The following is a 230,686-nucleotide window of genomic DNA, read 5'->3' on the forward strand; positions in this document are numbered from 1 at the left end:
AATATCGTCAAGGCTAACAACGAAAAGCAGCTCTTCGTTGCAAGCTATATGAGTAACGCTATTTCTATTTTAGATGTAATGGAGGATAAAAAGGTTATTTTTAATAGAGTTATAAAAGACGCTAAGCCACTTAGTAATGATTTAGGGAAACCTATTGCCATAGCTTTATCTCCACTAAATAATGAGTTGTACGTCCTAGGTTTTGATGGTCATCAATTAACCATTTATGATAGAGACCCTAGCGGTGACTTATTAGCAAAACAAGTATTAAAAAATGACATTGCAGGTGTGAAGCAATTTATTAATCCACAAGAAATTGTTGTCTCACCAAATGGAAAATTTTTGTATGTTGCCTGTGCTGGGAGTAATTCTATTGTTGTTTTTCACAAATTGGATACCGGACAATTTACATTTTTACAGGCAATAAATAATTCGGATATTGGCGGTTCTGGCTTAGAGGGAGCAAGTAGCTTAGCGATATCGTCAGATGGCTTAAAAATATATGCAGCTGGGGAGTCGGGTAGCGGTCTATATTTATTTAGTGTGAAAGCTGATGGGCGACTTAGCTATAAGAATAAGCTAGTAAATGTGCATGATGATGAATTAAATGGAATCTCATCTATTACTCTTACCGTTGATAATCGTCACTTATTGGTTGCGACTGGTAAAGGTAATTCGTTATTTGTCTTTAAAATAAAGATACAATAGACGTCTCGAAACATAAATAGTGTTACCCAGTCGGATTCGTATAGTTTGCTAAGCGCCACTTCACTTTGTATTTTAACGAACTACTTCTCGCCGCTTAAAACAACACTCACAATGTCCGCTCGTGGCACTTTATAGTCTATGAAGCACCATTCAAAAAATTTGAGACACTTTTTTGTTGGGTTTCGCTGTACTCAACCCAACCTACGTAATATAACTCAACGCCGAGCAGCTGATCGCTTATAGCTAAGCACTTATAACTGCTCTTTCTGTTTAACTAATTCCCAAAAACTTATGTACTTGAATTGATAAACGCCAGTTTTTGGCGATACAAGTATCAATGGCTAATTTAGTTGCCGACGTTTTTTGGCTGATTGGCTGTAAATATACCAGTTTTGGGTTAACACCCGTGGCGACAAATAACTCTTCCAGTTCTTCTACGTGCTTTTGCATAGCAACCGGATGTTTAATTTCATCGGCGCGTTGCATAGCACTGCTCAATACTTTGTAACCACCACGCATATTAATTTTTGGCGATACCGTAACCCACGTTTGGGCAGGGGCGAGAATTTCGAAGGTGCCACTGGTTTCTATTTGCGTGCTAAAGCCATGATCATGCAATAAATTACATACTGGATTTAAATCGTACATGCAAGGTTCACCACCGGTGATCACAACATGCTTGGCTGTATAGCCACGGGATTTAAATAACTCCAGGACCTGCGCGGCACTGGCCTCAGCCCAATGATCTGAGTCGGCTTTTTTTTCTACCGTGTCATCTAGTGATACTTTATATACATTATCAACATCCCAGGTTTGTTTAGTGTCACACCACGAACATCCCACAGGACAACCTTGCAGGCGTAAAAATATAGACGGCGTACCGGTAAAGCTCGCTTCACCTTGAATGGTTTCAAACACTTCATTAATTTTGTACAAAAGAAATCTCACTTACAACCTGACGGCAAAATTGTTACTATTAAAAATCGCAAAGCACGGTGCAAAAATTGTCATTTATGCCTTGGCCGTGTAGTATATCGCGCCCTGATATAAACCTCTATCAAAACTAAAGAGCAAACCACGTATGACGCAAAAAGTAGTTGTTATTTATTCCGGCGGTATGGACTCATTTACTGTATTAAATAAAGCCTTGCAGCAAGGCCATGATGTTTATGCCCTCTCGTTTGATTATGGTCAGCGTCATGTTAAAGAACTTAAAGTTGCCGCCAACGTATGTGAAAAGCTAAATGTCCCGCACAAAATTGTTGATATATCAGCAATTAATCAGCTTATTGGTGGTTCGTCGTTAACAGACGATATTGATGTGCCAGAAGGCCATTACGAAGAAGAAAGCATGAAAAGCACCATTGTGCCTAACCGCAATATGATTTTACTTTCCTTAGCGGTAGGTTATGCAGTGTCGCTTAAAGCGAGCAAAGTATATTACGGCGCGCATTCAGGCGATCATGCAATTTACCCTGACTGTCGTCCTGAGTTTGTTAAAAAGATGGATGATGTATGTCGTATTGCAAATTACGATGCAGTAGAAATTTTTAGCCCGTATTTAAACAATACTAAAATCGATATTTTAACCGACGGTATTAAAATGGGCTTAGACTACAGCCAAACATGGACCTGTTATAATGGTCGTGACAAAGCGTGTGGTAAATGTGGTGCCTGCCAAGAACGTTTAGAGGCCTTTGAGCTTAACAACGTGACAGACCCGCTTGAATATGAGTAAAGTTCAACGTTAATACACTAAAAGGCTACCAAGGGTAGCCTTTTTTGTTGCGATAAAACGTTAAAGCCAGCGTTTTACTCGTGATTTATAATCGTCAAATTGCTCACCAAATAATTTGTGGAGCGCCCGTTCCTCTGGGATTATTTGAAATAAGGTAATGTAAGCAATAAACCCTGCTACACCTAAAAAAGCCCACATTGAACCCAACCACACGCCCCAGCCTGCTAATATAAACGCAAAACCTAAATACATCGGATTACGAGAGAATTTATAAACACCTGAGGTAACTAAACTAGACGCTTGTTCTGGTTTGTTAGGTAGTACTGTTGTTTTAGCAAACCGGAAACTCACGACCCCAGCAATACAAAATATACACCCAGTAGCGACAAGTGCTAGCGAGAGATAAGTAATAAATGCGCTAAAATCAATCACGCTATAATGTGCAATCAGTGCCATTACAGCAGCAAAAAACACCACAACCACAACCGGTGGAATTTTATTATTTAACATACCTACTCCTTGTATCGATTAAAAAACTTCATAATTACTATATGGTGGCATCACAAATAATAACAATGACTTATCGAATATTTATAAATACAAATAAAGTTACAATTAATTAGCTTTATGAGCGCTTAATTATGGTTATAATTTAAGCTTAAATAAAAGTTAAAGGAAGTAATTATGTCTGGCACAACAATGATAGTTCTCATTGTACTTATTTCTGTAGGTTCGGGAGTTATTTACGATATGTATAAAAAGCACCTTGAATTTAAACATAAAGTACAGGACAACAATCAAGACGAACACAAACAACTAGCTGAGGTAACCGCTCAAGTGAGTGAACTTAAACAACGAGTACAAACACTTGAAGCCATTGTTACCGACTCAAGCTATAACGTAAAACAAGAAATAAACAAACTTTAATGTATACGTTACAAGTAATTTGGGTATAAATGTGCGTTTTCAGGCTGCTCAATGCCATGGGCAGCTAAAAAACCACCAATTGCTTGACCACACCCTTGCGGTGCTCTGCCACTGTCTATTTCAAAATTTAACTGATTCGCCTCTTGTTTACCCATTGAGCACAAACTAACTGAACTTGGCGAACGCATAGAAACACTTAACTCGCCTATTTGCTCCGCCTGTACATGCTTATTAAAACGTGCAAAACCTTGGTATTTAAAATGCTCGCTCACATAATCATTGCTTATAGCAACCAATGCGGCAATAAAACTATGTAAAAAGCTATTTGTTGTTGTATCCGGTGCTAAGAATGACAAAGTTTTGTTATTAAACTCACTCAGCTGGCAACTATCGCAATGAAGTTGAACCGTATACACCTGTTCACCGGTGATTATAGCTTGGCAGTTAATTAGCTCTATTTGGTTATCCGCAAACACAAGGCGCTCTATCAGCTCGTTCAATGAAATATTTTTAAACGATGTACTTTTAACAAGCTCGGGATTTTGTGCCATAACGGGTAAATCATGATGATTATTAAATGGCGTACTAGTTGCGCCTTGGTGTTGCAGCTGAAAAAGCTCTCTAACCTCATGTTCACGCGCCACTTTTAACGCTAAAAATGCAGTTTGAATAAGCTCTGAAGTAGGTAAGTTTTGCTCTACTGGCCAACGGCGACCAAACAATAGTTTTTTTGCTTTATTATCAGCACGGTAATTGTCGGGACTAAGTACTGCTACTTGCAAATAAACATCACTGTTTTTTTCAGCTGCTAACACACTAAAGTGGTTGGAAAAACTAATGTCGTTAAGTACTTCATTAACACTGGCCAGTGTATGCTTGTAACGCAAAAAATGCTGCGGAACAATCCAATTTTTATTAGCCAGTTGCACTAGGGGCGCATACGAAATGGGTTGCTCGTAGCTGTGTTGCCATTTTTGCCCATCACCTAATAATGACTCAATTTTTATATTGTTATCTGACATATATAAACCAAATAAATCTGCCCAGCGGCAAGATATTAACTATGAAGCACTTTACGAAGTTAATCATAAAAAACGATCACACTTTTTGTCAGTATTTAGCGTCCAAATACGTGTTGATACTCTGTTATAACTTTTTGATAGTAAAGTCTATCTTTATTGAGCATTCGGGTATAATGGTCAAGCAATTGTTGCTGATATTGATGATGTTGAGAGTTATGTATATCCCACATGTTAGCCCCCGTTTTAGTGATAGTGCCCGTGGCATTAAAGCTGACTTGTAACACTTCGTAAAAACGCTTATTTTCAACAATAATTTGCTCGCTTTCGAGCTGCAAATTACACGCCTGTAAACCCGCACGTACCTTATAAAGGTGCATAATAGGGCAAATAATAAAACGAAGTTGTTTAAGGCTTTGTGGGTTATTAGCAATAATTTGCTGAATTAGCTTTAAACATAAATCGCCCCCTACTCCAGCAATAACAATTACTTGCTTAGCACCTGTTGGCAGTTTAATTTGAGCAACATCTTCGCAGCGCACTTGCCATGAAGGCAAAGACTTTACTTGCTCAAATTGTTGTAGCGACTGCTCAAGCGCTTCCATTAACTCTGGAATAATATCAACAAAGTTTATTTGTTTGGCTATGCCGCGCTCAAGTAATGCCATACCTAAAAAGCCATGATCGCAACAACAATCCCAAACAATATCGTGCGGCTGTGTAATTAACGAATTGATGGCGTTTAAACGTTTACTCAGTTTCATTTAACTCACTATGTTTTTGTTTTGTACACCAATGCTTTTAAGCTTTTATCGCTATCAATTTCAATAAAGCGATCCGTAGGTTCTAGGCGTTTAACAAACTCAATAGCACCTTGAGTATGCTCTTCAATAAGTGCTCTAAAATCGTTTTCTGTAAGCTCAGGGCTATTAGCGCATAACAATAGCTGTGTAGTATCGTTTAAAAGCTCAGGAAGTCTGCGCAGCACTTTTTGATAGTCTTTAGTTAAAATAAAACTGCCTTTTTGAAAACTGGGCGGATCAACAATAATCAAATCAAACGGTGCTGCTTTTTTTAGCTTACCAAACGACTTTAAAATATCGTGCGGTAAAAAACTGACCCCACGATCGACATTATTGAGTTGGTGGTTTTGCTTACCCACTTTTAACACACCTTTGCTCATATCCATGTTCATCACATGATCTGCACCACCGTGCATAGCCGCAACCGAAAAACCACAGGTATAAGAAAACAAATTTAGTACTTTGGCGTGCTTACTATTTTGCATAACAAACTCACGGCCTTTTCGCATATCAGGAAAAATACCGGTGTTTTGCTTACTCATTAAATCAACCAAAAAACGCACCCCGTTTTCGGCTACGCTATGACGAACTGGCAGTTGACCGTGAACAAGGGTGTTATGGCTTTGTAGCCCAGCTCGCTGTTGATACACCAATGCAGTAATTAACTCTGGATGATGTTGTTGTGCCCATTGCCATAACGTATCGGTGAGTGCAGCGAGTGTTTCCTCGTCAATTTCACTGTATGACACCAAAAACAAACTTGGTGGGTAAAAGTCTAAGTTAATATGACTAAGCGCTTCCACACTGTGGCCACGCCCATGAAATACCCGGCAAAGCTCATTATCGGAAAAAGGCGTGTCTGCCAAAGCATTTATAAGGGGAGTAAAATCGGTTGTCATTTAATTAATCAACTGTTGTTGTAGTTCATGTATTTCGTCGCGCACTGAGGCGGCTTTTTCAAATTCTAAATCACTGGCATACGCATGCATTTTGGTTTCTAACTGCTTAATTTGCGTTGCAATTTCTTTAGCACTGAGGATTTTTTTAGAGTCTTTACGAATAAGCTGTAGATTGTCTTGCGGTGAGGCATCTTGGCCTACATCCATTACATCAAGTATCTTTTTAACCAAGGCACTAGGTTCAATACCGTGCTTAACATTATAAGCATGTTGTATTTCTCGGCGTCGGTCAGTTTCTTCAATGGCTTTGGCCATCGATTTAGTCACTCTGTCACCGTATAAAATAGCGCGGCCATCAAGGTGGCGCGCCGCACGGCCTATTGTTTGAATAAGTGAGCGCGCTGAACGTAAAAAGCCTTCTTTATCAGCATCTAAAATAGCCACTAGTGCAACTTCTGGCATATCTAAGCCTTCACGTAGTAAGTTAATGCCTACTAACACATCAAATACACCGGCACGTAAATCTCGAATAATTTCTACCCGCTCTACGGTATCAATGTCAGAGTGTAAATAACGTACTTTTACATTGTGCTCACTCAGGTAGTCAGTTAAATCTTCAGCCATACGTTTGGTAAGCGTGGTTACCAGCACTCGCTCTTTTGCTTCAACACATTTGTAAATTTCTGAGAGTAAATCATCAACCTGATCGCCTACTGGGCGAACTTCAATAACAGGGTCAAGTAAGCCGGTTGGACGAATAACCTGCTCTGCAACTTCGCCGTTGCTGCGCTCTAATTCAAAGTCGCCTGGGGTGGCCGATACATAAATGGTTTGTGGTGCAATGGCCTCAAACTCTTCAAAACGCAGTGGCCTGTTATCCATAGCTGAGGGCATTCTAAAACCATATTCAACGAGGTTTTCTTTACGGCTTCTATCGCCTTTATACATGGCACCAATTTGCGAGACGGTTACGTGCGATTCATCAATAATCATTAATGCATCGTCGGGTAAATAGTCCAGTAATGTTGGCGGTGGATCGCCAGGTGTACGCCCCGATAAATAACGGCTGTAGTTTTCAATACCAGAGCAATAACCAAGCTCGGTCATCATTTCTATATCGTATTGGGTACGCTGAGCTATGCGCTGCTCTTCTACTAACTTGTTTGCGCTGAGCAATTGTGCTCTGCGCTCTTTGAGTTCGGCTTTAATTTTTTCTATGGCTTCGAGAATTTTTTCTCGTGGCGTTACATAGTGAGTTTTAGGATAAATAGTGGCACGTACTATGTGTTTTTCTACCGCACCGGTTAATGGGTCAAAAATACTTAAGCGTTCAACTTCGTCATCAAACATTTCTACACGCACTGCATAGGTGTCTGATTCAGCTGGAAATATATCAACCACTTCACCACGAACGCGGTATGTACCGCGACTAAAATCAATATCGTTTCGCGTATATTGTAGCTCTGCAAGACGGCGCAGCATGTCACGTTGATCGACCTTTTCACCTACTTTTAAAAGCAGCATCATTTTCATGTATGAGTCAGGATCGCCCAAACCATAAATTGCCGACACAGAGGCAACAATAATGGTATCGCGTCGCTCTAAAAGCGCTTTAGTGGCACTGAGTCGCATTTGCTCTATGTGTTCATTAATAGATGCGTCTTTTTCGATAAAGGTGTCGCTGGCTACCACATAGGCTTCAGGTTGGTAGTAATCGTAGTAAGATACAAAGTATTCAACCGCATTATGTGGAAAAAATTCTTTCATTTCGCCATACAATTGAGCCGCTAAGGTTTTATTATGCGCCATAATAATAGTTGGCCGGTTTAAATCACTAATAATGTTAGCCATAGTGAACGTTTTACCGGTTCCCGTTGCGCCTAATAAGGTTTGCTGGGCCAGTCCGGCCTCTAAGCCTTCACACAACTGAGCAATAGCGGTTGGCTGATCCCCTGCGGGTTTAAATTTTGATACTAGCTGAAAATGATCGCTCAATGACTACACTCCTGTAATGCTTGACTGCTTAACGCTTCAATTTCTTTCATAAACCACTTGTAGGCTACAAGTGCTGTAAATAAATTACCAATGGCCGCGCCAATAAACAAGCCGATTAAGCCTGCAAGTTCGTTTCCGATATACGCAAAGGGAATATAAAAAACAAACAATCGAATAACGCTCAAAACTAAGGCGTTCATGGGTTTGTGTAAAGCGTTAAACGAGGAGTTTGATAAAATGATCACTCCTTGCAAACCATAACTTAAAGGAATGGTATAAATAAACAGCTTGATGACATCAACAACAGCTTGCTCTTTACCAAATATTTCACTAATGACACCTGAAAAAATAATTAATACAATATAAATAACAAACTGCCACAACATTACAAACTTGAGCGTACCTAGGTAGGCATCTTTTACGCGAGAAAAATGACTTGCTCCAAAATTTTGGCTAATAAAAGGTGGTAAGGTCATCGACAAAGCTAATACCACTAAACTCGCTATTGATTCTATTCGACTCCCTACTCCAAAAGCTGCCACAGCTTCGGGGCCATGATGAGCAACCAATGCGGTCATTACCGCCATAGCAACTGGGGTGAGCATGTTAGCACCCGCTGCCGGTAAACCAATTTTTAAAATTTTACGAATTGCACCAACAATGGTTTGTTTGCCCGCTTTTAAACTGAGCAACTGCTTTTTAAAAATTAATATGTATAAAATAATCGCCACTGCAACTGCCCAAGCTATAACACTGGCAATAGCAGCCCCTTTAATACCTAATGCGGGAATAGGACCAAAGCCAAAAATAAGCATCGGATCGAGTACAGCATTAATAAGCCCAGCCCCGCCCATAATAATGCTTGGTGTTTTAGTATCACCACTGGCACGCAGTACTGAATTTCCAATCATGGGGGTAATTAAAAACACACTACCCAAAAACCAAATACTAATATACTGATGAATTAGTGGAAGTACTTGCTCCCCTGCCCCAAGCAAGGTAAATATGGGGTCAATCAATAAATAGCCACTGGCAGATAAAACCAATACTAATATTACCGCTACCAACAACGAAACACTGGCATCAAAACGCGCTTCTTCTATATTGTTACTGCCTAATGCTTTTGCAATAACCGCAGAAGTACCTATACCTAAACCAATTGCTAAACTGATTACAGTAAAAGTAACGGGAAATGTAAAACTCACCGCGGCAAGCGGCTCTGTACCCAATAAGCTAATAAAAAAAGTATCAACTATGTTGAACATCATTAAGGTTATCATCCCAAAAATCATTGGAACGGTCATTTTCTTTAGCGTAGGCAAAATTGGAGCGGTGAGTAAATCAGAGCGAGTATGTGATTGAGAATGTGCGCGCATAAAATAAATAAGCCTCTTTTACTGAACGGCATATTTTAAAGCATCCGAGCTGTTCAAGCCATGCTTTATTAAACCTAAACCATTTAATCCGTTTTTTATCAAAAAACTGTTATTTTTATGCTGTTGTAAATAAATTTCGCACAAACACATTAAAAACCAAATTAAATACATTTATATAACTTTTGCAACATTTAGCTTTTAGGTTTTGCTGATTTATTACACAGTTAGCGATAATGCTTTATCGTCACGAAAAATTTTATTTATCGTTTAGGTGGCTATCTAAGCTGAATCATAAGTCTTTGTTTTTAAGAACATAAAAAAAAAGCTTTTTAATACTTGAAATCGTTGTAGCGCCCTACAACGCTGGGGGTGCTGATGTTCTTAAAGTTTAATAAACAGAGTTATCCACAGAAACCGTGGATAACTCATTCAACCCCACGTTTATAAAGGGCTACAACGAGGTGCAAATTTAAAGGTGCTGTGATTTTTTTACGTTATCAATAAGCAAACAACGTTAAATGGAATTGTAACGCCTTGATATGGGATTATTTGTTTATTTAATGCAAATCCACATTCGTGCTTAATAAATAGCCAAGCCTTTGATTGCTTTATTTTTATACAACTCCATAGCAGTTCTAAAATTATTAGGTTTTTATCAATATTTAAAATAAATATACGTCTTTGATTAAGATTCAGTTCAACAAACTTTAACGATACAAAATAAAAGTGAGGTATTTATTTTAAATACGTTTATTTAGACTTTGTAAAAATATAGGAAATAGAACAGTTTTTTATCACTAAAAGCTACTTTATTTAATTTTACGGCAAGTTTTATTAGCTGAAATTACTCACTTGATTCAAATATTACGCTGTTTTTGTAAAACAATATCACTGCGCTTTACTTAAATAGTGTTATAAAACGCGCAGATTGCACATAAAAACAACGAATAGACCTCTTTTTTGAATTTATGATCTTTTATATGTTGACACTTTGCTATGCGGTCATTAATATTTCGCCCCGTTGAAAGGCAAGACGCTTCCCCCTTAGCTCAGTTGGTTAGAGCGACGGACTGTTAATCCGCAGGTCCCCCGTTCGAGTCGGGGAGGGGGAGCCAAGTTTTTCAGCCATAAACGATTCCCCCTTAGCTCAGTTGGTTAGAGCGACGGACTGTTAATCCGCAGGTCCCCCGTTCGAGTCGGGGAGGGGGAGCCAAGTTTATGTTTATGATGTAGTTCCCCCTTAGCTCAGTTGGTTAGAGCGACGGACTGTTAATCCGCAGGTCCCCCGTTCGAGTCGGGGAGGGGGAGCCAAGTCATAAAAAGTATATTTTAGTTCCCCCTTAGCTCAGTTGGTTAGAGCGACGGACTGTTAATCCGCAGGTCCCCCGTTCGAGTCGGGGAGGGGGAGCCAATTTACTACACTTCCATAGACATCTCCTTAAATTTGCTCTACCATTTCCTATTAAAATAAAAAACTTTTTGATTACAAAAACTAACTATTTGATAACTTTCTTTATCAAGCTATAATTATTTTAATAATCATGAGGTTGTGTCCTCCCCTTTGACATATAAAGATTAAACAATGGCAGCATTTAAAAAACTTATTTTTATACAACTGATGGCTTGGTTGATTCTTGTGACTGCTGGCTGTTATTTTATTAGCCAAAACTTTGATAGTGCCATCGGTAAAGCTCAAAAAAATGCGCAGGCGACCGTCGAGCAATATATTAAAAACCTATCTGCAACTGACCTCTCTGCTGATAACTTAAAAAATACACTTGCAAGCAGTGAAATCTTTTCACATTTTACTTTACGTGATTATCAAGGTGCGGAAGTATTTTCAGTTAACAATTCAGCGCAATTACCTGTTATTGCAGAACTTATTCAGTCAAACAATAACTCAGTACGCCCTCAGTATGCCACTAATGATAACGCCGATATAAAAGTTGAGTTTAAAATCAACATCACTCATTTGAGTGAGCAGTTTCAAACTGCTTTTTTTATAATTTTAATTATTAGCACCCTACTCGCTCTAATACCTATTGCATTAATGAAAACCATTGTTAAGCACATTAATGACAATATATGTACGGACGTTGCTGATGTCATTGATATTTATATAAACCAAAATCAACTAGGCGATGATTTTGCGACTAAAATTGATTCGCCAGAGTTAGCTAAGTTAGGGAAAAGTTTAATTCCTAGCTTTAATCGTTTATCGCACTTTTTAAAAAGTAAGAATGACAATATAAAAAATGCTGCACACACAATAAAACGTGAGGCCTACAAAGACGGTGTGACTGAGTTAGGTAATCGCAATATGTTTGTTGATTACTACGAAAAGAATATTGAAAACACCGAAGTAAGTACATTTGGCTCTTTAGCACTCGTTCGCTGTAGTGAGTTGCAGTCTATAAATCAAAGCCGCGGTTATCAAAAAGGTGATGAATACATTAAAGCCGTTGCAGATATTATTGTCAGCATCAGTGGCACCTATTCCGGCAGCCAAGTTTTTAGAGTAAACAGCTCTGATTTTATAACCATTTTACCAAATACCCCGTTGAAAGAAGCCGAAAAATTTGGTGAGAACTTACAATCTCGCTTTACTCAATATATGCAAAACCAAGAGCTTAGCTCGGTTGCAAACACGGGTATTGTGGGGTACGAAAAATCAAAACCTTTGGGTGAGTTACTCTCTATTGTTGATAATGCAATGAGCATGGCGCAGTCTAAGCAAGCTAATGCGTGGCATGTGCAACGTGATACTGATCTAGTTAATAATGTGAGCGCAGGATTTGGTAACCAAAACTGGCGTAAAGTGATTAACGAAGTAATTGAGTCTAAAAGCGTCCATTTGGTGATCCAAAATATTATGCCTTTAGGCAAAAGCATTAAAGCCTATGCTGAAATTCAAGCCCGCTTCAAAACAGAAGAAAACCAAGCTTTGCCTACCGCTTCATTTTTAGCAATGGCTGAAAAGCTCGATATGGCCATTGAAATTGACAAGTTAATAATAGAATCGTCTTTGGAAAGAATAAAATCGAGTAATTTATCTGAAAAGTATTTTGGCTTAAATATTACCCCATCTAGCGCGCACAGCGACCAATTCATGATTTGGTTAGAGCGCCGCTTACTCAAAGATACCCATATTGCTTCTAAGTTAATTTTTGAAGTGAGTGAATTTGGTCTTCAACAAAACATTAAAGCAAGCAAACGCTTTATTGATATGGTACATCGCGTTGGTGCCAGAATAACGGTAGAACGCTTTGGTGTGGGACTCACCTCATTTAAATTTTTCAGAGATTTAAAACCAGATTTTATTAAAATGGATGCAAGCTATACACGTGGTTTGGAAGACGATAAAAACAATCAGTACTTTATGCGTTTAATGGTCGACCTTGCCCATAGAATTGGCGTCAGTGTTTTTGCAGAGGGCGTTGAAAGCCAAGAAGAAAAACATATTGTAGAAACATTATGCCTTGATGGCGTTCAGGGTTATTACATTGAAAAGCCTAAAGACATCTAACCCATCCTAACTCAAATAAAAAAGAGCATTTATGCTCTTTTTTACGTTTTAAAGTGTGCTTTTGCTATTGTTCAGCCGTTAAAATGCAGACAGCTTTTTAATTGCAAAGCTCTTAGATTTTGGCCCTTTAGAATTAGCCCGTTATTTTACGTTGTTTATTTAACTGATAATCACTCAACGTGTTGTTAATCGCAGTAGAAAAAAGGATAATACACGGGATTTTATTAGCGTGAGGCACACATGACAGAATACGTCTTGTTATTAATTGGAACAGTGTTAGTTAACAACTTTGTATTAGTACAATTTTTAGGCCTTTGCCCGTTTATGGGTGTATCAGGAAAACTTGATACAGCCATAGGTATGTCTTTAGCAACTACCTTTGTGCTAACGCTTGCCTCTGTGACCAGTTATTTAGTAAACGAGTATATTTTATTACCACTAGATATCACCTACCTGAAAACAATGAGCTTTATTTTAGTTATTGCAGTGGTTGTTCAATTTACTGAAATGGTTGTTAGAAAAACCAGTCCAACGTTATACCGTCTACTGGGAATATTTTTACCTTTAATAACGACTAACTGTGCAGTACTCGGTGTTGCTTTATTAAACATCAAAGAAGATCACACCTTTTTACAATCTGCCGTTTATGGCTTTGGTGCCGCTGTAGGTTTTTCATTAGTATTGGTTTTATTTGCGGCATTGCGCGAACGTTTGGCCGCAGCAGATGTGCCCACTCCATTTAAAGGAGCTTCAATCGCAATGATAACGGCAGGTTTAATGTCAATGGCCTTTATGGGTTTTACTGGATTAGTGAAGTTTTAATATGACCTTGTTGTACGCTTTAATAGCGCTGGGTTTGCTGGCGTTAATTTTCGGATTAATTTTAGGATTTGCAGCTGTTCGCTTTCGCGTTGAAGGTAACCCTGTAGTGGAGCAAATCGATACCATTTTGCCACAAACACAGTGTGGTCAATGTGGTTATCCTGGTTGTCGCCCTTATGCAGAAGCCATTGCCAATGGCGATGAAATAAACAAGTGCCCACCCGGTGGTGATGCGACAGTTAAAAAGTTAGCCGATTTGATGGGTGTTGAGGCTAAACCTCTAGCCGGCGGCGAACAAGCAGAGCCAGTTAAAACGGTGGCCTACATTCGCGAAGATGAATGTATTGGTTGTACCAAATGTATTCAAGCCTGCCCTGTTGATGCCATTGTTGGTGCAACCCGTCAAATGCACACCGTTCTAATTGACGAATGTACAGGCTGCGATTTGTGCGTTGAACCTTGTCCGGTCGATTGTATTGACATGCTACCCGTTGCACCAACAAAACAAACTTGGAAATGGCAACTAGACGCTATTCCTGTTACCCAAATAGATTAGAGGTTTGAGTGGAAAAGTTACTTGAACAAATAAAAAAAGGCACCGTTTGGGCATTTCCTGGCGGCGTACATCCTCCGCAGCAAAAGTCATTATCTAATAATACGCCTATTGCGCGCCTTCCTTTGCCTGAAAAACTCGTTCTGCCTTTAAAGCAGCATATAGGCGCTAGCGGCAAGTTAATTGTAGAAAAAAGCCAGCACGTATTAAAAGGTCAACCATTAACTAAGCCTTCTGCTAACTGGTCGGTACCTGTGCATGCACCTACATCAGGCACTATTATTGATATTACGCCTATGCCATCAGCACACCCTTCTGCTTTGCCTGAATTAAGCATTATTATTGAACCCGATGGCAAAGATACCTGGTGTGAATTATCGCCTTTAGCAAACCCAGCCAATGCATCACACGATGAACTCGTTGATGTTATTCATAATGCGGGGATCTCTGGCATGGGCGGCGCAGGCTTCCCAACCTATGTAAAAGCTGATATTAAACAACCTATTGAATTTTTGATTGTTAATGCGGTTGAGTGTGAACCTTATATCACGGCTGACGATACTTTAATGCGCGAGCACGCCGCTGAAATAGTCAAAGGTATTGAGCTAATGCAGCAGCTACTCAATCCGACGCTGTGTATTATTGGTATTGAAGATAATAAGCCTGAGGCTATCACAGCCATGACAGAAGCGGCGAAGCATAACGAGCATATTTTAATACAAACCGTGCCTACTGCTTATCCCTCTGGCGGTGAAAAACAGCTAATAAAGCTACTGACTAATCGTGAAGTTCCTAATGGTGGCATTCCTGCTGATATCGGTATTTTAGTACATAACACAGGTACCTTGTACGCCATTGCGCAAGCCGTATACGAAGGCAAACCATTAATAGAGCGCGTAGTTACAGTAACGGGTAATACTATTCATAAGCCCGGTAATGTATGGGCGCTATTAGGTACTGAGATAAAACACTTACTGGATTGCCAAGGGTTTTCACCCGTACCACAACAGCGCGTCGTTATGGGCGGCCCTATGATGGGCTTTACCTTACCCACGGTTCGTATTGGCGTTGTTAAAACAACAAACTGTATACTTGCTCCAGATCATAAAGAATTAGCAGAGCCAGGCCCAGAAAAAGCCTGTATTCGCTGCAGTGCCTGTGCCGATGCGTGCCCTGCCTCGTTATTGCCACAACAATTACAATGGTTTGCTAAATCAAAAGAATACGACAAACTCCAAGAGCATAACTTATTTGATTGTATTGAATGTGGCGCGTGTGCCTATGTTTGCCCAAGTGAAATACCACTCGTTCAGTACTACCGCGTTGCAAAAGTTGAGATTAAAGAGCAAATTGCCGAGAAGATAAAATCAGATCGCGCTAAAGAACGCTTTGATGCACGTAAAGCGCGTTTAGAGCAAGAACAAGCTGAGCGAAAAAATCGCCACAAACGTAAGCCTGTAGCTAAATCTACCGAAGAACAGCAAAAAGTAGCCGATGCCCTTGCCCGCGTTAAAGATAAAACCAGCGATGGTGACAATAAATCAGCTGTAGCAGCGGCAATTGCGCGTGCTAAAGCTAAAAAGCAAGGTGGCGAACTTGAGCCAGATAACAGTGAAGTTGCAAAAGAACGCGCTGCCCGTAAAGAGCAAGCTCGCCTTTATAAAGAGCAAAAAGCACAAAGTAATGGTGATGACGAAGCTGTAGATGACAAAAAGTCAGCAGTTGCAGCCGCTATTGCCCGCGCTAAAGCCAAAAAGGCAGCACAAGCTAATGAGCAAACAGCAAGCGATGACACTGCAAGTGAATCACCCGTCGCTGCCGATGATAAAAAAGCTGCCGTCGCTGCCGCTATTGCTCGTGCTAAAGCCAAAAAGGCAGCACAAGCTAATGAGCAGGCAGCAAGTGATGACACTGCAAATGAATCACCCGTCGCTGCCGATGATAAAAAAGCCGCCGTCGCTGCCGCTATTGCCCGCGCTAAAGCTAAAAAGGCAGCGCAAGCTGCTGAGCAAACACCAAACGATAGCACAACAAGTGAATCTCCAGTTGCTGCCGATGATAAAAAAGCTGCCGTCGCTGCAGCCATTGCCCGTGCTAAAGCCAAAAAAGCAGCGCAAGCTGCTGAGCAAACACCAAACGATGACATAGCAAGTGAATCACCTGTCGCCGCCGATGATAAAAAAGCTGCCGTCGCTGCAGCCATTGCCCGCGCAAAAGCCAAAAAAGCAGCGCAAGCTGATGAATTAGCAAATCAAAGTGAAAACACTGAGCCACAAAGCAACGATGAACCTTCAGAAGCTTCACAGCAAACAGCTCAAGAAAAAAAGAAAGCCGCCGTAGCCGCCGCGATTGCTCGCGCTAAAGCTAAAAAGCAACAAAAAGAAGGAAATGATCAGTCATGAAACTAACCATGGCCAGTTCACCCCACAATCATAGTCACAAATCTGTGACACGGTTAATGTTAACTGTAATTGCGGCTTGTATTCCTGGTGTTATTGCGCAAGTTGTATTTTTTGGCACCGGTGTCCTTATCCAATTATTATTGGCGTTAGTGTGTGTAAGCGCATTTGAAGCAGCCGTTATGTTAATGCGTAAGCGCCCTATTTGGCCTGCATTAAGTGATGGCAGTGCATGGCTTACCGGTGTGTTATTAGCAATAAGTATTCCGCCCTTAGCGCCTTGGTGGATTATTGTTATAGGGTGTTTGTTTGCCATAGTTATTGTTAAACAACTATATGGTGGTTTAGGTTTTAATTTATTTAACCCTGCAATGGCAGCCTATGTGCTTTTATTAGTGTCGTTCCCTGTGCAAATGACTGCTTGGTTACCCGTTACAGAATTACTTAATACGGGTATTACTTTCAGCCAGCAGTTAAGCTTAATCTTTAGCGACTTTACCACGTTAGGATACAGCTTAGATCAGCTCCGAGTAGGAATAGACGGCAGCACAATGGCTACCCCACTTGATACCTTAAAAACAGATATTGCTCACGGACTAACGGTGACAGAGAGCATGCAAAAGAGCGTATTTAATGAGTGGACTGGCCTAGGTTGGGGATGGGTTAACTTAGCCTTCTTACTCGGCGGCCTTTACCTGTTAAAAACAAAAGTAATTAACTGGCATATACCAGTGAGTTTTATTGCAAGCTTAAGCTTATGCGCAGCAATTGGTTATATTGCCTCGCCAGGTACAGAGCCGGGTGTAGTGTTTCACTTGTTTAGTGGTGCGACTATGCTGGGGGCCTTTTTTATCGCCACCGATCCTGTATCAGCTGCAACCACTAATCGAGGTCGCCTTATTTATGGTGCAGCAATTGGTTTAATTGTGTATTTAATTCGCACCTTTGGTGGTTTTCCTGATGCAGTTGCATTTGGGGTGTTGCTAATAAACATAGCGGTACCGCTAATCGATTACTATACACAACCAAGAACCTATGGCCATGGAGCAGTAAAATGATTATTTCTTCAATGGTAAAAAATGGCGCAATATTGTGTGGGTTTGCGTTACTAACAACGGGACTCGTTGCCACAATTAATACACTTACCGCTGATAAAATTGCAGAGCAAGAGCAGTTGCAGTTAACTAATCAGCTTCAAGAAGTATTGCCGCATTCCAAATACAGCAATGAGCTATCGCAAGATTGTGTAATTATATCTGATCCATTACTAGGGCCATACGATAACCAAGTTATTTATCGTGCCCGAAAAGATAACGAACCTATGGCATTAGTCATTCGTCATGTCACCCCTAGCGGCTACAGTGGTGATATAAACTTACTCAGTGCAGTATATCGCGATGGTACCATTGCGGGTGTAAGGGTAACCAAACATGAAGAAACGCCAGGTTTAGGTGATAAAGTTGAAGTAAAAAAATCAGACTGGATCACCACATTTAATACAAAAACAGTACAAAGCGAAAGCGACGATCGTTGGGCCGTTAAAAAAGACGGCGGCCAGTTTGATCAGTTTACTGGCGCTACAATTACACCTCGTGCCGTTGTAGGCTCAGTCAAAAACGCGGTACTTTATGCACAAGATAACTTTGATGCTCTGTTCACAGCAGCAAACGCATGCCCAGAGGTAACGCCATGAGCGAATTAAAAACCCTTTACAAAGAAGGCTTATGGGGAAATAACCCCGCCTTGGTACAGTTATTAGGTTTATGCCCTTTACTCGCTGTTACCTCTACAATTACTAATGCGCTAGGTTTAGGCTTAGCAACCTTATTGGTATTAGTGGGCTCTAATATTACTGTATCAATAGTGCGTAACTGGGTACCTAAAGATATTAGAATACCTGTGTTTGTGATGATCATTGCCGGTTTTGTAACAATTGTGCAGCTGTTAATGAACGCTTACACTTTTGGCCTTTACCAATCTTTAGGGATTTTCATTCCGTTAATTGTAACCAACTGCGCCATTATTGGCCGTGCAGAAGCGTTTGCCTCAAAAAATCCAGTGCACTTATCCGCCTTTGATGGCTTGATGATGGGCTTAGGCTTTATGTTGGTTCTGGTTGTACTTGGCGCTATGCGAGAGCTGGTTGGACAAGGCACATTATTTGATGGTGCCGATTTATTACTCGGGCCTTGGGCTGCTATATTGCGCATTGAAGTGTTTAGCTTTGATAGCCAGTTTTTACTGGCCATTTTACCACCGGGCGCATTCTTAGGGCTTGGTCTGCTGATTGCCGCTAAAAATGTAATTGATGCACAAATAAAATCAAAACAAGTCGCACCGCCAGAAGCTGAAAAAGGCCCTCGAGCGCGTGTTACTAGCTTAACTTAAGGGGAAAGCGCATTAACTTAATAAAAGCTAATGCGTTTTAAGTTATATGAATAAAGAAAAACGTCACCAAATACTTACTCGCTTACGCGATGACAATCCACATCCTGAAACGGAGCTTGAATATTCAAGCCCATTTGAGTTGTTAGTTGCCGTAACGCTCTCAGCACAAGCCACCGATGTTGGGGTAAATAAAGCCACTCGTAAATTATTTCCGGTTGCTAATACGCCACAAGCCATTTTAGATATTGGCCACGACACACTACGTGATTACATAAAAACCATCGGCTTATTTAATTCAAAAGCAGCCAATGTATATAAAATGTGCCAAATATTGGTAGATCAGCATAACGGTGAAGTGCCAGAGAATCGTGAAGCTCTAGAAGCCCTCCCAGGCGTAGGTCGTAAAACTGCTAACGTAGTATTAAATACAGCCTTCGGCTGGCCGACAATCGCTGTAGATACGCACATATTCCGTGTTTCTAACCGTACTAAACTTGCCATGGGTAAAGACGTGGTTGCGGTTGAACAAAAACTCGAAAAAGTGATCCCCAAAGAATTTAAAGTCGATGTACATCACTGGCTCATTTTGCATGGTCGCTATACCTGTGTTGCCAGAAAACCTAAATGTGGCAGCTGTATTATTGAAGATTTGTGTGAGTTTAAAGAGAAAACAGAGTAATTAAAGCCTGCTTTGTGCCATGAGCAGACAGTGGTAACGCCTCGTTAAGAGGCAATAAAATAGTTGGCTAAAATTAAGCGACGAAGGAGCAAAAGCCAACTGTTTTTTGTCCTTTTAAACGACTTGTTATACGAATTTACCACTCAATTCAATAAGATAATCAGCAAAGCCATCTCTATCTTCTTCAAGACACAAGCCCATCTCATCTAAAAAGGTTACTATTTTTTCTTTGCTGCCTAGTTTTGCAGCTAGGATATGGTAAAGGTAGAAAATAGATATACCTTTACTCGCGGTATCACCCTCTGCATTAATATCATTAGCTCTAAGAAAAATATTTTTTTCATTCTCATTAATAGTTAAAATGAGGTCTGATATTTTTGTAATATTAAAATACTGCAAATATTTGAGGTGTCGGCTAACAAATTCTGAATCTAGCTCTTTCAAATTAAATTTAGCTTGTTCAGCAACTTTTTGATCCAATTTATTTACAACGTCACTCTTATTTAAGAACTCTAAAATTGTGACTAAATCAATTTCCACTTCATCAGGTTTGGAGCTAATATTTTCTTCTACGTCATGTTGGTAGTTGGTTAACTCTTCTTTAATCTTAACAAAGCCTTCATCTGCTAATTCTAAAAGACTTGCTAATCTAGAAAATTGCCTTCTTACATGCTTAGGTACTTCAATTGTTGATTTGTATCCAATGTCATGCTCAATTTCAGCCCACGCGTGTTGCAGCACGGAGCGAATTTGAATTTCAACTTTTCTTCCGTTAAATCTTTGGTACTCTACCAACCGCTCTCTGTCTTGTGAAATTGAAACAACATAGTGCAATGATAAGTAGCCAAATCTATCAGGGTCTAAAGATGCTCTTTTATCGATAGAGTTTTTTGCATCGATAGCAAAATTATCTTCAATAATTTTAGCTATTTTATCCACCTCATCAGAATAATTTGAAATTATCCTGATTCCAACGATATCTGTAATGTCCTGTATAGAAGTATATTTATCTTTATTGGTTACTTTTCGAGAGAGGCTATTCCTGTCTTTAACCCTTGATGATACAGAATGAGGCACAATAGCTTCATTGCTTAATAGAGCCGAGATCAGAGCGACCATTGATTGAGCCATTTCTTCATTTAGAGAAAGTTGCTCATCATACTCATCAATGATTTTAGATAATGACACTGTAGTTCCTTATTCGTATAACAATTTAATAGTGCGCTCATCGCGCATATTTCTGACGACGCTACGCTCATTTTTCTGCATAATATAGTTTTAACAAATAAGCTAAGGTATTACTATCACTAAGTTTTCTAAAACTTTAAAAAAAGTTAAATAGAACAATATGCGCGCGTCGCTCATTTTCGTGAATATATGCGCAAAGCAGAGTTTGATCACCCAATTGACTTTTATATTATTCAATATCAATGACAGGTTTTCGCTCAAAGCAGTCTTGAAAAAGTAAGTATTTTCGTTCTACGTTCATTATATTTTGGCTGGCCGACAATCGCTGTAGATACGCACATATTCCGTGTATCAAACCGTACCAAGCTTGCTATGGGTAAAGATGTGGTTGCGGTTGAGCAAAAACTCGAAAAAGTGATCCCCAAAGAATTCAAAGTCGATGTACATCACTGGCTCATTTTACATGGGCGCTATACCTGCGTTGCCCGTAAACCAAAATGTGGCAGCTGTATTATTGAAGACTTGTGTGAGTTTAAAGATAAGACTGAGTAGATTTGAGTCAAGATCAAAGTTATACATGTTATACATGTTATACTCTGATCTTTTTTAGCATTGAAATATCAGTTTATTGAGCAAATAAATCTTTTAGCCGCAATATTCTAAAGTTAGTTTGAGCTATCCCCTTTTATCATCATATTTAAACGCTTTGTATTCCGATCCGCTCTTTAATCCACAAGAATGATTATGTGTATTCTTAAAAGTAATTGGAATCGTTTGGCCACAAGGAAGAACATTATAATTGGGTGGTAAATTTGGTCCACACTTTTGAACATCAAAGTGCAAGTGAGGGCCCCCACTTTGTCCGGTATTACCACTTAATCCTATAATATCTCCCGCTTTTACTTTATCTCCTTTTGATACAAAAGAACCATTTTCTGTAAGGTGGAAATATCTTGCTACTGAGCCATCATCATGTTGAATAAAAATATAATTTTCTTCCAAATCTTTATTATTTCCATCTTCAAAAACTTCTCGAACACTGACGACCTCCCCCTCTCTAGATGCAACTATCTTAGTACCAATAGGCATTACAAAATCTATTGCAAAAGTACCTACCCCATTATTCGAGGCGCGATAATGCTCTGTAGCAGCATAAACACTTCTTGTGGTGCCCACTTCGTATGGTAACAAATAGACTGAATTTTCTAGATCTGGAAATACAGTGCAATCGACCACCGGCTTAGAGCAAGCAACTAAAGAAATAGGAATTAATAAAGAACTTACAACAAATTTTTTCATCAATACTTTCCTCTATAAAATGTATTAGTCGCTTAAAGTACAACAAAGGTTTAAAGGTGTTAAAAATTAAACTACCAATCTGAGAAAAAGCAGATACCAAACAAAATTAGTTTTCAATCTACTTTAATTACCTTTTGCCTGGCCCACAATCGCCGAAGACACCCATATCTTCCGCGTTTCTAATCGCACCAAGTTTGCCATGGGTAAAGACGTGGTCGCGGTTGAGCAACAACTCGAAAAAGTGATCCCCAAAGAATTTAAAGTCGATGTACTCCACTTGCTCATTATTCAAGGCCGTTACATGAGCACCGCCCGCAAGGTTAAATAGCGAACCACTAAAGTTGGTCAGAATCCCGTTACAGGCTCAAATTGCCTAGATATCTAAGCAAATCCATGCGCCTCACTTCATTTATGAGCACTAACCTCTGTATAAGAAAGGCACTAATTTTTGGCTTCTAACGTCGGCTATACTAAAAGTCGACGTTAGAAATCTGTGCTCTTTTTTAGTAAAAATATCATGCTACGTTTAATCAATAGTAACGGCTAATACCATGTTGATAATTTTGCGAAATAAACTAAATGAAATAAACTAAAATAGAACGACTATCTATCCCTTGTTTTATTCACTCTAAACTTGAACAATTATTTAATCAATTTGTTATTATTTATCAAAAATTGTGTAACTGTATCAGCAAATTCTTCAGGTTGTTCTACCCATGTCCAATGCCCCGTTTGCTCTAAAAATTTAAGTGTTGCTGTTCCTTCTGGTAGCATTTTATAAAATCGATAAGCCATTGCTGGTGTAGTTTTCCAATCTTTACGTCCGTTAATAATTAAGGTTGGAATAGGAAAGTCTTTGAACATTTCTTCTTTAATAATAACGTCTTTTAAAGTGCCAGTAATTTTTACTTCTGGGTCTAAACCAGCCATATCAAAATATACCTTGATATTTGAACCATCTCTTTTATCTCTTGAGCGGTATTTTCTTAATTTTGAGCGTTTTTCTGGGTCGTACCAATCAGACATATTACCGATGGCTCTGTTGTAAAAGGCTTTCATATACTCATGACTGCTTGTTAATGCGCCTTTTGCTCTAATCTCCTCTAGTTTCTCCCACTGTTGTGGAAAAAAAGTTTTTCTTAAGTACTTGGCGGCATCAACATTCATCTGTTGACTTAGTCCGTCAGCAGATGCGCTTAACATGATCAACTTCGCTACTCTGTTCGGGTAAGTTAATGCATATTGCACCGCTGGGATACCACCATATGAATGACCAGCTAGTACGAGTTCCGGTACATTCAAATGTTGGCGTAACGTTTCTATATCTTCAACAGTGATAGATGGTGAGAACTTATCTTGAATCTCTCTTGTCGCTCTGCCTACACCAGTTTCATCAAAATATATAATTTGATACCCGTGTGGTTTTAAAAAGTCTAATGCTCCCCAAAATATGGTGCGAGAAGCACCGGGACCACCATTAATCATAACAATGGGAGTGCCTTCACCGTCTGCTTCATAGTAAATATGACCAAATTTACTTTTAACGAAGTTACCTTGACCGTAAGGTTTAGGTAAAGAGGTGTCGGACGCATTGGCTACCAGAACATTAATATGAAGTAAAAATAACAATGAGACAATAAATGCTTTTAACATAAGTAATTCCTTTGAATAAATAATTTAAACAGTTGAATTGATTAATCTAATTTTTGGTTAATCAATTCAATTGAGTAAGTTTGATCTTTACCCGTATTAACTTCAAAGTGGGTACCCTTATCGTCAAACTCAGTAATACCCACTTTATTTACCATCAATAGTCGCTGACCTTGTTCAGTGCTATAGAAAAAGACGGGCCATTGTTTAATGGCGGCTTTGTTTACGTTAAATGTGTTTAACCAACGCGAGTAATCAGTCATGCTATCCGTTAACAGGCATTTGTTTTCTTGGCAGCTTGCCGTACCTGTTAGGCTCGTACCGTTATTATTAATGTGATATTCAATGCTAGTTAATGTTTTAGGCTTGACGCTATCAATATAAAGGCCTGCTAACGCAAACACTAATTTATCAATTGAGGAAATCCAGCTACTATTGGATAAAAAGGCAATACTTAAATCATGCTCGGGATATATTGCTAGCATTGAGCGAGCTCCTGGTGTAGCTCCAGCATGATGATAAACTTTACGCCCATGTAAATCTTTAGCTATACGCCAACCAAAACCAACGTCAAAGTTTCGACTTGTTACGGGGTTTCCGTCTTGAGTTGTTGTTGGCGTAAACAGTAGTTGCTGGTAAGGTTTTTGAGTCTTTGCTTTTTTTAAGACTTCTCCCCCAAAAAAGGCTAAATCACTTGCCGATGCATAAAGCCCTGCACCAAAAACGCTATACGACTTTTCGCCAAACGCAATTTCACTTCCCCCCATTTTACTTAGTTCATAAAGCCTTGAACTGCGTTCATGAAGGTCGTTGATATTCTCTATCGCTGGTGTTTCGTTGCCTGACCAACGGGTAATAAAATTTTCAACACTCACTGTTAATGGTTGTTTGGTTATTTTCTCGTATAAAGCGCCAGCTAACGTATAGCCATGTGTAGAATAAAGATATTTAGTACCGGGGCGAGATAATAAGTCTCGATCCTTGAGTGTATTAACTGCCTCAACAGCTGTATCGAAATGTGCGTCATAAATATCATAATCTTTTATTTGATAATGTGGCATTCCCGAAGTATGTGATAGTAATTGCCTTACTGTGATGCTGTGATATTTTTTATTGAGTTCAGGATAATACTGTCCAATGCTGACATCAGGGTTTAGCTGATCATTATTGACTAATTCAGCTAACATGGTGGCGCCTATAACTTTTGACACACTGGCTAACCTGAACGTGGTATTAGGCTTGGCGGGTAGTTCATTTTTTATATCAGAAAAACCAGTGGCAACAGACGCAACAAGTTTATCTTTATACACCACAGCCACTGAAAACCCGGGAACTCCAGTAACTTCATTCAAGCTAGTGAGCAGTTTTGTTAACTGCCATTCATAGCTTTGTTTATTATAGTGCTGAACTTCATCGTGATTTTTTGCTGTAGATTTTGGCATATTAATAATACATGCCAGTAAAATAAATAATGGTATTTTCATATCATGCTCCTTTTTTTTCATTGAGCATGAGTTGTTAAAAAAGCGCGAGTTAATAAAGGTTATGAATGGTTATGCTGGGTTAGCAAGCGCCTTTAACACTGACCAGATAGGGTCTTTAGCATATTCACGTTGCTGTTTATTTAAATACAATTTCCCAGATGACATTAACGATTCAATGCCATTCAATTGTGATTGTAATGCTTGAAGTAACGATGACGTTGATGACATAGAAAACGAACTAGTCCGTAATATTGTTGCGGTAGTTGGCTCTACTATGCTTAGCTTTATTGTCGTGTTGTTGTTTACTTCTATCACTTCAAAATAACTAATTAATGCAAGCCGATCTTTTCTTGCTTGTAATGGTAAGACTAACTCTTTTCGTTGCTTTGATAATATGAGTTGAAGACGCTGTTCTTCATTTGCTTGGCTAAGCAAATCATTCCATGTTTGATAAATACTTAACGCATTCTCAGGCATTTCATTAAGGGGGGTATTACTCCATAGCGCAATCCGATTGTTACTTGTCGCTTTGTCATTATTCGTTGATTGAGTCACGTATATTAATATGATTATTGTCATTAACAGCGCCACAAACGTTATACCGAACACTTTTTTGTTTAACCGAGGAATTTTATCTGTGTGTACGTTGGGTGTCGGTTCAGGAACAAACGTTTGATCGATTGGCATGACCTCTCGCTCAATTAGTAATCGGTACCCTTCCCCCCTTACCGTTTGAATTGAAAGGCCTTTTATTGTTGATTGCTCTAGTGACTTTCGTAAAACAAATACTCGCTGTTTTAAAGTGTCAGGACTAATAACAGTGTTAGGCCAAACACTTGTCATGAGCGTTTTATTTGATACAACGAGTTCTGGTGTTTGTGCCAGCGTGAACAGTAATTTAAAACTTAACGGATTTAAAGTCACTGATTGATTATCTTTAGTGACAACATATTTTATTTCGTCAAATTTTATCGTTTTACTCTCTGTCATGAGGGTTAATTCATCCTAAAATAACTCATATTATATGTTTCACTAAAATTGTATCAGCTCATCATCAGTGATGAATACAGTTAGGGTTAGCAATCCTGTTTTTTAGTCGAAACTTTTTTATCTTTAATTCATTAAGGTTTAATATTTCAATTGCTATAAACTTCTTATACCGAATTTGTTATAAATCGGTTAGATTTAAGTACAAGTAAGAATTTCAACCATCTACATAGCCACCTTTTGGCTGGCCTACTATAGCCGTGGATATCCATATATTTAGAATATCGAACCGTTCAAAATTGGCCACTGGTAAAATGTCTATTTTGTGCAAATGCTGTTAAAAATAGTCCCTGCCGAATTAAAAGTGGACGTTCATCATTGGCTTATTCTGCACGGTCGTTATGCTTGTGTAGCCTGTAAACCTATATGTGGTGCGTGCATCATTGAAAACTTGTGTGAGTATAAAGCTGAGACAGAATAATCTTTGTTTTCTACTTTAAACTTTAGATTCATTCACTCTAGACATATTTTGCTTATTTTCACGCTTCAATTTTCGGTACGCAGATGGACTATAACCCACTAATTTTTTAAACGCAGTATTGAATGTCGATTTTGAATTAAATCCGGCATCGAAGGCAATATTCGTAATTAATTTATCACTATTATCTAAAGCCTTTTTGGCTTCTTCGACTCGAAAACCATTAATAAATTGAAAAAATTTGGTGTTTAAAAATTGAGAGAGTGTTTCTGAAATATGGTTTTCAGTTTCAGATATGCATTCAGATAGATTTTTTAGCGATAAGTCATCTTGCAAAAACAGCTTATCTTTTTTCATTGCATGTTCAAGCTTTGACGCTATAAATTGCATTTTTTCAGTACTAAGTAATGCAGCTCTTGTTTGACTTTGAGACGGCTGACTAGTGTGAGGTATCCCTTTTTCAGAGTCAGTAAGAACTTTTTGGCTTAAAGCCTTATGGATAAAAATAGCCAAAGCTATAACCTCCAATATTGGCAGCACAACACCAGAGCCATACCAGTGTATACCCAAGGCACCGAGTGAAAACTCAATGGCATACAATAACCATGTAGCCCCCCATATAAACAATATGGGCCTAAACCACACCAATGAACTATGCTCTATTTCAGAAAAGCGCTCCATCAATTGTCGACGATGAACGTTATGAAGCTTTAAGGCTGCCACTAAATAAAAAAGCGTATAAAAAATAAAAACTGACGTAGTGAATAAACAGGTAAATACTGCAATTTTCCAAAGGTCAGGATCTCTCGTTGAAGGAGTGGCCAGCGCGAGCTTCTCTGCTGGAGTGATCATAAATATAAAAGGGACCATACCTAATAAAACAATAATAGGACCAGAGAGCGCTAATGTTTTAAGGCTTTTATTGGCGACTTTATCAGCTGACATAGAGGCATGTGCATAATAATATAGAGCAGGCCCAAGTAATACACGAAGCGGAAACTGAAGACCTGCTATACCCGGAGCATAAATATATGCGCCAGAATGAATAAATAGCTCCCCCGCTAAATGCACCATTAATAACAACAGTAAACCTTTCAGAAAAACATTTTGCTTTTGCTTTGGCCTTTTAAGAACATCAAGCAAAGCAATAAGTGTCATTCCTATCATGCTAGAATATAATATTGTCGGTAAAAGGTTAACCATCGAACTTACCTAAGATAAAAGATTTATAATTTCTTTTAATTATAAATCTAAACTCTAACTAACACTACCTATTGTCAACTAAGTAGATTTATACTCACTAGCCTCTCCAGTAATTATTTGTGTCATTAGCTAAGCTAATTCGTAATAAATAATAGGTGAAGTTAAGTACTTTTATTTCGATAAATAACTTCTGTGCTCTCCTAATTTCTTTATCTACTAATGTTGGGTCCATAGGAAAAAATAATACCCACCTTAATTAAATTGAAAATATACTATTTTTTCGGACTATTTTCTAAATTAAAGCCTTTAACAAATAACCAAAATGGTAGTAACAACTCAAATAAAGCCCCTGGAAGGTATAACCATTGTCCGCCCAAATTCATCCCAAAAAAACCAAAAAGTATTTTTAGCAATAAAGCAAAATAGCCAATCATTCCTAACACCGAAAATCCACGCGGTACAAGTCGGTATTGATAAAAGTTTGCGCATAGAACAAAGCCACATATTGCCAAAGGGATCATGCCCATTTGAAAGTCATAATAGCGCTCAGCTCTAAGAACAGTCGCCATAGTGTGCAAGTAATCAACATTACTAACGGTCGTTTCAACGAGCTCCTTACTTATCCTCATCATTGACAATAGAGCGACAGCACCTATTAGTAACATAACTGCTTCAACAAGCCTAAATGCTACATAGCAAACTGCAATACGCTCACTATATTGTTTGATAATGGGGTAAATAATTATTGCCATCCCCACAACAGCCGCTGAATTTATGAACTCTAATAGCACTGCCGTGGTTACCGTAAGCTTATTAGCAAAAAGTTGCTCAAGGTAGTCCGGTGAACTAACCAACTCCGCAATGAGTGAACTAGCCGTCATGTATGAGAATGATGAAATTAGCCATAATACGCCCACTAAACGAGCAGCGGTTAAACTAGACATAATGTGTTTCCTTAAAGTTATAAATATTCAAAGTTATTTCTTACCTTTTTTTGGTTTTTAACATTGATTATCGTTTTATAGTTAGGTTGGGCAATTTAGCCATTTAGGCGCGCGTTGACGACCAAATGGGCCTATTCGAACGTATTATTTATTAAAATTGTTTTTTATTACTTCCTGTAGGTCATTATTATTTAGCCTTTTCAATACTCTATATAAACCGCTACACAACTATTGATGATATATATTTCAATATAGTTAATAAGTAATTGTGAGATGACTAGAATGAAGCACTCTTTGATATAAACTTAGGTCTAATCCAACTAACTATATCTCTCATTTATCAGCACTATCTTTTAGTTGTGCCGACAATCAATGTAAAAAAGTGACCCCAAAATAGTTCAAAGTGATTGTACACGACAGGCTCATTTTACATGGCCGCTACGTGTGTACTGCACGAAAGCCCAAATGTGGCAGCTGTATTATTGAAGATTTATGTGAGTTTAAAGATAAGACTGAATAGCTCCCACCTGTTAAGGTACGAAAGCGGACGTTAGCTTTGGCTTACCCAGTGTCAAGTTGCGACATAGCTGGCTTAAGTTGTGTCGATTTCCCCCCAAAAAAAGAACTGATAGGTAGCAAACTGATCTTTTAAATAAATTAACCACAAGATGTGCCTAGTAAACTTATAACGATTCACTCACTTCTTTTAGCAGCTAAGTGTGCTCGTTGAATGGCTCAGGGGTTATGCTGGCGTAGTAACTGTCTTCAGTAAATTAATGTTACATCTATATTCTTGCAGGGGGTTATGAAGCAACCCCACTCTTGAACGATAAAAAAGCTAAATGTGCTGCCTTACCTGAACTGTAATTATCTAGATGACTCATCTTGTAACCTGCGTACAATAAACCTTCAAAAAAATAAAAAACCCAATCAACACAGAAGTGCTTACTTAATAACCCCTCATCTTTCGCAAGTTTTATCAATTCTCGTATCTCGTTATCTTGCTGTTGCATACGAACTTGAAGCTTTTCACTTTTCTGAAACATCTTCTCGAACTTTTGCAAAAAAGCGAATTCCTCGTATAACGGCAAAGTATTTTCGAATACAAGCCTAATAGCATCCAATGAGTCTTTAGCTTTATTTTCAACGGACATATTTACTTCGTCAAAGCGGTCTAAACAATATAACGCAATCTCTTCTTGAAGCGCTTCCTTATGCTTAAATTGGCGGTACACCGTTGCTCTACCAACTTCAGCCCTTTTAGCCACGTCAACTAGCGTTGAATCCTCATTTTGAATAAACAGTTTTAACCCCGATTGAATAATTTTTTTTCTCGAATTATTTGTTCTTGCATCCATTTTATGAGACAGCCTTGTATCATCTATTAAGTTCCATTATGATACAGCAATGTCTCAAAAGTTAAAAATGAATTCTGTGGAGCAAGAGAGTGAATAGACTAATCGGTATTGACTTTGCAAGAGCGTTAGCGCTCTTTGGTATGGTTATTGTCAACTTTAAGTTAGCCATGAACGCCGATAATGGCACACCACAATTAATAGAGTTTGCGGCTCTATTCGAAGGTCGGGCTTCGGCTTTGTTTGTTATATTAGCGGGTATAGGTATTGCGTTTTTAACTAAAAAATGTGTTACCAGTGGATCACTTGAACACATCAAGCAAGTAAGAACCTCTTTGATAAAAAGGTCTGTTTTACTACTTTTGATTGGCTTGGCTTTTACACCTATTTGGGAAGCCGACATCTTGAAATTCTATGCATTCTATTTTTTGATAGCTGCATTATTATTTACTCTTAGCAGCAAGAAACTGCTCAGTGCATCTATCGGTTTTGTTTTTGCATTTCCATTAATGTGGCTATTCTTTGATTACGAAAAAGGATGGGATTGGCTTGAGCTTAGTTATTCTGGTTTTTGGACAACTGAAGGAGTGATTAGACACCTTTTCTTTAATGGTTATCACCCAGTTTTACCATGGTGTGGTTTCTTGCTATTTGGCATATGGTTGGGTAAACAAGATTTATCCAATACTAATGTAAGGAAGTCTTTGTTTACATGGTCTTTAAGTATTTTACTTATTGTAGAAGCAAGCTTCTATATGCTGAGAATGTGGGCAGGAGATGACCCGTCTATTGGCATGTCAAAAGATGAAATTGAGTTTTTGTTAACCACGTCAATAATACCGCCGTTGCCACAATATATGTTTTCAGCTGCAAGCTCTGCCGTTCTTGTTTTGCTGGTTTCTCTAAAACTAGCAAGTGTATTTCCTACCAACCGGTTAATTGAGTGGCTAAGCAAAACTGGGCAGTTAACGTTAACTCTGTATGTAGCACATGTCATTATTGGCATGGGAATTCTTGAGGCAACTGGCTTACTCGTTAATCAAACCATAGACTTGTCAATATTTTCCGCATTGGTTTTTTGCATAATTAGCATAATTTCCAGTGTGTTTTGGCTCAAGTATTTTAAACACGGGCCTTTAGAATGGATTTTTAAAAAATGCACTTAGTAGGCCAAAACATTGTTTTAAAAAACTAAAACTATTGAGGCTGTTAGCTGACTGTTAGCTGTTTAATTAGGGTAAATAATGCTATGTCGATAGTAACAGTCAGGAAGTTAATAAAAGCATCCTATAGGTATTACCTTTTGCATCTACTTTTATTATCTTTCGGCTGGCCGACTCAAACCTTGATAAGTTTGCTATGGGTAAGAACCTTATTGAAGTAGAAAAGAAGCTCGAAAAAGTAGTGCCTAAAGAGTTTAAAGATAAAGTAGAATAGATCCGTAAATAAAAAACGTTCATTTAGCACGATTGTTAATAATAAACCTCAATTATCAGGCTTATAAGAATAAGCTCAATGATTAATTCGTATTCCAGTGTTACTTTTTTGTTTATTCAAAGTAGGTGTCTAACTTTGGCACCTTTCATTTTTCATACCTTGTAAATCAATTCAAATAAAATCTGTTTATTCGTGATTTGCCGTAATTATTGGAACATTTCCAAAGTATTAATTTCACAAGTCTTAATTCATTAGTTATGCTACTGAGCATAATAAAATTATAGTGCGACCCTCTATGTTACCCTTACTTCGTATATTACTGATTGAGCAAGACCCTAGCACCTTAAAAGAACTTTCGACGAATCTGTCAAAAGTTATCCCTAATTTTGAGCGAAACGATATTCATATCGATATTATTGAGTACCTTGAACTTGAACAAGCACTGGAGGGTGTAAAGGAAGATGGTGATATTCAGGCCGTTGTACTTAGTTGGGATGTGCAAAATAAGGTTGGTGAACGCACTTATAGTCGTTTTATAGAGCAGCTAAAGGGGATCCGTCTTGAATTACCTGTGTATGTTATTGGAGACGACACAGAGGGGCTAGAAATTGTTAATGAGTCGGAGGAGATTGAGTCATTCTTCTTTAAAGATGAAGTAATCTCAGACCCTGAAGCAATTTTAGGTTATATGATCAATGACTTTGATGATCGCTCAGAAACGCCTTTTTGGACAGCGTACCGCCGTTATGTTGGCGAGTCGAACGATTCATGGCACACACCTGGGCACAGCGGTGGTTCAAGCTTTAGAAATTCTCCCTATATTAAAGATTTTTATCAGTTTTATGGCCGTAATGTGTTTGTGGGTGACTTGTCGGTGTCAGTCGATTCGTTAGGCTCATTATCAGATAGCACCAATACCATTGGCCGTGCCCAAGAGTCAGCTGCCGCTACGTTTGAGGTGAAGCACACTTACTTCGTCACTAATGGGTCATCCACTTCAAATAAAATCATCTTGCAGACACTGCTTCGCAAAGGCGATAAAGTGATTATTGACCGTAATTGCCATAAATCTGTGCACTATGGCATTTTGCAATCAGCCAGTTTACCCATTTACTTGTCGAGTATTTTAAACCCTAAATATGGGATTTTTGCGCCACCGTCATTGGCTGATATAAAACAAACAATTGAGCAGAACAGCGATGCGAAATTGCTGGTTCTTACCGGTTGTACTTACGATGGCCTACTGAGTGACCTTAAACAGGTAGTCGAGTTTGCTCATCAACATGGTATTAAGGTGTTTATCGACGAAGCGTGGTTTGCTTACTCGCTATTTCATCCAAGTTTACGGTATTATTCTGCGATTCATGCTGGCGCTGATTATGTTACTCATTCAGCGCATAAAGTGGTATCGGCGTTTTCTCAGGCATCGTATATCCATGTAAACGATCCTGATTTTGATGCTGACTTCTTTCGCGAGATTTACAGTATTTATGCCAGTACATCGCCGAAATATCAGCTTATCGCTTCTCTTGATGTGTGCCAAAAACAATTGGAGATGGAAGGCTATAAGTTACTCAATGCCTTGTTAAATCATGTAGACGAATTTAAGCAACAGATGGCATCACTAAAGCAGATTAAAGTGCTTGGTAAACAAGAGTTTACGGAAATATTCCCGCACTTTAGTGATGATAACATGGGCCACGACCCGCTAAAAATTCTTATCGACATTAGCGAATTACCCTATTCATTAAAAGATATTCATAAGTATCTGCTGGATGAAATTGGCTTAGAAATAGAAAAATACACCCACAGTACTATTTTGGTGTTACTGACTCTTGGCGGCACGCGCTCGAAGATCATTCGCTTATACAATGCGTTAAAAAAACTCGATAGTGGCAAGGTAAAACTAGCCACATCGACACGACGTTCTCGCTTACCGGAGAATTTACCAGCTATAGACTTAGCCTGTATTCCAAGCGAAGCTTTTTATGGCGAGCGCGAATCGGTACCTATTAGCAAAAGTAACAACCGCATTTGCGCCGGTTTAGTTACGCCCTACCCGCCAGGAATTCCGCTTTTGGTTCCGGGGCAACATATTACACAAGAGCATATAGACTATCTGAAGGAGCTTGCAGGACAAGGGTTAACGATTCAGGGCAGTTTTGATGGCGAAATATATGTCCTTAAAGGTAAAGTTGAGAAGTAAAAATATCGCGTAATACAGTTTTATGATTAGGAATTGCTTATAATCGTACTTTACAGATTTCAAAGAATAAATTGAGGTAAATTTAAATGCGTTTACTACATACTATGTTACGGGTTGCTGATCTAGATAAATCAATTGCCTTTTACACTAATGTGCTAGGTATGAAAGAGTTACGTCGTGCAGATAATGAAGAGTATCGCTATACCCTTGCCTTCGTCGGCTACGGTGATGAAACTGATACAACAGTACTTGAACTGACCTATAACTGGGATACTGACAGCTACGATTTAGGTAATGCCTATGGCCATATAGCGATTGAATTTGATGATATTTATAAGGCCTGTGAGGATATCAAAGCAGCTGGCGGTAACGTTAGTCGTGAACCAGGTCCAGTAAAAGGTGGCAAAACGGAAATTGCATTTGTTAAAGACCCTGATGGATATGCAATTGAACTTATTCAGAAAAAATCATAAATAATCACGGGTAGTATTTTACCCATAAAAAAAGGTGCCTTGAGCACCTTTATCGTAATTGACTATCTTTACTGCCACGGCGATTAAACGCGTTAGCATTACTTGGTAGCCCTTCTAATTCCGCTTGGCATGAAATACAGTAGCGCACGCCTGGTAATGCTAACCTTCTTGCTTGTGGTATTCTCTCGTCACACTCATCACAAAGCTCAGCGCTCGCTCCTGAAATTAGGTTACTTCTTGCGTATTGCACTGCATCATTAACACTTGCATCTATTTGATCTTGAATTGCGCCATCTCGCGCCCATCCACTTGCCATAAATCCTCCTCATTTTTTGGAAGTTTTATGTAGATTAACAAGTAGAATATTTATAAGCCCTGAATAAAAAACACAGATACTTTTAATTAAGTCTTTTGAGGTTGAACAATACTTGAGTGAATATCGTGACTCTAGGCTTTGATAGACCTAAATATTTAATTTAGAGAGGTATTTTATAGACGAACGTAGGAAGTACTTGAACAGAAAGTTTTTTATCTTAATAACACATACCTACTTTAGAAAAAGTAAGTGGCGTCCCCAAGGGGATTCGAACCCCTGTTACCGCCGTGAAAGGGCGGTGTCCTAGGCCTCTAGACGATGGGGACGCAGAAATTGGTTTGCAAATCACTGATTTGCTATTTCTGCGTAAGATGAGCCGAGCCTGTGAGGCGAATGGCATTATCTTCTCAGAAACATTTTCTGTGTCACTAGGACAACTGAAAGTTTAGACTCGATTCAGACGAGTTACTTAATAACACTGCACTTCACTATTAGAAATAAGTAAGTGGCGTCCCCAAGGGGATTCGAACCCCTGTTACCGCCGTGAAAGGGCGGTGTCCTAGGCCTCTAGACGATGGGGACACTAAAAAGTGTCACTAGGACAACTGAAAGTTTAGACTCGATTCAGACGAGCTTTAATAACACTACCCTACTATATAATAGTAAGTGGCGTCCCCAAGGGGATTCGAACCCCTGTTACCGCCGTGAAAGGGCGGTGTCCTAGGCCTCTAGACGATGGGGACACTAAAAAGTGTCACTAGGACAACTGAAAGTTTAGACTCGATTCAGACGAGCTTTAATAACACTACCCTACTATATAATAGTAAGTGGCGTCCCCAAGGGGATTCGAACCCCTGTTACCGCCGTGAAAGGGCGGTGTCCTAGGCCTCTAGACGATGGGGACACTAAAAAGTGTCACTAGGACAACTGAAAGTTTAGACTCGATTCAGACGAGCTTTAATAACACTACCCTACTATATAATAGTAAGTGGCGTCCCCAAGGGGATTCGAACCCCTGTTACCGCCGTGAAAGGGCGGTGTCCTAGGCCTCTAGACGATGGGGACACTAAAAAGTGTCACTAGGACAACTGAAAGTTTAGACTCGATTCAGACGAGCTTTAATAACACTACCCTACTATATAATAGTAAGTGGCGTCCCCAAGGGGATTCGAACCCCTGTTACCGCCGTGAAAGGGCGGTGTCCTAGGCCTCTAGACGATGGGGACACTAAAAAGTGTCACTAGGACAATTGATTAGTTAAACTCACATCCTGAGCTTTAAGGTAATGGCGTAATAGTACAAATAAAGACTCGAGCTTTATGTGTTACGCTATTTTCTCGGTAAAACCGCCTTTAACTAAAAGTTAAGTGGCGTCCCCAAGGGGATTCGAACCCCTGTTACCGCCGTGAAAGGGCGGTGTCCTAGGCCTCTAGACGATGGGGACACAGAAAACTGCTACCCTAGGACAAACACTAAAAATTGGTGGAGCTATGCGGGATCGAACCGCAGACCTCTTCGCTGCCAGCGAAGCGCTCTCCCAGCTGAGCTATAGCCCCAACTTATTCAATACGCTCGGTGATAACCACGTCGTGTATCGCTTAGTGCGGGGCGCATTCTATGCACCCCCCAAAATAAAGTCAACAGTTTTTTGTGCGACATTATTTAAATGGTTTAATTTTCAACAAACTGGCTATCATACATGCTAAAAAGTAGATTTTCATAGTATTAAGTAACCATGAGTTACGTTAAGTGTGCCACATTTGCGTTTGAGTTGAGAATAACGACTTTATAATACTAAAAGTACCTATTCAGATCGGACTCAAAAGGTATACATTTATATGCAAATTGAGTTACCACCGCTTTTTGCCTAAAACGGGCCTACTTCCATCATAACCTAGCTGGATTTTATTAAATGCTAATTGTAAAGCTTAACTATGCTAAGCGATAAACAACTTGCTAATTTGAGTGGTTTAAACAATTGAATAATATAGGCAGGATGATCTGAACTAGAAAGTTTAACTTTGATTTCTTGGTTGCAACCCTGGCTCGGTAAATCAATTACCACTAAATTGAATTAATTTTCATCCTTAAAAAGCAACAGAGCCCTATCAAGTGAATATGAATGTAGTTACATTAGCGCCCAGCCATGCATGCTTATTGTTCGTTTTATGTTACCTTGTTGATAAAGTGAACACTATTTGCATTGCATTGATTATAAAAGCTTCATTCAGCACATTTTTATCATTCAAGTGTTGACACATTTACAAGTCTATCTATAATAGCGCCCCACAACAACGCAGCAATGTGGTGTTATTTAGATGCGGGTGATTAGCTCAGTTGGGAGAGCATCGCCCTTACAAGGCGAGGGTCACTGGTTCAAGTCCAGTATCACCCACCACATTCTAATGTGTCGTATCTAAGTTCTATATGGGTAATTAGCTCAGTTAGAAATAATAGAGTGTCATCGTTATTTACAAATAACGGCGAGGTTCACTGGTTAAAGTCCAGTACTATTTATTTTAATAGTAGCGTTTTAATTTATATGTGGGTGATTAGCTCAGTTGGGAGAGCATCGCCCTTACAAGGCGAGGGTCACTGGTTCAAGTCCAGTATCACCCACCACATATAAATCTATTGTTATGTTAATAGTCATGTGTAAATTTGTAATATGGGTCGTTAGCTCAGTTACAAAAAATGAGAGCATCACCGCTATTTACAAGTAACGGCGAAGTTCACTGGTTAAAGTCCAGTACTGTTTATTTTAATAGTAGCGTTTTAATTTATATGTGGGTGATTAGCTCAGTTGGGAGAGCATCGCCCTTACAAGGCGAGGGTCACTGGTTCAAGTCCAGTATCACCCACCACATATAAAATCTATTATTATGTTAATAGTCATGTGTAAATTTGTAATATGGGTCGTTAGCTCAGTTGGGAGAGCATCGCCCTTACAAGGCGAGGGTCACTGGTTCAAGTCCAGTACGACCCACCATTCTTTGAATGGTGCATATTACAAGATGTCTAAATGGGTGATTAGCTCAGTTAGAAAAAGAGAGCATCACCGCTATTTACAAGTAACGGCGAAGTTCACTGGTTAAAGTCCAGTACTATTTATTTTAATAGTAGCGTTTTAATTTATATGTGGGTGATTAGCTCAGTTGGGAGAGCATCGCCCTTACAAGGCGAGGGTCACTGGTTCAAGTCCAGTATCACCCACCACATATAAATCTATTGTTATGTTAATAGTCATGTGTAAATTTGTAATATGGGTCGTTAGCTCAGTTACAAAAAATGAGAGCATCACCGCTATTTACAAGTAACGGCGAAGTTCACTGGTTAAAGTCCAGTACTGTTTATTTTAATAGTAGCGTTTTAATTTATATGTGGGTGATTAGCTCAGTTGGGAGAGCATCGCCCTTACAAGGCGAGGGTCACTGGTTCAAGTCCAGTATCACCCACCACATATAAAATCTATTATTATGTTAATAGTCATGTGTAAATTTGTAATATGGGTCGTTAGCTCAGTTGGGAGAGCATCGCCCTTACAAGGCGAGGGTCACTGGTTCAAGTCCAGTACGACCCACCATTCTTTGAATGGTGCATATTACAAAAATCTAAATCCTCCAGTACCACCTTCCATTTTTAGTATTCATTATCCTCAACTCTTTTAGTTCAGGTTCAGTATTAATTACCATTTAGAAATTCGTTACCAAGTAATTCTTCGGTTTCAAAAAATCAGTATTCCAATCACATACCAAAAATCTATCTTCCGAGTTTTATTATCTCCAAAATCATTTTGTTTAAACTTACTTTATTACGCGTGCTATTCATTTACTTTAAATGGGTTTTTAGCTCTTTTAAGATAAAAATATAAACCTTTAGAATTAATTTGCTTAATAAGCTCTCATCTTCGAGGCGAATCTTTAAATTACCTTGTAAGCGTCTAAACTGTTGATTATAGTCTGTGTTAAATTCAATTACGCTTAAGCCAATGTCTAAAAATATTTTCAATGAAGCAAAAATACTGATTGTAGAAGAGCAGCCACTTGCTCAAAGCTACATGAAACAGTCGCTCGAAAAAATTGGCTTTGGACATATGCGTTTTGCAGATCATGCTCTAGCGGCAAAAGAACAATGCTTACATGAAGAATTTGACTTGGTAATTTGCTCTTTTAATCTAAGCAAACGCCAAGATGGCTACCAGCTTTATGAAGAATTACGCGCTAAAGCATTAATAAAACACTCTACTGGGTTTATTTTTACATCTGCGGAAACGAGCGGAGAGTTAGTTCACAGTGTATTAGAACTTCAACCCGATGACTTTTTAGTAAAACCCTTCTCTGTACAAGAGTTAAGAGTGCGCATAGAGCGTATTCTCAAACGTAAAAGCGACTTAAAAGCTATATACACTTTAATTGATGACGATAACCAGTCTAAAGCATTGAAACAAATTAATGCCCAACTCGATAAAAGTAATAAATACAGCCCTATTCTACTTAGATTAAAAGGCAATATTTTACTGGCGCTAAAACAAAACCAAGAAGCGAAAGATTTTTTTAAGTCAGTTTTGAATATGCAAAAGTTTGCATGGGCAAAAGTAGGATTGGTAGAAGCCTTAATTGCTAACAATGAGCATATTTTAGCTCAACGCATGCTTAAAACAATGCTTGAACGAAATGAAACGCGTCTTATAGCCTTAGACTTATTAGGGCGTTTAGAAATAAAACTAAACCAATTTGATTTAGCCCAAGACTTTTTAAGCCAAGCGGCACACATTGCTCCACGTAATATAGACCGTCAAAAATCACTGAACAGCGTATCGCTCATTAATAGAGATTATGAAACCAGCTACTTAACTCAAAAAGATATTGCCACTTATGCTAAGTACTCTATGCATGATAGCCCAGACATTTATTTAAATGCTGCTCGTGCTGGGATTGATTTTGCATTGACCACAGATCAAACCGACCAAATAAACAGGATCTCTCGTCAAACAAATAAATATATTAATGAGTTAAAAACACAATTCCCAACCAGTAATGCGCAAACTCAAATCGATGTGCTCAATGCACGCCTTTATTATTTAAAAGATGAACATAAAAAAGCGAAACAGCTCATTGAGCAACTTGATGACAGCGATACTCAAATACGTTCAGTAGATGGTGCCCTAGACAAAGCAAAAGCACTGCATGAATTAGGTTTTCACCAAAAGGCGCAAGCGCTATTTAGTCAAATAATTGATCATTGCGAACGTCACCCAAGTAGAAGCGATGCTACTTACTTGCGTTATATACAGCAACAGCAAAGTGAAAGACGTGATATTAAAATGGGGCCGAAAGAGCTCAATAATCATGCTGTTAAGCAGTTTGAGCGCGGCCAATTAAATGTTGCCTTAGAGGCATTCAGCCAAGCATTTAGAGTCATGCCACACAATCCAAGTATTGCGCTTAATTTATTGCAATGTTTAGTGGATAAGTCAAAAAAACATGGTGACTCTTTCAATAGTCTGTTGGCCCAAAAGTGCTTTAAACTATTAAAAAAATCCCCCTTAGCAGAAGAGCAATCAGAGCGGTTCGATAAACTACTTCAGATTGCTAAAGAAATGAAACTAGAGATTAGTTAGAGCCTGTTTGGCATTAATGCTACGTTATCGCCTATTTATGGTGAGTAACCACACCACATAGGCGCTGCATTGCCTAAATCCCAAACAGGCCGCTGTAAATTTAATCTTGAAAGGTCAACAGGCCCTAGAGCTTTTTCATTGCCAGTGCGTTTACACAGTAGCGTAAACCAGTAGGAAGTGGCCCATCAGGGAAAATATGCCCTAAATGCGCATCACACACATTACAAACAACTTCAACTCGCTCCATGCCATGACTATTATCCATGACATAACCAATCGCTTCCTCAGTTGCCGGTTGCGTAAATGAAGGCCAGCCGGTGCCACTATCAAACTTTTCATCTGCATCAAATAGTAAATTGTCACAACAAACACACACATACTTACCTGGCTCTAACAAGGTACAACTACTCGAACTATTTGGTCGTTCAGTTCCCTTTTTACGGGTCACATAATATTGCTCTTCGTTTAACAGTTCGCGCCATTGCTGATCTGTTTTAACCACTTTTCGAACCGGTGTTGGATTACCATGGTTGGCAAAATTAACAATATCGTTCCACTTCAACATAACAACCTCATTACGTTATTAATTTAACTAGCAATCATTTACTTGTAGTCTAGTACGCCTGTGGCTAATCCCACGATCAACGCTATCTAAAGACTATAGTGTGCTTTTCTGTTGCTGTAAGTATACGGCTTACATAGGCATGCAATTGGGCTTGACTGCCAGGAATGCTCACGCTTAATTGCCGGTCATTATTACTGTGCACTATTAGTTCATCGTTTCTTATTTCTATCGACTCAATATTACTGATGACTAACCAATGCGGGCCATTTTTTTTATCAAACAGCCCTGTTAAACTAAAAACAAATAAGTGCTGCGCATCGCGTTGAATAAAATTACGCAGCGGATTGCGCATTTTAAACAACGGCGTTAATCGGTAACAACACGAACAAAACACCACAACCCACATTACTAAGGCAGCTTTAAACCAAAGGAATTCGCCTAAAGAAAAAAAATAGCCACTCGCTATAATAATGAGCCCTATTAAAGCAATTACTTGTGCTATTTTTTTATTGATACTGTGCATAAGCCCTCTTACTTTTTATCAGTTGCTTTTTCTGTCGGCTCGGGCCAATCACTAAAGAAAACACTTAAGTAACGACTTTTTGCCAAATACCACAACACCCATAATACAATCACCATTTGCACAGCTAAAAACAATGAGAAGCGATAATGGCTATGGGCTGCCTGAATACTTAACCACGACAAATCAATTAATGCACACGCAATCAGCGGCCAACGCATATACCGCCAAATACGCGCCAAGCGTTGTGTTGCTTGATGCGAGTCTCTTGGTCTGCGTAAACAAAATAAAATAGTGGGTACAATCGCTACAGCACCGATCGCTATAGCAATAAAAAAATCATCTTTTGACTTAAAAAACAATGACATTAAATCAAGCTCAGGTCGACGACTCAACGCGGCAATCACCCAAATAAAATAGGCCCGCAGTAACACTAAAATACTCAAGTGGAATGCGAATGGTGTACGATAGCTTCCATATTTATCCCAGTATTCAGGTCCATATCGACTCACAACTGGTTTTTCCTATCGGCAATAGTGCCCAAAATAAAAAATGCCACTAATAAGGTAAGCGCTAACCACTTAGTGCCAAAAAACAGTAAAGCTTTAGTTAGCAGTGGGCTTAACCACACCACTAACAAGCCAAAGCCAAACGCAGTTATCAACACAAAACACGCCACCCTAATAATAAAGTGGCGCCTAGCTACGACGCCTTTGGTTAACTTTAAAATGTCATCCGCATAAAGCGACACTAAGCACACCATCAAAAGCAATGATAAATGCGGTAAATAGCCTTGTAGCCACTGGCCTAGGTCAATTAACAAGGTATTAAGTATATTTGTAAAACTAGCCATTATGAGTCTCTAACAAAGTAATTAAATCATCCTCTGTCAGTATTTCTATACCGAGTTCTTGCGCTTTAGTTAGTTTAGAGCCGGCTTTTTCGCCCGCCACTAGCGCATCCGTTTTGGCTGAAACACTGCCAGATACCTTGGCACCTAATTGTTGTAGGCGCGCTTTCGCATCATTGCGATTAAGCGTATTAAGCGTCCCAGTTAGCACATAAGTTAAACCCGCTAGCGGTTGTTCTTGCTCTGATGGCGCTGTTAACTGTGGCCAGTTAATGTCTTGGGCTATTAATTCGTTCACCACGGTTAAATTATGCTCTTCAGTAAAAAAGCCACGCACGTGCTTTGCCACTATTTCACCTACATCGCTTACTTCAATCAGCTGTTCAATGCTGGCATCGATTACGTTTTCAAGCGTTAAAAAATGATTAGCTAAGTTTTGCGCGGTTGCCTCACCGACTTCACGGATACCCAGTGAATATAAAAACTTTGCTAAGGTAGTCGTTTTTGCATCATCAAGCGCGGCAACTAAATTTTTAGCTGATTTAGGCCCCATTCGTTCAAGTGATTCAAAATGTCCCTGCTTTAAAATAAATAAATCAGCCGGGGTTTTGATCAGCTCTCGGTCAACTAATTGATCAACAATTTTGTCGCCCAAGCCGTCAATATCTAATGCCTTACGCGATGCAAAATGCTTAATTGCTTGTTTACGCTGTGCTTGGCATACTAAACCACCGGTACAACGTGCAACGGCTTCACCTTCAACCCGTTCAATATGCGAGTCACAAATGGGGCACATAGTTGGAAAGACAATTTCTTTTGCATCGCTTGGGCGTTGCTCAAGTACCACTTGAGTAATTTGCGGGATAACATCCCCTGCGCGGCGAATAATGACAGTATCGCCCACTTTAACGCCTAAACGAGCTATTTCGTCGGCATTATGCAGCGTTGCATTTGATACCGTAACACCCCCAACAAATACCGGCTCTAGTCGTGCTACGGGAGTAATTGCCCCTGTGCGCCCTACTTGAAATTCAACATCTAATAATTGCGTTATTTCTTCTTGCGCCGGAAATTTATAAGCGATTGCCCACCGCGGTGCGCGAGCTACAAAGCCTAAGCGCTCTTGTAAGGCTTTTTTATTTACCTTTATTACCACGCCATCTATTTCGTACTTTAGCTCGCTACGACGCGTTAAAATATCATTGTAATAGGCAAGCGCAGCCTTTGGGCCCTCAACTAATTTGGTTTCTGGACACAGTGGTAATCCCCAATCGGTAAGCTTAGCAAGTTGCTGGTAGTGATCTTCAGGTAAGGTGCCATCGGCAACTAATCCGGTGCTGTAGGCATAAAACATCAATGGCCGTTTTGCGGTAATTTTTGAGTCTAGCTGGCGTAAACTGCCCGCTGCCGCATTACGTGGGTTTACAAAAACTTTGTCACCGCGCTTTTCTGCTTCGGCATTTAATTTTTCAAAGCCCGCGCTATCCATAAACACTTCACCGCGCACTTCAAGCTCACGCGGGTAATCATCACCGCGTAACTTTAATGGCACATTGCGAATTGTTTTTACATTTTGGGTAATATTTTCGCCAGTAAAACCATCGCCACGAGTCGCTGCTTGCACTAATACCCCATCGCGATAAATAATCGATACCGCTAAGCCATCCAGTTTAGGCTCACAGCAAAATGTAAGCTCTTCAGTGCTCATTAAACGCTCTTTAATACGACGATTAAAACCATTGAATTCGTCTTCACCAAAAGCGTTATCAAGCGACAACATAGGCACTTGGTGTGCTACTTGCTCAAACTTGGCAAGCGCCGCCCCACCTACTTTTTGAGTAGGTGAATCGGAGGTTAAAAACTCAGGGTGCTGGGTTTCTAATTCGCTCAAAGTACGTAATAAGCGATCATATTCGGCATCGGGTATGCTGGGTGTATCAAGCACATAATAACTATAATTGTGTTGCTCAAGCGTGGTACGAAGATGATTAATTTGCTCACTAATGCTGCTTGCCATGTAGACCTCAAAAACATAAAAAAAGCCACTTTGACGAGTGAACGCCCAGTGGCTTACAAAATTTAACTTATGCGTATATTACGCAGAAAATGCGCGAACCTGCTCAACATATTGACGAATACGCTCTACCGTCATTTCGTTTCGCTCAGCATCCAAGATTTCAGCTCCAAATTCATCTGCTAGCTTCTTAGCGGCGCTGTGCAGCATATTAAACGCAGCAAGGCCATCGCCATCACATGGTAGAGTCATAAATAAGCTCACGCCTGCGGTACTAAACTGTTCCATATTATCAATATCGAACGTGCCAGGGTTATACATATTTACCAGTCTAAATAACACCGGCCCTTGGCCTGCAGGGTCTAGATGGCGATTAAAAAAGCCTTCTTCTGAATATTTAAAACCTAGCGTGTTAACTGCTGGCAGTAATTTACTGCCTTGCATGGTCAGTCCTTCTGGCATTTGAATATGCACAATCACAAAGTCTGAAACATCTTTAGGGGCGTCTTGTTGTGTATCAACAGCCTCTTCGGTTACCACTTCAAGGTCATCTTCAATAGCTGTATCAGCTGGGCTAACATCTATTTGTGGCTCATCAGCACTGAAGTTTAACTCACTCATTTGTGGCTCTTCTCGTTGCGCTAACGTTGGCTCTTGTGGCTCAGTATGCACAGATGAAGGCTGCTGTTCTTGAACAGGTTCAACTCGCTCGCTTGCAGGGAGTTCAGCATTCTCTTTTTTTCTTACTGACCACAAACCGTGTATTAATAAGCCACCAATGACAAACACACTGATCACAATTAAAACCCATCTTAATTCTTCGGCCATCCCCTCACCTTTTATTATTAATATGCCTAACTGCCATCATTTTACCCAAAACAACTAGCAAATGACTATAAAATTATGCATGTGCAAGTTGCACCGCTTGTTCAATATCTACAGCAACCATGCGCGACACGCCTGGCTCTGCCATGGTTACACCCGTTAATCTACCCGCCATTTCCATTGCAATTTTATTATGGCTTATATAAATAAACTGCACAGATTGTGACATTTCTTCAACCAATCGGCAAAAACGGACCACATTGGCATCATCTAATGGGGCATCTACCTCGTCCAGCATACAGAATGGAGCTGGATTGAGCCTGAATATAGAAAACACCAATGATAATGCGCTCAGCGCTTTTTCTCCACCACTTAACAAATGAATTGTCGAATTTTTTTTACCCGGAGGTCTTGCCATTATACTAACACCACTTTCGAGTAAATCGTCACTGGTTAATTCTAAGTAAGCACTGCCGCCGCCAAATACTTTTGGAAAAAGCTGGCCAAAATCGTGATTCACTTGATCAAAGGTAGACTTAAAGCGCGTTTTAGTTTCACGATCTATTTTATGAATAGCGCCTTCTAAAGCTGTCAATGCCTGGGTTAAATCATCCAGCTGATTATTTAAATAATCACTTCTTTGCTTAGCTTGTTCAAATTCATCAATGGCTGCAAGGTTAACGGCTCCTAATTGCTCTAGCTGATTACTGACTCCAGCAAGTTGATTTTGCGCTGCGTTTAATGACAACTCTGCAGGAAGCTCTGCTAAAACCTGTTTTAAATTTTGATTAAGCTCGCTAAGTGGCTCAAGTACCGCTTGCGCTTTTATTAATAGGCTTTGCTCTTCAATGCTCAGCTTCTGGTGTTGCTCTTGTAATGCCACCAGCTCAGTTTGTGACGTTTTTAAACTCGCTTGTTTGGTTTGTAATTCTTGTTTTGCTTGAGCTAACTGCTGTTGAATATCCACAAGGGTTTGTTCGCCTTGTTGGTGCTGTACTAATAATTGTTCAATAGTTAGTGCAAGCTCTTGCTCAGGAATAAGTAACGCCTCAATTTGCTCTATTAGCTCTTGCGTTCCTTCTACAGCCATTGTTAATGCTTGTTCGGCATGGTTCAACTTGGTTTGACTGAGCTGCCACTCACTACGCACTTTTTGCTCATTAAGGTCTGCCTGATGTGCTTGCGTTCTATATTGTTCAGCATTATTCAAAACTTGTTTGTAACGTTCATCACTATTTATTCGTGTGCTATCGGCTTGGTTAAGCTCTACAGCTAAGGCCTCTAACTGCTCTGCAAGCTGTTCATTTTTATCAAGCTCTTCGCCCAACAATTCGCTTAACTGCTGCTGTTGTTCTAGCAGTGGCTGACGTTGTTGTTGTAATTTCGTCACCTGTTGCTGATGTTGATCAGCTTGCGCTTTGAGCATTTCACCACGCGTTGTTGCTACAGCAAGTTGTTGTGCTAATTGATGAATAGTGTCTTTGCGCTCGTTTTGCTGCTCGGTTATTAATGCAGCCTGCGCTTGATGTTCTTCAAGTGTGGAGTGTGCGTCCGTCAATGCCTGTTGTTGTTGCTCAAGTAAGGTTTCTTGCTGTTTGAGCTTTTTGTGCATTAATAATAAGGAGTTTTCTGCATTTTTTTCGCCACTAAGATGCCAATTTCGACCATGTAACGCTCCTTGCTTGTCCATCACTGCAATATAACTGGCATCGTTAAGATGGTGAGCTTCACCCTCGGCATCATAAGCAATATGGTTTAATAACTCTGGGTAGATACCAGCGCTAATAAAGGCAGCAATACTATTGCTTGCCACAGACTGTGAGGGTATTTGCCACGTGCTATTTTCTGCTTTACCTGGTGAAATATGAATGTGCTCAAGTGATGACAGCGCCTGCTCTACTAAAAACTCATAACCAGGCTGAACAGTTAACTGCTTGAATAAAGTTAAAGTTTTATCGCTGTTTTTTTCAAGTCCAAGGGTAGTTTTTAGCCCTGCTATACCGGCTTTTAGTTCATTAACTTGCTGAGATAAATGCTGCCATTGCTGCTGAGCTTCATCAAGCTGTTGCTGCTGTATTGCCTGAGCACTTTGACCTCTACTATGAGCAGTTTGCGCGTTAGCCAGCTGCTCTGTTAGCGTTTGTCTGTGCTGCTGTTGCTGAATTAATTGCTGCTCTATCTCACTGCGTTTTAACTCATCTATTTGATCATCAAGCTGCGTTAGTTGTTGCTTAACATAACTGATTTTCTGTTCTGTATGTTTTACTGCATTTGCATGCGCTAGCTGCTGATTATTTAATTTTTGATAGTCTTCTGTTAGTGATTGCCACTGTGATGTGTCGGTATTTTTAATCTCCAACAGCCGATTAACCTCATCGGTAAGTTCTATAACCTGCTCGCTACACATTAAGTTATGCTCTACAGCCTGTTGCAAGTTGTCATCTAACTCTTGGCAAAGACTTTGTTGCTGCGTTTTGACTTCTTCACTTTGGTTTTTTTGTTGCTCTAACTTGGCTAAATTTTGTTTCAGTGAAAGCGTTTGTTGCTTAATGCTAATCTGCTGCTGTTCACTGCGAGTCAATTCGGTATGCGTAAGGTGCTGCTGTTGCTGTGCATCATCGAGTTTATCTTGTTGAGCTTGCACTTGAGCATCAAGGCTTGCCAGCACATCATCATGGCCTGAATGCGCCGTTTTAAAGAAGCTGATTTGGTCATCCAGCTTTTTTATTTGCGCACTTTTATCGAGCTGTTGTTGATGCAGTTTTTGCCATTTTAATACCGCTATTTGCCCCTTTAAGGTGCGCTCTTTGGATTTAAGTTCGCGATATTTTTTAGCCTCAACCGATTGTACCGCCAGTTTATCAAGCTGGTTTTGTAACTCTTGACGAACATCAAGCAGTCGCTCTAGGTTTTCTCGGGTGCTTTTTATGCGTGTTTGCGTTTCGCGGCGACGCTCTTTGTATTTAGAGACCCCTGCGGCTTCTTCTAAGAAAACACGTAGCTCTTGCGGTTTGCTCTCTATTAAACGTGAGATCATCCCTTGTTCAATAATAGCGTAGCTTCGCGGCCCAAGGCCCGTGCCTAAAAATATGTCGGTAATATCACGTTTTCGGCATTTACTGCCGTTTAAAAAGTACAATGACTGGCCATCGCGAGTCACCAAACGCTTAATAGCCACTTGGTTACGATCAGCAAAAGTATTGGGTAACTTACCCTGGGTATTATCAAATATTAATTCAACGGAGGCTTGCGAAATGGGCTTGCGGTTAGTAGAGCCATTAAAAATGACATCGGTCATGGCATCGCCACGTAAATTTTTAGCTGAGCTTTCACCAAGCACCCATCGCACCGCATCAATGACGTTTGATTTGCCACAGCCATTAGGGCCGACAACACACGTCATTTGGTCAGGAAATGGAATTTTAGTGGGCTCTACAAACGATTTAAAGCCCGCTAATTTAATAGTGCTTAAGCGCATTTTATTGTTATTACCGATTTATTATTGTTTTTTACTATAAGTAACTTAACGCATAAATAGCTAAAAAGTTAAGCTTGGCGTTTAAAATTATCTAAAATAATACCCGTGGCCATTGCTACATTAAGCGACTCTGCACCGCCAAAAGCCGGTATGGTTATTTTGTTGCTCACTAATTTTGCACACTGCTCGCGTATTCCATGTGATTCACTGCCCATAAGCAATACACCTTGGCCACTAAATTTAGTGCTATGCACACTTTGGCCATCTAAAAATGCACCATAAATAGGCATGTTTAATGTAGATAAGTATTCAGGCAATTCAACTTGGCTTACCGATACGCGAACGAACGACCCCATTGTGGCGCTAATTGTTTTTGGGTTATACGGATCGGCACTGTCAGTGCTAGCAACAATATGTTTTATACCGTACCAATCAGCCACGCGAATGATGGTACCTAAATTCCCAGGATCAGATACGCCATCTAAGGCTAATATTAAACTGTTTTCATCTGGTAATACGGTGCTTGGCATATCAATAATTGCAATAGCCGCATTATTACTTACCAAAGTACTGGCCTTTGTTAGCTGCTCTTCATCTGCTGTAATAAAATGCGTTTGAGGGTATGCGCTTTGGTTATTATCAATAAAGCTTTGCGTTGCAAATACATCGTTTACTTTTAATGGGCTATTTAATAACTCCAGTACGTTTTTTTCGCCTTGTACAAGGTATTGATTAAATTGCTTGCGATACTTTTTTTGGCCAAGCTGGCGAATAAGTTTAAGTTGGTTTTTTGAAATCATGACAGCCCCATTAAATTATCTGCACAGTATACCAGAGGTGACTTAAAGTGCAGCCCCATAAACAGTAAAAGCAATAAAAATAGCCTACTTACAATCAGCTAGCTAATTATAAAGATTGTTTTTTTTATCTAAAAAAGGTAAATTTACAAAAAACTACATGGATATATTTTTAAAATGGAACCAGTACACCCAACTTCATCTGAGTCAAATCAAACACCCCCTGCTATTTTTAGCGGTAAAGTACAATTTAGCGGCAAAGCCGGCGAATTTTTTGGCATATGGAGTGTTAATATACTACTTAGTATTATTACTCTCGGAATTTACTCTGCATGGGCAAAAGTGCGCACCTACCGTTATTTTTACGGTCATACGCGTATCGACGGCCATAGCTTTGACTATCTAGCGACCCCAATACAAATTTTAAAAGGGCGCATTTTAGCGGTCATCGCATTTTTAATTTACACCTTACTTAGCAGCCTCGCACCGGCAATAGGCCTTTTATTTGCTATTGGCTTTTTATTTTTATTGCCGTGGATCATCAACCAAGGTCTGCGTTTTAATATGCGTATGACTCGCCATCGTAATGTACGCTTTGCCTTTTCAGGTAATTACGGCGATGCATTTATTAACTTCGTTTTATTGCCTATTGCAAGTGTATTCACATTACACCTATTACTGCCGTATGTATTAAAGCGAATTGATCAATATATGCATGAAAACATCAGCTATGGAAATAAACCACTTACAGTAAATCTTCAGGGCGAACGCTATTACATCGCAGCACTTATTACCCTAGGAGTTGCAATAGGTGGCTTAGTTATTTTTGGCTTCTTTGCTGGTGCAAGTGCCTTAACTATCGATAACTTAAACACACAAAACTTTAGCCTTTCGACAATTGTAGTGCCGCTATTAATTGCTACGTTGTATGTTGCGTTTTTAACACTGGTAGGCGCTGTTTATCATTCGCTTATTCGAAATCATATTTTTAATAACAGTGAATTTACAGAAGTAGCTACCTTTGATTCGAACTTAAAAGCCATTGACTATGCCATCTTACTATTTACCAATGTATTGGCAATTATATTTACCTTAGGACTGGCCTACCCTTGGGCTAAAGTACGCAGAGCAAAGCTGTTAGCATCGGTTACTGAAGTCACTATTTATAGCGGCGCACTTTCGTTGATTGATGTTGCACAAAATGAGCAGTCATCATTTGCTGAAGAAGCGGCCAATGTGTTTGATATTGATATTTCACTCACCTAATGAGTAATTATCCTATTTTTGGCTGTTATTATTACCCTAATAGCAGCCAACATATTAAAAGCTATGCACACCTTTCCCATGAGCAAATAACACTTGTTGACTCTGAGAATACGACGTTACTTGCATCAAAAATAGACAATTGCCAACTTGATAGCCCGTTACCTGGCATGGCGTCAGAGTTAAATTTTGCTGATGGTGGGCGATTTATTCCTCAAGATTTAGAATTTAGGTGGCCATTCGCGCTTAAAGAGCATGGACTCAGTGAACGCTTAGAAAAAAATAAGATTCTTATTGTTGCATCCGTGCTGCTAATTCCCCTATTACTTTGGTTAATTTTATACCGCTTAATACCATCAGTAGCCGTTTATAGCGTTAACTTAGCACCTGCCTCGACAATTGAAACGATGGGAGAGCAAACGCTCAGTGTAATAGAAAAAGTCGCATTGGAACCTTCTCAACTTTCCACTAATAAGCAATCAGAAATACAGCAACAATGGCGTTTAATGCTTAACTCGCTCAATTTAGACAGTGCAAAGTTTAGGCTATCTTTTTATCAGTCTGATTATTTTTCAGCTAATGCGTTTGCTCTTCCAAATGGTCGGGTTGTAGTAACTGACGAACTTGTTGATCTATTAAAAAATGATCCTGATGCCCTGCGTGCTATTTTACTTCATGAAATTGGTCATGTTCAGCACCATCACAGCATTCGACTTGCGGCACAAGCTGCAGCGAGCACCGTTGTATTTGCAGTTATTTTTGGTGACTTAGAAGGTATATTAGAAGTCGTGCTTGGCTCTGGTTCATCTTTTTTACAACAAGCGTTTTCGCGAGATATGGAACAAGAAGCCGATATATATGCGATTAAAAACCTTTTAAAATTAGGCTATTCTAACCACGACTTTGCTGATGCAATTGAAGCACTGGAAAAGAATTTACAAGCGCAAGAAGGGAGCTATGATGATGCTTGGTTAAAGTATTTATCAACGCACCCAAGTTCCCAAGAGCGAATAGAATATGCGAGGCAATATAAACCACAATGACCCCTGAACTAAATTTATTGTTATTAGTTATCATTATGATAACGCTTGGCTACGGATTTATTTATCCGCGCTTTGCAGGCAGTAGCTTTAAAAAAGTATCGGTGCAAGATTTATTTGCAACGGGCATTACACTATTAATTGCATCTAGCCTTTATTACAACTCGGGCGTGCAATTTAGCTGGTTAGTATTTGAAGTTAATTGGTTTTGGTTTACTTTTTTAACTTACGTCATAATCGAAATTCCGGTGTTTTTTATTTATGCTAAAAAGCACAATATGCAGTTTTAATAGTCTTTTATTTTCATACAAAAAAAGCGCCAAATTGGCGCTTTTTAAACTGCATTAACACATATTAATATTTATGCTTAAATGCCCACAAATGCAGTAATTCACTGGCAATCGTTGCAGCGGCAATGGCGGTAAGCTCACTTTGGTCGTACGACGGGGATACTTCAACCACATCCATTCCCACCATATTAACCCCTTTCAGTGCGCGTAAGATTTTAAGCACTTTATCAGAGGTTAAACCACCACACACGGGTGTGCCCGTACCTGGTGCAAAGGCGGGGTCTAAACAATCTATATCAAAGGTTAAGTAAACCGGTAAATCACCCACTCGCTCAATAATCTGAGCTGCAATATCATTCGCATGCAGATCATTGGCTTGCATGGCATCAATCACTGCAAACTCATGCCTGCTTTGATCAAAGTCAGTACGAATGCCTAGCTGAATACTGTGATTAACATCAATTAACCCTTCCATTGGCGCATGATAAAACATGGTGCCGTGATCAAAACGCGAGCCGTTGCTATAGGTATCGGTATGCGCATCGAAGTGAACTAATGCCATTTTGCCATGAATTTTTGCATGTGCGCGCAATAGTGGTAACGTTACGAAATGATCGCCACCCAAGCCTAATAATGTTTTACCTTGGCGAAGTATTTGCTCTGCCGCCATTTCTAATTGCGCGGTAAAATATTCAGGGTCGCCTACCGGATAAGTAAAGTCGCCAGCATCCGCCACGGTTAAGCGCTCAAACAATGGAAATGTCCATGGGTATTTTGTATCTTCCCATGCTAAATGTACCGATGCTCTGCGAATAGCATCAGGCCCTAAGCGGGCACCAGGGCGCCCTGAAGTGGCCAAATCAAACGGTAAACCCAGTACCACTACATCGGCTTCAATCGCGTTAATGTTTTGTACCATAGGACGACGTAAAAACGTCATCCCATTTGAGTACAGTGAGTGGTCAACACAACCAAACAAGCTAGACATTGCTTATAACTCTTCTAAATAAGTGTAGCCATCAAGGCCGCTTTGCAACTCGTCTAAAACGCTTTGCTGTTCATCTGGTGCAATTTTTGCGCTCACTAACTGCGCATATGACTGCTGAAAACCTTCAACATCTAAATGTACATAACGCATCATATCAGCCACAGTATCACCATGATTAATTTCTGTAATGCTAGCAATACCTTGCTCATCCATATTGACAATAGCACTGTGCGTATCACCAAATAAGTTATGCATATCGCCTAAAATCTCTTGATAGGCACCTACTAAGAAAAAACCCATTAAATAAGGTTTATCTGCTGTGAACTCAGGTACTGGTAACGTACTTTCAATACCTTGACCATCAACATAGTGCTCTAAAGCGCCATCTGAATCACAGGTGATATCTAGTAACACAGCCCGCTTTTGTGGAGCTTGCGTTAAACCACTTAAAGGCAATACCGGAAACACTTGGTCAATACCCCACGCGTCAGGCAATGACTGAAACAATGAGAAATTGACAAAAAACTTGTCCGCTAAACGCGCATTCAGATCATCTATAATCGGTCGATGAAAACGGTTTTTGTTATCCATTAATTTATTAAGTTCATAACACACGCGTAAGTTTATTTGCTCTGCCCATGCACGCTGAGTTAAATCTAATAATCCCATCGCAAACTGGCTATGCGCTTCAGCTAAATCACCTTGGCTGTCGTGAAAAATCTCAATTAATGCACGGTCATCAGTAAGCACATGCAATTGTTGCCATGAAATCCACATATTTTTAAGTAATTGCGGCGCATCATCAGCTGGCGCTTCTATTTCTTCCGGTGTATACGTTTCGGTGCCAATTACATTGGAAATTAGTACCGCGTGATGCGCTGTTAATGCTCTTCCCGACTCTGAAATAATGGTAGGAAAAGGCTGTTCATACTGCTTACAAATATCACCTATGGTGTACACAATATTATTTGCGTATTCAGCTAAACTGTAGTTCATTGAGTTGTGTGATTGACTGCGTGTGCCGTCGTAATCAACCGCTAAACCGCCCCCTACATCAAGGCACTCTACGTGTGCACCCAACTTACGTAATTCACAATAAAAACGAGCAGCTTCACTTACACCTAAGCGTACATCACGAATGTTGGCCATTTGCGACCCTAAGTGAAAATGCACAAGCTGTACTAAATCAAGCTGATCAGTTTCTTTTAAACGGTTTACTACATACAGCACTTGCGAAGCAGACAACCCAAACTTCGATTTTTCACCGCCACTTGCTTGCCATTTTCCTTTGCCCTGCGATGCTAAACGCACACGAATACCAATACGCGGTTTTACATTAAGTTCTTTGGCTTGGCTAAGCACCATGTCCAGCTCAGACAATTTCTCAAGTACGATATACACTTTATGACCCAGCTTTTCGCCAATCAGCGCTAAGCGCACATATTCTTTATCTTTGTAGCCATTACACACAATCACCGCACTGGTTTTTTCAGCCAATGCTAATACGGTTAATAACTCTGGCTTGCTGCCTGCTTCTAAACCTAGCTGTTTTTTTTCTACTTGTGCTTGACTGGCAACAATTTCTTCAACGACTTCGCGCTGTTGATTTACTTTAATCGGATAAACTAATAAATAGTCTTTTGGATACCCATAGCTTTCTATTGCGGTATTAAATGCGCCACATAAGCTATGCACACGATGGTGTAATATTTGTGGAAAACGAACGAGTGCTGGCAAACTTAAGCCTTTTTCTTCAAGCTGCTTAGCAATGTCTGTTAGTGCAATGGTTTGCTGTGGGGCATCAGCCTTTGGCGCAACATACACATCACCTTGATCATTAATACCAAAAAAACCTTGGCTCCAATGACGAACGTTGTAGCTCGTACGAGCTTGTTCTAGTGATGTTGTCTCTTTCATTTATCTTTCTCTTTTATTTATGAATGCCAAACCGGCTAGTTGCCGCGCATTAAAAGAAAAATAGTGATTCATGTCCAACAAGTATTTCTACTCGTAACGAGTTAGGATTGAAATTGATAAATAAAAGCTTCAAACAAAGCAATATTAGCTGAGCGCAAGCTCCATAAATAAGCTATTCGGGTTTTCTGTGTATTCACCAAAAGGGGCACATTGCACAAACCCTAAATTCTCATAAAGATGGATTGATTGTATTTGCTTTGGTCCTGTTTCTAGTTTTATGATTGGGATTTCTTCTTCGCCTGCATAGTGCAATAAAATTTGCATAATACGCCGCGATAAGCCTTTTCCGCGATAGCTAGGTTTTACGTAAAGCCGTCTAATTTCGCCATACCAGCTACCATCAAATTGCTTTACTATCGCGCCACAGGCAACTATTCCGTCTTGATTTTTTAACCCTACAGCGTAAACGCCCGGTAGGCCAAGCTCATTAACTGTAAGCGCTTGTGAAGTTGCTACAGGATATAATGAGCTAATAAGTCGATCTATGTCAGCAAATACGTTGATCACATCCTGATCACAAGGGTCTAAGTCGACTAACTGCATGGTTTATCTCAAGGTTATGCTTAAATATATTTAAACTATACCGTATCGATAGGAATGAACAACCTACTTAGGCTAAGTTATTTTTAGTGGGTTAGTTTATTGCTAGGATAATAAATAGCTCAATAACAAGGTGAGAATATGATGTACCCAGAAAAAGAGCGCTTATTAGCGCTCTTTATCAATTATTAAAGCCCTTGTTCGTCTGCCATTTTCTTAACTATTTGTGGTGCTGTCCACAACGAAGGTAGTAACACAAACGAAACTGGCACCGCAGTGACCACAATAAACGACTGCAAGGCTGAAATTCCGCCCTCGCCTATAGAAATAAGCAACGCCGCCATCACCCCCATCATAATCCCCCAAAACACTCGAATAGACGTTTGTGGGTGATCGGTACCCGTCATTACCATAGATACCGAATACGTCATTGAATCACCTGTTGTTGCCACAAAAATAGTGGTCAGTACTAAAAATAACACCGACACAACAAATCCCATAGGTAACTGCTCAGTGATGGCTAACAATGCCGCTGGCAAATTAAGCCCAGCAAAAGGCTCTGATATAACGCCAGGATTATTTAATTCAAAAAAGATGCCTGAGCCGCCAACAATAGTAAACCAAAAACACGTGATCACAGGGGCAACCACAGAAATAAGTAAAATCATTTCACGAATAGTACGTCCACGGGATATACGTGCAACGAACATAGCCATTAATGGGCCATAACCTAAAAACCAGCCCCAAAAGAATACAGTCCACCAGTCTAGCCACGGTTTATCGGCACGAAATGTAGCCATAGGAATAAAGTTATCTAAATACAAACCAAAGGAATGAATGTAACTGTCGATAATAAACGCAGTTGGCCCCATTAGTAATATAAACAACATCAGCAACACTGCCAGTACAACATTAAAACGGCTTAGTAGCTGAATACCTTTGGTAACCCCACTTACCGCTGAAAGTGTGTAAATTCCAATTAAGCTAAATAAAATAACCACCTGCGTGGTGTAGGTATCAGGAATGGCAAACAATTTTTCTAGACCAAAACTCACTTGTAAACCTAAAAAACCAATAGGACCAACAGTGCCAGCAACCACAGCGAGTACACAACATGCATCAACAATAGTACCAAGCGCACCTTTCATTGCGCGATCGCCAAATACGGGGTAAAGCAAAGTGCGTGGTTTAAGCGGTAAGCCTTTTTCGTAATGGAGATGCATATAAACAATACCGGTCAAACTACCTAAAATAGCCCAGGCTAAAAAGCCCCAGTGCATAAAGCTTTGTGCAAGAGCATTGTAGGCGGCATCCTTTGTGCCGGTTTCACCACCAAATAACGGGGGCGGAGAAATAAAGTGTGCCATTGGCTCTGCTGCGGCCCAAAATACACCGCCACCTGCAAGCAAAGTACACATAATTATACTTATCCATTTGAAGGTAGATATTTCAGGGGTTTTTAAACCGCCGAGCACCACTGAACCGGTGCGGCCTACGGCTAAAAATATGCCAATCACAAAGGTTAATAACAGCAGAACTTGCCAAAAGGCGCCAAATATTTTGGTGGAGAAGGCAAAGGCAGAGTTTATCCAATCCGACATCAGTTTTATGTCGTACAGTGCCAGCGCGGCAAATAAAACTAATATACCGCCACTGATTAAAAAAACGGGTATATCAACCCCTTCCAGAAACTTTACTCGGGGAGAGTGTATTTCACCCGACTTTAAAGCTGCTTTCGTGGTATTCATTTATCGCTCCTAATGGTTTTTTACAGTTACCGACATAGCGACATACCATGACATAACCCTAAACCATAGTTACAACGAACAAAAAAGCAACTCAAAAGCAAGTTTTAAGTACCTGTCGTGTTTACGCTTAGATAATGTCACAACAAGTAGACTTATTGCCAATTAATGGCTAGTTTAACGCGTTAAAAACACTAAACCAATGCCACAGCAATGATTTGTGCAACTGTTACAAAATAGTAAAAAACTCATTACACTTAGCTAGCAAACAAACAAAAAGTATACATTTCTGTCTGAGCTAAAACGCAGTAAGTTAGCAAACGTTACTCCCCAATTAGAGGTTAAACAAAGCGACTTATCGATTGGGGTAACTAAACTTGTCGCCTCAGTTAGTAACAAGCACGATGTTATTGGTGCTCTTTATGCCATTTTAAGTAATTGCTGTGTGTTAATGGTTTTGCAAATAAGAACCCTTGCACTGCGTTTACACCCATAGACTTTAATACATGTAGTTGCTCAGCACTTTCGACCCCTTCGGCTACAATATTAATATCTAAACTATGACCTAAACCAATAATAGACTGAACAATGCTTTGTCCCGATGCGTTATCCAACACTTTATCAATAAAGCTTTTATCTATTTTTAGTTCGTCTATCGGTAAAACACTCAAGTGCTTTAAACACGAGTAGCCAGTACCAAAGTCATCAATTGAAAATACAAATCCCTGCGACTTTAGCTCTTTCATTTGCTTTACCGTACTCATTAAATCACCCGCTAACATGGACTCAGTGATCTCTAATTTAATTTGTGAGGGTAATACATCATACGTCTCAATCGCTTTAAACAATTCTCCTTTTAAAGTAGAAGAATTAAACTGACACTGGCTAATGTTAATAGACACATTAAACTGGGTTTTCAGTATGTTATGAGCTCGAAGTGTTTCCAGTAAAATACAAATATCGCGCAATACAATGTTTTGTAACTTTTGAATTAAGCCAAATTGCTCGGCAATCGGAATAAACGAATTAGGAGAGATTAGTCCTTTGGTTGGGTGATTCCATCGTATGAGTGCTTCTGCACCAATAATACTGCCATCAATTGATAATTGAGGCTGAAAGTAAGCACAAAATTCATCACATGCAATCGCTCTGACTATATCTGTTTCAAGCTCAGTTTGATTTTCCAGTAAGGTTTGCAATGCAGGATCGTAAAAGCTACTGCTATTTCCACCCTTCATTTTAGAGCGGTACATAGCGGTATCTGCAAATTTTAAAATATTTTCGCTAATGGCATTGGCGTTATTAATTAAACATATACCAATACTGCAGCTTACTTGAAACGCCAAATCCCCTATCTCAAACTTGTCATAAAAAACGCTTTGTACCACTTTAGCCATTAATTCTGATTCAAGACTCGCTTGCTTATGGCTATCTCCTACATTCTCAATGAGTATAATAAATTCATCACCGCCAACACGGGCAAGGGTATCTGTTGGGTTTAAAACACGCGTTAGTCGCTGTGATAGCTCAACCAGTATTTCATCACCGGCATTGTGCCCTAATGAGTCGTTTATACGTTTAAAATTATCTAAATCTAAAAATAAGAGTGCGCCCGTGTGATCAGACTGCTTAATTTGTTCAACATACATACTGAGTTTATCATTGAGCATTCTGCGGTTCGGGAGGTTTGTAAGCGGGTCAAAAAATGCTAACCGTTGCACTTCCTCTTCTGCCGCTTTACGAGTAGAGATATCTCTGGCCATCCATACTACATGTCGCTGAGAGGGATTATTAGGTTGGTAACTTTCAAGCGGGGCTGTTCGCCCTTCAAATGTAAGTTGCTTACCTTTTATATTTAGCTGATACTCAAACACTTGAACTTCATTAGTTTGAAGCGTTTTGGCAATTACCTCCATAATAGGATTAGAATCCTCGGGAGGCATAATATCTCTGACATTTCGATTAATCACATGCTCTTTGCTTAAATATAAACTTTCATTAGCAGTGCCGTAAACGTTGGTATACTCCCCTTCTTCACTCAAAATGAGGGTTAGATCGGGAAGTACTTTTGCGAAGGCTTTAAACTTTTCATTACTTTGCTGTAATTCTGCAAGTAACACTTTTGATTTTAGTGACTCTGTGTGCTTTTCTAAAGCAATACTGGTGAAATCAACAAAAAAGTCTATTAACTCTAAATCTTGAGTTGTCGGTGACTTGGCACTGTCATGATAAATTGCAAAAGTGCCTAATATGTCTGATTGTGTTGAAATAATAGGGGTTGACCAGCACGACCTTAAATCAAAACTCAATGCCAACGCTTTATAGTTTTCCCATAAGGGTGATGTTGCAATATCTGAGGCTATTACTCGCTTTTTTTCATACACTGCAGTACCGCATGAGCCAACACTGGGGCCGATATGTACGCCATTAATTGCCTCACAGTAACCCTTTGCAATATTCGGGGCCGCACTATGAAATAGCTGTTCACCTTTGAGTGTTAATATAGAGCACTTTGCAGAGGAGTCTTCAATAAGCTCCTCAATAGATAAACAAATATTTTCAAGTACTTCATCAAGTGGCGCACCCAAGGCTATTTTAGATAATATATTTTGTTGCTGAGAAAGCAGCTTTCTGAGTCTCATTATTTCAATCAAATTATATTCCTCAACAGTCACTTACGCTAAATACGCCGCTATATTCTATATAATAATTTATTATAGTCTTTTGACTATACATAATATTGAAATTAGCATCTATGGTAATTTTGTCTATTGCCGAGCATTTTATTTCATTAAGCACTTTCGAAGAATTCAAAGCAATTGCCCAAGCTAACAATTTATTATCATTCTATTTGAAATTCCATTTATTAAATACTTTGTTACTTAAAAGTACTGTTTAAAATCATCAGGCTATTTATAATAGCTAAAATATAAATAATTGGTGAGGTTAGTGTGCAAATAACACAAGGTATGGAATATTTTTTTTCCGGGTTTAAGTTAATTAGTCAAAAAGGGCTAAAACGCTTTGTGCTTATACCCCTACTTATTAATATTTTATTATTTGGTAGCTCCTTATTCTTTTTATTTGGCTGGCTTAGTGATGGCTTTAACGCTGTAAATTCAATGCTTCCAGAATGGCTTAGTTGGCTCGAATGGTTAATGTGGCCAATTGCTGTACTGGTGGTGCTGTTTAGTTACAGTATGTTATTTACCGTTATTACTAATTTTATAGCCGCCCCTTTCAATGGCTTACTAAGTGAAAAGGTTGAGCTATACTTAACTGGTCAAAAAATTAACGATGACGGATTAGCTGATTTAGTAAAAGATGTGCCGCGAATGCTGGGCCGAGAATGGACTAAGCTTTGCTACTACCTCCCACGCGCAATCGGCTTTTTTATTCTATTGTGGGTGTTACCGGTAATAGGCCAAGTGCTCTGGGTGCTTTTTACCTGCTGGATGTATGCGGTGCAATATAAAGATTATGCTTTTGATAACCACAAAATCAGCTTTACCCAAATGAAAAATGATCTAAAAAGCAAACAAGGCTTATCTTACGGGTTTGGTTTTGCAGTGATGCTGCTAACCGCTATCCCATTTATAAATTTAATTGTGATGCCTGTGGCAGTATGCGGCGCTACGCGGCTATGGGTTGAGCATTACCGTCCACAATATCGTAGTTAAAATAAAATGGGCCAGCCGGCCCATTTTTTTATACTCGCCAATAGATTAACTATATAAGCTTTGTGGTACTTTAATTACGTTTAAGTGCACCGTTATTTCTTCACGATCATGGTACAAATGCTTAGCTTGTAATTCGTAGCTAATACTAAACTTCGCCATTTCTTCTCTAATCATTTTTAGACATTCATACACACTATCAAAGCGTTTTTTCATCGGTAATTTTAGATTGAAAATAAGCTCTTTTGCATAGGCATTTACTGCCCAGTCAATCATCAAGTTAGTTACTTTCGTTGGCTTTTCTACCATATCGCAAACTAACCAAGTTATGTTTCTTTTTTCTGGACGGTATTTAAAACCATCCTCCCTAAAATGTTTTACTTGTCCTGTTTCCATTAAACTTTCATTCATTGGGCCATTATCTATCGCGCTAACAAACATACCACGGCGAACCAACTGATAAGTCCAACCACCTGGGCAAGCACCTAAATCAACGCTGCGCATCCCAGCTTGTACTCTTGACTCACGCTGCTGCTCAGGAATAAATACATTAAATGCTTCATCTAACTTAAGGGTTGAACGGCTTGGGCCATCGTTTGGCATACGTAAACGCAGAATCCCCATAAAGAAAGGTGAGTTGTTATAGCTATAAGAGTGACCCACATACGCAGTATTATTAGCTAAAAACAGCACATGCATTACTGGACGATTGGCTTTTGGTTCACGCAATACGGTGTTTTGTTTCTCGAGCGCTTTTTTAAGCGGAGTTGATATTTTTTTACAAAAAGTCAGTAACTCTTTGCCCTCGTTGGTATCGGGTGTTTCTACTCGTAGTTCAGAGCATAAAGTAAAGTCTTTTGCGGCATCTACAATAGCGCCCACTCTATCCTCTAATGGCATATTTTCTATCAGGTTACCGGCAAACCATTGGCGTGCAAATACCATATTTTTAAAATCAACTTTTTTGATTATTTCGTCGCTGTGCTGCGCTTCAAAACATTCATAAATAACATAACCGGTATTTGGTTTTGCTTTTACATACCCTGCAAACCCTTGCTCGGCGGCGTGAAACGTTATTTCAGCAGCGGCATCGCTTTCAAAACCACTACGACAGTAAATCACAACACTAGACATATTAACCCTTAAACTCTTTAAAACTTAAATCGTGCAACTTGCACTAAAATAACTATCCAACCAATAATAAAACACAGTCCACCTAGAGGTGTAATTGGGCCCAGCCACTTTAAGCCGGTTAAAGCCAGTAAATATAAGCTGCCACTAAATAACAGTGTACCCGCTATAAAAAAACCACCTGCCATGCTTAAGTTAATGCCCCACTTTATTAAGATTGCCACTGCAATCAGTGCCAGCCCATGTACCATTTGATACTCGGCGGCGGTTTTAAAAATACCAATAGCGTAATCTGATAAGCGACTTTTTAAACCATGGGCAGCAAATGCGCCCAGTATCACTGAAAGCATACAAAAAAAGCTGCCTGCGAGTAAAAATAGTTTAATCATGTTTTTCCTCTTTTACATTCTCAATGGTGCTTTTGATAAAGTTAGCCGCCTGCATTGCTGCAACATTAAGGTTTTGTTGCTCGGTTATACCACTTTTTTTACGTGGTTTTAGTGAGTGGTCACCATCAGTTAACCATATATACTGCGGCTGTTTTGGCATTGCCATTGTGGCAAGCTCTTCACGGGTGCCAAAGGTGTCTCGTTCACCTTGTAGTACTAAAAAAGGACATGGTATGTCTGCAAAGTGATCTGTTCGGAGCTTTTCTGGCTTGCCCGGTGGATGAAACGGATAACCAAACGCAAGTACACCTAAAACAGTATGCGAGGCTGAGCAAGCAAGCATAGACGCCATGCGCCCGCCCATTGATTTACCCCCTATAAATAGCGGTAAATTTGCATCAGCTTGAGTAAGTATATGCTCAAAATATGTAAGTAATTTTGGTGCTCGCTCTGGTGGGCGACGTTTATTGGTTTGTTTAGCAATTTGCATGTATTCAAAATCAAACAGCCCAACGTCAATACCATACTCACTGAGCTGTTTGGCCATGGTTTGCATAAACTCAGAATCACTGCCAGCCCCTGCACCATGCGCAAATATAAACTGTGCGATTGCAGGTTGCTGACTGCTTTTAACCCATTCAATGCTCATTAATATTCTTGCTCCTGCTCAACTAGGCTTAACATCCAATCTTTAAATGACACAATTTTACCTAATTCATTTTGCGACTCACGGATCACCAAGTAATAGGCGTTTTTACTTTCTAAACTGTGATTAAACGGGATCACTAATCGACCTGCATCAATATCTGGTTTTGCTAAAACACTATTACCAATTGCAACACCTTGGCCATGTACCGCAGCTTGCAGCACCATAGATGAATGACTAAAAATAGGCCCTTGATTAACTTGTACGTTGCGAACACCCGCGGTTTTCATCCACGTTTTCCAGTTTTTACGAGTGGTGTCATGCAACAAGGTATGGTTTGCTAAATCACTTGGTTGATTAAGCGCTCTAGGGCCACTTAACAATAATGGGCTACACAGTGGCACTAAGTATTCAGTGTGCAATTTATAAGCTTGTACGCCACTCCAATGACCGCGACCATAATAAATTGAAATATCAACATCGTCTGTTAACGAGTTTTCGTCCTGATCTTGGGCTTTAATTCGCACATCAATTTCAGGGTGTAACTCGTTAAATAAGCTCAATCGAGGAATAAGCCATTGAATCGCAAAGCTCGGGGTTAAACTCACTGTTAGCGAGCCTTTTGCACCACGGGCTAGTAGCTTTTCGGTTGCGTCAATTAGCTGAGTAAAAATCTCTTTAATATCTAAAAAGTAGCCTTGACCTTCTTCGGTTAGAAGTAACGAGCGATTTTTACGCAAAAACAACTTTAACCCTAAGTGCTCTTCGAGGGTTTTAATTTGATGACTTACCGCAGCCTGCGTCACATACAACTCTTCTGCGGCTTTAGTAAAGCTTAAATGACGGGCTGCAGCTTCAAAAGCTTTTAGCGCGTTTAATGGAGGAACTCGTCTTGACATGGCAACCAAGCTTAGAATTAGTTTTTCTTATGCGGTGAATTATATACCTATGCTGGGAAAGAGTATATTCAAGCCACAAAAAAAGCGACCTAAGTCGCTTTTTAATGAGTTAATCACTTTTTTATAAATCGCTAGCACTGGTATCAAGCGGAGCAAAGCTTTTGATTAAATCATCAACCGCTTTCATTTGCGATAAGTACCCTTCTAATTTACTCAGTGCTAATGCACAAGGGCCATCACATTTTGCTTCATTTGGATTTGGGTGTGCTTCAATAAATAAGCCTGCAATACCCAGTGCCATGCCACTACGAGCCAGTTCTGCTGCTTGAGCACGACGACCATCGGCTGAATCAGCTCGACCGCCAGGACGTTGTAGCGCATGAGTAGCGTCAAATATAACGGGCGCCATGGTTTTCATGTCATCCATGCCCAGCATATCAACCACTAGGTTGTTATAACCAAAGCTTGAACCACGTTCACACAAGGCCACATTATTATTGCCCGCTTCATTAAATTTAGTAATGATATGACGCATTTCATGTGGGGCTAAAAACTGTGGCTTTTTCACATTAATAATCGCGCCTGTTTTTGCCATTGCAACCACTAAGTCTGTTTGACGAGCCAAAAATGCCGGTAGCTGAATAACATCAACAACCTCAGCAACCGGTGCTGCTTGATGAGGTTCGTGCACATCGGTGATCAGCGGAATATTAAAGGTATTTTTAATCTCTTCAAATATCTTTAAGCCTTCTTCCATGCCTGGACCACGGTAAGAATTGATTGACGAGCGATTGGCTTTATCAAATGACGCCTTAAATACATAAGGAATATTTAATTTAGTGGTCACTTCAACATAATGCTCGGCAATACGCATCGCTAAATCACGTGATTCCAGTACGTTCATGCCACCAAATAAAACGAAAGGTTTATCATTTGCCAGTTCTATTTGATTAATATTTATAACTTGGTTGTTCATTTTAATTCCTTATGGTGCAACTGCTTGCATCATTAATCCACAAATATACGCCATATATGTACCTACACCATAGCCTAGTACCGCTAATAAAACGCCTACCGGTGCCAGTGATGGATGAAACGCAGCGGCGACAACAGGGGCCGAGGCCGCGCCACCAACATTGGCCTGTGAGCCAACAGCCATGTAAAATAATGGCGCTTTAATTAGTTTAGCAACAATCAGCATTAAGCTGGCATGAGTTAGCATCCAAATAGCACCAAGCACAAAATACATCGGTGAATCAAAAATCGCCATCACATTCATATGCAGGCCAATTGATGCTACTAAAATATATAAAAATGCTGATGCCACTTTAGACGAGCCAAAGGCTTCGATATGACGCACTTTAGTGAACGATAAACTAATGCCAATCGTGGTCGATATAACAATAAGCCAAAAGAACTTACTATTTAAGCTGTATTCTTTTGCCCATGCATAGTTATTGGCAAAGAACGGTCCTAAAATATCAGCACAAAAATGTGCTAAACCAGTAATACCAAAGGCAATAGCAATAATCATCATGTAATCATTCAGCGTTGGCATACGGGCATGCTCTGCATGGTATTTTTCAACACGCTGTTTTAAATCTTCAATCGCAGTGGTATCGGCCCCCGCTTTGGCATCAATCGCTTTATGGTTAGCCGCCATTAATAATAATACCGCCATCCATAAATTAGCCACAATTACATCAACAGTGACCATAGCAGAAAAAATATCACCGCCAACTTCAAACATTTCTTTCATAGACGCTTGGTTTGCGCCGCCGCCAATCCAGCTGCCAGCAATAGTTGTCATACCGCGCCAAACCGCATCTGGGCCATGTCCACCCACTGCTTCAGGGTAGACGGCACTCATGATTAAAATAGCTAATGGGCCACCAATCACAATACCAGCGGTTCCTGTTAAGAACATAATTAATGCTTTAGGACCTAGGTTAATAATCGCTCTTAAATCAATGCTAATGGTTAATAAAATTAAACACGCAGGTAATAAATACCGCGAGGCAACGTAATACACACTCGATTGCGAGCCATCAACAATACCAAAGGTATTTAGCAACGATGGTAAAAAATAACACAGCAATAATGCAGGCACATATTTGTAAAATGCGACCAGCCCTGGGCGCTGACTTGACGAGGTTTTAAAAATAAAGCCTAAAATAATCGCTAGTAAGCCAAGTACAACAGCATCATTGGTGATTAAGGCAGTTTGGGGATCAGCCATAACGTTTCCTATTTTTATTTTTAATGGTGGGTCTTATGATTATCTTCAAGTTCTTCGATTTGATGTTGGATGACTTCAATAGCAGGGTCGTCGGGACACTCATCAACAAAAAATTGTAAATCATCTCGTGCCATTTTAGGGCAGCCTAGCTGATTTAGTAAATAGCCTCTGTCGCGTCGCTCATAGGGATCATCCCCTAGCATTTCCATTAACAAATCAACGCAAGTTAACGCATGACCAAATTTGTTCTCACTAATAAAAGACCATTTTTGTTGCGCTAAAAATAATTTATATACTTCGTCTTCAAAAATAAGCTCAAGAGGCTCTTGCTCTTGTGCATTATCTTCGTTGGTATTTTCAGGAATGATATACCAGCTTTGTTGACCACTACTTGGCTCAACAATGTACCCTTCATCATCGCTCATTGCGACGTGAATGCCCACTTCGCCTTGAGTTATGCTTACACTAGCATCAAGTTTTGCATGCTGTAAAAAATGGCATAACAAAATAGCTAAGGTCGTGGGTGTACCACTGCGCATAGATAAGGTGTAGCTAATACTGTTTAGCTTGTACTCAGGTACTTTAAGGCTTGACGCACTAAATAACCACTGACTGTAAAAGCAATCAAGTAGTTGTTCTAAACGATCATGTGCATCGCGTGTTTGCGAACAAATAGTCTCTATTTGTTGCTCAAACTCAGTCAATATTTCAAGACTTGGTGTTAAGTCTATTTGAGGGTCCCATTTAGCTTCTGCTTTAATACAACGATATATTGCCGGTGGCAAAAAATCATCGTAGGCATCTTCTATATAAGATTCATCGTGTTCATCAAACCCGAGGGTGGTCATTCATACTACAACATTCTAGAAAACGAACACGTAGTTTACCTAATTTTAAGGTTAGATACCAATAATCAGAAATGAAATAAAGAGGCAAGCTTTACACCATAGGTGTAAAGCTTAAGCAAATATTGTTAATTACAACAATAGCGGGGCTTTAGCAGTTGCTAAAAAGCCAATAGCTAAGATAACCGCAGTGTTAAACACTAAAAACATAACTTTAGGTAATGTTGTGGTTTGCTTGGCACTAATAATCCCAACGGCGATATAAATAACCACCAGCACAATTTTTTCTAATAGCCAAAGTTGCTCTAGTGGGTTTATTTTAGCCATGGCCATTAAAGTAATAGCCGAAATAATTAGTAAGGTATCTATACTGTGGCTACCAATGAAAACCACTTTATTTTTAGCAAGGCTGCCACTGCCCATGCGAGAAAAAGAACGTACATAAAATAAAATAATACTCACTAGCGCAATCGCCATGTGCGTATGTTTTAATGCTAAATAATCCATGTTTATTTTTACTTCTGTTTAGTTATGTGTTTTATCAGGAAAGCGTAAAATTACCGCTTCAAGTTCTTCAAGTTTATCATTGAATACATCAACAAGTTTAGGATCAAAATGCGTACCTTTGTTTGCATTGATCTCAGCAACGGCTTCTTCAAGTGTCCACGCACCTTTATAACACCGTTTATGACGCAGTGCATCATACACATCGGCCAATGCCACTATGCGAGCAAAAATATCGATACTCTCGCCTTTTAAGCCGCAAGGGTAACCAGACCCATCCCATTTTTCGTGATGTTGCTGTGCAATTAAGGCCCCTGCACTGACTATTTTACGCGGTGAATCTTTTAAAATGGCGTAGCCTTTGCCTGCATGGGTTTTCATAACTTCCCACTCATCACTGTTTAATTTACCGGGTTTATTTAAAATAGCATCCGGAATACCTATTTTACCCACATCATGTAAAGGCGATGCAAAACGAATTAAATTCGCTTGTTCTTCAGATAATCCATATCCTATTGCTAACTCATAACAAATATAAGCAACCCGCTTTACGTGATTACCCGTCTCGCATGAGCGTTGTTCAACCGCTTCACTTAAACGATAAACAAGTTCTTGTTGGGTAGCTTCAACTTCAGTATGTAATTGTACATTTTCAAATGCCAACTGCACATTTTGAGAAAAAATTTCAATTAGATTTCGTTGCGTATCTGTCAGTTTCGATGGCACACCGGATACAAATAACATCGAATTATGATTAAATTTACTACTACAATAAGCAAACAAATAGTCATCTTTATAAACAATTGCTTTGTTGGCTAGGGCTTCTTGGCACGCTAAGAGTTGATCTGCTGCTAATACTGTTTCTAGCTCTTCTCCTTCGCGCTTAGCAAAGTCACCGGTGCCAGAGCAAACAATCAGTTTTTTATTTAATTCCTCTGACGGATTTTGCGCTACTAAGGTAGTGGCATACATAGCTTCGTCGGCCACATTAAGCAAGGAGGTTAGCTGCTGCATCACTCCTTCAATAAAATTATCCATTGAATGAGTTGCAAAAATATTGCGAGAAGCAGTGATTATTTTTTCTAGGCCTTCACGTGACTGCTCAATAGAAATAATATCGCGATACGAACGAAGGCTAGCCATCATAACGGTGAATAGTTTTTGTGCGGTGAGTTCTGTTTTAGATTTGTAGTCATTTATGTCGTAATTGACAATGACTTGACGCTCCGGCGCTTGACCTGGTTGCCCTGTACGTAAAATGATACGAATGTAATTATTTTTAACGGTATCGCGTATGTACTTCGCGACTTGCAAACCAGCGTCGTCTGTTTCCATTACAACATCGAGTAGGATGATGGCTGCATCTGGGTGCTCATCAATTAACTTTTTTGCCTCTGCGCCTGAATATGCGCTTATAAATTCCAACCGTTTATCTTGGAACTTAAAGTCACTTAAAGCTAAACGTGTAACAGCATGAACCTCAGGCTCATCATCAACTATTAAAACTTTCCATGTCCCTTGCTCTTCACATGCTACTTCAGGTGGTTGTTCATTTGAAAATAAAAAATCTTCCATCACATAGAATTCCTTAAACCATATGCAAACAAACAACGGAGCTATTAAAAATAATTTAAGGCCATTGTCCGAACGTTACGCGGTCATTATTACCAAGATCTTTCACTGTGCTTACATTTATAAACGCCATTTGATTGAAAATATGACGTACAGCTGCACTTTGCTCAAATCCGTGTTCAATTAAAAGATAGCCATTAGAATGTAAATAGTCACGTGATTGTGTAATTATTTGTTTAATATCAGCTAATCCTGCATCATCCGCAACTAATGCAGACAAAGGTTCAAAGCGAACATCGCCTTGATGCAAGTGTACATCGTCATGTTCTATATAGGGTGGATTGGTTACAATTAGATCAAATTTCTTGCTTTTTAACGCACTAAACCAGTTACTCTGCTCAACAGTCACATTATTAATAGCTAATCGCTGTTGGTTGCGCTTTGCCAACGCTACCGCATCATCAATACGATCAACAGCAATAATATCCCATGAGGGCATTTCGCTTCCAAGCGCCAATGCTATTGCCCCTGTGCCAGTGCCTAAATCAAGTACTTTCGCGTTTTTAGGCACTTCGCACTCAAGCGCAAGTTCAACTAAGGTTTCTGTATCAGGTCGAGGGATAAGTGTTGTTGGGTTCACTTCAAGCTGCAAACTCCAAAATTCACGACAGCCGGTAATATGCGAAACAGGTTCGCCTTGTAAGCGACGTTCACAGGCACGTTGAAATGCCTGATACTGCTCATCTGTGAGCTGTTTTTCAGGCCAAGTAAATAAATAACTTCGTGGCTTTTGTAAAATATTGAGCAGTAAAACTTGTGCATCTAACTTTGCGCTATCACTACTTGATGCTAATAAATTAGCACCTGTAGCAATAGCGTTTTCAACAGAAGGGGTCACGATTAATCGTCGCCCATTGCAGCAAGTAAATCGGCTTGATGCTCTTGCATTAGTGGCTCAACAACGGCGCCTAAATCACCTGCTACCACTTCATTAAGACGATAAAGCGTTAAGTTAATACGGTGATCGGTAATACGACCTTGTGGATAGTTGTATGTACGAATACGCTCAGAACGATCGCCGCTACCAACTAAGTTACGACGTTCTGATGCTTCAGCAGCATGACGCTTTTCATCTTCAGCTTGCTGAAGGCGCGCAGCCAATACCGACATCGCTTTAGCACGGTTTTTATGCTGAGAGCGCTCATCTTGACACTCAACCACCACACCCGTAGGTAAATGGGTAATACGAATGGCAGAGTCGGTTTTATTTACGTGCTGACCACCCGCTCCCGACGCTCTAAAAGTATCAACTTTAATATCGGCAGTATTGATTTCGATGGCTTCTGCTTCTGGTACTTCAGCCATAACAGCTACAGTACATGCTGAGGTATGTACACGGCCTTGAGACTCAGTTTCAGGGACACGTTGTACACGGTGAACGCCTGATTCAAATTTTAATTGTCCGTAAACACCTTCACCGCTGATGTTAGCAATTACTTCCTTATAACCACCGTGCTCACCTTCGTTGGTGGTAACAACTTCTACTTTCCATTTTTTTGTTTCTGCGTAACGGCTGTACATTCTGAATAAGTCGCCAGCAAAAATAGCCGCTTCATCGCCCCCTGTTCCTGCACGAACCTCTAAAAACACGTTATTATTGTCTTTTGGATCTTTAGGTAACATTAAAACTTGAATGTCGTCTTCTAAAGTCGAAATCTGTGCTTTTGCTTCTTTATATTCTTCTTGTGCCATTTCGCGCATTTCAGGGTCTGAATCTTTAAGCATTTCTTCAGAGCTGCTCAAGTCTTCTTGTGCTTGCTGGTAAGCTAAAAATGTTTTTACCACCTCTTCAAGCTCAGAGTATTCTTTTGAAAGAGCACGAAAGCGGTTTTGATCACTAATGACCGATGGGTCACTTAGTAACGCTTGTACTTCTTCATAGCGCTCAACTAAGGTTTCTAATTTACGATAAACGGACTCTTTCATTTAACTGTTATTCCTGATCTATACCTAACATTTTTTTTAATTGATTTAGCTGAGCCACTTCACCTTTTTTCGCTGCATCTTGGATGGCACGGGTAGGCGCGTGCATTAAGCGATTGGTTAACTTATTGGCTAGCTCTAAAATTACTTTTTCTGCATTTTTACCTGTATTTAGCTGGCTAAGGGCCCTATCTACAAGTTCTGCTTTTGTAGTTTGTACATCATTACGGTAGTGGCGAATTAAATCCACTGAATCAAGTGAACGCAGCCACATAAAAAACTCTTTGGTGCGCTCACTAATAATAATTTGTGCTTGTTCTGCCGCTTGCTCACGTGCAGCCATGTTTTCGCTAACAATGGCTTGTAAGTCATCAACAGAATATAAATAAGCGTCGTCAAGCTCTCCGACTTGGCTTTCAATATCGCGTGGTACAGCAATATCTATAAATAGCATAGGCTTATAACGACGTTGTTTCAGTGCTTGTTCCACCACCCCTTTACCAATAATAGGTAAAGTACTGGCAGTGGAGCTAATAACAATATCGGCTTGGTGTAATCGTTCTGGTAATTGTGCCAAGGCAATAACATCTGCTGACACTTCATCCGCTAAGCCGCGAGCGCGTTCTATTGTTCTATTAGCTACCGTTATTTTTTGTGGCTCATTTTGGTATAAATGTTTTGCTACCAGCTCAATGGTTTCACCAGCACCAATTAATAGCACCTTGGTTTTGTCTAATTTGCCATAAATATGCTTTGCAAGATTAACCGCAGCAAACGCAACCGAGACTGCACTCGCACCAATGTTAGTTTCGGTGCGTACTTCTTTTGCCACTGAAAAGGTTTTTTGAAACAAACGATCAAAAGTTACACCCACCGCATCGTGGGTTTTAGCACTGTTATACGCTTGCTTTATTTGCCCTAAAATCTGTGGTTCACCTAATACCAGCGAATCAAGCCCGCAGGCTACACGCATTAAATGGTTTATTGCTGCGCTGTCTTCATAACAGTAGATGTTTTTACTCAGTTCATGTTCATCTAAACCATGGAAACTGGCTAACCATTGCAACAATGTTTGGGAATTTTGTTGCGCAAGGCTACAATACACTTCAGTGCGATTACAGGTAGATACAATAACCGCTTCATTAAAGTCGGCATGACCACTTAATTGCTGTAGCGCCTCTGAAATTTGCTCAGGCGAAAAGGCCACTTTTTCTCGTAAATCTACGGATGCGGTTTTGTGATTAATACCAAGTGCTATTATGGTCATATCTGCCAAATATTGCTGAGCCCTACTTCATAGGCGGCAATTTTATCAAAAATCTCAGGAATATGGAAAGTAAGGAACAACATTTGACTCGACAATATTTTATTTTAACCCTGTTAATTATTTTTTTAACGGGCTGTGCCAATAAAAACAACTACAATACAAAAACTTACGAAGACTGGAAGTTACGTCTTAGTACACAAAAAACTTGGCAGGTGGAAGGTAAATTAGCGTTTATTAGCCCTGATGAGCGCCAATCTGCTAACTTAAATTGGCAACAAACACAAAATAGTAATCATTTAGTGTTAACCACATTTATTGGCACCCGAATTTTATCGCTCAAACAAACCGCAGTGGGGGCTGAATTAATATTTGATGATCAACAGTTTTTTGATACTAATGCGAGTAAACTTTTACAACGCTTAACGGGGTTTACTTTACCGGTAAATAACGCCGGTCAGTGGTTAAAAGCCACTATTGACGATCAAACCTTAGAAGTCGATCAATTAGGCCGTGCTAAAAGCGTGTTATGGTTTGATGACGCTGGCAAAAAATGGCAAATAAACTACACCAGTTACATACAAAAACACGGTTTTTGGTTACCTAACGCGCTAACCTTAACCCATCAAAAGATTAAAATTAAAATCAAACTCTACGATTGGCAGTTTAACTAATTATGAATACTCCCTTTGAACTTTCGCTGATTGCGCCGGCGAAGCTAAATTTATTTTTACATATTAATGGTCGCCGTGATGATGGCTATCATGAATTAGAAACCCTGTTTACATTTTTAAACTATGGCGACGAGCTCCATTTTACGCTTACTAATGATAAAAATATTAGTATTAGCGGTGACACTCATGGCATTGCACTAACTGACAACTTAATTTATAAAGCAGCTTTATTATTGCAAACTCAGTGTAAAGTGAATTTAGGTGCAAAAATAAATTTAACTAAACGTTTGCCTATGGGCGGAGGTGTTGGTGGTGGTTCATCCGATGCCGCAACAACACTTTTAGCGCTGAATACACTGTGGAATACCGCTCTTACACTAGATGAACTTGCAGATTTAGGCTTGAAGCTCGGTGCAGACGTACCTGTATTCATTAAAGGTAAAAGCGCCATAGCACATGGCATTGGCGAGCAATTAGAGTATGTTAAATTGCCACAAAAATGGTACTGCGTTGTTTTTCCAAACCAGCATGTCAGTACTGCACAAATATTTACTCACCCCGATTTAAAACGTGACACGCCTAAACTTTCAGGTGACTGGCAACAACAGGTTTTAACTAACGATTGTGAGCCTTTAGTGAAAAAGCTGTGTCCCGAGGTTGAAAAAACCCTGCAGTGGTTGCTAAAATACGCCCCATCAAAGATGACCGGAACAGGTTCATGTTGTTTTGTTGAATTTGCTAGTCAAGTTCAAGCACAAGATGTACTTGCTAACCTCCCCCATACTTGGCAGGGGTTTATCGCATCAAGCGTTAATACTTCTCCTGCTCACACGGAGTTAGCCGCCATCATTGATAAATGAAGTAACGTACAAGTAATCATAAGTTAACCTACTTTGTTCATTCAATGTAAGTTAGTCCAAAAATTCAGTGCCTGAGGAACCCTACCGTGCCTGACATGAAGCTCTTCGCTGGTAACGCAACACCTGACCTAGCTCAAAAAGTTGCAAAACGTTTATATATTGAATTAGGCGATGCTGTTGTTGGCCGTTTTAGTGACGGTGAGATCAGTGTTCAAATTAATGAAAATGTTCGTGGCTCGGATGTTTTTATCTTACAATCAACCTGTGCCCCTACTAACGATAACCTAATGGAACTTATCGTTATGGTTGATGCGCTACGCCGTGCATCTGCCGGTCGTATCACTGCTGTTATTCCTTATTTTGGTTATGCTCGTCAAGATCGTCGTGTACGTTCTGCGCGTGTGCCAATTACAGCTAAAGTGGTTGCGGATTTCTTATCAAGTGTAGGTGTTGACCGCGTTCTTACGGTTGATTTACATGCTGAGCAAATCCAAGGCTTCTTCGATGTACCAGTAGATAACGTATTTGGCAGCCCGGTATTATTAGAAGATATGAAAAACCGCGACTTTGATGACGTGGTTGTTGTATCACCTGATATTGGTGGTGTTGTACGTGCCCGTGCAATTGCAAAACTATTAAACGATACTGACCTAGCTATTATTGATAAACGTCGCCCTCAAGCTAACGTTTCTCAAGTAATGCATATTATTGGTGACGTTGAAGGTCGTGATTGTATTATTGTTGATGACATGATTGATACCGGTGGTACATTGTGTAAAGCAGCTGAAGCTCTTAAAGAGCATGGTGCTAAACGCGTATTTGCTTACGCTACTCACCCTATTCTTTCTGGTACAGCTGCAGAAAACTTACGTAACTCTGTGATTGATGAAGTGATTGTAACTGACTCAATTCCACTGTCTGACGAACTAAAAGCGCTTGATATTGTTAAAGTATTAACACTTGCAGATATGTTAGCAGAGACTATTCGTCGCATTAGCAACGAAGAATCTATCTCGGCAATGTTTGAACATTAAAGTTAAACATTAATGAGTATAAAAGCGCCTTTTGGCGCTTTTTTTGTAGGTGATGTTTATTTTATAAACCCGCAGTGGTATGATAGCGCGCCTTTTGGCTAGGGACCTTGGTCGCAAAGGCCCTAACACTTTTAATTATTGGAGACATCATGTCTAACACAACTTATACTTATGACGCTGAACTTCGCGTAGAAACTGGTACTGGTGCGAGCCGCCGCCTACGTCGCGAAGACAAAGTGCCGGCAATCCTTTATGGAGCTGATAAAGAAGCTTTATCGCTTACTTTTGAACATAAAGATATGATCAAAGCACAAGAAGACGAAGGCTTTTACACTCACATCCTTACATTAAATGTAGGTGGCGAGAAAGTTGAAGCTATCTTAAAAGATATCCAACGTCACCCTTTCAAGCCTAAGCTTACTCACCTTGATTTCCAACGTGTAGACGCAACTCACAAACTAGTAACTAAGGTTCCTTTACACTTCATCGGTGAAGATAAAGTAACTAAGTTAGGTGCAACTGTTGTTCACCAGTTAACTGAAGTTGAGATTTCTTGTCTTCCTAAGTCACTTCCAGAATTCATCGAAGTAGACGTATCTGATCTTGTAGCTGGTGATTCAATCCACCTTACAGATCTTGCGTTTCCTAAAGGTGTTCAATCTGTTGAGCTTGGTAAAGGCGAAGGCCACGATCAGTCTATCGTTACTATCAAAGCTAACAAAGCAGCTCCAACTGAAGACGACGCTTCAGACGCTGCAGAATAATATTTAAGGTCTCGCACCTTGAATTCTATTCAAATGCTTGTGGGCCTGGCTAATCCAGGCCCCGAATACGCAAATACACGCCACAACGCAGGTGCTTGGTTCATTCAAGAACTCGCTGCACGCTACAACTGCACGCTAAAACACGACCCTAAATATCACGGCCTTACTGGCAAAGTGATTATTCAAGGCAAAGAATTCAAATTACTGATCCCCACCACTTACATGAACTTAAGTGGCAAAGCGGTGAGTAGTTTAGCCAATTTTTTTAAAATCCCAGTGGAAGACATACTTGTCGCCCATGATGAATTGGATTTAGACCCGGGCGTTGCCAAATTGAAAAAAGGCGGCGGACATGGCGGTCATAATGGCTTAAAAGACATTATTGCAAAAATGGCAAATCAAAAAGACTTTATGCGCTTACGCATAGGTGTTGGTCATCCAGGACATCGTGAAATGGTCACCGGTTGGGTGCTTGGAAAAGCAGCCAAGGAAGATCAGGAAAAAATGGATGCCGCGGTTGATGAAGCAGTTCGTTGTATGGAAATACTTGCTAAAGACGGTGTGTTAAAAGCACAAAACAGACTACATTCGTTTAAACCCTAGTTTTTAAGGGTATACGTACACACGTTTTAAACGAATCTAAACAAGGTATCTTACTATGGGTTTTAAATGTGGCATCGTTGGCTTGCCTAATGTTGGTAAATCAACACTTTTCAATGCATTGACTAAAGCGGGTATTGAAGCCGCTAACTTTCCTTTTTGTACCATTGAACCTAATACAGGTGTGGTACCGGTGCCAGATCCTCGCCTAGACGAACTTGCTAAAATTGTTAACCCACAACGTATTCTTACAACAAGTATGGAATTTGTGGATATTGCAGGTTTAGTTAAAGGTGCATCGAAAGGTGAAGGCCTAGGCAATCAGTTTTTAGCAAATATTCGTGAAACTGATGCGATTGGCCATGTAGTTCGCTGTTTTGAAGATGAAAACGTTATTCACGTAGCGGGGACTATTGACCCTGCGGACGACATTGACGTGATCAACACTGAGCTTGTACTTGCTGATATGGACAGTGCTGATAAAGCAATTTTCCGTAATGCAAAAAAAGCAAAAGGCGGTGATAAAGACGCAAAAGAGCAAAATGCAGTACTTGAAAAAGTAAAAGTGCATCTTGATGAAGGCTTAACTTTACGTTCTTTAGCACTAACAAAAGAAGAAAAAGCAGCAATTGCACCTATTAACTTCTTAACCATCAAGCCAACGATGTATATTGCAAACGTAGCAGAAGATGGATTTGAAAATAACCCACTACTTGATCGTGTGCGTGAAATAGCTGCCGCTGAAGATGCGGTTGTTGTACCAGTGTGTGCTGCCATCGAGTCTGAGCTTTCTGAGCTTGAAGATGAAGACAAGTTAGAGTTTATGGCTGACCTTGGTCTTGAAGAGCCAGGGCTTAACCTTGTTATTCGTGGCGGTTATGAATTATTGCACTTACAAACCTACTTTACTGCGGGTGTAAAAGAAGTGCGCGCATGGACTATCCCTGTGGGTGCAACAGCGCCACAAGCTGCAGGAAAAATCCATACCGACTTTGAACGTGGTTTTATCCGTGCACAAACAATTGCTTTTGATGACTTTATTGCATGTAAAGGCGAAAGCGGTGCAAAAGAAGCAGGTAAAATGCGTCAAGAAGGTAAAGAATACATTGTTAAAGATGGCGATGTAATGAACTTCTTGTTCAACGTATAATTAAACACTGCACCACCTTGAGTGGCTAATTGTTTTGAAAGGCTCGTTTTTACGAGCCTTTTTACTTTTCAGCCGAATAAAAACAATAATTAGCTACTTTTATCATAAGCTCAGAATTGTAAAACAAAGCTATAATTACAATGCCACGCTGATAAAGAGTGTTAAAAAAGCAACGTTTTAATTAAAAAGTAGCCGGTTAGCCTATTTTTCCTGCAAACAAACCAACTTAAGTGTTTTTTTGCAAAAAAGGTGTTGACGAATTTGGGGCATATCAGCATAATACGCCCCGCACTCAGCGATGAAGTGCTAACAAAAAAGATGGCTAAGTAGCTCAGCTGGTTAGAGCACATCACTCATAATGATGGGGTCACAGGTTCAAATCCCGTCTTAGCCACCATTTATTTTTTGTTGCTCAATGAAGAGTTTAAAATAACTACCATTTCTTTGATTAATTCAAAGTAATAATGCGGGAGTGGCGGAATTGGTAGACGCGCTGGATTTAGGTTCCAGTATCTTAGGATGTGAGAGTTCAAGTCTCTCCTTCCGCACCATATTCTTGATATGAATTAAAACTATCAATTGTTTATTGTTGGGATATCGCCAAGCGGTAAGGCACCAGGTTTTGATCCTGGCATTCCCAGGTTCAAATCCTGGTATCCCAGCCAACAATGGCTAAGTAGCTCAGCTGGTTAGAGCACATCACTCATAATGATGGGGTCACAGGTTCAAATCCCGTCTTAGCCACCATTTCTTTTTTAGAAGTGGCTCTGCAAGAGTTAAATTGCAACTCAATGAAGAGTTTAAAATAACTACCATTTCTTTGATTAATTCAAAGTGATAATACAGGAGTTGCGGAATTGGCGGTTGTCTTGAATTAGACGCTGGATTTAGGTTCCAAAACAGTATTACCTGTATACTCGATGCGGGAGTGGCGGAATTGGTAGACGCGCTGGATTTAGGTTCCAGTATCTTAGGATGTGAGAGTTCAAGTCTCTCCTTCCGCACCATATTCTTTGATAAGAATTAAAATTATCAGCAATTTCTTAGTTGGGATATCGCCAAGCGGTAAGGCACCAGGTTTTGATCCTGGCATTCCCAGGTTCAAATCCTGGTATCCCAGCCAACTTCTTCTACCAAAGAACGTTGTATAAGAAAACTCTGTTAAGAGTCTAAATATAAACTTGTATGCGGGAGTGGCGGAATTGGTAGACGCGCTGGATTTAGGTTCCAGTATCTTAGGATGTGAGAGTTCAAGTCTCTCCTTCCGCACCATGTTCTTAACTAGAACTAAAACTTATCCAAATTTAGAGTTGGGATATCGCCAAGCGGTAAGGCACCAGGTTTTGATCCTGGCATTCCCAGGTTCAAATCCTGGTATCCCAGCCAATTTGCACACATCTTTGATTACACCTCCACACTAGATTAAAAATAATTTATCATTACTTCTACTTTTATTATCCAATACAACATTTTTAAGCAAAGAAATTGTCGACAGCAAAGCAAAAATCTCGCTAACTCCAAATAAAAAACTTTTAATGCTTAAAGAGCCTAACTTACCCGCTCAAAATGATTAATTATTATTACGTATTGATATTAGTCACTCAGATAAAAGCAATTAGACCCAATTTAGGTATTTATGTAAAACATGTTAATGAAAGGTTGACAGGTGTACCTTTTATGGTAATGTTTGTTTTGCTCAAATAAAGAGCTATATAAACTTAATAAGGATAGTTATCATGAAAAAAATATATTTAATCATTGCTTTGTTTTCGGGTCTTTTTTCAGCAAATGTACTTGCAAACTCAGTGTCGTGTTATGTAGACACAATGGCTTACGACAATTACTCACAAAACATGTGCTTTGGCGGTGAAAGTAACCCTAATTTTCACCCGAAAATAGCATTTAAGGTTAATACCTCTAAAGCTGTTTCTAATGTTGTTTGGGTTTTTGATGGTACATATGACCGTTCAGCCAGTTGTGATGGAACAACATGTATAGTTGACGTTTATAAAGTCGAAAGTTCAATGACAGCATGTGTTGATAAAATCTACTACACTGACTTTACATGGGAAGATGTTAATTGGTGCGCAAGCGCTGAATATATGTACTCTCGTTCAGGTATGTGGAACTAAATTTATCTCCGTTTACAAGTGCCACATAAGCGGCACTTGTTATTATTATAAGAATCTAGATTTATGTAAGCGAATTTAATCTAACTTGCCACTAATCGCGTATTTCAGCACCCAATTTTTTACCTTCCCTGTATTATTAGCTAACTTTAAAAATGTGCTGCGCGCCCATTTTAATGGGGCTATTTGATTTGAGAAACCAAAGTAGCAAGCATCCATCATACTCATCATTAACAAATTAGCGTTACGACGACTACGCTCGTATTCTTTGAGCATTAGCGGGCACCCTACATCATCAGCTGTACGCAACACTTCAGCTAAAGCAGCTACATCTTGAAAGCCTAAATTAACACCCTGTCCTGCCAGAGGATTAATGGTGTGCGCCGCATCACCCACTAAAACGAGTCTGCCTTGTGAATAATTATTGGCATGCTGCCTTGCCAAAGGAAATATAGCATGGCTTTGTACTTCAAAATCACCTGCAAGCTTTGGAAACTTTTCAATAATATGAGCCTTTAATTCGCTAGGTTGTAGGGCTTTAAATGCTTTGAGGGTTTTTGCATCGTCATACCAAATTAAATTTGCATAAGGTGCTTTCATAGGTAAAAACGCAACAGGCCCTGTAGGTGTAAACTGCTGCCATGTTTTAACTTGTTGCGGAGCATCGAGCTTTATTAGCACGCCCATACAATGCTGCTGATATTGCCAACCAGTTATACCAATATTGGCTTTGCTACGTAATTGTGATTGCCCACCATCCGCTGCAATGACTAAATCAGCAGTATAGCTTTGTTCGTTGTAGTGCAAGCTAATGCTATCAGGGTTTTGCTCTATTGCTGTTAAAGCCGACAAAGGATTAATCATTTCAATATTATGTTGCTCAAATTGCTGCCATAAACTGGCTTGAATTAGCTTATTCTCAATTAAATGACCTAAATGGGTGGTGTTAATAGCATGACAATCAAATAATAAATGATCGTTACCTCGTTCAAAGGTCTCTAATTGTTCATAGGGAGCCAATCTATTTGCTCTCAGTAATGGCATCGCACCGAGCTGATCAAGCAGTTTTTCCGAAAAGCGATTAATAGCCGAAACGCGTATATCAACGTCATCACTGTTAAGTACCTGTGGTGCATCTATTGGATGTTTTTCAATAACACGTACGACTTTGCCTTGTTGCGCTAATTTAATAGCCATAGCGGCACCAACCATGCCGCCCCCTACTACAATTACATTATTTTTAGCCATGTTTTTCATCATTTTAATTCTGACTTAACTCTGCTTAGATTGTATCGTAATTAGTTTGCTCAGTGTGAGCGCTTCGCTTAATTCTATTATTAAACCCATACTATATTGATTTCAGATCACAAACATGAAATCTATACTTGGTTTTGAGCGTGTATCCAGCTAAAATACGCGTCCTTTAAGTCGAGCGAAATTTTAATAATTCCGCCACTTATACCTGTTTCTAGCACATATTTGTGCCACTATCGAATTGAACACGAGGCTATATTTCAATGAGCAAAAAGCTGCATATTAAAACCTGGGGTTGTCAGATGAACGAATACGACTCTCAGAAAATGGCTGATCTTCTAGATGCTACCAACGGCTATCAGCTAACTGAAGAAGCTGCTGATGCTGATGTTATCTTACTTAATACCTGTTCAATTCGTGAAAAAGCGCAAGAAAAAGTATTTCACCAACTAGGTCGTTGGAAGTTATTAAAAGATGACAAACCAGACCTTATTATTGGTGTAGGCGGCTGTGTTGCATCACAAGAAGGTGATTCAATTCGCCAACGTGCTCCGTTTGTAGATGTTATTTTTGGTCCACAAACTTTGCACCGTTTACCTGAGATGATTAAACAAGTACAAGGCGATAAAGGTTCATCTGTAGTTGATATTTCATTCCCTGAGATTGAAAAATTTGACCGCTTACCTGAGCCTAAAGCGGAAGGTCCTTCTGCGTTTGTATCAATTATGGAAGGTTGTTCTAAATACTGTACTTTCTGTGTTGTGCCTTACACCCGTGGTGAAGAAGTAAGCCGCCCTGTTGATGATGTATTATTAGAAGTTGCACAGTTAGCCGAGCAAGGCGTACGTGAAGTTAACCTATTAGGTCAAAACGTAAATGCGTACCGTGGTGATACACACGATGGTGAAATTTGCTATTTCTCAGATCTAATTCGTTTAGTGGCTGCAATTGACGGGATTGACCGTATTCGTTACACCACCTCACACCCTGTAGAGTTTACACCAGACATTATTGATGCGTATGCTGATGTGCCTGAGCTGGTTGATCACTTACACCTTCCAGTACAAAGTGGTTCAGACCGTGTTTTAAATTTAATGAAACGCGGCCATACTGCTCTTGAGTACAAATCAACAATTCGTAAGCTACGTAAAATTCGCCCTAACCTAAGCATGTCGTCAGATTTCATCATAGGTTTCCCAGGTGAAAGCAAGGCCGATTTTGAAGCCACCATGAACCTTATCAACGATATTGGTTTTGATATGAGCTTTAGCTTTATTTACAGCGCACGCCCAGGTACACCAGCAGCCGATTTGCCAGATGACGTAACCGAGCAAGAGAAAAAAGAGCGCCTGTACTTATTGCAAAACCGTATTACGCAAATGGCACAGCAAATTAGCCGCCAAATGTTTGATACTGAGCAACGTATTTTAGTTGAAGGTCCTTCTAAGAAGAACCCGATGGAACTACGTGGCCGAACTGAAAATAACCGTGTAGTTAACTTTGTTGGCCCACACACAGTGATCGGTCAGTTTGTTGATGTACGTATTACCGAGGCGTTACCAAACTCTTTACGTGGCGATTTAATTCGTACAGAATCAGAAATGAACTTACGCCGCGAAATTGCGCCTTCTGCTATTTTAACCAAAGCAGCGAGTGAGCAAAAAACCGAGACAGCTAACGAAATTGGCGTTGCTACTTTCGTACCTTAGTTGCAAAAATTCATTGCGCCAGTTAACTCTGGCGCACTGTAATAGGAAGTAATTTTGAGTAATCAGTTAAAAACATTAGAGATTTATTTAGAACCTGCCGACAACAAACGCCTTTCTTCATTATGTGGCCCGTTTGACGAAAACATCAAACAAATTGAACGCCGTCTGGGTGTTGAAATTATTCATCGTGATAACTTTTTTAAAGTAACCGGTAAACTACACAGTAGCGCCGGCGCGGTAGAGATCTTAAAAAACCTTTATATTGATACTCAACCTGTACGTGGGGAAATTGGCGAAATTGAGCCTGACAACGTACATTTAGCCATCACTGAGTCTAAAGCGCTTGAGCAAGATGTTGCACACAGTGCTTATGGCAAAGAAATGATGATTAAAACCCGTCGTGGCGTTATTAAACCACGAAACGATAACCAAGGCTTGTATGTTGCTAATATTTTGCACCACGACATTACCTTTGGTATTGGCCCTGCAGGTACAGGTAAAACCTATCTTGCAGTTGCAGCGGCAGTTGATGCACTAGAGCGCCAAGAAATACGCCGTATATTGCTCACTCGCCCTGCGGTTGAAGCGGGTGAAAAACTCGGCTTTTTACCGGGTGACTTAAGCCAAAAAATAGACCCTTACTTACGCCCACTTTACGATGCCTTATTTGAAATGCTTGGCTTTGAGCGTGTTGAAAAACTGATTGAAAAAAACATCATTGAAATTGCGCCATTGGCTTACATGCGTGGGCGCACACTTAATGATGCGTTTATTATTTTAGATGAAAGCCAAAATACCACCACAGAGCAAATGAAAATGTTCTTAACCCGTATTGGTTTTAATTCTAAAGCAGTGATCACCGGCGATATAACCCAAGTTGATTTACCTCGGGGTGCGCGCTCTGGTCTTCGCCATGCTATTGAAGTATTGGATGGCGTTGATGAAATTAGCTTTAACTTTTTCAAATCGCACGATGTGGTACGCCACCCTGTAGTAGCCCGCATTGTAGAAGCGTATGAGCGCAACGATGAGCGTGAACGCCTTAAGCGGTTAGAGAAACAACAAGCCAAAGAAGCGCTCGCCGCTCAAGAGCAACCTGCTACCAAAGGGTAATACCGTGAAAACAGAACTTGATTTACAAATAGCGTGTGAGTTTGACAACTTACCCAGCCTTGAGCAGTTTGCCATGTGGGCCGATAAAGTGCTTAGCCAATATCGTGATGAGTCTGAGCTGACCATTGTTATCAGCGATGAGGAACAGTCGCAACAGCTCAATAATGACTACCGTGGTAAAAATAAGCCTACCAACGTATTATCATTTGAATTTGAAGCGCCACCGGGTATTGATATCCCACTTGTGGGCGACTTAATTATTTGTCCTGCCATTGTTTTGGCTGAGGCACAAGAGCAAGAAAAGTCATTTCATGACCACTTTGCTCATATGGTTATTCATGGATGCTTGCATTTACTTGGATTTGACCATATAAAGAGTGAAGACGCGTTAGAGATGGAAAGCATAGAAAAGCAATTACTTGCTGAACTAAACATAGCAGACCCATATCGGGACGATATTTAAATAAACGGAGCAATTAGACGTAATGAGCGACGATAACTCGCAATCTAGCCAGGGTTCTTCTGGCAAAACTTGGCTGGGTCGTATAACCCAGATGTTGCAAGGGGAACCCCAGAATAGAGAAGAGCTGGTTGAGGTAATTGCCGATGCCCAAGAGCGGGATGTAATCGATCCTGAAACCAAAGAAATGATTGAAGGTGTGCTTGGCGTGTCTGAGCTCAAAGTGCGAGATATTATGATCCCGCGCTCACAAATGGTCACTTTGGAAATTGATAGCCCGCTTGAAGAGCACATACCTATGATGGTTGACTCTACCCACTCTCGTTTTCCGGTAGTGTGTGAAGATAAAGACCATGTAGAAGGGATTTTACTCGCAAAAGACTTATTACCTCTCATTTTAAATAAAGATGAGCATTTACCATCGCTACGTGACTATTTGCGCCCTGCCATGGTAGTGCCTGAAAGTAAACGGGTGGATACCCTGCTTAATGAATTTCGTCAGCAACGCTACCATATGGCAATTGTGATAGACGAATACGGCGGTGTATCGGGTTTAGTAACCATTGAAGATATTCTTGAGATCATTGTTGGCGAAATCGAAGATGAGCACGATGAAGAAGAAGAACAACAAGATATTCGACAACTGGCTAAACATGTTTACGTTGTGCAAGCACTGACCCCTGTAGATGACTTTAACGAGCATTTTAAATCAGGCTATAGCTCGCAAGATGCCGACACTATTGGTGGTACCGTGTTACACGCCTTTGGCCATATGCCGAGCCGTGGCGAAACCATCGATATAGAGGGATTTCAGTTTAAAGTAACCAATTCTGATAATCGTCGTATATTGCAACTGCAAGTCACCATTCCTAAGGCTGATGATAACGACAGTGAAGAAACTGCTAACTAGTCTCACCCTACTAGCAAAAGATAAAAAAGCATGGCTCGCACTGGTTGCGGGCCTTGTTTTAACTTTTAGCTACGCGCCTTTTGGTATTTGGCCGATTGTATTTTTTAGCATAGGCTCGCTATTTTTTTGTATTCCTGCAAACCTCAATGGAAAAGTACATGCTAAAACAGCGGCTAAATATGGCTTTATATTTGGCCTAGGCTGGTTTGGTGCAGGTATAAGTTGGGTACATGTTTCTATCGCCACCTTTGGCGGTATGCCACTTATCGCCTCAATTGCATTAATGGCACTGCTTTGTAGCTACCTTGCGTTATTTCCTGCGCTGGCGCTGTGGGCAACCACTCGCTTTTCAAACGGCTCTATAAGTTTTGCAGCGCTATTACTCCCTTGTTTTGCTATTAGTGAATATTTGCGTGCCAACCTGTTAACTGGTTTTCCTTGGTTAAGCTTTGGTTATACACAAACCGATAGCCCTCTGAATGCCCTTGCTCCTTTAATTGGTGAATTTGGGCTCACGCTATTATGTATTGCCATTGGCTTTGCATTGTACAGCTTAGCGCAAAAACAATTTAAAATGCCTGTTGTTACCGCTGCTGTGGTTTTGCTTGCCTTCGCAGGCGCACACTTTACAAAGGTAACCCATTACTCCGATAAAGACCTTTCTGTGCTGCTTGTACAAGGTAATATAAAACAACACTTGCGCTTTGACCCCAGTGAGTTTTGGACCACCATGAGTAAGTATCAGGATATGACGCGCCGTCATTGGGATGCCGATTTAATCGTGTGGCCTGAAGCTGCAGTGCCTGAGATAGAAGCGCTTGCCGATTCGTATTTAGCAGGCTTAGACAGTGCCGCCTCATTCAATAAAACTGCATTAGTGACCGGTATTGTCGATTACCAACGAGACACTAAAACCATTTTCAATACGCTAATTGTGGTCGGTAACAAAGAGCAAAATGATGAACACGGCCACTATCGTTACTTAGACAGTAACCGCTATCAAAAACATCAATTACTGCCGATTGGTGAGTTTGTTCCCTTTGAAGACATACTACGCCCCATAGCTCCGTTATTTGATTTGCCTATGTCATCGTTCTCTCGCGGTGATAAAGTGCAAAATAACTTACGTGCGAATGGCTTTAACCTACTGCCTGCTATTTGCTACGAAATAGTATTTGCCGATCTAGTGCGGGGTAATTATAAAAGCGACTCAGACATATTATTTACGGTGAGTAATGATGCTTGGTTTGGTGACTCAATAGGCCCCCATCAGCATATGCAAATTGCCCGCATGCGCGCCCTTGAACTACAACGTCCACTAGTGCGTGTTACCAATAACGGCATAAGCGGTGTATACGACCCCATAAGCCAAACACGCCAAACTATGCCACAGTTTGAAGCTACCACACTCAAAGCCAATATAAAGCTCATACAAGGGGATAGCGTGTATAGCCAATACGGCAATGGGTTTGTATGGGGAGTTATATTGTTATTGGGTATGATTGGATTTGGGGCTAGGTTTAAGAAGTAAATTAGAGCTTTTAGCTATCAGCAACAGAAGATGATTTTTGTTGGGCTTAGCTTTGCAAAGCCCAACCTAAAAAAATTTAATTTTTAATCCAGCCTATGCTTAAAATATAACGACTGCCCTTTTCTATTTTTGATACTTGGTGCTGTTCTATATCAGGCCTGAACAGCTTAACTCGGTGGTAATTTATAATTGGGTTGTCACAAATAAACTCACCACCCTTGGCGGCATGTTTTAATATAATATTGAGCCTAAAGTGCCGACCAGTTTTAACGTTATCGATATGCGGTTTTATTTCACTCCCTTGTGGAAATTTAATCAAATAAACATCAAACTTAAAAGGAGCAAAAATACGACAGAGCAGCATCTTGTCGTAACCTGATCTTTGTCGCCCACGCTCCCAACTAAATAGCTTATTTAGCATCTACACTTAACTCTAAAAAAATTGAATACATGCCTAAAACCACTTAATTTTAAGCTTTGTCGAGTGAACTTTACTTGCTTGTGATCTAAATAAATTGCACTTAATGTCAACATAGCTAACTTCGCTAGGTTCTAAGAAGCTGTCTGTGCTTTTGCCTACACAATTACCAATAAACTTGCCACTTTCGTCAAATGTAGAAGCAATAACGGTTCCCGTATAAATGCTCTCGTTAGTAATATTTTTTAATTCAGCTGCGATTCTTACTTGACCATTTTCTTTGTATATTTCAGAAAGAGTTAGATTATAGTCATTGTTAAATTCATCACTTGTTTCTAATGCTTTACTAGAAACCATTGTTTTAAATCCACTGTCAACATCAGCGGCAATTGTCAGGGCGAATGCACTAATACCGCCAAGCATTGCTATTACAAACCCAACTCCCCAAAAAAAGCCTTTTATGCTCTCATTAAAATTATTACTTTTCATTTAATTCCCTTTGGTTTTTACCATTGTATTTCGTTAACAAGATAGCCAAAGTAACTTTTTTCACCGGCTAAATTTATTTTTTTGTTTTTAAGTGTTTGTAGCTCGTCCGTATCTAAGTACCATCTAAACGAATGCTCTTCACCAGTGGATAAATCAGCAATGTTTAATGTTATACATTGCTGCTGATCATTTATAATACATGTAGTTACATCAGTTAAAAAATATTCTTCAGACCACAGTTCGCCTAAATTATTTTCAGCATAATACATAATGGGAACTACGCTAAATTTCCACAGCGCCATATAGATCAAACAAGGGTACATTACTATCAAAAATCCTTTTACTAGCCTGCTACCTTTAAAAAAGTGACGAGTTATTAAATAATTAAAGTTGTGATCACACCTATACTTTTTAAATAATGTATATATTACTGCCATGGTTAATATAGGTAGCACTACTAGCTCTATAAAATGTAATCGCTCATTAGCAATAAGAGCAGGATCGTTAAACTCGTACCATCCAATGAGCAATACTAAATAGCTCATTAGTACGAATATAATTAATAGATATAAAAAACTTTTATGAAACTCTTTGTGCTTTATGTTTAGCAATTAAACTCCCATTCAACTTCAATGATAAAATTATCTTTTAAGTATACTTTTTAACCCATAATACCAACTAAGTGCAGCGACTGTGCCATGAGTTTCATCTTCAAAGTAACGTTGATTTATATTTAAATTATCGCTCGAGTGCGCTTTTAGCTTTTCAACAAATGCTAAGCCCCATTGATAATTTGTTTTACCAATCTCACCAAACGCTTCGCCGTTATTTGCAAAGGTAAAATACACATTACCGTTAAGCTGCTTGTTTACAAATTGCTTCTTATCAAAATATCGATTGAGGTAGTTATTATCCCAAAGGTAAGTTGCATCAATTATTAAGTAGTCTGTAAATAGCGCATGATTGGTAAGCAATACATAGTTTGCAAACAAGCCACCAAAAGACTCGCCAATTAATACGCGTTTAGTTGATGTTCGGTAATTTTTATTAATGAGTGGAATAAGTTCTTTTTCGAAAAAGACGCTGTAGTTCGCGGCGTTACCAATATTTTCAAACCTTTCTAGGAGTTTACCGTTAAATGTCCAATCGACATTGGTTGGGGTAAAGTCACGTTCTCTTATCGCATTTTTACTATTTGGAATGGCTACTATAATTGCTTGTTGTATTTGCTGCTCTAGCCGTTCTGTACTAAGTGCCTCTACTAGCCCGGCGACAGCTTTCAGCTGTGTTTGGTCACCATCGAGCAAATAAATAACTGGATATTCTTTATCAGGGTTTTCATTATAGCTTGGCGGTAAATAAACGCTGAAGCTGCGTTGCTCATCTAAAATAACAGACTTAAGCTGATGCGCTTTTGCTAATATAATATCTTCTGACGCATACGAAACCGTAATAAAATACAGATTAACAAATACAATTAATAAAGCTTTCATAACCATCCTTGTAATAAGAGCAAAGTTAACTTTTAACAGTCTCTTCTATAGTTTGCACATTTACAACTTGGTTCACATTCCCTTGAATAACTACCGTGGCTGATATTTTATCTTGAATGGCTTGCCTGTTTGGATCCCAGTAAACTTGTAAAAAACCTAACAAGCCAGTGGCAAAACCTGCACCGTAACCACCGTAGCGGCCAAAACAATCAAGTAAACCCAGCGGTTCACCACTTAATGCAACCACTCTGGTGTTACAGAGCTTTTTACCAGGGGTTTGACCGCGCCATAATAAAGAAAACAGTGTGAAGTACACAGCCGCCCAGCCAAAACCCAAACCTAAATCTTGAATAATACCTTTGCCCCACTGCAAAATACTGTGTGTGGTTGTTTGTGCGGGTTTATCTTCTGTTAACTGCGCAAGCTTTAATCCGTTATTTTCACCAAGCACTAATAATTGTAAAAATGCTTTTGCAAGTTGTGGGTTTTGTAGGTCGTCCATTTCGGCTAATTTGGGTACTTGCCCAATCAAATTATCAAGTGCATTTTGTTGACAAGATTGCTCACAGCTTTCGTCGTCTGTTTGCACTAAGTAGGCATTTACCTGCTTTTTTTCTGTGGAAGTAAGCTGAATGTCATCCTGTATTTTTAAGCCTTGAACAGTTAAGCCTTGAGCAGAGTCATCGCCTTCTAAGTAATCTATGCCAATTGAAAGCACAGCAAGAGCGCTTACAAATAAAATACTTGCTGCTACTATTTTTAATATTCTTCGCCACACACTCGAAATTTTAGGAAGGTATTGCTGCGCCGTTCCTTTGTAAAACGCCATCGCAGCAACGAATGCAATAATAGTTGCACTGAGCTTTGCAGCTAAGAATATTAATGCAACATCTATAATCATAGCTAATACGCGCCGAGTCGGCGAAGCCAAAGGCAAGCCAAGTAAAGCATTATCAACCTTAAAGGCATACGGCGTGATCACTTCTCGAGTTTCGGCTTTAGATAACGCTAATTGTTCTAATTCTTGTGCTTTCATTATTATACTTGTTATTAAAATAGGTAACGCGGTTAAATTACGCGCTTTTTAATTTTTGCTCAAGCGAATAAAATGGATAACGAGAGTTAATATTAAAAATAGCCGCTAGGTGTAGATTAATTCTTAAAAGAGTGAACAATTAATCTACTGTATCGTATTAAATATAAAAGCTACTAGGAAGAGCTCATGACCGCCAAACAACTCTCATCACTTTTTGTTTTTAACTTACTGTTTGCCACCACCGAGGCAAATGCCAATGCTCGCTGGTATGTAGTGAATGATTCGGTGATGGGTGGCATTTCTAATAGTCAGGTTTTGTATGAAAACGACAATTTAGTGTTTACAGGCAACTTATCGCTTGCAAACAATGGCGGGTTTGCTTCTATTCGAACGCTATTGGATGTACAAAGCCAAGACATCACTAAAATTATGCTACGTGTTAAGGGCGATGGTCAAACCTACCAACTACGTTTAAGAACTAATGAGTACATGGATGGGGCGGCTTATACACGTTCGTTCAGTACCACGAAGAGTGAGTGGCTTAATATTGAGTTTTTACCTGAAGATTTTCAGCTTACTTATCGCGGCCGCTTACTTGAACAACAGCCTACAATTAGCTTTAAAGAGATAAAGCAGCTTGGCTTTATGATTGCAGGTAAACAGGCGGGGAAATTTAGGCTTGAAATAGGAAAAATTGAGTTTAAAAACTAACTTCTCTGTGTACATTACAAGGTTAAACAGTGAAGTCGTCGCCTCGCCTTTTCATTTCGTTGATTACTAGCTCAATAATTTGTTGTTTTATTGCTGCCTGCTGAGACTTCACCTCACTAAGTTGCAGCTGCAATCTATTTATCTCTTCTTGTTGTTGCTCGGTTTTATATTTTTTAGCCCCGATATGCTCAGTATCCATAGTTAAGCGACTCTCGCCTTCAGCTGGCCCATATTGGCTATTATCTATGGTTAAACTACGTTGTACCGTGCTCTGCTTAAGCTTATTTACTTGCTCTTGTAATGCAACTACTTGCTGGGTGAAATATTTATATGCCTTTTCTAAATTTTGATATTGCTCAGCAAATGTTGCGTTATCTTCGCTGTATTTTTGAACCTTTGCATCTAAAAACTCTGATAAAACATAGTCAGGTTGTTCTTGTGATTCATCATCTTTAGGTTGCGGCTCTGTTTCTACTAAAGCCTGATTGTTATAATTAGATGCTTGATATTGAATTGAGGCGGTTGAAATCTTCATTATTTTATCCCTAAAATGAATTTGTCACTATTTTAGGTATCGACTGATATTTTAAATTCTTGAGTAGGATTGACTGATAAGAGCAAATAAAAAAGCCCTACTTGATTAAAGCAGGGCTTAAAGTATTTTTTACCTTAAAATTACGACTCTATAGCCAGTAACTCCACCTCAAAAATAAGCAATGATGCAGGAGGAATACTCCCTACTCGCTTTTCACCATAGGCGAGCTGATGCGGTATATAAAACTGAAATTTATCCCCCGGGCTCATCAGTTGTAGGCCTTCTGTCCAACCTTTTATAACTTGGTGCAAACCAAAGCTAATCGGAGTTTTGCGCTCCACTGAGCTGTCAAATACAGTGCCGTCGATTAAAGTGCCATGATAATGCACTTTAACCATACTCGTTGGGCTAGGTGTATTTTCGCTCTGTCCTTTATGGATTATTTTATATTGCAAGCCAGATGCGGTTTCATTTACGCCTTCAGTTTTTGCATTGGCAATTAAATAATCACTTTCAATCTGTGCGTTTGCGATTGCTTGTTGTTTGGCTTTTTTACTGTTTTTAAAAATTAAAACGCAAAAAATAGCGATAACAATCAGTAAAATTATATTGATCATAACTCCCCTTTTTCATCTTCTGAGTCGTGGTCTTTTTCGTCGCTGTTATCGCCATTAACAATATCAGCAATGTCTTTTAATCGCGCTAATGCGATGCCATTAACCGAATCTTCTGGGTAGTGTTCATCAACCATATCACCCGCTTCAATATCCATTAATAAGTTTAATGCTTGGTCAACGGTTTCCACAGCATAAATATTAAACTTACCTAACTCAACGGCATTGAGTATTTCGTCATCAAGCACCAAATTAACTTGGTTCGATTTAGGAATAATAACCCCTTGCTCACCCGTTAAGCCGCGCATTTTACATAGCTTAAAGAAACCTTCTATTTTCTCGTTTACACCACCAATGGCCTGCACATCACCATGCTGGTTAATTGAACCAGTTAGAGCAATAGACTGACTGATAGGTAAGCTCGTAATGGCCGAAATGAGCGCACAAAGTTCAGCAAGAGAGGCGCTATCACCATCTATGTAGCCATAACTTTGTTCAATAGCAATATTCGCACTGAGTGTTAAGCTAAAGTGTTGCGCGTATTTGTTACCTAAATAACCGGTAAGCAGCATTACCCCTTTTGAGTGAATTGCTTTACCCAGCTCAGCTTCGCGTTCCACATCAATTACGCCGTCAGCACCAGCATAAACGGTAGCAGTAATACGTGCAGGTGTGCCAAATGAGGTGTCTCCAATGTGCAGTACAGTCAAACCATTTACCTTACCTACGGCTTGACCTTCAGTGGCTATTAAAGTGTGCCCTTCCTTTATATCGCTGAGCATGTTTTCGCTAATTTGCCCCGTACGGTACTGCTTGCCTTGTATGGCTTCGTCAATATGACGTGCATCAATCACCGTTAGCTTGTCTTGCTTAGCGTAAAAACTGGCCTCAGCCACAAGCTCTAACACATCAGCAAAACGTGCTGATAACTTATTATGGTGCTCTGCTTGGCGATAACTAAATTTAAGTAATCGTACCATTGCGGCTTCGTTTAACGTGCACTTTAATGTTTGCTCGCAGTAATCACTTACTTTAGTAATAAACTGATACTGCAGCTTATCGCTACTTGGTAAGTAATAATCAAAATCGGCAAGTACTCTAAATAACTCAGCAAATTCCTCGTCGTATTCACCGATGGTGTAATAAAGCTCACGTGAGCCAAGTAAAATAATTTTCACATCAAGCGGTATTAACTGCGGTCGAAGTGTAAAGCTACTACCAACGACACTGTCTTGATAAGGTAAGTCATTTTTAATTTGATGGGTTTTTAGCGACAGCTTTAGCCCATCCCACACTTGGGGTTGAGCCATTACTTTTTCAGCATCCATAATTAAATAGCCGCCATTGGCGCGGTGCAATGCACCTGGCTGAATTGAGCGATAGCTGGTAATTAACGACCCTTGCGATGTGGCGTATTCAATTTTGCCAAAAATATTACCAAAAGTTGGGTTTGGCTCGTAAACAACCGGTGCTGCATCGCCCTCTTTATATTCAACTAAAATATTAGGTGCAAAAAAGTCGGTAAGCATGCCTTTACGGTCAAAGTCTTCTTTGTTTTCTTCGCTTTCACCTTCATCATCAAGCCATTCGAGTACGGCATCAATAATTTCTACACGTATATCTTTTAAATAACGCAGTACACCAATATGGCTGGCATATTTATGTTCTAAATCTTTTAATAACGGTTTAGTGGCTTGCTCAGCGGTAGACTTTTTAAGATTGCGGAGCTTTTCTTTAGATTCACGTTTCCAGCGCGGTAACTCAATAAGCGCTTCGATGAGGGCATCTTCTAATTTTTCTATACGCTCAAAAAACATCTCGCGTAAATCATCTTCCAAATCAGAAAATTCATTATCGGTAAGTTGCTTGCCATCAATCAGCGGTGCAAAGCCGACTACGCCTTTTTCTTCAATTAGTGCCACACTTTGCTCAAGCGCGGCTATTTCTACCGCGGTAATTGCACCGTCGTAAGCATCGTTAAACTCGCGGTCTATCGATTTTTTCTTGCGCTGATAAGCTGGGTTATCAAATGCAGCAGGAAAGGTGTCGAGTACTTCATCAATAAATGAGTCAATATCATCGGCTAATTGTTTGCTTTGCCCTGCATGCATAAATAACGCAATAGGCTCACGGTGATCGTCGTAGTTATTAACATACAGCCATTCATGCGGTGTTGTGCGCTCTTTAGCGTGTTGTTTTAATTTGTCTTTTACTAAGGTAAAACGCCCGTGTGCCGCCTCTCCCATTACGTAAACATTATAACCAGGTAGGTCCATTCCTAAAGAGAAGTCCAATGCACTTTGCGCACGTTGTTGGCCTATAAAGGTAAGTTGCTCAGGGTATGGATTGCTCATGCAAGTGTTTACATGGCTCGAAGAAATACTCGGTGCAAGATTTGATACGGATAGTGGCAGCAGTTTTTTCGTCATTCTAACTTCTTTTTTTACCAGCTTAATTGCTAGATTTGGGCATATTGAGTGGCTTACAGCCACTCAATACTTATATTTAGGGTTGTAAAGCCTGGCGGCTAAAATAGATGCCATCACACTGCGTGCAAGGAATAATTTGCGTTGCATGGTAAACATCATAACTATGGTTGCAATTCTTACATACTAATGTGCCCATGGCTATCCATTCACCTGCGTGATAAACACCATTGTGCTTAAAATCTTCACTTAATGACTGCCATTCAAGCTGTGTTTTGTCTTCAATATGAGAAAGCTCAAACCACAATGACTCTTTAAGCTCCTGCCATGCAAGCGAATTATAGTAGCTATTATTTTCTTGTAGGTGAGAAATGTCACGCATTAAGTAATTACGATAAAGCTGGTATTTTTCTTCACCTAAATCTTTAAGTGCCTGCTCAGATTCAATAAATCGCTTTACTGCGGCTTTAACTTCATGCTCTTTCACATCTTTTAACCAATCGGATAAATCACTAAGCCATGTTCTGTAATCTGCCATTTTATACTCCTTCAAAACGTCTACTGATTTACTCTATACCATAGATAAGTATAGGTTAACCTGTACTGAAAACTAATTTACTCGCAATTTTACAAAAAGCGCCGCTTTGACGCTGTGAATAGCGCTTTATTTGGGGTATCCTATCGACAATTTTTTATTAGTATGCAAGAAGTTTGGAAACGTAAATGCAAGAGCAATATAACCCACAAGACATAGAGTCAAAAGTCCAACGCTACTGGGAAGAAAACCAAGTATTTAAAGCCACAGAAGATGAGAGCAAAGAAAAATACTATTGTCTCTCAATGTTTCCCTACCCAAGTGGTCGACTGCATATGGGTCATGTGCGTAACTATACCATTGGTGACGTGGTTTCTCGCTTCCAGCGCTTGCAAGGCAAGAACGTAATGCAACCTATGGGTTGGGATGCGTTTGGTTTACCTGCAGAAAACGCGGCTATTAAAAATAAAACAGCCCCTGCAAAGTGGACTTACGAAAATATTGACTACATGCGTAACCAACTTAAGCAATTAGGTTTTGGCTACGATTGGGATCGCGAAATTGCAACCTGCCACCCAGAATATTACAAATGGGAACAATGGTTTTTCACTAAGCTTTACGAAAAAGGCCTAGTGTACAAAAAAATGTCAACGGTTAACTGGGATCCGGTCGATCAAACTGTACTAGCTAACGAGCAAGTAATTGACGGCCGCGGTTGGCGTTCAGGTGCGGTAGTGGAACAAAAAGAAATTCCACAGTGGTTTATTAAAATTACCGACTACGCACAAGAGCTATTAGACGATTTAGACAAATTAGAAGACTGGCCTGAACAAGTTAAAACCATGCAGCGCAACTGGATTGGTCGTTCTGAAGGCTTAGACATAGAATTTACGCGTACCGATAGCAACGAAAAATTTAGCGTATACACTACACGCCCAGATACATTTATGGGCGTAACATACCTAGCCGTTGCTGGTGGCCACCCTATTGCACAAGAAGCGGCTAAAAATAGCGACGCGATTGCAATGTTTGTTGAAGAATGCAAAAACACCAAAGTTGCTGAAGCAGACATGGCAACCATGGAGAAAAAAGGTATTGCAACAGGCTTTTACGCCACTCACCCATTAACGGGCGAGCAGCTACCAATTTGGGTTGCTAACTTTGTATTAATGCATTACGGCTCAGGTGCGGTAATGGCAGTACCTGCGCACGACCAACGTGACTTTGAATTTGCAACAGCTTACGGCCTAGATATTAAACAAGTTATTGCGCCAGTTGAAGGCTCTGAGCTTGAAGTAAACCTAGCTCAAGAAGCATTCACCGAAAAAGGGGTATTAGTAAACTCAGGTGAATTTGATGGCCTTGATTTTGAAAACGCCTTTAATGCTGTTGCCGACAAGCTAGAAGCATTAGGTGTGGGAGAGCGTAAAGTAAACTTCCGTCTACGCGATTGGGGTGTAAGCCGTCAGCGTTACTGGGGTTCGCCAATTCCAATGCTGAGTGATGAGAATGGTAATGAGCTTGCTGCCACTGAAGATATGCTACCAGTGCGTTTACCAGAAGATGTGGTAATGAATGGCGTTACCTCACCAATTAAAGCGGACCCAGAATGGGCTAAAACAACTGTAAATGGTGTACCAGCCACTCATGAAACTGATACTTTTGACACCTTTATGGAGTCATCATGGTATTACGCTCGCTACTGTAGCCCGCGCCATGACGAGGGTATGTTAGATCCAGCAGCCGCTAACTATTGGTTACCAGTAAACCAATACATTGGTGGTATTGAGCACGCAATTTTACACTTATTGTACTCGCGCTTTTTCCATAAATTACTACGTGACTTTGGTTTAGTAAATTCAGACGAGCCATTCGACCGCTTACTTTGTCAAGGTATGGTACTTGCCGAAACATTTTATCGTAAAGATGAAAAAGGCGGCGATGTATGGATTTCGCCAAGTGATGTAAATACCGAAACCGACGACAAAGGCCGTGTAACCAAGGCATGGCACGTCGATGATGGTGAACCTGTGTTCTCATCTGGCATGAGCAAAATGTCTAAGTCGAAAAATAACGGCATAGACCCACAAGAAGTAATTGCTCAATACGGTGCAGATACCGTGCGTTTATTTATGATGTTTACTGCACCACCGGAGCAAACGCTTGAATGGTCAGATTCAGGGGTTGAAGGCGCACACCGTTTCTTAAAACGTGTATGGAAATACGCGGTAGATGTTAAAACGGTTGGCTTCCAAGCACTTGATAAATCGTCGCTTACTAACCCACAAAAAGTACTTCGCCGTGAGCTACATAAAGCCATTGCAAAAGTGAGCGATGATGTTGAACGTCGTCAAACATTCAACACTGCGATTGCCGCAATCATGGAGCTGTCTAATAAGTTATTAAAAGCGCCATTAAACGACACTCAAGATGTTGCCATTGCTAACGAGGCATTAGAAGCATTACTTATTATGCTAGCACCAATAACACCGCATTTATCGCATCAGTTATGGCAAGAGCTAGGTAAAGAAGGTGATATTTTAGATGCAGCATGGCCAAAAGTTGACGAATCTGCCCTAGTTGAAGATGAAAAATTAATCATCGTACAAGTAAACGGTAAATTACGTGCAAAACTAACGGTTGCAGCTGATGCAACGCAAGAGCAAGTAGAAGCACTCGCGTTTGCAGAATCTAACGTCACTAAATTTACTGATGGTGCAACAATCCGCAAAGTAATTTATGTACCAGGTAAATTGCTTAACGTGGTAGCTAACTAATATGGCTACTTTAAATGCCATTAAAAACGGACTAGCCTTAGCGCTAGTCTGTTTTTTGTTATCGAGCTGTGGCTTTCACCTTAAAAAAGCATCAAGCCTACCCGATGATTTAAAACAGCTAACCTTGGTGGGTGATGATCAAAAATCAGCTTTGTTTAGCTATTTGCAAACAGAACTGACTATGAGCGATGTCACTTTACTCCCTGCTAGTAAACAGTCTGCGCAACTATATTTATTTAAAGAGCAGCTAGAGCGCCAAACCTTGTCGTTGTTTCAAAACGGACAAGTAGCTGAATATGAACTGGCATACAGTGTGAGTTATGTTGTAAAACGCCCAAAACAAGAAGCCATTGAAAAACGTTTTGAGCTTTACCGTAATTACCAAGATGATCCTGACAACGCACTAGCTAAAGCAAAAGAGCTTGAACTACTGATCAGCGAAATTCGCCAGCAAGCGAGTCGTCGAATTGTTAGAGAGTTGTCGCAACTATAATGCGTTGTTATGCAAATCAGCTGCCTAGCGAATTAAAAAAGGGGTTAAAACCTTTTTATTTGGTTTTTGGTGAAGAGCCTTTTCAAGAAGCGCAATGTGTACAGCTCATACGCGACAGCGCAAAAGCGCAAGGCTTTGATGAAGTAATTAAATTCACTTTAGCCCAAGGCTTTGATTGGCAGGAAATCATAGCGCAATACCAAAGTATGTCGTTATTTAGTGCGCGTACAATTATTGAGCTTGACTTAAACCAGCAAAAACCTGGTACACCCGGTGCTAACACCTTTAAAAAGGTTGTTGAACTTGAAAATCCTGACACCATTTTAATTGTTAAAGGCGCCAAAGCAAGCCAAGATGTGCAACGCGGTGCGTGGTTTAAAGCACTCGATAAGCAAGGGTTATTTGTACCCTGCTATCCGCTTAGTGGTAATCACTTAAAACGTTGGCTTGATGAACAATGCCAACGCTTGTCACTTAATTTACAAAACGAGGCTAAGCTCAGTTTAATTAATGCCACTGAAGGCAATTTACTGGCTTGTTTCCAAGAGCTTGAAAAGCTGTCACTAATACATGGTGACGCTCTCATTACCCAACAACTGGTAATGCAAGGGCTACTAAACCAATCTAAATTCGATATTTTTGATTTAAGTGATGCCCTGTTAAACGGCTATACTACACAAGCAATAAAAGTATTAAATAAGCTTGCCAGTGATAACACTGAAGTGGTGAGTATTTTATGGGCCATCAATAAAGATTTAAATACCTTAATCAGTGTACAACAAGGGTTATTGCAAGGTGAGTCATTAGCGACCCTGTTTAAACAAAAAGCGATTTGGAAAAATCAGCAAGTGCCGGTACAAACAGCGATAAACAGACTAAATATTCACACCCTTGAAAGTATTAGCAGTGAACTGGCATTATTTGATGCAAGCTACAAACAAGGTGTATTAATTGCCCCCTATCAAGCATTAGCACATATTTGTATTAAATTTTGCCAACCACTCGATATTCCACTGCCGTGTCATACTAACCGCCAGTAAAGGAAAAATACCATGATTGCAATTTTTGGTGGCACTTTTGACCCTGTTCATTTTGGGCACCTTAATATGGCGCAGCAATGCGTTGCGACCTTTAAATTACACTCACTCTATTTTATGCCCTGTGCAATACCCGCACACAAAGCGGCACCGGGGATCAGCACCGAGCATCGTATTGCAATGCTTAAAACCGCAATTAAACCATATTCGCAGTTTAAGCTTGATTTACGGGAGCTAAAACGTAGCGGCCCGTCGTATTCTTTATTAAGCTTGCAAGAACTAAGAGCAGAAAATCCCGATACCCCGATTCTATTTTTAATTGGTATGGACTCATTCAACAACCTTGATAAATGGTATCAGTGGCAAACAATAACGAGTCTATGCCATATAGTGGTGTATCAACGCCCAGGTCAAAACTGTGATGTACAAGGTGAACTTAAAAACTACAAACAGCAGGCTATGAACAACGATATTTCACTACTGAACGAAAAAAATGGCGGACACCTTTACTTTTTAGAAGGTAAGCAACTGGATGCCGCATCCAGCACTATCCGTCAAGCTCTTAAAAAAAGTATTAAAAAGAGTGAACTATTACCCGACACCGTGAGTCACTATATTGAGCAGCACCAGCTTTATCAAGAGTGATTGGTATAAACCCCTCAGCGTGTTAAAATAACCGCTATTAAATTTTAAATTGAGACAAAACCTTGGATTCGAAACAACTACTCGCTTTTGCACTAGACAAAATTGACGATATGAAAGCACGTGATGTGATTCAACTTGACGTAACTGGCACTTCAGACGTAACCGATTACATGATTGTATGTTCAGGCACATCAAGACGTCATGTATTGTCAATTGCTGATAACTTAGCAAAAGAAGCTCGTCACGCTGGTGAAGAGCCATTAGGCTACGAAGGCCAAAGCGATGGCGAATGGGCATTAGTTGATTTAGGTGATGTGATTGTTCACGTTATGCAAGATCAAGCACGTAGCTATTACGATCTAGAAAAGCTTTGGGGCTAATAGCTCCCTATTTTAGACAACGCTTGGAAGTAACGTCGTGAAAATACAAATGATTGCTGTTGGTACAAAAATGCCAGCATGGGTAGAAACAGGTTTTGCAGAATATCAGCGCCGCTTTCCCAAAGATATGGCACTGGAACTAATCGAAATACCTGCAGGTAAACGTGGCAAAAACGCAGATATAAAGCGTATTTTGCACATTGAAGGTGAAAAAACCTTAGCCGCCATACCTAAAGGCAATCGTATTGTCACACTAGAAGTAACCGGTAAAGCACTGGATACTCACCAGCTAGCGAAAAACATGGAAAAGTGGCAACTTGATGGTCGCGATGTCAGTTTACTGATTGGCGGACCAGAAGGCTTAGCTCCCGAGTGTATTGCGGCCTCTGAGCAAAAATGGTCGTTATCAAATTTAACGCTCCCACACCCTTTAGTACGCATTATTGTTGCTGAAAGCCTTTACAGAGGCTGGAGCTTAAATAACAACCACCCTTATCATCGCGAGTAGTTTCTTGCCATGCTAAAACGAAGACCCACTATTCGCGACCACTCAGCAGAAGCTAATTTATTTGCTCGGCGTGCATTTGTGGGTTTTATTTTTATCTTAGCCTTAGTAGCCATATTATTGTCTAACTTGTACACCATTCAAGTTGACGACCACCAAGATTACCAAACTCGCTCTAATGACAACCGCATAAAAGTAATCCCTATTGCACCTAATCGCGGACTTATTTACGACCGCAACGGTGTTTTACTGGCCGAAAATAAGCCCGTTTATAACCTTGAAGTGATCCCCGAAGAAGTTGATGATTTAACCGCCTCTTTGAAGTCTATCAGCAAAATTATTGAAATAACCGAGCAACAACAAGCTGATTTTCTTGATGATATAAAACATACTCGACGTTTTAAAAGCCAAGTCCTCAAAGCCCGTTTAAATGAAAACGAAGTAGCGATGTTTTCAGTAAACCAGCATAAATTCCCAGGGTTTAGCATTGAAGCGCGCCTAGCGAGATATTATCCCTTTGGCGATACCTTAACCCATGCATTAGGCTACGTTGCTAAGCTCAATAGAAAAGAGCTAAACAAACTTGAGCAACAAGGTGAAGCCACCAACTACAGAGCTACTCATGATATTGGCAAGCTAGGTATCGAAAAATATTACGAGCCGTTACTACATGGTCAGGTCGGCTCACAGCGAGTTGAGGTAAACAACCGTGGCCGTATTATTCGCACCTTAAACATGGAACCACCGCAGCCGGGGGATGATTTAGTACTTACTCTCGACATTGGTTTACAACAAATAGCCCAACATGCACTTAAAGATATGCGCGGCGCTATTGTGGTAATGGATGCAAAAGATGGCGGCGTTCTAGCGCTTTATTCAAACCCAAGTTATGACCCAAATTTATTTGTGCACGGTATTAGCAGCAAAGACTACAAAGCCCTACTTAATCCAGATCTCCCGCTTATAAACCGTACCACTCAAGGACGCTATGCACCAGCATCGACTATTAAGCCGCACATGGCTATTTTGGCATTAGAAGAAAATATAGTGCAAGAAACCACCACCATGTGGGATCCCGGTTTTTTTCAAATACCAAACGTAAAGCATAAATGGCGCGATTGGCGACGTTGGGGCCATGGCCATGTTGATGTTTACAAAGCCATAGAAGAGTCATGCGATACTTATTTTTATGATGCAGCGTACCGTATGGGGATCACTAAAATAAGTAACTTTATGGCCCGTTTTGGCTTTGGTGAACTTTCAGGTATTGATATACATGAAGAAGCAACCGCTATTTTACCCTCAAAAGAGTGGAAAGAAGATCGTTTTAAAGAGTCATGGTGGCGTGGCGATACTATTTCTGTCGGGATTGGCCAAGGTTATTGGACTGCCACCCCGATTCAAATAGCTAATGCGACAAATATTTTAGTTAACAGAGGGATAAATCATCCACCTCATTTAGTGCAAATAGCTAAAAAAGAAGACCAAATTACCCAGCTCAATAATGAAGAAAAGCCACCTGTTGTTCTTGATAACGAGGATCACTGGCGCATTGCTATTGATGCCATGCATAACACGGTTAAAAAGACTACCGGTACAGCACATCGTGCGTTTAAAGGGGCTACATACGACCCAGCAGGTAAAACCGGTACCGCCCAAGTGGTCAGTATTGCTCAAGGCGAGCGCTATGACGCCGATGCACTTAAAGAGCGCCAGCGTGATAACGCCATTTACGTCGGTTTTGCCCCATACGATAACCCTCAAATCGTTGTCTCTATTGTGGTAGAAAATACTGGGGGCGGCAGCTCAGTAGGTGCCCCAATTGCGCGCCAATTAATGGATTACTATTTTGCTGCTAACCCCATTCAATCATCAGGGAGTAAAGTTCCATGACGGCTTTACATGATAAGCGTTCTATTTGGCTGCGCTTGCATATTGATTTGCCGCTTTTTATTGCTTTATTACTAATGATGGCAGGCAGCATCACAATTGTTTACAGTGCCTCTGGCCAAGACTCTGCAATGATGATGCGCCACGGTACCCGTATGGCTGGTGCTATTATTGGTATGTTTGTGTTAGCACAAATCCCTCCAGCAACTTTAAAACGCTTAGTCATCCCTATGTATTGCTTAGGACTACTCATGCTGGTTGGAGTACTCCTATTTGGTGTGAGCTCCAAAGGTGCGCAACGCTGGTTAGATTTAGGCATCACCCGCTTTCAACCCTCAGAGCTGATGAAATTAGCGGTTCCTATGATGGTGGCTTGGTATATTGGCCGTAATCATTTACCCCCTCGAGCGCTGCATTTAGTGATTGGCTTTGCCATTGTTATGCTACCTACCCTACTTATTAAAGAACAGCCTGATTTGGGCACCTCAATTTTGATTGCCAGTTCGGGTGTATTTGTGTTGTTTTTATCTGGCTTGAGTTGGCGTTTAATTGGCTTTTTAAGCTCTGTTGTTGCCTTAGCGGCATGGCCATTTTGGCACTATGGTATGCACGATTATCAAAAACAGAGAGTGCTGACCTTTTTAGATCCAGAGAGCGATCCGCTTGGTTCTGGCTATCATATAATCCAATCAAAAATAGCGATTGGTTCAGGCGGTATAGAAGGCAAAGGCTGGTTGCAAGGCACACAATCACAACTAGAATTTTTACCTGAAAGACATACTGATTTTATTTTTTCAGTACTGAGTGAGGAGTTTGGCCTGTTCGGTGTGTGTGTTTTACTGAGCCTATACCTATTCATTATTGGTCGCGGACTTTATATTGCCGTTAATGCCCAAGATGCCTTTGGCAAGTTACTCGCGGGCTCACTCATTCTGACATTTTTCGTTTATATTTTTGTAAACATTGGTATGGTCTCGGGTTTATTACCTGTTGTAGGTGTTCCCTTACCATTAATTAGTTATGGCGGCACCTCAATGGTGACCTTGATGGCTGCATTTGGCATTATTATGTCGATTGCCACAGATAAAAGGATGCTCTTAAAATAATGCGCCTTTATAAACAACTTATAATTATTACACTCGTTAGCCTCTTTTTAAGTGCATGTAGCAGTTCAAATAGCCGTTACAGCATGCGCCATGATGCAGCGCCTCTTCGAGCACCAACTGAATTAGAAATGCAAGATGCTATTGTCACTAAAGTTATAAAAAGCGCGAGCACCACACGCCCTTACGAAGTGTTGGGCAAACGTTATACCCCTATGCTCGATGAAGCAGGTTATTCAGAAACGGGCATTGCCTCATGGTATGGCCGAAAATTTCATGGTTATCACACCTCTAACGGCGAAATTTACGATATGTTCGCTATGACGGCAGCTCACAAAACCTTGCCCTTACCGAGTTTTGTGCGCGTAACAAATACAGCCAATGGCCAATCTGTTATAGTACGGGTTAACGATCGCGGGCCTTTTCATGACGATAGAATCATTGATCTTTCTTATGCTGCAGCCTATAAACTTGGCTACCATAAATACGGTACAGCAAAGGTTAAGCTTGAAGCGATTACCCTTGCAGATACCCATGCACGAAAAACCTATGTTCAAGTAGCTGCAGGTAGTACGTTAGCCAACATAGAAGCATTGGCACACACACTACGAGAGCAATATAAATTACCAACAAATATCGTCGAAAAAGACGGTATTTATAGATTGCACTTAGGGCCGATAAAAGATGCCCAACACGCGCAACAAGTACTAGAAACATTAAAACAAAATCAATTTCAAAACGCGTTCTTGCTTTACACTCAGTAAGCCCTTTAGAATAGGGAGAATGCATATTTTTAACTTTAACCATTAATGAGTATGATGAAATCTATTAAACATAAAATTCTTACTGGTGTTTGCGGCTTAGTCTGTTCTGCCGCCGTCTTTTCAGCCACCGCACAAATTATTCCAGCCCCTCCTCAAGTTAATGCTAAAGGTTACTTTTTGGTGGACTTCACCACAGGTAAAGTGATTGCAGAAGGTGAAGCTGATACAAAACTTGCTCCTGCTAGCTTAACTAAAATGATGACTAGTTATGTAATTGGTACAGAAATAAATGCGGGTAATATCGCACCCACCGATATGGTAACTATCAGTGAAAAAGCGTGGGCAAAAAACTTTCCTGAATCATCTAAAATGTTCATTGAAGTGGGTAAGCAAGTAAGTGTAGATGAACTTAATCACGGTATTATTGTGCAATCAGGTAATGATGCCTGTGTTGCCATGGCTGAGCATATTGCAGGCAGCGAAAGTGCCTTTGCAGATTTAATGAATGCCCATGCTGAAAAGATAGGCATGACAAATACTCACTTTATTAATAGTCACGGTCTTGATACAGACGAGCACTACACAACGCCACGCGATATGGCCACACTTGGTGCAGCCTTAATCAGAGACGTGCCGGACGAATATGCACTATATAAAGAAAAGTCATTTACATACAATGGTATAAAGCAATATAACCGTAACTCGTTGTTATGGGATGAAAGCTTAGATGTAGATGGTATTAAAACAGGCCATACATCTGATGCGGGTTACAGCTTAGTAACCTCGGCAACGAAAAACGACATGCGTTTAATTGCGGTAGTTATGGGTACTTCAAGTGAGCGTGCGCGTAAAGTTGAAAGTAAAAAACTGCTTAACTACGGTTTCCGCTTTTTTGAAACAATTACGCCTTACAAAGCTGGCGATAGTTTTGCAGAGCAACGCATCTGGATGGGTAACAAAGAGAATGTCTCTTTAGGTATTTTAGAAGACACCCCTATTACAATCCCTCGTGGCCAACATAAAAACCTGAAAGCAAACTTTGAGCTTGACGATACGCTTGAAGCACCTTTAGCTAAAGGCACTAAAGTAGGCACGCTGTTTTTACAACTTGAAGGCGAAGATATTGCACAATATCCGCTAGTTACGCTTGAAGAAATACAAGAAGGTAGCTTCTTCAGCAAAATATATGACTACTTACGCTTACAAATAATGTAAGCACGAGTAAAGTAATATGAACGCCTCTTCTGTGAGGCGTTTTTTTTTGCTTGAAAAGTGCTAGAATGCGCCCCATATATACCAATCGTATTGAATGACTATCGTTGGCTTAGGTCAAAAGTAACATCATTTCAAGATTGTCATTAGCCTGTCAGTTTTAAGCTTAACGTATAAGTTAAGCCAACACTTTTGTTTGAGGAGTTCCCGTCGTGGTTGAACCTGTTAAAAACACTAAATTTGATGAGTACCTAGAGTACCCTTGCCCGTTTACATTTAAAATTATGGGTTTAGCAAACGTAAACTTAACTGATCAAATTTTAGAAAAGTTACAACCTATCGCTCCGGGTGATTATGCGCCAAAAGTAAAACCGAGCAGTAAAGGTAACTATGAGTCAGTCACTTTAGTGGCCACAGTAACAAGCGGCAAACACATTGAAGAAATTTACAACGTGATCAGCAATATCGATGACGTGCGCCATATGCTTTAAGCTATAGTTGAGATTTGTTGTGAGCGAAAACACCCTAATCGTACGCCAACTGGGTCGTCAGCGTTACATGCCGATTTGGCAAAAAATGCAAGACTTTACCGACACCCGTGATGAAAATACGCCAGATGAAATTTGGTTAGTAGAGCATGAAAGTGTATTTACCCAAGGCCAAGCCGGTAAAGATGAGCACTTACTCGCCCCAGGTGACATTGAAGTGATTAAAGTTGACCGCGGTGGACAGGTGACTTACCACGGCCCTGGTCAGCAAATGATGTATGTATTATTTAATTTACGACGTTTAAAAATTGGGGTGCGAGAGCTAGTTACTTGGCTTGAAGAGTGCATCATTGAGTCCCTTTCAGAGTTCGCCATAGATGCATACGCGAAAGCGGATGCCCCTGGTGTTTACGTTAACGACAGTAAAATTGCATCTTTAGGTTTACGAGTTCGTCGTGGCTGCTCATTTCATGGCTTGGCATTAAATGTTAATATGGATCTAAGTCCATTTTTACGCATTAACCCATGTGGTTATGCGGGCATGAATATGGTGCAAACTAAAGAACTAAATGGCCCTCAAAACCTTGAAGCTGCAGGTGAAGGGCTGGTAAAACACATGATCAAGAAGCTTAATGCAACACAGGTTAAGCATACTGAAGGGTTTGAAAACGAATGAATAAACCAGTCAAAATGGAACCAGGTGTAAAACTACGCGACGCAGAAAAAATGGCGTTGATCCCCGTTAAAGTTTTACCAACAGAAAAAACCGAAATGCTCCGTAAGCCAGAGTGGCTTAAAATTCGCTTACCCAAGTCAACCGAGCGAATTGACGGCATAAAACAAGCAATGCGTAAGCATGGCCTTCACTCTGTATGTGAAGAAGCTTCGTGTCCTAACTTATCAGAGTGTTTTAACCACGGTACAGCGACCTTTATGATTTTAGGGGCTATTTGTACACGTCGTTGTCCATTTTGTGACGTTGCACATGGTCGCCCATTAAAACCTGATGCCGCTGAGCCTGAAAAGCTGGCACTGACCATTAAAGACATGAAGTTAAGCTATGTGGTTATTACTTCTGTAGACCGTGATGATTTACGTGACGGTGGTGCTCAGCACTTTGCTGATTGTATCCGCGAAATTCGTAAGCATAATCCAGAAATTACCATTGAGATTTTAGTGCCCGATTTTCGTGGCCGTATGGACAGAGCGTTAGAAATTTTAATTGAAACGCCGCCAGATGTATTTAATCACAACCTAGAAACGGCGCCACGTTTATACAAACTTGCGCGCCCAGGTGCTGACTATAAATGGTCTCTTGAATTATTACGTCGCTTTAAAGAAGCCCATCCTGAGGTTAAAACAAAATCAGGCTTAATGGTTGGCCTTGGTGAAGAAATTAGCGAAATCGAGGAAGTACTTCGCGATTTACGTGCTCATAACGTTGATATGCTTACTGTAGGGCAATACCTACAACCGTCTAAGCATCACTTACCCGTTAAGCGTTACGTGCCACCAGCTGAATTTGACGCATTAAAAGAATATGCTGATGAGATTGGCTTTACACACGCCGCTTCAGGCCCGTTTGTACGTTCAAGCTATCATGCAGATCAACAAGCAGCGGGTAAAGAAGTAAAGTAATCTCTCGCAATGTATAAAAAACCGCCATTAGGCGGTTTTTTGTTTTTTAATAGTTATTTTTACTGTTTATAAAATAACGTTAGGTTAAAGCAAGGTTACTTGAGATAATTATGCTTGAACCCATTATTTAGGTTATATATGAAATTATTAGTTCGTAACTTATCACGTGCCACTACTGAGCATGAACTTCGTACGTTATTTACGGCTCACGGTAAAGTGACCACCTGTAACTTGGTACTCGATAAAGAAACAGGCCAATCTAAAGGCTTTGCCTTTGTAGAAATGCCTAATGACATTGAAGTTAAAGGCGCAATTAAAGCGCTTAATCAAACCACAGTAGACAAAAGCAAAATCCGTGTAAAACTAGCGGATGCTTAATAAGTAAAAAATTGAGATGTTGGAAGTTAACACATACTTTCAATGTTTAACCTCAATTTATATTGCTCAAAGTTTTAGTTATAACGCTTTGAGCAATATAATTAATTGGGTTTATACCTGAGTCAAAATCTCCTTTAAGACCTGCTGCTTACTTACTATATCCTTGTATAAGGCAAATTGGTTTTTTGCGCGATCTAAGTTGTGTCTCTTATGCTTAACGCTAAAGTAATTATCACCATCTATATAATCAGTTAAAAAGCGTAAGCCAATCATAAAGGGCATTACTTTAGCACCTAACCAAAAGCTTTGTTTCTCGGCGGGTGTTAATACCCCCTTTAGTGGCTCAACATAGCCTTTAACAATCGCTGCAAAAATATCTTCACGAACACCTACCTTTTCAAGCGCCGTTGAATCTTCTTGCTCTGCAGAGCAAAATGTTCTGACCATATCACCAAAATCGTTAAGCCAATAACCAGGCATACAGGTATCTAAATCTATCACCGCTTTTGCATTATTAGAGTCTAAGCAAAATAGCATGTTGTTTATTTTAGTATCGTTATGGCACACACGAATAGGCACTTTTCCCTCAAGGGCATTAAGCTCATCGATAAGTGAAAGCTGCGACAGGCAAAAATCAACCTCTTCCTGACAATGAGCCAAACGTTTATGAGGATCGGTGCTAACAACTTGCTTGAATACTTCTGCACGCATGGCCAAGTTATGAAAATTAGGAATAACCGCATGTAAATTGTTCGCGTCAAAGTCTTGTAGCGCTTGCGCAAATTGGCCAAATGCATTGGCCGCTGTTTGTGCCTGGCTAGCAGTATTAACCACATCTTCACTATAACTGCCACCAATAAACTCAAGTGCTCGCCAAGTATCATCATCATTATTAACTAAATAGTCATTCTGAGTCGTCGCTACATGGCGTACTATTGCTAGATTGAATTCACCTGCTTGTTGTTTTTTACTTAAGTGTTGCTCTATTAATCGCGCATTATCAACAAGTAACTGTGGTTTTGGAAACACCACCGTATTGAGCTTTTGTACAACCAGTGACCGCTTCGAAGTACTTAATAACATAGTAGTATTTATATGCCCACTGCCTATGGGTTTTATGCTCGCATGCTTCTCGTCAAGGCCAAAACTCTCAGATAAATAAACTTCTATAGGAACTGTATTCATTTTCTACTTCACTCTTTTCGCCCAAGGCGACAATAATTTAATAGCTACGCTTGACGTAATGCGCACAAAGTAGCCGCAATGGTTGTCAGTTCTGATTTATAGGTAACACCAAACCAAGGCTCTTTTGCAGTGTATACAAATACAGGCTGTGCTTTTACATTAATAGCTTTCTGGATTTGATCAGGTAAGAAGTACTCTTGCTGAGTATTCACGTTATATTGCTGTAAAAACGTTTCAAAGCCTTGTTGCAAATAGTCAAAAAAGCAGGGGGTGATCCCCCAAAAACTCATCGAGCCTAGGGAGTTTGGGCTAATTTTATCACGTAAACCCTGTGGGTTATCGCCAAAAATATGCTCAGACTGTTGTTGAATATTCAAATACTCGGTTACGGCAACAAGCTTTCCATCCGCAATTTTACATACCCCACGATTAACACCACCGTGCTCAGAAAGAGTATCAATAATCGGATACCCTACCATTGCCCATTCAGCGCTTCTTTTAAAGTGCTCACTCAGTAATACAAACGAAGATTTGCCATAATAGTCATCGGCAGTGATCACAATAGCGGGGTTATTAATGTGGGCTTTGGCACACAACAGAGCATGACCTGTGCCCCAAGGCTTTACTCGCTGGCAAAGTGTTGCTTTAAATTGTTCGGGCACCTTTTCAATGTGTTGCTCCACCAGCACCACATCAATATCACTAGGTAATCGGGGCAAAATAGTACGCTCTATTTCACTGCGTACCGCTTGGTTTATGATCAGCACCACCTGCGTCACGCCTGCAGCATGCGCATCAATAATACTCAGCTCCATAATAGTGCAATTTAGCCCTGGAATTTCTGCAATTTGTTTATTGCCACCAAAGCGACTACCTAAGCCACCTGCAAGCACAATTAAACTCAGTTTATATTTTTTCATTTAGAGTCTGCGCATTTAAGAGGGTAATTTATCAAGCCAAGTTTGTAACCACGGCTCGGTGACAGGCCAAGGCTCAAAGTCTTCACAGGCATCAATTTCTAGTCGGTTACCCACAGGTTTAGCTTGTAAGTCACGTAATAGTTCATCAAAGCTACGCCCTGCTGCGCAAAACGTATCACCGTAGCTTCTGTCACCCATGGCTACAATGCCAAATGGTTTATTGGTTAACATTGGAAACGTACTGTTAAGCTGATTATAAAGCTCTGCCAAGTTAGCGGGTATATCGCCTTGTCCTGTTGTTGAAGTAACTATTAAAATATGCGTCGCATTTTTTAGATCTTCTAAACTTGGCTCTGCAAATACGCTTACCTGATGGCCAGTTTGCTCTATAGTATCGCTTATTTGCTCACTTAAACGTTCAGCACCACCATACACGCTGCCTACAAAAATACTAATATGTGCCATTAATAATCCTTTTCTTCACTTGGCCACCCTAACTGTTTGCAAATACTCAACATTGCATCACCTAGTAGCGCTTTAATTATTATCGATTCATTACTGTAAGGATGTACAAAACGCAGTTCTGTAGCAAATAACATTAATCGTCTAAGGGAGAAATGCTCTCTAAAAAACTGATTATGCTGGTTATCACCATGGTTAACGTCGCCAATTATCGGTAACGACAAATGTTTTAAATGGCGACGAATTTGATGTTTACGCCCTGTTTTAGGAAAACACTCTACCAAAGAATACCTAACCGTTGGGTATTTTCCTATGGGAATAGGCAACGCAGCTTGGTGCAAACAGTTAAACTGAGTTTGTGCTTCTTGAGCATCTTTATTCTGATCGGCAAATTTATCAGCGATTTTGTCTAGTTCTTCTTTTAACGGTTTATCTAAAAAAACAGATTCAGGCGCAAATCCGCGTACCAAAGCTAAATAACGCTTTGAGATCGTGCCCTCAATAAACAACTGATTCATATCACGCGCGGCTTCTGAGCTTAGAGCAAACAGCAACACACCCGATGTCGGCCTATCAAGACGGTGCACAGGAAACACATGCTGACCGAGTTGATCGCGTAGCATTTGCATTGCAAATTGAGTTTCATGCTTATCTAAAAAGGAGCGATGAACAAGTAAGCCTGATGGTTTATCAATCGCTACATAGTTCTCATCTTGATAGAGAATGTTCAGTTCGCCGTATTCAACTGGCGCTGGACGTTCAGTCATCTGGCTCTCCAAGCAATGAATCTAATTGCGTCAGCAAAGAAATAATCTCTTCGCTTCCGGACTTATCAATGAGTGTCATTTGCGCCATAGGAGCAATCGCAAAATTACGCGGTAACGGTTGTTTCATTGTAATAATCTGTTGAATTTTTTCTATAAATACAAACTGTAACCACTGTTCAAATGCAAGCGTATCATGGCAAAAAGGGACGCTTGAATGCAACAATGCAGAGTCAATCGGCTCATTCTGCCAAAGCTGATACTTTTTAAGTAGCGCAGTTAATTGTGTTAAATAGAGTTGGGTTTGCTCAGTCATAATCACCCTTTACTTTGTATATTGCACAATTATACCCTGTTCCCTCAACAGTCGCTATGGCGTATAATTAGCGTAATTTTGTAGTAAAAACAGTTGGAAATTCATGAGTGAACATATAGCCACATTAGGCCAGCTTTTAGACGGTGCAGGAACTCAATGGCGTGCTTTTGATATTGGCAGGCATATTACCAAGCTTGATAAACAACAATTTTTAGCTGTTGAACAAGCACAAGTTCCTTACCCTTACCCATTAGCAGGCCATGCATGGCTAGCGATTCAATTTTGGGACAGTAAAGCTAGCAAAGAACCCTATGTGTGGTTTTTAAAATTCCCACTTGATGAACAAAGTAAACTCGTTAGTGCCAGCCGCGACCACTTTGCAGACATGGTAATTCAAGCACTAGGAACAGAAATTACCGGCGAACAAGCCGATGGCAAACTCGATAATAACCCTTACGTATTTACTCCTAATGCTAATAAATTAGCGGCGTTTAATGCACAAGTTAAAGTGTTATTAAAACAACCAGCCTCACAGTATTATGAGCATGCCCAGCTTTATTTTAGTGGCCAGATTGGTTTTGATAATTGGCAAAGTGTGGCGCTACAAGGCATTGCTGATTTTGCTTATCGCCTCAACAGTGCTGATAACTTAAAACACTTACACGCTGCGTGGCCTAATTTACCTGTTGAAGTATTACAACCATTAAGCGCAATGCTTGAACACATCGAAATACCACCCACGTTAAGTGAGTTATTGTTAAGTTATGGACAAACCGCCCTTAAGAATAATGATGTGGTTACGGCTTCTGCCGCGCTTCGCGCCATATCATCAGGGCAAGCAACAGGGCTTAGCGCACAACTGGTTGACTGCGCTTTAGAATCTACGCTTGGGCAAGACTCAGACATTTTATTAACTATTGCAGGTCGCTGCTTTAAACAATTAGAAGAGCCACAGCGTTTGCATGTATTTATGGATAACTGTGCGCACCATGAGAAAATAGCTGAGTTATTTCCCAGCATTTTTGCAGATTTAGTTGCAATTCCAACTATTCGCCCACATTTATTAGCATTACTACGTAAAGAAAACAGAAGCGAGACGTTAGCTCGCGCAATTGGAAGGTTATTCTCTTAAATGGCTAGTTTATGGACGTTCATACTTATTGGGGCTGTAATTTATTTTTTTTGGCTAAATCGTAAAATAGCCGAAGCAGCGAACGTTCATGCCAAACGCCAAAGTGAGCAATTGCAGGTACAACTAATGAGTGTGGCTTGTAGCAAGCGTCGGTTTGGCATTTTAAAAAGTGGTAAACCGGGCATGAAAAGCGAATTTATTTTTGAATTTTCAAGCGATGGTGAAAATGCTTATCAGGGAGTGTTAATCATGGAAGATGAAAAGCTAAAAAGTGTGGTTGTGCCACCACATAAGATATAATTTTTGTAAACAAAAAACCAAGGCGTAACCTCAGTTACGCCCTAATTGCCAACATCCTGTAAGGTATCCTTTACCTGATCCTTGTTTATCATCCACTGAACGAGCAAACTACCGTGTTAGCCCTCCATTGCATCCTGCAATATCCTCTTGCCGCCTTGGCCGTCCTGCGTAAACTAACGCTCCTGCAATATCCTATCGCATCATCCTTGGTATCCTTTAAATAGCTCCTAGCTATTTTAGTACTTCATGTACTTCCTGTTTCATCCTTGCATCCGTGTTAACTTGTCCTTTACGCTTCCTGCTAGTCACTACTATGCTGCCTGATTCCATATCCATGGCATTAGCTCAGTCATTGAGCTATGTCGTCTTGACAAAGTAAAGTTTAAACCAAACGGCTGGGTATAATAGTGAGGAAAACTAAAAAATTTAATGTCACAAAATTGAAAAAACTAAAATAGCTATAAATAACAGAAGCTTGATGCTTATAAACGGATAAATAATGGATTTAAACTGACAAAGAGCACACTAATGTAGGATATATCTCACACTGGTGTGCCCGATTTGGAACATAGGCTTACAGATACGCCATTATGAACAACTACCTTTATTGAGCATTAGCAACTTTAAATAGTAATTCACCCTTAACTTGGTTAAATGAAAGTTGTTTAAAGTGCTCAAAGCCTTGCGATTTAAAAAATTTCGTATGCTCGTCACGAGTCACAAATACCGCTATACCAGAAGACTCAGGATTATCGTGTATTAAGCCATCTAAACCTTTAAGTAAAGTGCGACCAAACCCTTGCCCGTGAAAGTGTGGATCAACCGCAATAAACGCTAAAAAGTAATAATTCCCTTGCGGCTTTAAGGCGTCACGAATGGTTTTTTCTTTTTCAATTAATTGATTCGTTTGTAAATAACCTGCACTTAGCATCAGTTTTAATCGCCAATGCCAATAACGCTCAGCTTGTAATTGGCTATTTGACTCAAACACACAGGCAACCGCTTTTAATTTATCATTGCGGTAAAGGCCGATTAAAGGCTGCTTCTCTTGCCAAAAGCTACTGAGCTCTTCACGGATAAGTGCACGTAATTTTTTTTCATAATCGAGCGGGTTGTCTTCGTTATACCCTAGCAGTGTTTGTAAAATAGGATCGTTTTGATATGCCTGATATATCAGGCTGGCTGCTGTGCTTATATCCTCTGGTGCAATATGCTGAACACTAAAGGCGTCTGTCGATTCTGCTGTGGCTGTCATTTTATTTCCTTTGTTATTTTACACCCCCATCGTTACGCCAAGTAACGCATAAGGGATTAATTTTGAACTACAACGATGACCAAATGCTTATATAACTATATACCTAAGTGAGACAAATAAGCGAATTTACATTTTAGTTAGTACGCTCATCCACTGCATTGAGTCAGATCATGCTTTAGCGACTTACTATTGAGTAAATAAAGCATAGATTCAGTAAGGGTTAAACTGGCTAGATATACCATTCCCCCCTAGAGTTAATACATATTAATTCATTTAGGAGCATTATTATGGATACAACAAAACATACTATTAATACCTTGTTCGCCCAACTAGGACTGCCGGATTCGGATGCGCAAATAGATGCATTTATTGCCTCGCACTCCATTGCCGATACAACCTTGTTGCAAGATGCTCCCTTTTGGGATGAAGCCCAACAACATTTTATTGCCGAATCGCTAGCGGTTGATGGCGATTGGAGTGAAGTAATTGATGAACTAGACGTACGTCTTCGTCAAAAATAATTAATTTTATGGCGCATTTTAATGTGCCTTAGCCACTTTATTGATACCATACCCGCTCGCAGCGTCAATGTTGCGAGCTTACTTTATAAAAGAGTTATAATTGAATGAATGCTGCTGTATTTGAAGCTATTAAAGTCCTTCTTGATGAAGGCAAAGTTCCCACTGTTGCACTAACTAAAAGTCGTTTAACAACACCGACCCCAATGCCGGTTATTATTGCTGCGGTGAGTCAATATAAGAATAATCCTGATTCAATTTATAATTTAATGAAAACCCCAAAGCAAAGTGCCAGTAATGAAGGTCAAAACAGCTCTCAATTAGATAGAATTGAGCAAAAGTTAGATCAATTACTTACACTGCTCGCGCCAAAATAATTTGAGACTATAAATGTTTGTTGTTGATTTAACATTTGATTGCTACCAAGACACCACCTTAGAGCAAGCCGAGCAAGCAATAAACCGCTTGGTAAATGCATTACGTTTTAATGGCCAAATCATTGGAGAAGAATTTCCAACGGTGTTAAAAGATGGCTATTTTATAACACGCGTTATGTGTCCGACCGAAGACGCTATGCATCCACTTAACAACAGTGAATTTGTAAAACACAGTGTTGAAAAGCTTCATGATGCAGGCTTGTTAGCACCTAAAGTGAAAATAATAGGTCAAGACATTCATTCAAACGGCGCCGATGGTTGTAAAGAGCCCTCAAGCTATATTTTATATACTACCTATGTGCACACCTGCAGCCCACTGTATTGTGGCGATGACTTTTTACCCGTTCCGCTATTTAATATTCCGGCAATTGCCAATGGCGATTATAAAACCCTGATTAAATGGCAAGAAGATTGGCAAGCATGCGATCAAATTCAAATTAATGGCGCAACTCGCTGTGAATTTCATGCACTAGAGGAAATAGCCAGCACACAAAGTGATTTGTATCGCCGAGGTAAAGATATTAGCAAACGCATCAGCTTTTTAACTAAAAAGCCAGTTTACTATTACTTATACCGTGTAGGTGGGGTTGATAAAACCTCGGAGCTTAAGCGTAAATGCCCAAGTTGCCAAGGTGAATGGAAATTACCTGAGCCGTGGTTTGGTTTATTTGATTTTAGGTGTGAGCCGTGTGGTTTAGTGTCTAATATTTCATGGGATTTTCAATAAATCCCATGAAAAACGAGCGAAGTGTTGCACTAAATAAGTAGCGCCGAGCCCATTTAAACTGTTAATGTAGCAATAAACTCGCTGAGGTTATTAGCCAGCACATGATGCGGTTTTTTACCTACATATTCTAAGCACACTTCCCCTGTTTCCACTAATACCGTAACAAGTAAATCATCTTGATCAGTTAAACCAATAAAAACACTTGGCGCTTGCTTTAGCTTTCGCTTCATTAAAACATGACCCGTGATATTTTGTTGCAGTAAGTCAAAGTCATCCTCATTCCACGCTTGTAATAATTCTACTTGATGACCATCAACGCTGGCTAAAATACTGCCAGCAAACATATGGCCATAAAACTGGTTAAGTTCATCAGGAAATTCAAGCTCTAATGCGTTAGCGAGATCTGCCAAAGAACCTGCAGGCTCTCTCACTATCGCTTGCCATTGAATCATACCGTGCTCATCGGCTGTGCCTATTTCACAAGAGCTTGGCCATTGCTCATCGTGGGCGATGAGTGGCTGCTTTTGTGTATTTTTGATGGTTTTTTCACTAAAGCGTTGGTGAAGTTGGGCTAATTGCATTGCAACAGACATACTGTGAAACTCATTTAATTTAGATATAATGTCCCTATTGTAACTATTTAAGAGCAAACATGACAGATTACAGCAATTCTCCCGATCTTAAAGGCAGCGTACTTGGTCAATCTACTGAGTATGTAGATCAATACACGCCCAGCTTGCTTTTTCCTATTGCTCGCAAGCTTAATCGCGACGCGTTGAGTATTGATGAAGCCGCATTACCATTCAAAGGCCAAGATATTTGGACCGGTTACGAACTATCTTGGTTAAATACCAAAGGCAAACCACAAGTTGCGGTGGCGATATTTACTTTCGAATGTCAAAGTAGTCACATTATAGAGTCAAAGTCGTTTAAGCTTTATTTAAACAGTTTTAATCAAAGCCGCTTTGGTAGTGTTGAAATTGTTAAGCAACATTTAATTGACGACTTATCAAATGCGGTAAACAGCCCGGTAAAGGTGACCTTATACAGCGCTGATGATTATAATTGTATTCCTTGCACACCGCTTCCAGGTGAGTGTATTGATGAGTTAGATATTGAAATAGATAACTACCATATTGATGCACATTCTCTAAAATCACAAAGCGATAAAGTGGTTAGCGAAACCTTGCATAGTCACCTGCTTAAATCGAACTGTTTAATTACTTCACAGCCGGATTGGGCCAGCATTATTATTCGTTATACTGGTGAGCAAGTGTGTCGTGAGTCATTATTACGCTATTTAATTTCGTTCAGGACCCATAATGAGTTCCATGAGCAATGTGTGGAGCGTATTTATAGCGACTTAACCACTCAATTGAATATTAAAGAGCTTGAAGTGTATGCGCGCTATACGCGTCGTGGCGGCCTTGATATTAATCCATATCGCTCAACTCATCATAACGATACCCCTTTTGCGGTAAAAATAAACCGTCAATAAGCTAAGCAAAAAAGGAGCCCGAGGCTCCTTTTTTTAATCGTTAAGTTGCTTAGTTGGCACTGGCATTCCACACACATCAATGTAATTATGGCTATACGCAAACCATTCCTCGCTACGACTACCTCGTGCTGAGATTAACTGTTTAAATGCATCTGAGTCTGTTTTCATTACTTTAAATCGGCTGCTATCGCTGCTAACGTCGGCTAATACTTGTAAATCTGTAATGGGGTTAAACTCGCTACCACCTTCAGGTGTGCGCGCTAGCTGATGAAAATGTGCCATACCTGTAAGTACTCGCCCAAATACGGTGATATTTTTGTCTAAATAACGTGGACCTTGCCCTATGGTGACGAAAAACTCTGTGCTGGCACTATTAATATCGTTGCCGCGCGCCATTGCAAAGACACCATGGCAATGAATTTGCCATGTTTGATCACGCGTTTCATTTTGAGCTACCGCAAAACCATTTAAAAACCCGGTTATTGGTGCATAACCATCTCCACCCATTTCAGTGATCATAAGCGGCTCGTTGGTGGTTAAATAAAACTCGGCAGGTACTGTGCTATTTTTGGTTTTAGTTAACTTTTTACCCGTGCTATCACCACCTTGAGCAACAAACCCTTCCACAAAACGATAAATATGAGTGCCCTGATAAAAGCCCTGTCGTGCCAATTTTTTAATATTAGCACTGTGTTTTGGCGCAAGCGCTGGATTGAGCTCAATATACGCAGCACCGGTAGGTAGGGTTAGTTTTAAAATATTCTCAGGGTCTACCCATCGCCATTGCTCATCTGTTGTAGATGCAATAATCTCACTACTGGTTAGGCTTTTAACCGGCGTTGCTGGCAAAGTGCTTTGCTGGACACATCCGCCGAGCAAAGCCGACGCTATAATAGTGATTACAAATTTTTTCATACCTTTTCCTTTTTATTATTGGTATTGGTATTGGTAGATAAAGGTTAATCCCAATTGAATTTATACAGTATGTCGACATTTTGATACAGGCCACTGGTTATTTCTATATATAACTTCGACATTAGCTGATAACGCACTGCCACTTCACTGAGCGACTCAAATACCCCCACGCTATATTTAACCTGCAAACTCGGTGCTAAATAACCTGATATTTCTACCTTTGTTTGCTCGCCACTACCTTTAGAGCTTAAACTGACATCTGACAAGCCAAACGATTCACCGACTTTAGACACTAAGCTTTCGCTTCGGCTCACTCCTTGAGAAAGTAGTAATTGAGTTAACATTGCATCCGTTGAACTGTCGCCCTCCCCTAATGGTTGACCATTCAGCAAATACGCTAGGGCTTGTGCTTGGTCCATGCCCGGCTCTGAAAATACTTTTAAATTTGGCTGCTCAACACTGCCAGTTAAAGTAACACCTGCAATAACACCATCGGCGGTATTATTTGGGTTGCGAATAGCTTTAATATTTAAATGAGGCTTATCTATTGCGCCACTGAAACCAATTTGCCCGGTTCTAATTATTAAGTCTTGACCAAATGCCAAGTAAGTTCCTTCAATTAAATTAAGCTCACCAATGGCAATAATGGGTGAGTCTTGGCTCATTTTGATATCCATATCACCCACTACTTTAGACTCAAGTCCAAATGAGGCTACTCTGACATCATTTTTAACCGTTACTTTTAAATCAATATCATAGTTAAATGGGGCTTTTTTAGTATTTTGCGTAGTTTGATCCAAAATTATTTCATCATCACTAACCTGTACAGCCCCCTCTGGCAGCTCTTCAATTTCTATTCGACCATAAGGCACTACAACATCACCTGCCAGCTTAAGTGCATTGTCAGCTAAACTTATTTTTAACTCTGGTGATACTTTAAACACCACGCCTTGTTGCGCTCTTACAAAAAACTCACTGCCGACTACATTCATATTTACAGCTGGTTGTTCACCTTGCCAATCAACATTCCCCGTTAATTTTACCTGTCCGCCTTGAGGGTCATTTAAATCTCCTTCAATGGTGGCGGTAGACTTATTAAACGCCACATTTATATTGGAGTTTTTAAGAGCTACAGGCAGTTGCTCACCTTCTAGGTTGATATTCTCAATATTTAAATTTCCCTCTAACAAGGGATCTTTAAGTGTGCCTGCTAATGCAACTTGCCCACGAATGGCGCCATTAAGCTGCTCGAACGTATTTAAAAATGGCTGTATATCAGACAATAAAATTTTATCAATTTGAATATTACCGTTAAGCGTTTGCTTATTTTGAATATCATCAATATTAACTTTAGTCGTTACTTTACCCAAAACACTCGATTCTATATTAGCTTCTATTTGGCCAACCTTAGCATCAGAAAAAGCGCTTATGTTTAGCGTTTCTATAGGTAGCTTAAATCGATCTTCTTCGTTAATAAGTACCGCGTTAAGCCCTGATGAATTTAAATTAGCGCGTAGAGTTTTAAGTGTGCCTGCTTGCCAATTAGCAGCAAAGTCTCCCGCTATATCACCACGTGTTATTACATTCTCTGGTAACCAATGTTTTAGCTCTCGCAATGCAAGATTGGCCAGTTTTACGTTAAGCTGGCCTAATTCGCGGGTTTGATTCAATCTATCAATACATAACTTACTATTACTCGATTGCCAACAATGCGCACTCACATCAAAGTCGCCCGTTTTCGAATCTATAATTACGGCTATATCTTTAGCATTTTCAAAGCTAAGCGTTTTATCACTTACACTAATATTACTGAGTTCACCTTGCCAAATCGCGTTAGCAAGTTTGCCATTTAGTTCAAACGAGGCAGCCCCAGCATCAGCATCAATAGATGCACTCAATTGATGATCGGTTTTATCACCACTGCCGACTATTTCCACTTTATTAATTTGATGATTCATAACACGCGCTGAATCAAGACTAACGCTGATATCTGTTTGCCAATCGGTAGCGGTGTCTAACTGTGCTTTTAACGCCAACTTATTAATATTAATTTCGTCATAAATAAACTGCTCTAGCTTTAACGCTAAATCAACTGCAGGCGTCAACCGCTCGCCTCTTATACTTAAATCGGCTTTACCGTTAGCAATAAACGGAAGCTTTGCATCATCATTACTTTGCAGCGCAATAGCCCCATTAATCTGCCATTGCTGATCAACTTCGCCGGTTAAGGTTAACCTATTTGTGCCGCTGCTAAGGTTAAATTTATTTACAGTGGCTTTAAGTTCATCATTTAAGTTAAATTGAGCAGCAAAATTAAGTGGTACATCATTTAGTAATCCGCTTAATTGAGTGTCATCCATACTTAATTTCCAGCTATTTGAACTGGAAACAAATGCCCCTTTAAATTGACCTGAAATATCACTGGTAAGTGTGTCAGTGAGGTATTGCGCTTTTAAACTCGATAGCGCGCCGCTAAAGTTAGCACTAAACCCATTTTGCCAATCGATATTCGCTTGGATAGTAGCTTGGCTCTCATTCGCTTTAAGAGCTAAATTTTTTAAGTTTGCATCGCTCAGTGAGCCATTAATTTGACTGTTAAAATTCACAGTTGGATAAGCACCTAACTGACTATTACCAAATAACGATAATTGATAATCGTTAGCATTGCCTTGTGCGATTAATTTTACGTCGGTTATCTTTAACTCTTTACTTGCTGTTTCGATGATCCACTGCTCTAGACCGCCATTAACACTAAATGGATAATTTGGTTGTTTAAGATTAGCCGTAACAGCTAGTTCAAAAGGAAATGATTCACTGCTTTTTATATCTACATTGAGCTTTTCTAAGTCTCCGCCTATTTGCATATTGGCATCATAACCATGCCCTTTTAGACTGATATCACCATTAATTGGTAAGCGGCCTTTGAGCTTTGCGTTAACTGCAGTATTAAGCTGCCACTGCTGATAATTTGCAGACAATGAAGCAACGTTAATCTCAGAACCTATTAGCTTCATTTGTAGCGCAATATTATTTACCACATTTTGCTGTTCGCCCTGCTTTACCGTGAACTGCGCAATATTAAACTGTTCTAGGTAAATATTGAGTGGCGACATAAATGCGATATTAGGTAATGCTGGTAACTCAGTAATTGGGGTAGAACTGGCTGTATTTTCTCCAGGCTGCTCTTTTAACGCGATTAAAACACTCGGAATGTTCACTCTTTTAACTTTAATATCAGCACCTTGTGCCTTTGCAGCAATCTCCACATTATTAACAACTACGTTTGCACTTGTGTGATTTAACACAAACTCAGTGACCGATAAACGCTTAAGTGCAATATTAAATGGCAAACTGATTTGTTCCAGCGGTTCGCTAGATGTATCAGGAGAATTAGATGACGATGCTGGTAAATTTAGTTTTATAGACCGAGCACTTAAGTTATCAATACACATACCATCGCAGTGCCACCAAAATAAATCTAGTTTAAGCTGCTGAGCATCAAGTAATAAACCGTCACGCTCAAAGCGCAAATTAAACGCATCATTATATAAAAAACGCCCGTTTTTTATTTCAATTTTTAAGCCGTCAACTAACTTATTGGCGCTATAAGCAATTAGCTGGTTACCAGGAGCTGTAAAAACAACACAAAACAATGTCACTAATACAGCAACAACTAAGGTGCTAAGTGCTGCAGTGACTTTTTTAAATACAGACATTAAATTTCCGGCCCTATGGTAATACTTAAACGAGTGCTTTTGCTTTCTTTAGTGAGCCCCCACGCATGATCTATTCTTATTGGCCCTATAGGCGTTAAATAACGAAAACCAAAACCTGCACCAACTTCAAATTGCTCAGAAAAATCATTGGTTGCCGTCCCCCCATCAACAAACAAGGCTGCTCGCCAGTTTTTGGCAAATTGATAATTATATTCAGCTGTCGTCGCGATCAAATATTTACCACCGATGCGATCGCCATTATCATTTTCTGGTGAGATTGATTGATAAGCAAAGCCACGCACACTTTGATCGCCACCAGCATAAAATCTTAATGAATATGGAACATTATTAATGTCGTCAACTAACATGGCTCCTACGTTTGCTTTTAAAAACACAAGGTGTTTATTAAGGTAAGTTCGCAGCCATGCATGCTGTAATTGCACCCTAACAATATTGGTACTAGAGAGCACACTATCGAGGCCAAACTCTGCCGAAATAGACCATTGCTCTCCCGAATAAGGGGTGGTGCCCCCTTTCGATTGCTTTCGGGCGTAACTGACACCTGGTAATAACATTTCTGTAGTGCGCTCTACCCCGTCGCCAAACCGATAGGTTTCTTGCTCGCGTCTGATAAATGCAGTTCTAATCCATTTTTGTTCGGTAAGCCATTGCCTTTGTAGTTGTGCGGTTAAAATTTCACTGTAAATATCGTCGGCTAATTCATCCTCAAGTTTATAACCTGCTGATAAACGCCATAAATCATCATTAGGATTATTAACAGGGATAGTATAAGCCATAGAAATATCTTGTTGTTTTTTTGCAATATTTAGATTGCTTTCTAGGTAGTGTCCCTGCTCCGTGATCCACGGTTTACTCCATTTAAACCGTACCTTTGGGCCCAGCTCGGTATTGAACCCGCCTCCAATTTCGTAGCTATTCGCGGGCTTATGTAATACGTCGACTTTTATAGGTACTTGGCTATTTTTTCTAGCTGAAATATCAGCGTAAACACGCACGCTAGTAAAATAAGGAGTACTCGATAAATCTAGGTTATAGTCAGCAATCTTAGATGCTTTATAGTGCTCACTTCTTTTAAACGGGGCTAAAGAGAGAATGTATTTTTCTGCGGGGCTTTGATTGGTAATTAACACATCGCCAAAACGATAACGTATACCACTTTCAATGGTGAAGGTAATAATAGCGCTGTGTTTTTTTAGTGACACTTCAAATTTTCGGGCAGGCCATTTGGCGTCAAAGTAACCATGTTCTAACAAAACGGATTCGATTTTTTTATAGGCTGCGCTATACATTCCATGATTTAAAATGTCGCCTTGCTTTAACTTTAAACTTTCAATAACTTGCTGAATTAATGGGTCATGTTTAGCTTCCCCGTTAACGCTAATATTAAGCGTCTCTATACGGGTTGCAGAGCCGCGCTCAATAGTCGCAACGAGTTCGCGCTCATCTTTATTAAATTCAATAGTCACATTTGGACTGTAATACCCTAATGCCTTTAAGCTATCCTTAACTTGCGTTTTAGCGTATCGACGCAGTGAGCGTGTTGATTTTTCACCCACTAAGGGTTTTAAATAAAGAGCAACGTTGTTTTCTAACTCTCCACTAATTCCTTTTATTTCATAATCTTCAATTGTATTGTCAGCTGCAATAGTGAAAAAGCTCACAAATAAGCAAAAACAAATAACGGATTTTAAAAACTGATTGAACAAGTAATCATCCTTACTATGTACCCATAAAAAACAACAAACTAACGACAGAATAATAGCATAGCGATAATGAGCCTAACATTAACTTAATCATTATCAGTGCCTAAAATATTAACTGGCTCTATACGAACCTTTTAAATCGCTTTGAGGTTAACTAAAAATTCTTGCGCTTTAATGATTTATTTTGGTTACAATAGCGCTAATGAGTAAACACTAATTTTATGAGTTTTAAATGCAATTTCCTGATGATGATAATGGCCAGCTTCTTGCTGAAATTTCCGCCGCCGGTGTAGATTTAAGTAAAATGCAACAAATTGATTTTTACATTTTATTTGAACAACAGGCTGATGCCGAAAAATTTGCAACTGAGATTGTAAACGATGCATTAGTGCAAACTGCTGATGTTGAGAAATGTAAAGATACCGGTGTTTGGGAGGTAATAGCCCATGTACAAATGGTTCCAGAGCATGCACTTTTAGGCCAAGCAGAACAATATATTGAAAGTATCGCTAATAGCTTAAATGGTTATGGCGATGGTTGGGGATTAGACGCAGAAGAAGTATAACCCTAATTTCATGATGAATGAGATATCCAGCTTAGCCTATCGGCTTAGCTGGTTTGCTTTTCTAAAGCTGCCTTTATAATCAAAAAGTTTATCTGCCACTTTCCAGCCATACTTTTTACTTTTTCGAGCAATCACAAAATCCGGTGGTATTAAATCAAACTGGGCTTTTATAACTTGCTCTGCACTGATAAATTCAATTGGTGACTGTCCCTGCCCTACACGCTTACCAAATTGCTTATTAAAGTAATACTGTGATCCTTTGTTTGCTAAATCAAAAACTTCATCACAACTGGCTCCGTCTTCATCAAAATAAGTAACTTTTAACAATTGCTCTTTAAGTTTAGTCACACTCAAGCCACTACAACGAAGGACTAATGCATCTTTAAGATTTAACGCATTACGAAGCTTATCATCAGGATCGGCCATCACAGCACCACAATCATGGCATTTTCGAGCAGCAATATCATTTTGTGCGCCGCACTGCTCACACTCTTTAAAACGAAAACGATAATCGCATTGCTCGCTTACCCCATTATCGTCTTCTAATAAGCCTTGGCAACGCCTACCAAAGTGCTCGATTACTTTGCCATCAGCCTCTGTTTTACCCCAAAATATATTGGCAAAGCCACACCCAGGACACAGCACTTGCACGGGTTCATTATCGCTATCGCCTTTTTTATCACCAACCTCTGGGTAAAATAAATCAAAGCCATTGCCCGCATAGTCAATTACTAAACAATCATCTTTACCCTCAGCCAACCTTAAACCTCTACCGACAATTTGCTGGTATAAACTTACTGACTCTGTGGGCCGTAAAATAGCAATAAAATCTACATGGGGTGCATCAAAGCCGGTAGTAAGAACCGATATATTCACTAAATACTTTACTTTTTTAGCTTTGAATTGTTTAATTATTTTATCGCGTTCGCTATTGGGAGTATCTCCGGTGATCAGCGCACTTTCATCCTCGGGTAAATAAGTCATTATCTCTTGTGCATGCATAACCGTAGCAGCAAATATCATCACGCCATGGCGGTTCTCACTATATTGAATAACCTGCTGCAGAATTGTTTGAGTTGCACGGGTCGATTTTTTTAACAGCGCATTCATATCCTCATTACTATACTGCCCAAATGCATTGCTAGTTAAAGATGAAAAATCATAATGGCTAATTGCAGCATCAACCTCTTTAGGGGGAGTTAAGTAGTTATGCTTGATCATATAACGCAAAGGTAATTCAAAAATACAGCGTTTGAATGGGCTTTCCTTATTACCACGCACAAAGCCATGGTAATGATGCTGATAAATCCAGCCTAGCCCTAGTCGGTAAGGCGTCGCGGTTAAACCTAATACTTTTAATTCAGAGTTGTGAGATTTAAGTGCATTAATAACTTTTCCGTATTGGCTTTTCTTTTCGCCATTTACTCTGTGACACTCATCAATAATAAGTAATGAGTAGTGCTCATTAAGTTTATTTAGATTGCGCGATAACGACTGCACACTGGCAAAGGTAACTTGGTGAGTTAACGACTTCTCTTTGAGTCCTGCGGAAAATATACTCGCTTGCAAGCCAAAGCTTTTATATTTTTGAGCATTTTGCTCCACTAATTCTTTTACGTGCGCCAATACCAATATTTTTTGTTTAGCAATACGCGCAAGCTCAGCTATCACTAAACTTTTACCCGCCCCCGTAGGCAATACAATAACAGCAGGTTCGTTAGTTTTTCTAAAATGTAAAACGGTACGTTCAACCGCTTCGCTCTGGTAGGGTCTGAGGGTGTAGGTCATAAGTCTAGGATGATCAAAAAATGGATATTAGCAAAAAATTTGGGAAAAACTAAAAAAAAAGCCACGGTATACCGTGGCTTTTTAATATGTTGTACTTAAATTAGAACTTAGTAGTAAAGTTCAACTGTAAATAACGACCTGTTACATCATAAGCTTCTGATACTGTATTAATACCAGTGCCGCCATTTGATGAACTTTGGTTCGCAACTGGTGGTTGCTTATCGAATAAGTTACGAACAGTTAATGTAACACTTGTGTTATCAGTAAAGTTATAACCTGCTGATACATCATGATAAACAACAGATGGGAAGTTATTATACTTCTCTAACGGTGTAAAATCAGTGTAGTTAAAGTTAGCACCTTCAACACTATCTACTGAGCGATCCCAGTAGCGCATACGCCAAGAAACATTTAAATCTTCCATGCCATAAGTTAGGTTTAGGTTAGCTCTGTTATCTGGTGTAAGTACCTCACCAGCGTATTCAACTGTTTCGCCACTTTCAATACCTGTAGTATCGTATTTGCTTAAGTGGTTCCAAATTAAGTTAGCTCCAAAAGCACCATACTCTGTATCTAATTTGTATGCTAATTCAATATCTACGCCTGAAGTTTCGATGTTATTTTCGTTACCAGTACCTGAATTAACTTCTACTAATGCACCGTTCGCATCACGTAATGCGTTACCACCACAAGATGGGTCAAAGTTAGCTGAACTAACATCAAAACAACGATTAAGTACAGTAGTACGACTAGTACTTGATATTGCATCTTCTACTGAAATATCATAATAATCAACAGTTAAAGAAAGCTCTTCTGTCATCTGCCAAACAACACCTACACTGTATGTGTCAGCAGTTTCTTCTTTAACATTCTCGTTACCGCCAATAAAACCACCAGCGCTTTGAGCTTCGATCTGTGTAAGCTCAAATTTTCCATCAGCTGCTACACGCGCGGCAACTTCAGGAATTGACAAACAGTTTTGAGCTGCATTACCTGTGTCAGAAGCAGTAACGCCGCTACACGGATCTGTTACACCAGCAAAAGTCTCACTTCGACCACCGAATAAATCTGCAATATTAGGTGTGCGGATTGCTGTTGCAGCAGAAGCACGGAATTTAAGCGTATCTAATGGAGAGTACTGAATACCAGCATTCCATGTTGTCTGACCGCCAACAATTTCATGGTCTGAATAGCGAGCAGCTAAGTCAACTTCAAGGTTGTCAAGTATTGGTAGAATTGTTTCAGCGTAGTAATCATTTGAGTAGTAACTACCATCTGTTGGTAACGACTTATTAGTACTAGAAGCACCCGTTTGAGCTAAATCACCAGGGTTAAAGAAACCACTTTCAAAACGGTGCTCTGCACCAAATGCAACTCCTACAAAACCACCAGGAAGCTCGATTGGTAATTGACCAACAAGTGATGCTGAAACAATAAATTGTTCAGTTTGACCAGCGATTTTTGCAGGCACTTTAATATAATCAACTGCTTCTTGAGATACTGTACCAGCGCCGAACAAATTAAGCGGTACACAGCCCTGTAAAATAGCAAGGTCGTCAGCACATTGTAGTGTGCCATCTGCATTCTCTACAACGTCAAATGCTTTGGCTGCTCTCTCGATATTAACTTGACCACCGCTGTCTTGACGTTGGTCTGTTTTACCCCAAGAAACATAAGTATTCAAAGACCAGTCATCATTTATAAACCAGTCAAAGCCAGTTGCGATACGGATTGTATCACGCTCTAAATCTGTAGAACGAGGACCAAACTCAACCATACGGCGAACCAGATTAGGGATATTATCATCCATAGTTAAATCAGGGTTAGCAGCCATTAAGTTTTGACGTAACAAATCAGGAATCATTGGGTTACTTAGCTTGATCCCGCCTACACCACCTCGTTCTGGAATAAACACATCATTAGTAGCGAATGGAGTTGGTTCAATTGTTGAACCATAAGTTTTTGAAGAGTTCCAGTTCATTTCAGCAAAAAATTGAACCTCATCATTAATATCTTGCTTGATATTTAGAGCTGCATATTTTCTTTCTAATGGTGTTACAAGCTGGCGAAAAGCTGCACGGTTAAAGGCTTCACCACCTGCAAGTCCTTGATAAGGTGTACCATCACCATTAAAACTACCAATACGTCCTTGAGGAGGGTAAGATGAGAATACTTTGTCTACGTACTCATTACCATTTTCATCAAGTAATATCGCTTCGTCAAACTCTGAAAAAGCACGGTCTGCAGGCTTTAGGCCTTTATCATCATCGTAACCAAAAGATGCTGTTACATTACCTGTGCTCCAGCTGTTACCAGCGGTTAAGCTTAATGAATACTTTTCGCGGTCACCCTCAGATGAAATACCAGTTTGTGCATTAACTTCAACACCTTCAACATTGTTACGGGTAATAATATTAACTACACCAGCAACAGCATCAGTACCATAAACCGCTGAAGATGCGCTTTTAAGGATATCAATGCGCTCAATCATAGATGCTGGAATAGAGTTTAAATCTACTGCGTAACCACTAGAAGGCGAACGGCCAGATACAAATCGACGACCATTAACTAATACAAGTGTTCTTGACTCACCAAGGTTACGAAGCGATGTTGTATTTAGACCAACACCAGAAGTGCTAAATGATGAATTAGATTGGTCTGCACCAGCAATTGTTACTGGAGACTGATTTAAGATATCAGAAACATTGATAGCACCCATTGCTACTATATCTGAACGACCAATTGTAGTAATTGGAACCGTAGTTTCTATATCAGTACGCTTGATACGTGAACCTGTAACCTGAATACGTTCAACTTTTTCAGCGCCTTCTTCTGCAGCAATTGTGCTTGCTGAGAAAGCAGCAGTAGAAGCTGCACCAAAAGCGATCGCTAAACGAACTGCTTTTGAAACTTTGTTATTTAACATTTGATTCTCCCTAGAATACTATTTGTTTTTTTATTTTTGACCACTTTTGTTAATTAAATTGTGATCATGCCCTAGATGATAATACTTTGACCACAACACGGTCAACATTAAATTAACCTTAAAAACACTTTAAGTGACGTCTCGTTATCATTTTTAAGTTTATTTGGTTCGCTTTTTAAGCTTTTTTTTGGATTTGATTTAGAAACAACCTAAAAACAAAAAGATAAATAATTGATTTAAATGGCAATTATTAATTTATGTTAGATTTTTATTTTGTAGTGATTTAAAACAATTCTGTAATCATGATCACAAATGTTAACTTTAAAATTTACAATTTTTATGCGAAATAGGAACTTATAATCGAAAAAACCTACAAAGCACCTATTTTTCTCATAGCTAAGTTAAAATAATGTAGCTTGAGTAGATTCAGTTGATGTGTTTAAAGCGCTTAATATCATTTGCGCTACGGGTTCAAGCTGTCTTTGAATGTATAGGGGGTAATTAAGGATATTTTTACCAGTATAAAGTTCGGCGCCAGTTATTGCGTAAACATATTCGATTACTTGCCCGCGTTTTATTTCAAACTCAGGATGGCTCGCTTTGTGTTTTTTAACTGCTTGAACGTGAGGTGGGATATTTTTAATATAATCGTTAAGGTGCTGCCCTAAACGCTTTCTATATACTAATTTACGGTCAAACTCACCATTATAAAGCTTTTGAGTGTAGCTATTTATAATATCGTGCAGTTGCTGTATTTCGAAGTTGTCGGTAAATAATGTCTCGAATAACTGTGTTTGAAACTCTTGTGCAAACTCAGTCCAATCGCTACGTACTGTTTCCATACCTTTAAATACAAGTTTTTTCTCATTATTTTTAGTTACTTGCCCCACATAACGTTTTTTAGAACCTGTTTTTTTACCTCGTATAGTTGGCATAAAAAACGGACTGTAATGGGTTTCAAATTCAATTTCCAAATAGCTTTTTAAGTCATAACGCTGCTTTAATTCTACTTGCCACTTTTCGTTGATATGTCGAACAAGTTGGCAGCCAATTTCGTTACATTGCTCAGGGCTTTTATCTTCACTAAGTTTTACAAACGTAGAGTCGGTATCACCATATATCACCTCAAAGCCTTGCACTTCTATCCATTTACGGGTTGTTTGCATTATTTCATGGCCACGTAAAGTGATAGAACTCGATAAGCGCGGGTCGTAAAACCGACAGCCTTTTGAGCCGAGTACACCATATAAACTATTCATAATAATTTTAATCGCTTGCGAGAGCATGGGTTGATTAGTGTCTTTGGCTTGTTGGCGAGTTTGTGTCAGGTGCTCAATTAATTTAGGCAGGTGGTGCTGCGTTCTTGAAAATAATGCCTGATTAAATCCTTCAACTGCTTGTTCTGGCTCATTTAGCCCTACGATTAAACCTAGCGGGTCAATACAAAACGTACGCATAATTGAAGGATATAAGCTTTTGAAATCCAATACCAAAACGTTTTTATACAGCCCTGGTGTCGACTCCATCACATAGCCACCTGGGCTCTCAAATGAGAGCCCATGATCGCCTAAATTGGGGGCAATATAACCACTGCGGTGTAATAACGGTAAGTATAAGTTTGTAAATGCGGCAACTGATCCACCCATGCGTTCAAGTTCGAGCCCAGTGATTTGAGTTCTAACTATGGCAAATTCAAATAACTTTAATTTTTCGAAAATTTGATTAACCAAAATACAGTCTTGACGGTTGTAGGCAGCAAGAGCTAGCTTGTCTTCATTAAATTGACGAACAATTTCTGTTAATCGGTTGTCAGTTTTTATTAATTTAGATTCGTTAAGCACCCGCTCTGCAACATTAGCTAACGAAAAGCTGTCAAATCTATAAGTGGCATTCTTCAAGGTATCAATGCCATCAATGACGCACCGCCCTGGGAGCGTTAATCGGGTGTAATGACCCTTATTAATATATAAAGGTTGATTATCTCGACCAAAGTTTAGAGTAAGCCCTAACGCCTCAGCGCGTTCTTGCAATAAACTAAAATCAAAATCAATAACATTCCAACCAACAATAACATCGGGATCATTATTTATAATGTACTGCTGCAGCTTGGTGAGTAGGTTAATTTCGTCATAGCACCAGTCTATTTCAAATGTCGAGTCGCTCTGCAGCTGTTGCTCACCTATCATCAATACACAATCTAAACCATTTCCCACCAGTGCAACACTAAATAACACCCCGTCGCCATTGCATTCTATATCCAAAGAAACAGACTTAAGCGTTGGCGTATACTCGGTGTTTGCTTTTAGCTTTGCATCACTAATTTCAATAAAGCCGTTTTGAGCTTTGGCGTTACCGGTTACCCATACACCTCCTTTAATAAAGCGCTCCATTAAAAAGCGATCACTGTGGCGCACATCGGCTTCGTAAATTGGCATTACTTGCTCTAAAAGAGCTCTTGCAGTGTATAGGCTTTTTATATCGTTAAAGTAACAGGCAACACACTCGCTACCACTAAAGTGACAAAGCTCAACATTATTAAACTGGACGTTAACACTCGCCTTAGTCAACAAGGTATTCGCTGCCTGCTGCTGTGCTAATGGGATGAAGAATACCGCTTGCTGGTTTTCAATCGTCACTTTTATCGGGCCCTGATCAGAGCTTAGCCAGTAACACAAAGTAATACCTTGTGCATTTTTAGCCCCGTATTGTTGCCTTGATAAAATAAAGCCCTGATAGATTGCTTGTGTCAATGTTCGATCCCACTTAATATATACACTGTAATTATATACATATTTTAGGTTAATCATCACATGCTATCGAGCTCACTTAAAAAAACAATTAGACAAGTACACCAGCATGTTGCAAATAACCTAACCGATTACCGCCCTCGCAGTAGTCAAAACTATTTAGTTGCTGAAATCGCCAAAACATTAGCCGGTGAATACCATAAAAAACAACGTATTTGTGTTATTGAAGCAGGCACCGGCACCGGTAAGTCATTAGCTTACTGTCTAGGCGCTCTACCATTGGCATTAGCACAAAAAAAGAAACTGGTTATTTCTACGGCTACTGTTGCTTTGCAAGAGCAATTAATCGCTAAAGAACTGCCGTTTTTTAAAAAGCACTCAGGGCTCGATTTTAAATTTGATTTAGTAAAAGGCCGCCAACGTTATATTTGCGCTCACAAACTTCATAATGCGCTGAACAGCGATAGCCAAACTCAAATGGAGTTTATGCCTACCCTTACATCACCACTAAGTGATATGGAAACTAAGTGCTTAAAGCAACTTTACGATGCCTATGTAAACAAAAAATGGCAAGGCGATAGAGACAGCTGGGCTGATACCATTCCTGATAGGGTATGGGGACTAATTGCTTGCGATAAGCATGCTTGCCAACGCCAGATGAAAGCACACCAAACATGTCCTTTTCAACTCGCCCGCCAGCAGTTAATGCAAATGGATGTATTAGTTATAAACCATTCGTTACTGTTAGCCGATTTAGATTTAGGGGGCGGAAAAATTTTACCCGAACCCGACAATACCATTTATGTAATCGATGAAGCGCATCACCTTGCGCATATTACCCGCGACTTTTCATCTGCTGCAGCTACCATAAAAGGCACGATAGATTGGCTCGACAAACTCACTAAATTTAGTGGCAAAATGGCCAAAGTGTTAGTGGGGCAAAAAGGTATTGGGCAAAACTTTAAGTTATGCGATAGCGTTAACGATGCTAACAAAGATTTAAAAGTAGTCCGCGATATTCTCGACAACGCCGATTTTGAATATTCAAAAGACGATACCTATCGCTTTGAACATGGTGAAATTCCTAAATCGTTACACGCTAAGGCAAAAGACATTAGTGAGGCTACGCTTGATGCTTTACGCTGTTTGAATAAAATGCACGATACCCTCACACAAGATGTAAGCGACGGTGATATTAAACCTTATGTTGCCGACCCCATTCTGGCTGAAAGTGGGCAATACATAAACCGGTTAGAACAACTTAATAAATTATGGTTTAGTTACGCCACTAAAGGTGAAGGCACGCCGCATGCGCGTTGGATAAAACGACTTGAATATAAAAGCCATCATGATCACTTGCTTAGCGACTGCCCCATTGAGGTCGGTTACTATTTAAAAGACAAGCTGTGGAGCGAATGTGCTGGAGCCGTGCTATGTTCTGCTACCTTGAGCGCACTAGGCTCATTTGATCATTTTGCCTATGAAAGTGGCCTTGCTAAAGAAGAAGGGGTAAAGTTTATTAAAGTCCCCTCCCCGTTTGACTACCCAAAACAAGCCACTCTGCGTATTCCGACGTCAAGCATAGAGCCAACAGATAAAGAATTCAGCGATCATATTGCTAAAACATTACCCGAATACCTAAACACTAAAAAAGCTAACTTAGTGTTATTTGCCTCTTACTGGCAAATGGACCATGTAAGTAAGTTTCTTAGAACAAAAGGATTTAACTTATTAGTACAAGGTGAAATGTCACGAGAAGCTTTACTCAAATTACACACTAAAAATATTGATGAAGGCAAAGGCAGTATTTTATTTGGCACCCAAAGCCTTTCTGAAGGACTTGATTTACCTGGTAAATATTTAGAAAACCTGATTATTACAAAAATTCCATTTGCGGTGCCCACCTCGCCTATCGAAGAAGCACAAGCGGAGTTTGTGCAAAGTAAAGGCGGTAATCCGTTTTTATCGATAACCGTGCCAGACGCAGCAAAGAAATTGGTACAAAGCTGTGGTAGACTGCTGCGCAAAGAAAGTGATATTGGCACAATAACTATTTTAGATAGACGCTTAATCACCAAACGATATGGCAAAGCCATGCTCGACACCTTACCACCTTTTAAAAGACAAATAGATTACTGATGTTTGAACTTGCACTCGACCCAACAACTTGGGCTATTTTATGTGGCGTTGCACTTTTAGCGGGCTTTATTGATGCTATTGCTGGCGGTGGTGGTTTACTCACTGTACCGGCACTGTTAACGGCGGGATTACCTCCTCATTTGACGCTTGGCACTAATAAATTGGCCGCCAGTTTTGGCTCGTTAACGGCCAGTATCACCTATTATAAAAAACAGTTATTTAGTCCACGATTTTGGTTTGCTTCTATTATGGCTACCGCCATAGGTGCTTTGTTAGGCACACTTATTGTTGATCATTTAAGTATCGAGTTTTTAAATAAGCTCTTACCCATTATTATTATTTTAGTGGCTTGCTACAGCTTGTTTGGTAATTTAAGTACCACACAAAGTGATGATCTGCCTAAATTAACCCGCACAATAAAAGTAAAACAGTGGCTACAAGGATTAAGCCTAGGTTTTTTTGATGGTTTAGCTGGGCCTGGAACGGGAACTTTTTGGACTGCCTCAAACGGTATGCTTTATAAAATGAGTTTGCTACTTAATTGTGGTTTGGCGCGTTCAATGAATTTTGTTTCTAACTTTATCTCGCTGATCACCTTTGTTGCACTTGGCCATGTTAACTTCTTACTGGGAATTACAATGGGCTTCTTTATCATGCTTGGTGCATGGTTTGGCGCACATTCAGCGATTCGTTTTGGCAGTAAATTTATTCGTCCAGTATTTAATACTATGGTTATACTTTTAGCATTAAAACTAATTTACGAGGCATACTTTTAATATGCAATCTGCTGCTTTAGACAAACTACGCCAACAAGTTGCCACGCTTAAGCAACAAGCAGAGCAATTTGACAAAGCAAAGCTCTTTTCTAAAAACCGGTATATGCAGGCACAGCCGAGCCTATTTGACAGAGCCGTGTTTAGCACCAAAAGTATGAACTTAGCCGACTACGTAGTAGAAATAGAAGATGAAATAGCCAGCTTACCACCGAGCGAACACCGTCATGCATACACCTATGCACTTGAGCGTATTGCCAGTCAGGTACAAGCGGTATTTAATGTTATTAAATCGACCCCTATTTGGGTGAAAGAAAATAAAAGTCATTATAAGCCTCGTGCTAAACAGCCTGTTTATAAACAAGCGGTGCAAAAAATCATGCAATCATCCCACGAATTATATGATGAACTTAAACAAAACCATGAATTTGAACGTCGCCTAGTACTGATGATTGAAGAGCGTAAACTGCAAATGGAAAAAGCATCGCCTGCGCAAGCACAAAAGCTTAACCAAGAAATTTTAACTACTCATGCACGACTCGGCCGTTGTAGAAAAGCAATTTCTGCCACCGAAGACAAAATTCAACAAGTAGAAAAACAACAGCTACGCTAATGCAGCTTTTTTATCACCCTCTCTACTCTGCTTTAACGCTCCCTGAGCGCCATCGATTTCCAATTAAAAAGTATCAACAGCTCAAGCATGAAGTTGAACGTTTAGGCTATACGCGGTTTATATCGCCTTCGCCAGCAACTAAAGCGCAGTTAAGCTTATGCCATAGCTCAGATTATATTGCTGACTTTTTAAACGGGTCGTTAACTGACAAAGCGGTGAAGAAAATGGGATTTCCTCACTCTTATAAACTTGTTGAGCGAACTCTTTACTCTGTTGGTGCCAGTATTCAAGCCGCTGAAACAGCACTTGAAAGTGGTTTAGCGGTTAATTTAAGTGGCGGCTATCACCATGCTTACAGCAATTACGGCAGTGGCTTTTGTATTTTTAATGATTTAGCCATTGCGGCAGCGCATCTTATTTCAACAGAGCAAGCCGACACTGTATTAATATTTGATTGTGACGTACACCAAGGTGACGGTACCGCGCAAATAACCCAACAGCACGAGCAGATAATTAGTTGCTCAATTCACTGTGAACAAAACTTTCCTCGGCAAAAACAGCTCTCAAACTATGACTTTGGCTTACCTGCAAACACCACAGATGCAGAGTATTTAACAACACTAGAGCAAGCTCTTGAGTTATGTGTTCGTCTGCACCAGCCCGATATTATTTTATATAATGCGGGCGCCGATATTTATACCAAAGACGAACTCGGCTTATTTGATGTTTCCTTAGCTGGTGTGTATAAACGCGACTTTGCTGTTCTTAACTTTTGTAAGCAGCGAAACATACCACTGACGTGCGCTTTAGGTGGCGGTTATCAACGTAACATCAACAATTTAGTTAGTGTCCATAAGCAACTATTTAAAGCGACTCTCGATTTATAACAATCCTTGGTATAGACTCATTACAGACAATAAAAAAGAGTGACAGGAATATGCGATTAGATGACGACATACACAATTTTTACGAAAAACTCGTTTTAGAAGAAATAGAAAAACGTAAACTTAATGAACGTTACAACGACGATGTAATGGCTGACTTTTGCTGCACCGTTCTCAATCAATTACCACCCCGCTATATTCGTTACGATGTAGATATGGCGTTTTATTTAACTCAAACAGATCGTTTAGATATGCAGCAACGCGTAGAAGTTGCCATTAATTTTGCGATTGATCAAATAGCTAAAAAGAAAGCGCTCCATGAGTAACCCACTAGAAGAAGCTCCTACACACGTGAAACTGGCTGTTGATTTAATTATGATTTTAGAGCAACACGATGTAGAGCCAGAAGAAGTATTAAAAGCGCTCGATATCGTAAAAAGTGACTTTGAAAATAAAGTAACAAAGCGCACTTAGCGCTTTTTACTTCCTAAACGCAAACCCTATTTGTAGATTGTTGTACCAGTAACAATAACTGCGCGGCCGCTTTAGCATCATCTAATGCACGGTGATGGTTAGTTAAATCTAAATTAAAGTGTGCAGATAAATTCCCCAGTGAGTACGACTTTAATCCCTTAAATGCTTTACGTGATTCAACAACGGTACATAGTTTTGGCATTTTAAAGTTGATTCCCAGCCCATCAAGCTCTTTTTTAATAAAGCCATAATCAAAATTAACATTGTGAGCGACAAAAATACTACCCGAAAGCTTATCTAATAAAGTCGAAGCAATGTCGCTAAATATAGGCGCATCACTTACCATGGCGTCGTTGATACCGGTTAGTTTAGTAATAAAACGAGGGATAGGCCGCTCTGGGTTTATCAGCGTAGTCCATGTATCAATAATGTTGCCTTGCTGTATTTTAACAACACCAATTTCGGTAATTCGGTTCCCCCCTTTTAGGCCCCCTGTTGTTTCAATATCTACCACACTATAAATCCGCTTAGGATCTACATACCAGTTTACCGCTGCAATATTTACGATAAAGCCACAGTTTTTTAAATTATCGATACTCACTAACTGGTTTCTTTTGAGCTTATCGCCAGGCGCTTTAACCTCTTCAAAATGAACGGCGTTATTATCAACAATCATTAAATCGGGATAACCATCTTTTAGCTGTCGGTAGTTCTTTGCCATATTTTTTAAATGCTGAAGTAAAGCCGTTATTGGGCTATTTAATATAAGCATCTCTACTGGCTTTAAAACATCTGGGTGCCACCTAAATAAGCCATTTGGTTGCTCATAATACTTCGCGGCATGGTTACACACTAAACGCAGCAATTTGGGGGTACTATTACACGCAGCCAGCCGCGCTTCTATTTGTGAGGATTGATTTAAGTAAAAGGAGTCTGTTTTTAACGCTTGTGGGAAAATATCAAATTCATTACAAAGCGACGTCGGGGTTTCAATAAATAGCTCTTGCCAAAAAACCAGCGAAAATAGGCTTTGCCACAAAGTATTTTCAGTATAAAAAACCTGTTTGCCTTGACGAGTGTAGTGATCGCTTACACCTAACTCAACATCGCCGCGGTAGAGTTCATCAACTTCTATAATGCAGCGTGTACTGGCTAACATTTCACTGAGCCGCGAACGGGTTTGCTTGTTAAATTTACGCATTAAAAAGTCATCTGCAAAATACAGTAACTCATCAGTAAGCGGGTTTTCTATAATTTGCTCAAGCTGCGTTTTTACCCATTGCTTATTGCCTTGTCGATATTGCTCCCTTATTTGAATCTCGAGGGCTTGTGCATCGTCTTCGCAAGCATTAAGTACATCAAACGCAAGTGTTGGGTTAGTTGTTTTTAGTTGCTTATAAAGTATAACCAGTAACTTGTTTTTTAACTCTTGTGCAAGATCCCCTAACGCTACTTCATTTATTAGCTTCTTTGCTAGTACCTCTCTTTCATTGTCATCTTTTGTATTTTTAAGCGTTAGCCGCAAACGGTTTAATGCATAGTTAGACTGCGCTTCCTCTATTGAATCAAAGCGCGACAAGCTTTCACTATGCTCTTGCCTAACAGGTGTTACGCCTAAATCTCGCAGTACAAATCGATTTTGATGATTAATATCGCCTGCACTGAGCCTGCCGATATATAAAAATTCAAAATACTCGTAATACTCTTCTCTATTATTTATCACGTACTGATTATATAAGTGTGCAAGACACTCTGGCTTAGATTCAAAGAATGAACTAACTATTTCAACTAAGTTACTTTTAGCAGCGCTTTTTTTAAATAATGGCGGTTGTTCTTGCTTTTCTAGCAGCTCTGTTAAGGCCGGTTTTGTTAGGTGACTTAGTAGTTGCCTATAATCTTTATGAGAAGGTTCAGCAATTAACTTTGCCGCTTTTAATTTAAAAAGTGCTTGGTATGGCAAGCTAATTTCTTCGTAGTTTAATGATTGGGTTTGAACTAAATAAGGCTTACGAGAATAAATGCGCGCCAACATACACTGGCTCTGTTCGTCGAGCGTGTTTATTTTACTAATAAATGAAATATGCTTTTGCTCGAGTAAATGCATGCATTTCTCGCTCACAAACGTTAATAGCTCTCTAAAATGTGCCAAATAATATTTCGCTGGTAACTCTTTTTTCATAAAACCGCCCATACTGTATATAAAAACAGTATCTAGTATCTCGTTATTTTTATCAACCCAATAAAATTTTTATGCATACGTATTACTATTGAAATATCTTTTTTAGCGTGATCACTCTGTGCTAAGGTTGCCAGCAAATTTAGTGCTACTTTAACTACATTACACATAATAAAAATTAGGATTGAACAACATGACGACACAGCATGCAACTAAAGGTGAGCATAGCGCACAGACTAAGTGCTCGCTTTTATATGTTATTTTTATATCGGCCGTTGCCGCTATTGGTGGCTTTTTATTTGGTTTCGATTCGGGCGTTATAAACGGCACCGTATCGGCATTAGGTAATACATTTAACTCAAGCAGTGTTGCAACTGGTTTTAATGTTGCATCTGTATTATTAGGTTGTGCGCTGGGGGCTTTAGCTGCTGGCCCATTAGCTGACAAATTTGGCCGTCGCGCTATTATGATTGTCACTGCCATTATATTTGCAGTCAGCGCTTTTGGCTCTGGGGTTGCCGATAGTTCTGCTGAGTTTATTTTTTACCGCTTATTTGGCGGATTAGGCATAGGTGCAGCCTCTGTTTTAGCACCTGCTTATATTGCAGAAGTAGCACCAGCAAGTTTACGTGGTCGTTTAGCGACATTACAACAACTCGCTATCGTACTTGGTTTATTTGCAGCCTTTTTAAGTAATTACCTAATTGCTAACGCCGCTGGCGGTGCCGAAGGTATTTTAATGTTAGATTTAGCCGCATGGCGCTGGATGTTTTGGGCTGAACTTGTTCCTGCAGGCTTATTTTTAATTGGCGTACTTTTTATTCCTGAGTCACCGCGTTACCTAGTCGCACAAGGTAAACTTAAACACGCTAAAACTGTATTTAATAAAATCTCAAATGACGATGCTGATACGCAAATCAATGACGTGAAACAGTCTCTGCAAAGTGATAAAAAACCAAGTATTCGCGACTTATTTATTGATGGCAGTAAAAAAGTACATCCTATTGTTTGGGTGGGTGTGGCTTTATCAGTTTTCCAACAATTTGTTGGTATTAACGTGGTATTTTATTACGGCTCAGAGCTATGGCAAGCCGCTGGTTTTGATGAATCACAATCACTGTTTATTAATGTACTTGCAGGCACCACCAATATTTTATCTACCTTTATAGCTATTGCCTTAGTCGATAAAGTAGGCCGTAAGCCACTATTATTGGTAGGTAGCATAGGTATGTTTATTAGTTTAAGTGCACTTACCTACACCTTTGGAAGTGCAGGCCTTGATGAAGCGGGCAAGTTAGCACTTAGCGAAAATATGGGTACCTTTGCATTAATAATGGCTAATTTATTTGTGGTATTTTTTGGCTTAAGCTGGGGCCCTATTGTATGGGTACTACTTGGTGAAATGTTCAATAACCGTATTCGCGGAGCAGCCCTTGCTGTTGCAGCTAGCGCACAATGGATAGCTAACTTTGCTATTACTATGACCTTCCCGATTATGCTCGGCAGTATTGGTTTAGCAGGTGCTTATGGCTTTTACACTCTTTCGGCATTTATTAGTGTATTTTTTGTGGTTAAATACATCAAAGAAACACGCGGCATGAAATTAGAGTCAATGTAATTATATAGCCTGAGTAGCGCCGACTTTCCATTAGTTTACTCAGGCTAATCCCCCCATTCTATTATCTTATTTTTCTGCTCATAAAACTAATTAGATACATTTAACCATTTGGCAAGCGGATACTCTCTGGCACGGTGTAAGCTTTTGCCTGTTGAACTATTATCAGCTGAGAATGTTACCAATCACAGTGTATAAATCATCACTATTAATTGGTTTGGCAATAAAGTCATCCATACCTGCTATTAAACATCGCTGTTTATCTTCTTCATAGGCATTAGCCGTAATCGCTACTATAGGCACTCGCAAACCTGTTTTAACTTCCATAACTCTAATCGTACGTGTGCATTCATAGCCATCCATATTAGGCATTTGGCAATCCATTAAAATCAAATCAAACGATTGATCTTTTAATACATCAAGAGCCTTAACACCATCCTCGGCCATAACTATCACCGCTTCAGTCGGCTCCAACATTTTTGAAATAACATGTCGGTTAATCGCATTATCTTCAACTAACAGTATGTGCTTACCCAACAGGTTTGGTTGCATAGCTGTTTTTTTAGGTAATGTTGATGGGGCTTCTGCTGATTTTGGTGCACTAATGCTAAATGTAAACGTACTACCTTTACCCTCTTCGCTATGTAACTGAATTTCACCGTCCATCATTTTTATTAGCTTTTGAGAAATAGCCAACCCGAGCCCTGTTCCTCCATATTTACGCGCAACGCCCACATCAGCTTGAGTAAATTCGCTAAATAACAGTGATTGCTGTGCCTTCGCAATACCAATACCACTATCTTCAACGCTAACTTGAAGCTTATTATCGTGATAATCAAACGATAAATTTACAAAGCCTTGCTGCGTAAATTTATACGCATTAGAGAGTAAATTTATGATCACCTGATTTAAGCGTAATTCATCAATACTAATACACTGTGGCAAATTATTAGTTTGAATAACCGTAAATTCTACCTCTTTGGCAGCAACAATCGAGGAAAATAAAGAGCGTATATTTTCGATAAATGGAGTTAGCTGCGTGGGCCTAATATTTAGCTCCATGGCATTTGCTTCAATTTTAGAAAAATCTAAAATATCGTTAAGAATATTAAGCAAGTTTTTGGCACTTTTTTGCTGTGTGATTAACAATTCCTTTTGTTCGGTACTCAAGGACTGATCTCGAAGCAAAACCTCTCCCATACCTAATATGCCATTCATAGGTGTTCTAAGTTCATGACTCATGTTTGCTAAAAATTGTGACTTAGCAATATTTGCTTCATTGGCGAGTTTAACCGTTTGTGTTAATTCAGTTGTTTGCTCTGCGACTTTACTTTCTAATTGCTGATTAAATTGGCTAAGCTGCTTATTGAGTTCTTCATTTTCTATATTAGATGCTTCTAAATTGCCAATTGAATGCTGTAACGCACTGCCCAACATGTCAAATTGATACTGCAATTGTAGTACTTCATACCAACTAGATTCCGTATTGAATACCTGCTTTTTTGTTTTGCTAAAGTCTTGAATTAAATTAGTCAGCTCTCTAATTGGCTTGGTAAGTAAGTGAGTAAATTTATAAATAAACAACACAACCAATACCATCGAAATTAAGCCTAGTAGCATGGTTGGCAACCATGTACCCACGACCACTATGGTTATGTACTTTCGATTATAAAAAGAAATGACCTGCCAACCATTTTTGTCATCAATAAACTGACTGGTGTGATACATTTCATTATCAGCAGAGCGAAATAGTTGGCTGTTAGGTTGACGCTGAGCTTTAAAAGCTTGCAGGTTAAAGTCACTCAGTGCAGTAAACTGATTTAGTGAACTAAATACTACTTTTTTGTTGGCATCTAAAATTACTAACTGCCCTTTATATTCAAATAAGTCCGGAATAAATCGCTCTAGTCGGTCTAGTTGGAGCGAGCCCTCAATAACACCATAAAATTCATCATCTCTATAAATAGGAGCGGAAAGTGCTACGATCGGTTGATTCCCTAATCCCCTTCCTCGAAATACACCACTGCTATAACCGAAAGGGTACTGCTGAGCTTGAGAAAAATAAGAGCGATCATTAACATAACGCTGCTCTTTAGTTAGTCCACTTAGTAGCTCGCTCGGCATGCTGTTTTTAACAAGGCCCTTTGGACTGGCATAAAGGCTAGTTAAAAAACCTGGATATAAAGCCATCAACTGCTCTAACTGAGGCTGAATTTGTCCACCAACGCTAATTGTATTACTGGTCATTACAACCGCGTTTTTATGAAACTGTAAATAATCATTGAGCTGAGTGCTAATTGATTGAGACTGCTCTTCGAGTTGCGTATTCACTTCGTATTCTAAACGCGAATAATGCTGATTAACCAAAGAAACACTGGTGATCAACACCACTAAAATAATGATAACGCTAACAATATAACTTAAAATACGTGCAAGAGGTTGTCCTTGATAGACTCGACTGGCATGAGGAACAAACAGACTGACCAAGTCGACCAGGGCCAATGCAATCATGGCATTTATTAAGTACTTTGAGGCAGCCACAACAAGTGTGAGCCAAGGCAGGCCTATAACAAAGTGACCCAAAAACCACACCAGTGGTAAACCTACTAAAAACCAAAATACAGCGCCTAAGGGAAGTATTGGCTTAGAACGCTTTAAACAAAAGGCATAAAGCCAAAACAGCTCAAGCACATAAACAACACTGTTCCAGCTATGTCCCCAGCGATAAAATAAAAAACCAGTTACAATCGCTAAGCTAAGGAGAGAATAACGAAGCCCTGCAAACACTAGGCTAAGTATTACAAACGTCTGACCAAATAAAAATTCAGAGCTATCAAAAAAATACAGAGGTAAAAGATTAACGCAACCTCCAATAAGCCCGAGTAATATTGCCAGCGCCCATTTATTCCTCTGAGATGTCATATTGACCCTTAATAGCTTTATTGAACACCTGCGGCGTAAAGTATAATCACGAGTTTTAATTATTACTTACCCATTAGCTATTGTCTATAAAGACAAAGAATTAGCTAAGTGCGTAAAAGCTAGAATTAGCGCACGAATAACAAAATAAAATATTAGAAAATAGATAAATGGAATTTTAATACACCCAATGTTGTTTGAAGTGTAAGTTGGCATAAGATTGAAGCTTATAATGGCATAAAGTTACTAAATACAGGCTTTATGTAGCTAACCACTTAATAATACAGCCCAGTTTAGTTGACTGCTCTGTGCCTTGAGCAGACCTTGAAAATCTTTAATGTCCAAAATCAAGATTTGATAATCATATAGAAAGCTTCTCGAGTTTTTCGATACAGTTGTGTTGACCAAAACATAAACTGTATTTCGAGGAGCTTGGTATGAAACTATATGGTGGCATTGACTTGTATTCAAAAAATTTTGTTGTTGCTATCATTAATGAACAAGGTGAAACACTTACCGTTAAGCGTTTAAATAATGACATGTCTGTCATTTTATCTTTTCTAAGTCCTTATAAAGACAACTTAAAAGAGCTTGTTGTCGAATCAACATTTAATTGGTACTGGTTAGTCGACGCTTTAATGGATACAGAGTTTAAAGTCCACTAAAAACTTATTAATCAGTACAAAGTTGTTACATGCGACATCTTGGATATAAGCTCAGTAGCAACAAAATAAAACAAATGGCCGCTATCAGAAAAGGCGTTGATACTGAGCAGGTACATGCAGACTTTAGCTCAATGAATACAGCACTGTCAGTCATTTCTAACCTCTCATTAATACGCTGTGCCCAACAGCAAATTAATGTGATAGAAGGCGCTATTTTAAAACAAACATCACTCTCCCCTGAGTTTATGAACCTAGCCAGTATTGATGGAATTGGGAATACCTTAGCACTGACCATTATGTTAGAGACAGGCACTATTAAACGTTTTAATAGCCCAGGGAATTTCTCATCGTATTGTCGCTGTGTTAAAGGAGCAAGGTACAGTAATGGAAAGAAAAAAGGCGCTACGAATCAGAAGAATGGTAATCGTTATTTAGCGTGGGCTTTTACTGAGGCCGCTAATTTTGCCATTCGGTACAACCCGACAATCAAAAAATATTATCAACGAAAACTGGCTAAAACGAACCAAGTTATCGCAATTAAAACGGTTGCGCATAAGCTCGCAAGAGCCTGTTATCACAGGCTTAAAGATAATGTTCCATTTGATGAACACAAGGCTTTTTCCTAGCGACGAAAAAACAAATTAGGTTAATGTGTTGAGCTAGTAATGGGGTTGGTAAAACCACTAGATTTGATTGAGCCTGCACGTTAACCGCTCATATTTTAAATACTGGATATGCCCAATGTTTGAGCCACCAAGGGCTGGTTATGTTCAAGCATAAACCACAGAATTGTTACAGCGCAGTGTGTAAACACAGCCAGAAACTGGACTGACATTGGTACTAAACGATGACTGAGGCGAAAGCCAAGGGCATTAATTAATCATCAATAATGCTTAATTAAACTGCCTAAATTCATATCGCGTTTTTTACCTAAGCCATAGTGCATATTCACACCAATCGACGTTATTACTAGGTGCGTAGTCATATTTAAATTGAGTTTAAACAATAAAAAACACTTAGTTTTTGAATAAAAGATCAAGGAAACACAGCTGCCTGCTTGACCGGAACTTTCTAATGGGTGACCCCATTCACTTCAAAAATATTAAAGGATGATTGGTGGCAACTAAATTGTGACCTTGAACTAAATTCTTCACCTGAATTTAAGATAGAAAAAAATCAGTATCTTTAAAAAAGTTTTATCAACTCATCTAAAAAACGTGGGTGCTCCAACAATTGTTTTTAGCTATTCCTTTCTTTTTTATTGGTGGTATACCTTGGTTAGTTTGGGGTGTTTCCGTGCGAATTTGATGCTGTTCGCGTGTTAAATTAGGTTTTGATTAATGGCTTTTATAACGGCCTGAGTGCGGTCTTCTACCTCTAACTTAGCAAGGATTTGTGACACATGATTACGAATAGTCCCCTCAGAGTTATCTAATTTTTTGGCAATCACTTTGTTCGACATGCCTAAAGACAAACACTGCAATACGGTTTGTTCTTTGCCTGTTAAGCAGAGCTGAGGGCTTAACTGCTTTTTGAGTAAAAAATCAGTCACCGCACTTTGCAATACTCGCTCACCTGCAACGACCTGCTTGATAGCGCTAATAAGTTCTTCAAGCTCAATGTTTTTAAGCACATACCCACGAGCACCTAGATTAAGGGCTTTGACTAATACATCACAATCTTCAAATGTGGTAATGATCAGCACAGGGGTTTTATCACCCTTTTCACGCATTTTTTGCAGCACGCCGAGCCCATCTAAATTCGGCATTCTCATATCGAGTAAAGCAATGTCAAAACTATGCTCAGCTAATAGTGCAAGCGCTTGTAAGCCATCTTCAGCTTGGGCTTCGATATTAATGGCGCTATCGAGGTTAAGTAAATTAGCGAGGCCTAAACGAACTAAGGTCTGATCTTCAACTAGTAGGCACTTTATCATGGCTTTTTTCTTCTAAATTGAGTGGCAGTGTCATGGTATTGATCAGTGTTTCTTGCTCAAGGTGTTGTGAAAATTCACCGCCAAATTGTGCCATTCGCTCATTTAATCCTGCTAATCCATTCCCTTGTTTTGGTAAATGGGTCTCTGGCTGATTATGATACGCCTTTGCAATTAACAGCGGCTGTTGGCCAACGTGGGTGACATTTACATGCAAAGTAAAATGGTTTGCTTGGGTATGTTTAAGGGTGTTGCTGATCATCTCTTGGGTAAACCGCAATACACACAGGGTATCGTCTTGAGGAAGCTGCTCTGTCTCCTTACTTAGTTGGAGATCACAGTGTAAATTAGGTGTCAGTTCGCAAATGGCCTCAAGAGCTTGCTTAAGAATCGTTTTGTCATTGCGTTGAGTGGAAACGATTTCGCGCACCTCAGCCAATACTTCTTGGCTAAGTTGGTGGCAAAGAGAGAGGGTTTCAACGGTGGCTTCATTTGCTGCTCTTTTAGCAAAATCTAAATTAATGCTGAGCGCGGTAAGCTTATGGCCGAGTGAGTCATGGAGCTCGCGTGATATATTTTGTCGCTCTTGCGCTGCATGCATCGCCCCCATCATGTGTTGGGTGGCTTTTAACTCTTTGTAGTTTTGGCGGGATTGGTAATGTGTATTTAAACTTTCGACAATACGCCGGCTAACAAACCAATTCATCAAGCAAAAGAAAAACCAAATTGTAAACGTGACCCAAGGAATGCCATTTTCCCAGCGCGCATAATGCGTTAAACCATACACCAGCATGGCGGCCACAACGCAAGCCAGTATTTTAGGAAGCGAAAAATGAGGACTAAAAACCGCGGTAAACATCACTAGGTGGATAAAAACTAAGGATGTTGAACTCAGTTGTATCATTGCCAAAATAAGCAGGAAATAGCCAAGTGCTACGCCGTGAACAAATTTGTTAGGCTGTTTTAACACATACAGCAAAATAGCTAAAATGGAACCACTTACTATGATTTGCAAATATAGCGCTAATTCTGAGTTGGCATAATAGGCACACGCCGATGTCACTCCAAGCCACGATGCCAATGTTGAGAAATGCCAATCGGTTGTATGTCGTATAGTTGATTCCATTACTGTGGCCATATTTTTTTAGCAATTATTGCAGAACTCGCGTTGTAAAAACAGTGACATCTGTCATAGCTCGGGCTATGAGCTTTGTGACTAGTGCCATGAAACCTCATTCATTTATGCTTTATTAATAAAAAATAGTTGGGCACATTAATGAATAAAGACAGTCGATTACATTACATTGATAATTTACGCAGCCTCGCGCTATTGCTCGGCATCGTATTTCATGCCGCTTTAGCCTACAGTCCGTTCTTTGGCAATATTTGGTTTACGGCAGACTCAAGCACACATGGTCTATTTGATTATATTACGCATACGCTGCACTTATTTCGGATGCCGTTATTTTTTATTATTGCAGGGTTTTGCAGTGCACTTTTAATAGATAAATCGAGCAACGCGCGCTTTTTACATCATCGCAGTAAACATATTCTACTGCCTTTTATTGTATTTTTACCTTTAAGCTTTGCCGTTTACTACCATGCATTGAGTTTTGGAGCCGGTATAGCTAATCCAATACCGCCGATTTTTGCTGTGTTTAAAGTTATTAAAGAGCCTGTTGTTAGCACTATGCACTTATGGTTTTTGTGGAACTTATTCCAGTTTTGCTTAATTCACTGGTTGTTGAAAACAACTAACTTATTAGGCAATAAATTCGATGCGCTTAGCGTTCACCCTTTATTTATGTGGGTTGTACTTCCCATCGTGTTAACGTTTTCATTAATGGGGCAATCTATTCCATTTCCTGCTCCTGATAAACTCACGCCACAGTTATGGTCGTATGGTTTTTACGGCAGTTTTTATTGGTTAGGAGTGGGGCTTTATAAAAAACAGCAGCTCATTTGGTCATATCATAAGTACTTATGGCCTCTTATTTTGGGTATTGCAATATCGCTGACTGGTTATTTTTCTTTATTACCAGCCGCGCCAAGCTTAGATGAAGTGATTGCCGCCGCAACTTCGGGGTATTTTGCCGCAGCGGGAGAGCTACATGTATTACATGTTTTATCACAAGGACTGAGTGTTATTTTGTTAACCGCCATAACGTTTTTACTTGGGCATCGTTTTTTAAATCACCAAAGTAAGCTCAGTCGCAGCATCTCAAATGCATCATATTGGATTTATTTAATACATGTGCCAGTGCTGATTTATATTCAGATGCCATTGATTAATACTAATTGGCCAGTTTTAGTAAAGTTTATAGTAAGCGTGGTGGTTACATTGCTTATAGGTCAAATAAGTTATTTATTATTAGTTAAAAATATGTGGCTGGGCGCACTACTTAACGGTAGGCAAACCAAGAGAAAGGTAATACAGTCAGCTTAAATGTCGTTACTTGGTAATGACTTAAAAGCAGCACTACATAAAGGAATACTATTATGCATGCAATAACAATCAAATCGACCATCGCCACGATTCAACAAGGGGCGGTTAAAGCAGACGGCAAATTTTGGCTAACCAACACCGATATTCATTTTGCGCCGTTGAATGCACAATTTGGGTTAGGGCCTTATATGTTTGCACGGTGTGAAATTGTAAAAGTGAGTAAGTGCTCTGGTAAAGTTTCGGGTATTTTGCCTTATACACATGATGCAATTGAAATCGTATTAAAAGATGGTAATAAATATCAATTCATTGTCTCGAATCCAATTGAATGGATTAAATTAATTAACCAATAGTTTAAAGCACAAACGCTGGTAGCCCACAAAAATAACTATTGTTTTAATGTACCTAATAATGCACGATAAAATATATCACTATTTTATTGTGTATATAGTAAGCACATGGATTTAATAAAAACGCTTTTGATTGACTGCTTCTCGCTCACTAGGGACTGTTAGATAAAATCAAAATCCTCTTTTCAAACTGAGATGTGGGCTACTACAAATATGTTATTAAATTTTTATGTAAGAGGAATTGGTAAAAAACAATCACCGGATAAGCTGTTAAAGTTTATTGGCATATAGCATCCGATTTATTTCAGTCATTTAAATACCCACATCCATGTGGGTATTGAAATTACTAAAATATAATAGTTGGTTTTTAAAGGTAGCTTTGATTTTCGTTTTATATAACGCGGCCTAAATAATGTTTTCTTTATCTAAATTAACTTAATTAGAAAAAATATTATCGAGATCTTCGTCAATATAAACATCCGTTAATCCATTATCTTCTACAGCAGATTTAAACTTATCTGTACAATACAAACGAGAACCACCTGTAAATTTACTCTTAAAAACAGGCTTGTTTTTTACATCATCATTTATGAAAGCAATTTTGATATAATCTAAAGGATAACCATCTAAATATTCGCGTTCACATTTTGCTTCATCTTCTAGTCCAAATGTACGCAAGTTAAAGATTACAATAGGTTCACCATCAGCTTTTGTTTCAATAAACTCACCTAAAGGCGCTAATAAATCTTTTAAAGCTTCATAAGCATTCATCCGAAGAGCGATAAACCCATCTATGATACTTATATCGTAGTTATCTTTTAGATAATCAGGTAAAAAAGGCAACTCATAACCTTAAGGCCATTACGCTAATAAAGAGTCGTTATTCATATGGATATCAAGTAGAAACATGCAAGCATCTTGATTAGATGGCAACATTGGTTGTATTTTTTCCGCGAATGAAAGTATGTCCCACTCAACCATGTCGTAAGAATTAGTAACGGGCTTTAACGAAAACAACTTCATGATTTACTATCCCAATTAGCATTTTTACGCAGCATAACACTGGCTGGCATCTTATGATTTTTTATTTTCACGCCACGTAATGTATTTATAAAATTGAGCTTATAGATTTTGTTTCTTGAATTAGTAAGCGCCATTCTATTAAGCAATTTTTAAAAGGTATTCAAAGAGGGAACCGTGCCTTAAAATGTTTGATTTGTAGCAAAAACCATAATATTTAACATAAATTTCTATGAAATTTATACTTTCAGTATTTGTATAAGAAATAAAACGCTGTCGGTTGGCTTTACTTTATAAAAACATTAATTGAAAAAAGTTATTCTGATACAAGATTTAAGTAAAACTCACTTAAAATACATGGATTAATATTTGAAGAATTATAAGCACCCAAATGTTGTTTGAAGCATAAGTTGACATAGGCACATTAGATTTCATTGAGCTACAAGTGAAGTGTAACTTGGCATAATATTGAAGCATATAATGGCATAAAGTTACCAATTACAGGCTTTATGAAGCCAACTAAATAAAAATACTACCAAGTTTAGTTTACTGCTATGTGCCATGAGCAGTCATTCATGATTAACTCGTTTCTGCCCCATTCCCACTTAGAATGTTCGCTCATTATCTGTTCATGTGGTGTTGTCATACCTGGCTTCATCCAAAAAATGTGGAAGCGTTACACTTATCAGGGTCAATACCTTAACCAAAGGAGTGAAATACCTAGAAATGAAAAATGACCAGTCAAGCAAATCTGGTCATTGTAATTAGTCTGGGGTTCGTAGTGTTTTGATGTTAGTCAACTAGCTTCGGAACATCGCCGCTGAGGTCGATCCAAGGGTTAGTACCTAGGGTCTCAGTACCTTGCACACTTGGTTCTTCGTAACGCATCTCAAAGTTTTTAGGACCGTGTGCATATGCAACAACCAAACCATAAGGTGCATCTAAGAAACCTCCGTGAGGGCCTAGTCCAGGGTAACTAATTCTCCATGCATCACCATCCGTTGATACATAGCCCAGAGTTAGTTTACCTACTACATTATTCGCTAGCGCGAAAAACCATGTCCACTCCCCACCTGACACTATAGTCATCACTTCATCAATACCCTGGCCATTGTCTGAACTATTGACATGCAATTTGCCAAATTTCTCCTGTAAATAGTGCATAACTTCTGGAGTCATTGCTTTCATATCATAAACCTTTGGATATGGAGCAACGCCAACTTCAGATGTCGACAAGAAGCCGCCTCTGTGTACCTCTGGTACTCGGCCAGCTTTCTTGATTTGATCCAATAAGTCACCGCGATGCATAGAAAAGAGTGAGATTAGTTTCTCGGTTTCTTTCTTTGTAATAGCTCTTTTTTTGGATATTTCGAGGATAGGCTTAGCCTCTTCAGGTAGGGGAACCCTACTAACTCGTACTCCAACAGTTTTGAGCACTTTGTTTACTTTTTCAACTCCTCGCGTCGGCACTCGACCATCACTGTAAGACAAGGTAAGTTGGCCCTCTGTTGATATCGTTTTCGCTACGCTTTGTGCGACCGGCATAGTGGCAATCGCGCTCACTAAGACTAAGTTAATTAATTTTTTCATTATTCGCTCTCCTGACGGATTATAGGACGGTGAGTTGTGTTTTCAGGCCTAAGTGTAGGAGTTGTGCTAAATCAAATAAACAGCACTCAGGTAAACTAATTGTTTACCAACAGTGAATTAATGACATTTAGATAGATTAATTCTGAGTAATTCACTATGAATTGTTTACTCTTGGTAAATAGTTAAATTACTAAATGGATGTTTAATTAGTAAAGACGGCTGTTAGGGTTAAGTTTATGGTACTTAACCATTAGTAGAGAACTTCCCCTCTCCTTAAATAGATGGTCTCGATGTGAAAAATATTAAATATCACCTTTTGTCCTTATTAGTGACAGCACTGGTTGCAGGATCTTTTTTATCTTCAGAAAAACTATCCGGTGTAATCAATCCATTCTCCTTAACGTTATTGAGGTTCCTGCTTTCAGCGCTGGTATTACTTCCTTTTATTCTAACAAAGAAACGTTTTCTCAAAATAGCGAAAAATGTTTTTCCTAGAAGTCTTATCATGAGCCTTTTCTTTGCAATCTTCTTTATATGTATGTTCATGGCATTGGAGACAACCACGGCATTAAACACAGGAACATTGTATACATTAGTGCCATTTATTACTGCCATTGTCAGTGTTTTCCTCTTTAAGGAAAAATTATCAATTCCGATGCTTGGCGTTTATTTGCTAGGGGCTATAGGTACATGCTGGGTGATTGTGCAAGGAAACTTAGAGACATTATTGAGACTGAACCTCAATAAGGGAGACATCTTATTTTTGCTCGGCTGTATCTCTATGGTGTGCTTCTCTGTCTCGATGAAAGTTTTTCATCGTGGAGAAGAAACCATTGTTACCGTATTTTGTACTCTGTTGGGAGGTGCCTTCTGGATGATGCTAGCATTGTTTGTATTCCATCAACCACTAGACTGGTTTGCCTTAAATGCCGAGCTTGCCCTGCACATGCTATACCTCGCTTTGTTTGCGACTTTGGTCTCAACCTTTATCATCCACAAAACTACTATTGTACTGGGGCCTGCAAAAGTGATGGCCTATATTTATCTAAGTCCTGTATTTGTTGCGTTTATCATGTTTTTATTTCAGGGAAAAAGTATACCTACAGCGGTATATCCGGGTATTGCATTATCCATCTTTTCTACAGTGATATTACAGCTGGCGAATAGTAACGCCAAGTGAAACTAAGTCTGTTGAAAAACCTGGCCACCTTCTCGCAAAGGTGGCGTTTTCATGTTTAAGTAAGCAATTGGATAGGAGATTATGAAGGTTAATGTTGTTTTCTTTCGAAGTGTTTGACGACAAAATCAATAAAAGCCCTGACTTTTTGAGACTGCTCTTTATGGAAAGGGTAAACAACATACAGTGAATGATCTTCCACTTGCCACATCGGTAAAATCTCAACTAATTCTCCAGATTCTAACTCATCATTAACGAATAAATCAGGCAGTAACAAAATACCATGGCCTGCGCACGCTGTTTGCTTGAGTGCTAACCCGTTATTTACCACGTAAGAGTTAGGTGGAAGTTCGATCTCTTTGACTTCATCCTCATTTCTGAATAGCCAGCGTCTTGCTGATGAAGAGAAACTGTATATGAGGCATTTATGGTGAGCGAGATCTTCAGGCTTGAGGACCTTACTGCACTTTGAAAGGTACTCCGGAGAAGCACAAAGCACTCTTCTCATATTGATAAGCTTTCGGGATCTCAGGCTGGAGTTACTTAGTTCGCCCCCACCCCTAATTGCAATATCAATTCCTTGTTCAATTAGATCGATATATTGGTCGCTCATGACAATTTCAACAGATAACTCGGGATGTTGATGCATGAATTCACAAACGATGGGGTTAATTTCTAAAAGGCCTAAGGACATAGGAACACTTATTTTCAGTGAGCCTTTTAAGATATCAGAGGACTCCATAACGGATAAATCAGCATGTTTCAAATCATCTAATATGTTGCAAACTTGTCTATAATAAAGTTGTCCATTATCAGTAATATGCATGTTGCGAGTAGTACGGTTGATCAACGGACTTTTAAGATAGTCCTCCAGCTCATTAATATTCTTACTAATAGCGGCTTTTGATAGGCTTAAATCTTCTGCTGCCGCTTTGAAGCTTCCTAGTTCCACAACCCTTCTGTAAACGGTTAGAGCCCTTATTTTATCCACGACAACCTCATTTAACTCTCTATTGTTTACCATTGGTAAACTATTTTGTTACTAATATATAGTTTATTCATCATAAGTGGTCAATTAATATTTATTGTAATCGCCAACGCAAGAGGTTGGTCTCAAATATTAGATAGGATGAAATCATGAAAAAAGTACTCGCATTTTCGGGAAGTAATCATAGCCAATCAATTCATAATACTCTGATTCGCGCGTTAGCAGCTTGTGCTGCTCGAACAGAAGTGACTATTTTGGATTTGACTGATTTTGATTTACCAATGTATAGCATTGATGTGGAGTCAAAGGGTATCCCTACTGATGCAATAAGGCTGAGACAAGTACTAGTTGAGCACGATGCTTTGATTATCGCCTCACCGGAACACAACGGATCTATGCCTGCATTCTTAAAAAATGTGATTGACTGGCTTTCACGTGTTGCTGAACCAAGTAAGCCCTTTTTTGGTAGCGATAAGAAGCCCGTTCTTTTAGTCAGTACCTCTCCTGGACCAAATGGTGGTGCAACCAATCTCAAAACGATGGCAGAGTTAATGCCATGGTGGGGGGGTGATGTTAAAGGTTCATATAGTTTAGGGAGTTATCAAGAGAAAAGTCATGAGGGTGAGTTTGACCAGAAAACAAAAATAGAGCTGAAAGCTCTGATGTCTTCCTTTGAATATTCACTGTAGGAGTATAAATATGAAAGTAGATATTGGAATAAATGAACAGGATCGAGTTGTGATTGTAGAAGCGCTTAAACGCCTTCTAGCAGACTCATACACCTTATATTTGCAAACACATAATTTTCATTGGAATGTTACTGGCCCCCAATTTCGCGAGCTACACCTTATGTTTGAAGAACAATACAACGCATTGGCAATCGCCGTCGATGATATTGCTGAGCGAATCCGAACACTGGATGAAGTTGCGCCTGGGACTTACAAAGCGTTCGCTAAACTGAGTTCAATTGCTGAAGTCGATGGCGTGCCTGCGGCGACGGGAATGGTATCTATTCTTATTCGTTCTCATGAAAAAGTAGTTAAGACTTGCAGAGACGTGCTGAGATTGGCTCAAGATGGGGATGATGAATCTTCTGCATCATTGGTCTCTGATCGAATGCGAGAGCATGAAAAAGCGGCATGGATGTTACGTTCAATGTTGTGAGTCAAATTTATCACTGTATACCTCAACAATGTAACGTTGAGTAAAAGTTCACGTTACATTAGTCTCTGTTTCAAGTACTTAGGAGTAACGAATGGCTGTATTAGAAAAAGGGATATGGTATCCCAATAAAGAAGCAAATAACTTGTCTAATGAGGACAGCTTCGAACTGCCGAAAGCCGCTGAGCAAGGGCGATATCACTTGTATATGTCGTTTGCTTGCCCTTTTGCTCATAGACCTTATCTAGTGATCAACTATTTGGGGTTGAATAATGCAATCACTGTTTCTTCTGTTGCAGCAAAACGATATTCCGACGGATGGTTATTTGACGACTTCAACGCGGATCCTTTGTATAGTTCTCAAAATCTGGTAGAACTTTACCAACGAGCAAATCCAAATTACACAGGAAGAGTGACAGTACCTGTACTTTGGGATAAACAAGAGCATACCATTGTAGGTAATGACTCCTCTTCGATAGCGATGGAGTTAGCTACCAAATGGTTACCTTTAGCTAAGAACAAAGTTGAATTGGTTCCAAATAGTCTGCGAGAAGAAATAGAGAAGCTCAACGAGTGGTTGCATCTTAATGTGAATCGAAAAGTCTACCACGTTGGTTTTGCCACAGTTCAAGCAGAATATGACCAAGCCAGTGACACCTTGTTTGATGCTATGGGGAAGCTTGACAGGAGACTAAATCAAACTTGTTATCTAAATGGTTCGAATATTACTCTATCGGATCTATTTTTATTGCCAACACTTGTCAGGTTTGAAGCGGTTTATGAAGTTCATTTTAAGGCTAATAAAGAGCCGCTAAAAAATTTCGAGAACTTATACCGCTATATGTTGGATTTACTCAGTGAAGAGAGCATCAGAAAAACGATTGATATCGAATACATGAAGCAGCATTACTACTTCTCGCACAAGCACATTAACCCACATGGAATCGTTCCAGCAGGGCCTGACATCAGTTGGTGAACCAGTAATATTTTCAACCTTGGAGAAAAGTAATGAGCAAAAAGATTAGAGTCGATTTTTTTCACGATGTCATTTGTGGGTGGTGTTATGTTTTGTCAGCTAGACTACGCCAACTTGCAGAAGAGTTTAATTTAGATATCCATCATCATGCATTTGCTTTGTCAGCCACACGGGAAGAAATGATTGGCAAGTTTGGTTCAATGAAGCAAGCAAAGCAAATCATTTTGGGGCACTGGGAGCAATGTGCGCGTGCCGACGATAACAAGCGCGTTAACGTCGAAGGGATGCGTCAGCAGAAGTTTGAATACCCATTTTCAACGCCAGGTTTGGTGGCATGTAAGGCCGCCGAACAACAGGGAGGAGCCAGTGCTTACTGGAACTATTTTGATGCTGTAACACATGCACATATGAGTGAAAACAGAAATATCGGTGATTTGGACGAGCTTATAGAAACTGCCGGTGAGGTTGGGCTAGATAAACCTCGTTTTCTTGATGACTTTGCTTCTTCTGAACGACAAACTGAGATACAACGCGATAGGAAGTTAGCTCAAGAATATGGCATTACTTCTACGCCAACGCTGATTATCAATAAAAGGTGGGTTGTTCCGGGGGCTCTCGATATCAATGCACTACGTGAAACACTAAAAGAGATAGCAACCAAGGTTTGACTTCCACTGAAAGTCTTGTTAGCTATTTACACTGCTTTTTTGCCAGCTGGATTGCTGGCTCTTTTATTTTCGCATGAATTATCCTGATCCATGCCACCCACACTAGAAAAAGGCCCGAGGTCACTTCTGTCCAAAAAACAAGTTTACTCGACAGTTTGCTTTTCGCTAATAGCCGAACTTCGCAAATTTCTAGAATTAAGTTATGGTTAGATAATAACAGCTCTTATATTTTGGGAGTTTAATATGGCTAAAACAATAAAAACTAGCAGCACCATTGATAAATCGGAGAGTTTCGATTATGAAAATGTAAAAGCTGCATTAGATGGTCGGCTGTCCGTAGATGATCTTAGAGCAGCTGAACAAGGTGTATTTATGAATAATTTTGACGAAGCTATAAACTCTAATTTAGAACAGGATTTTTCTAAGCATTTTGAAAAACTGAGCAGTAACGAAAAACTTTATGGCTTAGATGATAAGGATAAAATTATCTGTGAAACAAGAAATAGATCAAGTATGAATAAACACAAATAGCTCATACCTTAATTAAAGTTGAATAAAAAGACCCCAGCGTTTGCTGGGGTCTTTTTATTTAGCCTCTGCCTTTTCGGCAGTTAAAAGTCACAAGTTGTGCTTGTTTACTTCCTGGCCTAATTTCAGCTGCCTATTCGGCAGAAGATACACGTGTAGGAACTACACGACTATTTTCTAAATTTTCAGCTGCCTACTCGGCAGTTCACAAAAAGGCTCACAACTTCCCGCTTTGCTGTACATTTTCAGCTACCTACTCGGCAGCTCACTATAAAAAGTAGTTTAAATTTTTATAAATAACAAACTGTTAAGTGATTTTTATATTTTTACACTTTACTTTTACCTAATCGTATAACTTATTAAAAGCATTATTAATATTCGATTGCTACTTTTTAAAAGGTATTCAATGAAGGAACCGTGCCTTGAAATGTTTGATTTGTAGCAAAAACCATCATTATTAACATTAATTTCTATGAAATTTATACTTTCAGTATTTGTATAAGAAATAAAACGCTGTCGGTTGGCTTTACTTTATAAAAACATTAAGTGAAAAGAGTTATTCTGATACAAAATTTAAGTAAAACTCACTTAAAATACATGGATTAATATTTGAAGAATTATAAGCACCCAAATGAGGAGTTTGGGTGGCAGTCTTACCAGCCACATCTCGGCACACACGTCACAAACTGTGGCTGCTCCCTTCCGGGCCTGACCAGGTTCGCCTGCTAGTGTTGCGAGAGGACCAATAAGACTACCATTGAGGGCCTTGGTTGGCGCGATTGAGATTATCTCTACTTTTGCTCTGTTATTCAAGGGATAATCAAAAAAGAAAGTGCGATTGCATACTTCATATACAATCGCAGTCTATTTGGGTGTTAAAGCGATTATTAATTGCTCTCTAACTCAGCTTTTATGTTACGTAGTGCCGCTTTTACTTTTTTCATGTTCTCTGGGCCCATGCGTAAAAGTTGCTTTTGCGCAGCGGGTAATTGCTCCCATTCTGAAAACGCATACTGATAGGTCACTGAATCACGCAATAATGGTAAGCTACCTTTTGGCTCAGGAGTATCAAGTAACAGGTCAATGGCATCTTCAAGTGTTTGAGTAAACTCATCATCACCATAACCAATCTCAGTGTATGCGCTGTTGATCAGCGGTTTATACTCTTCGTATAAACGCACAGTTTGAGCTGCACTCATACTTGTGAGTATTTTTACATACGGGGTATAGCGTTCATAGCTATTAGGGTCAATTGTTAAAATATCCCCTTCGTTTACGCTAAAACCCTCTTCTAATTTTGCAACTGGGGTATGCTTGGTAGCCACTTTGCCTTTTGCTAAATTATCAATAAATACCACGCCACGACGAATAACATCATCATTTAACACTAAGCTCATCGCTACATCCCCCAAATATTCATCTAATTTTGCGATGACTACAGGATCGCTGTCGTTTAACGCTGGTAAAGGCACAACTTCAGCTTCAGGCTCAACTTCTGGGCGCTGAGCTGGAACGGCTAATTCGGCAGGTTTTTCAGGCTTAACAGAGGGCGCACCTACCACAGGGTCGTTCTCAGGTTTTAGCTCCATAATAGGTTGTTCTTTTACTGGTTCTTCAACCTGCATAACTGTTTTTGGAGCTTCACTTGGTTTTAATAAAGCAAACGCAGCGGCAATAATGATGATTAATAAAATAACCCCAGCAAAGATAAGGTTGTTATTCGGCGGACGTTTTTGAACGTCTGATCCTGATGGTTTATCTGACATACGAACTCCATAAATATAAAAATGCGATACTGTTTAGAGTACTCTAAACAGGTTTAATTCATAACTTACACTAATATTTATTAATGTAGCTAATGTATCCTTTGATTCTTCTAGCTTAAAGACTTACAGTGAATAAATAAAGTAAAGACAGTGAACAGTTTAAATACGTAATATGAAAATTAAGCAAGTCGATCCTAGTAAACCAAAAGTGGCTTTATTACTTACCGGTGGTGGTGCCCGAGCGGCTTACCAAGTGGGCGTGTTAAAAGCATTAGCGCAAAGTATGCCCAGAACTGCCCCACTGCCCTTTAGAGTGATAAATGGAACCTCTGCTGGCGCAATTAATTCTGCGGCGTTAGCGTGTTACGCTTCATGTATGCATTTAGCCGTTAGAAAGCTAGAAACAGTATGGAAAAACTTTTCCACCTCTATGGTATACAAAAGTGACTTTCTGAGTGTATTTGGCCATATTACTCGTAATATTTTAACTAGTTTTCAGTCTGAGCATATAAACCATCCACCAGCGAGTTTGTTAAATAATCGGCCACTTAGAAAACTATTAAACGATATTCTTGATTTACATCGAATTGAACGTAACTTACATCGTGACTATTTAGAGGCGCTGTCGATTACAGCATCTAGTTATACTACTGGTGATTCTGTTGCTTTTTTTCAGTCAAATACACAGCATTCTTGGCAACGAGCAAAGCGCGAGGGTCGCGCTACGCGTATCAATGTTGAGCATTTAATGGCCTCTAGTGCTATTCCTATGGTGTTCCCTAGTGTAAATATTTATAACCACTATTTTGGTGATGGTTCAATACATCAACTTTCACCTTTAAGCCCGTCTATTCACTTAGGGGCAAACAAAATATTTATTATTGGTGTTGAGCAACCCAAGGAACCTCATCCTCCAGGTTACTCTGCGCATTTTCCAGGGCTTTCTGCGGTAGCAGGTCACTTACTCGACAGTGTATTTACCGACACCATGCAGTCTGATTTAGAACGCTTAGATAGAGTAAACCGTACACTGGGGTTATTACCAAATAAGCAAAAGCATCAAGAGTTAAAACAAATAGACAGCTTTATCATTAACCCCTCGCAAAACTTTAATGCAATTGCAGCGCAATACTATGACGATATGCCTTGGGCAATTAAAGTGTTACTGCGTATGATAGGTGTAAAAAAACGCTCTCAGTCGAGTTTAACCAGTTATTTATTATTTGAAAAACGCTACACCCAGCACTTAATTCAAATTGGATACGAAGATGGTATGAAGCAACTGCCCGAGATGAGAAAGTTTTTAGAGCTAGACTAAGAAGCCACTCTTACTCAATGCCATCAAGTAAGTAATGCTCAACATGCTCTACTCGCCTAGGTTTACCTTGCAATACTAAAATATCATTTGCGTATAATATGGTATGCTCCTGTGGCATCTCTATCTCCTCGCCTTCACGTCGAAGCGCCTTAATTAGCACCTTTCTTTTAGCTAAATTAAGCTCACTAATAGCCTTGTTTACCGCAAATGCTTTATCCGGCAAGGCAATGACATGTAAGTACTCTAAGCGTTCGGGCAAATTGGTATCGCTTTCGATGTTTTCGCCTGCAAAAAAGCTTTGTAATAGCTTATAGCGGTTACGCCTCTCACTACTAACGCGGCGAATTATTCGGCTCATTGGTACACCCGACATAGACAACACATGTGAGACCAGCATTAAGCTTGCCTCTAATGCCTCAGGAACAACCTCAGTGACGCCTAAATCTTTTAAACGCTCTAGTTGGCTGTCATCACGGGTTCTTATGAGTATTTTTACCCTAGGAGCAACCTGCTTTATAGCATCAATCACTATTTGAGTTTGTTGAAATTCCGTAAAAGTAATAATCACTAAACGTGCTCGCTCTATCCCTGCACACTTTAAAATATCTTTTTGCTCAACGTGACCAAACAATAATGGTTCACCCGCCGCTTTTCCTTCTTGTACTAATATGGGGTCGCTTTCAATGGCCACATAATCAATAGCCTCTGGCGATAAAAAGCGGGCAATAGTTTGCCCTACCCGAGAAAATCCACATATAACTACATGATTATTATAAAGCGTACTGCTTTGTGGCTCATCTTCATAGGCAAACTTAGCGCGTTCTAACATACCCAGTCGCTTTAAAATAAAGGGAGTTTTATCGATTAAATACGGGGTGAGTGCCATAGAAATTACACCCATGGCAATTAAAAATGATACTTGCTCCGCACTCAGTAAGTCATGCTGTGCTGCAAGTGCGATTAACACAAAACCAAACTCTCCCATTTGCCATAACATAATAGCGCAGGCTAATGCGTCCTGTTTTCGCTCTCCCATAAATAAAGACGACACGGTTACTACGGCGATTTTTAAGATTAGAATTCCTAGTAAGGCAACAACAATAATCCCTGCATGATTAACAACAAAGCTGATATCTAGCTGCATACCTACGGTGACAAAAAATAAACCCATTAAAATATCACGAAACGGGCGAATATCCGCTTCTAGCTGATGGCGGTAATGGCTTTCACCAAGCATCATACCCGCTAAAAATGCCCCTAATGCCATTGATAAGCCAAATGAATAAGTAAGTAAACCCGCAAACAAAGCAACTAATAGAGTCGTTAACACAAATAGTTCATCACTTTTTGCTAATGCCACTTCATTAAAAACTTTAGGTAAAACCCATTTTCCAATAGCCCATAACAAAAGGCATACAAACGCCCCTTTAGAAAGTGCAAACAATAATGCCCAGCCAATATCATTAGAATCACTGCTGGCAAATAATGGTAAAATAATCAGTAATGGTACAACGGCAATGTCTTGAAATAGTAAAACGCCGATTGCTAATTGCCCTCGGCGTTTATTTAAATCGCCGCTCTCTTTTAATAATTTAGCAACTACCGCAGTAGAGGAAAGCATAATAATAATGCCCATGGTAAAACTGGTTAATAAATTAAAATTTAATAAGTACAGAATCACAATCAGCAAAATACTACTAACAAATACTTGCAACGACCCTAAACCAAATACAATGTTACGCATTGCCATTAGGTGCGATACTGAAAACTCCAAACCTAAGCTAAATAGCAAAAATACAATACCTAGCTCTGCAATAAAGTCTATTTCATGGCTTTGTGTCATCCAGCCGACACCATGACCACCCGCGAATAAACCCACAGCCAAGTATGCCAATACAGGGGGAAGCCCTATGCGCTTAAATATCCATACAAATAAAACCGCAGCGACTAAAAGTCCAAAAATCTGAGCATTAATACTTTGCAACGCAAACCTTAAAACAATCTATGGAGTGTGACTTAACTATAGCAACCGCATAACTTTCAGCCAGAATAAAAATATGGCACGCAATCTGCTTATTTATAAAAAGTAATACTATAGGGGGAATAAATAGTGGAAAACGTTCATATTTTGACACAACGTATCTCTGGACGCGGTGAATTTTTGCCGTTCTCAGCGGAGCAATACAATAGCAATACACCAACAGCACTACATGAGCTGGCGGCCAAACTGCAAACTAGCCTAGTGCTGGAAGATATTTTAGGTACATTTGCAAGCTTTGCAAAACAACTGCTTAATTTTTCTGGGGTGCACTTTCAATCAGCTCATATTGATGTAAAAACACCTAATAGTGATGTTGAAAACCCAGCCTACTCATTTGATCTAAAAGTGGAAAATGAGCATTTAGGCACACTCACTTATTACACCAAATATCCGCTTAGTGCGGCTATTGAAAAAAAGCTGCAGCACTTTCACAGCGTATTAATATATCCACTGCGAAATGCAATAATGTACAGCCGTGTATTAAAGCTAGCAACTAAAGACTCTTTAACGGGGTTAAACAACCGTAGTCAATTTAATGACATGTTACAACAAAAGCTTGAAAGTCATAGACGTAACGGCCATCCATTTAGTTTAATGCTGCTTGATTTAGATAATTTTAAACAAGTAAATGATAACTATGGTCATAAAATTGGCGATGACGTTTTAATAGAATTTGCCACAGTTTTATCTAGTAGTATTAGAGGCACAGATTCGGTATTTCGTTTTGGCGGCGATGAGTTTTCAATACTAATTGAGGACCCCGCTTTTACCACCAATAAAGTGATTGCTGAACGTATTATGCGTTTAGTAAGAAACTCACCGATTATGTCTAAATACAATGTAACAACCAGTATTGGTTTTACCCTAACTAACAGTGATGATTGCCAAAATGAGATATTTTCTCGTGCGGATAAGGGCTTATATAAAGCAAAGGCATCTGGGCGAAACTGCGCAAAAGCTTACTAAGCAATAAAAGAGCAAAATATTAGAAAAGCTCAGCCTCCCCCGCTGGGCTTTTTTACGCTACTTTTTTAATATAAAGTATTTGTAAATTAGTAGCATGACGCAAAAGCCAAAAAAGAAGCCACTGAGTAAATTAAGTAGTGCGGCAATTGTTGCAAGCGGTGTAAAAAGCACCAACAGTAAAGGCGTACTCACTCCTAAAATGAAAAACACGCCCCCTTTACCCAACCAGTAGGCAAGTAAAATGGCGGCACATACCATGCCACCCAATACAGCGTAGCCGAGGGTAGTAATACTAAGGGTTAAAAATACATTCGCTAAAACCGCAATCAATAGCGTAATTAATATGCCAATGGGTGCCTTATTGATAAGCGACAGCCCAACATGAGCTTGTTGACTCATAATTTATACTCCCAAATTACACCATGTTCATCTTTATGGTTATCACTAACAAAATAACCAACCACTTGCACTAGCTCATCGTTGTAAAAAATTAATGGAATATCAGCACGTAGCCAAGGCGCTACCTTTGCATCTTTAAACCAATGTTTAAGCGTATTACTACCTGGTTTTTTGAGTGGTTTAATACGCGCACTATTGCAGTTAAAGCGCACACTAACTTGTTCATCCGTTTTAGGGGCTCGTATACCCACTCCTTGCTGACATGATAATTTTTTTCCGTCACTCAAAACCAGCTCATTACTTATTACCTGCTCAATATTAACGGCTAATGGCTTTGGTTGCACAAAATAAAGTAAACCTTGATGGCGACGTATTTGCCCATCACTTAGCTCAATTTTTATTTGTGCATCAGCTTGTGCATGAATGGCTTGGCTCATTATTTGTGTTAATTGCTTTTGTGAGGGCATAGTGTGGCTAAATAATGCCAGCCACGCGCGTAATACATTAGCAATGCGAATAGCGCTGTAATGAGCCATATTTTGTATATTAAGCGCCTGATGTTGGTTAAGACACTGTGCGAGATCTTGCTGGGTATATTCATCAAGCAGTGCTTGCTGCTGCTGTAATAATTCAATACTTCGTGCTGTACACTGCTCAAACCCAGTAAAACGCTCTGCCAACTTAGGCACTATTTGCTGGCGCAAAAAATTACGATCAAAGCGTTCATTGGCGTTGGATTCATCGGTAATATGGCTAATATTAAATTGCTGGGCAAACGCTTCTATCTCGCTGCGTTTTACCGCCAATAATGGCCTATAGCACTCACGGCCACTTTCAAGCACGCGAGTTTGCTGCATAGCGCCGAGCCCTTTTAAGCCTGAGCCGCGCTTTAAACGAAGTAAAAATGTCTCTACTTGGTCGTTTAAATGCTGGCCTAACAAAATGACACTATCATTTGGGCTATATTCATCAAGCGCTTGATAACGAGCTTCGCGAGCCTGCGCTTCAATACTGATGCGCGATTGCTGCTTAATTATGACGTGTGCCGCTTTAAAATAAATTGAAAGTTGCTCACAACGTGCTTGGCAAAATTGCTGCCAGTGATGGGAGTTATCACTTAAGCCATGATTTACATAAATTGCACTTAAATTTAATTGTGGCCACTGCTCTTTTAACCCATGCATTATCTGCAACAACACCACCGAATCTACGCCACCAGATAAGGCCACAGTAAATGTGAATTGCCCGTTTTCTATATAGTGATTAAGGGCTTTTTGTACCTGCAGATAAATTTGTGATGTGTTCATTATTATAACCAATGAGTGAATTGCTAATAACCCCAATAAGAAAGGCTCTACGTTACGTTATTTTAAAACAAAAAAAGCCGCATAGGCGGCTTTTTTCTATATTTAGCTACATTTAGCTACATTTAGCTATGTTTAGCAATAACCAAACGACATTAAACGCTTGTAACGTTGGTCAAGCATTTCTTCAAGCGATAACGCTTGTAAATCTGCTAAATCGCGCTTAAGGCGAACTTTTAAATTGCGTGCCATGGCATCATAATTACGGTGTGCACCACCTAGCGGCTCATCAACTAGGTTGTTGATTAAATCTAGCTCTTTAACACGCTCGGCTGTTACACCCATTGCTTCTGCTGCAAGTGGCGCTTTATCAGCACTTTTCCATAAAATAGAGGCACAGCCTTCTGGTGAAATAACTGAGTAAGTGCTGTATTGCAGCATGTTTACTCTGTCGCCTACACCAATCGCTAATGCACCACCTGAACCACCTTCACCAATAACAGTACAAATTGTAGGTACTTTTAGTGCGGCCATTACTTTTAGGTTACGTGCAATTGCTTCAGACTGACCACGCTCTTCTGCGCCAACACCTGGGTATGCACCTGGGGTGTCGATAAATGTCATGATTGGCATTTTAAAACGCTCAGCCATTTCCATTAAGCGCAATGCTTTACGGTAGCCTTCTGGTTTTGGCATGCCAAAATTACGTTTAATTTTTTCAGCAGTACCACGGCCCTTTTGCTGACCGATCACCATAACAGGTTCACCATCTAAACGAGCAACGCCGCCTAAAATTGCAGGGTCGTTAGCAAACGTACGATCACCCGCAAACTCGTCAAATTCCGTAAAAATACGCTCGATATAATCTCGAGTATAAGGACGCAGCGGATGACGTGCTAGCTGTGATACTTGCCAAGCACCAAGTTCAGAGAAAATTTTCTCCTTCATTTGTGCGCTCTTTTCTTTAAGTTTGCTGACTTCCTCTTCTAATCCAAGGTCTAATTCGCCAGCGCGGCTTACATTTTGTAATTCTTCAATTTTTGCTTCTAATTCTGCGATTGGAAGCTCAAAATCAAGATAATTGAGGCTCATGCTCTAAACTACCTAATTAGTTAAATTCTAGTTCTACATTTTGCGCTGCCATCAGCGATAACTTATGAATTAAGTCGTCACTTGGCGTAACACACCATTCGATCCCTAGGGTTAATTGCACCAACGCATCGGGGCGTTGATAATATACCTTGATCGGACACGTTCCCATTTTGTATGGTTCGAGTACTTTTTGTAATTTATCGAAGAAACCAGCCTCGATCTGCACCATATTCAGCGTCATCTTAATCGCTTTTATACGCTTTTCACGCGCCTGAGCAATGGTGTTTATTTCTCTGGCGGTCATTGTAATACCACCAGAGAAGTTATCAAAGCTGACCTGTCCGGATATCACCAAAATATTATTGATTTGCAACATATCTTGGTACATTTCAAACTGTTCTGGAAACAAGCGTACATCAATTCGGGCGCTTTTGTCATCTAAAGTTATCAAGCCCCAGCGATTTCCTTTTTTATTAATTAAGGTTCTCGCGGCAATCACCAAGCCCGCCCCAGTTGAGACTACATCACGGTTAGTGGGCTGCAAATCAATGAGTCGGCCACTAGTATAATGGCCAAGCTCTCGTCGATACTGGTTTATAGGATGGCCAGTTAAATAAAGGCCTAAGGTATCTTTTTCACCATCAAGCCACTGATTATCTGTAAGTGGTGTGGCTTTAAAAAACGCTTGTTCTACTTCGTCAGGCTCTGTGGCCAGTAAACCAAACAAGTCACTTTGCCCTAACAGCTCAGCTTTGTTGTGTTGATCGGCTGCGCGCATTGCATCTTTTAAACTTGCCAGCAGCGTTGCTCGCCCAGGTTGGCTTTTTTCTGGTCCTAGCTGATCTAATGCACCTGCATAAATTAATTTTTCGGTGACACGTTTATTTAAGCGCTTTAAATCAACACGCGCACAAAAATCAAATAAATCCTTAAATGGGCCGCCTTTCGCTCGCGCTTCTAATATGGCATCAACGGGGGCTTCACCCACGCCTTTAATTGCTCCTATACCGTAAACAACTTCACCTTGAAGATTAACAGTAAACTTGTATTCACCGGCGTTTACATCGGGCGGTAACAAAGTGAGTTTCATGTTTTCACACTCATCCACCAGCGTTACTATTTTGTCGGTGTTATCCATATCGGCCGACATTACCGCAGCCATAAACTCGGCCGGATAATGGGTTTTCATCCACAGCGTTTGATACGATACCAATGCATAAGCTGCTGAGTGAGATTTGTTAAAACCATAACCCGCGAACTTTTCAACCAAGTCGAATATTTTTATCGCAAGCTCGCCATCTATTCCATTATTACGCGCGCCCTCTTCAAAGGTTGAGCGCTGTTTTGCCATTTCTTCGGGCTTTTTCTTACCCATGGCACGACGTAACATATCGGCGCCGCCTAGTGTATAACCGGCCAGCACCTGCGCTATTTGCATAACTTGTTCTTGATACAAAATAATGCCGTAAGTCGGCTCAAGAATCGGCTTTAAACTTTCGTGTTGATATTGCGCATCGGGGTATGAAATCTCTTCTCTGCCGAGCTTTCGGTCGATGAAGTTATCTACCATGCCTGATTGCAGTGGACCTGGACGGAACAAAGCAACAAGGGCTATCATATCTTCGAAGCAATCGGGCTTTAATCGGCGAACTAGGTCTTTCATGCCGCGTGATTCTAGCTGGAATACGGCGGTGGTTTCAGCGCGCAGCAGTAGTTCTATACTTTTTTTATCATCCAGTGGAATGGTGTTGATATCAACCGGCTGTTTGCCTTCACGCTTTAAGCGTTCATTGGTCATATCCACTGCCCACTGCAAGATGGTCAGCGTACGTAAGCCTAAAAAGTCAAACTTAACCAAACCGGCGGTTTCTACATCGTTTTTATCAAACTGAGTAACCGGAAACTTGCCTTCATCATCACAATAGAGCGCAGCAAAATCGGTAATCGTGGTCGGCGATATTACAACCCCCCCTGCGTGTTTACCGGCATTACGGGTACAACCCTCGAGAATACGACACATGTCGATTAAGTCTTTAACTTCTTCATCGCCGTCGTAGGCTTCTTGCAAACGAGGTTCAACTTCAAACGCTTTGGCCAAGGTCATTCCCGGATCGCCCGGAATAAGCTTAGAAATACGATCAACAAATCCATAAGGATGACCAAGTACCCGGCCTACATCGCGTATAACCGCTTTGGCCGCCATAGTACCAAAGGTAATAATTTGCGATACCGCATCACGGCCATACAAGGCCGATACGTGATCAATTACTTCATCACGTCTATCCATACAAAAATCGACGTCAAAGTCGGGCATAGAAACACGTTCTGGATTCAAGAAGCGCTCGAAGAGTAAATCGAACTCTAGTGGATCAAGGTCGGTAATTTTAAGCGCATAAGCTACTAAGGAGCCCGCACCTGAACCACGCCCTGGACCTACAGGAATATTGTTATCTTTACTCCATTGAATAAATTCCATTACGATCAAGAAGTAGCCTGGGAATCCCATTTGGTTAATTACATCGAGCTCTATCTTTAAACGCTCATCGTATTCGCCGCGTTTTTCTTGGCGTTCTTGTTCATTAGGGAATAAAAACTGCAGTCGTTCTTCAAGTCCGTCTTGTGAGACTTTAACCAAAAACTCATCAATTTTTAGTGAGCCTGTGGGATAATCTGGTAGGAAATACTCACCTAATTGAACGGTTACATTACAGCGCTTTGCGATTTCTACGGTATTTTGTAACGCCTCTGGAATATCACTAAATAGCTCTGCCATTTGCTCTGGCGTTTTTAGGTATTGCTCTTGTGAAAAACGCTTTGGTCGGCGTTTATCATCTAGGGTATAACCATCAAAAATAGCCACCCGAATTTCATGGGCTTCAAAGTTTTCTGGCTTTAAAAAAACCACTTCATTGGTAGCCACTACAGGCAGTTGCTCTGTGGTTGCAAGCTCCACTGCCATATGCAAATAATTTTCTTCTTGAGCACGGTTGGTACGAATAAGCTCAATATAATAATGATCGCTAAAGTGCTGCTTATAAAAGCTTACCACCGACTCAACAATAGCGGGGTTGCCTTTTATTAATGCTTTTCCTAAATCGCCATCTTTAGCACCCGAGAGTATGATGAGCCCCTCTTTTAAATCAACTAACCATTCACGGTCAATCACTGGGCGATGAAACACATGACCACGTTGGTAGGCTTTAGAAATCAATAAAGTAATATTTTTATAGCCAGTGTTATCTTTAGCTAATAACGTTATCCGGCTTGGTTCATCAGGAAACTCAGGACTACGTACCCAAAAATCAGCACCAACAAGTGGCTTGATACCTGCGTTATGCGCTGCGCCATAAAAACGCACTAAACCACAAAAGTTCATTTGATCGGTAATTGCCAGCGCTGGCATTTCAAGCTCTTGTGCTTTAGCGACTATTGGTTTGGTTTTTGCCAAACCATCAACCATCGAAAAGTCTGAGTGCACTCGTAAGTGAACAAAATCAGGAGCTGGCATAATTACTCCTTACCCGAAAGCGCAAGCACACGCTGCACCGGTTTAAAGCTCTTACGATGCTCATCTATAGCGCCGTATTGCTCAAGCGCTGCAAAGTGTGCTTTGGTCGGATACCCCTTATGCCCTGCAAACCCATATTGTGGATAGCGCGCATCAAGTTCAATCATTTCATCATCACGAGCCACTTTTGCTAAAATAGATGCGGCTGATATTTCAGCGACTAAGCTATCACCTTTAACCACCGCTTGGGCGGGCATAGCTAATTTAGGCAGGCGGTTACCATCTACAAACACAAATTCAGGCACGGTGCTAAGTGCTTCCACTGCGCGGCTCATAGCAAGCATAGTGGCTTGTAATATATTTAGCTCATCTATTTCACTGGGGCTACAACGGCCAATGGCGTAACACAGTGCTTTTTCTTTTATTTCAGTGGCTAATAATTGACGTTTTTTATCCGTTAATTTTTTAGAATCGGCCAAGCCTGCGATTGGCTTAGCGGGATTTAAAATAACAGCGGCAGTAACCACGTCGCCCACCAGCGGTCCACGACCCACTTCATCTACACCGGCAATTAGGGTTACATTAGGTCGTTCAATTTGCATTTATTAACTCCGCCACTGCATTTGCAGCTTGTTTACTTGCATCTAATCTAATTTTTTCATGTATGGCTAAAAAGCGGGCTTTTAATTCTTTATTGTCACTATTTAGCATAGGGGTAAGTGCTGCTGTTAAATTAGCGACATTACACTCGCTTTGCAAAAACTCTGGCACTAATTCTTCGTCTGCCAATAAATTAGGTAACGAAAAATATTTAATATTAAAGGTAAATAAGATTTTAAAAATCCAATAACTCATGGGTTTAATTTTATAACCAACCACCATTGGTTTTTTATATAACATGCCCTCAAGCGTTGCCGTACCTGATGCCAGTAATATGGCATCAGCGGCTTGCATGGCTAAATTTGATTGGCCGTCTAGTAAGTTAACATTAAGTGAGGGCGCTGTGGCATTTAAAATAGCAATAAACTGCGCTTTGCGCTTTTCGTTCACCAGTGGCACAACGACTTTAAGCGCTGGGTTCTGTGCTTGCAACTGAGCCGCTGTTTTTATGTAAGTTTCACTTAACAAGCCCACTTCTGAGCCCCGGCTCCCGGGTAATAACGCTAACACCTTGTCATCAGCACTTAAGCCTAATTGGCTGCGGGCTTGGCTATCATCGTGCTCAAGTGCAATGTCGTCGGCTAATGTGTGGCCTACAAAAGTACACGGTACTTGGTGCTTGTCGTAAAATTCTTTTTCAAAAGGTAATAAAGCCAATACTAAGTTAGTGGCTGCACTTATGGTGTGAATGCGTTTTTCACGCCACGCCCATACTGAAGGGCTAACGTATTGCACAGTTTTAATACCCGCATCTTTTAACGGTTTTTCTACACGTAAATTAAAATCGGGCGCGTCAATGCCTATAAACACATCAGGAGGATTATCAATAAAATGCTGCACAAGTTGTTTGCGAATTTTTAGCAAGCGCGGTAAACGGCCAAGGACTTCAACCAACCCCATAACCGACAGTTCATCCATATCAAACAGCGTTTTGCAGCCTTGTGCTTGCATTTTAGGACCTGCAATACCTTCAAAGATTGCATCAGGAAAATGCGCTTTAAGCGCTTTTATGAGCCCTTCACCTAAAATATCGCCCGACAGTTCACCTGCCACAATACCAATTCGTAGTTGTTTTTTATCTTTTTTCATTTGCTATTTTTTCACAAGTAAACCCGGCGTTCATATCGATTAGTTTACCGTGTTTTAAGGCCAGGTTAAACGCTTAAAACGCACCACTTTTTTCTAGCTTACTCTTAATTGATGATTGCGTATTTTATAGACTGATGTAATGTCATAGTATATTAAAGTTTTCTAATATACATATTGACAAAAATTGTACAAACGCCAATAATGATGCAAACTTTCAGAAATTACTGAAAGTTTATTAAAAAACATTAACAATTGCTTTGTGCTGTCACTGCATCACAACCAAAGGAGCCAAAAATGATAGATGAAACCTTTGTGGATCTATCGCGATTACAGTTTGCTGTCACCGCTCTATTTCATTTTTTATTTGTGCCGTTAACAATCGGTATGACCTGGATTTTAGTTATTATGGAATCGGTTTATGTTATGACCGGTCGCGAGATTTATCGTGATATGACTAAGTTTTGGGGCAAGTTATTTGGTATTAACTTTGCTATTGGTGTGGCTACCGGCCTCACCATGGAATTTGAGTTTGGTACTAACTGGTCGTATTACTCTCATTATGTGGGTGATGTATTTGGTGCACCACTAGCTATTGAAGGCTTAATGGCCTTCTTTTTAGAGTCAACCTTTGTGGGGATGTTCTTTTTAGGTTGGGACAGGCTCTCTAAACGCCAGCATTTAGGGGTAACATTTTTAATGGCGCTGGGCACAAATATGTCTGCGCTATGGATTTTAGTTGCTAATGCGTGGATGCAAAACCCAGTCGGGGCAGAGTTTAACTATCAAACCATGCGTATGGAAATGACTAGTTTTGCAGAGCTAGTATTTAACCCTGTAGCGCAAGTTAAGTTTATTCATACTGTGTCTGCAGGTTATGTTGCGGCGTCTATGTTTGTGCTTGGGATTAGTAGCTGGTACATATTAAAAGGACGTGATTTGGCATTTGCTAAACGTTCGTTCTCGGTGGCATCAGGCTTTGGTTTAGCCTCTATTTTATGTGTTATTTTACTCGGTGATGAATCTGGCTACGAAGTCGGTGAAGTACAAAAAGTAAAACTCGCGACCATTGAAGCTGAATGGCATACCGAAGAAGCCCCCGCAGCTTTTACCATGCTTGGTATTCCTGACTCTGAAGAGCAAGTAACTCATGCTGCGGTTAAAATTCCTTACGCATTAGGTATTATTGCAACGCGCTCACTTGATGAACAAGTGATTGGTATTTCAGATCTTGAGAAAAAACACGAGAAGCGTATTCGCAATGGCATGATTGCTTATGAATACCTAGAAAAACTTCGCGCAGGTGACGATACCCCTGCAAATATCGAAAAGTTTGATAACGTGAAAGATGATTTAGGCTATGGCCTATTACTGAAACGTTATACCCCTAACGTGGTAGATGCCAGTGAGGCACAAATACAACAAGCCGTTAAAGACTCCTTCCCTAAAGTGGGTCCTATGTTTTGGTCATTTAGGATTATGGTTGGCTGTGGTGTAATTATGCTTGGCGTGTTTATTCTCTCTTTTTATTACAACGCACATCGTATTATTGAACAAAAACGTTGGTTGTTGTGGGCGGCGGTATTGAGCATTCCTCTGCCTTGGATTGCTATTGAATTTGGTTGGATTGTGGCTGAATATGGCCGCCAGCCATGGGCTATTTCTGAAGTATTACCGACCTTTTTAGCAACGTCATCGCTGACGGTAAATGATATTTTAATTAGCTTGACCGGTTTTATTGTTTTCTATACTGGATTGGCGATTGTTGAAGCATGGTTAATGATTAAATTTATTAAGCAAGGCCCAAGCTCCCTTCATACCGGTAAGTACCATTTTGAATTACCTGATCACAGCACGGCTGCTAAAGGAGAACTATCATGATTTTTGATTATGAAACATTAAAAATGCTCTGGTGGTTAATTATTGGTGTGCTGTTAATTGGTTTTGCCATTACCGATGGTATGGACATGGGCGTTGCTATGTTACTGCGCTTTGTGGGCAAAACAGACAGTGAACGGCGTACCGTTATTAATACCATTGGTGCCCACTGGGATGGTAACCAAGTATGGTTTATTACTGCAGGCGGTGCCTTGTTTGCAGCGTGGCCTATGGTTTATGCGGCAGCGTTTTCTGGTTTTTACTTTGCCATGATGCTGGTGTTATTTGCATTATTTTTTAGGCCTCTTGGCTTTGATTATCGCTCTAAAGTTGACTCTAAACGCTGGCGTAATAACTGGGACTGGGGCTTATTCGCCGGCAGTGCCATACCTGCCCTAGTATTTGGTGTCGCGTTTGGTAACTTGTTTTTAGGCGTGCCGTTTCATATCGATAATTTATTAAGAGTCAGTTATCAAGGGTCGTTTTTTGCTTTACTTAATCCGTTTGCGCTCATTGCCGGCTTGGTTAGTATTACTATGTTAGTGGCACATGCGGGCATGTGGTTACAACTGCGAACCGCTGATCAAGTTGCTGAGCGCTCAGGACAATATGGTCGCTACTCATTACTTGCCTTTATAGTGTTATTTGCGGCAGCTGGTGTGTGGGTTGCCAACCTAACGGGCTATCAAATTGCCTCTATGGGTGACACCCAAGGCCATGCAGATCCACTGGCTAAAGTAGTTACCACTGCTCAAGGCGCATGGCTTAATAACTACAGTGAGCGTCCATGGACAATGACCTTCCCTATTTTGGCATTTGCGATGGCACTGTGTGCACTCCTGTTTTCTAAATTGAATAAGCCCGCTTTGGGATTATTAGCAACCAGTGTGATGTTAATTGGGGTGATTATGACTGCGGGCATATCGTTATTTCCGTTTATTATGCCTTCAAGCAATAACCCTGATATTAGCTTAACAATTTGGGATGCGGTATCGAGCCACAGAACACTCAATGTTATGTTTATTGCTGTGGTTATATTTGTGCCACTCATTTTAGCCTACACCACCTGGTGTTATGTGAAAATGTGGCGCAGAGTGACCGTTGATGAAATTGAAAATAACCCTCACGGCAGTTATTAAGGAGACTAAATTATGTGGTATTTCGCGTGGATTTTAGGTGTACTGCTTGCTTGTACCTTAGGCGTTATAAACGTGATGTGGTATGAATTTCATCAAAATAAAAACAGCATTGCTGATGATGAACAAGCCACCCATGATTTATTAAACGAGCATAATACAAATCACAATGACGACTAATCCCCGACCAAATCGCGCGCAGCAACAACCCCTGCGCGCTTTTTTAAAACAGCAGAGTAAACCGGCGGCAATGTGGTTAAAGCTAAGCATTGCACTTGGCACAGTTAATGCGATTTTAATGATTGCAGGAGCTTACTTACTCGCGCAAACCATTCATGAGGTGATGTTTGAAGGGCATAGTTTAGCCCAAGTAACCCACTATTTATGGCCTTTAGCGGGTATTATTTTACTGCGCGCCATTTTCTTAGCGTTAAGTGAGCGCTTGAGCGCATTTGCTACCCTTAAAATTAAATCGGCTATTCGCCAAACCTTACTCGATAAACTCACACAACTCGGCCCAAGTTATATAGAGCAACATGGCCAAGGTGCAACACTTAACACGCTGCACAATGGCGTAGAAGCACTGCATGACTACTATGCAAAGTACTTACCTGGGGTTGCCTACAGTGCGCTTATTCCTATTGCAATATTAGTGGTTATATTTCCGACCGATTACAAAGCAGGATTAATATTTTTATTAACTGCACCACTTATTCCATTTTTTATGATTTTAGTTGGCCACAAAGCCGAGGCACTTAATCAAAAACGTTGGCAACAACTGGCAGTGTTAGGTAACTACTTTTTTGATCGCGTACAAGGGCTTACTCAACTAAAATTATTTAATGCCACACGCAAAGAGCTTAAACAAATCGCGCGTATTTCCGATGACTTTAGACACGCAACGCTGAACGTGTTAAAAATTGCTTTTTTATCCTCTTTTGCTCTGGAATTTTTAGCCACAATTAGTGTGGCACTGGTAGCGGTAATTATTGGCTTTAGATTATTTTTTGGCACCCTAGATTTTGCTACTGGCTTTGTAGTGCTGTTACTAGCACCTGAATTTTATTTACCCCTTCGCCAATTAGGCAGCCATTACCATGCACGCCTGCAGGGAATTAGTGCTGCTGCAGATATGTTGATTATTTTAAATGCACCACTGCCCGAAAATGATGATAGCCACACAGCAAAGATCAATGTTAATGCTAGTAGAGCTATAAGCATCCATGAGCTCAACTTTAGTTACCCTAATAGCAATGAGGGAATAAATAATATTAATTTAACCCTGCCAAGCACAGGACTAGTAGCCATTGTCGGAGCTAGCGGCTCAGGTAAGAGCACCCTACTTGATTGCATGCTTGGTTTTCACCCAGAAGTAATACAACACATATCCATTGGACAACAACCATTGACGACAGCGGATATAAGCCAATTACAACAAAACATTGCATGGATCCCACAAAAGCCAACCTTATTTTACGACACCCTAGCCGCCAACATAAAATTAGGTAACCCAGACGCTTCATATGAAGCACTTGTACATGCTGCAGAGCAAGCAGGTGCGCTGGAATTTATTAACGAGCTACCCGATGGCTTTAACACCTTAATAGGTGAGCAAGGTGAAGGACTATCTGGCGGGCAAAAACAGCGTATAGCATTAGCTCGTGCATTTTTAAAACACGCCCCTATTCTAATGCTCGATGAGCCAACCGCTCATTTAGATAGTCAAACCGAGCAACTCATTCAAAACGCAATTGCTGAGTATGCAAAAAACCACTTGGTGATCACCATCGCACATCGCTTAAATACAGTAAAAAATGCTAAGCAACTTATCGTTATGGAAAACGGCTGCATCGTTCAACACGGCGATTTTAAAGCGCTCAGCCAGCAACCTGGCGAATTTGCAAAGCTGCTAAAAACAGCACAACAAGGGGTAACTAATGGCTAATTTTATTCGTTTGCTCAAATTGTGCCGCCCTCATTATAAAGCGATGCTTTTAGGGACGTTTCTAGCGTCACTCACGGTGCTAGCAAATGTAGGCTTACTCGCTATTTCAGGCTGGTTTTTAGCTTCTATGGCAGCCGCAGGAATTGCCGGCGTCCATATGAACTACTTTACCCCAGCTGGCACCATCCGCTTTTTAGCGATTGTGCGCACCGCCTCACGTTACGCTGAACGCTTAGTTACTCACAACGCCACATTTTTATTGTTAAGTGAAATACGAGTAAACATGTTCGCCACTCTCAGCAAGCTCAATAACCTTGATTTAGCTATGAGCCGCAGTGCCGATTTAGTTAATCGCTTACAAAACGATGTAGACGCATTAGATAAGTTTTATTTAAATGTGTTGCTGCCGATGTTAGTAGCTTTACTGACTGTGCCTATTATTATGCTGTTTATGTCAGCCTACAATGTAAATGTCGCCCTTATTTGTTTTGTTGGCATTATTATTATTGGGGTGATTATACCGGCAATATTGAGTAAGCAATTAGATAAAAATAGTCACCAAGAAACCTTACTTAGTGCACAACTTAGAGCAGAGCTATCAGACACCCTTACGGGCCTTAGAGAACTAAATATTTATCAAGCTCGAAACCAACAACTCACTAAGTGTGATCAGTTAAGTGTACAGTATAATCAGCAATTATTTATTCGTCATAAGACTCTTGGCAACGCTGATGGCTTAAGCTTACTCATAGTGCAATTGGCTATGCTTGCCAGCATTATTACTATTGTGCCGCTAGTGTTTAGCGGTGCTATGGTCAATGTAGAGCTGGCGATGTTGAGCCTGTTTGTGCTTGCCAGTTTTGAAAGCGTATTGTTACTGCCTAATGCCTTTATTGAGCTTCCTAATGTACTAAAAGCAGCTGAGCGACTCTTTATTCTTGAAGACAAAACGCTTAGCACAAATAATGTATCAACCACAGATATTGAGCTATTAAATAAGCACTGGGCATTATCATTAAATAATGTCAGCTATCACTATGGCCAAAAGCAGGCATTAAATAATGTGAGTTTTGAGCTCCCCGCGAAGCAAAAAGTGGCTATTGTTGGTAGAAGCGGCAGTGGTAAAACTACCTTAGTGAATTTGCTCAGTAGTTTATGGCCACTGCAGCAAGGAACAATAAACTTACAAAGCGACAAAAAAATCATAAGCCTGCATGATTTAAATAATGAGAGTCGTGCAAAGACATTAAATATTTTAGCTCAGCAGCATCATATTTTTGATGGCACATTAAGCGAAAACCTTGCTTATGCAGCTCCCGATGCAACCTCTCAACAAATGATAGCAGCATTAACACAGGCAGAACTTGGTGGTTGGTTCTCTGAGCTCAAACAAGGGCTGAAAACCCGTTTAGGTACCGGCGGGCGAAATGTGTCTCAAGGTCAATCAAGACGTATAGCCTTGGCACAGGCCCTGCTACAAAAACCCGCCATTTTAGTACTCGATGAACCGACTGAAGGGCTCGATAATATTTCTAAACAAGCTGTTATGAATAGTGTTTTACAGCTAAAAGAGCATGCCAGTGTATTAACAATTACTCATGATCCAGCATTGTTATCGCAAATGGATAGTGTTATCTGGTTAGATAGTGGACAAATCATCGCTCAAGGTTCACATCAACAATTGCTCAATGAACACCCTGACTATGTGGCGTTAACAACCCGCTTTTAGCCCTTAGCAGTATTACTTATTCTCAATAACGGTGACCGATACATCAATAACGCCGGCGCTAGAGTCGGCTATTTTTTCAAACATAGCTTTTGATAGATCTATAATTCGCCCCTGAATATAAGGACCCCTGTCATTAATTCTCACCACTACTGACTTATTATTAGCACTATTAGTAACTTTTACCCGTGTACCAAACGGGAGTTTTAAGTGAGCAGCTGTTGCTGCTTGTTGGCTAAATCGCTCGCCACTGGCAGTAGTTCGGCCGTGGTACTTATCAGCATAAAATGATGCTTTACCTTGCTCTGCAACATCACGTTGTTGATTATTTATATTACTTGGCAAAGCACTACATGCATTTAAAATAACCAATAGCATTGAAAGCAATACTAACTTTATCAGTTTCATTCTTTATACTTTATAGGGAAATGTGTAGGAAGTGTAATAGGACAAGGCTGAGTAGAGACTGAATTATTAATCAGCTAATAAAAAACCACCTTGATTACTCAACGGTGGTTTTTTAAATCTGTTAAAAGTACTATTTGTTAACGCACAATACCGCGTTCAGAACTTTTAACGAAATCAATCATCAGTTGCACTGCTGGAAACTTTGCAGCATCTTCAGCAAGTAATTCAATCGCTTCATCAACACCTAAGCTCTTGCGGTAAAACGCTTTATAAGCGCGGCGTACTGCCATGATTTCATCACTTTCAAAACCACGGCGTTTCATGCCTTCAGTATTGATTGCCGCAGGGCCTGCTGGCATACCTATGGTAGTAACGAATGGAGGCACGTCTTTATTTACCCCCGAATACATACCAACAAATGCATGCGCACCAATTTTACAAAATTGATGCACACCGGAGTTGCCCGCTAAAATCACCCAATCACCAACATGAACGTGACCCGCTACACTGGCATTATTTGCAAAAATAACGTTATCACCAACAACAGCATCATGCGCAACATGAGTGTAAGCCATAAATAGATTATTGCTGCCTATTTTAGTGACGCCCTCATCTTGGATTGTGCCGCGGTGAATAGTCGCACACTCGCGAATAACATTATTGTCGCCAATAATTAAGCTGGTTGGCTCGTTGTTATATTTTTTGTCTTGGCAGGCTTCGCCTACAGAAGCAAACTGAAAAATATGGTTACCAGAGCCAATGGTAGCAGGCCCTTTAACAACAACGTGAGACTCAATTATACAGTCATCACCAATAACAACATCATTACCGATGTAACTGTATGGTCCAACTGACACATTGTTACCAAGTTTTGCACCCGGTTCGATTATTGCCGTAGCATGGATCACAATTAAAACTCTCTTCTAGCACACATGATTTCGGCGCTACACACTGTTTTGCCGTCAACTTTAGCTTCAGCCGCAAATTTCCATATGTTACGACGCTCTTTTAAAAACTTAACATGAAGATGCATGGTATCACCTGGTACAACCGGCTGCTTAAAACGGGCATTGTCTACGGCTGCAAATAGGTAAAGTTCGTTTTCGCTGCGATTTTCAACCGTTTTAAACCCTAATAGACCCGTTGCTTGCGCCATTGACTCTAATATTAGCACACCAGGAAAAATCGGCTGATTTGGGAAATGGCCAGTGAAAATAGGTTCATTAATCGATACATTTTTAATTGCATGCAACGATTCACCTGGGGTGAAATCGATTACACGATCAATTAGTAGCATCGGGTAACGGTGCGGTAATAAACTTAAAATTTCTTGAATATCAAGGCTATTTAATTCGTTTGCCAAAATAGCATCCTTATTAGTGTTCAACGTTCATGACTTGTTCAATGCTTCAAGCGCTTTTAGACGTGATTTCATGTCTGAAAGGTTGCGCAAATGAGCAATTGATTTTCGCCATTCTTTGTTAGTCGTATGAGGCATACCAGATGAGTAGATACCTGGTTCGTTGATTGATTTGGTCACCATACTCATGCCAGTAATTATAACACCATCACACACAGACATGTGACCGTTAATTGCGCTCATGCCGCCAATCTGGCAATTTTTACCTATGGTGACACTGCCTGCAAGTACAGTACAACCGGCAATAGCAGTGCCTGAGTTAACTTCAACGTTGTGTGCTATTTGACACTGGTTATCAATAATAACGTTACTGTGGATAATAGTATCATCAAGCGCACCACGATCTATCGTGGTACTTGCGCCAATTTCTACTTTATCGCCAATGATCACAGAGCCTAATTGTGGAATTTTAAGCCACTGACCACGTTCATTTGCATAGCCAAAGCCATCACTACCAATGACCGTATTAGCTTGCAATAAACAATCTGCGCCAATCTCAACATCATGATAAATGCTCACACTTGGCCAAAGTTTGGTGCCTGAGCCTATTTTAGCACGTTCACCAATAAAACTGTTCGGACCAATTTGTGCGTTATCACCAATTACAGCATCAGCTTCAATTACAACATTAGCACCAATGGCTGCACTTTTGCTCACTTGTGCACTGGCATGTATTACCGCACTCGGGTGTATACCGCTATTTGCACTACGTGGTGTAGTATCCATAAACTGAGCGAGTTTGGCATAACAAACATAAGGATTGGCAACGATGATTTTATTGCCTGAAAAGTAAGGCGCATCGTCAGGGCTAAGTATTACTGCGCTGGCCTTTGTTGTCTCAAGCTGAGATCGATATTTCTTGTTCGCTAAAAATGCAATATGCCCAGTATGGGCATTTGCAAGTGTCGCTATTTTTTTAATTTCTAAAGCGCCATCACCTTGAAGCTCGGCACCTAGAAGTTCCGCAATTTGCGAAAGCGTATAATTTTGCATAGATTAATTATTTCTTACTTACAGCTGTTACTACTTTTTCAGAAAGATCAGTTACTTCTTTAGGGTTGAAGTAAATAGTTGTGTCTTTTACTTTAACTTCGTCAAAATCACCTTTTTTAGCAATCTCTTGGATAGTTTCAATGATTAAAGTCTGAACTTTAGCCAACTCTTGATTTTGACGTGCTTTAATTTCTTGCTCTAATGGACGGCCCTTTTCAGCAAGGTTTTTTTGCATACCCTGGATTTTATCACGTAATGCGTCTTTTTGATCTTGACTCATTGTGGTGCTTTCACGCTTAAACTTTTCAGCTTCAAAGCGAATATCGCCCTGTAACTTTTCAAGCTCTTGACGACGCTCAGCAAATTCAGTTTGTAAAGACTGTTCGATTTTAGCCATTTGTGGAAGCTGCTTGTAGATTTCTTGCATATCTACAATACCCACTTTATGAGCAAAAGCATTAACTGATGTACCCATCATAAGTGTAGCTAGAACTGCAACTGCTGTTGATTTGAATAATTTTTTCACAAAAAACTCCTTTAGAAAGTGTTACTAATATTAAAACTGATGGTCTTGGTATCGTCATCTTCTTCTTTTTGCAACGGATACGCAAAGCTGATCAGCATAGGACCCATAGGTGAGATCCATTGTAATGATAAACCGGTTGCAACCCTAAAGCGCATTGGGTCTGAATAATCATCTAATTTTGCACGCTCATCAATACCTAAGTTTTGATAACGATCAACGTTAAACTCGGTATCCCAAACGTTGGCAGCATCAACAAAGAAACTAGTACGTACCGAACTGGTATTTTCTTCATCTAAGAACGGTGTAGGAACAATAAGTTCCATACCTGCAACCGCCTTCGCGTTACCACCTATACGGCCTTGAGTTCTCAATACATCAAACTCCGATGCTCCACCAATATTACCTGTGGTTGTACCATCACCTGATGGCGTGCCTGGTATAGATTGTGGTACTCGTGATACTGCACGCGGTAAGATAGTATTTCTATCAAAGCCACGTAGTTCCATTTCTGTAATACGGAAATACTCTTGGAATGGAAGCGTCTGCTCATACCCATTAGTAGAGCCATAACCATTACCGTAACCTAATGCCGCACGCGTTGAGAACACCCAACGATGGTCGTTTGAAATCGGCCAGTAGAAACGTGAATCGTAATTTAATTTAAAGTATTTTAAATCTGAATTCGGCGTTGTTGCTGTTAGGTTTAATGTTTGTCTTGAGCCTGCTGTTGGGAATAAACCACGGTTAACCGTTACACGCGACCAACCCACACTTAACTCATACTTGGTAAACTCAAAGCCCGCATCTGGGTTCTCTGGGTCTAGGAAAGTTTCACGTAGTACACGTGTTTGCTCATATTCTGCAATATCAGATAGCTCTTCTTCTATCCAACGAGCTCCAAAGTTAATACGGTTTATAGCATCAATTGGAAAACCAATGTTAGTTCCAAGACCATAACTCTTTGACTTATAGTCAATCAAGCTAAACTGGCTAGCGTCGTAATTACTATAAAAAATACTGCTACCTTGCGATACACCATCTGGCGTAAAGTAAGGGTCTGTGTATGACACACTAACGCGTTCAGAACCACGCGAGGTATTAATGTTAAAACCAATTTGATTACCCGTACCTAAAAAGTTAGATTCGGTTACACCAATATTAAATTGCAGACCTAAGTATGAACCATAAGCAAGACCGGCGTTAAAACTACCTGCAGATTGCTCTTTAACAGTAAAGTCAACGTCAACTTGATCATCAACACCCGGAACAGGCACTACATTAAAGTCAACCGATTCCATATAAGGTAAGCGTTGAATTTGCAATTTAGAACGCTCTAAGTTTTGGTTAGATAACCATGCCCCTTCAAGCTGTGTCATTTCACGCCGCAGTACTTCATCAGCTGTATTTTGGTTACCACCTACAATGATTCGACGTACATAAACACGTTTACCAGGGTCAACCGATAAAGTCAGTTGTACCTCTTGGTTTTCATCATCAATTTCTGGAATGGTGCGTACTTCAGCGTTAGCATATCCAAAACGAGCTAAGTAACTTTTTATAAACTCTTCTGAAGAAGTTACCACTGAGCCGTTATAAAGCTCTCCGGTGCGAAGCGGGATAACACTTTTGATTAGTTCTTCTCGGCCGAGTAAATCACCGATAAAATCAAAGCCTTTTACCTTGTACTTTACGCCTTCGGTAATATTTGCCGTTACATAAACCGATTCACGCTCAGGACTGACTGACACTTGAGTCGAATCAATATTGAAGCGTAAATAGCCACGGTCTAAATAAAAGCTACGAATTTTTTCTAAATCGCCTTCGATGGTTTGTTTTTGATAGCGATCGCTACCCATAAACTGCCACCAAGGCAAATCTTGTTGCGACTCAGCAAGCTGTAATAACTCTTCGTTTGAAAAAAGTTCATTACCAACTAAGTTGATTTGACGAATAGAGGCAGCATCGCCCTCATCAAACTCGAGTCTCAGTTTAACCCGATTACGTGGCAGCTTAGTGATGCTAATGTCCACTTTTGCATTGTATTTACCAATACTGTGGAAAAACTCAACTAAACCTTTTTCAATATTATCGATAACCGTTTTGTCCAGCGGCTCGCCTTGACGAATATCTTGTTGATCAAGCGACTGGTTTAACTGCTCATCTTTAATGTCTTTATTGCCTTCAAATTCAATAAAGCTAATTGTTGGACGTTCAGTTACTTTAAAAATTACGTTATTGCCATCACGCAACGCTTTTATATTGTCAAAGTGACCAGAGCGATAAAGTGACTTAATTGTTTTTGAAATTGTGTATTCATCAACATTGTCGCCCACGTTAATAGGAATATGCGTTAATGCGGCACCAAGTGCAACACGTTGCAACCCTTCAACTTTTAAATCTTCAACAATAAAGGAGTTTTGGCCTAGGGCTGCAAAACTTGCACCCAATAAACTTGAAACTACCAAATGTTTTTTTATAGCCATTTTATTATCTTTATCCTTTACAACTGTATTACCGCTTAGCATCGAAAACTAAATAGTTACGAGCTTTACAATCGTGTTCTAATTTGTCGTTACCACGCTTAAACAACTACAAGCGCGATACATCATTGAACAAAGCGAAACATGTTAGAAAAATGAGTAGCAAGGCTCCCACTTTAAAACCAAACTCTTGTGTCTTTTCAGAGACCGGCTTTTTACGAAAAAGTTCAATTATGTAATACATTAAGTGCCCACCATCAAGCACCGGCAGAGGAAGTAAATTAAATACTCCCAAATTAACGCTGATCAAAGCTAAAAAGCTTAAAAATGCGACTAATCCGTAACTAACACTTGTGCCTGCGCCGACTGCAATGCCGACAGGCCCACTTAAATTTTTCACTGACACTTGACCAGTAATTAAGTTACCTATCATGTCAAAACTCAGCGTAATTAAACGCCATGTCTCTTTTGTGCCCAGCACAATACTATCTAGTGGCCCATAATGTCTAGTCTCAACAAAATCATCAGGCCACTGCTCTACAACTGGAGCAACACCTAAAAAGCCTTGTTCAACACCATTACTAACAACTCGGCTCTTTGGGGTAACTAATATGGTTTTTATACTATCTTGTCTTTTTACACTAAATTGTAAGGATTTGTTAGCCGATTGAGTAATAAGATTAACTAATTGCTGCCAACTGCTCATTGTTTCACCGTTTACAGCCAAAATAACGTCATTAACCTGTAAATTTGCCTGTTCAGCAGCAGAGTCTTTGGTAATTGCAGCGATGGTGAGTGTTGCTTGAGGGCGAAACGGCACAATCCCCAACGAACTTAATGGCGGTACGTCTTGCTGATCAAGCTTCCAGCCATCGAGGTTAAGAGTCTGCGTTGTTTGTTGATAATTTTCGTTACGTAAAGTAACAGCAACGCTTTTATCACCCAAGTGCGACATCAAAGAGAAAGTCGCATCTTGCCAATTGCTAATATCGTCATCACCAATTTTAATTATTTGCTGAGTAGGCAAAATGCCCGCTTGTTCTGCTCTGCTGCCTTCAACAACATTGCCTACAACCGGTTTTATGGTTTGCACACCCACCATATACATGACCGCTAAAGAAAAAATAGCGAATAAAAAGTTCGCCATGGGCCCTGCTGCTACAATAGCTATTCGCGCTTGAACAGATTTAGCATTAAACGATAAATGACGTTGATTGGCAGGTACTTCATCAACACGCTCGTCTAACATTTTTACGTAACCACCTAGTGGTATTGCCGCAATCACAAACTCAGTATTGTATTTATCGTGCCATTTTAATAGGGGTTTACCAAAACCAATTGAAAAGCGCAGTACCTTAACGCCAGCCTTGCGTGCTACCCAAAAATGACCATATTCGTGAACGGTCACTAAAATACCGAGCGCAAGTATAAACGAGCCTAAATTCCAAAAAAAATCGAACATCTTAATGCACCACTTTTGTTATAAACTGCGTTGCGCTTATGCGTGCTAAACGATCACACTCTAAAACTTCATCTAGAGTTTGCACATTAGTAAACTTTGCAGTCTCTAACGTTTGCGCATTCACTTTATAAATATCAGTAAAACTAATTTGACCTTGTAAAAATGCATTTACAGCTATTTCATTGGCAGCATTCACCGTAGTTGTTGCCCCCTGTCCCGCATCACACGCAGCAATTGCCAATTTTAAATTAGGGTAACGCGAGAAATCAGGTTTGGTGAACGAAAAATCACAAATATCAGAAAAGTTTAGCGGTTTAACTCCCGCATCAATTCGCTGTGGAAAAGCAAGCGCATGCGCTATTGGGGTGCGCATATCGGGATTTCCCATTTGCGCTAAAATAGAGCCATCTTGGTATTGCACCATAGAGTGGATAATACTTTGTGGGTGGATCACCACATCAATATCGCTGGCATCACAGTTAAATAACCATTTAGCCTCAATAAACTCTAAACCTTTGTTCATCATCGTGGCTGAATCTACCGATATTTTTTGTCCCATTGACCAATTAGGGTGAGCAACCGCTTCACTGACGCTAACACTAGCAAGCGTATTAATGTCACGGTTTAAAAACGGCCCTCCAGAACCAGTTAATAAAATTTTACTAACACCATGCTGCTCAAGCCGTGCTTGTCCTTGGGTGTTTTGTAACGCACTAGGTAAACACTGAAAAATGGCATTGTGTTCGCTGTCGATGGGTAATAAAGTTGCTTGGTGTTGTTTCACTTTATCAATAAACAACTGACCCGACATCACCAATGACTCTTTGTTTGCCAGCAACACTTTTTTACCCGCTTCGACTGCGCTCAAAGTGGGTAGTAATCCAGCCGCACCAACAATTGCTGACATCACAGTATCAACATCAACATGCGCACAAAGCTCACTCATAGCTTTCTCGCCATGCATTACTTGTGTTTTACTTATGCCTTTTAAAAGTTCACAAAGCTGCTTAGCGGCTTGCTCTGAAGCCATAACAGCATAACGAGGTTGATGAGCAAGACACAACTCAGCCATTTTTTTTGCATTTTGCCCAGCGGCTAATGCGAACACCTTGAACTGCTGTTGATTTCTTGCAACAACATCTAACGTGCTAAGACCTATCGACCCCGTCGCACCCAAAATAACCAGTTGTTGCACTGCACTCATAAACTAAGTGTCCAGGCAAAGCAAATAACAAACATCGGCGCTGCTGCAGTTAAGCTATCAATACGGTCTAAAATACCGCCGTGTCCAGGTAGGCAACTGCCGCTATCTTTAAGACCCGCTTCGCGCTTAAACATACTCTCTAGTAAATCACCTACCGCAGAGAACAAAGCAATAAATGCTGTCATTACTGCATAAATAGGCCATACAGAAGTATCAACATTGGTGTAAAAACAAAAAGCCAATACAAATAACACCGCAGCAACCACGCCACCAGCGAGGCCTTCTATGGTTTTATTTGGACTAACTTTAGGCATTAGCTTATGTTTACCGAAACTTTTACCGGTAAAGTAAGCGCCAATATCGGCACTCCATACAATACCCAGTACCACTAAAATCAGCATAGAACCATAGTGTGTTGATTCTGTATATTGCGCACTGCGAAGCGTATTAAGCGCAAGCCACAGTGGTATCAATGTCAGTAAACCGGCAATACCGCGCATTACAAGTCCTTCGTTCCAGCCTTTAGCCATAGCGGGGTAACGCCACACTAAATAACTTGCAACCAGCCACCACGAAAACGATAAGGTAAATAAGTAATTGGCATCACCTACAAGCTTGCCGTTCTGCCATAGGGTTTCTATCGGCCAATGTAAATTAAGTAAGCCTAGTAAAACCGCAACTAACAATACAAACGCACCGCGCTTTAGTTTATCGCATAGCCCCATAAAAGCAGACCATTCCCATGCGCCCATTAATACAATAGCACCCGCAAAATAACTAAATAACGTTAGTGGGGTGTAAAAAACCAAAGCCAGTGCTAATGGCGCTAGCACTAGTGAGGTTAAAATACGTTGTTTTAACAAAATGATGACCCTTAATCTATTTTAGGTTTGAGCGAGTAATTGTTTTATTTGTTCGCCCGTGCAACCAAAACGTCGCTCTCTGGCAACGTAACATGCAATGGCCTCTGCAAAAGCAGCTTCGTTAAAGTCAGGCCAAAGTGTATTGGTAAAATAAAGTTCAGCGTAGGCTGCCTGCCAAAGTAAAAAATTACTAATTCTGACATCGCCACCAGTACGGATCAGTAAATCAGGCTGTGCCTGATCTGCCATACTCATATGCTGTGCAATATGTTCTTCTGTAATGTCTGCGGGATCAATTTCCCCATTTGCTACTTGTAAAGCAACCAGCTTAGCAGCATGGGTCATATCCCAGCGACCACCGTAATTTGCCGCTACATTTAAGTGCAGGCCGGTATTATTCGCTGTTAGTTCTTGTGCAGTATGTACTTTCGCGCGCAAGCTTTCAGAGAATCGAGATAAATCTCCAATGATGGTTAGTTTTACGTTATTTTTATGCAGCTTTTTAACTTCTTTACTTAGTACAAATAAAAAAAGCTCCATTAATGTATTTACTTCGTCTTCAGGGCGGCGCCAGTTTTCACTACTAAAAGCAAATAAGGTCAACGATTGTATCCCTAATTTAGTACAAAACTGCACAGATTGACGAACTGCATCCACGCCCTTTTTATGCCCATATACACGAGGCCTATTTCTAGCTTGTGCCCAACGCCCGTTCCCATCCATGATGATAGCAACATGTTTAGGCAAACATTGCTGTGAAATTGTATCAGCGTCTAGAACCATAAATTTTGTGTATTCCATAAAAAAACGCCGCCTAGTATACCCCAGACGGCGTTTCAAAACTAATAAATTTAACCTGTACCCGTGATAATAAATCTACTTTAAGCAAATAATTATACAGCTAACAACCTTGTATTTACTGACAACTGAGTCGTCACTAAAGAGCAGTCACAATCTGTTACCTTTTAAAATCACACTATTAAAATAAAGTGCGAAGACTGATAAGCAGCGACTTAAATATCTAACTAAAGCTGTTTATTTGGGTTTAGAACAGTTATTAAATTTCCATCAACTCAGCTTCTTTTGCTGTTAGTTGTGTATCCATTTCTTTAATGAACTTATCAGTGATTTTTTGAATTGCATCTTCACCTTGACGTGCTTCGTCTTCAGAGATGTCTTTATCTTTTAATAAGTTTTTAATATCGCCATTTGCATCACGGCGAATATTACGAATAGCAACACGTCCGCCTTCTACTTCGCCACGCACGATTTTAATTAAATCTTTACGACGCTCTTCAGTTAATGGAGGAAGTGGTACACGAATAACCGTGCCTGCAGACATTGGGTTTAAACCAAGGTCAGAAGCCATAATCGCTTTCTCAACTGCCTGAGCTAAAGATTTATCAAATACACCAATAGCCAGTGTACGTGAATCTTCAATAGTTACATTTGCAACTTGGTTTAGAGGCGTTGGTGCGCCGTAGTACGACACCATGATGCCGTCTAAAATTGCAGGATGAGCACGGCCAGTACGAATTTTAGATAATTGACTACCAAGTGCTGCTACACTTTTTTGCATGCGCTCTTGCGCATCTTTTTGAATATCGTTAATCACGGTTTAATCCTAATCTAGTTACTAACTTCATCTGAGGCTTGTGAAGAAATAAGGGTTCCTTCTTCTTCACCCATTATTACGCGCTTTAATGCGCCTGATTTATTCATATTAAATACGCTCAATGGCATATTATGGTCGCGAGCAAGAGTGAATGCCGCTAAATCCATTACTTTTAATTCTTTATCAATAATTTCATTGTAGCTTAAGTGACGGTAAAGTGTCGCTTCAGGGTTTTTCACCGGATCATCACTAAATACACCATCTACTTTAGTCGCTTTAATTACCGTATCAGCTTCAATCTCGATGCCGCGTAAACACGCCGCAGAGTCAGTAGTGAAGAACGGGTTACCTGTACCAGCGGCAAAAATAACAACGCGACCTGTTTTTAACAAGCTAATTGCTTCAGCCCAGTTATACGCATCACATACGCCATTTAATGGGATAGCTGACATTAAGCGACAATTTACAAACGCACGGTGTAGCGCATCACGCATAGCTAGGCCGTTCATTACGGTTGCAAGCATCCCCATGTGGTCACCAACAACACGATTCATGCCCGCTTCGGCTAATGAGCCACCGCGTAAAAAGTTACCGCCACCAATAACCAAACCCACTTCTACGTCGAGTTCTACAAGCTCTTTAATTTCTTGTGCCATACGATCTAAAACTTTTGGGTCGATGCCGAAGCCTTCGTCTCCCATTAAAGCTTCACCACTTAATTTGAGAAGAACACGTCTAAAAATAGGTTTGCGATTGATAGTCATAGTTTTGGGGCCAACTTTTATTGAATTATGGATAAAAAATAACCGCGCTTATGTTAAACATAAAAGCGCGGTTATTTTAAAGAATTTCTAAGCGTGACGCAAAAGCAAATAGTACTTTAATTGCATGTATTTTCCTTTTGTATCACAAATAGTATGTCTTACTGACCTTTAGCAGCTGCAATTTGAGCAGCAACTTCAGCAGCAAAATCTTCTTCTTTCTTCTCGATACCTGCACCAACTTCCATACGTACAAAGCCAGTAACTGTTGCGTTTTTCTCTTTAAGAATTTCGCCAACAGATTTTTTCGGTTCCATGATGAAAGCTTGACCAGTAAGAGAAACCTCACCAGTAAACTTCTTCATACGACCAACAACCATTTTCTCAGCGATTTCAGCAGGCTTGCCTTCGTTCATCGCGATGTCGATTTGTACTTGCTTTTCTTTTTCAACAACATCAGCAGGTACGTCATCTGGAGTTAGGTAATCTGGGTTTGAAGCAGCAACGTGCATTGCAACATGCTTAAGTGTTTCTTCATCAGCAACACCCGCAACAACAACACCAATACGCTCGCCATGACGGTACTCAACTAGTTGCTCGCCAGTGATGTACTGAAGACGACGTACATTGATGTTTTCACCAATTTTAGTTACTAGCTCAACACGGTCTTCTTCGAACTTAGCTTGTAAGTCTTCGATAGATGTAGTGTCAGCGATAGCAGCATCTGCAACTTTGTTAGCAAATGCTAGGAAGCTTGCATCTTTAGCAACGAAGTCAGTTTGACAGTTAACTTCTACAAGTACTGCAACACCCGCGTTTTGCTTGATGATGATAGTACCTTCAGCAGCAATGTTACCTGCTTTTTTAGCAGCCTTTGCAGCACCGCTCTTACGCATGTTCTCAATCGCTAACTCGATGTCACCATCAGTCTCAGTTAACGCTTTTTTACAATCCATCATGCCAGCGCCAGTACGCTCGCGTAATTCTTTAACTAGGGCAGTAGTTACAGCCATTAGTAAATCCTCAAATCTGAAATCAGGTTTAGATAAGCGGGTTACCCGCTCCACAAGAATAGCAAGTCTTCACCTTTAAAAGATGAAGACTTGATGACAGCTAATTACTCAGCTTCTACGAAGTCATCTTTTTCAGCTTGAGCAACGATGTTACTCTCACGGCCTTCAGTGATCGCAGCTGCAACAGCACTAGTGTAAAGGTTGATTGCACGGATAGCATCATCGTTACCAGGTACGATGTAATCAACACCGTCTGGGTTAGAGTTAGTATCAACGATTGCAACAACTGGGATACCTAGGTTGTTAGCTTCACGGATAGCAATGTGCTCGTGGTCAGCATCGATTACAAAGATAGCGTCTGGAAGGCCACCCATGTTTTTAATACCACCAAGGCTCTTTTCAAGCTTGTCCATTTCACGAGTAAGCATTAACGCTTCTTTCTTAGTTAACTTCTCGAAAGTACCGTCTTGGCTTTGAGCTTCAAGGTCTTTAAGACGCTTGATTGATTGACGAACTGTTTTCCAGTTAGTCAACATGCCGCCTAACCAACGGTGGTTAACGAAGAATTGATCGCTTTGTAAAGCAGCTTCTTTTACTGCTTCGCTTGCTGCGCGCTTAGTACCAACGAAAAGAACTTTACCTTTGTTTGCAGCAGCACCAGATAAAAACTTAAGTGCAGTGTTGAACATTGGTACAGTTTGCTCAAGGTTGATGATATGTACACGGTTACGTGCGCCGAAGATGAAAGGCTTCATCTTAGGGTTCCAGTAACGTGCTTGGTGACCAAAGTGAACACCAGCTTGAAGCATATCGCGCATTGAAACGTTTGCCATTTTGTAAATCCTCTAAGTTGTTTAGGGTTAGGCCTCCACATATCCCATAGCACCAACACCGCAGTTAAATGAAACTGAAATGCACCCAAGTGTATGTGACGATACGTGTGTGTGTTAAAATAAAATTGTGTTTGCCTTAAATACAAAAAATCATTTAAGAATTTATTTGTAAAAAGACGGCGCGCTTTATACCATATTAAAAATAAATACTCAACGTCTCGTGCAAAAATTGTGCGACGATAATCATCTAAAAACGCAACTTTGGAGCCTCAATGAGCGCTGTGATTAAGACCCCTGAAGAAATCGAGAAAATGCGTGTAGCCGGCCGTTTGGCTGCTGATGTGCTAGAAATGATCGAACCACATGTGGTACCAGGTATCACCACCGATGAGCTAAATACAATTTGTCATGATTATATTGTTAATGTGCAAGATGCTGTTCCTGCTCCTCTTAATTATCATGGTTTTCCAAAATCAATTTGTACCTCAGTAAATCATGTAATTTGTCACGGTATTCCGAATGACAAAGCATTAAAAGATGGTGATAGTGTTAATATTGACATCACTGTTATCAAAGATGGTTACCATGGTGACACATCAAAAATGTTTCATGTAGGCACGCCTAATATCCAAGGTAAACGTCTTGCAGAAGTCACTCAAGAAAGTCTTTACCTTGCCATTAAAATGGTAAAACCAGGTGTTCGCCTTGGTGATATTGGTGCAGCTATTCAAAAATATGCAGAGAGCTTTAACTACTCTATCGTACGTGAATACTGCGGCCATGGTATCGGTAGCGAGTTCCATGAAGAACCACAGGTAATGCATTACGGTAAAGCAGGCACTGGCGAAACATTAAAAGCAGGTATGTGTTTAACTATTGAGCCTATGGTAAATGCGGGCAAACGCCAATGTAAATTACTCAAAGACGACTGGACTGTGGTAACAAAAGACCGTAGTTTATCCGCTCAATGGGAACACACCTTACTAGTAACTGAAAATGGTGTTGAAATTTTAACACTACGATCAGATGATACAATCGATAGAATTATCGAGCACTAATTAAGTGCGCGCTTAATCGCGGTTGTAACAGGTTTTGCCTGTATATCGCTTAAGTGGTTTGCTGTAAGGGGCTAACATAACTTATTGCCCTTACAGCAAATATATTATAAAAATAAATCTCAAACTTATAATGCAGTCCATATATAGGAGCCAGCCTAAGTGGCATTACCTAACAAAGTAAAAAAGTTGCTCAATGATGCTGAGCAATTAAGCGATTACCGCGATTGCTCCGCCTATTTCTATAAATGGTTGCATAATGAATTCTCAAAACAACCGGTTGGTAAATTAATTAATGCCCGTGCAGAATTTATTGATCGACTGCTGATCAAACTTTTCCAAGTTTATGATTTAGCTCACGAACCAGATCTCGCTTTGATAGCAGTAGGTGGTTATGGTCGTGGCGAGCTACACCCCTACTCTGATATAGATTTTTTATTACTTGTTACGAAACAGCCTAATGATGATATTTGCGAAAAAATCGGTCAGTTTGTCACTATGTTGTGGGATCTTAATCTCGAGATAGGCCACAGTGTTCGTACTATTGAACAAGCCATAGAACAAAAACGTGAAGACGTTACCTTTGCCACCAGCTTATTAGAAAGCCGTCTTATTTTTGGCAATCATATTGAGTTTGAAAAACTCAAAAACCATATTATTGAAACACCGGTTTGGGGCTCAGGTGAATTTTTTGTCGCAAAAGTACAAGAACAAAATTTGCGTCACAGAAAGTGCCACGGCACAGCCTATAATTTAGAACCAAATATAAAAGAAAACCCAGGGGGTCTGCGCGACCTGCAAACTATTATTTGGGTGGCTAAAAAGCACTTTAGAGCCGAAACTCTGCAAGAGCTAATTAATCACGGCTACCTGACTCACGAGGAATATCAAGAGCTGTTAGAGTGTCTTGAGAATTTATGGAATATTCGTTTTGCGTTACATTTAGCTGCAGAACGTTCAGAAAACCGTTTATTGTTTGATCACCAACCCCAAGCTGCAGAAATTTTGGGCTTTGGTAGCGATGGTAAGGCCTCGGTTGAGCGCATGATGAAACGCTTATTCAGAATTATGAGCCGAGTACGTGAGCTCAACCAGATGTTGCTTTCGTACTTTGAGCAAAGTATTTCGCCAGACAGTAGTCAAGCGACTGTTGAAGAACTCGATCTCAACTTTGAGCGCGTTGGCCATCAAATTCGAGTAAAAAGCCCATCAGTATTCTTTAGGCGCGATCAACTTTTTGTATTGTTTGAGCATATTGCTGACCACCCAGAAATCACCCATATATACCCGAGCACTATTCGCACTATTCGCCAAGTTCGTCGTCGTTTATTGGGCGACCTACAAGACTACGCGGCCTGCCGGGAAGCTTTTCTACGAATCATAAAGCATCCTAATGGTATGGGGCGTGCTTTTACGCTGATGCACAAACACGGCATGATTGCCGCTTATTTGCCGCAGTGGCGAAATATTTTTGGCCAAATGCAGTTTGATTTGTTTCATGCCTACACGGTTGATGAACATACCCATAAGCTAATCAATAATATTTATCAGTATTTTGATAAAACTGGGGTTAGCGAATTCCCAATTTGTAGCGAAATTGTCACGCGTATGGATAAACCGGAGCTACTGTATTTAGCCGGTATTTTCCACGACATTGCCAAGGGTCGTGGGGGGGATCACTCTGAGCTGGGTGCTGTTGACGCCATTGCTTTTTCTAAATTGCATGGCTTTGCATCATCCGATGGTAAGTTAATTTCTTGGCTTGTTAGCAATCACTTACTTATGTCAGTTACGGCGCAGCGTAAAGATATAAACGACCCAGATGTAATAAAAGATTTCGCATCGCGAGTAAAAACAGAGCGTCAACTCGATTACCTCTATTGTTTAACGGTCGCCGATATACGCGCTACCAATGACAACTTATGGAATGACTGGAAAAACACGCTACTTCGTGAGCTGTACTTACATACACAACGAGCTTTGCGTCTTGGGCTTGAAAATCCAATGGATCAACGCGACCAAATTCGAGATAAGAAGCATCAAGCTAAGCAACGCCTGATTAATTTGCATTATCACGAGGAACAAATTGACTTAACTTGGAGTCGTTTTAAAGCGAATTACTTTACCGCCTTTAGTGAGCAACAAATTTCGTGGCATACAGAGCATTTACTAAAATGCACTGACTTGAGCCTACCTAGTGTTATTGTCTCGAATAAAGCAATGCATGGCGGTACTCAAGTATTTGCATACAGCCCTTACTCAGGTGGACTATTTGCTCGATTAGTCAGTGTTATTGGCTCTAAAAAAGCACAAATTCAACACGCCCAAGTACTGACCACCAAAGATGGCTACGTACTATTTAACTTTGTTATTTTAGAAGTTAGCGGTGACCCAATTGCCAGTAGCCGTGCACAATCGATTAAACGCGGATTAGAGCAAGCATTGAATGATCCGCGAAAAAAAATACGCTTTAAAAAGAGCCGCTCACAACGCTTTAAAGACTTTAATATTAAACCTAAAATTGTACTACGCCCGCATCCTCGTAAGGATCGTAGTTTAATAGAAATTCAAGCGGTTGATATACCTGGACTATTAACTAAAATAGCCGAGGTTTTTCAAGCTTACTTACTCCACATACATGCCGCACGCATTACCACGGTAGGCGAGCGCGCAGAAGATTTCTTTGTGGTATCTAATAACGAATATCAAGCGCTGACTGATGAAGAGCAAGCAAAAATTCATCAGGCATTACGTAAAAAACTCAACGCCGAAATTGAATAAGAGGACACTATGTCAGATTTAAAAACCATGATTGAAAATGCGTGGGATAACCGCGACAGTATTAGCCCAGCAACCGTATCAAGCGATGTTAAACAAGCAATTATTGATGCACTTGAGCTACTAGATAGTGGCGCAGCGCGTGTTGCAGAAAAAATTTCTGGCGAATGGGTTGTTCATCAATGGCTTAAAAAAGCCGTGTTACTGTCGTTTCGTATTCGCGACAACCAACCAATGAACGACGGCGTAAACCAGTTTTACGACAAAGTACCGCTTAAATTTAGCGACTATACACCGGAGCAGTTTCAGCAAGGCGGTATGCGTGTGGTACCAAACGCCGTAGCGCGTAAAGGCAGTTTTGTAGGGAAAAATGTTGTACTAATGCCATCGTATGTAAACATTGGTGCTTACGTTGATGAGGGCACTATGGTTGATACATGGGCCACTGTAGGTTCATGTGCTCAAATTGGTAAGAATGTACACTTATCAGGTGGCGTAGGCATAGGTGGCGTTTTAGAGCCTCTACAAGCAAATCCTACCATCATTGAAGACAACTGCTTTATTGGCGCACGTTCAGAAATTGTTGAAGGCGTTATTGTTGAAGAAGGTGCGGTTATTTCAATGGGTGTTTACATTAGCCAAAGTACCCGTATTTACGACCGTGAAACCGGTGAAATTCATTATGGTCGCGTACCTGCTGGTGCTGTCGTGGTTCCAGGTGCTCTGCCTTCAAAAGATGGCACTCATAGTTTATACGCTGCGATTATTGTGAAAAAAGTTGATCAACAAACACGCGAAAAAGTAGGCATTAACGCCCTACTTCGCTCAATTGATGATTAAAAAGCAGCTGTAAGTTTTTAGCTGTTAGCGCTAAGCAGGTTAATATTAAACGTAGATTGGGTTGAGTAAAACGAAACCCAACAACACATTAAAGTTAAGTGTATTCGCTAAAATTTAATTACATACAGAAAAAGCTCTAAGCTTGTATAGGTTTGGGGCTTTTTTAGTGCTTTCAAAATACCTCTTCACAAATCTATCCCTTTTAATAGTCTTGCTTTGTTAGATACCAGCATCTATAGTGGAAAAACACATAATTCGATTTTTGAGGATAAATTGTTGCGCCTTTTCGTTTTAGGTTGGTTGGTGTTATTAGGTTCAACGCAGGCTATGGCTAATGATTTTACAACGTTTGAAGCTAAACTTAACGAAGCCGAGGATTATCTTGTTGTTAATCCTGCACAATCAATAATCATTCTTGAAAATCTCACAGAACTAAATACAGCTCCTGCTGCGCTATTTATCCGCTGGCACTTGCTTTATGCTCGATCAGCGGTTCCCACCAGTCATTACGATCGGCTTTATAAATCGATTGACGCAATATTTCAGCATTATCAAGCTGACTACTTTAAACAAAAATTGACCACCATAATGAGTGCCTTGGGAATATGGCTTCGCCATGCTGAATATTTAAGCGATGCCCAGCTCTCATTTAAATGTGCTTATAAATATGCGCAAAGCGATCGCCAACGATTAACACTCACCAACAGTATGGCACTGGTTGCTCGCTCGCAAAACGACTTTGCTAAGGCGCGTGCTTTATACTTAAATAATCTTGATCTCACAACACAATTAACACTTCCTAATGTAACAGCACTTATAAAAAATAATTTGGGCTCTTTAGCACTTGATGAAGGCAATGTTGCTAACGCTGAGCGCTACTTTAGAAGTGCATTAAGCCTTAACCAAAATATTGATAAACGCGCAGGGCAAATTTCGGCTGGGCTTAATTTATTAATGGTTTTTTTAATTCAAGAACATCAGCTTAACTTCGAACGCCTCTACACTCCAACGGCAACTTTGACCCATGCATTTCCCAATGAAGCTAAACAAGCACAGCTAGTTTGGCTTGAATTAGGCTACAAAAATTTAACTGGCGAGTTTATAAGTCAAAAAGATAAACATCAGCTGCAAGCAGCTTACGAGCAATTAGAAAGCGATAAAATGAAGCAATTAATTGCACGTTATTTAGCTAACAAACTTAATGTGACTTTAACCCTACCTGAGCCTATTACGGCTAAAGAGTTTACCAGCCCATGGTTTAACTTAGTAAAGCAATGCAATTGGGAGAAAAGTTTATAGCTTTAAGTTATAAACGTTCAGCTAAGCTTAGTTAGAAGCCTATAAACTAACTTTTATCTACTTTTTTACTTCTAATATAAGTATATAAAACAAGCTACTGAATTGGCTAACAAACGGGATATATAATAAGATAGGCCAGAGAAGATAAAAATAAATATCATTTTAATTCAATACCTTACAAAGCCTCTTAATCAATACTCAGGTTAACTTAATAACCACAAAAATAAAAAAGGCACTGTTAAGTGCCTTTTTATTTACTCAAATCTAATTAATTACAACGCGTTAAATACGTCATCTGTTTTAGCAGCGCAAATGAAGTCATTTTTATGCAGACCTTTAATTGAATGGCTCCACCAAGTCACGGTTACTTTGCCCCATTCGGTTAATAGACCTGGGTGATGCCCTTCGTCTTCAGCCATATCACCTACCTTATTGGTAAACGCAATGGCTTGTTTAAAGTTTTTAAACTTATAAACGCGCTCTAACTGCATAATACCGTCGCGTACTTCTGGCACCCAGTCAGGGATTTTTTTAATTAATTCAGCCAATTCAGCATCAGATACTTTTGGTGCATCTGCATGACAGGCTTCACATTTTTGTGCACTTAATGAAGACATTTTAAATCCTTAGTTTAGCGTTACTTTTTTCAAAAATTAACTAGCTAATTTTTCTTTTGGAGGAAACTTAGGGTCGTGCAAACCAAGTGATTTAGCTTGCTCAACTAAAGTCATTATATCCATTTGAGATATTTCAAACAGATCATGAATCGAATTTATCGTGTAATACAATGGTTGCATAATATCTATACGGTACGGTGTACGTAGCACATCTAGCACATTCATTAGATTAATCTCTGGTGTATCTGAATACACGTATTGGGTTTCCCCTGGGCTTGATAAAATACCGCCACCGTAAATACGCAATCCTTTTTCAGTTTGCATCAAACCAAACTCAACGGTAAACCAGTACATGCGCGCTAAATAAACGCGATCTTTTTTCTCTGCCGCGTATCCTAGTTGCCCATACTTGTGGGTAAATTCTGCAAAGTCAGGATTGGTTAGCATGGCACAATGACCAAATATCTCATGAAAAATATCGGGTTCTTGTAAGTAGTCAAATTCTTCACGGCTACGAATAAAGGTCGCTACAGGAAATTGCTTGTTAGCGAGTAACCTAAAAAACTCATCAAAATCGATAAGTGCAGGTACAGGTGCAACCTGCCAACCTGTGGTTGCTAAAAGTACTTCGTTTAGCTCACTCAGCTGTGGGATACGATCATGAGGCAGATTGATTTTTTTCAATCCTTCCATGTACTCATCACAGGCTTTGCCTTCAATGCACGCAAGTTGGCGTGCTACAAGCTCAGACCAAATTTTATTTTCTTCATCGCTCCAATGTATAACCCCATTTTCATCAGGTGTTTTGGAGGTGTAATTACTTGCTTTAGCCATAAATACCTTCTTTGGGATAAAACCCTAAATCGGTGTCAAAATAACAGCCAAGTGCTTGGCTATTCGATGTAGCCATACTATGCAAAAGTGAACAAAAGTTTAATAGCTTGACGCAGATCAATACTTTTGCAGATCACACAAATCGTAAATTTAAAATTACACAAGAGCAAAGATAAAAGCACACACCATATTTATTGGTACCTATAGATAGAAATATTCGTAAACATTAAATTACACCTCAGGATATTTTAGTAAATGCTTGGTTGAGATCGTTAATAATATCGTTAACATCTTCAAGTCCAACTGATAAACGAATTAAACCATCACTAATTCCAGCTGCTAGTCTTTCTTCGGGAGTGTATGGCGAATGCGTCATCGATGCAGGGTGTTGAATAAGCGTTTCAGCATCGCCTAAGCTAACCGCTAATGTGCACAGCTGCATACTATCAATAAACTGCTCACCGTCGGTTAAGCTCCCTTTAATTTCAAAGGCAATAACACCGCCAGCCGCTTTCATTTGCTTACCAATATACTTGTAACCTGGGTGAGACTTAAGCCCAGGGTAATACACTTTATTTACTTGCGGATGAGCTTCTAAATACTCAGCAATCGTTTGCGCACTTTGGCAATGGCGTTCAACGCGAATAGCTAAAGTTTTTAAGCCGCGGTTTATTAACCACGCATCGTGTGGACTAATAGTGGCACCAATATCTTTAAGCACGGTCATTTTAATCTGTGTAATATGCTCAAGTGAACCACACACAATACCCGCAACAACATCGCCGTGACCATTTAAATACTTGGTCGCGCTATGCATTATAATATCGATACCGTACTTTTTTGGTGACTGCAGCAGCGGGGTTAAAAAAGTATTGTCGACCACACTCAGTAAATTATGCTGTTTAGCAACATCGCCAATAAGTGCTAAATCAATCACTGCCATGGTTGGATTGATTGGTGTTTCTACAAATATCATTTTTGAGTTAGGCTTAATGGCTGCGCGCAGTTCACTTTCATTGGTCATATCAACAAAGGTGACTTCAATTCCCCATCGCGGCAACATATGCGAAAAAAAAGCAAAAGTGCAGCCATACAGAGCGCTTGATGCAATTAAGTGATCGCCTTGCGATAGGAAGCTTAGTACCGAAGCCGATACAGCCCCCATACCTGTTGCCGTGGCGGCGGCGGCCTCACAGCCTTCTAATTGCGCCACTTTTTGCTCAAGTTCAGTCGTGGTAGGGTTACCTAAACGCGTGTAAATATAACCGGGCTCTTCACCTGCAAAGCGGGCAGCACCTTGGGCGGCATTTTCAAAATGAAACGTAGACGTTTGATACAAAGGTGAGGTTAATGCGCCATGCGGATCATTTGCTTTTTGTGGGCCATGGATACATTGGGTATTTTGATGATGCTTGCTCATTGTGTGTTCTCGTTTTTATTATGTGTGTCAATAGCATAAATAAAACGCACCGCACTTAAAATCACAAGCATGCCGGATGCTCAGATGGCTATTTGTGCAAACTTTACCCAAAAAGCTGTACACAAATATTGCCAACGAAGTCTCACTACTTAGTTTCAGCTCCCTTACGGCTCATAATTTTACTCGCAATCCCTTGGACTGTGCCTTTTAACAAGCTACGCTTGTTTTCAAGACGCGGTAAGGGTCGGCTTAATTCCATAGCTTTGTAACCAATACGCGCTGTAAATATACCGGCACTAACACCTTGTGCAGCTCGCCCTGAAAGCTTGCCTAATAATTCAGCACTGAGTGCCGTGGCGGCTAAATCAGATACGAGCTCTGCACTGCCTACAAACATTACTTGCTTAATAAGCATGCGGTAAAGTTTAATACGGCTGGCATAACCAAAGCCAATGCCATATATGCGGCCTATTTGCTCTATTAATTTAGTGCCACGCCACAGCACAGCCATCATATCCACCAGCGCAATTGGGCTTAGAGCAACTAATAAAGCTGACTCTGTTGCAAAACGGTTTATTAACTTTTTAGCTTGATTGTCTTGCGTTATCAGTAAGCTATTCGCGTACAGAGACATTATTTCTTTGTCACTGTGGTGCGTAGCGACCTGATTTTTAAAGTTTTCGAAATTATCTAATTGCTGATGTTTATTAAGCTTTTCAAGCCAAGGTATCGCCCCGCCTACCTGCTCACTATTGAGCAAACGGTTAGCTTCATGGCGGTGTAGCTGATTACGCTTTAAGCTGCGTAACATTCTATATTCACGCCACAATAAACGCGATATCAGGAGTACACCGGTTATTACAGCGGTTAAGTACACCCCACCTAAAATAACAGACTGCTGAAACGCCAATACAATTGAAAATGCGAACTCAAGTAATATTAAAACAATAAAGCTCAGTGCAAATAGGCCTTTAAGGGTTTGCCACTTAGACTTTTTATATACAGGCTCAATATCGATTTCAGGTTCAATTAGCTCGTCACTATCTTTGCTAGGCTGCTCACTTTGTCCCTGCTCTACGACTTTAGCCGCTAATAAATCTGGTTCATTTTGCTCAATATTTTGGGCATTAATACGACGCCCAGCTTGAAATTGGTGTGTTGACTCACTCATGTTAACTTATCTCCTAACAAGTACTGCATCACATGGTCTAAGCGAATGTGCTTAAGCTGTTGATCTGGGCTTGGCATAGGTGCAAATGATAAAAACTCAAACCCATGTGCTGGCCACTCACTTTTATTAAGCATTCTGCTCGGCGGCTGAGGAGGCAGGTAAGTTAGCCACTGTTGTTCATTCAATGGCTTGCCATAGATACAGTCGAGTGTTTGCCCTTTATCAACCACTTGGCGGGGCACAGTGGCAGCAATTGATGACATCGCCAATGTTTCTATTTTAACCCCATCAAATTTTAAGTGATTACTTTGCTCTTTAACTAACGAATCGAGTAACAATGCAAGATCTTTGTGATGCTTCGCACTGATGTGATCGGACTTATTAGCAGCAAATAATATTTTATCTATATTAGGTTTAAACAAGCGTTTAAAAAAACCGGAATCACCATAGCTAAAGTGTGACAATAACTGATTGATCACTCGACTTTGCTCAGCCAACGTTTCATAACCTTCATTTAATGCACTCAGTACATCTACCAAGACGATTTGACGGTCAAAATGGCGAAAATGCTCATTATAAAAAGGTTTAACGACTTCTTTTACGTAAGCATCAAAACGTTTAATTAAATGCGCTAAGTTAGAACCCGCTACTACATCGTCACTTATTTTTTTAGGACTAATTGGAAAAAATAGTAATAATGGTGCACCTTGCAAGTCACCCGGCATTAACATACGCCCTGGCTGTAACATGGCAAGCTTAGTGTCTTTTTTTAGCCCTACCAACATGGTTTGATAACATCGTGCAATATCAGCCAGTGCGTTTTCATCTACCGGTGCATCTAAATCAATCAGCTCTATGGATTGTAAAAATTCAGCTGAGCTTTGATCACGTGGCGTTTGGCTTAGCAATGGATATTGTTGCTCGCACCACTGTTCAAAGCTTTGCCCGAGCATAGGTAGGTCAAGCAACCACTCACCAGGATAGTCAATAATATCTAAATACAGCGTCGATTGTGGTGAGAAATGACCGCGCAGACCCGCGTTGCTTTGATATTTAATCGCCAAACGTAAAGTATTTATTCGCTCGGTAGAAGCGGGCCATGCAGGGTCGCCTTCACTTGGTAGTAAAGCACTTATTGCACGGTTGTAATCAAAAGTGGGAACATTTAATGCCTCTTGCGGCACAATTTTAGTAGCAATATGGCGATGTTCACGCATTACATCAAAAAAAGGTAAGTTGTTGTCATTCGCCTGAGAGGTTAAATGTTTAACTAGCGCGCTAATGAACGCCGTTTTACCACTGCCGCTCAGCCCTGTTACGGCAAGTTTAACGTGTTGATCTAAACTACGGTGCAGGGCTTTTTGTGCTTTGCCTTTAACGCTTTTAAAGGTCTTTTTTGCAAATGATTGGCTCATAAAGTGTTTTGCACCTTAGTTGCCGTCATTGATCACGCTGCAAACAAGGTGCTTATTAATCCTTTAAAGTTTATTAATTTCACGGCTGACCGTAAACTCGCTTGAAGTAACGTAGCGTTCCATGTTTTGAAGGCGGCTATCTACACGGGTCAATCGCTCTTTTAAGTCTTGAAGCGCACGACGCGGTGGCTCGCCTTTTTGCCATACTTTAAATTTTACTTCTAGCGGATCACCGCCATACGTTGATTGTGTTTTACTTACGGCACTGGGTTGTTTTTTATCTAAAATAAACCACGCTGCAATATACGCCACCACAAATAATGGGCCACCAGTTAGTAGCACAGCACTAACAAAAATAATGCGAACTAACCATAACTCCATATTAAAGTAGTCACTTAATCCCGCACATACACCGGCAATTTTACCGCGTTGTGGGTCTCTTAATAATTCGCGTTTGGTGTTCATACTTTTTGTCTCCACTGTGGTGACTCTTGATCAAGTAACGCTTCTAATGTCTCGATTCTATCAGTCATTTTTTCAGCTTTTTGAGCAAGTTCTAATAACTGGTGATGCTCATGCTCGCTTAACCCTTGGCTTACCTGCTTTTTGCTTCGATAGTGTAAAATTAACCACAATGGCGCAACAAAAATCATAAACATAACAAATGGTACAATTATTACGTCTGAATCAAACATAATCCTCTCCTGACAATCCGTATTCAATGTTGATGTCAGGGGCACAAGGCCCCTGTTTTATATTTATTTATTCGAGAGTTTCTTTTTAAGTTCAGCTAACTCGTCGTCAATTTTTTCATTCTTTTGTAAATCAGCAATTTCATCTGCTAACGTTTGTTTACCCAAATCGTAAGACTCTATTTGAGATTCTAGCCCATCAATTTTGGTTTCGTAACGTTCAAAACGATTAAGTGCATCATCCACTTTAGAACTATCAAGTGCTTTTTTAACCTCAAGGCGCGACTCAGCCGAGCGTTGACGTAAAATAATAGCTTTTTGACGTGCTTTAGCATCCGCTAGTTTCTCTTGTAGCGTAGTCACTTCTTGCTGTAGTTTCTCGATATGAGATTCTACATGATCAAGTTCACTTTCTACTGCGGCGACTGCATCTGCTGATTTTTGCTTTTCAAGTAAAGCCGAGCGAGCTAAATCATCACGATCTTTGCTCAGTGCTAATTCGGCTTTGTCTTGCCAATCGCTTACTTGAGCTTTTAGTGTATCTACGCGACGTACTAATTCTTTTTTCTCAGCAAGGGTTTTTGCTGACGTAGAGCGTACCTCTACAAGTGTATCTTCCATCTCTTGGATAATAAGACGAACCATTTTTTCAGGATCTTCTGCTTTATCTAAAATGGCATTGATATTAGAATTAACAATGTCTGCAAAACGTGAAAAAATTCCCATAACATATACCTCTATTATTTAATCTAAATGTGTCTGCTTTTATTAGTATCAATATGCTTGCCAACTTTTATATTTTTAAAATACCATTTATTTTCAATATGTTAAATGTAAATTACAAATTACTTTTGTTATCCTTCATAATGAAATACACTAACTGTTAGTAAAAATGACTAAGAGTTAGGAAATATGAGTCAATATCGCCAACAGGACAATTTACTTGGCCAATCAGACAGCTTTTTATCGGTGCTTGATCAGGTTTCGCAACTGGCTAACCTAGATAAACCCGTACTCATTATTGGTGAACGTGGTACCGGTAAAGAGCTAATTGCAGCACGTTTACACTTTTTATCCAAGCGCTGGGATCAAAATTACGTCAAGCTTAACTGTGCGGCTTTAAACGAAAACCTACTCGAGAGTGAATTATTTGGTCATGAAAGTGGTGCTTTCACAGGCGCAAGTAAACGCCATGAAGGCCGCTTCGAACGTGCTAATAGCGGCACCTTATTCTTAGATGAGTTAGCAAATACCTCTGCCATGGTTCAAGAAAAGCTACTAAGAGTGATTGAGTATGGTGAATTTGAGCGTGTTGGCGGCAAGCAAACCGTTAAAGTAGATACTCGCTTAGTCTGTGCAACCAATGAAGACTTGCCACATTTAGCCGAGCAAGGTGAATTTAGAAGTGATTTACTCGATAGGCTCGCGTTTGATGTGATCACCTTACCGCCACTGCGTGAACGTCAAGATGACATTATGTTACTGGCAGAACAATTTGCGATGAATATGGCACGAGACCTTGAGTGGGAGCTATTTAGTGGCTTTACCCGCAGTGCACAAGAAAGTTTGCTCAGTTATGAGTGGCCAGGTAATGTCCGTGAACTTAAAAATGTGGTGGAGCGAAGTCTGTATCGCCACGGCAATGAACATATTCCTGTACATAAAATTATTTTAGACCCATTCGAAAGTCGCTTTAGACCTAAAGCCCGCATAAAACATGCACAAGCACCTGCTATAATACAATCTGAACCGACTACTCATGCCCAACCTGCAGAAGCGCCTGTAGCATTGAGTTCAAGTACCAAAGAACCTGAGTTTCCATGCGACTTAAAAACGCTCTCTAATGAATTTGAAATTACATTGATAAAAAAAGCATTAGAACATAGCCAATTTAATCAAAAGAAGACTGCAGAAGTACTTGGTTTAACGTATCATCAACTACGTGGTTATTTGAAAAAATACAATTTGCTAGAATAGTAGAGGTTGTGCGGGTGCATAAATTATTACTTGCTTTAATATCATTGAGCTTAGTAGGTTGCATTGATAGTAAAGAAGAAATCTTAGAAGAAAAAAACCAAGGCCTCGTTTATTGCGCCGAGGCTAATCCTGTGTCGTTTAACCCACAAGTCACAACCACAGGGTCGACTATCGATATTATTGCTAACCAGTTATACGACCGGTTAATTAGTATTGACCCCGTGACCGCCGAATTTAAGAGTGAACTTGCCACTGATTGGAAAATCAGTAAAGACGGTAAATCGGTTACCTTCACTTTGCGCAAAGGAGTTAAGTTTCATACCACCTCTTATTTTACTCCTAGTCGTGAATTTAACGCTGATGATGTAATATTTACTTTTAGTCGATTATTCGACGTTTATAATCCTTATCACTTTATTGGCGATGCTAATTACCCTTATTTTCAAAGTGTGGGGATTGATCAGCTAATTCGTAAAATTGTTAGAGTCTCTGATCATCAAGTCCGATTTGAGCTATTTAATCCCGAGAGCAGCTTTTTAGCTAATATGGCGACCGATTTTGCTGTCGTGCTCTCTAAAGAATATGCCATGGCGCTCAAAGCTAATAATCAAGAAAACCTATTTGATCAATACCCGATTGGTACGGGTCCTTATATTTACAAAGAGTATCGACGCGACCATTTAGTACGCTTTTATAAAAACGCTGATTATTGGAAACATGATGTTGCCCTTGAGCAGTTGGTGTACGACATTACTCCAAATGGTACCACCCGTATCGCAAAAATATTGACCAAAGAATGTGATGTTACTGCACACCCAAGCAGTGCCCAATTAAGTATCTTAGCGCAACGTGATGATATTAATGTTGAAAGAGAAACTAACTTAAATATTGGTTACTGGGCATTTAATACCGAGCGTCCACCTTTTGATAACCTAAAAGTACGTCAAGCATTAGTTCATGCCATTGATATAGATAAAATAATGCAGGCGGTGTATTACGGTAATGGCTTGCGTGCACAGTCTATTCTTCCGCCTACGTCTTGGGCGTTTGAACTACAAAAAAACATGCCTATTTTTGACCCACAGTTGGCAAAAAGGTTATTAACTGAAGCCGGTTTTCCAAAAGGCTTTGATATGAGCATTTGGGCTATGCCGGTAAGCCGTATTTATAACCCCAACGCCCGCAAAATGGCTGAGCTAATGCAAAGTGATTTACGCAAAATTGGCGTTAACGTAAATATTGTTGAATATGAATGGAACACCTTTATTCAACGCATTGGAGAACATCGCCACGACAGTGTGTTATTAGGTTGGGCAGCTGATACGCCTGATCCCGATAACTTTTTTAGCCCATTATTAAGTTGTACTGCGACATTCAGCGGCAAAAACCCCGCAAACTGGTGTAATCCTGAATTTGATTTACTGCTAACCAAAGCGTTAGACACCACAGATTTAAATTTACGTAAACAATATTATGACGCAGCACAGAGTATGATCATCAAACAATTGCCTCTACTGCCAATTGCCCACGGCATGCGTTTTCAAGCAAGTAGTGCAGATGTTGAGGGCATTACCTTAGGGCCATTCGGTGCTATTTCGTTGGCTAACGCGAGGAAAAAATAATGATCTTAGATTATATTTTACGCCGCCTCGGACTGTTATTTTTTATGGTGTTACTACTCAGTATTTTTACCTTTTCGTTGAGTTACTTATTTCCCGGCGATCCACTCAGTAATTTAAGCGGCATACCAGATACTAACTTCACCCAAAATGCGCAGTTAGAAGAAAAGTACTTGTTTAACAGTAACTACTTTATGCAGTACATCGCCTTTGTGGGACGAATTTTACAAGGGGACTGGGGAATGTCATTCGCCTCGGGGGGCAGTGTTTTCGCCCATGTGATTGATTTAATCCCTGCAACGTTAGAGCTAAGTATTTACGCGTTAGTTATCTCGGTGGTAGTGGGTGTGCCTGTCGGTATTTTAGCATCGGCATATAATAAACAATGGCCTGATAAATTTATTAGCTCTACAGCGATGATTGGCTATTCTATGCCAATTTTTTGGCTGGCATTATTATTAATTATGGTTTTTTCGCTCCAACTTGGCTGGTTTCCCATGTCGGGGCGAGTGAGCTTGTTGTATGAGATACCTGCGAGCACAGGGTTTATTTTACTTGATATTTTACTCGCTGATTTTCCTTACAATGGTTTGGCCATGTTAGATGCACTGCATCACCTTACCTTACCCACTATTGTGCTTGCTATGTATCCAACCACGGTATTAGTGCGCTTTACTCGCGAATCGATGTTAAAAGTAATGGATCAAAATTTCATTAAAACGGCTCGTGCCAAAGGGCTTACTCGTGGACAGCTTATTATTCATCACGCCCTAAGAAATGCCTTACTACCGGTTATAAAACAAATAGGTTTGCAGTTTAGTACCTTGATCACCCTAGCGATGATCACTGAAGTTATTTTTTCGTGGCCTGGGATCGGTCGCTGGTTAATAGACAGTATTTATCAACGTGATTATCCCGCCATACAAGGTGGGTTAATGGCCGTCTCTTTATTTATTATTATTGCCACAATTATGGCCGAACTGACCTACACCCTACTCGATCCTCTGTCTCGGAACCAAGCGCATGGCAAAGTTTAACTTATTTTCAGAAGATTCAAATAAATCGCCATTAGCGAGACTCTGGCGAAAGTTTAAAAATAACCACCCTGCACTGGTTGGTTTATGGGTGTTTATTGCCTTTAGCCTGTTAGCGGCTACCGCGCCTTTTCTTGCGCCTTATGGGGTAAATCAACAGCACAGTGATGCACTATTACTGCCTCCCTCGTGGAATGAAATGGGCGATGTGCGGTTTATACTTGGCACCGATGATTTAGGCCGAGATGTGCTGTCTCGTTTAATGAATGGTGCCACATATACGTTCGGGTTATCGGTTGTGGCTGCACTGATCACCACTGTTATTGGTGTGTTGGTAGGTACCTTTGCAGGGATCAGTAAAGGCATACGTTCTAGTTTTTTGAACCACTTACTGGATGTAACGCTGTCAATTCCCTCATTGTTACTGGCCATCATTATTATTGCCATACTCGGCCCTGGATTAATGAATACCGTATGGGCAATTATTTTAGCCTTATTACCCCAGTTTATTCATTCAATTAGAAACCTGATAGTTGACGAACTTGGCAAAGATTATGTTACAGCCTACCGCTTAGATGGCGCCTCTAAATGGCATATTTTATCACGCGGGATTTTTCCTAATGTGTATGAGTATATTGTGGTTATTTTTACGATGGCGCTTTCTACTGCTATTTTAGATATTGCGGCGTTAGGGTTTTTAAAACTGGGTGCACAGCCGCCGACTACTGAATGGGGCGCAATTTTAGCAGAGAACTTAGGACTTATATATTTAGCACCCTGGACGGTAGCATTGCCGGGCGTGCTGTTATTTTTAGCGGTTCTTTCAACAAACTTAGTGGGCGATGGACTTCGCAAAGTTTTACAAGCGCGTAAGGCCGATTAGATGCAGTTACTAGATATTCGAAATTTAACCATTGAACTTCAAACTTCCGAAACCGCCATTCGTGCTGTTGATCGCGTAAGCTTTAGTTTAAAAGAAGGTGAAGTACATGCTTTAGTGGGCGAATCAGGCTCTGGCAAAAGCTTAATTGCAAAAGCCATTGTCGGCGTGCTTAATGAACGCTGGGTGATAACCGCAGACAGAATGCATTGGCGTGGTGTTGATTTAATGCGCTTAACACCAGAGCAACGCCGTAAAACGGTTAGCCAAGACATTGCGATGATTTACCAAGACCCCAGTCGATGTCTAGATCCTACTGCTAAAATATTTAACCAAATTGCTGAAACACTGCCTGAAGTGGCTGCTAAAGGGTTTTTCTTAAAACGCAACCGTGAGCGTAAAGACCGTGTTAAAGCCTTAATACATAAAGTAGGTATTAAAAATCATGAAGCGGTGCTTGATAGTTACCCGCATGAGCTCTCTGAGGGCGTATGCCAAAAGGTCATGATAGCCATGGCGATTGCCCGCACACCTAAGTTATTAATTGCAGATGAGCCTACAACCGCACTAGAAAGCACCACCCGTGCACAGGTGTTTAGGTTATTAAAAAGTTTAAATCAGCTAAAGAACATGTCTATTTTGATGATCTCTCATGAACTAGAAGAAATTGTTAATTGGTCGCATGGTATTCATGTGCTGTACTGCGGTCAAATGGTTGAAGCAGGTCCAACACACCGTATTTTTAGCCAACCTCGTCATCCGTATACGCAGGCTTTACTAAAAAGCCTGCCCGATTATGAGCATGGTTTAGCCCATAAAGAACCCTTTTATGCACTTAAAGGCACCATACCAACATTACAGCATTTACCGATTGGTTGTCGACTCGGTCCACGTTGCCCACAAGCACAAAAAGAATGTGTGGTTGCGCCTAAACTTTCAAAGCATCATGGTCATAGCTACGCCTGTCACTTTCCGCTGATCAAGGAAATAAAATAATGCAGCCACTGTTAAAAGTTCAAGCCTTATCAAAAACCTTTAACATGCGAGCGGGTCTGTTTAGCCGTAAAAAGTTTGATGTTTTAAAAAATATCTCATTTTGTATTGGTAAAGGTGAAACAATTGCCATTATTGGTGAAACAGGCTCAGGAAAAAGTACCCTGGCTAAATTATTAGTGGGTGCATACAGTGCCGATAGCGGGCAGATATTATTGGAGAATAACACTATAGAAAACAATGGTAATCGTGATGCCCAGTGTCGTTATATCCGAATGATTTTTCAAGACTCCGCCACCTCATTGAACCCAGCAGTGACCATTGCTGAAATGCTCGATGATTGCCTAAAATTCAATACTGATTTTGATAAAACTCAACGTAGTGAAAAAATTGGCAGTACGCTGCTTAAAGTGGGTCTACTGGTCGATCATCAGCAATACTATCCGCATATGTTTAGTGTGGGGCAATTACAGCGTGTAGCGCTCGCTCGCGCGCTTATATTAGATCCTAAGGTTGTTGTACTCGATGAGGCACTTTCATCGCTTGACCCTTCTGTAAGAGCGCAAATAGTAAACCTATTACTTAAACTACAGCTTGAAACTGGATTAACCTATATTTTGATCACCCATCATTTAAGTTTAGTGCGCCATATTAGCGACCAGTTAGTGGTACTCAATAAAGGTGAAATAGTTGAATACGGCGCTACAGAAACTATTTTTCAAAACCCGCAGTCAAAGGTTACCCAGCGCTTATTGAGTTGTTAATGTCTAAACAAACAAAAAAGGCGCCAATTGGCGCCTTTTTTAATTTAGCTATTACTTATTCAGCTGCTTGAGCTGCTTTTGGTACATTAAGCTCTGCTTGTTGCTTAAGCGATTCAATGAATACCGTATAGTTTTTCTGCGCTTGCGCCATAGTAATGTTTTGCTTCATTTGTGGCTCAATGTTGTCACTCACTGGTGCATCATTTACCGCTTTAAGCGCAACAATCGCTGCATCGCCATTATTTAAGCTAACCATATCATATACAGCCGCATCACTAGGATGTGCCATTTTGAATACTTGGGTAACAATAGCAGGTGAAACAGCAAAGCTTTCACGAGTTAGTTGCGACTCTTGACGAACGTTTAGTGATTGCTCAGCAGCCACATCGTTTAAGCTCTTGCCTTCTTTTACTTGTGCAAATAACGTGCGTGCTTTTTCTTTTGCAAGGTCTGATGCCTTTTCATTCATTAAGCGTGTTTTAATTTGCTCACTTACCTCGCTTAATGCTTTCGTTGCCGCAGGTTGGTGCTCATTTACACGCACCACAATCACGTGCTCATTACCAAGCTCAATTACTTCTGAATTGACTTTATCTTCTAGTAGTTCAACTGATGATAAGGCAGTCACAACCGCTGGGTTATTAAGCGGCTCAGGAAGCGCGCTAAGCGCTAGTAAAGAAGTAGATTGTACTTCTACACCCGCCACTTCAGCAGCATCGTCTAAGCGATCAGAAATCTCAAAGGCTAATGCCCCCATTTCTGTTTGCTTCTCGTAAAACGCATCTACTTTTTCAGCTTGCTCAAGTTCAGCACGTAGGTCAGCTTTAACCTCATCGAACGGTTTAACTTGTTGAGTTTGTAGATCAGTCAGTTTGATGATGTGATAACCAAACTCAGAAGCAACAACGTCAGAGTAATCACCTTTGTTTTGCAATGCGAACGCTGCATCTTCAAATGCTGGTTCCATAACATCACGTTCAATCCACTCTAAATCGCCACCCATTTCTGCACTAACAATGTCATCTGACGATGTCTCTGCTAGCTCAGCAAAATCAGCACCAGCGTTAAGCTGGGCAAGTAACGACTCAGCTTTCGCTTTAGCCGCATCATCATCTTCGCTATTGTCGATTAGAATATGCGACACACGACGCTTTTCTGGTTCAACATATTGCGCTTTACTCTGCTCATAATATGCTTTTACATCGTCTTCGCTTACCGATGCAACATCAATATCATCTGCATTTAGTTCGATGTAATTAACTGAAATTAATTCAGGTGATAAAAATTGACCTGCGTTTAATTCATAGTAATCCGCAACTTCTTGCTCTGTAACTTCAACATCAGCTTGCATTGCTTGTTTATCAATTACTAAATAATCAATGCTTCGTGTTTGCTGTTGCAACGCAATGGCTGATTTAAGCTCATTTGGCAGCGCAAAGTCTGTACCCGCAACGGCAGATACTAACTGGCTACGCGTCATATCATCACGCAGGTATTCACGAAATGCGTCAGGTTGAAAATTCATTTGACGAATAACTTGTAAATAACGGTCGTTATTAAACTTGTCGCCAATTTTAAAATAAGGTAGCTCTAAAATTGTTTTACGAACGCTTTCATCACTTACGCGCAAACCAAGCTCGGCGGCTAACTGACTTTGTAATTCTTGTTGTACTAAACGGTCAATCACACCTTGACGGATTTGAGCCATGTAAGTTGGATCAGCTGCTATTTGGGTAAAGTACTCACCAAATTGTTGTTCTAAGCGGCTACGTTCATTTTGAAACGCACGGCTAAATTCTGTTTGGCTAATTTTAATTCCATTTACTTCAGCAACGGGTTGTTCTGTGGTTTGACCTAAGTAACTACCGATCCCAGCTAAGGCAAAAGATAAAATCACCGCGCCTAAAATGACTTTGGCTACCGGCCCTTGCGAACCTTCTCTGATTTTCTCAAGCATTTGTTTATCTCTTTTCTGAGCAAGGTATTTTCTACCTTGTCATATGTAAAAAAAGCGTATCTTACCAGATACGCTTTTTCACTTGAAGTAACTGGCGGTGAAGTAACTTAATTTATCGATTGCAATAATTAAGCGTCTCTTTACTCGCCATAACTAAATTGTTTACACAATGATTAGTTTACTGCGTCTTTAAGCGCTTTACCGGCTTTGAAAGCTGGGATGTTAGCTGCAGCAATTTGAATCGTTTCACCAGTTTGTGGGTTACGACCTGCACGAGCAGCACGCTCACGTACAGAGAAAGTACCAAAACCAACAAGTGCAACTGAGTCGCCATCTTTTAGCGCGCCAGATACAGATTCGATGAATGAATCTAGTGCACGACCTGCAGCCGCTTTAGAAATGTCAGCATCAGCTGCGATTTGATCGATTAATTGAGATTTATTCACAATATCATCCTCTTTCATTGTTGTTATCAAGAGCGATTGTTTTTTAAACTAACATCACTGTTTTGAAATTTTTGAGCAATTTTTTTAAGCTCATATGATTATATTTTTCTTAAGCCTAGGCCCTGCAAGGGCTAGGCTTGAAAACCAGTGCTTAACTTATCATACCGTTTAGATTTGAAAAGCCCCTAAAAGCACTTTTTTTGGCTTTTTTACTGCTTTTTTGGTGTTTCGACTGAAAAACTATCAACTGGATGCACTAAAGCAAGCTTTAATACTTCGTCAATCCACGTAACTGGGTGAATCTCAAGACCCGCCAATACGTTATCAGGTATCTCTTTTAAGTCACGTTCGTTAATTTTAGGGATCACCACCGTTTTAATACCACCTCGGTGAGCCGCTAATAATTTCTCTTTTAAACCACCAATTGGCAGTACTTCACCACGTAGGGTAATCTCACCCGTCATGGCCACATCAGAGCGCACTGGATTACCCGTTAGGCTTGAAACCAAACAAGTAACCATTGCGATACCCGCACTTGGACCATCTTTAGGAGTTGCGCCCTCAGGTACATGCACGTGAATATCACGTTTTTCATAAAAGTCGCTATTAATACGTAGCTCATCAGCACGATTACGCACAACAGTCATTGCCGCTTGAATCGACTCTTGCATTACATCGCCTAACGAGCCGGTGTAAGTCAATTTGCCTTTACCTGGTACTGCAGCACATTCAATCGTTAGTAAGTCTCCGCCTACTTCTGTCCATGCTAGGCCAGTTACTTGGCCAATACGGTCGCCATCTTCTGCTTTACCGTAATCAAAACGTTGCACACCTAAGTACTCTTCAAGGTTATCTGCATCGATAGTGACCGTTTTGGTGTCTTTTTCCATTAAGATATTTTTAACCGCTTTACGGCATAATTTAGATACTTCACGCTCTAAGTTACGAACGCCCGCTTCACGCGTGTAATATCGAATAATACCGATAATGGCACTGTCAGCAATTTCAACTTCTTTCTCTTTCAAGCCATTACGCTTAACTTGCTTTGGAATTAAATGTTCTTTAGCTATATTTAATTTTTCGTCTTCGGTATAACCGGCTAAACGAATAACTTCCATACGGTCCAATAATGGCCCAGGAATATTAAAGCTATTAGAGGTAGCAACAAACATTACATCAGATAAGTCGTAATCGACTTCTAGGTAATGATCAGCAAAATGACTGTTTTGCTCAGGGTCGAGTACTTCAAGTAATGCTGATGCAGGGTCGCCACGCATATCTGCTGACATTTTATCAATTTCATCTAACAAGAATAACGGGTTTTTAACGCCCACTTTAGTCATGTTTTGAATCAATTTACCTGGCATAGAGCCAATATAAGTACGACGGTGACCACGTATCTCAGCTTCATCACGTACGCCACCCAGTGCCATACGAATGTACTTACGGCCAGTTGAACGCGCAATAGATTGCCCAAGAGAGGTTTTACCTACCCCTGGCGGCCCAACTAAACACAAAATAGGCCCTTTAAGCTTATTAGTACGCTGCTGTACCGCGAGATATTCAATAATACGCTCTTTAACTTTATCAAGTCCGTAGTGATCGCTATCTAGTATTTTTTGCGCGCCTGCTAAATCTTTTTTAACTTTAGAGCGTTTTTTCCACGGTACGTTAATTAGCGTATCTATGTATGAGCGAACAACACTCGCTTCTGCCGACATCGGCGACATCATTTTAAGTTTGTTAAACTCTGCCGTGGCTTTTTCTTTCGCTTCGTTAGGCATACCTGATTCTTCGATGCGTTTTTTTAGCGCTTCGAATTCATCTGGTACATCGTCAATTTCGCCAAGCTCTTTTTGAATCGCTTTCATTTGCTCATTGAGGTAGTACTCACGCTGCGATTTTTCCATCTGCTTTTTAACGCGGGTACGAATTTTTTTCTCAACTTGCAGTAAGTCTATTTCACCTTCCATCAACGCCATTAAGTACTCTAAGCGCTCCGTAACGCTTGATATTTCAAGTACTTTTTGTTTTTCAGGCACTTTTAATGGCATATGCGCAGCCATGGTATCAGCAAGACGCGCTGGCTCATCAATACCAGAGACCGAAGTCATCACTTCAGGTGGGATTTTTTTATTTAATTTTACGTAGCCTTCAAACTGGCTTAATGCACTGCGAATAAAAATATCTTGCTCTTGTTCATTCACTGAATCAGATTCAATAAACTGAGCATTGGCAACAAAGAAGTCTTCGTTATCAACAAACTCTTCGATATTTGCACGCTGCGTGCCTTCAACTAATACTTTTACTGTACCATCGGGTAGCTTTAATAATTGAAGTACAGTCGCAATTGTCCCTACACGATAAATATCGTCTTTCTCAGGCTCGTCTACAGTTGCATCTTTTTGTGCAACTAAGAAAATTTGTTTGTCTTTATCCATTGCCGCTTCAAGGCATTTTATTGATTTTTCACGGCCTACAAAAAGCGGGATCACCATGTGTGGATACACCACTACATCGCGCAGTGCTAGCACAGGGATTTCGACTCGATCGTTTCTCTCAAGCGTCATTGTATTTTCTCTTTGCACTTCATTTATTTAAAGATTACTCAAGTATATGGGGATAACCTAATTAAAGTTCAACAATTTTTGCCAACTCGATTAAATTAATTATAAAAAAAGGAGCCATTGGCTCCTTTTTTTTACAACTTGCTCAGAATTTAATCCGCCGCGGCTTGTTCTTGATTGCTGCTGTCATAAATCAAGATTGGGTCAGACTCACCTTTAATAACGGTTTCATCAACAACCACTTTACTTACGTTATCAATTGAAGGCAGCTCATACATAGTATCAAGCAATACACCTTCTACGATTGAACGCAGGCCACGTGCACCGGTTTTACGTTCCATTGCTTTGTGAGCAATAGCACGTAGTGCATCATCACGAAATTCAAGCTCAACGTCTTCCATCCCAAACAATACTGAAAATTGCTTAGTAATAGCGTTTTTAGGCTCGCTTAAAATTTGTACCAGTGCAGCTTCATCAAGTTCAGTCAATGTAGCAACAACAGGTAAACGGCCAATAAACTCTGGAATTAAACCATATTTCACTAAATCTTCTGGCTCAACATCTTTAAATGTTTCACTTAAAGAGCGGCTCGCTGCCGACTCTTTAACGTTAACGCCAAAACCAATGCCAGTATTTTTGTGGCTACGCTGTTCAATAACTTTATCAAGACCAGCAAATGCGCCACCACAAATAAACAGAATTTTAGAAGTGTCTACTTGCAGGAACTCTTGCTGTGGATGTTTACGTCCACCTTGTGGCGGAACAGAAGCAACGGTACCTTCAATCAATTTAAGTAAGGCTTGTTGTACACCTTCACCTGATACATCACGGGTGATTGATGGGTTATCTGATTTACGTGAAATTTTGTCAATTTCATCAATGTAAACAATACCACGTTGTGCTTTTTCTACGTCGTAGTCACATTTTTGTAAAAGCTTTTGAATGATGTTTTCAACATCTTCACCCACATAACCGGCTTCGGTCAACGTGGTGGCATCGGCCATTGTAAACGGCACATCTAGCAAACGTGCTAACGTTTCAGCTAGTAGTGTTTTACCACTCCCCGTTGGACCAATTAATAAAATATTACTTTTACCTAGTTCAACGTCTTGTTTAGTTGATTGGTTGCGTAAACGCTTATAGTGATTGTAAACCGCTACAGACAACACTTTTTTCGCATGCTCTTGGCCAATTACGTAGTCGTCTAAGTGGTTACGAATTTCTTTTGGCACAGGTAATTTGTCAGCGGCATCATGCTTAGGCGCGATGTCTTTAATTTCTTCCCTGATAATATCATTACACAGCTCTACACATTCATCACAAACGTATACTGAAGGTCCTGCAATTAATTTTCGAACTTCATGCTGGCTTTTGCCGCAAAAAGAGCAGTATAACAATTTATTACTTTTGTCGCCGTCTGTAGGAGTGTCAGACATTCAGCTACCTCATTTTATTACGTTGGCCACCAAAGTCTTGGTGGCTATTTTAATACGCTTTAACTATACCAAAATTTAGGCTTTTTCGCATAGTAACTCTCATTAGCAAGCATTACTGCTTGCAGGCATACTTACTTGCTACCGCGATTAGTAAATACTGAGTCAACAATACCGTAATCTACAGCTTGGCTTGCACTCATAAAGTTATCACGGTCTGTATCACGTGAAACAACATCAAGCGGTTGGCCAGTATGCTCAGCCATTAAGCGATTTAATTTGTCTTTAATAGACAAGATTTCTTTCGCGTGTATTTCAAAATCAGATGCTTGACCTTGGAATCCACCTAATGGTTGGTGAATCATTACACGTGAATTAGGTAAACAAAAACGTTTACCCTTAGCACCACCAGATAGTAAAAACGCACCCATGCTAGCCGCTTGGCCCACACAAATAGTACTTACATCAGGTTTAATGAAATTCATTGTATCGTAAATAGCCATTCCCGCAGTGACCGAGCCACCCGGTGAATTGATATATAAGAAAATATCTTTATCTGGGTTCTCTGATTCTAAGAAAAGCATTTGCGCTAAAATCAGATTTGCCATGTTGTCTTCAACTTGGCCCGTTAAAAAGATAATACGCTCTTTTAATAGTCTCGAATAAATATCAAACGAGCGCTCGCCTTTAGCTGTTTGCTCAACAACCATTGGTACTAATGCGTTTAGGGGATCTGTCATACCAGTGTTCATACTTATTTAATTCCTTATGCGCTTATACTTATTCTAAGAAAAGCATAATGATCATTTTTAGCTAATTAAGAACCACAAACTAAAATGGCCCGGGCACACTGCATAAACAGAGTAACACGAGCCATTTAATCGTTAGCGAGCGCTTAAGTCAATGACTTATTATGCACCTTGCTGTGGATTCATGATGTCATCAAATGCTTTTTCAACATCAGTCACAGTTGCTTTAGCTAAAATAGCTTCAACAGCTTGCTCTTCCATTGCTACATTACGCATTTGTTGCATTAGTTGATCATTTGCTTTGTAGTATTCTACCACTTCAGTTGGATCTTCGTATGCAGATGCTACAGTAGCGATAAGTGCTTCAACTTTAGCGTCATCAACTTTGATGTCGTTTGCTTTGATCACTTCGCCTAATAATAGGCCAGTTTTAACTCGTGTAACTGCTTGCTCATGGAACAATTCAGCTGGAAGCTCAGGCATATTTTGACCGTTACCACCAAAACGTTGAGCAGCTTGCTCACGTAAAGCGTCAACTTCTTGGTCGATTAATGCTTTAGGCACTTCAACTTCGTTTTGCTCTAAAAGACCTTTGATTGCTTGATCTTTTACGTTAGCTTTAACCGCTTGGTCTAGCTCACGTGTCATGTTCTTTTTAACTTCTTCTTTAAGCGCGTCTACGCCGCCTTCGGCAACACCGAATTTAGTTGCAAACTCATCGCTTAATTCAGGTAATTCTTGCGCTTCAACTTTTTTCACTGTGATAGTGAATTGAGCCGCTTTACCTTTTAAGTTTTCAGCGTGGTAATCTTCAGGGAAGTTTACGTCAGCAACAACTTCTTCGCCTGCTTTTTTGCCTACGATGTTGTCTTCAAAACCTGGGATCATACGACCTTGGCCAAGTTCTAATGGGAAATCTTCAGCTTTACCGCCTTCGAATTCTTCACCATCGATAGTACCAACGAAATCAACCGTTACACGGTCATTTGCGCCAGCAGCTCCATCAACGTCAGCCCAAGAAGCGTGTTGCTTACGAAGTGTCTCTAGCATGTTTGCTAAATCTTCGTCAGTTACTTCTACCGCTGGTTTTTCAACAGCAATTTTCTCTAAACCTTGAACTTCAACTTCAGGGTAAACTTCAAATGTTGCTGAGAATTCTAAATCTTTACCTGCTTCAAGTGCTTTTGGTGCAAATGTAGGTGCGCCAGCAGGGTTAATTTTTTCAGCAACAATTGCTTCAATGTAATTACGTTGCATTACTTCGCCAGCAACTTCTTGACGAACAGCTGGTCCGAAACGCTTGTTGATTACTGATACTGGTACTTTACCAGCACGGAAACCGTCGATACGCTGCGTTTTTGACAGTTGTTGTAAGCGTTTTTTTACTTCGGTCTCAACGTTCTCTGCAGGAACGGTGATGGTCAGACGGCGCTCAAGGCCTTGAGTCGTCTCAACAGAAACTTGCATGATTTACCTCAATATTCAATTTTGGCGACTTTTCGCCTTCATTACAAACAAAGTAATCTATAGGCGTCTTGATAAAATTCAAGCCTTAGAGCTTAAAAAAATCCGTCGCTACCAGGAGATACCATTGCTGCTCTGCCCTAGGGCACTATATTTTTAAACAAATAGACGCGGCATTATAACCTAATATTCATGATAGTCGAGTGTGGGGGGCAATTATTTGGGGTAGATCAGGGTAGATAACGACTAAGCGAATAAAAAACAGGCTAATTCAACTGTATAGAATGAATTGGAGCAAAAATAGAGTTATTTTAGATGAAATATAGAGATTTAGAATATAGAACTTAAGGGGAAATGGTCGGCGATGCAGGATTTGAACCTGCGACCCCTTGGACCCAAACCAAGTGCGCTACCAAACTGCGCTAATCGCCGATATAAATATTTTCTCGAATACTTAAACTTAGGATTTAAGACCACTTATAAGAAAGTGGTCGGCGATGCAGGATTTGAACCTGCGACCCCTTGGACCCAAACCAAGTGCGCTACCAAACTGCGCTAATCGCCGATATTCTTTTTTGTAAATTGGGGTGACTGATGGGGCTCGAACCCACGACAACCGGAATCACAATCCGGGGCTCTACCAACTGAGCTACAATCACCACGGCATTACAGTGTTTTCAAAATGGCGCACCCAGAAGGATTCGAACCTTCGACCGACGCCTTAGAAGGGCGTTGCTCTATCCAGCTGAGCTATGGGCGCATCGAAAACTTCATAGTTCACTAGTAAGTTAAATTGTTATGACTAAACATAAAAATGGTCGGCGATGCAGGATTTGAACCTGCGACCCCTTGGACCCAAACCAAGTGCGCTACCAAACTGCGCTAATCGCCGATACTTACTATTGTCTGCGAGTGACCTCGTTGACAACGGGGTGCATAATAGTGATTTGACCGTGTTAGGTCAAACGTTTTTTTAAGAAAACAAATCAATTGCTCATTTTTAGTTCATAATGGTCAAATATTACGATACAGGGATAAAATTTAAACTCTTTTTTAAATTCGGGGGCTTATAATTTAAAAGCAACTTGGCGCTCAACCGCTTTTCTGCGAAAATAGCCGCCATATTAAAAAATGAGTAAGGTAAAGGTCTTTTTCTTTATCGGCATTTTAACCCCTATATATGCATTCGTTTTTTAAATGTATCGGTATCAAGTTAATTAACCTAATTAAAGGTCACCCATGACGGCAAACATCATTGATGGTAAAGCAGTAGCAAAACAAGTACGTAGCGCAGTGGCTGAACGAGTTTCAGAACGTGTTACACAAAACCTTAGAGCCCCAGGATTAGCTGTGGTGCTTGTTGGACAAGACCCAGCAAGCCAAGTTTACGTTGGTTCAAAACGTAAAGCCTGTGAAGAAGTTGGTTTTATTTCTAAATCATTTGATTTGCCCGCAGACACAACAGAGCAAGCGCTATTAGCATTAATTGATGAATTGAATGTTGATGGCGAAGTTGACGGTATTTTAGTGCAACTTCCTTTACCTGCAGGCTTAGACGCAGAAAAAATTCTTGAGCGTATTACCCCGCATAAAGATGTTGATGGCTTTCACCCTTATAACATTGGTCGTTTAGCGCAGCGTATGCCTGCCCTTCGCCCATGTACGCCAAAGGGTATTATCACCTTATTAGATTCAACCGGCGTGCGTTACAAAGGCATGCACGCAGTGGTAGTGGGTGCCTCTAATATTGTGGGTCGCCCTATGTCACTTGAACTGTTGTTAGCTGGCTGTACGACTACTGTTTGTCATAAGTTCACACAAGATTTAGAAACCCATGTTCGCCGTGCTGACTTATTGGTTGTTGCTGTAGGCAAACCAGAGTTTATTCCGGGTGACTGGATAAAAGAAGGCGCGATTGTTATTGATGTGGGTATTAACCGTTTAGACAACGGTAAGTTAGTGGGTGACGTTGAATACGCTACTGCAGAACAAAAAGCTGACTTTATTACCCCTGTACCTGGCGGCGTAGGCCCGATGACAGTTGCTAGCTTAATTGAAAATACGTTAGAAGCGTGTGAGAAATATCACAGCTAATAAATAAAAATAAAGTAATCCAAAGCCCGCTTAATTGCGGGCTTTTTGTATCATCATTCTTCGTTTTATTAAGTCCAAGCCTTGTGGCAAAACCGAAAACACAATCATTAATAACATAATCGCGTACTGCCAATTTGCATACTGCTCGTTAATTAATATTCCTGCACATAAAATACCGGCAATTGGGTTGGCTATAGTGCCAAAAGTAAATTCAACAACTGACATTCGTCCTAATAACCAAACATATAGGATGTAAGCCAAAGCAGTATTAGGTACCACCAGCCAAAATAACGCCAGCCATTGCGTGATATTTATTGATGCAGTTAAAAATTGATACTGCTGTGGTGCAAAATAGAAAGCTTGAACCATAGCGGCAATTGCTAGCAAACTGCCACCAATGATTAGCTGCCACGTGAGTACCGTCCACCAGTGAACTTTAGCCGTTACTTTTTGTACCAGCGTACTGCCTATCACAATAGTTAATAACGCCCCTATCAGCGCCAAAATCCCCAAAACATTAAGTGCTACATGTTGTGGATCAAATAAGCGCCATGCTAAAACCACTAAAGCAAGCGCACAAATACCTTGCACTAGCGCTGGCTGTTGTCGCTTTACAAGCCATGCATATAATAATGCAACCACAGGGACAGATACCATACCCACGCCAGCAATAGCTGCTGGTAGGTTAATTGCCATTACAAAAATAAAACTAAAAAATAGCGCAATATTAATCGTGCCGATTAAAAAGATGCCAGGCCATTGCTTTTCTGTTGGCCAAGAGGGTTTAAATAACAACAATAATAAACCAGCAGGAAGTGCACGTATGGCCCCTAATAAGATTGGCGGCCACTCTGGGGTTGCGTATTTAGTTACCGCATAAGTCGTTCCCCATAAAAAAGCAGGGATCATGGCAAGTAAAATATTCATTAATTTTCCATTTTTAAATTGATGAATGCGAGTTTAAAACCTCAACCATAATTGAGGTCAACAATATCAATTTTATTAAAAGCATAATCAATTTAATGCAATTGATATAACAAAAAAGGGTTACCCAATGGCAACCCTTTTTTTGTGATCAGCGCGTTATGGCTAAATACGCAAAGGTTAAAAGTCCCTATGCTTTACGCCACGTTGTTTTTCCCGCTGAATCTTCAAGTATTACACCCAGTGCATTTAAAGCATCGCGAGCTTCATCAGCTGCAGCCCAATTTTTACTGGCACGTGCGTCATTACGTTTTACAATCAATGCCTCAATTTCAGCCACTTCATCATCGTTTTGACCGCCTTGTAAAAATGCTTCAGGTGCTTGTTGAGCAATACCAAGTATTTCACCTAAGCTGCGTAGAATAAAGGCTAAATGTCCTGCTTTTTCGCTATCACTTTCTTTTACTCGGTTTAGCTCTTTAGCAACTTCAAATACAACCGGTAATGCTTCTGGCGAATTAAAGTCATCATTCATAGCTTTTCTAAACTTAGCTACATACTCATTACCCTCAAGCTCACATTCAACTGGCTCAACACCACGTAATGCCGTGTAAATACGCTCAAGTGATGAACGTGCTTGGTCTAAGTTTTCTTGCGAGTAATTAAGTTGACTGCGGTAATGGCCAGAAATTAAAAAGTAACGAACCGACTCAGCATCGTATTGCTTTAATACTTCACGAACGGTAAAAAAGTTATCTAATGATTTAGACATCTTTTCTTTGTTCACTTGAACCATACCGGTATGGATCCAAGTATTAACGTATTGGCCGTTGTTAGCACAGCATGATTGCGCGATTTCGTTTTCGTGGTGCGGAAACTGTAGGTCTGAACCACCACCATGAATATCAAAGTGCTCACCTAGGTGCTTTGAACTCATCGCTGAACATTCTATGTGCCAACCAGGGCGACCCTCACCCCAAGGTGATGACCACGATGGCTCCCCTGCTTTAGCTTTTTTCCATAAAACAAAATCAAGAGGATCGTCTTTATCTTGTGCTACTTCCACACGTGAGCCCGATTGCAGCATGGTTAAATCTTGCTGTGAAAGTGCTCCGTATTGCTCAAAGGTTGATACATCAAATAAAACGTCGCCATCGGTTGCAACATAAGCATGGCCTTTGGCAATCAAACGCTCAACCATGGCAATAATTTCATCCATGTGACCTGTAACCGTTGGCTCTACATCAGGACGTAGCATATTTAAGCTGTCAAAGTCTTCATGCATGGCTTTAGTCATACGCACGGTTAAGTCGTTAATGGCTTCACCGTTCTCATTTGCGCGCTTGATAATTTTATCGTCTACATCGGTAATATTACGCACGTACTTTAAATCGTAACCTAAGTGACGAAGGTAGCGAACAATCACATCAAAACCCACAAATGTGCGTGCATGGCCAATGTGGCAGTAATCATAAATGGTGATACCACACACATACATGTCGATTTTTCCATCAACCATAGGTTTAAATTGTTCTTTTTGGCGTGTCAGTGTGTTGTATATTTGTACCATTTAGTTGCTTTCCTTCACGATTAACAGAAAAGCTATGTTACCACTTGCTAAGCATGGGCTCTAGCGGTTTATCAAAGCACTTTGTTAATCTGGGTCAACTACGATAAAATAGCGCCAATATTCAAACCAGCTATAGGAAATCTCATGGTTGTTCTACACACAAACTTTGGTGATATCACCATTAAAATGCACGAAAGCGAAGCTCCAAATACAGTAAAAAACTTTTTAGAGTATGCAAACTCAGGTTTTTATAACGGCACTATTTTTCATCGTGTAATTGATGGTTTTATGGTTCAAGGCGGTGGTTTTGCATCGGGTATGGAACAAAAAGAAGTAAACGACCCAATTGAAAATGAAGCTAACAACGGCCTATCTAACAAAGTAGGTACTTTAGCAATGGCGCGTACGCCTGATCCACACTCAGCTACAGCGCAATTTTTCATTAACGTGAATAACAACGACTTTTTAAACCACAGCAGCGAAACGTCGCAAGGCTGGGGTTACTGTGTGTTTGCTGAAGTAGTAGAGGGCATGGACGTAGTAAATAAAATCAAAGGTGTTGCTACAGGTAGCAATGGCTTTCACCAAGATGTACCACTTGAAGATGTGGTAATTGAAAGTGTAACTGTAAGCTAAAACCCCCTTTATTCTTCAAAGAATACATAAAGCGGGTATTCACCCGCTTTTATTTAACTGGAATCACCATGACTCGCCAAACCTACTTTATTGCAGATTTACATTTGAGTGAAAATCGCCCTGATATTACAGCGGCATTTTTTAAATTTTTACACTCCCATATTGTTCCTCAAAAAGTAGACGCCCTATATATTTTAGGTGATTTTTTTGAAGTCTGGGTTGGTGACGATTATGTAAGCGAACTATCAGCAGCAGTGGCCAAACAATTAAAAGCAGTTAATAACTCGGGCATACCTATTTATTTTGTACACGGTAATCGCGATTTTATCATGCGCACAAAATATGCAAACATGGCAGGAATGACTCTACTCGATGAGCAAACAGTGATCGACCTTTACGGCACACCCACGGTAATTTTACATGGTGATGAAATGTGTACTCAAGATATTGAATATCAAAAGTTTCGTCAAAAAAGTCGTGGTTGGTGGTGGCCCAAATTAATGCTTGCTATGCCATTATGGTATCGAAAAAAAATAGCCCGCGATGCGCGTGAAAAAAGTAAACTTAGCCAAGCAGACAAACCTATAGAAATACTGGATGTAGTGCAAAGCGCGGTACTCGAAACCTTTGCTAAGCATAACGTGGCTAATATGATCCACGGCCATACTCACCGCCCTAATGTACATACCTATGAAGTTAATAACCAAACCCTTACTCGTACAGTATTGGGCGATTGGTATACTCAAGGTTCGTATTTAGTGATTACTCCCGAGTCACAACAATTAATTTCAACGCCTTTATAACGTCCCTAGTAATTAATCGTAATCAGACTTTGCGGTTAACTCAGGCAAGGTAATAATAAATTGTGTTTTAAAATAGGCATCGCTTTGTGGTTCTGAATGAAGTTTGATGTCTCCTTTCAAAACTTGTGTTACCCATTGGTGCACCATATATAAACCTAAGCCCGTATTACCTTTACCTCGTGCGGTTGTATAAAAAGGCTCAAATATATCTGCTTTAGTCTCATTATTTACTCCTTTACCATTATCTGACACGCTAAGCCTTACGCTATTATTTGTCGCTTGCTCTACTTTTATTTCTATCACTCCCTCCTGCTTTTCATCAAAAGCGTGATTTAGCGCATTAATTACAAGGTTTTCGACCACCTGAGAAATAATCCCCGGCAAACTAATCACCTGTTTTTTGAGCAAGAAAATAGTTTTCACTTTTATCGGTGAATTTTTTAATCTGGAATTTAATGACAATAATAACTCTTGAATGATTTTTTCAATATCACATGCAATAAATTCATCGTTATGGCGATCAATGGCCATTTTTTTAAAACTTTTCACTAATACTGCGGTTTTATTTAAGTTAACTTTAGCTAGTGCTAGGTTCTCACCAATACTGGTTGTTGTTTCCTCTAACGTTGATTTAGTCAGCCCCTCCCTCATCGCCGCATTTAATTTAGCTAATGCCATATCTGCATTAGAAACAGAAATAACGGCTCCACCAATGGGTGTATTCATTTCATGAGCAACTCCTGCTACGAGCAATCCTAATGAGGATAGTTTTTGCGCTTCAATTAGTCCTTCTTGTAGCTGTTGTTGCTGCTTTATGGTGGCATCAAGCTCTCGGTTCACTATATCTAGTTCTATCTTTTCTATATGTAATTTATGCGAGAGGGTTAACAGCTTATTTTGAAACTTATACTCACGATAAATAAAGCCAAAACTAATTAAACACAGTAATCCACTACACAAAAACGCAAACTGTAAGGCTTTCACCTGTCCAGTTATTAGTAATTCATCAGGACTACTTATTAAAATAATTAACTCTTTATCGGTGTCACTAATTCTGCCTTTGTTCTCGCGCAGTGAAAAAATAGAAAAACGTCGGTAAGTATAGAGGTTATGGTCAAAAAAGTGCGAACCATACTCGACTTTGCCACCAATAATTTGCTGCCAGAGCCGAGGCTCTTGAATAGCAAGCGTTTGCTCATTTTTACCATACATAAACCCCCATTCTAAATCTTCATCACTATTTAATAACCAAAAACCATTATGATTCAAAATGCTTATATGGGTACTTTTTTGGCTATAGCTTTTGATCTGATTAAATAGATAATCTAAGTTAAAGTTAACCACCAATAGGCCATCTAATAGGTAATTTTCTTGATTGGTACGGTAGGTTACGCGGATTGATGGTTGATGAGGTTTTATGATTTTGTTGTGTTCAATGTTTAAATCTATTTCTGTAGCAAAAATGTCAGGCGCACTGATCTGCATCCCTTTTTGAAAGTAGTAACGGTTTTGCTTATTTTGCAAACCATCAGGCGATACAATTTCGCCAACACCATTCACTGCGTTAATGCGGTATTGCTCTTGCCCTTGCTTATCGAGCCAGCGAATTTGGGCTATGTTAGTAGAGATAGCCGCAAAATTTAAAAAATAATTATTTATTTCATCTCTGCTTCGCATTTGTTGCAAAGGCTTGTTTTGTGCATCGCTTTTTAAAACTGGGCCTTGAGCCAAAATACGAGTTAGCTTTTTAATGCTGCTGAGCTCTTTGGAGAAATCACTACTAATTAGTACTAACTTTTCATCTTGCTGAGCTTTAATGGTGTTTATTTTTTCTTGATATATTTGTTCGTATATAAGCCAACCAATAAAGAAGGTAATGAATAAACTGAATAGCAATTTAACTAGCACACTTTTTTTTGTACCAACAGGCAAACTATTAATGCTATTCATTATCAGTCACTTCATACTGCTTTAACCATCCGAACAGATCTTTTAGAGATAGAGGTTTAGAAAAATAATACCCTTGAGCTGTTTCGCAGCCTTGTTGCTGCAACCACTTGGCCTCAAACTCATTCTCAACACCTTCAGCAATCACCGAAAAGTTAAATTGCTTTGCCAAAGACAATATCATCTTAATCATGTATTGATTATTGTCATTAAACTCAAGGTCACTAACAAAATAGCGATCTATTTTTATCGACGTAGACGGTATTTCATTAATGTGAGCCAAAGACGAATACCCTGTACCAAAGTCATCAATGCTGACTTTCATGCCCAAAGAAATAAACCGCTCAAGCGCCTCTTTAATTAAGCTGTAATTACTAATAGCTTGTGTTTCGGTCACCTCAAGCTCAAGCATAGAAGGCAAAATACTGTATTCTTCAATTTTATTTTTTATCTGTTCAAAGTAGCTTGGCTCAACTAAATCATAAGAGGACGCATTAAATGCAACGGGTAAGTTACAGCCTTGCTCTTTAAGTTGATTAATAGCCTCTAGTATTTTCTCAAAAATCACATGGTCTAGTTCATTAATTAATCCGGCTGTTTCAGCTAATTCTATAAACTCGTCGGGGCGTACAAAGCTGCCATCGGCTCTTTGCCACCTAGCGAGCGCTTCAAAACCTGCTGGTTTCAAGGTTGATAAGCTGATTTTGGGTTGTAACACCACCTCTAAGCTTTTATTACCTATAGCCGTTCTGAGCTCAGCCATCAGCTCATATCGACGAGTTATCTGATCTGTTTTTTCCTCTGTATGCTGAATATATTTTGCATGGTTTGCCAACGTATAGTTGAGGCTAGACTCTGCTAAGCTAATCACTTTTTCAGGTGTTAAGTTTAAAGCAGCGCTTAACTTCAACTCCAGTATACGCACATCAATATATTGCTTCACCTGTTCAATTTCGAACTTTTGCTTATTTTGAAAGTAACTAATTGCATCTGAAATATCAAAGTCAACGCTAATTAGCATGCCAAAGGTTTTGTTACTAATTAGTGCTATGCGTGGTTCATATTTAGCAAAAGTATCAACTATATTTTGATGAACTAACTTCATTAATTTATTACAAAAGTCATTCCCGAAAGTAAATGCTTTTTCATCAAACTGATAAATGTCAAAAATGACTAATCGTGTTTTTAATCGCTCATGGGCATTCATGTTCTTTATTTCACGGGTTAACCAGTTCCTATTTGGTAAATTTAGTGATACATCGGTATAAGCAAGCTCTGTTAAACGATTTAATAACGAAATATTCGCAAATCCCGTGCTCACATTTTCGCTAAATACTTTTAGTAAATACTCATTTTGCTCATTAATTGGGTTGTCTGATTTTACGATCGTTATATAAGAAATATCTTGTTCTTGCGTTAAGGGAGTCTCGAAAAAAAATACGCTGTGGTGCTTTGAAAAAATATGACTACGCTGTTTAATCGCTTGTTTAAAATCTTGCAGCATTTCTGCAGGCAGGTTAGGTACAACAGGTTGCCCTTTAGTGCCACTAAAGCAACCATGGGTAGAGAGTATTAAGCATTCAGAGCTAGAGTTTGAATTACTCGAACAAAAAATACCGCCGCCTTCGGTTATTTTTAAAATATTACTAATTTCTTTAAGCACTGCATGAGAAAAAGAGGCCATATCATGCTTACCGTTAATACTTCTAGATGCATCTAGCACCAGCTGTAAACCTTGCTTTGCTGACCTAATTTGTGAAATATACTCCCATGTACGCATGTTACTATTAACAATTGATTGCAACTTTTCTGCTGTAATATCTGATTTATTCCAGTATTCATCGATATCAAGGACTTTCATGATATCACTCTCTGGAGCAAAACCAGGTTGACCTGTTAATAGCACAATACGCATTTCTGCGTTACCTATAACCTCTCGAATAGTATTTACTAAACGCAAGCCTGAGTCATCCTCCTCCATTACTACATCTATAAAAATAAGTGCAATATCAGGATGCATACTCAACGCCAAAGCAGCCTCAGGCACAGAATTTGCTGTTAACAGCTCGTATTTATAACCATCCTTTGCTTTTAATTCTCTCAAGCTATTAACTAACGCGTTTTGATAATCAAGGTCATCCTCAACGGTTAATATCTTCCATGCTTTTAGCTCTGTATCTGCTTTTTCTTCTTCAGCAGCAAATACAAACAATCCCTCTTTATCTTGCATATCTTCTCACCCAATAATAAATAAGGTATGACCTTGTTATTAAAATGAATTACAAAGCAATAAGTTAAATAATTTAAATAGTTATTCTAATATTAGGTGAGGGTATTGGATGTGTCTAATTTAAAAAGAATTTAATTAAAATTAGCTGCTACAACAGTTTGTTGTTTAACTAGTTAGTAGCAGCTTTATGTGTAAATTATGCAGGTTGTTGGCAAGCAGTAATAGGTACGCCGCTATGAAATTTGAAGTCTTCATCGTCCGATGTAATTAGCTGCGCTTCTATTTCAGCAAATTCTTTTACCCGCTCGGTAATATCAAAATCAGCAATTTCTTGAGCAAGGGTTAAGTAATCTTGATAATGGCGAGCCTCTGAGCGTAACAATGAAATATAAAAGTCCCCTAAGCGTTTATCTACATGCGGGGCAAGCGCAGCAAAACGTTCACATGAGCGCGCTTCTATGTACGCACCTACAATAAGTTTATCAACTAAGGCATTGGGCTCAAACGTTTTAACATTACGTAACATGCCTTTGGCGTAACGACACGGCGTAATGCTTTTATACTCAACGCCATATTCATCCATAATTTCCAGCACCTGATAAAAATGATGTAGTTCTTCTTTTATTAGCATGACCATTTTATCAATTAAGTCTTGTCCATAAGGTGAGTTAGATTTAGGAATAATAGATTTAGTGAGTTTATTTTTAGCCGCTAAATCACGCCAATTCCCCTCACGTTTATAAATAAGCGTTTCAAACGGTTTTAGCCATTCAAGCAGTGCATCACTGCTGTCTTTATCTACTGCATACTTACGAAT

At 40.0% G+C, this 230,686-nt stretch carries 203 protein-coding genes, 32 tRNA genes, 1 other RNA gene and 5 pseudogenes (2 of these 241 cut by a window edge); 114 read left to right on the top strand and 127 right to left on the bottom strand.

The genetic code is table 11. The annotated features are described in order from the left end of the window. A protein-coding gene (locus FLM47_RS09610; RefSeq protein WP_178956270.1) for a beta-propeller fold lactonase family protein crosses the window boundary here: on the top strand, nucleotides 1–708 show its 3' portion. 501 nt of this gene lie to the left of the window's left edge; only the last 708 of its 1,209 coding nucleotides appear in the window; its start codon lies beyond the left edge, outside the window; its stop codon occupies nucleotides 706–708. A 270-nt stretch (nucleotides 709–978) separates the two neighbouring features. Here FLM47_RS09610 and queE read toward each other — a convergent pair whose 3' ends face one another. Next, complete coding sequence (gene queE / locus FLM47_RS09615) at nucleotides 979–1,644, bottom strand: 7-carboxy-7-deazaguanine synthase QueE (protein WP_178956863.1); 666 nt, start codon at nucleotides 1,642–1,644, stop codon at nucleotides 979–981. A gap of 145 nt (nucleotides 1,645–1,789) precedes the next feature. On the opposite strand from queE, the gene queC reads away from it, so the two are divergent. Beyond that, nucleotides 1,790–2,446 (top strand): 7-cyano-7-deazaguanine synthase QueC, encoded by a 657-nt coding sequence (queC, locus tag FLM47_RS09620; RefSeq protein WP_008110177.1) that lies wholly within the window; start codon nucleotides 1,790–1,792, stop codon nucleotides 2,444–2,446. 60 nt (nucleotides 2,447–2,506) lie between these two features. Here queC and FLM47_RS09625 read toward each other — a convergent pair whose 3' ends face one another. Next, the gene (locus tag FLM47_RS09625; RefSeq protein ID WP_138607740.1) at nucleotides 2,507–2,956 is read right to left on the bottom strand and encodes an isoprenylcysteine carboxylmethyltransferase family protein; all 450 of its coding nucleotides are present in this window, start codon (nucleotides 2,954–2,956) and stop codon (nucleotides 2,507–2,509) included. Nucleotides 2,957–3,130: 174 nt separating this feature from the next. On the opposite strand from FLM47_RS09625, the gene FLM47_RS09630 reads away from it, so the two are divergent. Continuing rightward, nucleotides 3,131–3,373: a hypothetical protein gene (locus FLM47_RS09630; protein ID WP_178956271.1), complete on the top strand. Its 243-nt coding sequence runs from the start codon at nucleotides 3,131–3,133 to the stop codon at nucleotides 3,371–3,373. An 8-nt stretch (nucleotides 3,374–3,381) separates the two neighbouring features. Here the strand turns inward: FLM47_RS09630 and FLM47_RS09635 are convergent, their stop codons facing one another. The 5 genes from FLM47_RS09635 to FLM47_RS09655 form a co-directional block, all read right to left on the bottom strand. Next, on the bottom strand, nucleotides 3,382–4,395 hold the full coding sequence (locus tag FLM47_RS09635) for a hypothetical protein (protein WP_178956272.1): 1,014 nt from the start codon (nucleotides 4,393–4,395) through the stop codon (nucleotides 3,382–3,384). 95 nt (nucleotides 4,396–4,490) lie between these two features. Then, on the bottom strand, nucleotides 4,491–5,156 hold the full coding sequence (locus FLM47_RS09640; RefSeq protein WP_178956273.1) for a tRNA (adenine(22)-N(1))-methyltransferase TrmK: 666 nt from the start codon (nucleotides 5,154–5,156) through the stop codon (nucleotides 4,491–4,493). Between the two features lie 8 nt (nucleotides 5,157–5,164). Then, the gene (locus FLM47_RS09645) at nucleotides 5,165–6,094 is read right to left on the bottom strand and encodes a class I SAM-dependent methyltransferase (protein ID WP_178956274.1); all 930 of its coding nucleotides are present in this window, start codon (nucleotides 6,092–6,094) and stop codon (nucleotides 5,165–5,167) included. Then, nucleotides 6,095–8,089, bottom strand: coding sequence for an excinuclease ABC subunit UvrB (gene uvrB, locus FLM47_RS09650; protein ID WP_178956275.1), 1,995 nt, complete (start codon nucleotides 8,087–8,089; stop codon nucleotides 6,095–6,097). Further along, the gene (locus tag FLM47_RS09655; RefSeq protein ID WP_178956276.1) at nucleotides 8,086–9,465 is read right to left on the bottom strand and encodes an MATE family efflux transporter; all 1,380 of its coding nucleotides are present in this window, start codon (nucleotides 9,463–9,465) and stop codon (nucleotides 8,086–8,088) included. The genes uvrB and FLM47_RS09655 overlap by 4 nt, the downstream gene beginning before the upstream one ends. A 1,038-nt stretch (nucleotides 9,466–10,503) precedes the next feature. On the opposite strand from FLM47_RS09655, the gene FLM47_RS09660 reads away from it, so the two are divergent. From FLM47_RS09660 to nth, 12 genes are all read left to right on the top strand, one after another. After that, nucleotides 10,504–10,580: transfer RNA gene (locus tag FLM47_RS09660), tRNA-Asn, on the top strand. A gap of 21 nt (nucleotides 10,581–10,601) precedes the next feature. After that, a tRNA-Asn gene (locus FLM47_RS09665) sits at nucleotides 10,602–10,678 on the top strand. 21 nt (nucleotides 10,679–10,699) lie between these two features. Continuing rightward, nucleotides 10,700–10,776, top strand: a tRNA-Asn gene (locus FLM47_RS09670). A 23-nt stretch (nucleotides 10,777–10,799) separates the two neighbouring features. Continuing rightward, nucleotides 10,800–10,876, top strand: a tRNA-Asn gene (locus FLM47_RS09675). A 171-nt stretch (nucleotides 10,877–11,047) separates the two neighbouring features. Beyond that, a complete protein-coding gene (locus tag FLM47_RS09680; RefSeq protein ID WP_178956277.1) occupies nucleotides 11,048–12,991 on the top strand; it encodes a GGDEF domain-containing protein in 1,944 nt (647 codons plus the stop codon). A gap of 240 nt (nucleotides 12,992–13,231) precedes the next feature. Continuing rightward, complete coding sequence (rsxA, locus tag FLM47_RS09685; RefSeq protein ID WP_008115244.1) at nucleotides 13,232–13,813, top strand: electron transport complex subunit RsxA; 582 nt, start codon at nucleotides 13,232–13,234, stop codon at nucleotides 13,811–13,813. Between the two features lies 1 nt (nucleotide 13,814). Beyond that, nucleotides 13,815–14,369 (top strand): electron transport complex subunit RsxB, encoded by a 555-nt coding sequence (gene rsxB / locus FLM47_RS09690; protein ID WP_008115242.1) that lies wholly within the window; start codon nucleotides 13,815–13,817, stop codon nucleotides 14,367–14,369. A gap of 8 nt (nucleotides 14,370–14,377) precedes the next feature. After that, complete coding sequence (gene rsxC / locus FLM47_RS09695) at nucleotides 14,378–16,768, top strand: electron transport complex subunit RsxC (protein WP_178956278.1); 2,391 nt, start codon at nucleotides 14,378–14,380, stop codon at nucleotides 16,766–16,768. After that, a complete protein-coding gene (gene rsxD, locus FLM47_RS09700) occupies nucleotides 16,765–17,823 on the top strand; it encodes an electron transport complex subunit RsxD (protein ID WP_008115238.1) in 1,059 nt (352 codons plus the stop codon). The genes rsxC and rsxD overlap by 4 nt, the downstream gene beginning before the upstream one ends. Then, nucleotides 17,820–18,458: an electron transport complex subunit RsxG gene (gene rsxG, locus FLM47_RS09705; RefSeq protein WP_178956279.1), complete on the top strand. Its 639-nt coding sequence runs from the start codon at nucleotides 17,820–17,822 to the stop codon at nucleotides 18,456–18,458. The genes rsxD and rsxG overlap by 4 nt, the downstream gene beginning before the upstream one ends. Next, nucleotides 18,455–19,153: an electron transport complex subunit E gene (locus FLM47_RS09710; protein WP_010388435.1), complete on the top strand. Its 699-nt coding sequence runs from the start codon at nucleotides 18,455–18,457 to the stop codon at nucleotides 19,151–19,153. The genes rsxG and FLM47_RS09710 overlap by 4 nt, the downstream gene beginning before the upstream one ends. Nucleotides 19,154–19,199: 46 nt before the next feature. Continuing rightward, nucleotides 19,200–19,832: an endonuclease III gene (nth, locus tag FLM47_RS09715; RefSeq protein ID WP_055013367.1), complete on the top strand. Its 633-nt coding sequence runs from the start codon at nucleotides 19,200–19,202 to the stop codon at nucleotides 19,830–19,832. Between the two features lie 126 nt (nucleotides 19,833–19,958). Here nth and FLM47_RS09720 read toward each other — a convergent pair whose 3' ends face one another. Then, on the bottom strand, nucleotides 19,959–21,020 hold the full coding sequence (locus tag FLM47_RS09720) for a GTP pyrophosphokinase family protein (RefSeq protein ID WP_178956280.1): 1,062 nt from the start codon (nucleotides 21,018–21,020) through the stop codon (nucleotides 19,959–19,961). Between the two features lie 303 nt (nucleotides 21,021–21,323). Between FLM47_RS09720 and FLM47_RS09725 the strand changes: the two are divergent. After that, nucleotides 21,324–21,572: pseudogene (locus FLM47_RS09725) on the top strand (endonuclease III); the annotation flags it as partial. 123 nt (nucleotides 21,573–21,695) lie between these two features. Here the strand turns inward: FLM47_RS09725 and FLM47_RS09730 are convergent. After that, complete coding sequence (locus FLM47_RS09730) at nucleotides 21,696–22,319, bottom strand: M23 family metallopeptidase (RefSeq protein ID WP_138608739.1); 624 nt, start codon at nucleotides 22,317–22,319, stop codon at nucleotides 21,696–21,698. A gap of 133 nt (nucleotides 22,320–22,452) precedes the next feature. Between FLM47_RS09730 and FLM47_RS09735 the strand changes: the two are divergent. Then, nucleotides 22,453–22,647: pseudogene (locus FLM47_RS09735) on the top strand (endonuclease III); the annotation flags it as partial. Nucleotides 22,648–22,961: 314 nt separating this feature from the next. Here FLM47_RS09735 and FLM47_RS09740 read toward each other — a convergent pair. The 3 genes from FLM47_RS09740 to FLM47_RS09750 form a co-directional block, all read right to left on the bottom strand. Continuing rightward, on the bottom strand, nucleotides 22,962–23,972 hold the full coding sequence (locus FLM47_RS09740) for an alpha/beta fold hydrolase (protein WP_178956281.1): 1,011 nt from the start codon (nucleotides 23,970–23,972) through the stop codon (nucleotides 22,962–22,964). Between the two features lie 41 nt (nucleotides 23,973–24,013). After that, complete coding sequence (locus FLM47_RS09745; RefSeq protein WP_178956282.1) at nucleotides 24,014–25,453, bottom strand: serine hydrolase; 1,440 nt, start codon at nucleotides 25,451–25,453, stop codon at nucleotides 24,014–24,016. Between the two features lie 69 nt (nucleotides 25,454–25,522). Next, nucleotides 25,523–26,443 carry a winged helix-turn-helix domain-containing protein gene (locus tag FLM47_RS09750; RefSeq protein ID WP_178956283.1) on the bottom strand — a complete coding sequence of 307 codons (921 nt, stop codon included), beginning with the start codon at nucleotides 26,441–26,443 and terminating at the stop codon, nucleotides 25,523–25,525. A gap of 236 nt (nucleotides 26,444–26,679) precedes the next feature. On the opposite strand from FLM47_RS09750, the pseudogene FLM47_RS18875 reads away from it, so the two are divergent. After that, nucleotides 26,680–26,921 (top strand): annotated as a pseudogene (locus FLM47_RS18875) (endonuclease III); the annotation flags it as partial. 15 nt (nucleotides 26,922–26,936) lie between these two features. On the opposite strand, the gene FLM47_RS09755 reads toward FLM47_RS18875, so the two are convergent. Then, a complete protein-coding gene (locus tag FLM47_RS09755; protein WP_178956284.1) occupies nucleotides 26,937–28,121 on the bottom strand; it encodes an AraC family transcriptional regulator in 1,185 nt (394 codons plus the stop codon). 272 nt (nucleotides 28,122–28,393) lie between these two features. Further along, nucleotides 28,394–29,065, bottom strand: a complete 672-nt coding sequence (locus FLM47_RS09760) for a DUF4386 domain-containing protein (protein WP_138608749.1) — start codon at nucleotides 29,063–29,065, stop codon at nucleotides 28,394–28,396. Between the two features lie 397 nt (nucleotides 29,066–29,462). Here FLM47_RS09760 and FLM47_RS18945 point away from each other — a divergent pair. Further along, nucleotides 29,463–29,585 (top strand): annotated as a pseudogene (locus FLM47_RS18945) (endonuclease III); the annotation flags it as partial. A gap of 283 nt (nucleotides 29,586–29,868) precedes the next feature. On the opposite strand, the gene FLM47_RS09770 reads toward FLM47_RS18945, so the two are convergent. Continuing rightward, the gene (locus FLM47_RS09770; RefSeq protein ID WP_138569935.1) at nucleotides 29,869–30,423 is read right to left on the bottom strand and encodes a TetR/AcrR family transcriptional regulator; all 555 of its coding nucleotides are present in this window, start codon (nucleotides 30,421–30,423) and stop codon (nucleotides 29,869–29,871) included. Nucleotides 30,424–30,512: 89 nt separating this feature from the next. On the opposite strand from FLM47_RS09770, the gene FLM47_RS09775 reads away from it, so the two are divergent. The 4 genes and pseudogenes from FLM47_RS09775 to gloA all read left to right on the top strand — a co-directional run bounded on the left by FLM47_RS09775 (nucleotide 30,513) and on the right by gloA (nucleotide 34,536). Next, nucleotides 30,513–31,586 carry a DUF418 domain-containing protein gene (locus FLM47_RS09775; RefSeq protein WP_178956285.1) on the top strand — a complete coding sequence of 358 codons (1,074 nt, stop codon included), beginning with the start codon at nucleotides 30,513–30,515 and terminating at the stop codon, nucleotides 31,584–31,586. A 172-nt stretch (nucleotides 31,587–31,758) separates the two neighbouring features. Further along, nucleotides 31,759–31,842: pseudogene (locus FLM47_RS18885) on the top strand (endonuclease III); the annotation flags it as partial. A gap of 310 nt (nucleotides 31,843–32,152) precedes the next feature. Then, a complete protein-coding gene (locus tag FLM47_RS09780) occupies nucleotides 32,153–34,063 on the top strand; it encodes an aminotransferase class V-fold PLP-dependent enzyme (RefSeq protein ID WP_178956286.1) in 1,911 nt (636 codons plus the stop codon). Between the two features lie 86 nt (nucleotides 34,064–34,149). After that, nucleotides 34,150–34,536 (top strand): lactoylglutathione lyase, encoded by a 387-nt coding sequence (gene gloA / locus FLM47_RS09785; protein ID WP_138608757.1) that lies wholly within the window; start codon nucleotides 34,150–34,152, stop codon nucleotides 34,534–34,536. A 49-nt stretch (nucleotides 34,537–34,585) separates the two neighbouring features. Here gloA and FLM47_RS09790 read toward each other — a convergent pair whose 3' ends face one another. From FLM47_RS09790 to FLM47_RS09830, 9 genes are all read right to left on the bottom strand, one after another. Then, entirely contained in the window at nucleotides 34,586–34,852 is a 267-nt protein-coding gene (locus tag FLM47_RS09790) for a DksA/TraR family C4-type zinc finger protein (protein WP_055013360.1), read from the bottom strand. Between the two features lie 250 nt (nucleotides 34,853–35,102). Next, nucleotides 35,103–35,178, bottom strand: a tRNA-Glu gene (locus FLM47_RS09795). 180 nt (nucleotides 35,179–35,358) lie between these two features. After that, nucleotides 35,359–35,434: transfer RNA gene (locus FLM47_RS09800), tRNA-Glu, on the bottom strand. Between the two features lie 85 nt (nucleotides 35,435–35,519). After that, nucleotides 35,520–35,595 (bottom strand) — tRNA-Glu (locus tag FLM47_RS09805). A gap of 85 nt (nucleotides 35,596–35,680) precedes the next feature. Continuing rightward, nucleotides 35,681–35,756 (bottom strand) — tRNA-Glu (locus FLM47_RS09810). Nucleotides 35,757–35,841: 85 nt separating this feature from the next. Further along, a tRNA-Glu gene (locus FLM47_RS09815) sits at nucleotides 35,842–35,917 on the bottom strand. A gap of 85 nt (nucleotides 35,918–36,002) precedes the next feature. Continuing rightward, nucleotides 36,003–36,078, bottom strand: a tRNA-Glu gene (locus FLM47_RS09820). A 142-nt stretch (nucleotides 36,079–36,220) separates the two neighbouring features. After that, nucleotides 36,221–36,296, bottom strand: a tRNA-Glu gene (locus FLM47_RS09825). Nucleotides 36,297–36,332: 36 nt separating this feature from the next. Further along, nucleotides 36,333–36,408, bottom strand: a tRNA-Ala gene (locus FLM47_RS09830). A gap of 766 nt (nucleotides 36,409–37,174) precedes the next feature. On the opposite strand from FLM47_RS09830, the gene FLM47_RS09835 reads away from it, so the two are divergent. The 8 genes from FLM47_RS09835 (at nucleotide 37,175) to FLM47_RS09870 (ending at nucleotide 40,472) form a co-directional block, all read left to right on the top strand. Continuing rightward, nucleotides 37,175–37,250: transfer RNA gene (locus FLM47_RS09835), tRNA-Val, on the top strand. Nucleotides 37,251–37,398: 148 nt separating this feature from the next. After that, nucleotides 37,399–37,474: transfer RNA gene (locus tag FLM47_RS09840), tRNA-Val, on the top strand. Between the two features lie 166 nt (nucleotides 37,475–37,640). Then, nucleotides 37,641–37,716 (top strand) — tRNA-Val (locus tag FLM47_RS09845). A gap of 49 nt (nucleotides 37,717–37,765) precedes the next feature. Next, a tRNA-Val gene (locus FLM47_RS09850) sits at nucleotides 37,766–37,841 on the top strand. Between the two features lie 151 nt (nucleotides 37,842–37,992). Then, nucleotides 37,993–38,068 (top strand) — tRNA-Val (locus FLM47_RS09855). Between the two features lie 166 nt (nucleotides 38,069–38,234). After that, nucleotides 38,235–38,310: transfer RNA gene (locus FLM47_RS09860), tRNA-Val, on the top strand. A 49-nt stretch (nucleotides 38,311–38,359) separates the two neighbouring features. Continuing rightward, nucleotides 38,360–38,435 (top strand) — tRNA-Val (locus FLM47_RS09865). A 405-nt stretch (nucleotides 38,436–38,840) separates the two neighbouring features. Next, a complete protein-coding gene (locus FLM47_RS09870; RefSeq protein ID WP_054202497.1) occupies nucleotides 38,841–40,472 on the top strand; it encodes a response regulator in 1,632 nt (543 codons plus the stop codon). A gap of 124 nt (nucleotides 40,473–40,596) precedes the next feature. Here FLM47_RS09870 and msrB read toward each other — a convergent pair whose 3' ends face one another. The 8 genes from msrB to FLM47_RS09910 form a co-directional block, all read right to left on the bottom strand. After that, nucleotides 40,597–41,037, bottom strand: coding sequence for a peptide-methionine (R)-S-oxide reductase MsrB (msrB, locus tag FLM47_RS09875; protein WP_008115220.1), 441 nt, complete (start codon nucleotides 41,035–41,037; stop codon nucleotides 40,597–40,599). 82 nt (nucleotides 41,038–41,119) lie between these two features. Beyond that, on the bottom strand, nucleotides 41,120–41,560 hold the full coding sequence (locus tag FLM47_RS09880; protein WP_138596182.1) for a hypothetical protein: 441 nt from the start codon (nucleotides 41,558–41,560) through the stop codon (nucleotides 41,120–41,122). Nucleotides 41,561–41,568: 8 nt separating this feature from the next. After that, complete coding sequence (locus FLM47_RS09885; RefSeq protein ID WP_010388389.1) at nucleotides 41,569–42,069, bottom strand: DUF2919 domain-containing protein; 501 nt, start codon at nucleotides 42,067–42,069, stop codon at nucleotides 41,569–41,571. Continuing rightward, entirely contained in the window at nucleotides 42,066–42,410 is a 345-nt protein-coding gene (locus FLM47_RS09890; RefSeq protein WP_008115215.1) for a DUF3392 family protein, read from the bottom strand. The genes FLM47_RS09885 and FLM47_RS09890 overlap by 4 nt, the downstream gene beginning before the upstream one ends. Beyond that, nucleotides 42,403–44,424: an NAD-dependent DNA ligase LigA gene (gene ligA / locus FLM47_RS09895; protein WP_178956287.1), complete on the bottom strand. Its 2,022-nt coding sequence runs from the start codon at nucleotides 44,422–44,424 to the stop codon at nucleotides 42,403–42,405. The genes FLM47_RS09890 and ligA overlap by 8 nt, the downstream gene beginning before the upstream one ends. 78 nt (nucleotides 44,425–44,502) lie before the next feature. Continuing rightward, nucleotides 44,503–45,249: a cell division protein ZipA gene (gene zipA / locus FLM47_RS09900; RefSeq protein ID WP_054202488.1), complete on the bottom strand. Its 747-nt coding sequence runs from the start codon at nucleotides 45,247–45,249 to the stop codon at nucleotides 44,503–44,505. 73 nt (nucleotides 45,250–45,322) lie between these two features. Further along, complete coding sequence (locus FLM47_RS09905; protein ID WP_178956288.1) at nucleotides 45,323–48,724, bottom strand: chromosome segregation SMC family protein; 3,402 nt, start codon at nucleotides 48,722–48,724, stop codon at nucleotides 45,323–45,325. Between the two features lie 68 nt (nucleotides 48,725–48,792). Beyond that, nucleotides 48,793–49,524 carry an RNA methyltransferase gene (locus tag FLM47_RS09910; protein WP_055013314.1) on the bottom strand — a complete coding sequence of 244 codons (732 nt, stop codon included), beginning with the start codon at nucleotides 49,522–49,524 and terminating at the stop codon, nucleotides 48,793–48,795. A gap of 174 nt (nucleotides 49,525–49,698) precedes the next feature. Here FLM47_RS09910 and FLM47_RS09915 point away from each other — a divergent pair, with 174 nt between their 5' ends. The 3 genes from FLM47_RS09915 to FLM47_RS09925 are packed head-to-tail and all read left to right on the top strand — an operon-like array spanning nucleotide 49,699 to nucleotide 52,114. Next, nucleotides 49,699–50,787 (top strand): YjgN family protein, encoded by a 1,089-nt coding sequence (locus FLM47_RS09915; protein WP_138571245.1) that lies wholly within the window; start codon nucleotides 49,699–49,701, stop codon nucleotides 50,785–50,787. Next, complete coding sequence (locus tag FLM47_RS09920) at nucleotides 50,787–51,827, top strand: M48 family metallopeptidase (RefSeq protein ID WP_178956289.1); 1,041 nt, start codon at nucleotides 50,787–50,789, stop codon at nucleotides 51,825–51,827. The genes FLM47_RS09915 and FLM47_RS09920 overlap by 1 nt, the downstream gene beginning before the upstream one ends. Continuing rightward, nucleotides 51,824–52,114 carry a hypothetical protein gene (locus tag FLM47_RS09925; protein ID WP_138622793.1) on the top strand — a complete coding sequence of 97 codons (291 nt, stop codon included), beginning with the start codon at nucleotides 51,824–51,826 and terminating at the stop codon, nucleotides 52,112–52,114. The genes FLM47_RS09920 and FLM47_RS09925 overlap by 4 nt, the downstream gene beginning before the upstream one ends. A gap of 64 nt (nucleotides 52,115–52,178) precedes the next feature. Here the strand turns inward: FLM47_RS09925 and speB are convergent, their stop codons facing one another. The 5 genes from speB to FLM47_RS09950 all read right to left on the bottom strand — a co-directional run bounded on the left by speB (nucleotide 52,179) and on the right by FLM47_RS09950 (nucleotide 60,018). Further along, nucleotides 52,179–53,102, bottom strand: coding sequence for an agmatinase (gene speB, locus FLM47_RS09930; RefSeq protein ID WP_010388380.1), 924 nt, complete (start codon nucleotides 53,100–53,102; stop codon nucleotides 52,179–52,181). A 3-nt stretch (nucleotides 53,103–53,105) separates the two neighbouring features. After that, nucleotides 53,106–55,019: a biosynthetic arginine decarboxylase gene (speA, locus tag FLM47_RS09935; protein ID WP_178956290.1), complete on the bottom strand. Its 1,914-nt coding sequence runs from the start codon at nucleotides 55,017–55,019 to the stop codon at nucleotides 53,106–53,108. Nucleotides 55,020–55,163: 144 nt separating this feature from the next. Beyond that, nucleotides 55,164–55,622: a GNAT family N-acetyltransferase gene (locus tag FLM47_RS09940; protein ID WP_008467955.1), complete on the bottom strand. Its 459-nt coding sequence runs from the start codon at nucleotides 55,620–55,622 to the stop codon at nucleotides 55,164–55,166. A 185-nt stretch (nucleotides 55,623–55,807) separates the two neighbouring features. Beyond that, a complete protein-coding gene (locus FLM47_RS09945; RefSeq protein ID WP_054202480.1) occupies nucleotides 55,808–57,367 on the bottom strand; it encodes a BCCT family transporter in 1,560 nt (519 codons plus the stop codon). Nucleotides 57,368–57,771: 404 nt separating this feature from the next. Then, entirely contained in the window at nucleotides 57,772–60,018 is a 2,247-nt protein-coding gene (locus FLM47_RS09950) for a bifunctional diguanylate cyclase/phosphodiesterase (protein WP_178956291.1), read from the bottom strand. A gap of 315 nt (nucleotides 60,019–60,333) precedes the next feature. On the opposite strand from FLM47_RS09950, the gene cysZ reads away from it, so the two are divergent. Beyond that, complete coding sequence (cysZ, locus tag FLM47_RS09955) at nucleotides 60,334–61,044, top strand: sulfate transporter CysZ (protein ID WP_218651688.1); 711 nt, start codon at nucleotides 60,334–60,336, stop codon at nucleotides 61,042–61,044. Between the two features lie 45 nt (nucleotides 61,045–61,089). On the opposite strand, the gene rlmM is transcribed toward cysZ, so the two are convergent. The 12 genes from rlmM to hemA all read right to left on the bottom strand — a co-directional run bounded on the left by rlmM (nucleotide 61,090) and on the right by hemA (nucleotide 72,516). Continuing rightward, the gene (gene rlmM / locus FLM47_RS09960; RefSeq protein ID WP_138608934.1) at nucleotides 61,090–62,175 is read right to left on the bottom strand and encodes a 23S rRNA (cytidine(2498)-2'-O)-methyltransferase RlmM; all 1,086 of its coding nucleotides are present in this window, start codon (nucleotides 62,173–62,175) and stop codon (nucleotides 61,090–61,092) included. A gap of 17 nt (nucleotides 62,176–62,192) precedes the next feature. Next, the gene (locus tag FLM47_RS09965; RefSeq protein ID WP_010388367.1) at nucleotides 62,193–62,561 is read right to left on the bottom strand and encodes a DUF423 domain-containing protein; all 369 of its coding nucleotides are present in this window, start codon (nucleotides 62,559–62,561) and stop codon (nucleotides 62,193–62,195) included. Next, nucleotides 62,554–63,210 carry an alpha/beta family hydrolase gene (locus FLM47_RS09970; RefSeq protein ID WP_075169567.1) on the bottom strand — a complete coding sequence of 219 codons (657 nt, stop codon included), beginning with the start codon at nucleotides 63,208–63,210 and terminating at the stop codon, nucleotides 62,554–62,556. Before FLM47_RS09970 ends, FLM47_RS09965 begins: the two co-directional genes overlap by 8 nt. Next, entirely contained in the window at nucleotides 63,210–64,106 is an 897-nt protein-coding gene (locus FLM47_RS09975) for a transcriptional regulator GcvA (RefSeq protein ID WP_008115185.1), read from the bottom strand. Before FLM47_RS09975 ends, FLM47_RS09970 begins: the two co-directional genes overlap by 1 nt. A 121-nt stretch (nucleotides 64,107–64,227) precedes the next feature. Then, complete coding sequence (kdsA, locus tag FLM47_RS09980; protein WP_054202475.1) at nucleotides 64,228–65,082, bottom strand: 3-deoxy-8-phosphooctulonate synthase; 855 nt, start codon at nucleotides 65,080–65,082, stop codon at nucleotides 64,228–64,230. A 9-nt stretch (nucleotides 65,083–65,091) separates the two neighbouring features. Further along, on the bottom strand, nucleotides 65,092–66,345 hold the full coding sequence (locus tag FLM47_RS09985; RefSeq protein ID WP_178956293.1) for a DUF819 domain-containing protein: 1,254 nt from the start codon (nucleotides 66,343–66,345) through the stop codon (nucleotides 65,092–65,094). Between the two features lie 20 nt (nucleotides 66,346–66,365). After that, a complete protein-coding gene (locus FLM47_RS09990) occupies nucleotides 66,366–67,193 on the bottom strand; it encodes a tetratricopeptide repeat protein (RefSeq protein WP_178956294.1) in 828 nt (275 codons plus the stop codon). Nucleotides 67,194–67,322: 129 nt separating this feature from the next. Further along, nucleotides 67,323–67,697: a SirB2 family protein gene (locus FLM47_RS09995; RefSeq protein WP_054202473.1), complete on the bottom strand. Its 375-nt coding sequence runs from the start codon at nucleotides 67,695–67,697 to the stop codon at nucleotides 67,323–67,325. An 18-nt stretch (nucleotides 67,698–67,715) separates the two neighbouring features. Next, nucleotides 67,716–69,269 (bottom strand): DUF3369 domain-containing protein, encoded by a 1,554-nt coding sequence (locus FLM47_RS10000; protein ID WP_178956864.1) that lies wholly within the window; start codon nucleotides 69,267–69,269, stop codon nucleotides 67,716–67,718. Between the two features lie 55 nt (nucleotides 69,270–69,324). Continuing rightward, the gene (gene prmC / locus FLM47_RS10005; protein ID WP_178956295.1) at nucleotides 69,325–70,164 is read right to left on the bottom strand and encodes a peptide chain release factor N(5)-glutamine methyltransferase; all 840 of its coding nucleotides are present in this window, start codon (nucleotides 70,162–70,164) and stop codon (nucleotides 69,325–69,327) included. Between the two features lie 2 nt (nucleotides 70,165–70,166). Beyond that, nucleotides 70,167–71,252 carry a peptide chain release factor 1 gene (gene prfA / locus FLM47_RS10010; protein WP_178956296.1) on the bottom strand — a complete coding sequence of 362 codons (1,086 nt, stop codon included), beginning with the start codon at nucleotides 71,250–71,252 and terminating at the stop codon, nucleotides 70,167–70,169. A gap of 7 nt (nucleotides 71,253–71,259) precedes the next feature. After that, the gene (hemA, locus tag FLM47_RS10015; RefSeq protein ID WP_175610046.1) at nucleotides 71,260–72,516 is read right to left on the bottom strand and encodes a glutamyl-tRNA reductase; all 1,257 of its coding nucleotides are present in this window, start codon (nucleotides 72,514–72,516) and stop codon (nucleotides 71,260–71,262) included. An 83-nt stretch (nucleotides 72,517–72,599) separates the two neighbouring features. Here hemA and lolB point away from each other — a divergent pair, with 83 nt between their 5' ends. The 15 genes from lolB (at nucleotide 72,600) to FLM47_RS10090 (ending at nucleotide 79,727) form a co-directional block, all read left to right on the top strand. Continuing rightward, a complete protein-coding gene (gene lolB, locus FLM47_RS10020; RefSeq protein ID WP_138608924.1) occupies nucleotides 72,600–73,187 on the top strand; it encodes a lipoprotein insertase outer membrane protein LolB in 588 nt (195 codons plus the stop codon). A gap of 2 nt (nucleotides 73,188–73,189) precedes the next feature. Then, nucleotides 73,190–74,047 carry a 4-(cytidine 5'-diphospho)-2-C-methyl-D-erythritol kinase gene (gene ispE, locus FLM47_RS10025; RefSeq protein WP_054202471.1) on the top strand — a complete coding sequence of 286 codons (858 nt, stop codon included), beginning with the start codon at nucleotides 73,190–73,192 and terminating at the stop codon, nucleotides 74,045–74,047. Between the two features lie 86 nt (nucleotides 74,048–74,133). Then, entirely contained in the window at nucleotides 74,134–75,081 is a 948-nt protein-coding gene (locus tag FLM47_RS10030; protein ID WP_008115168.1) for a ribose-phosphate pyrophosphokinase, read from the top strand. Between the two features lie 149 nt (nucleotides 75,082–75,230). After that, a complete protein-coding gene (locus tag FLM47_RS10035) occupies nucleotides 75,231–75,845 on the top strand; it encodes a 50S ribosomal protein L25/general stress protein Ctc (RefSeq protein WP_010388341.1) in 615 nt (204 codons plus the stop codon). Nucleotides 75,846–75,863: 18 nt separating this feature from the next. Continuing rightward, entirely contained in the window at nucleotides 75,864–76,448 is a 585-nt protein-coding gene (gene pth, locus FLM47_RS10040) for an aminoacyl-tRNA hydrolase (protein ID WP_008115166.1), read from the top strand. Nucleotides 76,449–76,503: 55 nt separating this feature from the next. Continuing rightward, a complete protein-coding gene (ychF, locus tag FLM47_RS10045) occupies nucleotides 76,504–77,595 on the top strand; it encodes a redox-regulated ATPase YchF (RefSeq protein WP_008115165.1) in 1,092 nt (363 codons plus the stop codon). Between the two features lie 320 nt (nucleotides 77,596–77,915). After that, a tRNA-Met gene (locus tag FLM47_RS10050) sits at nucleotides 77,916–77,992 on the top strand. Between the two features lie 69 nt (nucleotides 77,993–78,061). After that, nucleotides 78,062–78,146, top strand: a tRNA-Leu gene (locus FLM47_RS10055). A gap of 39 nt (nucleotides 78,147–78,185) precedes the next feature. Then, nucleotides 78,186–78,260: transfer RNA gene (locus FLM47_RS10060), tRNA-Gln, on the top strand. 5 nt (nucleotides 78,261–78,265) lie between these two features. After that, nucleotides 78,266–78,342: transfer RNA gene (locus FLM47_RS10065), tRNA-Met, on the top strand. Nucleotides 78,343–78,517: 175 nt separating this feature from the next. After that, nucleotides 78,518–78,602, top strand: a tRNA-Leu gene (locus FLM47_RS10070). Nucleotides 78,603–78,643: 41 nt separating this feature from the next. After that, nucleotides 78,644–78,718, top strand: a tRNA-Gln gene (locus FLM47_RS10075). A 64-nt stretch (nucleotides 78,719–78,782) separates the two neighbouring features. After that, nucleotides 78,783–78,867: transfer RNA gene (locus FLM47_RS10080), tRNA-Leu, on the top strand. A 39-nt stretch (nucleotides 78,868–78,906) separates the two neighbouring features. Next, nucleotides 78,907–78,981, top strand: a tRNA-Gln gene (locus FLM47_RS10085). Between the two features lie 350 nt (nucleotides 78,982–79,331). Then, on the top strand, nucleotides 79,332–79,727 hold the full coding sequence (locus FLM47_RS10090; protein ID WP_178956297.1) for a hypothetical protein: 396 nt from the start codon (nucleotides 79,332–79,334) through the stop codon (nucleotides 79,725–79,727). Nucleotides 79,728–79,802: 75 nt separating this feature from the next. On the opposite strand, the gene FLM47_RS10095 is transcribed toward FLM47_RS10090, so the two are convergent. Then, nucleotides 79,803–80,984, bottom strand: a complete 1,182-nt coding sequence (locus tag FLM47_RS10095; RefSeq protein ID WP_178956298.1) for an FAD-dependent monooxygenase — start codon at nucleotides 80,982–80,984, stop codon at nucleotides 79,803–79,805. A gap of 257 nt (nucleotides 80,985–81,241) precedes the next feature. Between FLM47_RS10095 and miaB the strand changes: the two genes are divergently transcribed. Genes miaB through lnt form a run of 5 tightly spaced genes read left to right on the top strand, consistent with a single transcriptional unit; the run spans nucleotide 81,242 to nucleotide 86,701 of the window. Beyond that, nucleotides 81,242–82,687 (top strand): tRNA (N6-isopentenyl adenosine(37)-C2)-methylthiotransferase MiaB, encoded by a 1,446-nt coding sequence (miaB, locus tag FLM47_RS10100; protein WP_010388336.1) that lies wholly within the window; start codon nucleotides 81,242–81,244, stop codon nucleotides 82,685–82,687. Between the two features lie 54 nt (nucleotides 82,688–82,741). Next, a complete protein-coding gene (locus FLM47_RS10105) occupies nucleotides 82,742–83,800 on the top strand; it encodes a PhoH family protein (RefSeq protein WP_075169576.1) in 1,059 nt (352 codons plus the stop codon). A 4-nt stretch (nucleotides 83,801–83,804) separates the two neighbouring features. Further along, entirely contained in the window at nucleotides 83,805–84,263 is a 459-nt protein-coding gene (gene ybeY, locus FLM47_RS10110; RefSeq protein WP_010388332.1) for an rRNA maturation RNase YbeY, read from the top strand. A 22-nt stretch (nucleotides 84,264–84,285) separates the two neighbouring features. Continuing rightward, nucleotides 84,286–85,170 carry a CNNM family magnesium/cobalt transport protein CorC gene (gene corC, locus FLM47_RS10115; protein WP_010388331.1) on the top strand — a complete coding sequence of 295 codons (885 nt, stop codon included), beginning with the start codon at nucleotides 84,286–84,288 and terminating at the stop codon, nucleotides 85,168–85,170. Then, entirely contained in the window at nucleotides 85,151–86,701 is a 1,551-nt protein-coding gene (lnt, locus tag FLM47_RS10120; RefSeq protein WP_178956299.1) for an apolipoprotein N-acyltransferase, read from the top strand. The genes corC and lnt overlap by 20 nt, the downstream gene beginning before the upstream one ends. A 76-nt stretch (nucleotides 86,702–86,777) precedes the next feature. On the opposite strand, the gene FLM47_RS10125 is transcribed toward lnt, so the two are convergent. The 5 genes from FLM47_RS10125 to FLM47_RS10145 all read right to left on the bottom strand — a co-directional run bounded on the left by FLM47_RS10125 (nucleotide 86,778) and on the right by FLM47_RS10145 (nucleotide 90,137). Then, nucleotides 86,778–87,122: a 2OG-Fe(II) oxygenase gene (locus FLM47_RS10125; protein WP_178956300.1), complete on the bottom strand. Its 345-nt coding sequence runs from the start codon at nucleotides 87,120–87,122 to the stop codon at nucleotides 86,778–86,780. A 33-nt stretch (nucleotides 87,123–87,155) separates the two neighbouring features. Beyond that, complete coding sequence (locus FLM47_RS10130; protein ID WP_178956301.1) at nucleotides 87,156–87,608, bottom strand: ATPase; 453 nt, start codon at nucleotides 87,606–87,608, stop codon at nucleotides 87,156–87,158. Nucleotides 87,609–87,625: 17 nt separating this feature from the next. Next, complete coding sequence (locus FLM47_RS18890) at nucleotides 87,626–87,910, bottom strand: hypothetical protein (RefSeq protein WP_232735511.1); 285 nt, start codon at nucleotides 87,908–87,910, stop codon at nucleotides 87,626–87,628. Between the two features lie 339 nt (nucleotides 87,911–88,249). Continuing rightward, entirely contained in the window at nucleotides 88,250–89,101 is an 852-nt protein-coding gene (locus tag FLM47_RS10140; protein WP_178956303.1) for an alpha/beta hydrolase, read from the bottom strand. A 25-nt stretch (nucleotides 89,102–89,126) separates the two neighbouring features. Further along, nucleotides 89,127–90,137: an RDD family protein gene (locus FLM47_RS10145; RefSeq protein WP_178956304.1), complete on the bottom strand. Its 1,011-nt coding sequence runs from the start codon at nucleotides 90,135–90,137 to the stop codon at nucleotides 89,127–89,129. A gap of 186 nt (nucleotides 90,138–90,323) precedes the next feature. On the opposite strand from FLM47_RS10145, the gene FLM47_RS10150 reads away from it, so the two are divergent. Next, complete coding sequence (locus FLM47_RS10150; RefSeq protein WP_178956305.1) at nucleotides 90,324–90,848, top strand: CIA30 family protein; 525 nt, start codon at nucleotides 90,324–90,326, stop codon at nucleotides 90,846–90,848. 22 nt (nucleotides 90,849–90,870) lie between these two features. On the opposite strand, the gene FLM47_RS10155 is transcribed toward FLM47_RS10150, so the two are convergent. The 4 genes from FLM47_RS10155 to FLM47_RS10170 form a co-directional block, all read right to left on the bottom strand. Further along, the gene (locus tag FLM47_RS10155; protein WP_178956306.1) at nucleotides 90,871–91,383 is read right to left on the bottom strand and encodes a hypothetical protein; all 513 of its coding nucleotides are present in this window, start codon (nucleotides 91,381–91,383) and stop codon (nucleotides 90,871–90,873) included. A 140-nt stretch (nucleotides 91,384–91,523) separates the two neighbouring features. Next, entirely contained in the window at nucleotides 91,524–92,000 is a 477-nt protein-coding gene (locus tag FLM47_RS10160; RefSeq protein ID WP_036982055.1) for an FKBP-type peptidyl-prolyl cis-trans isomerase, read from the bottom strand. Further along, nucleotides 91,997–94,426, bottom strand: coding sequence for a Lon protease family protein (locus tag FLM47_RS10165; protein WP_178956307.1), 2,430 nt, complete (start codon nucleotides 94,424–94,426; stop codon nucleotides 91,997–91,999). The genes FLM47_RS10160 and FLM47_RS10165 overlap by 4 nt, the downstream gene beginning before the upstream one ends. 76 nt (nucleotides 94,427–94,502) lie before the next feature. Further along, on the bottom strand, nucleotides 94,503–94,961 hold the full coding sequence (locus tag FLM47_RS10170; protein WP_138604986.1) for a hypothetical protein: 459 nt from the start codon (nucleotides 94,959–94,961) through the stop codon (nucleotides 94,503–94,505). Between the two features lie 185 nt (nucleotides 94,962–95,146). Between FLM47_RS10170 and leuS the strand changes: the two genes are divergently transcribed. The 14 genes from leuS (at nucleotide 95,147) to FLM47_RS10240 (ending at nucleotide 108,268) form a co-directional block, all read left to right on the top strand. Beyond that, nucleotides 95,147–97,735 (top strand): leucine--tRNA ligase, encoded by a 2,589-nt coding sequence (gene leuS, locus FLM47_RS10175; RefSeq protein WP_178956308.1) that lies wholly within the window; start codon nucleotides 95,147–95,149, stop codon nucleotides 97,733–97,735. Nucleotide 97,736: 1 nt separating this feature from the next. Continuing rightward, nucleotides 97,737–98,228, top strand: a complete 492-nt coding sequence (lptE, locus tag FLM47_RS10180; protein ID WP_178956309.1) for an LPS assembly lipoprotein LptE — start codon at nucleotides 97,737–97,739, stop codon at nucleotides 98,226–98,228. Beyond that, entirely contained in the window at nucleotides 98,228–99,268 is a 1,041-nt protein-coding gene (gene holA, locus FLM47_RS10185) for a DNA polymerase III subunit delta (RefSeq protein WP_178956310.1), read from the top strand. The genes lptE and holA overlap by 1 nt, the downstream gene beginning before the upstream one ends. Nucleotides 99,269–99,280: 12 nt before the next feature. After that, nucleotides 99,281–99,910 (top strand): nicotinate-nucleotide adenylyltransferase, encoded by a 630-nt coding sequence (gene nadD / locus FLM47_RS10190; protein ID WP_178956311.1) that lies wholly within the window; start codon nucleotides 99,281–99,283, stop codon nucleotides 99,908–99,910. 62 nt (nucleotides 99,911–99,972) lie between these two features. Continuing rightward, a complete protein-coding gene (rsfS, locus tag FLM47_RS10195) occupies nucleotides 99,973–100,290 on the top strand; it encodes a ribosome silencing factor (RefSeq protein WP_010388304.1) in 318 nt (105 codons plus the stop codon). Nucleotides 100,291–100,327: 37 nt separating this feature from the next. Beyond that, entirely contained in the window at nucleotides 100,328–100,798 is a 471-nt protein-coding gene (gene rlmH, locus FLM47_RS10200) for a 23S rRNA (pseudouridine(1915)-N(3))-methyltransferase RlmH (protein WP_002958522.1), read from the top strand. 9 nt (nucleotides 100,799–100,807) lie between these two features. Further along, nucleotides 100,808–102,688, top strand: coding sequence for a penicillin-binding protein 2 (gene mrdA, locus FLM47_RS10205; RefSeq protein WP_178956312.1), 1,881 nt, complete (start codon nucleotides 100,808–100,810; stop codon nucleotides 102,686–102,688). Then, nucleotides 102,685–103,791, top strand: coding sequence for a rod shape-determining protein RodA (gene rodA / locus FLM47_RS10210; RefSeq protein WP_178956313.1), 1,107 nt, complete (start codon nucleotides 102,685–102,687; stop codon nucleotides 103,789–103,791). The genes mrdA and rodA overlap by 4 nt, the downstream gene beginning before the upstream one ends. Further along, the gene (locus FLM47_RS10215) at nucleotides 103,791–104,552 is read left to right on the top strand and encodes a septal ring lytic transglycosylase RlpA family protein (protein ID WP_178956314.1); all 762 of its coding nucleotides are present in this window, start codon (nucleotides 103,791–103,793) and stop codon (nucleotides 104,550–104,552) included. Before rodA ends, FLM47_RS10215 begins: the two co-directional genes overlap by 1 nt. A 54-nt stretch (nucleotides 104,553–104,606) precedes the next feature. Further along, nucleotides 104,607–105,767, top strand: a complete 1,161-nt coding sequence (locus tag FLM47_RS10220; protein ID WP_008468004.1) for a serine hydrolase — start codon at nucleotides 104,607–104,609, stop codon at nucleotides 105,765–105,767. 209 nt (nucleotides 105,768–105,976) lie between these two features. Beyond that, nucleotides 105,977–106,255: a DUF493 family protein YbeD gene (gene ybeD / locus FLM47_RS10225; protein ID WP_008109437.1), complete on the top strand. Its 279-nt coding sequence runs from the start codon at nucleotides 105,977–105,979 to the stop codon at nucleotides 106,253–106,255. Nucleotides 106,256–106,274: 19 nt separating this feature from the next. Then, nucleotides 106,275–106,928 (top strand): lipoyl(octanoyl) transferase LipB, encoded by a 654-nt coding sequence (gene lipB, locus FLM47_RS10230; RefSeq protein ID WP_010388277.1) that lies wholly within the window; start codon nucleotides 106,275–106,277, stop codon nucleotides 106,926–106,928. Further along, nucleotides 106,925–107,890: a lipoyl synthase gene (gene lipA / locus FLM47_RS10235; protein ID WP_008109434.1), complete on the top strand. Its 966-nt coding sequence runs from the start codon at nucleotides 106,925–106,927 to the stop codon at nucleotides 107,888–107,890. Before lipB ends, lipA begins: the two co-directional genes overlap by 4 nt. Before the next feature lie 138 nt (nucleotides 107,891–108,028). Further along, nucleotides 108,029–108,268 carry a hypothetical protein gene (locus FLM47_RS10240; protein ID WP_008109433.1) on the top strand — a complete coding sequence of 80 codons (240 nt, stop codon included), beginning with the start codon at nucleotides 108,029–108,031 and terminating at the stop codon, nucleotides 108,266–108,268. Between the two features lie 111 nt (nucleotides 108,269–108,379). Here FLM47_RS10240 and FLM47_RS10245 read toward each other — a convergent pair whose 3' ends face one another. From FLM47_RS10245 to FLM47_RS10265, 5 genes are read right to left on the bottom strand one after another with little or no spacing between them, the layout of a single operon-like run. Further along, the gene (locus tag FLM47_RS10245) at nucleotides 108,380–109,453 is read right to left on the bottom strand and encodes a phosphotransferase enzyme family protein (RefSeq protein WP_008109430.1); all 1,074 of its coding nucleotides are present in this window, start codon (nucleotides 109,451–109,453) and stop codon (nucleotides 108,380–108,382) included. Nucleotides 109,454–109,497: 44 nt separating this feature from the next. Continuing rightward, the gene (locus FLM47_RS10250) at nucleotides 109,498–110,373 is read right to left on the bottom strand and encodes an NTP transferase domain-containing protein (RefSeq protein ID WP_138604996.1); all 876 of its coding nucleotides are present in this window, start codon (nucleotides 110,371–110,373) and stop codon (nucleotides 109,498–109,500) included. Nucleotides 110,374–110,388: 15 nt separating this feature from the next. Next, entirely contained in the window at nucleotides 110,389–110,838 is a 450-nt protein-coding gene (locus FLM47_RS10255; protein WP_138604997.1) for a flavodoxin, read from the bottom strand. Beyond that, a complete protein-coding gene (gene truC / locus FLM47_RS10260) occupies nucleotides 110,838–111,602 on the bottom strand; it encodes a tRNA pseudouridine(65) synthase TruC (RefSeq protein WP_138604998.1) in 765 nt (254 codons plus the stop codon). Before truC ends, FLM47_RS10255 begins: the two co-directional genes overlap by 1 nt. After that, nucleotides 111,595–111,915, bottom strand: a complete 321-nt coding sequence (locus tag FLM47_RS10265; protein ID WP_138604999.1) for a YqcC family protein — start codon at nucleotides 111,913–111,915, stop codon at nucleotides 111,595–111,597. Before FLM47_RS10265 ends, truC begins: the two co-directional genes overlap by 8 nt. Before the next feature lie 103 nt (nucleotides 111,916–112,018). Here FLM47_RS10265 and FLM47_RS10270 point away from each other — a divergent pair, with 103 nt between their 5' ends. Together FLM47_RS10270 and FLM47_RS10275 are read left to right on the top strand one after the other, a co-directional pair. Further along, the gene (locus tag FLM47_RS10270) at nucleotides 112,019–113,047 is read left to right on the top strand and encodes a DUF3549 family protein (RefSeq protein ID WP_055012793.1); all 1,029 of its coding nucleotides are present in this window, start codon (nucleotides 112,019–112,021) and stop codon (nucleotides 113,045–113,047) included. Then, nucleotides 113,048–113,347, top strand: coding sequence for a DUF3301 domain-containing protein (locus FLM47_RS10275; RefSeq protein WP_008109417.1), 300 nt, complete (start codon nucleotides 113,048–113,050; stop codon nucleotides 113,345–113,347). 604 nt (nucleotides 113,348–113,951) lie between these two features. On the opposite strand, the gene FLM47_RS10280 is transcribed toward FLM47_RS10275, so the two are convergent. Beyond that, complete coding sequence (locus tag FLM47_RS10280) at nucleotides 113,952–114,602, bottom strand: GNAT family N-acetyltransferase (protein ID WP_008109415.1); 651 nt, start codon at nucleotides 114,600–114,602, stop codon at nucleotides 113,952–113,954. A 287-nt stretch (nucleotides 114,603–114,889) separates the two neighbouring features. On the opposite strand from FLM47_RS10280, the gene FLM47_RS10285 reads away from it, so the two are divergent. The 3 genes from FLM47_RS10285 to FLM47_RS10295 all read left to right on the top strand — a co-directional run bounded on the left by FLM47_RS10285 (nucleotide 114,890) and on the right by FLM47_RS10295 (nucleotide 116,284). Beyond that, nucleotides 114,890–115,123, top strand: coding sequence for a DUF2789 domain-containing protein (locus tag FLM47_RS10285; protein WP_010388246.1), 234 nt, complete (start codon nucleotides 114,890–114,892; stop codon nucleotides 115,121–115,123). A gap of 104 nt (nucleotides 115,124–115,227) precedes the next feature. Then, the gene (locus FLM47_RS10290) at nucleotides 115,228–115,497 is read left to right on the top strand and encodes a hypothetical protein (RefSeq protein WP_054202444.1); all 270 of its coding nucleotides are present in this window, start codon (nucleotides 115,228–115,230) and stop codon (nucleotides 115,495–115,497) included. 13 nt (nucleotides 115,498–115,510) lie between these two features. Then, the gene (locus FLM47_RS10295; protein WP_178956315.1) at nucleotides 115,511–116,284 is read left to right on the top strand and encodes a Zn-ribbon-containing protein; all 774 of its coding nucleotides are present in this window, start codon (nucleotides 115,511–115,513) and stop codon (nucleotides 116,282–116,284) included. Nucleotides 116,285–116,337: 53 nt separating this feature from the next. Here FLM47_RS10295 and syd read toward each other — a convergent pair whose 3' ends face one another. Continuing rightward, on the bottom strand, nucleotides 116,338–116,877 hold the full coding sequence (gene syd / locus FLM47_RS10300; protein ID WP_178956316.1) for a SecY-interacting protein: 540 nt from the start codon (nucleotides 116,875–116,877) through the stop codon (nucleotides 116,338–116,340). A gap of 59 nt (nucleotides 116,878–116,936) precedes the next feature. On the opposite strand from syd, the gene queF reads away from it, so the two are divergent. Further along, complete coding sequence (gene queF, locus FLM47_RS10305; RefSeq protein WP_010388241.1) at nucleotides 116,937–117,782, top strand: NADPH-dependent 7-cyano-7-deazaguanine reductase QueF; 846 nt, start codon at nucleotides 116,937–116,939, stop codon at nucleotides 117,780–117,782. Between the two features lie 33 nt (nucleotides 117,783–117,815). On the opposite strand, the gene FLM47_RS10310 is transcribed toward queF, so the two are convergent. Genes FLM47_RS10310 through FLM47_RS10320 form a run of 3 tightly spaced genes read right to left on the bottom strand, consistent with a single transcriptional unit; the run spans nucleotide 117,816 to nucleotide 124,140 of the window. Beyond that, nucleotides 117,816–118,697 carry a peptidylprolyl isomerase gene (locus FLM47_RS10310; RefSeq protein WP_178956317.1) on the bottom strand — a complete coding sequence of 294 codons (882 nt, stop codon included), beginning with the start codon at nucleotides 118,695–118,697 and terminating at the stop codon, nucleotides 117,816–117,818. Nucleotides 118,698–118,741: 44 nt separating this feature from the next. After that, nucleotides 118,742–122,413, bottom strand: a complete 3,672-nt coding sequence (locus FLM47_RS10315; protein WP_178956318.1) for a translocation/assembly module TamB domain-containing protein — start codon at nucleotides 122,411–122,413, stop codon at nucleotides 118,742–118,744. Next, nucleotides 122,413–124,140 (bottom strand): autotransporter assembly complex family protein, encoded by a 1,728-nt coding sequence (locus FLM47_RS10320; RefSeq protein ID WP_178956319.1) that lies wholly within the window; start codon nucleotides 124,138–124,140, stop codon nucleotides 122,413–122,415. The genes FLM47_RS10315 and FLM47_RS10320 overlap by 1 nt, the downstream gene beginning before the upstream one ends. A 229-nt stretch (nucleotides 124,141–124,369) precedes the next feature. On the opposite strand from FLM47_RS10320, the gene FLM47_RS10325 reads away from it, so the two are divergent. After that, nucleotides 124,370–124,702 carry a ribonuclease E inhibitor RraB gene (locus tag FLM47_RS10325; protein WP_010388233.1) on the top strand — a complete coding sequence of 111 codons (333 nt, stop codon included), beginning with the start codon at nucleotides 124,370–124,372 and terminating at the stop codon, nucleotides 124,700–124,702. A 36-nt stretch (nucleotides 124,703–124,738) separates the two neighbouring features. Here FLM47_RS10325 and FLM47_RS10330 read toward each other — a convergent pair whose 3' ends face one another. From FLM47_RS10330 to FLM47_RS10340, 3 genes are all read right to left on the bottom strand, one after another. Next, nucleotides 124,739–126,490, bottom strand: a complete 1,752-nt coding sequence (locus FLM47_RS10330) for a DEAD/DEAH box helicase (protein ID WP_178956320.1) — start codon at nucleotides 126,488–126,490, stop codon at nucleotides 124,739–124,741. Nucleotides 126,491–126,590: 100 nt separating this feature from the next. Further along, a complete protein-coding gene (locus FLM47_RS10335) occupies nucleotides 126,591–129,416 on the bottom strand; it encodes a TonB-dependent receptor domain-containing protein (protein WP_178956321.1) in 2,826 nt (941 codons plus the stop codon). A gap of 401 nt (nucleotides 129,417–129,817) precedes the next feature. After that, nucleotides 129,818–132,166 (bottom strand): DNA polymerase II, encoded by a 2,349-nt coding sequence (locus FLM47_RS10340; RefSeq protein ID WP_178956322.1) that lies wholly within the window; start codon nucleotides 132,164–132,166, stop codon nucleotides 129,818–129,820. A gap of 60 nt (nucleotides 132,167–132,226) precedes the next feature. Here FLM47_RS10340 and dinG point away from each other — a divergent pair, with 60 nt between their 5' ends. Genes dinG through FLM47_RS10370 form a run of 6 tightly spaced genes read left to right on the top strand, consistent with a single transcriptional unit; the run spans nucleotide 132,227 to nucleotide 137,046 of the window. Continuing rightward, entirely contained in the window at nucleotides 132,227–134,302 is a 2,076-nt protein-coding gene (gene dinG / locus FLM47_RS10345; RefSeq protein WP_054202434.1) for an ATP-dependent DNA helicase DinG, read from the top strand. Continuing rightward, entirely contained in the window at nucleotides 134,302–135,078 is a 777-nt protein-coding gene (locus tag FLM47_RS10350) for a TSUP family transporter (protein ID WP_138764511.1), read from the top strand. The genes dinG and FLM47_RS10350 overlap by 1 nt, the downstream gene beginning before the upstream one ends. Nucleotide 135,079: 1 nt before the next feature. Further along, the gene (locus FLM47_RS10355) at nucleotides 135,080–135,688 is read left to right on the top strand and encodes a primosomal replication protein (RefSeq protein ID WP_054202432.1); all 609 of its coding nucleotides are present in this window, start codon (nucleotides 135,080–135,082) and stop codon (nucleotides 135,686–135,688) included. Next, entirely contained in the window at nucleotides 135,688–136,575 is an 888-nt protein-coding gene (locus FLM47_RS10360; protein WP_178956323.1) for a histone deacetylase, read from the top strand. The genes FLM47_RS10355 and FLM47_RS10360 overlap by 1 nt, the downstream gene beginning before the upstream one ends. A gap of 50 nt (nucleotides 136,576–136,625) precedes the next feature. Then, nucleotides 136,626–136,898, top strand: coding sequence for a late competence development ComFB family protein (locus FLM47_RS10365; RefSeq protein WP_138605010.1), 273 nt, complete (start codon nucleotides 136,626–136,628; stop codon nucleotides 136,896–136,898). Beyond that, nucleotides 136,891–137,046: a YbaM family protein gene (locus tag FLM47_RS10370; RefSeq protein WP_138605011.1), complete on the top strand. Its 156-nt coding sequence runs from the start codon at nucleotides 136,891–136,893 to the stop codon at nucleotides 137,044–137,046. Before FLM47_RS10365 ends, FLM47_RS10370 begins: the two co-directional genes overlap by 8 nt. Nucleotides 137,047–137,059: 13 nt before the next feature. Here the strand turns inward: FLM47_RS10370 and FLM47_RS10375 are convergent, their stop codons facing one another. Further along, nucleotides 137,060–139,225, bottom strand: coding sequence for an exonuclease domain-containing protein (locus FLM47_RS10375; protein WP_178956324.1), 2,166 nt, complete (start codon nucleotides 139,223–139,225; stop codon nucleotides 137,060–137,062). Between the two features lie 190 nt (nucleotides 139,226–139,415). On the opposite strand from FLM47_RS10375, the gene FLM47_RS10380 reads away from it, so the two are divergent. Then, nucleotides 139,416–140,840 (top strand): sugar porter family MFS transporter, encoded by a 1,425-nt coding sequence (locus FLM47_RS10380; protein ID WP_178956325.1) that lies wholly within the window; start codon nucleotides 139,416–139,418, stop codon nucleotides 140,838–140,840. A gap of 162 nt (nucleotides 140,841–141,002) precedes the next feature. Here FLM47_RS10380 and FLM47_RS10385 read toward each other — a convergent pair whose 3' ends face one another. Further along, a complete protein-coding gene (locus tag FLM47_RS10385) occupies nucleotides 141,003–143,759 on the bottom strand; it encodes a response regulator (RefSeq protein ID WP_178956326.1) in 2,757 nt (918 codons plus the stop codon). A 434-nt stretch (nucleotides 143,760–144,193) separates the two neighbouring features. Here FLM47_RS10385 and FLM47_RS18895 point away from each other — a divergent pair, with 434 nt between their 5' ends. After that, nucleotides 144,194–144,421, top strand: a complete 228-nt coding sequence (locus FLM47_RS18895; protein WP_249363147.1) for a hypothetical protein — start codon at nucleotides 144,194–144,196, stop codon at nucleotides 144,419–144,421. Between the two features lie 29 nt (nucleotides 144,422–144,450). Then, nucleotides 144,451–145,047, top strand: coding sequence for a transposase (locus FLM47_RS10390; RefSeq protein WP_256729711.1), 597 nt, complete (start codon nucleotides 144,451–144,453; stop codon nucleotides 145,045–145,047). A gap of 695 nt (nucleotides 145,048–145,742) precedes the next feature. On the opposite strand, the gene FLM47_RS10395 is transcribed toward FLM47_RS10390, so the two are convergent. Both FLM47_RS10395 and FLM47_RS10400 read right to left on the bottom strand, forming a co-directional pair. Continuing rightward, entirely contained in the window at nucleotides 145,743–146,357 is a 615-nt protein-coding gene (locus FLM47_RS10395; protein ID WP_138605015.1) for a response regulator transcription factor, read from the bottom strand. Then, the gene (locus FLM47_RS10400) at nucleotides 146,335–147,480 is read right to left on the bottom strand and encodes a sensor histidine kinase (RefSeq protein ID WP_178956327.1); all 1,146 of its coding nucleotides are present in this window, start codon (nucleotides 147,478–147,480) and stop codon (nucleotides 146,335–146,337) included. Before FLM47_RS10400 ends, FLM47_RS10395 begins: the two co-directional genes overlap by 23 nt. A 150-nt stretch (nucleotides 147,481–147,630) precedes the next feature. On the opposite strand from FLM47_RS10400, the gene FLM47_RS10405 reads away from it, so the two are divergent. Then, nucleotides 147,631–148,800: an acyltransferase family protein gene (locus FLM47_RS10405; RefSeq protein ID WP_178956328.1), complete on the top strand. Its 1,170-nt coding sequence runs from the start codon at nucleotides 147,631–147,633 to the stop codon at nucleotides 148,798–148,800. A gap of 53 nt (nucleotides 148,801–148,853) precedes the next feature. Next, the gene (locus FLM47_RS10410) at nucleotides 148,854–149,153 is read left to right on the top strand and encodes a hypothetical protein (RefSeq protein WP_178956329.1); all 300 of its coding nucleotides are present in this window, start codon (nucleotides 148,854–148,856) and stop codon (nucleotides 149,151–149,153) included. Between the two features lie 432 nt (nucleotides 149,154–149,585). Here FLM47_RS10410 and FLM47_RS10415 read toward each other — a convergent pair whose 3' ends face one another. The 3 genes from FLM47_RS10415 to FLM47_RS10420 all read right to left on the bottom strand — a co-directional run bounded on the left by FLM47_RS10415 (nucleotide 149,586) and on the right by FLM47_RS10420 (nucleotide 151,760). Beyond that, nucleotides 149,586–149,993: a hypothetical protein gene (locus tag FLM47_RS10415; RefSeq protein ID WP_256729712.1), complete on the bottom strand. Its 408-nt coding sequence runs from the start codon at nucleotides 149,991–149,993 to the stop codon at nucleotides 149,586–149,588. A gap of 18 nt (nucleotides 149,994–150,011) precedes the next feature. Beyond that, nucleotides 150,012–150,173 (bottom strand): hypothetical protein, encoded by a 162-nt coding sequence (locus tag FLM47_RS18900; RefSeq protein WP_256729713.1) that lies wholly within the window; start codon nucleotides 150,171–150,173, stop codon nucleotides 150,012–150,014. 789 nt (nucleotides 150,174–150,962) lie between these two features. Beyond that, nucleotides 150,963–151,760, bottom strand: coding sequence for a hypothetical protein (locus FLM47_RS10420; protein ID WP_178956330.1), 798 nt, complete (start codon nucleotides 151,758–151,760; stop codon nucleotides 150,963–150,965). 292 nt (nucleotides 151,761–152,052) lie between these two features. Here FLM47_RS10420 and FLM47_RS10425 point away from each other — a divergent pair, with 292 nt between their 5' ends. Continuing rightward, entirely contained in the window at nucleotides 152,053–152,940 is an 888-nt protein-coding gene (locus FLM47_RS10425) for a DMT family transporter (RefSeq protein ID WP_178956331.1), read from the top strand. A gap of 88 nt (nucleotides 152,941–153,028) precedes the next feature. Here the strand turns inward: FLM47_RS10425 and FLM47_RS10430 are convergent, their stop codons facing one another. Further along, nucleotides 153,029–153,961 (bottom strand): LysR family transcriptional regulator, encoded by a 933-nt coding sequence (locus FLM47_RS10430; protein WP_218651599.1) that lies wholly within the window; start codon nucleotides 153,959–153,961, stop codon nucleotides 153,029–153,031. Between the two features lie 113 nt (nucleotides 153,962–154,074). On the opposite strand from FLM47_RS10430, the gene FLM47_RS10435 reads away from it, so the two are divergent. The 5 genes from FLM47_RS10435 (at nucleotide 154,075) to FLM47_RS10455 (ending at nucleotide 157,261) form a co-directional block, all read left to right on the top strand. Beyond that, on the top strand, nucleotides 154,075–154,614 hold the full coding sequence (locus tag FLM47_RS10435; RefSeq protein ID WP_178956332.1) for an NADPH-dependent FMN reductase: 540 nt from the start codon (nucleotides 154,075–154,077) through the stop codon (nucleotides 154,612–154,614). A 10-nt stretch (nucleotides 154,615–154,624) separates the two neighbouring features. Next, nucleotides 154,625–155,089 (top strand): Dps family protein, encoded by a 465-nt coding sequence (locus FLM47_RS10440; protein ID WP_178956333.1) that lies wholly within the window; start codon nucleotides 154,625–154,627, stop codon nucleotides 155,087–155,089. Between the two features lie 91 nt (nucleotides 155,090–155,180). Continuing rightward, nucleotides 155,181–156,062 (top strand): glutathione S-transferase C-terminal domain-containing protein, encoded by an 882-nt coding sequence (locus tag FLM47_RS10445; RefSeq protein ID WP_178956334.1) that lies wholly within the window; start codon nucleotides 155,181–155,183, stop codon nucleotides 156,060–156,062. A 32-nt stretch (nucleotides 156,063–156,094) separates the two neighbouring features. Continuing rightward, the gene (locus FLM47_RS10450; protein ID WP_178956335.1) at nucleotides 156,095–156,730 is read left to right on the top strand and encodes a DsbA family protein; all 636 of its coding nucleotides are present in this window, start codon (nucleotides 156,095–156,097) and stop codon (nucleotides 156,728–156,730) included. Between the two features lie 243 nt (nucleotides 156,731–156,973). Further along, a complete protein-coding gene (locus FLM47_RS10455) occupies nucleotides 156,974–157,261 on the top strand; it encodes a hypothetical protein (RefSeq protein ID WP_178956336.1) in 288 nt (95 codons plus the stop codon). A 648-nt stretch (nucleotides 157,262–157,909) separates the two neighbouring features. Here the strand turns inward: FLM47_RS10455 and ffs are convergent. Continuing rightward, nucleotides 157,910–158,006: signal recognition particle sRNA small type (gene ffs, locus FLM47_RS10460), an RNA gene on the bottom strand. A gap of 139 nt (nucleotides 158,007–158,145) precedes the next feature. Then, on the bottom strand, nucleotides 158,146–159,024 hold the full coding sequence (locus FLM47_RS10465; RefSeq protein WP_178956337.1) for a DUF3014 domain-containing protein: 879 nt from the start codon (nucleotides 159,022–159,024) through the stop codon (nucleotides 158,146–158,148). Nucleotides 159,025–159,196: 172 nt separating this feature from the next. Here FLM47_RS10465 and FLM47_RS10470 point away from each other — a divergent pair, with 172 nt between their 5' ends. Beyond that, nucleotides 159,197–160,342, top strand: coding sequence for a patatin-like phospholipase family protein (locus FLM47_RS10470; RefSeq protein ID WP_138605021.1), 1,146 nt, complete (start codon nucleotides 159,197–159,199; stop codon nucleotides 160,340–160,342). Between the two features lie 10 nt (nucleotides 160,343–160,352). Here the strand turns inward: FLM47_RS10470 and FLM47_RS10475 are convergent, their stop codons facing one another. After that, nucleotides 160,353–162,326: a cation:proton antiporter gene (locus FLM47_RS10475; RefSeq protein WP_178956338.1), complete on the bottom strand. Its 1,974-nt coding sequence runs from the start codon at nucleotides 162,324–162,326 to the stop codon at nucleotides 160,353–160,355. Between the two features lie 126 nt (nucleotides 162,327–162,452). Between FLM47_RS10475 and FLM47_RS10480 the strand changes: the two genes are divergently transcribed. After that, nucleotides 162,453–163,349: a GGDEF domain-containing protein gene (locus tag FLM47_RS10480; protein ID WP_178956339.1), complete on the top strand. Its 897-nt coding sequence runs from the start codon at nucleotides 162,453–162,455 to the stop codon at nucleotides 163,347–163,349. A gap of 57 nt (nucleotides 163,350–163,406) precedes the next feature. Here the strand turns inward: FLM47_RS10480 and FLM47_RS10485 are convergent, their stop codons facing one another. The 6 genes from FLM47_RS10485 to lpxB all read right to left on the bottom strand — a co-directional run bounded on the left by FLM47_RS10485 (nucleotide 163,407) and on the right by lpxB (nucleotide 171,401). Then, a complete protein-coding gene (locus tag FLM47_RS10485; RefSeq protein WP_138605024.1) occupies nucleotides 163,407–163,748 on the bottom strand; it encodes a hypothetical protein in 342 nt (113 codons plus the stop codon). Beyond that, nucleotides 163,745–165,055: a tRNA lysidine(34) synthetase TilS gene (tilS, locus tag FLM47_RS10490; RefSeq protein ID WP_178956340.1), complete on the bottom strand. Its 1,311-nt coding sequence runs from the start codon at nucleotides 165,053–165,055 to the stop codon at nucleotides 163,745–163,747. Before tilS ends, FLM47_RS10485 begins: the two co-directional genes overlap by 4 nt. Nucleotides 165,056–165,187: 132 nt before the next feature. Then, nucleotides 165,188–166,144: an acetyl-CoA carboxylase carboxyl transferase subunit alpha gene (accA, locus tag FLM47_RS10495; RefSeq protein ID WP_008110950.1), complete on the bottom strand. Its 957-nt coding sequence runs from the start codon at nucleotides 166,142–166,144 to the stop codon at nucleotides 165,188–165,190. 16 nt (nucleotides 166,145–166,160) lie between these two features. Next, nucleotides 166,161–169,652, bottom strand: coding sequence for a DNA polymerase III subunit alpha (dnaE, locus tag FLM47_RS10500; RefSeq protein WP_178956341.1), 3,492 nt, complete (start codon nucleotides 169,650–169,652; stop codon nucleotides 166,161–166,163). 2 nt (nucleotides 169,653–169,654) lie between these two features. Then, nucleotides 169,655–170,254 (bottom strand): ribonuclease HII, encoded by a 600-nt coding sequence (gene rnhB / locus FLM47_RS10505; protein ID WP_178956342.1) that lies wholly within the window; start codon nucleotides 170,252–170,254, stop codon nucleotides 169,655–169,657. Next, entirely contained in the window at nucleotides 170,244–171,401 is a 1,158-nt protein-coding gene (lpxB, locus tag FLM47_RS10510) for a lipid-A-disaccharide synthase (RefSeq protein WP_178956343.1), read from the bottom strand. Before lpxB ends, rnhB begins: the two co-directional genes overlap by 11 nt. 294 nt (nucleotides 171,402–171,695) lie before the next feature. Between lpxB and FLM47_RS10515 the strand changes: the two genes are divergently transcribed. From FLM47_RS10515 to cydC, 5 genes are read left to right on the top strand one after another with little or no spacing between them, the layout of a single operon-like run. Next, a complete protein-coding gene (locus tag FLM47_RS10515; RefSeq protein WP_138570093.1) occupies nucleotides 171,696–173,279 on the top strand; it encodes a cytochrome ubiquinol oxidase subunit I in 1,584 nt (527 codons plus the stop codon). Continuing rightward, nucleotides 173,276–174,415, top strand: coding sequence for a cytochrome d ubiquinol oxidase subunit II (gene cydB, locus FLM47_RS10520; protein ID WP_178956344.1), 1,140 nt, complete (start codon nucleotides 173,276–173,278; stop codon nucleotides 174,413–174,415). Before FLM47_RS10515 ends, cydB begins: the two co-directional genes overlap by 4 nt. A 12-nt stretch (nucleotides 174,416–174,427) precedes the next feature. Then, a complete protein-coding gene (gene cydX / locus FLM47_RS10525; protein WP_008110965.1) occupies nucleotides 174,428–174,592 on the top strand; it encodes a cytochrome bd-I oxidase subunit CydX in 165 nt (54 codons plus the stop codon). Next, nucleotides 174,582–176,357, top strand: coding sequence for a thiol reductant ABC exporter subunit CydD (cydD, locus tag FLM47_RS10530; protein ID WP_178956345.1), 1,776 nt, complete (start codon nucleotides 174,582–174,584; stop codon nucleotides 176,355–176,357). The genes cydX and cydD overlap by 11 nt, the downstream gene beginning before the upstream one ends. Beyond that, nucleotides 176,350–178,086, top strand: coding sequence for a thiol reductant ABC exporter subunit CydC (cydC, locus tag FLM47_RS10535; protein ID WP_178956346.1), 1,737 nt, complete (start codon nucleotides 176,350–176,352; stop codon nucleotides 178,084–178,086). Before cydD ends, cydC begins: the two co-directional genes overlap by 8 nt. 12 nt (nucleotides 178,087–178,098) lie before the next feature. Here the strand turns inward: cydC and FLM47_RS10540 are convergent, their stop codons facing one another. The 14 genes from FLM47_RS10540 to rpsB form a co-directional block, all read right to left on the bottom strand. Further along, the gene (locus FLM47_RS10540) at nucleotides 178,099–178,491 is read right to left on the bottom strand and encodes a septal ring lytic transglycosylase RlpA family protein (RefSeq protein ID WP_178956347.1); all 393 of its coding nucleotides are present in this window, start codon (nucleotides 178,489–178,491) and stop codon (nucleotides 178,099–178,101) included. Between the two features lie 137 nt (nucleotides 178,492–178,628). Further along, nucleotides 178,629–179,399, bottom strand: a complete 771-nt coding sequence (gene lpxA, locus FLM47_RS10545) for an acyl-ACP--UDP-N-acetylglucosamine O-acyltransferase (protein WP_178956348.1) — start codon at nucleotides 179,397–179,399, stop codon at nucleotides 178,629–178,631. Nucleotides 179,400–179,401: 2 nt separating this feature from the next. After that, nucleotides 179,402–179,854 carry a 3-hydroxyacyl-ACP dehydratase FabZ gene (fabZ, locus tag FLM47_RS10550; protein ID WP_008110974.1) on the bottom strand — a complete coding sequence of 151 codons (453 nt, stop codon included), beginning with the start codon at nucleotides 179,852–179,854 and terminating at the stop codon, nucleotides 179,402–179,404. Between the two features lie 27 nt (nucleotides 179,855–179,881). Then, a complete protein-coding gene (lpxD, locus tag FLM47_RS10555; RefSeq protein WP_178956349.1) occupies nucleotides 179,882–180,904 on the bottom strand; it encodes a UDP-3-O-(3-hydroxymyristoyl)glucosamine N-acyltransferase in 1,023 nt (340 codons plus the stop codon). 7 nt (nucleotides 180,905–180,911) lie between these two features. Next, nucleotides 180,912–181,430, bottom strand: a complete 519-nt coding sequence (locus FLM47_RS10560) for an OmpH family outer membrane protein (RefSeq protein WP_010388129.1) — start codon at nucleotides 181,428–181,430, stop codon at nucleotides 180,912–180,914. Nucleotides 181,431–181,441: 11 nt separating this feature from the next. Continuing rightward, nucleotides 181,442–183,913 carry an outer membrane protein assembly factor BamA gene (gene bamA / locus FLM47_RS10565; protein WP_178956350.1) on the bottom strand — a complete coding sequence of 824 codons (2,472 nt, stop codon included), beginning with the start codon at nucleotides 183,911–183,913 and terminating at the stop codon, nucleotides 181,442–181,444. Between the two features lie 106 nt (nucleotides 183,914–184,019). Next, nucleotides 184,020–185,372 (bottom strand): sigma E protease regulator RseP, encoded by a 1,353-nt coding sequence (gene rseP, locus FLM47_RS10570; protein WP_178956351.1) that lies wholly within the window; start codon nucleotides 185,370–185,372, stop codon nucleotides 184,020–184,022. A gap of 1 nt (nucleotide 185,373) precedes the next feature. Beyond that, the gene (gene ispC / locus FLM47_RS10575) at nucleotides 185,374–186,576 is read right to left on the bottom strand and encodes a 1-deoxy-D-xylulose-5-phosphate reductoisomerase (protein WP_138605039.1); all 1,203 of its coding nucleotides are present in this window, start codon (nucleotides 186,574–186,576) and stop codon (nucleotides 185,374–185,376) included. Beyond that, the gene (locus FLM47_RS10580) at nucleotides 186,573–187,439 is read right to left on the bottom strand and encodes a phosphatidate cytidylyltransferase (protein ID WP_178956352.1); all 867 of its coding nucleotides are present in this window, start codon (nucleotides 187,437–187,439) and stop codon (nucleotides 186,573–186,575) included. Before FLM47_RS10580 ends, ispC begins: the two co-directional genes overlap by 4 nt. 21 nt (nucleotides 187,440–187,460) lie before the next feature. Continuing rightward, a complete protein-coding gene (locus FLM47_RS10585; protein WP_138605040.1) occupies nucleotides 187,461–188,240 on the bottom strand; it encodes an isoprenyl transferase in 780 nt (259 codons plus the stop codon). A gap of 256 nt (nucleotides 188,241–188,496) precedes the next feature. Beyond that, nucleotides 188,497–189,018: a ribosome recycling factor gene (gene frr / locus FLM47_RS10590; RefSeq protein WP_218651693.1), complete on the bottom strand. Its 522-nt coding sequence runs from the start codon at nucleotides 189,016–189,018 to the stop codon at nucleotides 188,497–188,499. Nucleotides 189,019–189,068: 50 nt separating this feature from the next. Continuing rightward, nucleotides 189,069–189,818 (bottom strand): UMP kinase, encoded by a 750-nt coding sequence (gene pyrH / locus FLM47_RS10595; RefSeq protein WP_138605042.1) that lies wholly within the window; start codon nucleotides 189,816–189,818, stop codon nucleotides 189,069–189,071. Nucleotides 189,819–189,976: 158 nt separating this feature from the next. Beyond that, the gene (gene tsf / locus FLM47_RS10600; protein WP_010388114.1) at nucleotides 189,977–190,828 is read right to left on the bottom strand and encodes a translation elongation factor Ts; all 852 of its coding nucleotides are present in this window, start codon (nucleotides 190,826–190,828) and stop codon (nucleotides 189,977–189,979) included. 104 nt (nucleotides 190,829–190,932) lie between these two features. Further along, nucleotides 190,933–191,661 carry a 30S ribosomal protein S2 gene (gene rpsB, locus FLM47_RS10605; RefSeq protein ID WP_013465430.1) on the bottom strand — a complete coding sequence of 243 codons (729 nt, stop codon included), beginning with the start codon at nucleotides 191,659–191,661 and terminating at the stop codon, nucleotides 190,933–190,935. A gap of 272 nt (nucleotides 191,662–191,933) precedes the next feature. On the opposite strand from rpsB, the gene map reads away from it, so the two are divergent. The 4 genes from map (at nucleotide 191,934) to FLM47_RS10625 (ending at nucleotide 197,633) form a co-directional block, all read left to right on the top strand. Then, nucleotides 191,934–192,719, top strand: a complete 786-nt coding sequence (map, locus tag FLM47_RS10610; protein ID WP_054202413.1) for a type I methionyl aminopeptidase — start codon at nucleotides 191,934–191,936, stop codon at nucleotides 192,717–192,719. A 159-nt stretch (nucleotides 192,720–192,878) separates the two neighbouring features. Then, the gene (gene glnD / locus FLM47_RS10615; RefSeq protein WP_138605043.1) at nucleotides 192,879–195,497 is read left to right on the top strand and encodes a [protein-PII] uridylyltransferase; all 2,619 of its coding nucleotides are present in this window, start codon (nucleotides 192,879–192,881) and stop codon (nucleotides 195,495–195,497) included. A gap of 9 nt (nucleotides 195,498–195,506) precedes the next feature. Then, nucleotides 195,507–196,334: a 2,3,4,5-tetrahydropyridine-2,6-dicarboxylate N-succinyltransferase gene (gene dapD / locus FLM47_RS10620; RefSeq protein WP_178956353.1), complete on the top strand. Its 828-nt coding sequence runs from the start codon at nucleotides 195,507–195,509 to the stop codon at nucleotides 196,332–196,334. 276 nt (nucleotides 196,335–196,610) lie between these two features. Then, nucleotides 196,611–197,633: a tetratricopeptide repeat protein gene (locus FLM47_RS10625; protein WP_178956354.1), complete on the top strand. Its 1,023-nt coding sequence runs from the start codon at nucleotides 196,611–196,613 to the stop codon at nucleotides 197,631–197,633. A gap of 272 nt (nucleotides 197,634–197,905) precedes the next feature. On the opposite strand, the gene FLM47_RS10630 is transcribed toward FLM47_RS10625, so the two are convergent. From FLM47_RS10630 to pspA, 8 genes are all read right to left on the bottom strand, one after another. Further along, nucleotides 197,906–198,250 (bottom strand): 4a-hydroxytetrahydrobiopterin dehydratase, encoded by a 345-nt coding sequence (locus FLM47_RS10630; RefSeq protein ID WP_008111000.1) that lies wholly within the window; start codon nucleotides 198,248–198,250, stop codon nucleotides 197,906–197,908. A 36-nt stretch (nucleotides 198,251–198,286) separates the two neighbouring features. After that, nucleotides 198,287–199,084 carry a phenylalanine 4-monooxygenase gene (gene phhA / locus FLM47_RS10635; RefSeq protein ID WP_178956355.1) on the bottom strand — a complete coding sequence of 266 codons (798 nt, stop codon included), beginning with the start codon at nucleotides 199,082–199,084 and terminating at the stop codon, nucleotides 198,287–198,289. A 238-nt stretch (nucleotides 199,085–199,322) separates the two neighbouring features. Beyond that, nucleotides 199,323–200,504: a methionine gamma-lyase gene (megL, locus tag FLM47_RS10640; RefSeq protein ID WP_178956356.1), complete on the bottom strand. Its 1,182-nt coding sequence runs from the start codon at nucleotides 200,502–200,504 to the stop codon at nucleotides 199,323–199,325. A 145-nt stretch (nucleotides 200,505–200,649) separates the two neighbouring features. Next, entirely contained in the window at nucleotides 200,650–201,675 is a 1,026-nt protein-coding gene (locus FLM47_RS10645) for a TIGR01620 family protein (RefSeq protein ID WP_036953773.1), read from the bottom strand. After that, nucleotides 201,672–203,090 carry a YcjX family protein gene (locus FLM47_RS10650; RefSeq protein WP_178956357.1) on the bottom strand — a complete coding sequence of 473 codons (1,419 nt, stop codon included), beginning with the start codon at nucleotides 203,088–203,090 and terminating at the stop codon, nucleotides 201,672–201,674. The genes FLM47_RS10645 and FLM47_RS10650 overlap by 4 nt, the downstream gene beginning before the upstream one ends. A 63-nt stretch (nucleotides 203,091–203,153) precedes the next feature. After that, the gene (pspC, locus tag FLM47_RS10655) at nucleotides 203,154–203,555 is read right to left on the bottom strand and encodes an envelope stress response membrane protein PspC (RefSeq protein ID WP_054202405.1); all 402 of its coding nucleotides are present in this window, start codon (nucleotides 203,553–203,555) and stop codon (nucleotides 203,154–203,156) included. Further along, nucleotides 203,552–203,785 (bottom strand): envelope stress response membrane protein PspB, encoded by a 234-nt coding sequence (gene pspB / locus FLM47_RS10660; RefSeq protein ID WP_178956358.1) that lies wholly within the window; start codon nucleotides 203,783–203,785, stop codon nucleotides 203,552–203,554. The genes pspC and pspB overlap by 4 nt, the downstream gene beginning before the upstream one ends. A 63-nt stretch (nucleotides 203,786–203,848) precedes the next feature. Then, a complete protein-coding gene (gene pspA, locus FLM47_RS10665) occupies nucleotides 203,849–204,508 on the bottom strand; it encodes a phage shock protein PspA (RefSeq protein ID WP_010388087.1) in 660 nt (219 codons plus the stop codon). Between the two features lie 186 nt (nucleotides 204,509–204,694). Here pspA and pspF point away from each other — a divergent pair, with 186 nt between their 5' ends. The 6 genes from pspF to FLM47_RS10695 are packed head-to-tail and all read left to right on the top strand — an operon-like array spanning nucleotide 204,695 to nucleotide 211,049. Next, nucleotides 204,695–205,759 (top strand): phage shock protein operon transcriptional activator, encoded by a 1,065-nt coding sequence (pspF, locus tag FLM47_RS10670; protein ID WP_178956359.1) that lies wholly within the window; start codon nucleotides 204,695–204,697, stop codon nucleotides 205,757–205,759. Nucleotides 205,760–205,773: 14 nt separating this feature from the next. After that, a complete protein-coding gene (locus FLM47_RS10675) occupies nucleotides 205,774–207,381 on the top strand; it encodes an ABC transporter substrate-binding protein (protein WP_178956360.1) in 1,608 nt (535 codons plus the stop codon). Next, nucleotides 207,381–208,415 carry an ABC transporter permease subunit gene (locus FLM47_RS10680; protein WP_138605056.1) on the top strand — a complete coding sequence of 345 codons (1,035 nt, stop codon included), beginning with the start codon at nucleotides 207,381–207,383 and terminating at the stop codon, nucleotides 208,413–208,415. The genes FLM47_RS10675 and FLM47_RS10680 overlap by 1 nt, the downstream gene beginning before the upstream one ends. Further along, nucleotides 208,402–209,295: an ABC transporter permease subunit gene (locus FLM47_RS10685; RefSeq protein WP_010388079.1), complete on the top strand. Its 894-nt coding sequence runs from the start codon at nucleotides 208,402–208,404 to the stop codon at nucleotides 209,293–209,295. The genes FLM47_RS10680 and FLM47_RS10685 overlap by 14 nt, the downstream gene beginning before the upstream one ends. After that, nucleotides 209,296–210,288, top strand: a complete 993-nt coding sequence (locus FLM47_RS10690; RefSeq protein WP_010388077.1) for an oligopeptide/dipeptide ABC transporter ATP-binding protein — start codon at nucleotides 209,296–209,298, stop codon at nucleotides 210,286–210,288. Continuing rightward, on the top strand, nucleotides 210,288–211,049 hold the full coding sequence (locus FLM47_RS10695) for an ATP-binding cassette domain-containing protein (RefSeq protein ID WP_054202403.1): 762 nt from the start codon (nucleotides 210,288–210,290) through the stop codon (nucleotides 211,047–211,049). Before FLM47_RS10690 ends, FLM47_RS10695 begins: the two co-directional genes overlap by 1 nt. 55 nt (nucleotides 211,050–211,104) lie before the next feature. Here the strand turns inward: FLM47_RS10695 and FLM47_RS10700 are convergent, their stop codons facing one another. The 11 genes from FLM47_RS10700 to FLM47_RS10750 form a co-directional block, all read right to left on the bottom strand. Then, entirely contained in the window at nucleotides 211,105–213,006 is a 1,902-nt protein-coding gene (locus FLM47_RS10700; RefSeq protein WP_178956361.1) for a SurA N-terminal domain-containing protein, read from the bottom strand. A gap of 173 nt (nucleotides 213,007–213,179) precedes the next feature. Next, the gene (locus FLM47_RS10705) at nucleotides 213,180–213,479 is read right to left on the bottom strand and encodes an HU family DNA-binding protein (protein WP_256872136.1); all 300 of its coding nucleotides are present in this window, start codon (nucleotides 213,477–213,479) and stop codon (nucleotides 213,180–213,182) included. A 182-nt stretch (nucleotides 213,480–213,661) separates the two neighbouring features. Continuing rightward, nucleotides 213,662–216,022 carry an endopeptidase La gene (gene lon / locus FLM47_RS10710; RefSeq protein ID WP_008467545.1) on the bottom strand — a complete coding sequence of 787 codons (2,361 nt, stop codon included), beginning with the start codon at nucleotides 216,020–216,022 and terminating at the stop codon, nucleotides 213,662–213,664. A gap of 149 nt (nucleotides 216,023–216,171) precedes the next feature. After that, on the bottom strand, nucleotides 216,172–217,455 hold the full coding sequence (clpX, locus tag FLM47_RS10715) for an ATP-dependent protease ATP-binding subunit ClpX (RefSeq protein WP_010388064.1): 1,284 nt from the start codon (nucleotides 217,453–217,455) through the stop codon (nucleotides 216,172–216,174). Nucleotides 217,456–217,586: 131 nt separating this feature from the next. After that, nucleotides 217,587–218,204, bottom strand: coding sequence for an ATP-dependent Clp endopeptidase proteolytic subunit ClpP (gene clpP / locus FLM47_RS10720; protein WP_008111041.1), 618 nt, complete (start codon nucleotides 218,202–218,204; stop codon nucleotides 217,587–217,589). Nucleotides 218,205–218,363: 159 nt separating this feature from the next. Beyond that, nucleotides 218,364–219,668, bottom strand: coding sequence for a trigger factor (tig, locus tag FLM47_RS10725; protein ID WP_178956362.1), 1,305 nt, complete (start codon nucleotides 219,666–219,668; stop codon nucleotides 218,364–218,366). Between the two features lie 352 nt (nucleotides 219,669–220,020). Next, nucleotides 220,021–220,097: transfer RNA gene (locus tag FLM47_RS10730), tRNA-Pro, on the bottom strand. A gap of 56 nt (nucleotides 220,098–220,153) precedes the next feature. Beyond that, nucleotides 220,154–220,230 (bottom strand) — tRNA-Pro (locus FLM47_RS10735). A gap of 18 nt (nucleotides 220,231–220,248) precedes the next feature. Continuing rightward, nucleotides 220,249–220,324, bottom strand: a tRNA-His gene (locus tag FLM47_RS10740). 24 nt (nucleotides 220,325–220,348) lie between these two features. Next, nucleotides 220,349–220,425: transfer RNA gene (locus FLM47_RS10745), tRNA-Arg, on the bottom strand. 55 nt (nucleotides 220,426–220,480) lie between these two features. Continuing rightward, nucleotides 220,481–220,557 (bottom strand) — tRNA-Pro (locus tag FLM47_RS10750). Nucleotides 220,558–220,904: 347 nt separating this feature from the next. On the opposite strand from FLM47_RS10750, the gene folD reads away from it, so the two are divergent. Further along, the gene (gene folD, locus FLM47_RS10755; RefSeq protein WP_178956363.1) at nucleotides 220,905–221,759 is read left to right on the top strand and encodes a bifunctional methylenetetrahydrofolate dehydrogenase/methenyltetrahydrofolate cyclohydrolase FolD; all 855 of its coding nucleotides are present in this window, start codon (nucleotides 220,905–220,907) and stop codon (nucleotides 221,757–221,759) included. A gap of 30 nt (nucleotides 221,760–221,789) precedes the next feature. Here the strand turns inward: folD and FLM47_RS10760 are convergent, their stop codons facing one another. Both FLM47_RS10760 and cysS read right to left on the bottom strand, forming a co-directional pair. Next, nucleotides 221,790–222,686: an EamA family transporter gene (locus tag FLM47_RS10760; protein WP_178956364.1), complete on the bottom strand. Its 897-nt coding sequence runs from the start codon at nucleotides 222,684–222,686 to the stop codon at nucleotides 221,790–221,792. Between the two features lie 187 nt (nucleotides 222,687–222,873). Next, complete coding sequence (cysS, locus tag FLM47_RS10765) at nucleotides 222,874–224,253, bottom strand: cysteine--tRNA ligase (protein WP_178956365.1); 1,380 nt, start codon at nucleotides 224,251–224,253, stop codon at nucleotides 222,874–222,876. Between the two features lie 144 nt (nucleotides 224,254–224,397). Between cysS and FLM47_RS10770 the strand changes: the two genes are divergently transcribed. Next, entirely contained in the window at nucleotides 224,398–224,889 is a 492-nt protein-coding gene (locus tag FLM47_RS10770; protein WP_008111051.1) for a peptidylprolyl isomerase, read from the top strand. A 68-nt stretch (nucleotides 224,890–224,957) separates the two neighbouring features. After that, entirely contained in the window at nucleotides 224,958–225,692 is a 735-nt protein-coding gene (locus tag FLM47_RS10775; RefSeq protein WP_178956366.1) for a UDP-2,3-diacylglucosamine diphosphatase, read from the top strand. Between the two features lie 12 nt (nucleotides 225,693–225,704). On the opposite strand, the gene FLM47_RS10780 is transcribed toward FLM47_RS10775, so the two are convergent. The 3 genes from FLM47_RS10780 to miaE all read right to left on the bottom strand — a co-directional run. Then, nucleotides 225,705–227,642: an ATP-binding protein gene (locus tag FLM47_RS10780; RefSeq protein ID WP_178956367.1), complete on the bottom strand. Its 1,938-nt coding sequence runs from the start codon at nucleotides 227,640–227,642 to the stop codon at nucleotides 225,705–225,707. Further along, a complete protein-coding gene (locus tag FLM47_RS10785; protein WP_178956368.1) occupies nucleotides 227,635–229,869 on the bottom strand; it encodes an EAL domain-containing protein in 2,235 nt (744 codons plus the stop codon). Before FLM47_RS10785 ends, FLM47_RS10780 begins: the two co-directional genes overlap by 8 nt. A gap of 196 nt (nucleotides 229,870–230,065) precedes the next feature. Next, on the bottom strand, nucleotides 230,066–230,686 hold the 3' portion of the coding sequence (miaE, locus tag FLM47_RS10790; protein ID WP_178956369.1) for a tRNA isopentenyl-2-thiomethyl-A-37 hydroxylase MiaE. It continues 159 nt past the right edge of the window; the window shows 621 of its 780 coding nt (coding positions 160–780); its start codon lies off the right edge, out of view — the gene reads right to left on this strand; its stop codon occupies nucleotides 230,066–230,068.

This window comes from Pseudoalteromonas sp. Scap06 (assembly GCF_013394165.1).
GTDB lineage: Bacteria > Pseudomonadota > Gammaproteobacteria > Enterobacterales > Alteromonadaceae > Pseudoalteromonas.

Coding starts and splice junctions, on each gene's coding strand:
- queC (WP_008110177.1), top strand. CDS start 1,790: ATGACGCAAAAAGTAGTTGTTATTTATTCCGGCGGTATGGACTCATTT.
- FLM47_RS09625 (WP_138607740.1), bottom strand. CDS start 2,956: ATGTTAAATAATAAAATTCCACCGGTTGTGGTTGTGGTGTTTTTTGCT.
- FLM47_RS09630 (WP_178956271.1), top strand. CDS start 3,131: ATGTCTGGCACAACAATGATAGTTCTCATTGTACTTATTTCTGTAGGT.
- FLM47_RS09635 (WP_178956272.1), bottom strand. CDS start 4,395: ATGTCAGATAACAATATAAAAATTGAGTCATTATTAGGTGATGGGCAA.
- FLM47_RS09640 (WP_178956273.1), bottom strand. CDS start 5,156: ATGAAACTGAGTAAACGTTTAAACGCCATCAATTCGTTAATTACACAG.
- FLM47_RS09645 (WP_178956274.1), bottom strand. CDS start 6,094: ATGACAACCGATTTTACTCCCCTTATAAATGCTTTGGCAGACACGCCT.
- FLM47_RS09655 (WP_178956276.1), bottom strand. CDS start 9,465: ATGCGCGCACATTCTCAATCACATACTCGCTCTGATTTACTCACCGCT.
- FLM47_RS09680 (WP_178956277.1), top strand. CDS start 11,048: ATGGCAGCATTTAAAAAACTTATTTTTATACAACTGATGGCTTGGTTG.
- rsxA (WP_008115244.1), top strand. CDS start 13,232: ATGACAGAATACGTCTTGTTATTAATTGGAACAGTGTTAGTTAACAAC.
- rsxB (WP_008115242.1), top strand. CDS start 13,815: ATGACCTTGTTGTACGCTTTAATAGCGCTGGGTTTGCTGGCGTTAATT.
- rsxD (WP_008115238.1), top strand. CDS start 16,765: ATGAAACTAACCATGGCCAGTTCACCCCACAATCATAGTCACAAATCT.
- rsxG (WP_178956279.1), top strand. CDS start 17,820: ATGATTATTTCTTCAATGGTAAAAAATGGCGCAATATTGTGTGGGTTT.
- FLM47_RS09710 (WP_010388435.1), top strand. CDS start 18,455: ATGAGCGAATTAAAAACCCTTTACAAAGAAGGCTTATGGGGAAATAAC.
- nth (WP_055013367.1), top strand. CDS start 19,200: ATGAATAAAGAAAAACGTCACCAAATACTTACTCGCTTACGCGATGAC.
- FLM47_RS09730 (WP_138608739.1), bottom strand. CDS start 22,319: ATGAAAAAATTTGTTGTAAGTTCTTTATTAATTCCTATTTCTTTAGTT.
- FLM47_RS09740 (WP_178956281.1), bottom strand. CDS start 23,972: ATGTTAAAAGCATTTATTGTCTCATTGTTATTTTTACTTCATATTAAT.
- FLM47_RS09745 (WP_178956282.1), bottom strand. CDS start 25,453: ATGAAAATACCATTATTTATTTTACTGGCATGTATTATTAATATGCCA.
- FLM47_RS09750 (WP_178956283.1), bottom strand. CDS start 26,443: ATGACAGAGAGTAAAACGATAAAATTTGACGAAATAAAATATGTTGTC.
- FLM47_RS09755 (WP_178956284.1), bottom strand. CDS start 28,121: ATGGTTAACCTTTTACCGACAATATTATATTCTAGCATGATAGGAATG.
- FLM47_RS09760 (WP_138608749.1), bottom strand. CDS start 29,065: ATGTCTAGTTTAACCGCTGCTCGTTTAGTGGGCGTATTATGGCTAATT.
- FLM47_RS09770 (WP_138569935.1), bottom strand. CDS start 30,423: ATGGATGCAAGAACAAATAATTCGAGAAAAAAAATTATTCAATCGGGG.
- FLM47_RS09780 (WP_178956286.1), top strand. CDS start 32,153: ATGTTACCCTTACTTCGTATATTACTGATTGAGCAAGACCCTAGCACC.
- gloA (WP_138608757.1), top strand. CDS start 34,150: ATGCGTTTACTACATACTATGTTACGGGTTGCTGATCTAGATAAATCA.
- FLM47_RS09790 (WP_055013360.1), bottom strand. CDS start 34,852: ATGGCAAGTGGATGGGCGCGAGATGGCGCAATTCAAGATCAAATAGAT.
- FLM47_RS09870 (WP_054202497.1), top strand. CDS start 38,841: ATGTCTAAAAATATTTTCAATGAAGCAAAAATACTGATTGTAGAAGAG.
- msrB (WP_008115220.1), bottom strand. CDS start 41,037: ATGTTGAAGTGGAACGATATTGTTAATTTTGCCAACCATGGTAATCCA.
- FLM47_RS09880 (WP_138596182.1), bottom strand. CDS start 41,560: ATGCACAGTATCAATAAAAAAATAGCACAAGTAATTGCTTTAATAGGG.
- FLM47_RS09890 (WP_008115215.1), bottom strand. CDS start 42,410: ATGGCTAGTTTTACAAATATACTTAATACCTTGTTAATTGACCTAGGC.
- ligA (WP_178956287.1), bottom strand. CDS start 44,424: ATGGCAAGCAGCATTAGTGAGCAAATTAATCATCTTCGTACCACGCTT.
- zipA (WP_054202488.1), bottom strand. CDS start 45,249: ATGGCCGAAGAATTAAGATGGGTTTTAATTGTGATCAGTGTGTTTGTC.
- FLM47_RS09905 (WP_178956288.1), bottom strand. CDS start 48,724: ATGCGCTTAAGCACTATTAAATTAGCGGGCTTTAAATCGTTTGTAGAG.
- FLM47_RS09910 (WP_055013314.1), bottom strand. CDS start 49,524: ATGATTTCAAAAAACCAACTTAAACTTATTCGCCAGCTTGGCCAAAAA.
- FLM47_RS09915 (WP_138571245.1), top strand. CDS start 49,699: ATGGAACCAGTACACCCAACTTCATCTGAGTCAAATCAAACACCCCCT.
- FLM47_RS09920 (WP_178956289.1), top strand. CDS start 50,787: ATGAGTAATTATCCTATTTTTGGCTGTTATTATTACCCTAATAGCAGC.
- FLM47_RS09925 (WP_138622793.1), top strand. CDS start 51,824: ATGACCCCTGAACTAAATTTATTGTTATTAGTTATCATTATGATAACG.
- speB (WP_010388380.1), bottom strand. CDS start 53,102: ATGTCTAGCTTGTTTGGTTGTGTTGACCACTCACTGTACTCAAATGGG.
- speA (WP_178956290.1), bottom strand. CDS start 55,019: ATGAAAGAGACAACATCACTAGAACAAGCTCGTACGAGCTACAACGTT.
- FLM47_RS09940 (WP_008467955.1), bottom strand. CDS start 55,622: ATGCAGTTAGTCGACTTAGACCCTTGTGATCAGGATGTGATCAACGTA.
- FLM47_RS09945 (WP_054202480.1), bottom strand. CDS start 57,367: ATGAATACCACGAAAGCAGCTTTAAAGTCGGGTGAAATACACTCTCCC.
- cysZ (WP_218651688.1), top strand. CDS start 60,334: ATGGAATATTTTTTTTCCGGGTTTAAGTTAATTAGTCAAAAAGGGCTA.
- rlmM (WP_138608934.1), bottom strand. CDS start 62,175: ATGTCTAGTGTTGTGATTTACTGTCGTAGTGGTTTTGAAAGCGATGCC.
- FLM47_RS09965 (WP_010388367.1), bottom strand. CDS start 62,561: ATGATTAAACTATTTTTACTCGCAGGCAGCTTTTTTTGTATGCTTTCA.
- FLM47_RS09970 (WP_075169567.1), bottom strand. CDS start 63,210: ATGAGCATTGAATGGGTTAAAAGCAGTCAGCAACCTGCAATCGCACAG.
- FLM47_RS09975 (WP_008115185.1), bottom strand. CDS start 64,106: ATGTCAAGACGAGTTCCTCCATTAAACGCGCTAAAAGCTTTTGAAGCT.
- kdsA (WP_054202475.1), bottom strand. CDS start 65,082: ATGAACAACCAAGTTATAAATATTAATCAAATAGAACTGGCAAATGAT.
- FLM47_RS09985 (WP_178956293.1), bottom strand. CDS start 66,345: ATGGCTGATCCCCAAACTGCCTTAATCACCAATGATGCTGTTGTACTT.
- FLM47_RS09990 (WP_178956294.1), bottom strand. CDS start 67,193: ATGACCACCCTCGGGTTTGATGAACACGATGAATCTTATATAGAAGAT.
- FLM47_RS09995 (WP_054202473.1), bottom strand. CDS start 67,697: ATGGATTATTTAGCATTAAAACATACGCACATGGCGATTGCGCTAGTG.
- FLM47_RS10000 (WP_178956864.1), bottom strand. CDS start 69,269: ATGGAAGATTTTTTATTTTCAAATGAACAACCACCTGAAGTAGCATGT.
- prfA (WP_178956296.1), bottom strand. CDS start 71,252: ATGAAAGAGTCCGTTTATCGTAAATTAGAAACCTTAGTTGAGCGCTAT.
- hemA (WP_175610046.1), bottom strand. CDS start 72,516: ATGACCATAATAGCACTTGGTATTAATCACAAAACCGCATCCGTAGAT.
- ispE (WP_054202471.1), top strand. CDS start 73,190: ATGAATACTCCCTTTGAACTTTCGCTGATTGCGCCGGCGAAGCTAAAT.
- FLM47_RS10035 (WP_010388341.1), top strand. CDS start 75,231: ATGTCTAACACAACTTATACTTATGACGCTGAACTTCGCGTAGAAACT.
- ychF (WP_008115165.1), top strand. CDS start 76,504: ATGGGTTTTAAATGTGGCATCGTTGGCTTGCCTAATGTTGGTAAATCA.
- FLM47_RS10090 (WP_178956297.1), top strand. CDS start 79,332: ATGAAAAAAATATATTTAATCATTGCTTTGTTTTCGGGTCTTTTTTCA.
- FLM47_RS10095 (WP_178956298.1), bottom strand. CDS start 80,984: ATGATGAAAAACATGGCTAAAAATAATGTAATTGTAGTAGGGGGCGGC.
- miaB (WP_010388336.1), top strand. CDS start 81,242: ATGAGCAAAAAGCTGCATATTAAAACCTGGGGTTGTCAGATGAACGAA.
- corC (WP_010388331.1), top strand. CDS start 84,286: ATGAGCGACGATAACTCGCAATCTAGCCAGGGTTCTTCTGGCAAAACT.
- FLM47_RS10125 (WP_178956300.1), bottom strand. CDS start 87,122: ATGCTAAATAAGCTATTTAGTTGGGAGCGTGGGCGACAAAGATCAGGT.
- FLM47_RS10130 (WP_178956301.1), bottom strand. CDS start 87,608: ATGAAAAGTAATAATTTTAATGAGAGCATAAAAGGCTTTTTTTGGGGA.
- FLM47_RS18890 (WP_232735511.1), bottom strand. CDS start 87,910: ATGGCGCTGTGGAAATTTAGCGTAGTTCCCATTATGTATTATGCTGAA.
- FLM47_RS10140 (WP_178956303.1), bottom strand. CDS start 89,101: ATGAAAGCTTTATTAATTGTATTTGTTAATCTGTATTTTATTACGGTT.
- FLM47_RS10145 (WP_178956304.1), bottom strand. CDS start 90,137: ATGAAAGCACAAGAATTAGAACAATTAGCGTTATCTAAAGCCGAAACT.
- FLM47_RS10150 (WP_178956305.1), top strand. CDS start 90,324: ATGACCGCCAAACAACTCTCATCACTTTTTGTTTTTAACTTACTGTTT.
- FLM47_RS10155 (WP_178956306.1), bottom strand. CDS start 91,383: ATGAAGATTTCAACCGCCTCAATTCAATATCAAGCATCTAATTATAAC.
- FLM47_RS10160 (WP_036982055.1), bottom strand. CDS start 92,000: ATGATCAATATAATTTTACTGATTGTTATCGCTATTTTTTGCGTTTTA.
- FLM47_RS10165 (WP_178956307.1), bottom strand. CDS start 94,426: ATGACGAAAAAACTGCTGCCACTATCCGTATCAAATCTTGCACCGAGT.
- FLM47_RS10170 (WP_138604986.1), bottom strand. CDS start 94,961: ATGGCAGATTACAGAACATGGCTTAGTGATTTATCCGATTGGTTAAAA.
- leuS (WP_178956308.1), top strand. CDS start 95,147: ATGCAAGAGCAATATAACCCACAAGACATAGAGTCAAAAGTCCAACGC.
- lptE (WP_178956309.1), top strand. CDS start 97,737: ATGGCTACTTTAAATGCCATTAAAAACGGACTAGCCTTAGCGCTAGTC.
- holA (WP_178956310.1), top strand. CDS start 98,228: ATGCGTTGTTATGCAAATCAGCTGCCTAGCGAATTAAAAAAGGGGTTA.
- nadD (WP_178956311.1), top strand. CDS start 99,281: ATGATTGCAATTTTTGGTGGCACTTTTGACCCTGTTCATTTTGGGCAC.
- mrdA (WP_178956312.1), top strand. CDS start 100,808: ATGCTAAAACGAAGACCCACTATTCGCGACCACTCAGCAGAAGCTAAT.
- rodA (WP_178956313.1), top strand. CDS start 102,685: ATGACGGCTTTACATGATAAGCGTTCTATTTGGCTGCGCTTGCATATT.
- FLM47_RS10215 (WP_178956314.1), top strand. CDS start 103,791: ATGCGCCTTTATAAACAACTTATAATTATTACACTCGTTAGCCTCTTT.
- FLM47_RS10220 (WP_008468004.1), top strand. CDS start 104,607: ATGAAATCTATTAAACATAAAATTCTTACTGGTGTTTGCGGCTTAGTC.
- lipA (WP_008109434.1), top strand. CDS start 106,925: ATGAATAAACCAGTCAAAATGGAACCAGGTGTAAAACTACGCGACGCA.
- FLM47_RS10240 (WP_008109433.1), top strand. CDS start 108,029: ATGAAATTATTAGTTCGTAACTTATCACGTGCCACTACTGAGCATGAA.
- FLM47_RS10245 (WP_008109430.1), bottom strand. CDS start 109,453: ATGAATACAGTTCCTATAGAAGTTTATTTATCTGAGAGTTTTGGCCTT.
- FLM47_RS10250 (WP_138604996.1), bottom strand. CDS start 110,373: ATGAAAAAATATAAACTGAGTTTAATTGTGCTTGCAGGTGGCTTAGGT.
- FLM47_RS10255 (WP_138604997.1), bottom strand. CDS start 110,838: ATGGCACATATTAGTATTTTTGTAGGCAGCGTGTATGGTGGTGCTGAA.
- truC (WP_138604998.1), bottom strand. CDS start 111,602: ATGACTGAACGTCCAGCGCCAGTTGAATACGGCGAACTGAACATTCTC.
- FLM47_RS10265 (WP_138604999.1), bottom strand. CDS start 111,915: ATGACTGAGCAAACCCAACTCTATTTAACACAATTAACTGCGCTACTT.
- FLM47_RS10270 (WP_055012793.1), top strand. CDS start 112,019: ATGAGTGAACATATAGCCACATTAGGCCAGCTTTTAGACGGTGCAGGA.
- FLM47_RS10275 (WP_008109417.1), top strand. CDS start 113,048: ATGGCTAGTTTATGGACGTTCATACTTATTGGGGCTGTAATTTATTTT.
- FLM47_RS10280 (WP_008109415.1), bottom strand. CDS start 114,602: ATGACAGCCACAGCAGAATCGACAGACGCCTTTAGTGTTCAGCATATT.
- FLM47_RS10285 (WP_010388246.1), top strand. CDS start 114,890: ATGGATACAACAAAACATACTATTAATACCTTGTTCGCCCAACTAGGA.
- FLM47_RS10290 (WP_054202444.1), top strand. CDS start 115,228: ATGAATGCTGCTGTATTTGAAGCTATTAAAGTCCTTCTTGATGAAGGC.
- FLM47_RS10295 (WP_178956315.1), top strand. CDS start 115,511: ATGTTTGTTGTTGATTTAACATTTGATTGCTACCAAGACACCACCTTA.
- syd (WP_178956316.1), bottom strand. CDS start 116,877: ATGTCTGTTGCAATGCAATTAGCCCAACTTCACCAACGCTTTAGTGAA.
- queF (WP_010388241.1), top strand. CDS start 116,937: ATGACAGATTACAGCAATTCTCCCGATCTTAAAGGCAGCGTACTTGGT.
- FLM47_RS10310 (WP_178956317.1), bottom strand. CDS start 118,697: ATGAAAAAATTTGTAATCACTATTATAGCGTCGGCTTTGCTCGGCGGA.
- FLM47_RS10315 (WP_178956318.1), bottom strand. CDS start 122,413: ATGTCTGTATTTAAAAAAGTCACTGCAGCACTTAGCACCTTAGTTGTT.
- FLM47_RS10325 (WP_010388233.1), top strand. CDS start 124,370: ATGCAATTTCCTGATGATGATAATGGCCAGCTTCTTGCTGAAATTTCC.
- FLM47_RS10330 (WP_178956320.1), bottom strand. CDS start 126,490: ATGACCTACACCCTCAGACCCTACCAGAGCGAAGCGGTTGAACGTACC.
- FLM47_RS10335 (WP_178956321.1), bottom strand. CDS start 129,416: ATGTTAAATAACAAAGTTTCAAAAGCAGTTCGTTTAGCGATCGCTTTT.
- dinG (WP_054202434.1), top strand. CDS start 132,227: ATGCTATCGAGCTCACTTAAAAAAACAATTAGACAAGTACACCAGCAT.
- FLM47_RS10350 (WP_138764511.1), top strand. CDS start 134,302: ATGTTTGAACTTGCACTCGACCCAACAACTTGGGCTATTTTATGTGGC.
- FLM47_RS10355 (WP_054202432.1), top strand. CDS start 135,080: ATGCAATCTGCTGCTTTAGACAAACTACGCCAACAAGTTGCCACGCTT.
- FLM47_RS10360 (WP_178956323.1), top strand. CDS start 135,688: ATGCAGCTTTTTTATCACCCTCTCTACTCTGCTTTAACGCTCCCTGAG.
- FLM47_RS10365 (WP_138605010.1), top strand. CDS start 136,626: ATGCGATTAGATGACGACATACACAATTTTTACGAAAAACTCGTTTTA.
- FLM47_RS10370 (WP_138605011.1), top strand. CDS start 136,891: ATGAGTAACCCACTAGAAGAAGCTCCTACACACGTGAAACTGGCTGTT.
- FLM47_RS10375 (WP_178956324.1), bottom strand. CDS start 139,225: ATGAAAAAAGAGTTACCAGCGAAATATTATTTGGCACATTTTAGAGAG.
- FLM47_RS10380 (WP_178956325.1), top strand. CDS start 139,416: ATGACGACACAGCATGCAACTAAAGGTGAGCATAGCGCACAGACTAAG.
- FLM47_RS10385 (WP_178956326.1), bottom strand. CDS start 143,759: ATGACATCTCAGAGGAATAAATGGGCGCTGGCAATATTACTCGGGCTT.
- FLM47_RS18895 (WP_249363147.1), top strand. CDS start 144,194: ATGAAACTATATGGTGGCATTGACTTGTATTCAAAAAATTTTGTTGTT.
- FLM47_RS10390 (WP_256729711.1), top strand. CDS start 144,451: ATGCGACATCTTGGATATAAGCTCAGTAGCAACAAAATAAAACAAATG.
- FLM47_RS10395 (WP_138605015.1), bottom strand. CDS start 146,357: ATGATAAAGTGCCTACTAGTTGAAGATCAGACCTTAGTTCGTTTAGGC.
- FLM47_RS10400 (WP_178956327.1), bottom strand. CDS start 147,480: ATGGAATCAACTATACGACATACAACCGATTGGCATTTCTCAACATTG.
- FLM47_RS10405 (WP_178956328.1), top strand. CDS start 147,631: ATGAATAAAGACAGTCGATTACATTACATTGATAATTTACGCAGCCTC.
- FLM47_RS10410 (WP_178956329.1), top strand. CDS start 148,854: ATGCATGCAATAACAATCAAATCGACCATCGCCACGATTCAACAAGGG.
- FLM47_RS18900 (WP_256729713.1), bottom strand. CDS start 150,173: ATGAAGTTGTTTTCGTTAAAGCCCGTTACTAATTCTTACGACATGGTT.
- FLM47_RS10420 (WP_178956330.1), bottom strand. CDS start 151,760: ATGAAAAAATTAATTAACTTAGTCTTAGTGAGCGCGATTGCCACTATG.
- FLM47_RS10430 (WP_218651599.1), bottom strand. CDS start 153,961: ATGGTAAACAATAGAGAGTTAAATGAGGTTGTCGTGGATAAAATAAGG.
- FLM47_RS10435 (WP_178956332.1), top strand. CDS start 154,075: ATGAAAAAAGTACTCGCATTTTCGGGAAGTAATCATAGCCAATCAATT.
- FLM47_RS10440 (WP_178956333.1), top strand. CDS start 154,625: ATGAAAGTAGATATTGGAATAAATGAACAGGATCGAGTTGTGATTGTA.
- FLM47_RS10445 (WP_178956334.1), top strand. CDS start 155,181: ATGGCTGTATTAGAAAAAGGGATATGGTATCCCAATAAAGAAGCAAAT.
- FLM47_RS10450 (WP_178956335.1), top strand. CDS start 156,095: ATGAGCAAAAAGATTAGAGTCGATTTTTTTCACGATGTCATTTGTGGG.
- FLM47_RS10455 (WP_178956336.1), top strand. CDS start 156,974: ATGGCTAAAACAATAAAAACTAGCAGCACCATTGATAAATCGGAGAGT.
- FLM47_RS10465 (WP_178956337.1), bottom strand. CDS start 159,024: ATGTCAGATAAACCATCAGGATCAGACGTTCAAAAACGTCCGCCGAAT.
- FLM47_RS10470 (WP_138605021.1), top strand. CDS start 159,197: ATGAAAATTAAGCAAGTCGATCCTAGTAAACCAAAAGTGGCTTTATTA.
- FLM47_RS10485 (WP_138605024.1), bottom strand. CDS start 163,748: ATGAGTCAACAAGCTCATGTTGGGCTGTCGCTTATCAATAAGGCACCC.
- tilS (WP_178956340.1), bottom strand. CDS start 165,055: ATGAACACATCACAAATTTATCTGCAGGTACAAAAAGCCCTTAATCAC.
- accA (WP_008110950.1), bottom strand. CDS start 166,144: ATGAGCCTCAATTATCTTGATTTTGAGCTTCCAATCGCAGAATTAGAA.
- dnaE (WP_178956341.1), bottom strand. CDS start 169,652: ATGCCAGCTCCTGATTTTGTTCACTTACGAGTGCACTCAGACTTTTCG.
- rnhB (WP_178956342.1), bottom strand. CDS start 170,254: ATGCAAATTGAACGACCTAATGTAACCCTAATTGCCGGTGTAGATGAA.
- lpxB (WP_178956343.1), bottom strand. CDS start 171,401: ATGAAAAAAGATAAAAAACAACTACGAATTGGTATTGTGGCAGGTGAA.
- FLM47_RS10515 (WP_138570093.1), top strand. CDS start 171,696: ATGATAGATGAAACCTTTGTGGATCTATCGCGATTACAGTTTGCTGTC.
- cydB (WP_178956344.1), top strand. CDS start 173,276: ATGATTTTTGATTATGAAACATTAAAAATGCTCTGGTGGTTAATTATT.
- cydX (WP_008110965.1), top strand. CDS start 174,428: ATGTGGTATTTCGCGTGGATTTTAGGTGTACTGCTTGCTTGTACCTTA.
- cydD (WP_178956345.1), top strand. CDS start 174,582: ATGACGACTAATCCCCGACCAAATCGCGCGCAGCAACAACCCCTGCGC.
- cydC (WP_178956346.1), top strand. CDS start 176,350: ATGGCTAATTTTATTCGTTTGCTCAAATTGTGCCGCCCTCATTATAAA.
- FLM47_RS10540 (WP_178956347.1), bottom strand. CDS start 178,491: ATGAAACTGATAAAGTTAGTATTGCTTTCAATGCTATTGGTTATTTTA.
- lpxD (WP_178956349.1), bottom strand. CDS start 180,904: ATGCAAAATTATACGCTTTCGCAAATTGCGGAACTTCTAGGTGCCGAG.
- bamA (WP_178956350.1), bottom strand. CDS start 183,913: ATGGCTATAAAAAAACATTTGGTAGTTTCAAGTTTATTGGGTGCAAGT.
- rseP (WP_178956351.1), bottom strand. CDS start 185,372: ATGTTCGATTTTTTTTGGAATTTAGGCTCGTTTATACTTGCGCTCGGT.
- ispC (WP_138605039.1), bottom strand. CDS start 186,576: ATGAGTGCAGTGCAACAACTGGTTATTTTGGGTGCGACGGGGTCGATA.
- FLM47_RS10585 (WP_138605040.1), bottom strand. CDS start 188,240: ATGGAATACACAAAATTTATGGTTCTAGACGCTGATACAATTTCACAG.
- frr (WP_218651693.1), bottom strand. CDS start 189,018: ATGCAAAAAAGTGTAGCAGCACTTGGTAGTCAATTATCTAAAATTCGT.
- pyrH (WP_138605042.1), bottom strand. CDS start 189,818: ATGACTATCAATCGCAAACCTATTTTTAGACGTGTTCTTCTCAAATTA.
- tsf (WP_010388114.1), bottom strand. CDS start 190,828: ATGGCTGTAACTACTGCCCTAGTTAAAGAATTACGCGAGCGTACTGGC.
- rpsB (WP_013465430.1), bottom strand. CDS start 191,661: ATGGCAAACGTTTCAATGCGCGATATGCTTCAAGCTGGTGTTCACTTT.
- map (WP_054202413.1), top strand. CDS start 191,934: ATGAGCGCTGTGATTAAGACCCCTGAAGAAATCGAGAAAATGCGTGTA.
- dapD (WP_178956353.1), top strand. CDS start 195,507: ATGTCAGATTTAAAAACCATGATTGAAAATGCGTGGGATAACCGCGAC.
- FLM47_RS10630 (WP_008111000.1), bottom strand. CDS start 198,250: ATGTCTTCATTAAGTGCACAAAAATGTGAAGCCTGTCATGCAGATGCA.
- phhA (WP_178956355.1), bottom strand. CDS start 199,084: ATGGCTAAAGCAAGTAATTACACCTCCAAAACACCTGATGAAAATGGG.
- megL (WP_178956356.1), bottom strand. CDS start 200,504: ATGAGCAAGCATCATCAAAATACCCAATGTATCCATGGCCCACAAAAA.
- FLM47_RS10645 (WP_036953773.1), bottom strand. CDS start 201,675: ATGAGTGAGTCAACACACCAATTTCAAGCTGGGCGTCGTATTAATGCC.
- FLM47_RS10650 (WP_178956357.1), bottom strand. CDS start 203,090: ATGAGCCAATCATTTGCAAAAAAGACCTTTAAAAGCGTTAAAGGCAAA.
- pspC (WP_054202405.1), bottom strand. CDS start 203,555: ATGAACACCAAACGCGAATTATTAAGAGACCCACAACGCGGTAAAATT.
- pspB (WP_178956358.1), bottom strand. CDS start 203,785: ATGTTTGATTCAGACGTAATAATTGTACCATTTGTTATGTTTATGATT.
- pspA (WP_010388087.1), bottom strand. CDS start 204,508: ATGGGAATTTTTTCACGTTTTGCAGACATTGTTAATTCTAATATCAAT.
- pspF (WP_178956359.1), top strand. CDS start 204,695: ATGAGTCAATATCGCCAACAGGACAATTTACTTGGCCAATCAGACAGC.
- FLM47_RS10680 (WP_138605056.1), top strand. CDS start 207,381: ATGATCTTAGATTATATTTTACGCCGCCTCGGACTGTTATTTTTTATG.
- FLM47_RS10685 (WP_010388079.1), top strand. CDS start 208,402: ATGGCAAAGTTTAACTTATTTTCAGAAGATTCAAATAAATCGCCATTA.
- FLM47_RS10690 (WP_010388077.1), top strand. CDS start 209,296: ATGCAGTTACTAGATATTCGAAATTTAACCATTGAACTTCAAACTTCC.
- FLM47_RS10695 (WP_054202403.1), top strand. CDS start 210,288: ATGCAGCCACTGTTAAAAGTTCAAGCCTTATCAAAAACCTTTAACATG.
- FLM47_RS10700 (WP_178956361.1), bottom strand. CDS start 213,006: ATGCTTGAGAAAATCAGAGAAGGTTCGCAAGGGCCGGTAGCCAAAGTC.
- lon (WP_008467545.1), bottom strand. CDS start 216,022: ATGACGCTTGAGAGAAACGATCGAGTCGAAATCCCTGTGCTAGCACTG.
- clpX (WP_010388064.1), bottom strand. CDS start 217,455: ATGTCTGACACTCCTACAGACGGCGACAAAAGTAATAAATTGTTATAC.
- clpP (WP_008111041.1), bottom strand. CDS start 218,204: ATGAACACTGGTATGACAGATCCCCTAAACGCATTAGTACCAATGGTT.
- tig (WP_178956362.1), bottom strand. CDS start 219,668: ATGCAAGTTTCTGTTGAGACGACTCAAGGCCTTGAGCGCCGTCTGACC.
- folD (WP_178956363.1), top strand. CDS start 220,905: ATGACGGCAAACATCATTGATGGTAAAGCAGTAGCAAAACAAGTACGT.
- FLM47_RS10760 (WP_178956364.1), bottom strand. CDS start 222,686: ATGAATATTTTACTTGCCATGATCCCTGCTTTTTTATGGGGAACGACT.
- cysS (WP_178956365.1), bottom strand. CDS start 224,253: ATGGTACAAATATACAACACACTGACACGCCAAAAAGAACAATTTAAA.
- FLM47_RS10770 (WP_008111051.1), top strand. CDS start 224,398: ATGGTTGTTCTACACACAAACTTTGGTGATATCACCATTAAAATGCAC.
- FLM47_RS10775 (WP_178956366.1), top strand. CDS start 224,958: ATGACTCGCCAAACCTACTTTATTGCAGATTTACATTTGAGTGAAAAT.
- FLM47_RS10780 (WP_178956367.1), bottom strand. CDS start 227,642: ATGAATAGCATTAATAGTTTGCCTGTTGGTACAAAAAAAAGTGTGCTA.
- FLM47_RS10785 (WP_178956368.1), bottom strand. CDS start 229,869: ATGCAAGATAAAGAGGGATTGTTTGTATTTGCTGCTGAAGAAGAAAAA.